Annotated in this window: 211 protein-coding genes and 1 tRNA gene (2 of these 212 only partly in view); 92 read left to right on the top strand and 120 right to left on the bottom strand. The window is 62.7% G+C overall.

What is annotated here, in order from left to right; genetic code table 11:
• The 3 genes from GTP45_RS24735 to GTP45_RS24725 all read left to right on the top strand — a co-directional run.
• Positions 1-589 carry the 3' portion of a M14 family metallopeptidase gene (locus GTP45_RS24735; RefSeq protein ID WP_161016519.1) on the top strand. Its footprint begins 542 nt before the window's first position, so the window shows 589 of its 1131 coding nt (coding positions 543-1131); its start codon lies off the left edge, out of view; the stop codon is at positions 587-589.
• Between the two features lie 132 nt (positions 590-721).
• The gene (locus GTP45_RS24730; RefSeq protein ID WP_161016518.1) at positions 722-1096 is read left to right on the top strand and encodes a hypothetical protein; all 375 of its coding nucleotides are present in this window, start codon (positions 722-724) and stop codon (positions 1094-1096) included.
• Positions 1097-1308: 212 nt separating this feature from the next.
• On the top strand, positions 1309-1749 hold the full coding sequence (locus GTP45_RS24725; protein WP_161016517.1) for a hypothetical protein: 441 nt from the start codon (positions 1309-1311) through the stop codon (positions 1747-1749).
• A 12-nt stretch (positions 1750-1761) separates the two neighbouring features.
• Here the strand turns inward: GTP45_RS24725 and pmbA are convergent, their stop codons facing one another.
• Positions 1762-3114: a metalloprotease PmbA gene (pmbA, locus tag GTP45_RS24720; RefSeq protein ID WP_161016516.1), complete on the bottom strand. Its 1353-nt coding sequence runs from the start codon at positions 3112-3114 to the stop codon at positions 1762-1764.
• A 94-nt stretch (positions 3115-3208) separates the two neighbouring features.
• Between pmbA and yjgA the strand changes: the two genes are divergently transcribed.
• The 3 genes from yjgA to GTP45_RS24705 are packed head-to-tail and all read left to right on the top strand — an operon-like array spanning position 3209 to position 5092.
• Positions 3209-3826, top strand: a complete 618-nt coding sequence (gene yjgA, locus GTP45_RS24715; RefSeq protein ID WP_161016515.1) for a ribosome biogenesis factor YjgA — start codon at positions 3209-3211, stop codon at positions 3824-3826.
• Positions 3816-4433, top strand: coding sequence for a molybdopterin adenylyltransferase (gene mog / locus GTP45_RS24710; RefSeq protein WP_161016514.1), 618 nt, complete (start codon positions 3816-3818; stop codon positions 4431-4433). The genes yjgA and mog overlap by 11 nt, the downstream gene beginning before the upstream one ends.
• Positions 4430-5092, top strand: a complete 663-nt coding sequence (locus tag GTP45_RS24705) for an alpha/beta hydrolase (RefSeq protein WP_161016513.1) — start codon at positions 4430-4432, stop codon at positions 5090-5092. The genes mog and GTP45_RS24705 overlap by 4 nt, the downstream gene beginning before the upstream one ends.
• Here GTP45_RS24705 and GTP45_RS24700 read toward each other — a convergent pair.
• Entirely contained in the window at positions 5089-5640 is a 552-nt protein-coding gene (locus GTP45_RS24700) for a carboxymuconolactone decarboxylase family protein (RefSeq protein ID WP_161016512.1), read from the bottom strand. The genes GTP45_RS24705 and GTP45_RS24700 overlap by 4 nt on opposite strands.
• 103 nt (positions 5641-5743) lie before the next feature.
• Here GTP45_RS24700 and GTP45_RS24695 point away from each other — a divergent pair, with 103 nt between their 5' ends.
• Positions 5744-7072, top strand: coding sequence for an aspartate aminotransferase family protein (locus GTP45_RS24695; protein WP_161016511.1), 1329 nt, complete (start codon positions 5744-5746; stop codon positions 7070-7072).
• Here GTP45_RS24695 and GTP45_RS24690 read toward each other — a convergent pair.
• The 4 genes from GTP45_RS24690 to GTP45_RS24675 are packed head-to-tail and all read right to left on the bottom strand — an operon-like array spanning position 7047 to position 11653.
• Positions 7047-7901, bottom strand: a complete 855-nt coding sequence (locus tag GTP45_RS24690; RefSeq protein ID WP_161016510.1) for a fumarylacetoacetate hydrolase family protein — start codon at positions 7899-7901, stop codon at positions 7047-7049. The genes GTP45_RS24695 and GTP45_RS24690 overlap by 26 nt on opposite strands.
• 31 nt (positions 7902-7932) lie before the next feature.
• The gene (locus tag GTP45_RS24685) at positions 7933-8832 is read right to left on the bottom strand and encodes a 2OG-Fe(II) oxygenase (protein ID WP_229258617.1); all 900 of its coding nucleotides are present in this window, start codon (positions 8830-8832) and stop codon (positions 7933-7935) included.
• Positions 8833-8839: 7 nt separating this feature from the next.
• Positions 8840-10222, bottom strand: a complete 1383-nt coding sequence (locus GTP45_RS24680; protein WP_161016509.1) for an MFS transporter — start codon at positions 10220-10222, stop codon at positions 8840-8842.
• A 9-nt stretch (positions 10223-10231) separates the two neighbouring features.
• Positions 10232-11653 carry a KamA family radical SAM protein gene (locus tag GTP45_RS24675; RefSeq protein ID WP_161016508.1) on the bottom strand — a complete coding sequence of 474 codons (1422 nt, stop codon included), beginning with the start codon at positions 11651-11653 and terminating at the stop codon, positions 10232-10234.
• 170 nt (positions 11654-11823) lie between these two features.
• Between GTP45_RS24675 and GTP45_RS24670 the strand changes: the two genes are divergently transcribed.
• Together GTP45_RS24670 and GTP45_RS24665 are read left to right on the top strand one after the other, a co-directional pair.
• Positions 11824-12270 carry a cache domain-containing protein gene (locus tag GTP45_RS24670; protein WP_161016507.1) on the top strand — a complete coding sequence of 149 codons (447 nt, stop codon included), beginning with the start codon at positions 11824-11826 and terminating at the stop codon, positions 12268-12270.
• A gap of 15 nt (positions 12271-12285) precedes the next feature.
• On the top strand, positions 12286-13929 hold the full coding sequence (locus tag GTP45_RS24665) for a methyl-accepting chemotaxis protein (RefSeq protein WP_161016506.1): 1644 nt from the start codon (positions 12286-12288) through the stop codon (positions 13927-13929).
• Here GTP45_RS24665 and GTP45_RS24660 read toward each other — a convergent pair.
• Positions 13831-14403 carry a DNA-3-methyladenine glycosylase gene (locus tag GTP45_RS24660; RefSeq protein ID WP_371874507.1) on the bottom strand — a complete coding sequence of 191 codons (573 nt, stop codon included), beginning with the start codon at positions 14401-14403 and terminating at the stop codon, positions 13831-13833. The genes GTP45_RS24665 and GTP45_RS24660 overlap by 99 nt on opposite strands.
• A gap of 168 nt (positions 14404-14571) precedes the next feature.
• Between GTP45_RS24660 and GTP45_RS24655 the strand changes: the two genes are divergently transcribed.
• The 4 genes from GTP45_RS24655 to GTP45_RS24640 all read left to right on the top strand — a co-directional run bounded on the left by GTP45_RS24655 (position 14572) and on the right by GTP45_RS24640 (position 20704).
• Entirely contained in the window at positions 14572-15438 is an 867-nt protein-coding gene (locus GTP45_RS24655) for an HDOD domain-containing protein (protein ID WP_161016504.1), read from the top strand.
• 5 nt (positions 15439-15443) lie between these two features.
• Positions 15444-16631 carry a DUF2863 family protein gene (locus GTP45_RS24650; protein WP_161016503.1) on the top strand — a complete coding sequence of 396 codons (1188 nt, stop codon included), beginning with the start codon at positions 15444-15446 and terminating at the stop codon, positions 16629-16631.
• 119 nt (positions 16632-16750) lie between these two features.
• The gene (locus GTP45_RS24645; RefSeq protein ID WP_229258616.1) at positions 16751-17953 is read left to right on the top strand and encodes a tetratricopeptide repeat protein; all 1203 of its coding nucleotides are present in this window, start codon (positions 16751-16753) and stop codon (positions 17951-17953) included.
• 114 nt (positions 17954-18067) lie between these two features.
• Positions 18068-20704: a BACON domain-containing protein gene (locus GTP45_RS24640; RefSeq protein WP_161016502.1), complete on the top strand. Its 2637-nt coding sequence runs from the start codon at positions 18068-18070 to the stop codon at positions 20702-20704.
• 4 nt (positions 20705-20708) lie between these two features.
• Here GTP45_RS24640 and GTP45_RS28790 read toward each other — a convergent pair whose 3' ends face one another.
• On the bottom strand, positions 20709-21086 hold the full coding sequence (locus tag GTP45_RS28790; RefSeq protein ID WP_161016501.1) for a Rossmann-fold NAD(P)-binding domain-containing protein: 378 nt from the start codon (positions 21084-21086) through the stop codon (positions 20709-20711).
• Between the two features lie 72 nt (positions 21087-21158).
• Between GTP45_RS28790 and GTP45_RS24630 the strand changes: the two genes are divergently transcribed.
• Positions 21159-21839, top strand: a complete 681-nt coding sequence (locus tag GTP45_RS24630; protein WP_161016500.1) for a GNAT family N-acetyltransferase — start codon at positions 21159-21161, stop codon at positions 21837-21839.
• Here GTP45_RS24630 and GTP45_RS24625 read toward each other — a convergent pair whose 3' ends face one another.
• Positions 21840-23555: a DUF4214 domain-containing protein gene (locus GTP45_RS24625; protein ID WP_161016499.1), complete on the bottom strand. Its 1716-nt coding sequence runs from the start codon at positions 23553-23555 to the stop codon at positions 21840-21842.
• Positions 23556-23589: 34 nt separating this feature from the next.
• Positions 23590-24087: a DNA-deoxyinosine glycosylase gene (locus GTP45_RS24620; protein WP_161016498.1), complete on the bottom strand. Its 498-nt coding sequence runs from the start codon at positions 24085-24087 to the stop codon at positions 23590-23592.
• Positions 24088-24162: 75 nt separating this feature from the next.
• Between GTP45_RS24620 and GTP45_RS24615 the strand changes: the two genes are divergently transcribed.
• Entirely contained in the window at positions 24163-24600 is a 438-nt protein-coding gene (locus GTP45_RS24615; protein ID WP_161016497.1) for an Mpo1 family 2-hydroxy fatty acid dioxygenase, read from the top strand.
• 1 nt (position 24601) lies between these two features.
• On the opposite strand, the gene GTP45_RS28085 is transcribed toward GTP45_RS24615, so the two are convergent.
• On the bottom strand, positions 24602-24739 hold the full coding sequence (locus tag GTP45_RS28085) for a hypothetical protein (protein WP_166454730.1): 138 nt from the start codon (positions 24737-24739) through the stop codon (positions 24602-24604).
• Positions 24740-24913: 174 nt separating this feature from the next.
• On the opposite strand from GTP45_RS28085, the gene GTP45_RS24610 reads away from it, so the two are divergent.
• Positions 24914-25831, top strand: coding sequence for a DMT family transporter (locus GTP45_RS24610; protein ID WP_161016496.1), 918 nt, complete (start codon positions 24914-24916; stop codon positions 25829-25831).
• A complete protein-coding gene (locus tag GTP45_RS24605) occupies positions 25831-26322 on the top strand; it encodes a GNAT family N-acetyltransferase (RefSeq protein ID WP_161016495.1) in 492 nt (163 codons plus the stop codon). The genes GTP45_RS24610 and GTP45_RS24605 overlap by 1 nt, the downstream gene beginning before the upstream one ends.
• Before the next feature lie 121 nt (positions 26323-26443).
• Here GTP45_RS24605 and GTP45_RS24600 read toward each other — a convergent pair whose 3' ends face one another.
• The 8 genes from GTP45_RS24600 to hutU form a co-directional block, all read right to left on the bottom strand.
• Positions 26444-27976: a glycine betaine ABC transporter substrate-binding protein gene (locus tag GTP45_RS24600; RefSeq protein ID WP_161016581.1), complete on the bottom strand. Its 1533-nt coding sequence runs from the start codon at positions 27974-27976 to the stop codon at positions 26444-26446.
• Between the two features lie 2 nt (positions 27977-27978).
• Positions 27979-30630: a zinc-dependent metalloprotease gene (locus tag GTP45_RS24595; RefSeq protein WP_161016494.1), complete on the bottom strand. Its 2652-nt coding sequence runs from the start codon at positions 30628-30630 to the stop codon at positions 27979-27981.
• Positions 30631-30697: 67 nt separating this feature from the next.
• Positions 30698-31906 carry an imidazolonepropionase gene (gene hutI, locus GTP45_RS24590; RefSeq protein ID WP_161016493.1) on the bottom strand — a complete coding sequence of 403 codons (1209 nt, stop codon included), beginning with the start codon at positions 31904-31906 and terminating at the stop codon, positions 30698-30700.
• Between the two features lie 13 nt (positions 31907-31919).
• Positions 31920-32495: a HutD/Ves family protein gene (locus GTP45_RS24585; protein WP_161016492.1), complete on the bottom strand. Its 576-nt coding sequence runs from the start codon at positions 32493-32495 to the stop codon at positions 31920-31922.
• Positions 32492-33853, bottom strand: coding sequence for a formimidoylglutamate deiminase (locus GTP45_RS24580; protein WP_161016491.1), 1362 nt, complete (start codon positions 33851-33853; stop codon positions 32492-32494). The genes GTP45_RS24585 and GTP45_RS24580 overlap by 4 nt, the downstream gene beginning before the upstream one ends.
• On the bottom strand, positions 33850-34635 hold the full coding sequence (gene hutG, locus GTP45_RS24575; protein WP_161016490.1) for an N-formylglutamate deformylase: 786 nt from the start codon (positions 34633-34635) through the stop codon (positions 33850-33852). The genes GTP45_RS24580 and hutG overlap by 4 nt, the downstream gene beginning before the upstream one ends.
• A gap of 11 nt (positions 34636-34646) precedes the next feature.
• Positions 34647-36185, bottom strand: a complete 1539-nt coding sequence (gene hutH / locus GTP45_RS24570) for a histidine ammonia-lyase (protein ID WP_229258615.1) — start codon at positions 36183-36185, stop codon at positions 34647-34649.
• Positions 36186-36193: 8 nt separating this feature from the next.
• On the bottom strand, positions 36194-37897 hold the full coding sequence (gene hutU / locus GTP45_RS24565; protein WP_161016488.1) for a urocanate hydratase: 1704 nt from the start codon (positions 37895-37897) through the stop codon (positions 36194-36196).
• A gap of 301 nt (positions 37898-38198) precedes the next feature.
• Between hutU and GTP45_RS24560 the strand changes: the two genes are divergently transcribed.
• A complete protein-coding gene (locus GTP45_RS24560; protein ID WP_161016487.1) occupies positions 38199-38726 on the top strand; it encodes an FxDxF family PEP-CTERM protein in 528 nt (175 codons plus the stop codon).
• Between the two features lie 56 nt (positions 38727-38782).
• On the opposite strand, the gene GTP45_RS24555 is transcribed toward GTP45_RS24560, so the two are convergent.
• Positions 38783-40435 carry an amidohydrolase gene (locus GTP45_RS24555; RefSeq protein ID WP_229258614.1) on the bottom strand — a complete coding sequence of 551 codons (1653 nt, stop codon included), beginning with the start codon at positions 40433-40435 and terminating at the stop codon, positions 38783-38785.
• Between the two features lie 139 nt (positions 40436-40574).
• Between GTP45_RS24555 and msbA the strand changes: the two genes are divergently transcribed.
• Positions 40575-42422, top strand: a complete 1848-nt coding sequence (gene msbA / locus GTP45_RS24550; RefSeq protein WP_161016485.1) for a lipid A export permease/ATP-binding protein MsbA — start codon at positions 40575-40577, stop codon at positions 42420-42422.
• 130 nt (positions 42423-42552) lie between these two features.
• Here the strand turns inward: msbA and GTP45_RS24545 are convergent, their stop codons facing one another.
• Both GTP45_RS24545 and ada read right to left on the bottom strand, forming a co-directional pair.
• Positions 42553-43320: a 2OG-Fe(II) oxygenase gene (locus tag GTP45_RS24545; RefSeq protein ID WP_161016580.1), complete on the bottom strand. Its 768-nt coding sequence runs from the start codon at positions 43318-43320 to the stop codon at positions 42553-42555.
• 67 nt (positions 43321-43387) lie between these two features.
• Positions 43388-44458 carry a bifunctional DNA-binding transcriptional regulator/O6-methylguanine-DNA methyltransferase Ada gene (gene ada, locus GTP45_RS24540; RefSeq protein ID WP_229258613.1) on the bottom strand — a complete coding sequence of 357 codons (1071 nt, stop codon included), beginning with the start codon at positions 44456-44458 and terminating at the stop codon, positions 43388-43390.
• 113 nt (positions 44459-44571) lie between these two features.
• On the opposite strand from ada, the gene hutC reads away from it, so the two are divergent.
• From hutC to GTP45_RS24500, 8 genes are all read left to right on the top strand, one after another.
• Positions 44572-45294, top strand: coding sequence for a histidine utilization transcriptional repressor HutC (gene hutC / locus GTP45_RS24535; protein ID WP_229258612.1), 723 nt, complete (start codon positions 44572-44574; stop codon positions 45292-45294).
• Positions 45295-45541: 247 nt separating this feature from the next.
• On the top strand, positions 45542-49807 hold the full coding sequence (locus GTP45_RS24530) for a PAS domain S-box protein (protein ID WP_229258611.1): 4266 nt from the start codon (positions 45542-45544) through the stop codon (positions 49805-49807).
• A 1-nt stretch (position 49808) separates the two neighbouring features.
• Positions 49809-50201 (top strand): response regulator, encoded by a 393-nt coding sequence (locus tag GTP45_RS24525; RefSeq protein WP_161016483.1) that lies wholly within the window; start codon positions 49809-49811, stop codon positions 50199-50201.
• 199 nt (positions 50202-50400) lie between these two features.
• A complete protein-coding gene (gene trxA, locus GTP45_RS24520) occupies positions 50401-50727 on the top strand; it encodes a thioredoxin TrxA (RefSeq protein WP_161016482.1) in 327 nt (108 codons plus the stop codon).
• Between the two features lie 120 nt (positions 50728-50847).
• Positions 50848-52110: a transcription termination factor Rho gene (gene rho, locus GTP45_RS24515; RefSeq protein WP_072786061.1), complete on the top strand. Its 1263-nt coding sequence runs from the start codon at positions 50848-50850 to the stop codon at positions 52108-52110.
• Positions 52111-52281: 171 nt separating this feature from the next.
• Positions 52282-52551 carry a type B 50S ribosomal protein L31 gene (locus tag GTP45_RS24510; RefSeq protein WP_161016481.1) on the top strand — a complete coding sequence of 90 codons (270 nt, stop codon included), beginning with the start codon at positions 52282-52284 and terminating at the stop codon, positions 52549-52551.
• Positions 52552-52651: 100 nt separating this feature from the next.
• Complete coding sequence (locus GTP45_RS24505; protein ID WP_161016480.1) at positions 52652-54376, top strand: ArnT family glycosyltransferase; 1725 nt, start codon at positions 52652-52654, stop codon at positions 54374-54376.
• Between the two features lie 56 nt (positions 54377-54432).
• Positions 54433-55161, top strand: a complete 729-nt coding sequence (locus GTP45_RS24500; RefSeq protein ID WP_161016479.1) for a substrate-binding periplasmic protein — start codon at positions 54433-54435, stop codon at positions 55159-55161.
• Positions 55162-55167: 6 nt separating this feature from the next.
• Here GTP45_RS24500 and GTP45_RS24495 read toward each other — a convergent pair whose 3' ends face one another.
• Complete coding sequence (locus GTP45_RS24495) at positions 55168-55578, bottom strand: gel scht (RefSeq protein WP_161016478.1); 411 nt, start codon at positions 55576-55578, stop codon at positions 55168-55170.
• 32 nt (positions 55579-55610) lie between these two features.
• On the bottom strand, positions 55611-56000 hold the full coding sequence (locus tag GTP45_RS24490) for a gel scht (protein WP_161016477.1): 390 nt from the start codon (positions 55998-56000) through the stop codon (positions 55611-55613).
• 390 nt (positions 56001-56390) lie between these two features.
• On the opposite strand from GTP45_RS24490, the gene GTP45_RS24485 reads away from it, so the two are divergent.
• Positions 56391-58361 (top strand): AAA family ATPase, encoded by a 1971-nt coding sequence (locus GTP45_RS24485; protein ID WP_161016476.1) that lies wholly within the window; start codon positions 56391-56393, stop codon positions 58359-58361.
• Here GTP45_RS24485 and GTP45_RS24480 read toward each other — a convergent pair.
• Positions 58267-60228 carry an APC family permease gene (locus tag GTP45_RS24480; RefSeq protein WP_161016475.1) on the bottom strand — a complete coding sequence of 654 codons (1962 nt, stop codon included), beginning with the start codon at positions 60226-60228 and terminating at the stop codon, positions 58267-58269. The genes GTP45_RS24485 and GTP45_RS24480 overlap by 95 nt on opposite strands.
• A gap of 156 nt (positions 60229-60384) precedes the next feature.
• Between GTP45_RS24480 and GTP45_RS24475 the strand changes: the two genes are divergently transcribed.
• Positions 60385-60469 (top strand) — tRNA-Leu (locus GTP45_RS24475).
• Positions 60470-60552: 83 nt separating this feature from the next.
• Here the strand turns inward: GTP45_RS24475 and GTP45_RS24470 are convergent.
• The 3 genes from GTP45_RS24470 to GTP45_RS24460 form a co-directional block, all read right to left on the bottom strand.
• The gene (locus tag GTP45_RS24470) at positions 60553-61152 is read right to left on the bottom strand and encodes a hypothetical protein (protein ID WP_161016474.1); all 600 of its coding nucleotides are present in this window, start codon (positions 61150-61152) and stop codon (positions 60553-60555) included.
• Positions 61153-61155: 3 nt separating this feature from the next.
• A complete protein-coding gene (locus GTP45_RS24465; RefSeq protein ID WP_161016473.1) occupies positions 61156-61734 on the bottom strand; it encodes a ComF family protein in 579 nt (192 codons plus the stop codon).
• Between the two features lie 152 nt (positions 61735-61886).
• Entirely contained in the window at positions 61887-62801 is a 915-nt protein-coding gene (locus GTP45_RS24460) for an alpha/beta fold hydrolase (protein ID WP_161016472.1), read from the bottom strand.
• Between the two features lie 155 nt (positions 62802-62956).
• Between GTP45_RS24460 and GTP45_RS29075 the strand changes: the two genes are divergently transcribed.
• Together GTP45_RS29075 and GTP45_RS29070 are read left to right on the top strand one after the other, a co-directional pair.
• Positions 62957-63088, top strand: a complete 132-nt coding sequence (locus GTP45_RS29075) for a hypothetical protein (protein ID WP_267876219.1) — start codon at positions 62957-62959, stop codon at positions 63086-63088.
• A gap of 99 nt (positions 63089-63187) precedes the next feature.
• A complete protein-coding gene (locus GTP45_RS29070; protein WP_161016471.1) occupies positions 63188-63667 on the top strand; it encodes a glycine zipper 2TM domain-containing protein in 480 nt (159 codons plus the stop codon).
• A gap of 33 nt (positions 63668-63700) precedes the next feature.
• On the opposite strand, the gene GTP45_RS24450 is transcribed toward GTP45_RS29070, so the two are convergent.
• Both GTP45_RS24450 and GTP45_RS24445 read right to left on the bottom strand, forming a co-directional pair.
• On the bottom strand, positions 63701-65233 hold the full coding sequence (locus tag GTP45_RS24450; RefSeq protein ID WP_161016470.1) for a S10 family peptidase: 1533 nt from the start codon (positions 65231-65233) through the stop codon (positions 63701-63703).
• A gap of 44 nt (positions 65234-65277) precedes the next feature.
• Positions 65278-66552 carry a BNR repeat-containing protein gene (locus tag GTP45_RS24445; protein ID WP_161016469.1) on the bottom strand — a complete coding sequence of 425 codons (1275 nt, stop codon included), beginning with the start codon at positions 66550-66552 and terminating at the stop codon, positions 65278-65280.
• Positions 66553-66664: 112 nt separating this feature from the next.
• Between GTP45_RS24445 and GTP45_RS24440 the strand changes: the two genes are divergently transcribed.
• Positions 66665-67126, top strand: a complete 462-nt coding sequence (locus GTP45_RS24440; RefSeq protein ID WP_161016468.1) for a hypothetical protein — start codon at positions 66665-66667, stop codon at positions 67124-67126.
• 1 nt (position 67127) lies between these two features.
• Here the strand turns inward: GTP45_RS24440 and GTP45_RS24435 are convergent, their stop codons facing one another.
• From GTP45_RS24435 to GTP45_RS24425, 3 genes are read right to left on the bottom strand one after another with little or no spacing between them, the layout of a single operon-like run.
• Positions 67128-68351 (bottom strand): ABC transporter permease, encoded by a 1224-nt coding sequence (locus tag GTP45_RS24435; RefSeq protein WP_229258610.1) that lies wholly within the window; start codon positions 68349-68351, stop codon positions 67128-67130.
• A 16-nt stretch (positions 68352-68367) separates the two neighbouring features.
• Entirely contained in the window at positions 68368-69093 is a 726-nt protein-coding gene (locus tag GTP45_RS24430; RefSeq protein WP_371874506.1) for an ABC transporter ATP-binding protein, read from the bottom strand.
• The gene (locus GTP45_RS24425) at positions 69090-70319 is read right to left on the bottom strand and encodes an efflux RND transporter periplasmic adaptor subunit (RefSeq protein WP_161016467.1); all 1230 of its coding nucleotides are present in this window, start codon (positions 70317-70319) and stop codon (positions 69090-69092) included. Before GTP45_RS24425 ends, GTP45_RS24430 begins: the two co-directional genes overlap by 4 nt.
• Positions 70320-70546: 227 nt before the next feature.
• Between GTP45_RS24425 and GTP45_RS24420 the strand changes: the two genes are divergently transcribed.
• From GTP45_RS24420 to GTP45_RS24405, 4 genes are all read left to right on the top strand, one after another.
• A complete protein-coding gene (locus tag GTP45_RS24420) occupies positions 70547-71245 on the top strand; it encodes a dienelactone hydrolase family protein (protein ID WP_161016466.1) in 699 nt (232 codons plus the stop codon).
• 15 nt (positions 71246-71260) lie between these two features.
• On the top strand, positions 71261-72220 hold the full coding sequence (locus GTP45_RS24415; protein WP_161016465.1) for an alpha/beta fold hydrolase: 960 nt from the start codon (positions 71261-71263) through the stop codon (positions 72218-72220).
• 62 nt (positions 72221-72282) lie between these two features.
• Positions 72283-75684 carry an MHYT domain-containing protein gene (locus tag GTP45_RS24410; RefSeq protein ID WP_161016464.1) on the top strand — a complete coding sequence of 1134 codons (3402 nt, stop codon included), beginning with the start codon at positions 72283-72285 and terminating at the stop codon, positions 75682-75684.
• Positions 75681-76679, top strand: coding sequence for a response regulator (locus GTP45_RS24405; RefSeq protein WP_161016463.1), 999 nt, complete (start codon positions 75681-75683; stop codon positions 76677-76679). Before GTP45_RS24410 ends, GTP45_RS24405 begins: the two co-directional genes overlap by 4 nt.
• Here GTP45_RS24405 and GTP45_RS24400 read toward each other — a convergent pair.
• From GTP45_RS24400 to GTP45_RS24365, 8 genes are all read right to left on the bottom strand, one after another.
• Entirely contained in the window at positions 76676-77893 is a 1218-nt protein-coding gene (locus tag GTP45_RS24400) for an aminotransferase class I/II-fold pyridoxal phosphate-dependent enzyme (protein WP_161016462.1), read from the bottom strand. The genes GTP45_RS24405 and GTP45_RS24400 overlap by 4 nt on opposite strands.
• Before the next feature lie 79 nt (positions 77894-77972).
• Positions 77973-79334: a HAMP domain-containing sensor histidine kinase gene (locus GTP45_RS24395; protein ID WP_161016461.1), complete on the bottom strand. Its 1362-nt coding sequence runs from the start codon at positions 79332-79334 to the stop codon at positions 77973-77975.
• Positions 79327-80034, bottom strand: coding sequence for a winged helix-turn-helix domain-containing protein (locus tag GTP45_RS24390; RefSeq protein ID WP_161016460.1), 708 nt, complete (start codon positions 80032-80034; stop codon positions 79327-79329). Before GTP45_RS24390 ends, GTP45_RS24395 begins: the two co-directional genes overlap by 8 nt.
• Positions 80035-80068: 34 nt before the next feature.
• The gene (locus GTP45_RS24385; RefSeq protein ID WP_161016459.1) at positions 80069-81184 is read right to left on the bottom strand and encodes a glycosyltransferase family 4 protein; all 1116 of its coding nucleotides are present in this window, start codon (positions 81182-81184) and stop codon (positions 80069-80071) included.
• A 5-nt stretch (positions 81185-81189) separates the two neighbouring features.
• Positions 81190-82356, bottom strand: coding sequence for a glycosyltransferase family 4 protein (locus GTP45_RS24380; RefSeq protein WP_371874505.1), 1167 nt, complete (start codon positions 82354-82356; stop codon positions 81190-81192).
• On the bottom strand, positions 82353-83258 hold the full coding sequence (locus GTP45_RS24375) for an NAD-dependent epimerase/dehydratase family protein (RefSeq protein ID WP_161016458.1): 906 nt from the start codon (positions 83256-83258) through the stop codon (positions 82353-82355). The genes GTP45_RS24380 and GTP45_RS24375 overlap by 4 nt, the downstream gene beginning before the upstream one ends.
• 14 nt (positions 83259-83272) lie before the next feature.
• A complete protein-coding gene (gene gmd, locus GTP45_RS24370) occupies positions 83273-84316 on the bottom strand; it encodes a GDP-mannose 4,6-dehydratase (RefSeq protein WP_161016457.1) in 1044 nt (347 codons plus the stop codon).
• A gap of 175 nt (positions 84317-84491) precedes the next feature.
• Positions 84492-86810, bottom strand: a complete 2319-nt coding sequence (locus GTP45_RS24365) for an NADP-dependent malic enzyme (RefSeq protein WP_161016456.1) — start codon at positions 86808-86810, stop codon at positions 84492-84494.
• 310 nt (positions 86811-87120) lie between these two features.
• Here GTP45_RS24365 and GTP45_RS24360 point away from each other — a divergent pair, with 310 nt between their 5' ends.
• On the top strand, positions 87121-87522 hold the full coding sequence (locus tag GTP45_RS24360; protein WP_161016455.1) for a hypothetical protein: 402 nt from the start codon (positions 87121-87123) through the stop codon (positions 87520-87522).
• 15 nt (positions 87523-87537) lie between these two features.
• Complete coding sequence (gene thiL / locus GTP45_RS24355) at positions 87538-88512, top strand: thiamine-phosphate kinase (protein WP_161016454.1); 975 nt, start codon at positions 87538-87540, stop codon at positions 88510-88512.
• On the opposite strand, the gene GTP45_RS24350 is transcribed toward thiL, so the two are convergent.
• Positions 88497-91112 carry an EAL domain-containing protein gene (locus tag GTP45_RS24350; RefSeq protein WP_161016453.1) on the bottom strand — a complete coding sequence of 872 codons (2616 nt, stop codon included), beginning with the start codon at positions 91110-91112 and terminating at the stop codon, positions 88497-88499. The genes thiL and GTP45_RS24350 overlap by 16 nt on opposite strands.
• Before the next feature lie 158 nt (positions 91113-91270).
• Between GTP45_RS24350 and GTP45_RS24345 the strand changes: the two genes are divergently transcribed.
• From GTP45_RS24345 to GTP45_RS24325, 5 genes are all read left to right on the top strand, one after another.
• Positions 91271-91759 (top strand): CinA family protein, encoded by a 489-nt coding sequence (locus tag GTP45_RS24345; RefSeq protein WP_161016452.1) that lies wholly within the window; start codon positions 91271-91273, stop codon positions 91757-91759.
• Positions 91760-91829: 70 nt separating this feature from the next.
• A complete protein-coding gene (locus GTP45_RS24340; RefSeq protein WP_161016451.1) occupies positions 91830-92570 on the top strand; it encodes a P-loop NTPase family protein in 741 nt (246 codons plus the stop codon).
• Between the two features lie 6 nt (positions 92571-92576).
• Complete coding sequence (locus tag GTP45_RS24335; RefSeq protein ID WP_161016450.1) at positions 92577-93068, top strand: hypothetical protein; 492 nt, start codon at positions 92577-92579, stop codon at positions 93066-93068.
• Positions 93069-93215: 147 nt separating this feature from the next.
• On the top strand, positions 93216-93542 hold the full coding sequence (locus tag GTP45_RS24330) for an ArsR/SmtB family transcription factor (protein ID WP_161016449.1): 327 nt from the start codon (positions 93216-93218) through the stop codon (positions 93540-93542).
• The gene (locus GTP45_RS24325) at positions 93539-94552 is read left to right on the top strand and encodes a cation diffusion facilitator family transporter (RefSeq protein WP_161016448.1); all 1014 of its coding nucleotides are present in this window, start codon (positions 93539-93541) and stop codon (positions 94550-94552) included. The genes GTP45_RS24330 and GTP45_RS24325 overlap by 4 nt, the downstream gene beginning before the upstream one ends.
• Here GTP45_RS24325 and cysK read toward each other — a convergent pair.
• From cysK to GTP45_RS24310, 3 genes are read right to left on the bottom strand one after another with little or no spacing between them, the layout of a single operon-like run.
• On the bottom strand, positions 94549-95481 hold the full coding sequence (cysK, locus tag GTP45_RS24320) for a cysteine synthase A (RefSeq protein WP_161016447.1): 933 nt from the start codon (positions 95479-95481) through the stop codon (positions 94549-94551). The genes GTP45_RS24325 and cysK overlap by 4 nt on opposite strands.
• A gap of 42 nt (positions 95482-95523) precedes the next feature.
• Positions 95524-96027, bottom strand: coding sequence for an FKBP-type peptidyl-prolyl cis-trans isomerase (locus GTP45_RS24315; RefSeq protein WP_161016446.1), 504 nt, complete (start codon positions 96025-96027; stop codon positions 95524-95526).
• 47 nt (positions 96028-96074) lie between these two features.
• Positions 96075-96914: a tRNA threonylcarbamoyladenosine dehydratase gene (locus GTP45_RS24310; RefSeq protein ID WP_161016445.1), complete on the bottom strand. Its 840-nt coding sequence runs from the start codon at positions 96912-96914 to the stop codon at positions 96075-96077.
• A 77-nt stretch (positions 96915-96991) separates the two neighbouring features.
• Between GTP45_RS24310 and GTP45_RS24305 the strand changes: the two genes are divergently transcribed.
• The 3 genes from GTP45_RS24305 to GTP45_RS24295 are packed head-to-tail and all read left to right on the top strand — an operon-like array spanning position 96992 to position 99593.
• The gene (locus GTP45_RS24305; RefSeq protein WP_161016444.1) at positions 96992-98110 is read left to right on the top strand and encodes a hypothetical protein; all 1119 of its coding nucleotides are present in this window, start codon (positions 96992-96994) and stop codon (positions 98108-98110) included.
• The gene (locus GTP45_RS24300; protein ID WP_161016443.1) at positions 98107-99096 is read left to right on the top strand and encodes a DUF4034 domain-containing protein; all 990 of its coding nucleotides are present in this window, start codon (positions 98107-98109) and stop codon (positions 99094-99096) included. The genes GTP45_RS24305 and GTP45_RS24300 overlap by 4 nt, the downstream gene beginning before the upstream one ends.
• Before the next feature lie 5 nt (positions 99097-99101).
• Positions 99102-99593 carry a hypothetical protein gene (locus GTP45_RS24295; RefSeq protein WP_161016442.1) on the top strand — a complete coding sequence of 164 codons (492 nt, stop codon included), beginning with the start codon at positions 99102-99104 and terminating at the stop codon, positions 99591-99593.
• 62 nt (positions 99594-99655) lie between these two features.
• Here GTP45_RS24295 and GTP45_RS24290 read toward each other — a convergent pair whose 3' ends face one another.
• Positions 99656-102634, bottom strand: coding sequence for a sensor histidine kinase (locus GTP45_RS24290; protein ID WP_161016441.1), 2979 nt, complete (start codon positions 102632-102634; stop codon positions 99656-99658).
• A gap of 151 nt (positions 102635-102785) precedes the next feature.
• Here GTP45_RS24290 and GTP45_RS24285 point away from each other — a divergent pair, with 151 nt between their 5' ends.
• Entirely contained in the window at positions 102786-103784 is a 999-nt protein-coding gene (locus GTP45_RS24285; protein ID WP_166454729.1) for a proline iminopeptidase-family hydrolase, read from the top strand.
• 7 nt (positions 103785-103791) lie between these two features.
• Here GTP45_RS24285 and GTP45_RS24280 read toward each other — a convergent pair whose 3' ends face one another.
• Positions 103792-104427 (bottom strand): response regulator, encoded by a 636-nt coding sequence (locus GTP45_RS24280; protein ID WP_161016440.1) that lies wholly within the window; start codon positions 104425-104427, stop codon positions 103792-103794.
• A 102-nt stretch (positions 104428-104529) separates the two neighbouring features.
• Here GTP45_RS24280 and pdxH point away from each other — a divergent pair, with 102 nt between their 5' ends.
• Positions 104530-105765, top strand: a complete 1236-nt coding sequence (gene pdxH / locus GTP45_RS24275; protein ID WP_161016439.1) for a pyridoxamine 5'-phosphate oxidase — start codon at positions 104530-104532, stop codon at positions 105763-105765.
• A gap of 31 nt (positions 105766-105796) precedes the next feature.
• The gene (locus tag GTP45_RS24270) at positions 105797-107008 is read left to right on the top strand and encodes a class I SAM-dependent methyltransferase (protein WP_161016438.1); all 1212 of its coding nucleotides are present in this window, start codon (positions 105797-105799) and stop codon (positions 107006-107008) included.
• Here the strand turns inward: GTP45_RS24270 and msrA are convergent.
• The gene (gene msrA / locus GTP45_RS24265) at positions 107001-107525 is read right to left on the bottom strand and encodes a peptide-methionine (S)-S-oxide reductase MsrA (RefSeq protein WP_161016437.1); all 525 of its coding nucleotides are present in this window, start codon (positions 107523-107525) and stop codon (positions 107001-107003) included. The two genes, GTP45_RS24270 and msrA, sit on opposite strands and share 8 nt — an antisense overlap.
• Before the next feature lie 98 nt (positions 107526-107623).
• Between msrA and GTP45_RS24260 the strand changes: the two genes are divergently transcribed.
• Together GTP45_RS24260 and GTP45_RS24255 are read left to right on the top strand one after the other, a co-directional pair.
• Positions 107624-108127, top strand: coding sequence for a flavin reductase family protein (locus GTP45_RS24260; protein WP_161016436.1), 504 nt, complete (start codon positions 107624-107626; stop codon positions 108125-108127).
• 92 nt (positions 108128-108219) lie between these two features.
• The gene (locus tag GTP45_RS24255; protein ID WP_161016435.1) at positions 108220-109404 is read left to right on the top strand and encodes an acyl-CoA dehydrogenase; all 1185 of its coding nucleotides are present in this window, start codon (positions 108220-108222) and stop codon (positions 109402-109404) included.
• 36 nt (positions 109405-109440) lie between these two features.
• Here GTP45_RS24255 and GTP45_RS24250 read toward each other — a convergent pair whose 3' ends face one another.
• The 12 genes from GTP45_RS24250 to GTP45_RS24195 form a co-directional block, all read right to left on the bottom strand.
• Positions 109441-110121 carry an OmpW/AlkL family protein gene (locus GTP45_RS24250; RefSeq protein ID WP_161016434.1) on the bottom strand — a complete coding sequence of 227 codons (681 nt, stop codon included), beginning with the start codon at positions 110119-110121 and terminating at the stop codon, positions 109441-109443.
• Positions 110122-110146: 25 nt separating this feature from the next.
• Positions 110147-111523 (bottom strand): SGNH/GDSL hydrolase family protein, encoded by a 1377-nt coding sequence (locus GTP45_RS24245; RefSeq protein WP_161016433.1) that lies wholly within the window; start codon positions 111521-111523, stop codon positions 110147-110149.
• Between the two features lie 174 nt (positions 111524-111697).
• Positions 111698-113236 carry an alpha/beta hydrolase family protein gene (locus tag GTP45_RS24240; RefSeq protein WP_166454728.1) on the bottom strand — a complete coding sequence of 513 codons (1539 nt, stop codon included), beginning with the start codon at positions 113234-113236 and terminating at the stop codon, positions 111698-111700.
• A gap of 105 nt (positions 113237-113341) precedes the next feature.
• Entirely contained in the window at positions 113342-114415 is a 1074-nt protein-coding gene (locus GTP45_RS24235; RefSeq protein WP_161016432.1) for an L-threonylcarbamoyladenylate synthase, read from the bottom strand.
• A complete protein-coding gene (locus tag GTP45_RS24230; protein ID WP_161016431.1) occupies positions 114412-115608 on the bottom strand; it encodes a 5-(carboxyamino)imidazole ribonucleotide synthase in 1197 nt (398 codons plus the stop codon). The genes GTP45_RS24235 and GTP45_RS24230 overlap by 4 nt, the downstream gene beginning before the upstream one ends.
• Before the next feature lies 1 nt (position 115609).
• On the bottom strand, positions 115610-116110 hold the full coding sequence (gene purE / locus GTP45_RS24225; RefSeq protein ID WP_161016430.1) for a 5-(carboxyamino)imidazole ribonucleotide mutase: 501 nt from the start codon (positions 116108-116110) through the stop codon (positions 115610-115612).
• 3 nt (positions 116111-116113) lie between these two features.
• Entirely contained in the window at positions 116114-117007 is an 894-nt protein-coding gene (locus tag GTP45_RS24220) for a phosphoribosylaminoimidazolesuccinocarboxamide synthase (protein WP_161016429.1), read from the bottom strand.
• A gap of 101 nt (positions 117008-117108) precedes the next feature.
• Entirely contained in the window at positions 117109-118173 is a 1065-nt protein-coding gene (fba, locus tag GTP45_RS24215; protein WP_161016428.1) for a class II fructose-bisphosphate aldolase, read from the bottom strand.
• Positions 118174-118294: 121 nt separating this feature from the next.
• Positions 118295-119743, bottom strand: a complete 1449-nt coding sequence (gene pyk / locus GTP45_RS24210; RefSeq protein ID WP_161016427.1) for a pyruvate kinase — start codon at positions 119741-119743, stop codon at positions 118295-118297.
• A gap of 183 nt (positions 119744-119926) precedes the next feature.
• On the bottom strand, positions 119927-121144 hold the full coding sequence (locus GTP45_RS24205; RefSeq protein WP_161016426.1) for a phosphoglycerate kinase: 1218 nt from the start codon (positions 121142-121144) through the stop codon (positions 119927-119929).
• A gap of 67 nt (positions 121145-121211) precedes the next feature.
• Positions 121212-121544, bottom strand: coding sequence for an AzlD domain-containing protein (locus tag GTP45_RS24200; RefSeq protein WP_161016425.1), 333 nt, complete (start codon positions 121542-121544; stop codon positions 121212-121214).
• Entirely contained in the window at positions 121537-122283 is a 747-nt protein-coding gene (locus GTP45_RS24195; RefSeq protein WP_161016424.1) for an AzlC family ABC transporter permease, read from the bottom strand. Before GTP45_RS24195 ends, GTP45_RS24200 begins: the two co-directional genes overlap by 8 nt.
• A gap of 135 nt (positions 122284-122418) precedes the next feature.
• Between GTP45_RS24195 and GTP45_RS24190 the strand changes: the two genes are divergently transcribed.
• The 4 genes from GTP45_RS24190 to GTP45_RS24175 are packed head-to-tail and all read left to right on the top strand — an operon-like array spanning position 122419 to position 124594.
• A complete protein-coding gene (locus tag GTP45_RS24190; RefSeq protein WP_161016423.1) occupies positions 122419-122613 on the top strand; it encodes a zinc-finger domain-containing protein in 195 nt (64 codons plus the stop codon).
• A 16-nt stretch (positions 122614-122629) separates the two neighbouring features.
• The gene (locus tag GTP45_RS24185; protein ID WP_161016422.1) at positions 122630-123052 is read left to right on the top strand and encodes a YybH family protein; all 423 of its coding nucleotides are present in this window, start codon (positions 122630-122632) and stop codon (positions 123050-123052) included.
• 8 nt (positions 123053-123060) lie between these two features.
• Complete coding sequence (locus GTP45_RS24180) at positions 123061-124011, top strand: YheT family hydrolase (protein ID WP_161016421.1); 951 nt, start codon at positions 123061-123063, stop codon at positions 124009-124011.
• Positions 124004-124594, top strand: a complete 591-nt coding sequence (locus GTP45_RS24175; protein WP_161016420.1) for a DUF2946 family protein — start codon at positions 124004-124006, stop codon at positions 124592-124594. Before GTP45_RS24180 ends, GTP45_RS24175 begins: the two co-directional genes overlap by 8 nt.
• Here the strand turns inward: GTP45_RS24175 and GTP45_RS24170 are convergent.
• Entirely contained in the window at positions 124552-126204 is a 1653-nt protein-coding gene (locus GTP45_RS24170; protein ID WP_371874511.1) for a M48 family metallopeptidase, read from the bottom strand. The genes GTP45_RS24175 and GTP45_RS24170 overlap by 43 nt on opposite strands.
• Positions 126205-126305: 101 nt before the next feature.
• On the opposite strand from GTP45_RS24170, the gene moaC reads away from it, so the two are divergent.
• Positions 126306-126791 (top strand): cyclic pyranopterin monophosphate synthase MoaC, encoded by a 486-nt coding sequence (gene moaC, locus GTP45_RS24165; RefSeq protein WP_161016419.1) that lies wholly within the window; start codon positions 126306-126308, stop codon positions 126789-126791.
• A gap of 131 nt (positions 126792-126922) precedes the next feature.
• Positions 126923-127636, top strand: coding sequence for a flagellar brake protein (locus GTP45_RS24160; RefSeq protein WP_161016418.1), 714 nt, complete (start codon positions 126923-126925; stop codon positions 127634-127636).
• 58 nt (positions 127637-127694) lie between these two features.
• Here the strand turns inward: GTP45_RS24160 and GTP45_RS24155 are convergent, their stop codons facing one another.
• The 7 genes from GTP45_RS24155 to recA all read right to left on the bottom strand — a co-directional run bounded on the left by GTP45_RS24155 (position 127695) and on the right by recA (position 134639).
• Positions 127695-128177 carry a pilin gene (locus GTP45_RS24155; RefSeq protein ID WP_161016417.1) on the bottom strand — a complete coding sequence of 161 codons (483 nt, stop codon included), beginning with the start codon at positions 128175-128177 and terminating at the stop codon, positions 127695-127697.
• Between the two features lie 172 nt (positions 128178-128349).
• A complete protein-coding gene (locus tag GTP45_RS24150; protein WP_161016416.1) occupies positions 128350-128928 on the bottom strand; it encodes an FHA domain-containing protein in 579 nt (192 codons plus the stop codon).
• Positions 128929-128990: 62 nt separating this feature from the next.
• On the bottom strand, positions 128991-129872 hold the full coding sequence (gene sucD / locus GTP45_RS24145; protein ID WP_092276443.1) for a succinate--CoA ligase subunit alpha: 882 nt from the start codon (positions 129870-129872) through the stop codon (positions 128991-128993).
• A gap of 13 nt (positions 129873-129885) precedes the next feature.
• A complete protein-coding gene (gene sucC, locus GTP45_RS24140; protein ID WP_161016415.1) occupies positions 129886-131052 on the bottom strand; it encodes an ADP-forming succinate--CoA ligase subunit beta in 1167 nt (388 codons plus the stop codon).
• 463 nt (positions 131053-131515) lie between these two features.
• The gene (locus GTP45_RS24135) at positions 131516-133102 is read right to left on the bottom strand and encodes a phosphoethanolamine transferase (RefSeq protein WP_161016414.1); all 1587 of its coding nucleotides are present in this window, start codon (positions 133100-133102) and stop codon (positions 131516-131518) included.
• A complete protein-coding gene (gene recX, locus GTP45_RS24130) occupies positions 133092-133544 on the bottom strand; it encodes a recombination regulator RecX (protein ID WP_161016413.1) in 453 nt (150 codons plus the stop codon). The genes GTP45_RS24135 and recX overlap by 11 nt, the downstream gene beginning before the upstream one ends.
• Before the next feature lie 6 nt (positions 133545-133550).
• Positions 133551-134639: a recombinase RecA gene (gene recA, locus GTP45_RS24125; RefSeq protein ID WP_161016412.1), complete on the bottom strand. Its 1089-nt coding sequence runs from the start codon at positions 134637-134639 to the stop codon at positions 133551-133553.
• Positions 134640-134782: 143 nt separating this feature from the next.
• Here recA and GTP45_RS24120 point away from each other — a divergent pair, with 143 nt between their 5' ends.
• The 10 genes from GTP45_RS24120 (at position 134783) to GTP45_RS24075 (ending at position 149086) form a co-directional block, all read left to right on the top strand.
• Positions 134783-135484: a response regulator gene (locus GTP45_RS24120; protein ID WP_161016411.1), complete on the top strand. Its 702-nt coding sequence runs from the start codon at positions 134783-134785 to the stop codon at positions 135482-135484.
• Entirely contained in the window at positions 135481-137001 is a 1521-nt protein-coding gene (locus GTP45_RS24115; protein WP_161016410.1) for a sensor histidine kinase, read from the top strand. The genes GTP45_RS24120 and GTP45_RS24115 overlap by 4 nt, the downstream gene beginning before the upstream one ends.
• 103 nt (positions 137002-137104) lie before the next feature.
• Positions 137105-137353 (top strand): DUF4212 domain-containing protein, encoded by a 249-nt coding sequence (locus GTP45_RS24110; RefSeq protein ID WP_371874509.1) that lies wholly within the window; start codon positions 137105-137107, stop codon positions 137351-137353.
• Positions 137350-139407: a sodium:solute symporter family protein gene (locus GTP45_RS24105; RefSeq protein WP_161016408.1), complete on the top strand. Its 2058-nt coding sequence runs from the start codon at positions 137350-137352 to the stop codon at positions 139405-139407. Before GTP45_RS24110 ends, GTP45_RS24105 begins: the two co-directional genes overlap by 4 nt.
• A 74-nt stretch (positions 139408-139481) precedes the next feature.
• Positions 139482-141494 (top strand): alpha/beta hydrolase family protein, encoded by a 2013-nt coding sequence (locus tag GTP45_RS24100; RefSeq protein WP_229258609.1) that lies wholly within the window; start codon positions 139482-139484, stop codon positions 141492-141494.
• Positions 141491-143473 (top strand): alpha/beta hydrolase family protein, encoded by a 1983-nt coding sequence (locus GTP45_RS24095; protein WP_229258608.1) that lies wholly within the window; start codon positions 141491-141493, stop codon positions 143471-143473. Before GTP45_RS24100 ends, GTP45_RS24095 begins: the two co-directional genes overlap by 4 nt.
• Positions 143470-145470: an alpha/beta hydrolase family protein gene (locus GTP45_RS24090; protein ID WP_161016406.1), complete on the top strand. Its 2001-nt coding sequence runs from the start codon at positions 143470-143472 to the stop codon at positions 145468-145470. The genes GTP45_RS24095 and GTP45_RS24090 overlap by 4 nt, the downstream gene beginning before the upstream one ends.
• Positions 145467-147458: a S9 family peptidase gene (locus GTP45_RS24085; protein WP_229258607.1), complete on the top strand. Its 1992-nt coding sequence runs from the start codon at positions 145467-145469 to the stop codon at positions 147456-147458. Before GTP45_RS24090 ends, GTP45_RS24085 begins: the two co-directional genes overlap by 4 nt.
• A 59-nt stretch (positions 147459-147517) precedes the next feature.
• The gene (locus GTP45_RS24080; protein WP_161016405.1) at positions 147518-148732 is read left to right on the top strand and encodes a 6-phosphofructokinase; all 1215 of its coding nucleotides are present in this window, start codon (positions 147518-147520) and stop codon (positions 148730-148732) included.
• Positions 148733-148813: 81 nt separating this feature from the next.
• Complete coding sequence (locus tag GTP45_RS24075; RefSeq protein WP_161016404.1) at positions 148814-149086, top strand: hypothetical protein; 273 nt, start codon at positions 148814-148816, stop codon at positions 149084-149086.
• Positions 149087-149142: 56 nt separating this feature from the next.
• Here the strand turns inward: GTP45_RS24075 and purM are convergent, their stop codons facing one another.
• The gene (purM, locus tag GTP45_RS24070; protein WP_161016403.1) at positions 149143-150186 is read right to left on the bottom strand and encodes a phosphoribosylformylglycinamidine cyclo-ligase; all 1044 of its coding nucleotides are present in this window, start codon (positions 150184-150186) and stop codon (positions 149143-149145) included.
• A gap of 151 nt (positions 150187-150337) precedes the next feature.
• Between purM and GTP45_RS24065 the strand changes: the two genes are divergently transcribed.
• From GTP45_RS24065 to panB, 6 genes are read left to right on the top strand one after another with little or no spacing between them, the layout of a single operon-like run.
• Positions 150338-151423 (top strand): AI-2E family transporter, encoded by a 1086-nt coding sequence (locus tag GTP45_RS24065; RefSeq protein ID WP_161016402.1) that lies wholly within the window; start codon positions 150338-150340, stop codon positions 151421-151423.
• Between the two features lie 45 nt (positions 151424-151468).
• Entirely contained in the window at positions 151469-152155 is a 687-nt protein-coding gene (gene hda / locus GTP45_RS24060; RefSeq protein ID WP_161016401.1) for a DnaA regulatory inactivator Hda, read from the top strand.
• 8 nt (positions 152156-152163) lie between these two features.
• Positions 152164-152835, top strand: coding sequence for a histidinol-phosphatase (locus tag GTP45_RS24055; protein WP_161016400.1), 672 nt, complete (start codon positions 152164-152166; stop codon positions 152833-152835).
• Positions 152828-154252: a polynucleotide adenylyltransferase PcnB gene (gene pcnB, locus GTP45_RS24050; RefSeq protein WP_161016399.1), complete on the top strand. Its 1425-nt coding sequence runs from the start codon at positions 152828-152830 to the stop codon at positions 154250-154252. Before GTP45_RS24055 ends, pcnB begins: the two co-directional genes overlap by 8 nt.
• A gap of 17 nt (positions 154253-154269) precedes the next feature.
• The gene (folK, locus tag GTP45_RS24045) at positions 154270-154809 is read left to right on the top strand and encodes a 2-amino-4-hydroxy-6-hydroxymethyldihydropteridine diphosphokinase (protein ID WP_161016398.1); all 540 of its coding nucleotides are present in this window, start codon (positions 154270-154272) and stop codon (positions 154807-154809) included.
• A 17-nt stretch (positions 154810-154826) separates the two neighbouring features.
• Positions 154827-155705: a 3-methyl-2-oxobutanoate hydroxymethyltransferase gene (gene panB, locus GTP45_RS24040; RefSeq protein ID WP_174821677.1), complete on the top strand. Its 879-nt coding sequence runs from the start codon at positions 154827-154829 to the stop codon at positions 155703-155705.
• Positions 155706-155878: 173 nt separating this feature from the next.
• On the opposite strand, the gene glnT is transcribed toward panB, so the two are convergent.
• The 5 genes from glnT to GTP45_RS24015 are packed head-to-tail and all read right to left on the bottom strand — an operon-like array spanning position 155879 to position 162202.
• A complete protein-coding gene (gene glnT, locus GTP45_RS24035; RefSeq protein ID WP_161016397.1) occupies positions 155879-157186 on the bottom strand; it encodes a type III glutamate--ammonia ligase in 1308 nt (435 codons plus the stop codon).
• On the bottom strand, positions 157168-158649 hold the full coding sequence (locus GTP45_RS24030; RefSeq protein ID WP_166454727.1) for an aldehyde dehydrogenase: 1482 nt from the start codon (positions 158647-158649) through the stop codon (positions 157168-157170). Before GTP45_RS24030 ends, glnT begins: the two co-directional genes overlap by 19 nt.
• Positions 158650-158660: 11 nt before the next feature.
• The gene (locus GTP45_RS24025; RefSeq protein ID WP_161016396.1) at positions 158661-160049 is read right to left on the bottom strand and encodes an aspartate aminotransferase family protein; all 1389 of its coding nucleotides are present in this window, start codon (positions 160047-160049) and stop codon (positions 158661-158663) included.
• Between the two features lie 11 nt (positions 160050-160060).
• Positions 160061-161431: a glutamine synthetase family protein gene (locus GTP45_RS24020; protein WP_161016395.1), complete on the bottom strand. Its 1371-nt coding sequence runs from the start codon at positions 161429-161431 to the stop codon at positions 160061-160063.
• Between the two features lie 18 nt (positions 161432-161449).
• Positions 161450-162202 carry a gamma-glutamyl-gamma-aminobutyrate hydrolase family protein gene (locus GTP45_RS24015; protein WP_161016394.1) on the bottom strand — a complete coding sequence of 251 codons (753 nt, stop codon included), beginning with the start codon at positions 162200-162202 and terminating at the stop codon, positions 161450-161452.
• 95 nt (positions 162203-162297) lie between these two features.
• Here GTP45_RS24015 and pdxR point away from each other — a divergent pair, with 95 nt between their 5' ends.
• Together pdxR and GTP45_RS24005 are read left to right on the top strand one after the other, a co-directional pair.
• Positions 162298-163785, top strand: coding sequence for a MocR-like pyridoxine biosynthesis transcription factor PdxR (gene pdxR, locus GTP45_RS24010; RefSeq protein WP_161016393.1), 1488 nt, complete (start codon positions 162298-162300; stop codon positions 163783-163785).
• Positions 163782-164912: an MFS transporter gene (locus GTP45_RS24005; RefSeq protein WP_161016392.1), complete on the top strand. Its 1131-nt coding sequence runs from the start codon at positions 163782-163784 to the stop codon at positions 164910-164912. Before pdxR ends, GTP45_RS24005 begins: the two co-directional genes overlap by 4 nt.
• 119 nt (positions 164913-165031) lie before the next feature.
• Here GTP45_RS24005 and GTP45_RS24000 read toward each other — a convergent pair whose 3' ends face one another.
• The 9 genes from GTP45_RS24000 to GTP45_RS23960 are packed head-to-tail and all read right to left on the bottom strand — an operon-like array spanning position 165032 to position 177536.
• On the bottom strand, positions 165032-165868 hold the full coding sequence (locus tag GTP45_RS24000) for an ABC transporter permease (RefSeq protein WP_161016391.1): 837 nt from the start codon (positions 165866-165868) through the stop codon (positions 165032-165034).
• Positions 165865-166770 carry an ABC transporter permease subunit gene (locus GTP45_RS23995; RefSeq protein WP_161016390.1) on the bottom strand — a complete coding sequence of 302 codons (906 nt, stop codon included), beginning with the start codon at positions 166768-166770 and terminating at the stop codon, positions 165865-165867. The genes GTP45_RS24000 and GTP45_RS23995 overlap by 4 nt, the downstream gene beginning before the upstream one ends.
• A gap of 12 nt (positions 166771-166782) precedes the next feature.
• Positions 166783-167910 carry an ABC transporter ATP-binding protein gene (locus GTP45_RS23990; protein ID WP_161016389.1) on the bottom strand — a complete coding sequence of 376 codons (1128 nt, stop codon included), beginning with the start codon at positions 167908-167910 and terminating at the stop codon, positions 166783-166785.
• 54 nt (positions 167911-167964) lie between these two features.
• Complete coding sequence (locus GTP45_RS23985; protein ID WP_161016388.1) at positions 167965-169335, bottom strand: glutamine synthetase family protein; 1371 nt, start codon at positions 169333-169335, stop codon at positions 167965-167967.
• Positions 169336-169389: 54 nt separating this feature from the next.
• Positions 169390-172116, bottom strand: a complete 2727-nt coding sequence (locus tag GTP45_RS23980) for a nitrate reductase (protein ID WP_161016387.1) — start codon at positions 172114-172116, stop codon at positions 169390-169392.
• Between the two features lie 9 nt (positions 172117-172125).
• Positions 172126-173340: an NAD(P)/FAD-dependent oxidoreductase gene (locus tag GTP45_RS23975; RefSeq protein ID WP_161016386.1), complete on the bottom strand. Its 1215-nt coding sequence runs from the start codon at positions 173338-173340 to the stop codon at positions 172126-172128.
• Positions 173337-173684 (bottom strand): nitrite reductase small subunit NirD, encoded by a 348-nt coding sequence (gene nirD / locus GTP45_RS23970; protein ID WP_161016385.1) that lies wholly within the window; start codon positions 173682-173684, stop codon positions 173337-173339. Before nirD ends, GTP45_RS23975 begins: the two co-directional genes overlap by 4 nt.
• 10 nt (positions 173685-173694) lie before the next feature.
• Positions 173695-176229 carry a nitrite reductase large subunit NirB gene (nirB, locus tag GTP45_RS23965; protein WP_161016384.1) on the bottom strand — a complete coding sequence of 845 codons (2535 nt, stop codon included), beginning with the start codon at positions 176227-176229 and terminating at the stop codon, positions 173695-173697.
• 11 nt (positions 176230-176240) lie between these two features.
• Positions 176241-177536 carry an MFS transporter gene (locus GTP45_RS23960; protein ID WP_161016383.1) on the bottom strand — a complete coding sequence of 432 codons (1296 nt, stop codon included), beginning with the start codon at positions 177534-177536 and terminating at the stop codon, positions 176241-176243.
• A gap of 295 nt (positions 177537-177831) precedes the next feature.
• Between GTP45_RS23960 and GTP45_RS23955 the strand changes: the two genes are divergently transcribed.
• Entirely contained in the window at positions 177832-178197 is a 366-nt protein-coding gene (locus GTP45_RS23955; RefSeq protein WP_161016382.1) for an iron chaperone, read from the top strand.
• Here GTP45_RS23955 and cobA read toward each other — a convergent pair.
• From cobA to GTP45_RS23865, 18 genes are all read right to left on the bottom strand, one after another.
• Positions 178156-178923: a uroporphyrinogen-III C-methyltransferase gene (gene cobA, locus GTP45_RS23950; protein ID WP_161016381.1), complete on the bottom strand. Its 768-nt coding sequence runs from the start codon at positions 178921-178923 to the stop codon at positions 178156-178158. The two genes, GTP45_RS23955 and cobA, sit on opposite strands and share 42 nt — an antisense overlap.
• A gap of 3 nt (positions 178924-178926) precedes the next feature.
• Positions 178927-179601: a methyl-accepting chemotaxis protein gene (locus GTP45_RS23945; protein WP_166454726.1), complete on the bottom strand. Its 675-nt coding sequence runs from the start codon at positions 179599-179601 to the stop codon at positions 178927-178929.
• A 17-nt stretch (positions 179602-179618) separates the two neighbouring features.
• Positions 179619-180422 (bottom strand): ABC transporter ATP-binding protein, encoded by an 804-nt coding sequence (locus GTP45_RS23940; protein ID WP_166454725.1) that lies wholly within the window; start codon positions 180420-180422, stop codon positions 179619-179621.
• Positions 180423-180434: 12 nt separating this feature from the next.
• Positions 180435-181376, bottom strand: a complete 942-nt coding sequence (gene ntrB / locus GTP45_RS23935) for a nitrate ABC transporter permease (RefSeq protein ID WP_161016379.1) — start codon at positions 181374-181376, stop codon at positions 180435-180437.
• Between the two features lie 15 nt (positions 181377-181391).
• The gene (locus GTP45_RS23930) at positions 181392-182564 is read right to left on the bottom strand and encodes a CmpA/NrtA family ABC transporter substrate-binding protein (protein ID WP_229258606.1); all 1173 of its coding nucleotides are present in this window, start codon (positions 182562-182564) and stop codon (positions 181392-181394) included.
• A gap of 351 nt (positions 182565-182915) precedes the next feature.
• Positions 182916-183533: an ANTAR domain-containing response regulator gene (locus tag GTP45_RS23925; protein ID WP_161016377.1), complete on the bottom strand. Its 618-nt coding sequence runs from the start codon at positions 183531-183533 to the stop codon at positions 182916-182918.
• A 128-nt stretch (positions 183534-183661) separates the two neighbouring features.
• Positions 183662-184534, bottom strand: a complete 873-nt coding sequence (locus tag GTP45_RS23920; protein ID WP_161016376.1) for an ABC transporter permease — start codon at positions 184532-184534, stop codon at positions 183662-183664.
• The gene (locus tag GTP45_RS23915) at positions 184531-185382 is read right to left on the bottom strand and encodes an ABC transporter ATP-binding protein (RefSeq protein ID WP_161016375.1); all 852 of its coding nucleotides are present in this window, start codon (positions 185380-185382) and stop codon (positions 184531-184533) included. Before GTP45_RS23915 ends, GTP45_RS23920 begins: the two co-directional genes overlap by 4 nt.
• Positions 185379-186374: an ABC transporter substrate-binding protein gene (locus GTP45_RS23910; RefSeq protein ID WP_161016374.1), complete on the bottom strand. Its 996-nt coding sequence runs from the start codon at positions 186372-186374 to the stop codon at positions 185379-185381. The genes GTP45_RS23915 and GTP45_RS23910 overlap by 4 nt, the downstream gene beginning before the upstream one ends.
• Before the next feature lie 19 nt (positions 186375-186393).
• A complete protein-coding gene (locus tag GTP45_RS23905) occupies positions 186394-187263 on the bottom strand; it encodes a TauD/TfdA dioxygenase family protein (protein WP_161016373.1) in 870 nt (289 codons plus the stop codon).
• A gap of 89 nt (positions 187264-187352) precedes the next feature.
• Positions 187353-188024: a carbonate dehydratase gene (gene can, locus GTP45_RS23900; RefSeq protein WP_161016372.1), complete on the bottom strand. Its 672-nt coding sequence runs from the start codon at positions 188022-188024 to the stop codon at positions 187353-187355.
• 88 nt (positions 188025-188112) lie between these two features.
• Positions 188113-189237, bottom strand: a complete 1125-nt coding sequence (gene dnaJ / locus GTP45_RS23895; protein WP_161016371.1) for a molecular chaperone DnaJ — start codon at positions 189235-189237, stop codon at positions 188113-188115.
• 116 nt (positions 189238-189353) lie between these two features.
• A complete protein-coding gene (dnaK, locus tag GTP45_RS23890; RefSeq protein ID WP_161016370.1) occupies positions 189354-191288 on the bottom strand; it encodes a molecular chaperone DnaK in 1935 nt (644 codons plus the stop codon).
• 75 nt (positions 191289-191363) lie between these two features.
• A complete protein-coding gene (gene grpE, locus GTP45_RS23885) occupies positions 191364-191915 on the bottom strand; it encodes a nucleotide exchange factor GrpE (RefSeq protein WP_161016369.1) in 552 nt (183 codons plus the stop codon).
• Between the two features lie 212 nt (positions 191916-192127).
• The gene (gene hemH / locus GTP45_RS23880) at positions 192128-193237 is read right to left on the bottom strand and encodes a ferrochelatase (protein WP_161016368.1); all 1110 of its coding nucleotides are present in this window, start codon (positions 193235-193237) and stop codon (positions 192128-192130) included.
• 3 nt (positions 193238-193240) lie between these two features.
• A complete protein-coding gene (gene recN / locus GTP45_RS23875; protein WP_161016367.1) occupies positions 193241-194893 on the bottom strand; it encodes a DNA repair protein RecN in 1653 nt (550 codons plus the stop codon).
• A gap of 18 nt (positions 194894-194911) precedes the next feature.
• A complete protein-coding gene (locus tag GTP45_RS23870) occupies positions 194912-195820 on the bottom strand; it encodes an NAD kinase (protein ID WP_161016366.1) in 909 nt (302 codons plus the stop codon).
• A 63-nt stretch (positions 195821-195883) separates the two neighbouring features.
• Positions 195884-196936 (bottom strand): DUF3667 domain-containing protein, encoded by a 1053-nt coding sequence (locus GTP45_RS23865; RefSeq protein ID WP_161016365.1) that lies wholly within the window; start codon positions 196934-196936, stop codon positions 195884-195886.
• Between the two features lie 133 nt (positions 196937-197069).
• On the opposite strand from GTP45_RS23865, the gene GTP45_RS23860 reads away from it, so the two are divergent.
• Genes GTP45_RS23860 through gloA form a run of 3 tightly spaced genes read left to right on the top strand, consistent with a single transcriptional unit; the run spans position 197070 to position 199097 of the window.
• Entirely contained in the window at positions 197070-197309 is a 240-nt protein-coding gene (locus tag GTP45_RS23860) for a hypothetical protein (RefSeq protein WP_161016364.1), read from the top strand.
• A gap of 14 nt (positions 197310-197323) precedes the next feature.
• Positions 197324-198649 carry a PQQ-dependent sugar dehydrogenase gene (locus GTP45_RS23855; protein WP_161016363.1) on the top strand — a complete coding sequence of 442 codons (1326 nt, stop codon included), beginning with the start codon at positions 197324-197326 and terminating at the stop codon, positions 198647-198649.
• A gap of 40 nt (positions 198650-198689) precedes the next feature.
• Positions 198690-199097, top strand: coding sequence for a lactoylglutathione lyase (gene gloA / locus GTP45_RS23850; RefSeq protein ID WP_161016362.1), 408 nt, complete (start codon positions 198690-198692; stop codon positions 199095-199097).
• A 4-nt stretch (positions 199098-199101) separates the two neighbouring features.
• Here the strand turns inward: gloA and GTP45_RS23845 are convergent, their stop codons facing one another.
• The 7 genes from GTP45_RS23845 to GTP45_RS23815 all read right to left on the bottom strand — a co-directional run bounded on the left by GTP45_RS23845 (position 199102) and on the right by GTP45_RS23815 (position 205140).
• Complete coding sequence (locus GTP45_RS23845) at positions 199102-200049, bottom strand: hypothetical protein (RefSeq protein WP_161016361.1); 948 nt, start codon at positions 200047-200049, stop codon at positions 199102-199104.
• A 51-nt stretch (positions 200050-200100) separates the two neighbouring features.
• Complete coding sequence (locus tag GTP45_RS23840) at positions 200101-201003, bottom strand: SDR family oxidoreductase (RefSeq protein ID WP_161016360.1); 903 nt, start codon at positions 201001-201003, stop codon at positions 200101-200103.
• Positions 201004-201015: 12 nt separating this feature from the next.
• Positions 201016-201750, bottom strand: coding sequence for an SDR family oxidoreductase (locus GTP45_RS23835; RefSeq protein WP_161016359.1), 735 nt, complete (start codon positions 201748-201750; stop codon positions 201016-201018).
• A 159-nt stretch (positions 201751-201909) separates the two neighbouring features.
• Positions 201910-203232, bottom strand: a complete 1323-nt coding sequence (locus GTP45_RS23830) for a TolC family outer membrane protein (RefSeq protein WP_161016358.1) — start codon at positions 203230-203232, stop codon at positions 201910-201912.
• A gap of 98 nt (positions 203233-203330) precedes the next feature.
• Entirely contained in the window at positions 203331-203654 is a 324-nt protein-coding gene (locus GTP45_RS23825; RefSeq protein WP_154379650.1) for a rhodanese-like domain-containing protein, read from the bottom strand.
• A gap of 17 nt (positions 203655-203671) precedes the next feature.
• The gene (locus GTP45_RS23820; protein ID WP_161016357.1) at positions 203672-204325 is read right to left on the bottom strand and encodes a protein-L-isoaspartate O-methyltransferase family protein; all 654 of its coding nucleotides are present in this window, start codon (positions 204323-204325) and stop codon (positions 203672-203674) included.
• Positions 204326-204495: 170 nt separating this feature from the next.
• Positions 204496-205140: a TetR/AcrR family transcriptional regulator gene (locus GTP45_RS23815; RefSeq protein WP_161016356.1), complete on the bottom strand. Its 645-nt coding sequence runs from the start codon at positions 205138-205140 to the stop codon at positions 204496-204498.
• 283 nt (positions 205141-205423) lie between these two features.
• Between GTP45_RS23815 and GTP45_RS23810 the strand changes: the two genes are divergently transcribed.
• On the top strand, positions 205424-205783 hold the full coding sequence (locus GTP45_RS23810) for a putative quinol monooxygenase (protein WP_217363386.1): 360 nt from the start codon (positions 205424-205426) through the stop codon (positions 205781-205783).
• A gap of 4 nt (positions 205784-205787) precedes the next feature.
• Here the strand turns inward: GTP45_RS23810 and GTP45_RS23805 are convergent, their stop codons facing one another.
• The 3 genes from GTP45_RS23805 to GTP45_RS23800 are packed head-to-tail and all read right to left on the bottom strand — an operon-like array spanning position 205788 to position 206776.
• Positions 205788-206282 (bottom strand): arsinothricin resistance N-acetyltransferase ArsN1 family B, encoded by a 495-nt coding sequence (locus tag GTP45_RS23805; RefSeq protein WP_161016354.1) that lies wholly within the window; start codon positions 206280-206282, stop codon positions 205788-205790.
• A gap of 60 nt (positions 206283-206342) precedes the next feature.
• A complete protein-coding gene (locus GTP45_RS29065) occupies positions 206343-206465 on the bottom strand; it encodes a hypothetical protein (RefSeq protein WP_267876218.1) in 123 nt (40 codons plus the stop codon).
• Positions 206466-206512: 47 nt separating this feature from the next.
• Positions 206513-206776: a hypothetical protein gene (locus GTP45_RS23800; protein WP_161016353.1), complete on the bottom strand. Its 264-nt coding sequence runs from the start codon at positions 206774-206776 to the stop codon at positions 206513-206515.
• Positions 206777-206924: 148 nt separating this feature from the next.
• Here GTP45_RS23800 and GTP45_RS23795 point away from each other — a divergent pair, with 148 nt between their 5' ends.
• Positions 206925-208922 carry a glycoside hydrolase family 97 protein gene (locus GTP45_RS23795; protein ID WP_166454724.1) on the top strand — a complete coding sequence of 666 codons (1998 nt, stop codon included), beginning with the start codon at positions 206925-206927 and terminating at the stop codon, positions 208920-208922.
• On the opposite strand, the gene GTP45_RS23790 is transcribed toward GTP45_RS23795, so the two are convergent.
• A complete protein-coding gene (locus tag GTP45_RS23790) occupies positions 208891-209325 on the bottom strand; it encodes an ester cyclase (protein ID WP_161016352.1) in 435 nt (144 codons plus the stop codon). The two genes, GTP45_RS23795 and GTP45_RS23790, sit on opposite strands and share 32 nt — an antisense overlap.
• A 95-nt stretch (positions 209326-209420) precedes the next feature.
• Between GTP45_RS23790 and GTP45_RS23785 the strand changes: the two genes are divergently transcribed.
• Complete coding sequence (locus GTP45_RS23785; protein ID WP_161016351.1) at positions 209421-210338, top strand: LysR family transcriptional regulator; 918 nt, start codon at positions 209421-209423, stop codon at positions 210336-210338.
• Positions 210339-210369: 31 nt separating this feature from the next.
• Here the strand turns inward: GTP45_RS23785 and GTP45_RS23780 are convergent, their stop codons facing one another.
• Both GTP45_RS23780 and GTP45_RS23775 read right to left on the bottom strand, forming a co-directional pair.
• Positions 210370-210807, bottom strand: coding sequence for an SRPBCC family protein (locus GTP45_RS23780; RefSeq protein WP_161016350.1), 438 nt, complete (start codon positions 210805-210807; stop codon positions 210370-210372).
• A gap of 4 nt (positions 210808-210811) precedes the next feature.
• Entirely contained in the window at positions 210812-211831 is a 1020-nt protein-coding gene (locus GTP45_RS23775; RefSeq protein WP_166454723.1) for an aldo/keto reductase, read from the bottom strand.
• A 108-nt stretch (positions 211832-211939) separates the two neighbouring features.
• Between GTP45_RS23775 and GTP45_RS23770 the strand changes: the two genes are divergently transcribed.
• The 4 genes from GTP45_RS23770 to GTP45_RS23755 are packed head-to-tail and all read left to right on the top strand — an operon-like array spanning position 211940 to position 214961.
• Positions 211940-212842, top strand: a complete 903-nt coding sequence (locus GTP45_RS23770; RefSeq protein ID WP_161016349.1) for a LysR substrate-binding domain-containing protein — start codon at positions 211940-211942, stop codon at positions 212840-212842.
• A 50-nt stretch (positions 212843-212892) separates the two neighbouring features.
• Positions 212893-213897 (top strand): M14 family zinc carboxypeptidase, encoded by a 1005-nt coding sequence (locus GTP45_RS23765; protein WP_161016348.1) that lies wholly within the window; start codon positions 212893-212895, stop codon positions 213895-213897.
• On the top strand, positions 213894-214658 hold the full coding sequence (locus GTP45_RS23760; protein WP_161016347.1) for an alpha/beta fold hydrolase: 765 nt from the start codon (positions 213894-213896) through the stop codon (positions 214656-214658). The genes GTP45_RS23765 and GTP45_RS23760 overlap by 4 nt, the downstream gene beginning before the upstream one ends.
• 12 nt (positions 214659-214670) lie before the next feature.
• On the top strand, positions 214671-214961 hold the full coding sequence (locus GTP45_RS23755; protein WP_161016346.1) for a YkgJ family cysteine cluster protein: 291 nt from the start codon (positions 214671-214673) through the stop codon (positions 214959-214961).
• Position 214962: 1 nt separating this feature from the next.
• Here the strand turns inward: GTP45_RS23755 and GTP45_RS29060 are convergent, their stop codons facing one another.
• Positions 214963-215085: a hypothetical protein gene (locus tag GTP45_RS29060; RefSeq protein WP_267876217.1), complete on the bottom strand. Its 123-nt coding sequence runs from the start codon at positions 215083-215085 to the stop codon at positions 214963-214965.
• Between the two features lie 123 nt (positions 215086-215208).
• Between GTP45_RS29060 and GTP45_RS23750 the strand changes: the two genes are divergently transcribed.
• Both GTP45_RS23750 and GTP45_RS23745 read left to right on the top strand, forming a co-directional pair.
• Complete coding sequence (locus tag GTP45_RS23750; protein WP_161016345.1) at positions 215209-216105, top strand: LysR substrate-binding domain-containing protein; 897 nt, start codon at positions 215209-215211, stop codon at positions 216103-216105.
• A 29-nt stretch (positions 216106-216134) separates the two neighbouring features.
• Complete coding sequence (locus GTP45_RS23745) at positions 216135-216818, top strand: substrate-binding periplasmic protein (RefSeq protein WP_161016344.1); 684 nt, start codon at positions 216135-216137, stop codon at positions 216816-216818.
• 2 nt (positions 216819-216820) lie between these two features.
• On the opposite strand, the gene GTP45_RS23740 is transcribed toward GTP45_RS23745, so the two are convergent.
• The 4 genes from GTP45_RS23740 to GTP45_RS23725 all read right to left on the bottom strand — a co-directional run bounded on the left by GTP45_RS23740 (position 216821) and on the right by GTP45_RS23725 (position 223847).
• Complete coding sequence (locus tag GTP45_RS23740) at positions 216821-219040, bottom strand: glycoside hydrolase family 3 N-terminal domain-containing protein (RefSeq protein WP_161016343.1); 2220 nt, start codon at positions 219038-219040, stop codon at positions 216821-216823.
• Complete coding sequence (locus GTP45_RS23735) at positions 219037-220941, bottom strand: glycoside hydrolase family 2 protein (protein WP_161016342.1); 1905 nt, start codon at positions 220939-220941, stop codon at positions 219037-219039. Before GTP45_RS23735 ends, GTP45_RS23740 begins: the two co-directional genes overlap by 4 nt.
• Positions 220942-220953: 12 nt before the next feature.
• Positions 220954-222786 (bottom strand): hypothetical protein, encoded by a 1833-nt coding sequence (locus GTP45_RS23730; RefSeq protein WP_161016341.1) that lies wholly within the window; start codon positions 222784-222786, stop codon positions 220954-220956.
• A 65-nt stretch (positions 222787-222851) separates the two neighbouring features.
• A complete protein-coding gene (locus GTP45_RS23725) occupies positions 222852-223847 on the bottom strand; it encodes a LacI family DNA-binding transcriptional regulator (RefSeq protein WP_161016340.1) in 996 nt (331 codons plus the stop codon).
• Between the two features lie 86 nt (positions 223848-223933).
• Between GTP45_RS23725 and GTP45_RS23720 the strand changes: the two genes are divergently transcribed.
• From GTP45_RS23720 to GTP45_RS23710, 3 genes are all read left to right on the top strand, one after another.
• Positions 223934-224746: an NAD-dependent epimerase/dehydratase family protein gene (locus tag GTP45_RS23720; protein WP_161016339.1), complete on the top strand. Its 813-nt coding sequence runs from the start codon at positions 223934-223936 to the stop codon at positions 224744-224746.
• A 65-nt stretch (positions 224747-224811) separates the two neighbouring features.
• Positions 224812-226956 carry a glycoside hydrolase family 88 protein gene (locus GTP45_RS23715; protein ID WP_161016338.1) on the top strand — a complete coding sequence of 715 codons (2145 nt, stop codon included), beginning with the start codon at positions 224812-224814 and terminating at the stop codon, positions 226954-226956.
• Positions 226957-227059: 103 nt separating this feature from the next.
• The gene (locus GTP45_RS23710) at positions 227060-229447 is read left to right on the top strand and encodes a TonB-dependent receptor (RefSeq protein WP_161016337.1); all 2388 of its coding nucleotides are present in this window, start codon (positions 227060-227062) and stop codon (positions 229445-229447) included.
• A gap of 280 nt (positions 229448-229727) precedes the next feature.
• Here GTP45_RS23710 and GTP45_RS23705 read toward each other — a convergent pair whose 3' ends face one another.
• Complete coding sequence (locus GTP45_RS23705; protein WP_161016336.1) at positions 229728-230210, bottom strand: hypothetical protein; 483 nt, start codon at positions 230208-230210, stop codon at positions 229728-229730.
• Between the two features lie 337 nt (positions 230211-230547).
• Here GTP45_RS23705 and GTP45_RS23700 point away from each other — a divergent pair, with 337 nt between their 5' ends.
• On the top strand, positions 230548-230686 hold the 5' end (the start) of the coding sequence (locus tag GTP45_RS23700; RefSeq protein ID WP_161016335.1) for an undecaprenyl-diphosphate phosphatase. The gene runs 701 nt beyond the window's last position; 139 of the gene's 840 nt are visible here — the first part of the coding sequence; its start codon is at positions 230548-230550; the stop codon falls past the right edge of the window.

Raw genomic sequence — 230686 nt, 5'->3', positions numbered from 1 at the left:
TGAAGCGCTGCTCGATCCGGCCAATCCGTTCGGCCGCCAGTGCCTGAAGGAAGCGGTGTTCTACGTGGTGCCGAATATGAACCCGGACGGCTCGGTGCGCGGCAATCTGCGTACCAACGCGGCCGGCGCCAACCTGAACCGCGAGTGGCTGAATCCAACCATGGAGCGCAGCCCGGAAGTGTTCCTGGTCAAGCAGAAGATGCACGAGATCGGCGTCGACCTGTGCCTGGACATCCACGGCGACGAAGGCTTGCCTTATGTATTCGTGGCCGGCAGCGAATCGTTGCCGACCTTCACGCCGGATCAGGCCGAAGCGCAGCAATACTTCATCGATAACTTCCTGATCGCCAGCCCGGACTTCCAGGACGAATTTGGCTACGGCGAAACACCGTACACGCCGGAAACGCTGACCATGGGTTCGCCGCACATCACCCACGCTTTCGGCTGCCTGTCGCTGACCCTGGAGATGCCGTTCAAGGACAACGCCAACGATCCCGATCCAGACACCGGCTGGAACGGCGCCCGCAGCGCCGAGCTGGGCAAGGCGATCTTGCAGCCGGTGCTGCAATCGCTGTTGGCGCAACAGTAAAACAGCAAGCCCTGCGGCGCCACAAGGCGGGCGCGGCGGGGATCTTTACACTGGACTCCGGGCGGCGCATTCGCGCGCCGCGTTCGGAGGTTCATCATGCCACGCAGCCTGCTCCGCTTCACACTCCCCTTGATGCTCCTGCTGCCAGCGTGCAGCACGCCGTATCACCCGCCTTTGTTGCCCGCTGCGCCACCCGCGCAATTTCCCGGCCTGATCGATCTGGCCGCGCAGTCCAACGGCCATGCCGCCGACGTGCTGCTGGTGCATGGCATCTGCACGCATGACGCCGGCTGGATCAACGAAGTCTTGATCTGGTCGCCACTGACCAGTAGCACGCATGCGCTACCTCGTGATGGCAGCCAATCAGATTCCCTTGCTATCGCTGGCCGACCAAACGCTGCCGGCCGCTGGCGCCATGCCCTCGCCACCGCCCGACAGCCTGCAACGCCTGCTGCGCAAGCGGCGCGCACCTGGATTACCTCGGCAATCCCGACATCGGCCGCCTGATCGCCTGCGGCCAACCCACAAGCAAACTCTGCAAGTGAGGATATACACACAGGGTTTAGTACCTAAACCTCTTGCCTGATTTTGTCTGAAATCGCCTGAAGAATGCCTGAGCGTTTAAGGCATTTTGCGGAACTTCCCTCTGAGGGGCGCTGTCTAACTGTTACAAAGGCAGGCATTTCACAGGCAGTTTCAGACAAAATCAGGCGACCATTATGAAACATACCCACCGTGTATATCTGGAACTAAATTACCAGATGCGCAAGCGCGAAGACCTGCGTTCAGAGGAGGAAATCACGCTCATCGCGCTACAAGAATGGATGGCCCGCAACTACGGGCAGCCGACCAGCCATGGCTACCAATGGAAAGACTTGTTCCTGCCCCACGGCACCAGCCTACGCATCTGCCATCGCGGCATGTGCTACTTTGCGGAAGTGGAAGGCGACCTGCTGATAGCCGACGGAAAAATCGTCACGCCCAACTCTTGGGCCGAGGAGGTATGCGGCAGCGTGCGCAATGCATGGCGCGACATCTACATCCGCCGCAACTACCGCGAAGGCTGGACGCACGCCAGCTCCTGGCGCGCCGCCGCCGGCGAGCGGCCCAAGCAGCCCGGCATCAACCGCCGCCGCCGCGCCCGCCGCATTACCGACTAAACACAGTCCGGCTTAAGCGCCGGCCACCACCATATTTTCGATCAGGATCGAACCGGTGGACTTGGTGCCGCGCACCAGCACATCGTTACCAACCGCAACGATCTGCGCCAGCATATCCTTCATATTGCCGGCGATGGTGATCTCCTCCACCGGATACTGGATCACGCCATTTTCCACCCAGTAACCGGCCGCGCCGCGCGAATAATCGCCGGTCACATAATTGGTGCCCTGCCCCATCAGCTCGGTGACCAGCAAGCCGGTGCCCATCTTGCGCAGCATGCCGGCGAAGTCATCGGCCGCCGTGGTCAGCGACGAAGTCAGCGACAAATTATGCGAACCGCCAGCATTGCCGGTCGTCTTCATGCCCAGCTTGCGCGCCGAATAGGTCGACAGGAAATAACCCTGCACCACGCCATTCTTGACCACATCGCGCTTCACCGTGCGCACGCCCTCTTCATCGAACGGCGCCGAACCGACGCCGCCGATCACATGCGGATCTTCATGAATCTGCACATGCTTGGGCAGCACCTGCTTGCCCAAGGAATCGAGCAGGAACGACGACTTGCGATACAGCGCGCCGCCCGACGTGGCCTGTACAAACGCGCCCAGCAAACCGGCCGCCAGCGGCGCCTCGAACAGCACCGGGCAAGTGCGCGTATCAATGCTGCGCGCATTCAAACGCGCCAGCGCGCGCTCCGCCGCATACCGGCCGATCGCTTCCGGCGACGACATCTTGGCCGCATCGCGCACCGACGAATACCAGTCGTCGCGCTGCATATGCTTGCCCTTGCCGGCAATCGGCGCCACCGACAAAGTGTGGCGCGAGTACGGATAGCCGCCGATAAAGCCGCGCGAATTGGCCGCCACAAAGTGCGATTGCTGCACGTGCACGCCCGCGCCTTCCGAGTTGGTCACGCGCGGATCGACCGCAAACGCGGCCGCCTCGGCGCGCTGCGCCAGCTTCACCGCCTCTTCAGTCGAAATCGGCCATGGATAGAACAATTCCAGGTCGCGTGGGTTCAATTCCAGCTGATCCTCATCGGCCAGACCGGCGCAATCGTCGTCGGCCGTGAAGCGCGCGATGTTGTAGGCCGCCTCCACCGTCGCCTTCAGGGCGGCCGGCGAAAAGTCCGAGGTCGAGGCGTTGCCGCGGCGCTGGCCGATGAACACCGTCACCCCCATGCCCTTGTCCTTGTTTTGCTCGATGGTCTCGATCTGGCTCTTGCGTACCGACACCGACAAGCCGCTGCCCTCGCTGATTTCAACGGCGCAATCGGTGCCGCCTTGGGCTTTGGCGTAGCCCAGCACGTCGCGTGCGAGCTGCTTTAACTGGTCTTGGGTGTGGGTAAAATGGGTATCGCTCATGGGCTGTTTTCTTCGGGTGGCCGCTAAAACAGTTATCATAGCAGTCGTTTACAGTTTAAGGGCGCAGCCTCGCGCCCGCAGGAAAGTTAATATTATGGTAAATCCTAATCGCAGCGGCGGCGGCGTCGGCTTCAGCTCGTCCGAATTCGAAGACGAATACGAGCGTCCGTCCAAGTCCGAAATGAAGCGTCAATCCGACGCGCTGCAGAAAATGGGCCAAGTGCTGGTCGAAGCGCCACGCGACCGCGTCAAGAAGGTGCCGATGCCGGAAGACGTGCTGGACGCCATCCTCGAATGCCAGGGCATCACCAACCACGAGGGCCGCCGCCGCCAGATGCAATTCATCGGCAAGAAAATGCGTACCCTCGATGCCGAAGAAGTGTCGGTCATCCAAAAAGCCATCGATAGCTGGAAAGGCGCCTCCAAGGCCGAAACCGCGGCCATGCACGCACTCGAGCGCCGCCGCGAGAAGCTGCTGAGCGACGACAACGCCCTGACCGCCCTGCTGAGCGAAGCGCCGCACCTGGACGTGCAGCACCTGCGCACCCTGATCCGCAACGCCCGCAAAGAGCAAGCAGAGAACAAGCCGCCAAAAGCCTACCGCGAAATCTTCCAGATCCTGAAACAGCTGGAAGCCGACAAGCGCAAGGCCGCCAAGGGCGATGATGGCGATGACGACGCAACCGACGACATCGACGCCGATGACGAGTAATACGGACGACACGCTGGTCATCGGCCTGGTCTCGGTCTCCGACCGCGCCAGTGGCGGCGTCTACGCCGACCAGGGCATCCCGGCGCTGCAAGACTGGCTGACGCGCGCGCTGACCACGCCATTCCGCGTCGAAACGCGCCTGATCGCCGACGAGCGCCCGCACATCGAAGCCACGCTCACCGAGCTGGCCGACACAGCCCGCTGCCACCTGATCCTGACCACCGGCGGCACCGGCCCGGCGCGGCGCGATGTTACGCCGGAAGCGACTTTATCCGTGGGCACCAGGGAAATGCCGGGCTTCGGCGAACAAATGCGCCAGATCAGCCTGCACTTCGTGCCGACCGCGATTTTGTCGCGCCAGACCGCCGTGATCCGCGAAAGCGCCGACCACGCGGCCCTGATCCTCAACCTGCCCGGCCAGCCGAAAGCCATCGCCGAAACGCTGGGCGGCCTGAAAGACGCCGACGGCAACACGCTGGTGGGCGGCATCTTTGCCGCCATCCCCTACTGCATCGACCTGATCGGCGGCCCCTACATGGAAACCGATCCGGCCGTGAGCAAAGCCTTCCGTCCCAAATCCGCTATTCGCCCGCAAGGAAAAGCATGACGCTGCTGCAAACCATCGAAAAAGAAACCGGCCCTAATCCAACCGTCGCCGTGATCTGGATGCACGGCCTCGGCGCCGACGCCAACGACTTCGTGCCGATGATCCCCGAGCTGGATCTGGCCGGCCTGCCGGCCATCCGCTTCATCTTCCCGAACGCCGAGACCATGCCGGTCACCATCAACGGCGGCTACGTGATGCGCGCATGGTACGACATCGTCGCCACCGACTTGGGTCGCCAGGAAGACGAAACCGGCCTGCGCGCCTCGCAACTCAAAGTCGAAGCGCTGATCGCCCGCGAAAACGCGCGCGGCATCCCGAACGAGCGCATCATCCTGGCCGGCTTCTCGCAAGGCTGCGCCATGACCCTGCAAACCGGCCTGCGTCAAACCAAGCCGCTGGCAGGCTTGATGTGCCTGTCCGGCTACGTGCCAATCGCCGACAAGTCGGCCACCGAGCACACGCCGGAAAGCAAGCAAACCCCAATCTTCCTCGTGCACGGCCGCATGGATCCGGTGATCCCGCTGGCCCGCGCCACCGCCTCGCGCGACCTGCTGCAACAGTGGGGCTACCAGGTCGAATGGCACGAGTACCACATGCCGCACTCGGTGTGCGCCGAAGAAGTAGGCCACATCAGCGCCTGGCTGAAAAAAGTCCTCTAAGGTAGCGGCGGCGCGGAGGTCGGCGGGGCCGGCGTCTGCGCCGCGTTCATCACCATCGCCAGAAAAGTGTAGTAGCCGTTGATGCCCATCAGGTCTACCACGCCTTGCTCGCCGAACGCCGCCAGCGCTGCTGCGTAGGTGGCGTCATCGACCCGCTGCTGCTGATGCAGCTGCACGCAAAACTCATACACCAGCGCCTCATCGGCCAATAATGCCGTCGGCCGCGCGCGCGCCGCGATGGCTGCAATCGCCTCCTCCGCAATCCCATACTCGCGCGCGATCGGCGCGTGGATCGCCCATTCCACTTGCTGGCTCCAATGGCGCGCCGTCACCAGAATCGCCAGCTCGGTCAAGCGGGTGCCGATGGCGCTGCGGTAGCGCAGATACTCGCCCATCTGCTGCGCGGCGCTCATCAGCTCCGGGCTGCGGATCAACGGCACGAACGGCCCATACAGCGCCCCGCGCGGGCCGTCGATCACCACCTGCGCCGCCACCTGCTGCGCCGCGCTCATCTCCGCAAACGGAATCGGCCCCAAACGATCTTCCATGCTGCCTCCTGAATTTATTCGGCCATGTTCCGGCATAAATCAAAAGCACGCAAGCCGATCGCGGCTATCGTGGACAGTCTGCCCTCCCACGAAAGGACGCGTCATGAGCCACATCATCCACCGCAACCTGCGCCGCGCGCCGCCCGTCGCCGTGCGCGCCGCCGGCATCACCGTCACCGACAGCGCCGGCCGCGCATACCTCGACGCCAGCGGCGGCGCCGCCGTTTCCTCGCTCGGCCACGCCCACCCGGAGGTGTTGGCCGCCATGCACGCCCAGATCGACCGCAATGTCTACGCCCACACCGCCTTCTTTACCTGCGAGGCGGCCGAGGAACTGGCGGCGCGGCTGGCCGCCGACGCGCCGGGCGACCTCGATCACGTCTACCTCGTCTCCGGCGGTTCGGAAGCGATGGAGACCGCGCTCAAGCTGGCGCGCCAGTACTGGCTGGAGGCCGGCCAGCCGCAGCGCAGCGTATTCATCGCGCGCCGCCAGAGCTACCATGGCAACACGCTGGGCGCGCTGGCGGTCGGCGGCAACGAGTGGCGGCGCGCGCCGTTCGCGCCCTTGCTGATCGATGTGCCGCGCGTCTCGCCCTGCTACGAGTACCGCGAACGCGCCGACGGCCAGACGACAGAAGACTACACCGCCGCGCTGCTGCGCGAACTGGAAGACGCCATCCTCGCCGCCGGCCCGGACAACGTGATCGGCTTCGTCGCCGAGACCGTGGTCGGCGCGACCGCCGGCGCAGTGCCGCCGACGCCCGGCTACTTCCGTGGCGTGCGCAAGCTGTGCGACCAATACGGCGTGTTGTTGATCCTCGATGAAGTCATGTGCGGCATGGGCCGCTGCGGCACCTTGTACGCGTTCGAGCAGGAAGGCGTGCTGCCCGACCTGGTGGTGCTGGGCAAAGGCCTGGGCGCGGGCTACCAGCCGATCGGCGCGGTGCTGGCGCGCACGCCCATCGTGCAGCGGCTGCGCGACGGCAGCGGCGCCTTCCAGCACGGGCACACCTACATGGGCCATCCGGTGGCGGCAGCGGCGGCGCTGGCGGTGCAAAAGGTCATCCAGCGCGACAACCTGCTGGGCGCCGTGACGGTACGCGGCGCGGCGCTCAGGCGCATGCTGCGCGAAGCGTTCGGCAACCATCCGCACGTGGGCGACATCCGTGGGCGCGGACTATTGACAGGAATGGAATTGGTGGCAGACCGCGACAGCAAAGCGCCGTTCGATCCGGCGCGGCGGCTGCACGCGGCCATCAAAGAAGAAGCGATGGCGCGCGGCCTGATGGTCTACCCGATGGGCGGCACCATCGACGGCCGGCGCGGCGACCACGTGCTGCTGGCGCCGCCGTTCATCGCCAGCGAGGCGGAGCTGGCGGAAATCACCAGCCGCCTCAAGGACACGCTTACTTCTGTGCTTTCCAAGCGATGACTTCCGCCTGCTGCTCGCCGAGGCCCGCAATCCCCAGGCGCAGCGTGTCGCCCTTCTTCAGGAAGCGCTGCGGCTTGCGGCCCATGCCCACACCCGGCGGCGTGCCGGTCGCAATCACGTCGCCCGGCTCCAGGGTCATGAACTTCGACAGATAGCTGACAATCTGCGCCACCGTGAAAATCATGGTCGAGGTATTCCCGGTCTGCATACGCTTGCCGTTCACTTCCAGGTACAGATCCAGATCCTGCACGTCATAGATATCCTCCGGCGTCACCAGCCACGGGCCGACCGGGCCGAAAGTATCGCAGCCCTTGCCCTTGTCCCACTGGCCGCCGCGCTCCAGCTGATACTCGCGCTCCGACACATCATTCACCACCGTGTAGCCGGCGATATACTTGTGCGCATCAGCCTCGCTCACATACTGCGCGCGGGTGCCGATCACAATCCCCAGCTCCACCTCCCAATCGGTCTTCTTCGAACCTTGCGGCAGCATGATCGGATCGTCCGGGCCATTCAGCGCGCTGATCGCCTTCATGAACACAATCGGCTCCTTCGGCGCCGGCAGGCCCGCTTCGGCCGCGTGATCAGCGTAATTCAAACCGATGCAAATGAACTTGCCCACCTTCGCCACCGGCACGCCGTAGCGCGGCGTGCCGCGTACCAGCGGCAGCGAGGCGTGCGCAATCTTCTCCAGCTTGCGCAACGATTTCGGCGCCAGCGCCGCCGAGTCGATATCATCGATCACGCCGGACAGGGATCGCAGCTTGCCCTCATCATCGATCAAACCTGGTTTTTCTTTGCCGGGACGGCCATAACGTACGAGTCGCATACTTCACCTCAATCTAAAAGTTGGCGACATTTTACCCGTAGCGCTCCTGCCGCAGCCATTTGTTGGCGATGATCTTGGTGCCGCTGACCACCGGCGCGCCGCCATGCAGCGTTTGCGGGTCGGGCTGATAGCGGCCGTCGGTGTTGAGGAACCACAGCGCGTTGCCCTTCTTCGGGAACACCTCCAGCCCAAGATGCGGGAACACCGTGCCGCCGCCCTGCGCCACGTCGCACAGGTACAGCACGAAAGTCGCCAGGCGCTGGCCGCCGCGCGCGAGATGGGCGCGATGGCCGGCGCTGTCGGGATCGAGCCAGTCGTAGTGCGGACGGTACTCTTGCGTCTTGCCGTATTTTTGCAGCTGGAACGGTTCGGTGCAGTCGGGCGACCAGTGCGCGAGCGCCGCCAGGCGCCGGTCGATGCGCTCGGCCACCTCGGCCTCGCCGCGCTGGATGAACGCCATCTCGCTGGTGCGGCCCTCGTGCACCACGCTGGCGCCGTCCGATTCCGCCGCCACCGTGGAGCGGGTGTAGCGCGCGCCGCAGTGGGCGATGATGGCGTCGCACTCCTCGCCGCTCAGCACATTGCCGAGCAAGATCACCTGCGGCTTTTTCAGCACGAACAGCAGTTCGACCTCGCGGTCGGGCAAGGCGATACGGTTGCTGCTGGTGTCGATGTAGGGCATGGCCGGCGTGGGAACTGCGTGCAGCGCGGCTGGTGCGCGCGGCGACTCGCTTGCATCCCGCTCGGTGGCGGCGCCGCGCAGGCGCACTGCTTGATCGATCGTGGCGCGCGCGGCGTCCATGCCGTATTGGCCGGTGCTCACCATCACATCGGCGACATCGCGCGGACGGCAGCCGCGCGCCAGGTTATCCATGATCCAGTCCTGCCAGATCTGCGGCAGGTCGGCGAAAGCAGGGTCGAATTGCGTCATCGCGTCTTCAAGGGCGGGTCGGATGGGAAACCCATTCTAACGGATTGCGCGCGCGGCGCCGCACAAACCACGCCAATCCGGGCAGCTGCAGCAACACCAGCGCCGCAAACGCTGTCTGGTAGGCGATGGCCGGGTAATGCCCGAACAAATCCGGCCGCCAGCAGCCGACCACCAGCCCGAAACCCGCCTGCACCGCGAACGCGCCGAGGAAGATCAGCAAATTGAGACAGGTGGCCGCCCGCCCCGTCAACGCGCCGGGCAGGCTTTGGGCGACGATGGTGTACTCGATGCCGGTCACCGTGCCGACCAGCGTGAACAGCACCGCCAGCAATTGATAGCTGGGCCGCCAATCAAACACAAAGCCCAGCTGCACGCAGATGAACAGCGCGACGCCGATGGCCGCCACGCGGATCGGCGCCACGCCGCGCCGGCCGGCCCACTCGGTCAGCATGCCGACCGCAATCGCGCCGAAAATCACCGCCGCCATGCCGAGGTACAGCAGGTAGCCGACCGCTTCCTCCGTGTAGCGCGCCACGTCGGTCAGCCAGCGCGAAATCCACAAGCCTTGTATGCCGAAGAACACCGTGTGCGGAATCAGCACCAGCGCCGCCGTCTCGCGGAAGGCAGGATGGCGGTACACCGCGCGCATCGCCTCCAGCAAGGCGGTCTTGCGGCCGCTGGCCGGCTGCGGCGGCGACAGCGCGCGGATCAGGATGCCGGTCAGCGCGGCCGCCAACGCCAGCCAGAGAAACAAGCCGCGCCAATCCATGTAATGCAGCGCCAGGCGCACCGGCAGCGTGGCCGATGCCGCGCCAAGGCCGCCGACCGCAATCAAATAGCCTTGCACCGACGGCAGCCGCGCCGGCGCGATCCACGTCGAGATGGCCTTTACCGCCGACATGAAGCAGCCGCCGAGACCAAGCCCGACCAGCGCGCGCGCCATCAGCAATTGCGCAAACGTCTGGCCGCCGGCAAACGCCAGCGCGCCGACGCCGGCCAGCATCAGCATCGGCAACTGCACCTTGGCCGGCCCCCAGCGATCGAGCGCGATCCCGACCGGCAGCTGCGCCAGCGCGAAGGCGAGGAAGAAAGCGCTGGTCAGCAAGCCAAGCTGGCCGGGCGTGAGCGCCAGCGCCGCCACTAGCTGCGGCGCCAGCGTCGCATTCACCGTCCGCATCAAGCTCGATAAAAAGTGCCCGAGCGCGAACGGCAAAAACACCAGCACAAACACCGCGCGGCCAGAGAGTGGCGCAGCTGCCGCCAGCGTCCCGCCGCCCGGTGCGCAATCGGCGAGCGATGCGGCGGCGGCACGCGCTGATGCGACGATCGGCGTCGGATCAGCGCCGCGCGGGGGCGCGGTGGGCGCGGTGGGCGCGGTTGGATCGCGCATGACGCCCACCTATGCTGCGCTGTGCGAGTCGCAGCCCGCGCTGGCCGGCGCCGCGCCGCCGCCCTCCTGCCGCGCCGAAAGCAGCGGAATCACTTTGCGCGCTCCCGGTGGCTCGGCGCCGAATTCGCTGCGCGCCCCGCCCTCCTCCTCGAAGAAAAACTTCTCCTTGCCAAACGCCGGTTTCAACTCATCCATCCACGTCGCATGCGGATCAAACTTCGCATAAAACGGCTTGCGCACCCAATCCGCATTGCGCGCCTGCAGGAACTGCAAGGCAAACACCTTCTCGCCGCCGACCTGCGCAATCCCATCGATCACCACCTTGCCGGGAAAAGCGCTCATCGACGGCCCGCGCACGGTGCGCGACAAGCCCGACACCATCTGGTACGCCGCCTGGAAAATCTCATGCGCCCGCGCCAGCGGCAACTGGAAATACTCGCGCGGCCCGGTATCGCGCTCGACGAACATGTAATACGGGATCGCCCCCAGCCGCACGCCGGTCTGCCACAACTCCGCCCACGACGCCGGGTCTTCATTGATATGCCGGATCAACGGCCCCTGCATGCGCAAAGTCGCGCCGGTGCCGACGATGCGCTTGACCGCCTGCTGCGCAATCGCCGGCCGCAGCTCCACCGCGTGGTTGTAATGGCCCATGATCGCCATATTCTTGCCGCTGGCGACCACGCGCTCGAATAGCCGCAGCAAATCATCGGCATCGCGATCCGTCACAAAGCGCTGCGGCCAATACGCCACCGACTTGGTGCCGATGCGGATGTTCTGGATATGCGCCAGGTCCGGCGCCAGCAGCGGCTCGATGTACGCCTCCAGCGAACGCGTATTCATAATCAAGGGATCGCCGCCGGTGATCAAGACATCGGTCACCTCCGGGTGCATGCGCAGATACGACGCCAGCTCGTGCGACTCCTTCGCATCAAACTTCATATCCTCCATGCCGACGAACTGCGGCCAGCGGAAGCAGAACGTGCAATACGCGTGGCAGGTCTGCCCGGAGCTGGGAAAGAACAACACCGTCTCCTTGTACTTATGCTGCAAGCCCTTCAAAGGCGCGTCATTCACGCGCGGCACATTGTGCGTCATCTGCCCCGCCGGATGAGGATTCATGCGCATGCGGATGCGCCGCACCAGTTCCACCAGCGCCGGCTGATCAGCCTTGCCCATCACCAGCTCCTTCAAGCGCGCATAGTCGTCCGGCGCCAGCATGTCCCGGTGCGGAAAGGTCAAACGGTAAATCGGATCATCGGGAATATTGTTCCAGTCGATCAGCTGATCAAGCACGTACTCATTGGTGCGAAACGGCAGCACGTGCGACACCACCTGCACCGCCTCCTGCAAATCAGGCGGTATCCACTCCCATTGGCGCGAGTGCGAAATAGTCTGTCGTATAAACGGTTTGAATTTGGGCGTATCCATCACGGGTTTCCTTCAGTGGGTCAGAAAACTCCATGCTAGGCCGCGCACCGGCGAGCAAATTGCCAATCGTCAACTGACTAACGGAAATATTGCAGGGCTTGCGCCAGCGCAATTCCCGAATTCCTGAGCCACGTACAGTTCATAGCGCCCACTCACTCAAGGAGCTGCTCATGAAAACCCTGATCGCCGCTGTACTGCTGGCCGCCGCCGTGCCGGCCTTTGCCAACGAGCCCACCGAGAAAGACGCCATCGCCATGGCCGAAAAAGGCGCGGCCTACATCAAGGCCAATAGCCTCGATGCCTTCATCAAAAAAATCGCCAACAAAGATCCCGAGTATTTGCAAGGCTCGCTGTATGTCGACATCCGCGACATCAAGACCGGCATCGTGCTGGCGCACCCGGTCAACCCGTCCATCGTCGGCAAGGACTTGACCGACATCCCCGACGCCAGCGGCAAAAAATACCGCCGCGAGATCATCGAACTGGCCGCGAAAAAAGGCCACGGCTGGGTCGACTACCAATACAAAAATCCCACCACCGGCAAGATCGAACCCAAGACCACCTACATCTTGCGCGTCGGCGATGTGGTGCTGGAAGCCGGCATTTACAAAAAATAAGCGAGGAGGCGCATCATGCTGAACCAACTGCGTATCGGCCCCAAGCTGCTGCTGGCGCCCATGCTGGTGCTGGTGTTGTTGATTGCCACCGCCGGCGCGGCCTATCTCGGCATGGTGCGCCAGAACGCCTCGCTCGAACACCTGGTGCAGGTGCGCGCGGCGCGCCTGAAAATCGCCGCCGACGTGAGCGGCGAAGCGCGCTACGCCCACGCCCACATCTACCAACTGCTGGCGTGGGTCAACGGCAGCTTCGCTCAAGCGCGGCTTGATGCGCTGTCGCGCGACATCAAGCAGCGCCACGCCGCCATCGACACCCAGCTGCGCGATCTTGACGCGCTGGCCGACGACAGCGAACGCAAGATCGTCGCCCTGTCGCTGCAAGCGCTAGCCGCCTACCGCAAGGCGGTGCTGCAAACCATGGACATGGCGCAGATGGATCAAAGCATCGCCACCAACTCCATGGCCATCGCCGAAAAACAATTCCTGCTGCTGAACGAGCAGCTGGCGCAATTGTCGGCACTGGAAAAACACCTGAGCGAACAAGCCCACGCGCTCGCCAAGGCCGACTTCCGCGCCCTCAACACCACCATGGCGGTGATGGTGCTGCTGTCGATTGCGCTGTCGCTGGGCGTGACCATGGCGGTGCGCGGCGCCATGCTGCGCGACATCCGCGCCATCGCCGACGTGGTGATCGCGCTGGCCGCAGGCCGCCTTGCCGCAGGCCGCAGCAATCATGGGCGCGATGAAATCGCCGACACCGCGCGCATGCTCGATCAGACCATGGCCAACCTCACGCACACGCTGACCACCATCCTCGGCGCGGTGCACTCGATTGATGTCGCCGCGCGCGAAATCGCCACCGGCAATCTCGATCTGTCGAACCGCACCGAGATCCAGGCCAGCTCGCTGGAACAAACCGCCAGCGCCATGAACTCGCTGACGCAAGCAGTGCAAGCCAACGCCGCCAACGCGCGCCAGGCTTGCCAGCTGGCGGCCGGCGCCAGCGATCTCGCACAGCACGGCGGCGCGGCGATGGAAGACGCGGTGCAAACCATGGCCTCGATCCGCGCCAGCTCGCGCCAGATCGTTGACATCATCGCCGTCATCGACGGTATCTCGTTCCAGACCAACATCCTCGCGCTCAACGCCGCCGTTGAAGCGGCGCGCGCTGGCGAACAGGGACGCGGCTTTGCGGTGGTGGCGTCGGAAGTGCGCACGCTGGCGCAGCGCTCGGCCGCCGCCGCCAAGGAAATCAAAGCCTTGATCGCCGCCTCGGTCGCCACCATCGATTGCGGCAGCGCCACTGTGCAGCAAGCGGGCGAGCGCATGGGCGGCATCGTCGCCGCCGTGCAGCAGGTGAACGACATCATCGCCCGCATCAGCGCCGCCAGCGCCGAACAGGCGCAAGGCATCGCCGAAGTCAATCAAGCGGTGGGTCAAATGGACGATGTGACGCAGCAGAATGCGGCGCTGGTCGAACAGGCCGCCGCCGCTGCGGCCAGTCTGCAAGAGCAAGCCGGCCAGCTGTCGCAGGCGGTGTCGGTATTCAAACTGGAATCCTCACCCGCGATGGGGCTTGCTCAAAAACCGCGAGCCGGCTTCCACGAAACGCCACGGCAGCTCCACCGCCTTCGAGATGCCGATGCGCATGCCGGCTAGCACCTCGACCTCGCGCCGGCGCGGCAGCAGCACCAACGGCGGCGCATCAAGCGGCAGATTGTTATGCGCGCGCGTCACACCCAGCGCCTGCGCCAGCCGTCCCGGCCCAGAGCACAGCAAGCGCACATCGTCCAAGCCGCGCCGTTCGCGCATCAGCGCCAGCCCCGCCGCATCGTCCAGCGGCTCCAGCGCCCGGATCAGCACACCGGCGCCATGATCCGGCTCGCGGCAGACAAAATTCAAGCACCAGTGCAGCCCGTGCGAGCGGTACACATAGCTGCGCCCCGGCTGCCCGAACATCGAGAAATTGCGCTCGGTCAGGCCGGCGTAGCAATGCGACGCCGGCTCGCTCGCGTCGTAGGCCTCCGTTTCGACGATGCGGCCGCCCACGCCATCGACCAGCAGCGTCACGCCGATTAGCCGGCGCGCCACCTCGGGCGAGGGCGCGCTAAAATCAATTCCTGCCAGATCCATAACCATGTCTCTCTTTTAACCGCCCAAATCGTAACAAATGAATATCGAATCCCGGCAATAACCGACAAAATATGGTGCGCTGCGCAGAAAATCGCCACAAATTCGCGCAATCACCTGCCGGAAGCGGCGATAATCGAGGGTACGATTGCCCTTGCCCACGAATTCATAATGACGACAGTAGCTGCCCCAGCCTTGCCAACCGAAAATGCGGTGGAAGACGCCTTGATGCGTTCCATCCGTATTCCGCCGCGGCCTAGCCTGCTCGTCGACTTGCAGCGCGAACTGGCCAAGGAAGATCCGTCGCCGCGCAATATCGCCCGCATCATCGGCAACGACGTCGGCATGTCCGGCGCCCTGCTCAAGCTGGCCAACTCGCCGTTCTTCGGCGCCGCGCGCAAGGCCAAGTCGGTCGAGCAGGCGATCAACTTCCTCGGCATCAACCAGTGCGCGGCGCTGCTGACCGGCCTGCTGGCGCGCCAGGCGATCGAAGGCAAGGAAACCGACCTTAACGCTTTCTGGGAAATCTCGGCGCGCCGCGCCCAGGCGCTGGTGTTCACCTCGCGCAAGCTGCGCATCGCCCCGCCCGACATTGCCCACACCTTCGGCCTGTTCTGCGACATCGGCGTACCGCTGCTGATGAACCGCTTTGCCGACTACGCCGACACCTACGACCTCGCCTGCAACGACGCCGACAACCTCTTCACCGCCATCGAAGACCAGCGCTACAGCACCAACCACGCCGCCATCGGCTGCCTGCTGGCGCGCAACTGGGGCTTGTCGCCGGACGTCTCGTGGGCCATCCTGCTGCACCACGACTACCGTGTGCTGGACGACCCGTCCACCGACGACGCCATCCGCTCGCTGGTAGCGCTATCGGTATTGGCCGAAAAAGGCATCCAGCGCCTGCAAGGCCGCAACACCTCCTACGAATGGGACAAGGGCGGCGACGCTGCCTGCCGCCATCTCGGCCTCACTGAAGACGAGACCGAAGACCTGCTCGAAGAACTCAACGAAACCTTCCACACCGAACGATAAGAAGCATGCCGAAAAATAAGCGCCCAGTCGCGCGCAAATCCGCCAACTCGCCCGAAGTCAAAGACGAACAAAACACCCAGGAGCTGTTCACGCTGGCGCTGGAACTGGCCGACGAATCGGCCGGCGCCGACATCGTTGCCGCCAGCACGCGCGAGGAACTGGCGCAAAAACACGTCGACTTCCAGCGCCTGCTGCGCCGCCTGCTGGCCCAAGGCAAGGATGAAGTGCTGTACGGCGCGGTCGAACTGGCGCGCGAAGAATCGCTCGACGGCTACCGCTACCTGCGCAGCGCCATCGAGGAAGGCGCGGCCAACCTGCTGCTGCGCCGTGTAGACGCGCCGGAAATGGAAATCGACGCGTTTGCGATTCCGGTATTCGTGCACAGCCAGGGCGGCCTCGATCCAGCGGCCGATTTCCAGGACGCCGAAGCCTACGAGGCCCTGCTGAACAGCTTCACCGATGCCGGCCTGGAAAGCGCCAAGGCCAAGGTGGTGCTGGTCAGCCACGCCTACGACGCCAGCGAAATTGAACGCATCAGCTACGGCCAGCTGCACGCCATGCTGCGCGAAGCGGCGCACTCGCTGACCGAGAAAAAAATCGCCGCCGCGCCAGCGCTGGAGCGCAGCATGAAACACGGCTGGTCGGCCACCGCCTTCGGCCCGGAAGACAGTGCGGTCGAACTGCGCTACCTGCTCGGCTTTGCCCTCAAGCGCGCCGACGACCCGTTCTACAAAGTGCCGGCCAGCGAAAAAGCGGCCGACGCCTACTTCGCCAAGCGCGCCGAGGCCTATCAAAAGTGGACGGAACAATACGCGCCGCTGGTAGCGCGCTGCCTCGGCCGCGCGCGCGGCGCCACGCCGGCACTGACCCTGAACTTCCTGTACCAGGACTTGTTCTTCGGCGCCCGCGCGCAGGCCCAGTCCGAGTACGACATGCTGCATCTGCTGTCCAAACTGAACCAGGCCCTGGAAGGCCACGACCCGGCCCAGCTGCAAGCGGTGATCGCGCCGTCCGAGGACGACGACGAGCCGGTGCTGCTGGTCGAACTGTCGCACGGCGGCGCGGTGATCGCCTCGGCCGCCAAGCCGCATGACCCGGCAGCCGACCTCGAGCTCGCATTGGAAGACCTGGCCGACGCCCTGGCCAGCCTCGGTGTGACCGATATTTCGGTCTCGGAAGACCCATTGGCCTGAAAGCGATTTCCTGTTTGACAGTCTCCCGCGAGCCGAGGATACTTTCCTGAACGCGGGACGCAGATCCCGCCGCCTGGTGCGGTGCAGGCCTTGTGCTCCGCAGCAAAGGGAGACACGTCATGACATCATGGGCCCGCATCATGTGCACGGTGCTAGGCGCTGCTGCATTCCTCGGCGGCTGCGCCAGCAAGCCGGTGGTAGTACAAGCCCCCCGGCTCCAGCTATTCCACGACCAGCTGTTCCAGCCGCCTGGCGCGCCGATCGACACCAGCCACGTGTTCGCCACCACGCCGGCCATGCGCGAGTACGTGCAGCACGAGCTTGGCACGCCCGGCCCCGGCAAGGACGTGCGCCGCATGCTGTTTGACGCGCTGTACCGGCGCGACAAGCTGCAACTCGAATACGATTCCGCCACCACCCGCAACGCCGCCCAGACCTTTGAGGCGCGCGCCGGCAACTGCCTGTCGCTGGCCATCATGACGGCCGCCCTCGCGCGCGAGCTCAGCTTGCCGGTGCAATTCCAGCAAATCGAGGTCGACGAGGTGTGGAGCCGCTCCGGCAACCTCTATTTCGCCAGCAACCACGTCAACCTGGCGCTGGGCCGGCCGCGCAGCGAGCGCAGCAATCCCTACATGACCTACGCCGCCGATACCGCCAACTCGCTGACGGTAGACTTCATCCCGGTGCCGCCCAAGGCCCGCGAAGCAGCGCGGCCGCTGTCCGAAACCACCATCATTGCCATGTTCCTCAACAACCGCGCGGCCGAGCTGCTGTCCACCGGCCACGTCGATGATGCCTACTGGGCCGCGCGCAAGGCCGCCGAGGTCGACCCGCTGTTCCTGAACGCCTACAACACCCTGGGCGTGATCTACCAGCACCACGGCAACCAGGACGCGGCCGAGCAGGCGCTGCGCTACGCCCACTCGCAAGCGCCCGACAACACCATCTTCCTGGCCAACCTGGCGCAAACGCTGGAAGCCGAGAACAAGCTGGACGAAGCGGCCGTGCTGCGCGCCCGGCTGGCCCAGCTGGAACCGTACCCGCCGTTCCACTTCTTCCACCAGGGCCAGGAAGCCATGAAGCTGGGCGACTATGCGCGTGCGCGCACGCTGTTTGAGCGCGAACTGGAGCGGGTGCCCGATTACCACGAATTCCACTTCTGGCTGGCAGTCGCCAACTATCAGTTGGGCAATCTGCGCGCGGCCGACAAGCACATGGCGCTGGCCGTCAACAACAGCACCACCCGCGGCGACCACGACCTGTATGCAGCCAAACTCGACCGTATCCGTGCATACGAGGCCCAGTCGCGCACAAAACAGTAACAATCCGGTGGTATGCTGAAACTGGCTTAAGCTTGACACCTAGTTGCGGACACGCAACAATTGCAAGTAAATTAAGCTGCACCTTCTGTAGCTGCATACCACAAGGATTCCGTCATGCTGAGACTCTGGCCCGCCCACGCCGCCGTCCCCTTATTCATTGCCGCATTGTTAGCCGGTTGCGGCGGCGGTGGTGGCGGTGGCGGCAGTGGCGGCGGCACCACCGCGCCGCCTGCCAGTCCCGCCCTCACCTTCAGCCCGGCTACCGTCACCGCCACCGCCAATGCCGGCACCTCGCTGACCATCAACGTGATGGCCGCCGTGGCCCGCCCAAGCGACTTCAGCGGTGCTACCGTGTTTGCCAGCGTGGCCGACACCAACGGCGTCATCCTCCCTGGCTCGAGCGTGGTGCGCGACAGCGACAGCCAGTACCACGCCGTCTTGCTGACTTCGCCAACCTTGGCCGCCAACAACTACAAGGGCAGCTTCAGCGTGCGCCTGTGCCGCGACAGCGCCTGCGCCAGCCAGTTCCCCGGCTCGCCGGTAGCCCTGCCGTACGACATTACCGTGGCGCCGGCCGGCGCCAATCCATTCACGGCGGTGCCAGCCATGCCGCTAACGGCCAGCGCCCAGGCGGGCGGCGCCGCACCGGCCGCCGTCACGGTGGCCATCGGCGCCACCGGCCGCAGTTGGACTGCCAGCAACGGCGGCGCGGCCTGGCTCAAGCTCAGCGCCACCAGCGGCACTGGCGACAGCAGCCTGTCGGTCAGCTACGACGCCACCGGCCTGGCGCAAGGACAGTACAGCACCAACCTGACCATCAGCTCCAACGACAACCAGGTCGTGACGCTGCCGGTGGCGCTGACGGTGCTGCCGCCCGGCCTGGTCTTGGGCAACAATAGCGTGACCTTCAACGCCATCAACGGCGCCGCTATTCCCACCCAGATCGTCAGCCTCGACACCGACAACAAGATCACGACCAACTGGACCGCCAGTAGCGACGCGCCATGGCTGGCCGTCTCGCCCCCCGCCGGCGCGACCCCGGCCACCACCGTGCTGACCGTCGACTCGACCATCGGCACGCTGGCCAGCGGCACCTACCGAGGCAATATCACCATCACGCCGCAAGGCCTGCCGGTGCGCAGCCTGCCGGTGACGCTCAACCTGAGCCCGGCCACCTTGTCCACCTCGCTGACCAGCGTCACGCTGGGCGGCACGCTGGGACGCTCCTTCAGCGCCGGACAGAATTTCACGCTGGGCTTGAACACCGGCACCATCAACTGGCCATGGCAACTCACTGGCGTGCCGGGCTGGGCCACCGTGACCGCCACCGCCGGCACCGTCAACGCAGCCGGCGCCACCGTCACCTTCAAGGCCAAGCCAGCCAATGCCTTGACCGGCATTACCCCGGCCCTCATCACGGCCACGGCCAAAGTCAACGGTGACGTCATCAGCAACGCCGTGCTGGTGTCGCTGAATAAAGACCAGCACAAGCTGATCCCAGCCGAAACCGCCGTCGCTTTCGTCAGCATGCCGGGCTGGAGCCGCCTGACCCGTACCATTACCGTCAGCGACAACTACGGGGCCAGCAGCTTCGGCGGCATGACAGCCAGCAGCGACCAGTCGTGGCTGGTGGTAGGCGTCAGCAACGACAAGCTGATCCTGACCGCCGACCCGAGCCAGCTGCTGAGCGACACCGTCAACACCGCCACCATCACCGTCAGCGCCTCCGACCCGGACGCCAGTGCGCCGGAAGTGATCCGCGTGGCGCTGTGGAAGGGCTCGGCCGCACCGTCGGCCCAGGTCAAGGCCAGCCTGCCATACACCAACGTGGCGGCCGACCCGGCCCGCCCGTATGCCTACCTGCACAACGGCGGCGCCGTGATCGACGTCTACAACGTCTTCACCGGCGCCAAGGAAGCCAGCATCACCGGCTTCTCGGCCCACCTCGGCGATATGGCGGTCACGCCGAACGGCGACACGCTGTACGTGGTCGATATCGATAACGCCCGCCTGACCGCAGTCAACCTCGCCACCCGCAGCATCAGCAAGCAGCTGATACTGGCGGCGCCCGGCACCCAGGCCACCCGCGTCAAGCTGATCCGCCCGAACGGCGTGGAAATGCTGCTGCTTAGCGATGGCCAGCTGTTCCTGACCTCGACCTTCCAGCGCATCGGCGTACTGCCACTGACCAGCGGCGGCGCACTGGCAGCCAGCAGCGATGGCAAGCGCGTGGTGCAGCAAGGCGAAGCCAGCGGCACCGTGCAGCACACCAGCGTCAGCGTCGATTACGCCGCCCTCAGCGGCGGCACCCTGTTTGCCGCCAAACAGACGCCGGCCAGCCATAACAGCCCCAGTACGCAAGGACAGGATCTGTGGGTAACCGGCACCAGCGAGCCTGATGATAATCTCAAAAACATGCGCGTCTACAGCGCAGCGGCAACACCGAAATCGTGCGTGGTGATGAATGCGACCGACCTCGGCATCCTTGGCTACCTGGCGATCGGCGACGCGGCGCCGAACAATATCAAGGTGGCGCAGGACGGCCGCATCTTCTGCGGCGGCGCGGCCAAGTCCACCAACAACGATATTTATATGTACGACAGCACCGGCGCCCGCGTCCTTCAGCAATACAAGCTGAGCACCACCGGCAAGCAATTGCTGCCGCGCCAGATGGTGCTGTCGGGCGAGGGCTGGATGATGACCGCCATCACCGACGATGGCGTGGTGACCTTCCTGCCGATCGGCCCTTGACGCTTCAATAGCCGGTGCTGCGCCCTGCAATCACCGGCAAATCATCATCGGAGGTAAGCGCCCAGATCAGGCGGGCAATGGTCTCGGACGCCACCACCGTGTGATGATTCCCCTGCGCCATCAGCTTCTCGCGGATTTCCCTGCGCACGGCGGCAATGCCGGTGAGGTCGAACAAGATATCGACGCCGTTGCCCAGCGCGATAATCTCATCCAGCGAAGTGATATTCAGGCCGGCGTCCAGCGCCTGCTGGCGGCCCGGCGTGTCGCCGGTTTCCGCCACGCCCACCAGCTCGACCCCGCGTCCGCGGCGCGCCAGCATATTGCGCAAGAAAGCCGAGCCGATACGTCCCAGTCCAACGATAGCGATTTTTTGAGTTTCCACTTGTCCCCCGTTTTTAGCTACACTGCGATCGAAAAGCAAGCATCCCACGAACGCTCCCACAAGGCAACAAGCATGGATCGCAATCCCCTGTTGGACAACATCTTCTGGCATTCCTTGAACGGCGCGCACCGCCACTGGTCGGACGGCACGGCGCAGGTGCGGCGCTACACGCAGGGCTTCTCGCCCATCATCGCGTTTGCCGATCCGGCGCAGCCGCACCTGGCCGCGCTAGCGCCATGGTGCGCCAGCGGCGAGCATTTTTACTGCGATGGCTGGAGCGGCGCAGCGCCGCCGGGCTGGCGCATCGAGGTCGAAAGCACCATGTTCCGCATGCTGTGGGATGGCCAACTGCCTGCTGCCGACCCGGCGCCGGACGCGCTGCCGCTGCGCGCCGGGCACGCGCCGCAAGCGCTGGAACTGGCGACGCTGTGCAAGCCGGGCCCGTTCGGCATCCGCACCATCGAGCTGGGCGACTACTTCGGCTACTTCGATGGCGAACGCTTGATGGCCATGGCCGGCGAGCGCCTGTGCGCGCCGGGGCTGCGCGAAATCAGCGGCGTTTGCACCCATCCCGACTATCAAGGACGCGGGCTGGCGCAACAACTGATCGCCAAACTGCTGCTGCGCCATGCCGCGCGCGGCGAGCAGTCCTTCCTGCACGTGATGCGCACCAACCCGGCGCACCAGCTTTACCTCGGCATGGGCTTCAAGGACTATCTGGAATCGACGGTGCGGGTGATCGTGGCCGCGTGATCAGCCGTAAGGCGTGTAGCTGACGCCGTTCTGCATCACGCCCACCAGCGCGGCGACATTTTCCGCACTCTGGGCGAAGTTGGCCAGCACCTCGGCAGCGCTGCTGCCCTTGTGGTCCATCAGGTCGGTCCAGTAATTAAAGCCTCCCTGGTCGGGTGCGCGGTGCAGCACGTTCTGATAGTAGCGCGTGACAATCTCGGCGTTGGTCGGCTGCGCGCCGTACAGCGCCTTGTACTCGTCCGAGGCGACGAAATTCCTGGCCACGTCCAGCAAGCTGGCGCCGTGGTCCATGCCATTGATCCAGAAGCCGAGGCCGCCCGCGTCGGGCGTGCGGTTAAAGGCGGCCTGGTAAATCCGGTACGCCTGCCCGGCGATCTCGTTGACGCCGGTGTCAAGCGCCACGGCGGCGTCGCTAAACTGCAAGCGTTCCACGCCGCTGAGGAAATCCGAACCGGTCGCGCCGGTCACGTTGTAGCTGCCGTCGCCCTGCCTGAGGATGATGTTGGCGGCGCGCGTCTCGCCCTGGTACTCCACCTTGTCCAGTCCCGCGCCGCCGCTCATGGCGGCGCCGCGCGGCCCTGCGGTGAACACATCATCGTGGCTGCCGCCCACCAGCTTGTTGAACTGGGCCGAACCATACAGGTGCAAGCCGGCGGCCGTGCTGCGGGTGACGCTCAGCGGCGCGCTGTCGATCACGTGGCTGCCGTCGCGCACCACCAGCGAACTGGCGTTCAGCGATGGATCGATGACGATATCGAGCGACCAGTTGCCATTGGCATCGGCCTTGCTCTGCGCCAGCAGCGTGTTGTGTTCAAGGATGCTGGTCGTGGAGCCGGCTTGCGCCGTGCCGCTCAGGTGCATGATGTTGCTGGTCATGGCCGTGGCGCTGGTGCCGGCCACGATCTGCGGCTTGATCAAGCCCTTGCCGGTCAAGCTGCCGTCCGATACCTGCAAGTTGTCGGGCATGGTGACGTTGTAGCCCAGTCCCTGCAGAATCAGCACATCGAGCTGGCTCATCTGATAGTGATGGCCGCCGTAGAAAAACAGGCCGTTCATCACATCGTCCAGATAGCCCTCGTTCAAATTGGAGGCGTCGCCGATGTGCGAATTATTCTGCGACACCGAAGTGCTGCTGACCTCGACCGGATCGATGCCGTGCGAAGCAAAGCCCGGCATATCGAGATACAGCTTGCCGTTGGACTCGGTCACGTACTTGTCCCAGATGGTGCGGGCGGTGCCGTGGTATTGCGAGGTGGCGGTATCGCGGTAGGAGGTGATGCCCATGCCGTGGATCAGCTCGTGCAGCACCACCGACAGCCCATCGGTCATATTGTTCGGCACCACGCGCGGGCTGTTGTACGCGCCGCCGTCGAAATACAGACCCTTGAAATAGTCGCTGGTGGGATCGACGAAAATCATCAAGTCGGCCTCATTGCCGTTGAGATTAGTCCCGGCCGCCAACTCCTTGGCCGCCTCCGCGCTCATGTAGGTGAGGCCATTGGCAACGTGATCGATGGTAATCGCGCCATTGCCGGCAAAGCGGCCGGTGGCGGTGGCACTGACCGACACCAGCACATTGAGCGTGGTGCTGCCGACGACAAATTCATTCAGATACGTCACCGCCGCATTAATCGCCGCATTAAACAGTGCCTTGTCGGCCATGAAGTTACTGGGATCATCATACGAAATCGCCACGTTCCACATCGCAAACCCCATTCATATCAAAAATGAAAATATTACCATAAGGAAATCACTGGCGGCGCAAGGCGATCCAGCTGGCCAGCTTGTCGGCGTAAGGCAACGTGTAGGCCGGGCTGCTCGAGGGAAGGTTGTGGATGCGGTAGCGGGCGGCTTGTTCGCCCAGCACTTTCAAGCCGAGCTTGGCGGCGGTGCCGCCGTTGAAGGCCAGCGTTGTGATGCCCGGATAGCGCGCCAGCAGGGCCGGCAAGTCGTTGTCGTCGCGGTTGCGGATGGCGCTGTCGAGGCTGCCGGGGCGGTGGGCTTCGGCCACCACGTCCCACAGGCCGACGCCATGCGCCAGCAAGGTCGCCAACCGCGCACCGTAGTCGAGTGCCACCAGCTCGGCGCCGATCACTTCCGACATCAGCAGCCAGAATTTGTTCTGCCGGTGGGCATAGTATTGCTGAACCGCCAGCGACTTCTCGCCGGGCAGGCTGCCTAGCACTAGCAACTCGGTGCGCTCATCAACGACGGGATCGAAGCAGCGCTTGCGCAAATCATTATCCATGCGCCATTGTAGGTGTAGAATTATTTCGCAGTCGATAACTCGCAGCAAATAACTATAAACTTGCAGGAGACAACCATGGCGGAAAACCGCACCATCGACACACTGCTGGCACAGTACAGCGAAAGCCATCTGAACCACACCAACGAGCTGATCCACTTCGTCTGCGTGCCAGTCATCATGTTCACCTTGCTGGGCCTGCTATGGTCGCTGCACCCGCTGGTGGCGCTGGCCTTTAGCGCGGCCGCCATGGTGTACTACTTCAAGCTGTCCAGGCCGTTCGCGCTGGGGATGCTGCTGATGGCCGCCGTCATGCTGTCGATCCTGGCCGCGCTGCCGCCAGCCACTGTGCTGCCGCTGTCGATGACGATTTTTGTGCTGGCGTGGATCGGCCAATTCATCGGCCACAAGATCGAAGGCAAGAAGCCGTCCTTCTTCGACGACCTGCGCTTCCTGTTGATTGGTCCGCTGTTCGTGCTGGGCTTCCTGTACCGCCGCCTGCACTGGGCTTACTAAATCAGCGGAACCACGCGTGGGCGAACAGCGCCTGCGCGGCGCCCTGCATCTCATCGTCGGCCAGCATCAGCACCAGCGCGGTGCTCAGGGCCACATAGCCCAACAGCGTGACGACCTTGATTTGCAGCGCGGTGCTCATGGCGCTCTCCCGGGGATGAGAATGAGAATAAAGACTTGTGATTTCACTATACTTGGTCTTCCGCCTCGCACCGCTGAATTTACATTTCCGTTACAACATAATCATCAATCTGTTGCGTCGCAACAAAAAGCTAACTGCTAGGCAAGAAGTGGGCTAGCCAGCTATACTGGTTTGATGTCTTCTCCATTGCTATTCACTATCGCCTGTTTGATCTGGGGCTCCACATTTTTCGCCATCACGCTGCAACTAGGTGAAGTTCCGCCTGCCGTTTCCGTGGTTTATCGCTTTGCGCTGGCCTCAGCCGTGCTGTTTGCATGGTGCGCCGCGCGCAGCCACAAACTGCTGCTGCCGTGGCGCGCCCAGCGCTGGATGATCCTGCAAGGCTGCGCGACTTTCGCCGTCAGCTACATCTGCACCTATACCTCGGAGCAATACCTGGTGTCCGGGCTGGTGGCGGTGCTGTTCGCGCTGATGGTGTTCTGGAATCCTATCCTCAACCACTTTGCTTTTGGCAGCGCACTCAGCATGCGCACCTGGGCGGCCGGCGGCGTCGCCATTGCCGGCATCACCCTGCTGTTCTACCACTCCATCTTTGGCGCGTGGAACGAGATTTTGAACGGCGGCAATGGGCCGAATCGTCATTTCCTGCTCGGCTTGGTGCTGGCGGTATGCGCTACCATCGCCAGCTCGGTCGGCAACGTGCTGGTGGTCAAAGTGCGCGAGCAATCCGACAACGTGCTGCTCACCATGGCGTGGTCTATGCTGTGGGGCAGCTTGCTGGTGGCGCTATGGGTGCTGGTCAGCGGCCAGTCGTTCGTCATGCCGAGCACCGCCAAATACTGGGGCGGCCTGCTCTACCTGTCGCTGCTGGGTTCGGTGATCGCGTTTGCCGCCTATTTCACCCTGATCCACCGCATCGGCTCCGACAAGGCCGTCTACATCGGCGTGGTGACGCCGGTGATCTCGGTGCTGCTGTCGATCCAGCTTGAGCACTACCGTCCCGGCGCCCTGGAATGGATCGGCATGGTGTTGTGCCTGTCCAGCGTGGCGTGGGCGTTGAAACCGACTTCTTCTACTACTGCAAAAACCTAATGAGTACTTCCGAATTGACCATCCGCCCGGCCACGCCGGCCGACATCCCCGCCATCTTCAGCATGATCTTCGAGCTGGCGGTGTTTGAAAAGCTGGAGCACATGGTGGTCGCCAACGAAGCCGCCCTGCACGACAGCCTGTTCTGCGACAAGCCGGTGTGCGAAGCGCTGGTCGGCGAAGCGGGCGGCGAGGTGGTCACCTTCGCGCTGTTCTTCCACAACTTCTCCACTTTCCTGTGCAAGAAAGGTCTGTATCTCGAAGACCTGTACGTGCAGCAAGCGCATCGCGGCAAAGGCTACGGCAAGCAAATGGTGGTGGCGCTGGCACAGCTGGCGGTGGAGCGCGATTGCGGCCGCTTCGAATGGTCGGTGCTGGATTGGAACGCGAACGCCATCAAATTCTACGAAGGCATGGGCGCGACGGTGATGCCGGACTGGCGCATCTGCCGCGTTACCGGCGACGCGCTGGCCCAGCTGTCGGCGCAGGCCTAAAAAAATCCCACCCAGCGGCCAGCGCTGGATGGGCAGAACCCGTTGTCAGTGGGAGGGAGATTGAATCAACGGGTTCACTATATCTATCTCTTCAATTGGACGCCGCACGCATTACAAATCATTACGGCGACTTTACAGAAACGTGATGCCTGTTAGTTACGGCGCGCTCGACCAGCTCGAACACGCCTTGTGTCAGCAATGCCAATATTGCTGCGGGGATAGCGCCGGCCAGCAGCATGTCGTTATCGTTGAGTGCCAGGCCGATGGTGATGCGTTCGCCGTAGCCGCCCGCGCCGATGAAGGCAGCGATGGTGGCGGTGCCCACGCTCAGCACGGCGGCGGTTTTTACGCCGGCGAGAATGACCGGCAGCGCCAGCGGCAGTTCGATGTGGATCAGCCGTTGCATCGGCCGCAGGCCAAGCGCCTTGGCTGCCAGCGTTAAGCCGGGCGGCACCTGCAGCAAGCCGGTGCAGGTATTGCGCACGATGGGCAGCAGCGCATACACCACCAGCGCTACCAAAGCGGGGGCGGTGCCGATGCTGCCTAGCAAAGGAATCAACAGCGCCAGCAAGGCCAGCGACGGCACGGTTTGCAGCACGCCGGTCAGGCCCAGCACCACTTGCCGCAAGCGCGGCATGAACGCGGCCAGCACGCCCAGCGGCACGCCGATCAAGCACGCCGCCGCAACCGCCAGCAGCACCAGCGTGAGATGCTGCTGCGTCAACCGCCAGAGATCATTCGCGAAGATTTTCGACAGCAGGCCATCGCGCGCGGCGGCAGCGGGCGCAGTCGCGGCGGCGCCTTGCAGCGGATGCGCGGCCAGCCAGTCGCTCGCCACACGCGTGAAGCTTTTCCCTTCGATTTCCGCCGCCGCATTCATGGCGATCATATCGGCCTCGCTGATGCGCCCTTCCAGCTTGACTATCGCCTGCCACGCCGCCGCAAACCGCTTGGCCGCATCGAGCCGGTACAGCAGCACCGCGTCGTAGCGAGGGAAGTAGCCGCGATCATCCTCCAGCACCCGCAAGCCATACTGCCCTATGCGCGCCTCGGTCGAATAGATGTCGATGACATCCACCTGCCTGCCCTTCAACGCCTCGTACGCCAGCCCGTGATCCAGCCCCTCCGGCCGCTGCGACAAACCATAACGCGCCGCCAATCCCTGCCAGCCATCCGCGCGTCCGATAAACTCGTGCGACAAACCAAACCGCAACTGCCCGCGCCCCGCCAGCTCGCTTAACTTGCGCGGCGCATCAGCCTCGCCGCGCATCGCCAGCGCATAGGTATTGTTAAAGCCCAGCGGCACCGCCACGCCAAGGCCCATGGCAGCAAGCTCCTTGCGCATCTGTTCCATCGTTGAAGGCTGCTTGTGCTTGAGGATCTCCAGATCGATCGTCCCCACGTACTCCGGGTAGACGTCAATCCGCCCCGCCTGCAACGCCGCCAGCACAATCGCCGTATTGCCCAGTCCCTGCAAATGCTCGACCTTCGCATGCGGCGCCGCCACCTGCGCCAGCATCTCGCCAAGAATGTAAGACTCCGGGAATCGCTTGGAGCCGATATGCAGCGTGTCATCCGCCGCTACCGCCGTACCGTGACCGGTTAGCAGCAACACGCAGGCGGCAGCGCTGCGTAGCCATCGTCGCACCGCCATCATCAAGCGCCCGCACGCAGCATGGATGCTTTCAGCGCTTGCCCCAGCGTCTCAGCGCTCTCCGACAAGTGCGCCTTGGCTTCGCGGCTAATCGGCCGCGCTATCGCGGTACGCAACTCACGCTGCAACTGCAAGGCATTCTCGCGCTGAAGACTGCGCACATCGGCCGGCGTTCCGGCCGACACGCGCAACAGGGCCGCCACCAAACGCTTCAAATGCTCGCGCTGCAAATTGCGCCGCATGCCGCTGACATCCTTGCCCGATTTAAGCTCGCTCCACACCGCGTTCTGCACGCTGCCGTACAGCTCCGCGAGGCTCAGCACCTGCTTGCGATCCTCCAGCTTCTCCTGCGAATCCAGCAAGCGGATCGCCACGCCGTCCGACATCAACTGATCCAGCGCCGCCGACTGCAAGGACAGCACGCGTCCGCCGACCGATACATCCGGCCGCCCGCGCACGCTGAAATGATCCGCCGCCAGACGGCTGATGGTCTCCGGCGAAAACTTGAAGCTATCCACCTTGAACAAGCTATCGGTCAGCATCTGCAACGCCGCGCGCTGGCGCGGCAACGGCACCGGCGTAAAGGTAGCGCGCCCCGTCCCCGCGTGATCGCGCAGATAGGTCACGCCGCCGACATACTTCACCACCACCGGCAAAGTACGTGCAAACTGCTGGAAGCCATAATCGAAACTGCGGCGCAGCACCTCGTAACTCTCGCCCGGCTTGAGCGTGCGCCGCTGAACGCGATCCCACAGCTCGCGCGAAATCGCCAGGCGGCGTTCGAAATACGCCAGCGGATCGCTGCCCAAGTCGTACAGATTCACATCCGGGTCGAGATTGAAACCGCTCGCATCCTGATCGGTGCCGAATGCCAGCTGCGGCTCGCTGGAGCGCGACGCAATCTTCGCCAGCTCTTCCTTCTCTTGCGCCGCTTCGATCGGCTTGTAGGCGTACTCGATGGCCCAGTAATCGTAAGGCCCGAGTGTAGATGCTACATACTCGCCCTGCTTCTCGCCCTTGAGCGACAGGTTGAACGGCGTGTAATCCATCACCGATCCCGTCATGCTGTTCTTCCTGGTGAACTCGGGATCCTGCAACTGCTTCAACGAATAGATGGTGGAAGCGCGGAAGTTATGCCGCAGTCCCAGCGTGTGCCCAACTTCGTGCATGATCACCGACTTCACATAAGCCTGCGCCATCGCATCCGCTTCCGGCCCGTTCATATCCTGCAGGCCGCGCGCTTCCAGCACATCCATCGCAAAGCCCATCTCCGTTGCAGATTCGTGCATGTAGTCACAGCGCGTCTCCGATGGCTGCGGCAACGAGAGATCAAAACTATCCTCGCCTATCACGCGCCGCGCACCGCGTGCAAATACATCGGACATGCCGATATCCGCATCCAGAATCTCGCCGCTGCGCGGATCGACCTGGCTAGGCCCGATGGCAAAGCCCACGTCCGCACCGACGAACCAGCGGATCGACGCGTGCCGCGCGTCCATGGTGTCGAATTTATCGGCGGCAGTCTGCTGCTTGACCACGATGGCGTCCTTGAAGCCGATGCGTTCAAACGCAGCGTTCCACGCCAGCACGCCCTGCCGCACCGACTCGCGGTACTTTTCCGGCACGTTGGCATCGATCCAATAAACGATAGGCTGCTTAGGCCCCGACAATTCCGCCTCCGGCTCCTGCTTCTCCAAACGCCAGCGCTCCACCAGGTGCACCGCCGTCGTCGGCGTCACGTCGTCCGAAAAATCCTGGCTGGTGCTGACGAAGTGGCCGATACGGTCATCCGCGCGGCGGCCATGCATGGCCTGCGCCGGCAGCGGCATAAAGCTGTAGTAATAACCGAGGAACATACTGCGCGGGTCGGGCAGCGTCGATGGCGGATGCGGCACGGCGGCCGGCACCGGCGGCATCACTGCGGGCGGCGCAGGAATGCGCGGCGTGAAGTAATGCGCGTTGACCTGGAATCCGGTCATGCCCTCTTCCGAGCGAATGGTGAGGAAGCTGCTGTTCCGCGCATCCATCACATAAGTCATGCGGAAGGCAGCCTCCAGCCGCGTCGTCATCGACGGAATATCGCCAAGCAGCAGCGCATTCGCCTCCACCAGTATCGACTTCGATTGCGGGTGCGGGCCGCTGACCACCGGCGCCACCGCCAGCAAACTATCGGAGAAAGCCTGCTGCACCGCCAGCGCTTGCGGCGTGCCACCCCTGGCGCCGAAGTCCGTATTCTTGGCGATCATCTGCACCAGGTTACCGACGCGGTGGAACACCACCACCTGGCTCAATCCCATCTGGCTGCCGTAGATACCGCGCTCGCCGATCCCGTTCGGCATATTCACCGACATGAACAGCGGCCGGTCAAACTGGTCGGGCCGCAGCTCGATCCACACTTTTTCTTCTTTTTGGAACAGGCTTAAAAAGCCCGGCAGGTGCGAAGCGCCGCGCACGATGTCGACGAAAGGACGCAGTGCGACAGCTGGTGCAGCGACCACCGGCGCCGGCGCGGCGGCTGCCGGCTGCGGCGCGGCGGCGGCGGCTGGCGCTTCCGGCGCATGCGGAACGGGTGGGGTCGGCGTAGGCTCTTGCGCCAGGGCGTGGGCGCTCAGCGCCGCCAGCACGGCGGCGCGTACGGAATTCAAGACAAACATGGATATCCTGCTTCGTTGTATGGCATTCGGATAATGTAACCGAAAGCACAATTTAACGAACGGATTTTTACATGGCCGGGGAGCGCAATTTGCCTGCGTTGACGACGCCACGGCACGGATTCAAACCGATAGCGTAAGACAGATCGGCCGGGCGCGCGATGCGCCACAGCGCGAAGTCGGCGCGCTTGCCTATTTCGAGGCTGCCGATGTCGTCCTGCATCCCCAGCGCCCGCGCTGCGTGCAGCGTGCAGCCGGCCAGCGCTTCCTGCGGCGTCAAGCGCCACAAAGTGCAGACCATATTCATCGCCAGCAGCAAAGAGGTCATCGGCGAGGTGCCGGGATTGCAGTCGGTCGCCACCGCCATCGGCACGCCGGCTGCGCGCAAGGCCGCTACCGGCGGCGGCGTGGTGTCGCGCAGGAAGTAGTAAGCGCCGGGCAGCAGCACCGCCACCGTGCCGGCAGCGGCCATCGCAGCGATGCCGTCGGCGCTCAAGTGCTCGAGGTGATCGGCCGACAAGCCCTTGTAGCGCGCCGTCAGTTCCGCGCCGCGCTGGTCGGACAGCTGCTCAGCATGCAGCTTGACCGGCAAGCCGTGCGCCTGCGCGACCTTGAATACGCGCTCCGTTTGTTCATGCGAAAAGCCGATCCGCTCGCAGAAGGCGTCAACCGCATCGACCAATCCTTCGGCGGCCAACGGCGCGATCATCTTGCAGACCTCATCGACATAATCGTCGGCGCAGCCGTTAAACTCCAGCGGCAGCGCGTGCGCACCGAGGAAGGTAGTGGCCACATTGACCGGCAACTCACGGCCGATGCGGCGCGCGGCGCGCAACATGGCGGCCTCCGATTCCAGTGTCAGGCCGTAGCCGGATTTGATTTCGATGGTGGTTACGCCTTCTGCCAAAAGGCTAAGCACGCGCGGCAAACTTTGGCGCAGCAGTTCTTCTTCCGATGCCGCGCGCGTGGCGCGCACGGTGGACATGATGCCGCCGCCGGCACGGGCGATGTCTTCATATGTGGCGCCGTTCAAGCGCGCCTCGAATTCATCGCTGCGATTGCCCGCGTGGACGATGTGGGTGTGGCAGTCGATCAAACCGGGCGTGAGCCAGCTGCCGCCGCCATCGTGCACCGTGACGGCCTGCATGGCCGGCATCTCCGCCTGTGGCCCCAGCCACGCAATGCGGCCGTCTTTTACTGCAATGGCGGCGTCGCGGATCTCGCCATAACCTTCCACCATGGTGGCCAAGTGCACATTGGTAAACAACACGTCCCACATACTTCGCTTTTCCTTAATTGCGGATGATATCGGCCACCAGCACCGTGGCCTGCTGCGCTTCCATAGTCCAGTCATCGTCGGCTTCGATCACCACCGTATCGTAACGCACCATGGCGATGCGTTCGCGCGCGCTGCTCAGGGTCAGGCTCTCGCCCTCGGCCAGGAACAGCAAGGTGGTGCCGGCGCGGCGCTTGAGCGCTTCCGTGCCGCGCACTACGCACACTTCCAGCCGGTGACGGCATAGGCCGCGCCGCGTCATGACATTGAAATCGGTGGTGTGCTGGCCGGTCACGGTGGCGTGCACCGCGTCTTCGCCGGCGAATTCGATCAGCGGCTCGGCGGGGCTGAGCACAAAACGCTCGTCGCCGAAATCGAGCAGCACGCCGTCGCCGTCCACCAGCGCCAGCGAGCGGTCGATACCGGGGAAAGAAGAAAACGGGCCGTCTTGCGCAATCGTCGCAAGGCTGACGCGCCACTCGAAATCATCGAGGTGCGCGCCAGCCGGCGAAATAGCGATTTCCGTCGTGCTGCCGCCGCCGTTTTTCCACGGCGCGGAGCGCAGGTTTGCATACTGGATTAGCTGGGTCATCGGAACTCCCTCAGTTCGGCCAAGGTCTGCTTGAAGCGCGCAGCGATCGCCTGCTGCGCCACGTGCTGCTGATTGCGCACTACCCACTGGCCGCCGACCATCACGTCTTTGACCAGATTGTCGTTGCCGCTGAAGACCAAGCTGCCGAGTACTTCGTCCAGCGCCAACCCAAACATATTCGGATGCGCGTCATCCAATACCACGATGTCCGCGCGCAGGCCCGGCGCCAACGCGCCTACCGGCCGTCCTGCTGCTTGCGCGCCGCCGCGCAGCGCGCCCTGCCACAGGAAATCACCAACATTGCGCTGCGCATCGGACACCGCGATATTGCGGCGCTGGTGCTGCAAGCGCTGTCCATATTCCAGCCAGCGCAGTTCTTCCACCGCGCTTTGCGACACATGGCTATCGCTGCCGATGCCAAACACGCCGTCCTGCGCCAGGAAGCTCTCCAGCGGGAACAGGCCGTCGCCGAGATTCGCTTCCGTAGTCGGGCACAGGCCCGCCACCGCACCGCTACGCGCGATGCCGCTGACTTCAGCGTCCGTCAAATGCGTAGCGTGAATCAGGCACCAGCGCTGGTCTACATTCAAATTCTCCAGCAACCACTGCACCGGACGGCGCCCGCTCCAGTCCAGCGATTGCTGTACTTCCGCCATCTGCTCGGCGATGTGGATGTGCACCGGACGCGCTTTTGGCAGCGTCGCCAGCACTTCCGTGATCTGCTCTACCGACGCCGCGCGCAGCGAATGCGGCGCCACGCCAACTTCGGTCTGCGCATCGCGCAGCGGCTCCAGCGCTTCCACGATGCGCAATACATCTTGCGCATCGGTGCGGAAACGCTGCTGCTCCGGTTTCAGCGGCATTTCGCCGAAGCCGGAATAACTATACAACACCGGCAGCATGGTCATGCCGATTCCGGTCAACCGTGCGGCGGCAATGACACGTTCCGCCGTTTCCGCCGGACGCGGATACATGGCGCCATCCGGCGCGCGCTGGACGTAATGAAATTCGCACAGCGAGGTATAGCCGTGGCGCAGACACTCGGAAAACAGCTGCGCGGCGATGGCTTCGATATGCTCCGGCGTGATGTTGCGCGCGAAGCGATACATCAGTTCGCGCCACGTCCAGAAACTGTCCTTGCTATCGCCGGCCTTCTCGGTACGGCCGCCCAGCGCGCGCTGGAAGCTGTGCGAGTGCAGATTGATCATGCCCGGCAGCGCGTACTCCACGCGCTCCACGCCCGCGTCGGGCGCCCCCGCCGTCACCGCGACGATGCTCCCTGCCGCGTCCCACGCAATCAGCACATCCTTTGCCCAGCCATCAGGCAGTAGCGCATGGCGCGCAAACAGCTTGCTCATGCGCGCACCCAGTCGGCAGCGGCCTGCATCATGGCGCGCAACGGCGGCTGCACCTGCTCCGCCAAATCAGGACGATAGCCATACGGTGCATCTTCATCCATATAAGTCGACTGGCACATCTCCAGCTGAATCGCATGGACGCCCTTTGCCGGCTCGCCGTAAAAGCGCGTGATATGCCCGCCCTTGAAGCGGCCATTGACGGCAACGGTGTAGCTGCCGCCCTGCGCCTTAGCCACAATCGCCTCGCTCAAACCAGCGTCGCAGCTCTTGCCATCCGCCGTGCCAAAATTCAGATCCGGCAGCTTGCCCTCAAAGAAGCGCGGCACATGCGACGCAATCGAATGCGCATCCCACAGCACCACGCGCCCATGCAGCGCCAGCAAGCGATCCAGCTCTGCGCGCAGCTGATCGTGATATGGCCTCCAATACGCCTGCAAGCGGCGCTGCACTTCTGCTTCATCCGGCGCGCGGCCGGGCAAGTACAGCGGCTCGCGATGGAATGTATCGACCGGGCACAAACCTGTCGTATCCTGCCCCGGATACAGATTGGTGTTCTCCGGCGGACGATTCAAATCAATCACATAGCGCGACCAGCGCGCCGACAGCACCGACGCGCCCATTTCGCTTAAAAACTCGTACAAACGAACCAGATGCCAGTCCGTGTCCTGCTTATCGACGGCGGCCGGCGTCATCGCCGCCAGCACGTCGTCGGGAATCTCGGTGCCCACGTGCGGCATGGACACCAGCAAGGGAATACTGCCTGCTTTGAACTGATAGTCCATGCCTGACTCCCTTATGGATGCAAAGAGGTGAACAGCTCTTTGCACGATGCGCTCAACTCACCGCGCATCACCATGCCCTTGGCTGCCTCGATATCCGGCGCAAAGAAGCGATCCTGATCGAAGAACGGCACCTTTTGGCGCAACTGCTCATGCACGTGCTCGAGGTGCGGCGACGTTTTCAGCGGACGGTGGAAGTCGATACCCTGCGCAGCGGCCAGCAACTCGATACCGATAATGACTGCCGTATTCTGCGCCATATCGTCCAGACGGCGCGCAGCGTAAGTCGCCATGCTGACGTGGTCTTCCTGATTCGCCGAAGTCGGAATCGTGTCGACGCTGCCCGGGTGCGCAATCGACTTGTTCTCCGACGCCAGCGCCGCAGCGGTAACGTGGGCAATCATGAAGCCAGAGTTCACGCCCGGATCGCGCACCAGGAACGGCGGCAGGCCGGACAAGGTCGCGTCGATCAGCAGCGAAATGCGGCGCTCCGAAATCGAACCGATTTCCGCAATCGCCAGCGCCAGCGTGTCGGCGGCAAAGGCCACCGGCTCGGCGTGGAAGTTACCGCCCGAAACCACCACCGACAGCTCGCCATCCTTGAACAGCAGCGGATTGTCGGTCACCGCATTCGCTTCAATCAGCAGCGTGCGCGCGGCGTTGTTGATGATGTCCCAGCAGGCGCCCATGACTTGCGGCTGGCAGCGCAGGCAGTAAGGATCCTGCACGCGCTCATCGCCCACCAGGTGCGAAGCGCGGATCGCGCTGTTCGACACCAACTGGCGGTAAATCGCAGCAGCAGCAATCTGGCCCGGCTGGCCGCGCACTTCGTGCACGCGCGCGTCGAACGGCGAATCCGAACCCTTGGCCGCATCCAGCGACAGCGCGCCGGACACCATGCCCGCTTCCAGCAAACGCTCGGCCATGAACAGGCCATGCAGCGCCAGCGCGGCCGACACCTGCGTGCCGTTGATCAGCGCCAGGCCTTCTTTCGCGGCCAGCACTACCGGCTCGATGCCTGCGGCTTTCAGCGCATCGGTCGCTTCCATCAGCTCACCGTTGACGCGCACTTGGCCCACGCCCATGATGGCCAGCGTCATGTGCGACAGCGGCGCCAAATCGCCCGACGCGCCGACCGAACCCTTGGCCGGAATCGCAGGCATGATGCCCGCGTTGTAGATTGCGATCAGCGTATCGATAATCAGCGGGCGCACGCCCGAGAAGCCGCGCGCCAGGCTGCCGATCTTCATCAGCAGAATCAAGCGGCACACCGCGTCCGATACCAGCTCACCGGTGCCCACCGAGTGCGACAGGATCAGGTTGCGTTGCAGTTGTTCCAGCTTGTCGTCCGGGATGCGGGTCTTGGCCAGCAAGCCGAAACCAGTGTTGATGCCATAGGCGGCATCGCCTTTGGCGACGATGGCCTGCACGGCGGCTGCCGATGCTTCAATCACGGGATAGGCTTCAGCGGCCAGCGCCAGCGGGCCTGCTGCGTTCCACACGGAGCGCAGTTCGGAGAGCGTCAATGCGCCCGGTTTCAAAGTCAAAGTCATAGTAAAGCTCATTTAATCATTGGAAGGTTGAGGCCATTGCGCTTGGCGCAGGCGATGGCGCTTTCATAGCCCGCATCGGCGTGACGCATCACGCCCGAGCCGCTGTCGTTCACCAGCACGCGCGCGAGGCGCTTGGCTGCGGCATCGGTGCCATCGGCCACGATCACCACGCCGGAATGCTGCGAGTATCCCATGCCCACGCCGCCGCCGTGGTGCAGCGACACCCAGGTCGCGCCGCCAGCGGTATTCAGCAGTGCATTCAGCAGCGGCCAGTCGGAGACGGCGTCGGTGCCGTCCTTCATTGCCTCGGTTTCGCGGTTAGGGCTGGCGACCGAGCCGGTATCCAGGTGATCACGGCCGATCACGATCGGCGCTTTCAGTTCGCCGTTGCGCACCATCTCATTGAAAGCCAGGCCGGCGATGTGGCGCTCGCCCAAGCCCAGCCAGCAGATACGCGCCGGCAGGCCTTGGAAAGCGATGCGCTCACGCGCCATATCCAGCCAGCGGTGCACGTTTGCGTGATGCGGGAACAGCTCCTTGATCTTGGCGTCGGTCTTGTAGATATCTTCCGGGTCGCCGGACAGCGCCACCCAGCGGAACGGGCCGCGGCCTTCGCAGAACTGCGGACGAATGTAAGCCGGTACAAAGCCCGGGAAATCAAACGCGTTCTTCACGCCATGGTCAAACGCCACCTGGCGGATGTTGTTGCCGTAATCGACCACCTTGGCGCCCAGCGCCTGGAAGTCCAGCATCGCCTGCACGTGCACGGCGCAACCGGCGGTGGCGGCAGCTTTCAATTCTGGATGGCGCGCTGCGTCCTGCTGCGCGGCCTTCCACTGCTCCACCGTCCAGCCCTGCGGCAGGTAGCCGTTGATCAGGTCATGCGCCGAAGTTTGGTCGGTGACCACATCCGGCACGATGCCGCCGGCTTTGGCGCGGCGCACCAGCTCCGGCAGCACGTCAGCCGCGTTGCCCAGCAAGCCGATGGAAATCGCGTCGCCATTCGCCTTGTGCAGCTTAATCATCTCCAGCGCTTCATCGATGGAAGCGGCTTGCTTGTCCAGATAGCGGGTACGCAGGCGGAAGTCGATGCTGCTCTGCTGGCACTCGATGGTCAGCGACACTGCGCCGGCCATGGTCGCGGCCAGCGGCTGCGCGCCGCCCATGCCGCCCAGGCCTGCGGTTAACACCCAGCGGCCTTTCAGGTCGCCGCCGAAATGCTGGCGGCCGGCTTCCGCAAAGGTCTCAAACGTGCCCTGCACGATGCCCTGCGTGCCGATGTAAATCCACGAACCGGCCGTCATCTGGCCGTACATGAACAGGCCCTTGCGATCCAATTCGTTGAAGTGCTCCCAGTTGGCCCACTTCGGCACCAGGTTCGAATTGGCGATCAGCACGCGCGGCGCATCTTCGTGGGTCTGGAACACGCCCACCGGCTTGCCCGACTGGATCAGCAAGGTTTGATTGTCTTCCAGCTCGCGCAGCGAGGCCAGGATCTGGTCGTAGCACTCCCAGTTGCGGGCCGCGCGGCCGATGCCGCCGTAGACCACCAGATGCTTGGGATTTTCCGCCACTTCCTTATCCAGATTGTTCTGGATCATGCGGTAAGCCGCCTCCGCGCCCCAGCTCTTGCAGGTGCGCTCAGGGCCGCGCGGCGCGCGGATCTCGCGGCTGGCGTCGTAACGTGGATCGCTGTCTAAATGGGTGGTCATGGGAGGCTCCTGCGGCGGTTTGAGGGAATATGCTCGCAGCATAAGTTGTATAGACAAGTAAGTCAATCGATTTTTAAATTACACTGCATTAACTTCGATTTGTGAATAAACAACACACTTGCAATACGAAATCATCCGAGCAAACAACAAATAAAATTTTTGCCCCTGCATTAGTTTTTGCTATTCACTCACTTACTTTCATATAGAAATCCTCAGTGACATCAAGATGCAAGCCTCCTATCTTCATTCTTGCTGTACACGTTTTATTTTGGGTTTCGTTCAATTCAAGTGGGGGTTAGAAATGAATAAAAACAAATTGCACCTGCAAACGTTGGCACTGGCCGTGATGCTCGCGGCCTCGTCCATGGCATCGGCCACTGCACCACAGGGACCGGGGGCGGTTACTCTGACCAATACGGCAGGTAACCTCTGGACTGCTTCGATCGGCAATACGCCGGTTCTGGGCATGTTCACCGACATCTTCACCTTTACCAATCCGGTCACGGCCGGTTCCACGGCCTACGGCACCTTGGTCAACACCAGCTTCTCCGGCTGGAGCAATGTGACCTTCCTCGCCGCCGACCTGAATGGTATTTCCCTGCTGACCGGCGCCATTCCCGCCGGCCCGATGACCTTCAACGTTGCGACGCTGCTGCCCTCCTCGGTAACCGGCCCGCTGACGCTGACGATTCATGGCACCAGCAACGGCGGTAGCTATGGCGGCGACATCAACGTCCTGATGGCGCCTATCCCAGAGCCTGAAACCTACGGCATGATGATCGCCGGCCTCGGCATCCTCGCCATGCTGGCCCGCCGCCGCAAACAATAAGCGCAACAGGCGATCGACGGCCAACAAAAAAGGGAATCCACTGGATTCCCTTTTTTTTATTTGCGGTTGTAGATGCGCCGCCCGCCCATCCACGTTTGCAGCACCTGGGTTTTGCCCAGCTGCTCGGGCGCGATCTTGAAGATGTCGCGGTCGATCAAGATAAAGTCGGCCCACTTGCCCGGCTCCAGCGAGCCAATCACGTTTTCCTGGTGCGCCGCGTAAGCCGCGTCCAGCGTGAAGCAGCGGAACGCTTCGGTCAGCGTCATCGCCTGGTTCTTGTACCAGCCGCCCAGCGGCACGCCGGCGTTGTTCTGGCGCGTGACGGCGGCGTGCAGGCCTTCAAACGGATTGGGCGACTCAATCGGGAAGTCCGAGCCGCAAGCGATCTTCGAACCTTGATCGAGGAAGCTGCGCCACGCATACGCGCCCTTGATGCGCTCATGGCCGACGCGCTGCTCGGCCATGTTCTGGTCCGAGGTAGCGTGGGTCGGCTGCATCGACGGGATGATGCCGAGCTGCTTGAAGCGCGGGATATCGTCCAGCGTCACCACCTGCGCGTGTTCGACGCGGTGGCGCAGGGCGACGTTGTTATATTGCGGGATCAGCTGCGCGTAGGCGTCGAGGATCTGGCGGTTGCCGGCGTCGCCAATCGCGTGGATGTTGACCTGGTAGCCGGCCTTCATCGCCTTGTTCATCTTGGCGCGCATCTCGGCGTCCGGGTAGAACAGCAAGCCCTTGGTCGACGGCATATCGGAGTAAGGCGCCAGCAGCGCCGCGCCACGGCTGCCCAGGGCGCCGTCCGAGTACAGCTTGACGGCGGCCAGCGCGTACACGTCGTTGGCGTAGGACTTCAGCGGGCCATCCTTGGACAGTTCATCGAAATCGGCGGCGGTGTCGCCGATCATCGCGTAGACGCGGGTAGTCAGCTTGCCGTGATCGGCGTAGTCGCGGTAGATATCGTCCTGCACCACCTTGATGCCGGCATCGTGCACGCTGGTCAGGCCGACCTTGGCCAGCGATTGCAGCGCCACGTCCAGCGTGGCGCGCGCTTCAACGGGCGTGGGCAGCGGCACCACGCGGTTGACCAGCTCCATGGCGGCGTCCACCAGCACTCCGGTCGGGCGGCCAGCGGCGTCGCGCTCGATCTTGCCGCCCGATGGGTCGGCCGTCTCCTTGCTGATACCGGCCATTTCCAGCGCCTTGGTGTTGACCCAGACCGCGTGGCCATCCACGCGATGCAGCAGCACCGGGCGGTCGCTGACCACCGCATCCAGCTCGGCGGCGGTTGGGAAGCGCCCCAGTTTCCAGATCTCCTGGTTCCAGCCGAAGCCGATAATCCAGGCCTTTTTCGGATGCGAGCGGGCGAAGTCTGCCACCGCTTTTACCGCCGCGTTGAGCGAAGTTGGGCTGTACAGCTCCACGCCGGAAGCAATCTCGCCCAGTTCAAATACGTGACCGTGGGCGTCGATCAGGCCCGGCAGCAGGGTCTTGCCCTGCGCGTCGATGTGCTCCGCTTTCGGCAGCGCGGCTGCGGTTTGCGCCTCGCTGCCCACCGCCACGATGCGGCCCAGGTCATCGAACGCCAGCGAGGAAAAGCGCTGTAGCTGGCCGGCCGCGTTCAGCGTGTAGCCATTGGCGCGGTCGATGATGGTGTCGGCGTGGGCTGGCAGGGCCGCCAGGACGGCGGCAAACAAAAGGGTGGTGCGCATCGGGTTCTCCATTCGGCTGCAAGATTCAGAGTGTAGCGAAGTTTGCGTTTTGGTCAACCAAACCGTGCACAACTGGGCGGGGCCAGTGGCAGGACGGGTACAATGCTGGCTTCCCGTATTTCTTTCGCGTGAATAGCCAGTGTCCAGCCGCCAACTCTACCTTCGCCTCATCAAGGAATTCCTGCCGTACGGCTGGATCATGCTCGTCACGCTGCTGGCGGTCGGCGTGGCCGCCGCCACCGACGTGCTGCTGCTGGGCCAGTTGCAAAACGTGGTCGATGCGCTGACGCCGGCCAATACGCTGGGCGTGATCAAGACCCCGTCCACCGGCATGATGGCGGCCATGAAGCAGGCGCTGGGCGACTTGCTGCCGCGCGATCCGTCCGCTGCCGCGCTGTGGACTATCCCGGCCGTGATCTTCGCGCTGGCCCTGCTGCGCATGGTGTCCAGCTTTGCCGGCGAATACGGCGCGGCCTGGCTCAACAGCCGGGTTCAGGCCAATCTGCGCGAAACCATGTTTGCCCGCATCATGCGGCTGCCGAATGGTTATTTCGACCAGTCGTCGACCGGCACCACGCTGTCGCGGGTGGCGTTCGACGCCGCCCAGGTGGCGCAGGCCGGCCTGACCGTGGTCAACGTGGCGGTGCGCGATTCGGTGGCCACCACCGGCTACCTGATCACGCTGTTCGTGGTGGACTGGCAACTGGCGCTGTTCTGCCTCGCCCTGCTGCCGCTGGTGGCCACGGTGGTGATCTTCGCCGGCCGCCGCATGCGCACGCTCAGCAACAGCGCCCAAACCGCCATGGGCGACCTGACCAATGTGCTCGACGAGAGCATCAGCGGCCAGCGCGTGGTGAAGATTTTCGGCGGCCAGCAGTATGAGCAGAAGCGCTTCGGCGAAGTGGTCAAGCTGAACCGCCAGCTGGCCGTCAAGCACGCCGCCACCTCGGCCTTCAACTCCGGCCTGATCATGCTGCTGATCGGGATCACGCTGTCGTCGGTGATTTATTTCGCGCTGATCCGCGCCCAGGCCGGCGCGCTGTCGGCCGGCGGCTTCGTCGCCTTCCTGACGGCGCTGATGGCGATGCAGTCGCCAATCAAGAACCTGACCAAGATTAATGAACCGATGCAGCGCGGCCTGGCGGCTGCAAGCTCGGTGTTTGGACTGATCGACCTGGAGTCGGAAGCGGATAAGGGCACCAAGACCATCGCGCGCGCCGAAGGCCGCTTGTCGGTGCAGGATGTGAGCTTCCACTATCGCGGCGCGGATGGCAAACCGCTGGATCCCGATGCGCGCCCGGCATTGGATCACGTGTCGCTTGATATCGCCGCCGGAGAGACGGTTGCGCTGGTGGGCAGTTCGGGCAGCGGCAAGACCACGCTGGCCGGTTTGCTGCCGCGCTTCTATGACGTGAGCGGCGGCAGCATCCAGCTGGACGGCGTCGATCTGCGCGACTACACCATGGCCTCGCTGCGCCAGCAGATTGCGCTGGTGTCGCAGGACGTGGTGCTGTTCAACGATACGCTGGCAGCCAACATCGCTTATGGCGATCCGGCGCCGTCGATGGAGCGCATTGAAGCTGCGGCGAAGGCAGCGCACGCGCATGAATTCATCGTGCGCCAGCCGGAAGGCTATCACTCGCCGGTCGGTGAAAATGGTTTGCGCCTGTCAGGCGGCCAGCGCCAGCGCCTGGCGATTGCGCGCGCGCTGTACAAGAACGCGCCGATCTTGATCCTCGACGAAGCCACCAGCGCGCTCGATACCGAATCGGAGCGCCTGGTGCAGCAGGCCCTGGAAGTGCTGATGAAAGGCCGCACCACGGTAGTCATCGCGCACCGCCTGTCGACCATTGAGAAGGCGGATCGCATCGTGGTGCTCGATCGCGGCCGCATTGCCGAATCGGGCCCGCACGAGGCGCTGCTGGCGCAGAACGGCATCTACGCCCGCTTGTATCAAACGCAGAAAAGCGTTGCGGTCGAGGGGTGATGGACGCGCAGCGGTTGACGTCTCATCTTCAGTCCTAAAAAGCACCCCTAACGAAAGGGTCTGACCCCGTACGGGGTCAGACCCTGGCCGCAGCGGTGTGCGGGTTGGGTTGGTGCCGCGCGCTTTTCACTCAAGTCGCGTCGTGGAAGATGATGCCCAGTGTATGGCGTGATCCCGACCGCAGCCGGCTCACGCCGTGCCGCAGGTTGACGCGGTAGATGCCACGCGTGCCCTGCACGGGACGGTGGTTGACGGCGAAGATTACCATGTCGCCGCGTTTCAGTGGCACCACTTCGACCCGCGACTGCATGCGCGGGCGCTGCTCGGTCAGCACAAACTCCCCTCCTTCGAAATCCTTGCCCGGCTGGTTCAGCAGCACCGCCGCTTGCAGGGGGAAAACATGCTCGCCGTACAGGTCTTGGTGCAGGCAGTTGTAGTCGCCGGCTTTGTATTCGAGCAGCAGCGGCGTCGGACGCTGCTGGCCGGCGGCGTGGCAACGGGCGAGGAAGTCGGCATGATCGACGGGGAAACGATCCGGCAACTCCATCAACTCGTGCCAGCGGTTGGCGATGACGGCCAGCGGGCCATACAGCGCCTGGCGCAAGGCCGACACCATCGACGGCAGCGGGTAGCGGAAGTATTGATACTCGCCGCTGCCGAAACCGTGCTGCGACATCACCACGCGGCTGCGGAACAGGTTGGCGTGGGCGTAGTGCGCGGCCATGTCCTGGCATTCGTCGGCGGTCAGCAGGCCGGGGATGATGGCGTAGCCGTGGGCGTTAAGCTGGTCGGCGATGCCCTGCCAGTCCAGCGCCGCCACATGCACCGCGATGCCGGCCGCCGCGCCGACCGCCCTGCGCGCGGCCGCAGCGTCTGCGGGCTTCGGCGCGGCAGCCATGGGCGGCACCACGCGCGGCTTGCGTTCGTCCTGCGGATCGCCGAAATCCAGTTCGCCATTTCCTGCACTACTCACTGACCGTCTCCCTGTTCAACAATTCCGCCTTGCGATCCACGCCCCAGCGATAGCCGGAGATCGATCCATCATTGCGCACCACGCGGTGACACGGTATCGCCACCGCAATCGCATTTGCCGCGCACGCCGACGCCACCGCGCGCGCGCCGCGCGGCACATTGGCCAATTCGGCCAGTTCCGCATACGTCACGCGCTTCCCGGCAGGTATCGCCCGCAGCACTTGCCACACGCGCTGCTGGAACGCCGTGCCGCGCACATCGAGCGGCAAGTCCAGGCCAACCGACGGCTGCTCGACCATGCCGATCACGCGCGAGACCACTTGCTCGTACGCCGGCTCCGCGCCGATCAACTCCGCCTTCGGAAAGCGATCCTGCAAATCCTTCACCAAAAAATCAGGATCGTCATCGATCAGGATCGCGCAAATGCCGCGCTCCGTGCTGGCCACCAGGATCGGCCCCAGCGAACACTCGGCAATTGCAAACTTGATCTGCTCGCCCTTGCCGCCGGAACGGAAGGCCGATGGCGTCATGCCCAGCACCGAGGACGACTGCGCATAAAAGCGCCCGCTCGAATTAAAGCCGGCCGCGTAAATCACATCCGTCACGTTGGGCTGCCCGGCCAACCCGGCCTGCACGCGCCGCGCCCGCGCCGCATTGGCGTAGGCCTTCGGCGTTATCCCCGTCACCGCCTTGAACATGCGATGAAAATAAAAACGGCTTACGCCCACCGCCTCCGCCAGGCTGTCCAAGTCCGGCGTCTCCTCCGCCTCATCGATCAGGCGGCAAGCTTGCGCCACAATCGCCGCCTGGCGCTCGGCCAGCGGCGGCTGATCCGGTTTGCAGCGCAGGCAAGGCCGGAAGCCCGCCGCCTCCGCCTCTGCGCGACTGTCATGAAACGCCACGTTCTTGCGCAAGGCCGGACGCGCACCGCACGACGGCCGGCAGTACACGCCGGTGCTGCGCACCGAGTACCAGAACACATCGTCGGCGCCGGCATCGCGCTGCTGCACGGCGGCCCAGCGCCCTTCTTCGTTACCGTAATTGCCCATTTCAGACTCCGTCATTGGTGGAATGCAGCCATCCTATCCAGTGCAAAAATACGCCGCACTCCGCCTCTTGCTTTTGAATTGTACAAGCATGCGATGCTAGAATGACTACTCTTACAGGAGACGGCGGTTTGGACGATCAAGTTACTCAGGACAGCACACCTATTTTCCAGCGCATCAAGGACTACCTGCTGGCGGAAATCGCCGCCGGCACGTGGAAGGAAGGCGACGTGATCCCGTCCGAGCAGGCGCTGGTCAAGCAATTCGGCGTCTCGCGCATGACCGTCAACCGCGCCGTGCGCGAACTCACCTCGGAACAGGTACTCACGCGCCGCCAAGGCTCGGGCACTTACGTGGCCCAGCAAAAGTACCAAGCCACCCTGCTGGAGATTAAGTCCATCGCCGACGAAGTGCGCGCGCGCGGCCACGCCCACCGCAGCAGCCTGCAGCAGCTGGAACGCGTCAAGGCCAGCGACTTGATGGCCAAGCAGTTCGACCTGCCGCCCGGCCACCCGCTGTTCCACTCGGTGATCGTCCATTTTGAAAACGGCGTGCCGATCCAGGTCGAAGACCGCTGGGTCAATCCGCAATGCGCGCCCGACTACATGGAGCAGGACTTCGCCCACATCACGCCCAACGAATATCTGGTGCAGGCCGCGCCGCTGCAAGACGCCACCTACAGCATCGAGGCGCTGGCCTCGCCGCGCGACATCGCCGACATGCTGGCGATCGACACCAAACAAGCCTGCCTCGTGCTCAAGCGCCAGACACGCTCCGGCGGCCTGATTGCCTCGCTGGTGACCATGTGGCATCCAGGCCACCGCTACCAGTTCGCCGGCAGTTTCAGCCAGTAAGGCCAGCAAACCCACTTGCTAGCACGGCGCAAGCAACTGCGCGCCGCGCCTCCCCGCCGCATTCTCACCGATTGTCACGAAAACAGGCCTGAATTGTTAAATTTGTGGTCGTTTTGCCCTCAATCCGTATGCAATCGTTTTCTTGCGAGGTCTGCGCCAACGGCCTCGGCTTCGATGCTATAGTTTTCCCGGATACAGCACGCTCAGACCACCGAAAGGGAAGCTCTTGTTTCACTGCCGTTCGCGCTTGCGCCCGACCCCTTGGCAACGCTTGTCGCACAAGCTGGCGGCGTGCGCTTGGGCGGCCTGCATGCTGGCGCTGGCGCCGGCCGGCGCGGCAGAGAAAGTCACCATCCAGCTCAAGTGGCTGCACCAATTCCAGTTCGCCGGCTACTACGCCGCGCAAGACCAAGGCTACTACCGCGAGGCCGGCCTCGATGTCACCCTGCTGGAGGCGCGTCCCGGCAACGATCCGCTGCAAACCGTGATGCAGGGGCAAGCCCAGTACGGCGTCGGCAACACCACCCTGCTCCTGGCGCGCAATATCGGCCAGCCGGTGGTGGTGCTGGCGTCGATCTTCCAGCACTCCGGCGCCACCCTGCTGCGCCGCCTCGACGCCAGCGGCCAGCCGCGTCCATGGCCCGGCAGCCGCTTGATGATCGCGCCGAACAACGAGGAACTGACGGTGTTCCTGAAGAAGACCGGCGTGCACATGGATAGCATCTACCAGATCCCGCACAGCTACAACTTCGACGATTTGGCCGAGGGCCGGATCGACGCCATGTCGGTCTACCTGACCGAGGCGCCGTACGTGCTGGATCGCCTCAATCTGCGCTACGAGCTGGTGTCGCCGCGTAGCCAGGGCCTGGATTTCTACGGCGACGTGCTGTACACCACCGAGAGCGAATTGCGCGAGCACCCGGCGCGCGCGCAGGCGCTGCGCGAAGCCACGCTGCGCGGCTGGGTCTACGCCATGCAGCATCCGGGTGAGATTGCCGACTTGATCCGCGCCCGCTACCCGGAACGCCACAGCCGCGAGCATCTGATGTTCGAAGCCCAGCGCATCGCGCCCTTGCTGGAGCAGCCGCTGATTGAACTCGGCTACAGCAATCCCGAACGCTGGCGCGCCATCGCCCAGGAGTACATTGCGCAGGGCATGCTGCCGGCCGGCTTCAATATCGACGGCTTCTTGTACCAGCCGCCGGACGGCAATCCGCTGCTGCGCTTCGGCGGCGCGCTGATCGCCGTGGCGCTGCTGCTGGTGACGCTGGCCGGCGCATGGCGCTTGCGCGTGCAAGGCCGCGCGCTGCGCGCCGCCCGCGCGGAACTGGGCAGCGCGGCGCGCCTGGCCAGCTTTGCGCTGGAAGGCTCGGGCGAAGGCAGCTGGGAATGGCGGCTCGATACCGGCAAGCTGACGCTGTCGCCGCGCTATTGCGAACTGCTCGGCTACAGTGCCGACGAGTTCCATCCCACGCTGGCCGAGTGGCTGGACTACGTGCACCCGGACGACCGCCCACGGCTGGAGCGCGAGATCCAGGAATACCTGTCCAGCACCAGCGACGCCACCGGCCAGATCCGCAGCGAGCACCGCATGCGCACCAAGGACGGCGACTGGCGCTGGGTGCTGGCGCGCGGCATGATCCTCGAACGCGATGAACTGGGCTTGCCGTTGTGCGCGGCCGGCACGCTGGCCGACATCGGCGAGCGTGCCGCCGCCGAAGAAGCCCGCATGTGGACACTGCTGAACGCCACACCCGGCGCAGTGCTGATCGCGGAAAAAAATGGGCGCGTGCGCCACGCCAATCCGGCTTGCGCGCGCAGCTTCGGCTACGACGGCAGCATGGCCGGGCGCTCGGTCGAGCAGCTGGCGCCGGAAGCCATGCGCAGCAACGGCCGCGTGCGCGAACTGTTCTCGCGCCCGAACCTGCCGGGCCGCGTGCTGTGCGCATTGCGTGCCGATGGCAGCAGCTTCCCGGCCATGGTGCATATGTCGCCGATGGAACTGGGCGGCCAGGAACTGGTGATCATGGCGCTGCGCGATATGACCCAGCGCCAGCGCGCCGAGGAAGCGCTGCACGCATCGTCGGAACGCTATCGCCAGATCGTGCAGACTGCGGCCGAAGGCATTTGGATGACCAACGCCGACGACCGCACCACCTTCGTCAATCCGACGCTGGCCCACATGCTGGACTACGACATCGAGTTGATGATGGGCCGCGCCATGACCGACTTCATGGACGATAACGGCCAGGCCCTGCTCAAGCAGCACTTGCAGCGCAGCCTGTCGGGCGGGGCGCGCCAGAGCGATGTCTGCTTCCTGCGCAGCGACGGCAGCACGGTCTGGTGCCTGCTCTCGACCACCGTGATGAACGCCGATTCCGGCCACTACGCCGGCATGCTGGCCATGCTGACCGATATCACCGCGCGCCGCCTGGCTGAAGGCGCGCTGCACGAATCCAGCCAGCGCCTGGCTTCCATCTTCAACGCCGTTACCAACGGGCTGGTGATGGTGGATGTGAATGGCCTGATCATCGAGCGCAATGCTGCCGCCGCGCGCATGCTGGCGCATACCGAGGAACTGAGCGTGGGCGGCCTGTGGGCCGGCGTGCGCGAGGATGGCACGCCCTACGACGCCGGCAACCACCCGGTGCAACTGGCGCTGGTCACCGGCATCCCGGTGCGCGACGTGGTGATGGGCTTGAACCAGCACGACGGCGCGCGCTGCTGGCTGTCGGTCAACGCCGAGCCTATCCCGGACGAGAACGGCGCGGTGCACCTGGTGGTGGTCAGCTTGACCGAAATCACCGACCGCAAACGCGGCGAGGATGCACTACGCGAGCTCAATGAACATCTGGAGGAGCGTGTGCAGATTCGCACCCGCGAACTCGATCAAGCGCGCATGGTGGCCGAGGAGGCCAGTCAAACCAAGGGCCAGTTCCTCGCCAATATGAGCCACGAAATCCGCACGCCGATGAATGGCGTGATCGGCATGGCCTACCTCGCGCTGAAGACAGAACTCGATCCGCGCCAGCGCGACTACCTCGAGAAGATCCGCTTCGCCGGCGAGCATCTGCTGGGCATCATCGACGATATCCTCGACATCTCGAAAATCGAGGCGGGCAAGCTGGAAATCGAACAAGTCGATTTTGCGCTCGACCACGTGATCCAGACCCTGAACACCGTGGTGGCGCCGAAGGCCGCCAGCCGCGAACTGGAACTGGTGTACGACCTCGATCCCACGCTGCCGAAAGTGCTGCGCGGCGACCCGCTGCGCCTCGGCCAAGTGCTGATCAACTACGCCAACAACGCCATCAAGTTCAGCGAAAAAGGCCGCATCGAAGTGCGCGTACGGCAGGTAGTCGGCGACGCCCACGGCTGCCTGCTACGCTTTGAAGTGAGCGATTGCGGCATCGGCCTGTCCGAAAGCGAGATCGAAAAACTGTTCCAGCAATTCCAGCAAGCCGACACCTCCACCACGCGCGAATACGGCGGCACCGGCCTTGGCCTCGCGATCTGCAAACAGCTGGCGCAGCTGATGGGCGGCGAGGTGGGCGTGCGCAGCCGGCCGGGCAAGGGCAGCACCTTCTGGTTCACCGCGCGCCTGGGCATCAGCAGCGCCACCGTGCCGGCCCTGATCGACCGCGTGAAAGACGCTGCCGCCGAGCTGCTGGCTTCATCGCGCAGCGCCGCCGTGATGTCGGCTTTGAAGAATGCCCGCATCCTGCTGGTGGAAGACAACACCTTCAACCAGCAGATCGCGCTGGAGATGCTGGAAGACGTGGGCTCCTCGGTATGCCTGGCCGCCAACGGCATGGAGGCACTGGAGCTGCTGCGCCAGACCGCCTTCGACTGCGTGCTGATGGACGTGCAGATGCCGCTGATGGACGGCCTGGAAGCGACGCGCCGCATCCGCGCCGATCCGCGCCTGGCCGACATGCGGGTGCTGGCCATGACCGCCACCGCCACCAGCGAAGACCGGGTGCGCTGCATCGAGGCCGGCATGGACGATTTCATCTCCAAGCCGATCCAGCCGGCGCTGATGTACCAGACCATCGCCAACTGGCTGCCGGAGCGCGATGCGCAGGATGTACGCGAAGCCTCGCCGTCCAAGCCGGCGCGCCCTGCCTTCAAGACCACGCTGGGCGGCGATCCGGCGGTGATCGATTTATCGATACTGGCCAAGCTGCTCGGCTATCATCCGCACAAGGTGCGCAAATTTGCCTTCAAGTTTTTGCAGAACACGCAAGATGGTTTAAATCTGATGGAAGCGGCGCTGCAGCGCGGCGACTTGGTGGCGCTGCGTGAACTCGGTCATCGCTTAAAATCACCAGCACGCACGGTCGGCGCGCTGGGCATGGGCGAGCTGCTGCTGGAACTGGAGCAGCTGCCCGTCACCGTCAGCGACGCCGACAACCAGCAGCACGCGCAAGCGCTGCTGCAAAAACTGTGGCCGCTGCTGGAACAGATCACCGAACAAATCATGACCAATACCACCTTCGCCGACGATAACTGAGATGCGGATACTGCTGCTGGATGACGATGCCTTCATGCTGGAACTCCTGGCCGATATGGTTGCCGCGCTGGGCGAGCATACGGTAGTCCGCGAAACCGATGGCCGCCGCGCCCTGATCGAATTGCGCCTGCGGCCGCCGCAGCTGGTGATCTGCGACTTGTCGATGCCGGTGATGGACGGCATCGACTTCCTGCGCCTTGCGGCGGCGCAGCAATATCGCGGCAGCGTGGTGCTGTTGTCCGGGGTCGACAACGCCGTGCTGAAGACCGCCGCCCGGCTGGCCGAGGCGCAGGGACTGGCGATTCTGGACGCCTGCGCCAAGCCGATGAGCATCGAGGCGCTGGAGGCTTTGCTGGCCCGCGCCGCAGCAGCAACCGGCAATCTTGGTAAATAGTTTAGAGGGTTGCGACAAACAACCGCACATTTCTAAAAAATGGGTTATTATTTACGCCATCCCTCGCCTGCCGACCTTGTTGCCATCCCCTCCGAGACATTGAAATCGTGCAATCGGCCACCATTTGCTGCTTCATGGCAGCGTTTGCGGCAACCGTCCCCAGGCGTTATTACTGACACTGACCTCGATTGAGGAAATTATGAGCGAAAATATCAAACACATTACCGACGCTTCTTTTGACGCTGACGTGCTGAAATCCGACCGTCCAGTACTGGTCGACTTCTGGGCCGAATGGTGCGGCCCTTGCAAGAGCATCGCCCCGATTCTGGAAGAAGTAGCAAAAGAATACGAAGGCAAGATCCAGATCGCCAAGCTGGACGTTGATTCGAACCAGGCCATCCCGGCCAAGTTCGGCATCCGCGGCATCCCGACCCTGATCTTGTTCAAGAACGGCGTAGCCGCCGCTCAAAAGGTTGGCGCAATGGCAAAAGGCCAGCTGACCTCCTTCATCGACAGCAATATCTAAGATAAGATATCGCCAGTTGTACCGGTGGCGCCGCGCCCGCGGCGCCACCGTATAAAATGAGACAACCCACGTAGTCCCCGCCCCTACCTTTACTTTCCCGTCACGGGATACTCAAACAATATGCATCTATCTGAACTAAAGGCCTTACACGTCTCGGCGTTGTTGGAAATGGCCATCGGACTGGATATCGACAATGCGGCGCGCCTGCGCAAGCAAGAGTTGATGTTCGCAATCCTGAAAAAACGCGCCAAATCGGGCGAGCAAATCTTCGGCGACGGCGCCCTGGAAGTGCTGCCGGACGGCTTCGGCTTCCTGCGCTCGCCGGACGCCAGCTACATGGCGTCCACCGACGATATCTACATTTCCCCTTCGCAGATCCGCCGCTTCAACCTGCACACCGGCGACTCGATCGAGGGCGAAGTGCGTACCCCGAAAGATGGCGAGCGCTATTTCGCGCTGGTCAAGGTCGACAAGGTCAACGGCGAATCGCCGGAAGCCTCGAAGCACCGCATTTTGTTTGAGAACTTGACGCCGCTGCACCCGAACGAGCCGCTGCGCCTGGAACGTGACATCAACGGCACGGAAAACATCACCGGCCGTATCATCGATTTGATTTCGCCGATCGGCAAAGGCCAGCGCGGCCTGCTGGTGGCGTCGCCGAAGTCCGGTAAATCGGTCATGCTGCAACACATCGCCCACGCGATCACCTCGAACCACCCGGACGTGACCCTGATCGTGCTGCTGATCGACGAACGTCCTGAAGAGGTTACCGAGATGCAGCGCTCGGTGCGCGGCGAAGTGGTTGCCTCGACCTTCGACGAACCGGCCACCCGCCACGTGCAAGTGGCCGAGATGGTGCTGGAAAAAGCCAAGCGTCTGGTCGAGATGAAAAAAGACGTGGTCATCCTGCTGGATTCGATCACCCGTCTGGCCCGTGCCTACAACACCGTGATCCCTGCCTCGGGCAAGGTGCTGACCGGTGGTGTGGACGCCAACGCGCTGCAGCGTCCGAAGCGCTTCTTCGGTGCTGCCCGTAACGTCGAAGAAGGCGGCTCGCTGACCATCGTCGCGACCGCGCTGATCGAAACCGGTTCGCGCATGGACGACGTGATCTACGAAGAATTCAAGGGTACCGGCAATATGGAGGTGCACCTGGAGCGCCGCCTGGCCGAGAAACGCGTCTACCCGGCAATCAACCTGAACAAATCGGGCACCCGCCGCGAGGAACTGCTGATCAAGCCAGACCAGCTGCAGAAGATCTGGATCCTGCGCAAGCTGCTGTACTCGATGGACGAGATCGAGGCGATGGAGTTCATCCTCGACAAGATGCGCGCGACGAAGAACAATACTGAGTTCTTTGATATGATGCGCAGAGGCGGCTAAGTTACAGCGCGCCTTAACAAACTGGCAACCATTGGTTGCCAGTTTGCGTTTACGCCGGTATAATCCTCGATCGCATTAATTTAAACACTGGCAAGTGAGCGGCAATCGGATCAGGATGTAGTACAGATCGACGAAGTGCTGTTTGGCTACCAAACTAACCGAGGCTACAAAATGAAACCAGAAGGTCACCCAGAATACCGCGAAGTTGTTTTCCACGACCTGTCGTGCGACTTCAAATTCATCACCCGTTCGACCATCGGCACCCGCGAAACCATCACCCACGAAGGTAAAGAATACCCACTGGTGAAGATCGAGGTTTCGGCTGAATCGCACCCGTTCTACACCGGCAAACACAAAATCGTCGACACCGCTGGCCGCGTTGAGAAATTCCGCCAGAAGTTCGGTTCGGTTGGTTCGAAAACCGCCGTCGCTGCAGGCTAATTTCAGCCGCTTCGATAAAAAAAGCAGCCTCTGGCTGCTTTTTTTGTTTGCCGTGCAGTTTTCCTGCATACTCCGGTTCTACTCATAACAACACACCACGATGAAGCCAGTCCGTCTTCCTGCCGCCGCCACCCTGGCCCTGCCGCGCTGGGCGCTGTTCGCCCTCGGCCTGCTGTACATCCTGCCCGGCCTGATCGGCCGCGATCCCTGGAAGAACGACGACGCCGCCAGCTTCGGCATCATGTGGACGATGGCGCACGGCAGCTGGCAAGACTGGCTGTGGCCGAATATTGCCGGCCTGTCGTGGCCCGACGAAGGCCCGCTGGCGTTCTGGCTCGGCGCGGCCGGCATCAAGCTGTTCGGCTGGCTGCTGGGCGATGTGCTGGCGGCGCGCGTCGGCACCGTGGTTGTGTTCCTGGCCGGCGTGCTGTCGCTGTGGTACGCCACCTACCAGCTGGGCCGCCGCCAGGATGCACAGCCGCTGCGCCTGGCCTTCGGCGGCCAGCCCGAGCCGGACGACTTCGGCCGCACGCTGGCCGACGCCGCCGTCCTGATCTACCTCGGCTGCCTCGGCCTGCTGCTGCACAGCCACGAGACCACGCCGGAAGCGATGCAGGTGTCAATGACCGCCTTCCTGCTGTACCGCACCGTGCGCTACGTGGAAAAGCCGTCGCTGCGCAACGCCGCCCTGAGCGGCCTGGCCATCGGCCTGCTGACCCTGACGCGCGGCTGGATCACGCCGGTGTGCCTGATGCTGGCCCTGTTTGCCTGCACCCGCTTCCTGGCCCAGCCGGCCATCCGCGCGGTGCGCGACCTCGGCGCCATGATTGCCGTCGGCGGCGCCATTACCGCCCTGTGGCTGATCCCGGCCCAGCTGCTGACGCCTTACCACCAGCAGCCGCTGAACGCGTGGCTGGGCTGGAACTGGCTGCAACTGGACGTGCCGAGCTGGCCGACCATCAAATTCTTCTTCCGCGTCGGCGTCTGGTTCTTCTGGCCGGCGTGGCCGTTCGCGGCGTGGGCCGTGTGGGCCTGGCGCCGCCAGCGCGGCGTGCTGCACATTGTGGTGCCGCTGTCCTTCGTGGCGATGGGCGTGCTGCTGACCCTGTGCCACCCGCAGCCGGAACAGGGCAACCTGCTGGTGCTGCTGCCGCCGCTGGCCGTCATGGCCGCGTTTGGCCTGCTGACCGTCAAGCGCGGCGCGATCAACGCCATCGACTGGTTCTCGGTGATGGCGCTGACCCTGTGCGCGGCCGTGATCTGGGTATTCTGGTTCGCCAAGCTGACCGGCTGGCCGGCGCAAGCGGCCAGGAACGCGCTCAAGCTGGTGCCAGGCTTCCACCCGGAACTGAGCTGGGTCGCCTTCTTCGTGGCGCTGGCCGCCACCCTGGGCTGGTTTGTGCTGGTGTACTGGCGCATCTCGCGCCAGCCGGCGGTGCTGTGGCGCGCCGTGGTGCTGTCCTCGGGCGGCCTGATCCTGATCTGGATCCTGCTGATGACCCTGTTCCTGCCGGACGTCAATTACAGCAAGAGCTACGCCAGCGTGGCGCGCCAGATCGCCGACAAGCTGCCGGCCAACGCCGGCTGCATCGAAACCAACGTCGGCCCCGCCCAGCGCGCCTCGTTTGCCTACTATGCCCAGCTGCCGTTTGCCGGCGTCGAGGGCGGCCGCTGCGACCTGCTGCTGTTGCAAGATAGCATCAAGCTGCGCGACGACCGCGAGATCGCGCCGCAGCACCGCGGCAAGCATTGGATCCTGCTGTGGGAAGGCCGCCGTCCGGCCGACCGCGAGGAACGTTTCCGCCTGTTCCGCCGCGCGGACTAAGTGTTGCCGCACGGCTGGCATTGCTGCTATGCTTTTCAGCAGAAAGCGGCCAGCCCATGCGACTTATCATCACGACATTATTCCTGCTGGCGACTTGCACGGATGCGGCCGTAGCCGCGTCCCTCAACATCACCACCGAGCACTCGCCGCCATCGAGCATGCGCGGCGCCGACGGCGTGATCACCGGCCGCGCCACCGATAAAATCCGCGAACTGATGAGCCGCACCGGCACCGATTACAAAATCGAGATGCTGCCGTGGAAGCGCGCCTTCATGATGGCGCAAACGCAGGGGCAGACCTGCGTGTATTCGACCTCGCGCACGCCGGAGCGCGAATCGCTGTTCAAATGGGTGGGGCCGACCGACGAGGCCGAGTGGCAGTTCTGGGGCCGCGCCGATCACGCCTTCCCGCTCAACAGCATCGACGATGCGCGCAAGCTGCGCATCGGCACCTACATCGGCGACGCCCGCGACGAGTACCTGCGCAGCCGCGGCTTCAATGTCGACGCCGTCAGCAACGACCTGGTCAATCCGCAAAAGCTACTGCTCAACCGCATCGACCTGTGGGCGGTGGCGATCCGCAACGGCGCCGCCGTACCCGGCCATCCCGACTGGTCGGACCAGGTGGTGCCGCTGCTGGTGTTCCATCGCGTGAAGGTCTACCTTGCCTGCAATCCCTCCGTCCCCGATGAGCTGATCGACAAGCTCAACGCCGCCCTGGCCGACATGCGGCGCGACGGCAGCTTCACCCGGCTCGAGCGCAAATACGATCAAGCCGGGAAGTGAGCGCGCTTAGCGCGTCGCCACCACCGTGGTGCCGGCCGGCAGTTGCGCGGCGCGCTGCGCCGACATCGGCAAACGCTCGTAGTTGTCGATGGTCAGCTCGAAGCCGGCATCGGCAAAGCTGATGCGGGTGCCGGCGTGGGTGACGAACTCGCCTGGTGCCACCGGGAAGATTTCCACTTTTTTCTGGCCGTCGAGCTGGGCGTAGTAGTGCGCCACTTTCTGCGTGAAGCGCAGGCGCTCGCCGTTGCTCAACTGGTAGGAATACAGGTAGTCCGAAAACTCTTGCGGCTTGAATTTGAAGTCGGTCGCGACCGGCGCGCTGATCTTCACGCTCTCGTTGTCCGGGCCGGCGGCATGGGCCAGCGTAGTGATCGACAATGCGGCGGCAACGGCCACGCTCAGCAGGGTGGTTTTCATGGTAACTCTCCTAGATGTAAAGGGCGCGTTGCTTAGCGGCGCGCGGTCATGGTGGTGTTGGCGGCCAACTGGCTGGCCGGCGACAATTTTTCAAAATTGGCGATGCCCACGGTTTCGCCTTGTTCGCGGAACTCGATGCGGGCACCGTTTTCGGTGACAAAAGCACGTGACGAGATCGGGTAGATCCGCACCCTGGCGCCATCAGCGAGCTGGGTGTAGAACATGCTCATGCGGGCGGTGAAGGCAATGCGCTGGCCGTTTTCCAGCAGGTAGACATTATTGAAATTGAAGAAATCCTGTTCGACCATGTGATAACGCTGCGGCGATTTGGATTTGATTTGCACGCTCATATCGTCAGCGTGGGCGATGGACAGCGAGGTCAGGGCGAGCGAGGCCGCGATGCCGGCAAGGATCGTTTTCATTGGTGTGCTCCATTAAGTTGTACGTTGATTTACTTCCGGGAGCCACCGCTGCAATCTGTAATTCAGCGGTAGACGTGAGCAGATTAACAAAGCCCTTGTCAAAGATCTGGCGGATGCGACGAGCGGTAAAAGCACGCGCACCAACTGCAAAAAAACCGGCATAGACGGTGGCGCAAGCGCAGGTGTTGCGCGTTGCGGCTTTTTGTGGGGGCCATCTGATACAAAACCCGTCAACGGGGCTATAGTTGCGCATTGAATGCATTGCCGTACGGCAGCATTCAACCCCTTCCGGCCGCGCCCCGCTCTGCGCAGCCGGTTACGGCGGCCCCGGCTGCTGCGCCCTATCCTCGCGCCCGGCCCCGGCAGCATGCCCATGCCTTGGATGGCAACATGTTTACCTTGCACAAACTTCAATCTGCCCTGCGTAACAACTACATCCGTGCCGCCCTGCTGGCGGTGACGGTCACACTGGTCATCGTGCTGGGCCTGCGCGCCGAAGTGCCGCAGGACGGCAGCCCGGTGCTGCACACGCAAGACATCGCCCAGATCACGGCGCTGCCGGCGCAACGTGCCCAGCTCGAATACCTGCTGGTGGCGGCGCCGCAATCGGACGCGCCGCGCTACATCATCAAGATGAAGAACGACGCCAAGCTGGTGGTGGTCAAAGTGCCGGGCACGACCCACCTGAGCCTGGAGCGCGAAGTCCTGCTGCGCAACAACATCCCTTACGCCATTGCGCGCGAAGATTACCTCGCTTCGCACAAGGCAGTGATGCGCGATGAAGATGACAGCAAGCTGGGGCGCGTGGGCGCTTTCCTTGGCCGTCACGTCGTGGATATTCTGTTGCTGGTAGTGGCGCTGTTCCTGCTGCGCCATGCCCTGCCCGGCATGGGCACGAACGCCAATGTCATGACGCCGGATCAGCTGGGCGGCAGCATGGACGATTTGATCGGCATGGAAGACATCAAGCAGGAAGTGCTGCACCTGGAAGACATGATCCGCAACCGCGCCCTGTATAAAGAGCACGATATCGACAAGCCGTTCAACGTCATGCTGACCGGGCCGGCGGGCACCGGCAAGACCAAGCTGGCCGGCTACCTGGCCAAGCGGCTGGATATTCCGTTGATTCAGGCGTCTGCTTCAGCGCTGGAATCGGGCTATGTCGGCGGCGGCTCGAAAGCGCTGCATGCGCTGCACCGCAAGGCCTGCGCGCGCGGCAAGTGCATCATCTTCCTCGACGAAGCGCAGGGCTTGTTCATGCCGCGCGGCCGCGGTGAAAAGAAATGGGAAGACGATACCGCGAATACGCTGCTGGGCTTGCTCGACGGCGTGCGCAGCGACAAGGCGGACGGCGTGATCTGGGTGGTGGCCTCCAACTTTGACGACGCCTCGTCGCGCATGGATGAAGCAATGCTGCGGCGCTTCTCGGTGAAGATCAACTTCCGCTTGCCGAACAAGGCCGAGCGGCGCGAGCTGCTGCACTCCTTCCTCGCGCGCAAGGCCGAGGGCTGTGTCGACTGGGAAGATTTGCAGCTGGATCATGTGGCCGAGATTACTGCCAACCTGAGTCCGGCGGTGCTGCAAACCGTGGTGGAACGGGCCAGCATGCTGTCGATCCAGGAGAACAAAATCATCAACACCGAACTGATGTTCCGTGCCTTTGAGCGCGCCACCATCGGCCTGACTGACCGCGCTACCACGGCCGAGAAAACGCGCCAGCGCGAGCGTGTCGCCTTGCACGAGCTGGGCCACTTCTTCATGCAAATCGATCCATGGCTGCGCGAAGGCCTGTCGCTGGCTGAAGTGAAAGAACGCTCGCCGCTGCTGAAGATTTCGACTGAATCGGTCTCCAAGCTGGGCGCCTTGGGCTATGTGCTGTCGGCCTCGGATGACGTGGCCCTGAAGACACTGGAAGAACTGGAGCGCGACGTGATCCAGCTGTACGGCGGCGTGGCGGCGGAAGAGTTGTTCTACGGCGCGCGCGGCATCTCGGTCGGCAGCCAGAACGACATCGAGAAAGCCACCTCGATGCTGGATCTGATGGTCAACAAACTGTCGATGTACTCGCGCTCGAAGATCGACCTCAGCCAATTCAAAAACAAAGAAGGCGGCCTCGACCAAGTTCAAGCCAAAGCCGACGAGCTCTACAGCTACACCCTGACCGCCATCGCCGACTACCGCGAACCGATGACCGAACTGAAGGACGTCCTCATGGAACAATATGTCCTCTCCAAGGACGCCATCTTCGCGCTGTTAGAAGACAAACTTACACTTTCATCGGCAGGATCACCATCTGCAAACCTTCCAAGTGCAGGCGGCGCTGCGCGGCTAGCGCCGCCTGATTGTGCAGCAGGCGCGTGAACCAGTTGTCGGAGGCGAAGATCAGCTTGCTCGTGAAGAAAATCGAATGCGGGAACTCGCGGTTGATTTCTTCACACAAGCGCGTCACCTCCTCCACCGCATCCGTGCCAAAGCCGAGATACGACGAAGCTGCCATGCCGTGGCTGTGACAGAAATCGACGAAAAACTCCAGCGTCTCCGCCGCCTCTTCACGCATCTGCTCCAGCGCGCCCTCGCCGCCGTAAGCGTGCGAGTCTACCGTGCGCGCATTCACGAACAGGAAATTCTTGAAGTGCCCGGGGAACATGCGCTGCACCCACAGCAGCGCATGCAAACCGCCGCCGCGCGAGGTGCCGACAATGAACACCGCCGTCTGGTCTTCCTGATGCGGCTCAATCGGCTCCGCGTTCGAGCCGAACGGCTGCGATGCAAACACCTCATCCACCGAATGAATCGCCTGCTTGGTCTCGCGGTAATGCTTGCGGATGTAGTAGCAAAACGCCGCCATCGCGGCAATGATGGCGGCGGTCGCCCAGCCGCCCTCGGCAAATTTCTCGATCAGCAGCACGATCAAAATACCTGCGCAAATCACAAAGCCCAGCGCCGACAGCAGCCAGCGCCGTTTCCACTGCGTCCCCTTCTTGCGATTGCGCGACCAGTACAACACCAGCCCGAACAAAGAAATCGCAAACGTCAGAAACACCGAAATCGAATACAGCACCACCAGCAAGGTCACGCTACCGCCCGTCCACCACAAGATCGCCAGCGCGGCGATGCCCATCACCAGGATACCGTTCTGCGTTACCAGCCGCGTCGACAGGTAGCGGAACTTGTGCGGCACCCACGAATCGCCGGCCATATTCGCCAGCACGGACGGGCCACCGAGGAAACCGGTATTCGCTGCCACAAACAGCAGGCCGGCCTCAAACGCCAGCACGATCACCAGCAGCACCTGGTTCACCACCTCGCCGCCAAGACCCATGCTGGCGATGATGGTTTTAAAGGTAGAAGCATTCAAGGTCTCGCCTGGCACCGGCTGCGCATCCCAGAGCAGGTACAGCAAGATGATGCCGCCGGCCGTGAACGCCAGCGACAAGGCCATGTACAGCATCGTCACCTTGCCGGTACGCACGCGTGGCTCGGCCAGCAGATTGACATTATTGGATACCGCCTCCAGGCCAGTGTAGGTGCCGCCGCCCTGCGAATAGGCCAGCAACAGCATGCCAGCCACGCCGGCCCAGCCGATATGGCTGGCAAGGTCCGTGGTCTCAGCCACAGTGCTCGGAATCAGCTCCGGCAAGTGCGAGGCGTGGGCGAAGATGCCGTACACAATCAGCACCAAGTGCGTGACCACGAAGCCGAGGAAAATCGGCAGCAGAATCTGAATCGCCTCTTTCAACCCGCGCAGATTCATCACAATCAGCAAGCCGATGAAAAACATCTCGGCCCATAGCTTGTAGGGCTGGAAGCCGAGCGGCAGGAACGACGCCAGGGCATCGACGCCGGAGGCGATGGAAATCGCAATCGTCAGCACGTAGTCGAGAATCAGCGCACAGCCCGAGATCAAGCCCATGTACGGCCCCACCAGCTTGCTCGCCACGCGGTAGCCGCCGCCACCGGTCGGGAACAGCTCGATCACCTGGTTGTAGGCCAGTGCGATGATGAACACCGTGACGGCGGTGGCAATCGCCATATACAAGCCGAGATGGGTGTGGCCACCGAGGGCGCGGAAGGTTTCTTCGGGGCCGTAGGCAGAGGAGGACAGGCCGTCGGCGCCTAGGCCGACCCATGCCAAAAAGGCCACCAGCGCCATCGAATGGCGCGTCTCGCTCTTCATCGGGTCGAGCGGTTTTCCAAGGATAATCTCGCGGATCTTATTATTTTTCATGCGTCTCAGGGCCGGCGGGAACCGGCAAAGTCTGGCGGTAAGCGTGATGATACCTGCTTCGGCGCGTCGGAAACCTTGTGAAATTGTAAAAATTGAACAGAGGGTTGCAGGCTATGGGCAAATCGGAGATAATGCGGGTCGCATTGCAATACACCTGCCTCGGTGGTGGAATTGGTAGACGCAGCGGACTCAAAATCCGCCGCCGCAAGGCGTGCCGGTTCGATTCCGGCCCGGGGCACCAACAGCTTGTATTCAATCGCATCAGCAACAGTCTAGAACCCGCCCATCAGCTATGACGGCGGGTTTTTTATTGCCTGCACTTTATCAGCAAGCGGGTGCTTCTTCTTGGGGCTGTGAGCTCGCGGCTAAGAGCATGGCCTGCGCCTCCCGCGAGCGGAGCGTATTCAGCTTCTCGGTCAGGCCAATCTTGCTGTCTGCCATCAATCGATCGGATGGGTTCATGCGCTCCAAAAGCAATTCCAATCCTTGTACATTTTTAACGGCTTGGAATTCCTTGTCCTGATTGACGAATACCCAAGCCGCCTTCTTGCGGCTAAGTAACTCTATAACGTTGCTGAGTGTGCCCGTACTTTTGGCGTCCCAGATCATGAGACCGGTATCGGCAGCTTCAGCCATGGCAATATCTTTGGCCGTAAAGTAGGCGCGGGAGCCGGGCTTGTGATAAGTCGTGACCGGATGTATGGCCCAGCCGCCGACGTTGTTGCGAGGCTTGTCGCCGGAGCAGAATACCGTGACCTGCTGGTACTGCTCATTCACCAAGAACCGCTGGATGGATGCATCAACGCCGTCAGCATCGCCAACGATTACATCAAAGCCTTGATGCAGGATGTTCATGATGCGTTCCTGCACCTTGAAATCCAGCTGTTTGATAGTGATAGAGCCAGCAATAAAAACCGTCGTCATTTGCTACCTCCACGTCAGCGTCGCCACAAATATTTCACCTATTTTCTCATAGGTTCGCAGTACATCAGCCGCAGCGTCTACCGAGGCGCCGCTCTGGAACAGGTCATCAATCAGCAGAGCATCCCATCGACCATCATTAGCAATGACAGGATTCAGAGTGATAGTCCCGGCTAGCACCCGCTCCTTCTCTTCCCGCGAGACCAGATCCTTTAATTTAGCGCCGCCAGGCCCCCTACTCAGCAACTCGAACACTGGTTTGTTGAGCATCGCGCCGAGCTCGTTCGCAACCAGCTTCACCGGCTGCGCCCAACGCATTTGGCTCGCAGCCATCGGCACGATCAAGCTGAAGTAAGGCAGTTGAGGCACGATGTTGTCAGCCACGGCTTGGGCCAGTGTCTTGGCCTGCGCTTGGTCGCCACGATACTTCAGCTGAAATAGCGCCTCCCCGACGTCAGTCCGTTTGGTGTCGAACTGCATGTGGCCCTGCTCGTTTGCTCCAATTGGAATACTTTGGAGGGTATGTTTGTCGAGCGCATAGCCGGTATGAAACCTGCCCAAAAGCTGACGTAGATGAACTTGCATGAGCACCCCCTCAAGATTGGAAATCCGGCCGCCGCAAATGGGCGATACCGGTCATTATTCAGAGGGCTACTTAGTAATCTTTGATCGTCAACAATGTAAGCAGAAAAGCCCGCGAAGCTACACATCTTCGCGGGCTTTTTGTCGCCTAGGGCTTACTTGATGAAGCCAATCAGCGCTGGGATGGTTTGTTGTGGCGCTTCTTCCATCAGCCAGTGGCCGGAACCTTGGACGACGTTGCTTTCCACATTGTCAGCCACCAGTTTGACTTGGTTGACCAGGAACTCGCCGCCCGATTTTTCACCGGCGATCACCAGTACCGGCATGGTCAGCTTGGTTTTGCCCAGTTCGGCAAAACGTTCTGCGTCACGCGGGAAGGCTTTGAAGTATTCGAAGCCGGAGTGGATCGCGCCCGGTTGGGCATAGGCTTTGGCGTACAGCTTGCGGTCTGCTTCCGGGATCGAGTGGTTGCGGTCGGCGGCAAAATCATTCCAGAAATGTTCGAAGTAGGTGCGCTCGCGGCCTTTCACCAATTGCTCCGGCGTTTCGCCGTAGAAGTGGAAGTGCCACAGGTCGCGCAGCAGGAACATATCTTTCCAGTTGCCGATGCCGGGCAGGAAGGCGTCCATCAGCGCCAGCTTTTGGGTGTCTTGCGGATATTGGGCGGCGTAGGCGTAAGCGACCATCATGCCGATGTCATGACCGACCACGGTGGCTGGTTCGGTGCTGACGGTTTTCACCAGTTCGTGGATGTCTTTGGCCATATCGGCTTTTTCGTAACCCTCTGGGGCTTTGGCCGAGGCGCCGGCGCCGCGCAGGTCAGGCACGATCACGGTGTGGGTCTTGGCCAGTTCCGCCATGATCGGAGTCCACATGTGGCCGGTTTGGGTGTAGCCGTGCAGCAGAACCACTGGCGTGCCTTTGCCGCCGACTTGGTAGTGGATCTGGGTGCCGTTCACCTGTGCGACTTTGTCGGTGTAGCCAGTAGGTGCAGCCGCCTGTGCCAACGATGCGCCAGCCAGCGTTGCAGCCAGTACCAATTGACGGAAACCTTTGATTGCCTTGTTCATTTTGTGCTCCTCAAGTAAGGGTTGATGAACGCAGTATGGCCTCCCGATTACATCTCCGCTAGCCAGCAATCATCGCCTACAGTTTCAACCATTAGTATCAGATAAGCCGAATAGAACTTTTTCCATCCCGCTAAGTCTTACTGCAAGGAGGGTGAATGGTGATTGACCAATTTGAAATGCGCATTGCGGCCGCAGTCGAAGACCTCACCACCGAGGTCAGGCGATGGATCATCGTCTTTGGAGTCGCCCAGGCCGCGTTACTGATTATGGGAATTGTGATTGCGTAACAATTGCTTACGCGGGATACACTTTTTGCGTCACCGGCTGTTCTCTCTGGCTCGTTGTATGAGCAAGCGCCGCTGATGGCGATATTCAGGAGAGAACAAATGGAACAGATCGCACGCACCCGCATTCATCCTATGATGGCTGTTGCCGCCGCTTCGGTGACTTTGGTGAGCCTCGTTGGCGCCGCCTCGATTGCCGGTCTGCTGCCGGACTCGAAGGCGACTACTGCACCTGCCACAGAACCTATGCCGGTGGTCTCCACTGCGGCTCCCGTTGCTGCGCCAGCGCCAGTGCCGACACCTGAACCGCGCCGCGTGGTTGAACACAAAACCGTGGTGCATCACGTGAATGCGCCACAGCCCCAGCCTCAAGTAGCGCAAGCGCAAGCGCCAGCGCCAGCCCCTGCACCGGCGCCACAAAACAGCGCGGTCGGCATCGGTATCGGCGCAGTGGTCGGTGGCTTGCTGGGGAATCAAGTGGGTAGCGGCAACGGCCGCAAGCTGGCGACCATTGCCGGTGCGGTCGGCGGCGGTTACGTCGGTAACGAGATCGCCAAGCGCAATCAGCAACCGCAGCAATAAAAAAAGCCCGGTGTAAAAACCGGGCTTAGCTCTTTAGTATTTCGCCGGCGCGTTAGGCGCTGGCGTTGCGGATTTGATGAAGTTGCGCAGGTCGTCGTTGGCCGTGGCCAGGTCTTCCGAACGCAGATACATCATGTGGCCGCTGCGGTAGCCTTCGAACGACAGGCGGTCTTTCATCTTGCCGCTTGGGTCCAGTTGCCACATGGTGTACTTGGCGTCGAAGTAGGTGCAGGCGCCGTCGTAGTAGCCGGACTGAATCAGCACTTTCAGATACGGATTGGCGGCCATCGCCAGGCGCAGGTTCTCACCGGTCTTCTCGTTCTTGAAGTCCCACGGATGCACGTCGCCGAACAGGTTGTACTTGATGTCGGTCTTGTAGCCGAGGTCATTGCGCAGGTACTGGTTGATGGCCGGCGTGAACGAGTGCAGCCACGAGGTCAGCTCGGCGTTGTAGTCCACCTTGTCGCCGGAATCAGTCTTGTCGATGCCCAGGTAGCGCGAGTCCAGGCGGCCCACGGTCTTGCCGCGCTTGCGCAACAGCTCTTTCCAGAACTGCTCCGGCTGCACCGCCAGATTATTCTGCACCACGTACTCTGCCGACAAGCCGGAATAGCGCGCCACCTTGGCTGCGATCTCCGCTCGCTTGGTCACGTCGAGGAAGCCGCCCTTGGCCAGCGCCGGCAGCAGTTCATCGGTGGTGAAGGCTTCCACTTCCGGCAGCACGTCTTTCAAGTCTTTCGCCTGCAGATCGGCTGGTAGCACTTTCTGATACCACGCGGTGGCCGCGTAGTACGGCAGCTTCAGCGCATCATCCACCACGCCGTCACGCTTCAGGCCCAGCTCCGTCGGCGACACCAGCACCACGCCGTTCAAATACATCCACTGCGCATTTTGCAATTCCAGCGCCAGGCCCGCCACGCGCGAGGTGCCGTAGCTTTCGCCGATCAGATACTTCGGCGAAGTCCAGCGGCCTTCGCGCGACACGAAGGTGCTCACCCACTCCGCCAGATACTGGATGTCCGCATTCACGCCGAAGAAGCGCGCGCGGTCAGCCTTCCCATCCAGCACGCGCGAGAAGCCGGTGTTGACCGGATCGATATAAATAATATCGGCCACGTCGAGGATGGAGTGCGGATTGTCCTTCACGCCGTAAGGCTGCACCGGATAACCTTCCGCATCCAGATTCAATACTTTAGGGCCGGTGTACGCAACGTGCATCCACACCGACGCCGAACCAGGGCCGCCGTTAAACGAAATCACCAGCGGACGCTTGCTCTTGTCGCTCACATCGCTGCGCTGGTAGTAGGTGTAGAACAGCGACGCCGACACCTTGCCATCCTTATCCCACACCGGCTGCGTGCCTGCGGTGACTTTGTACGGCACAACCTTGCCCTTGATGGTCACTTGCCCGGTCTTGCTCACCTGCGAATCTGCTTTCAGCAAACGCTCGCTGGCCTGCAGTTCTGCGGCGCGTTCTTTGCTGAGGGCTGGCGCCTTGTCGGCATCTTGTGCGAAGGCGACGCTGGTGGCGGCGGCCAACATCAATACGGCAAGCTTGGATTTCATGGCATCTCTCAAGGTTGAAAGGAAGCTATGTTAGTGAGGAAGTGCTATGGCGTCCAGTCCAGAACTGTAACGGCGGAAGGCGGCACAAAAGCATGTCCTTCACCATCAACTTGTTGAACATTTTGGACAAATAAACTCAGCGTGCCGCTGCGCCGCCACAACTCGGTATCGTAGCTAGGCTCCCACGCGCCGACCGATGATGTGGTCAAATCCTGCACCTTCCACGAGTCGCCATGCAGCATGGCCACCGAGACCTTGCTGCCGCGCTCCTCGTCGCGGAACACCAGCAGCGTACCGGCCTTGCCGACCATGATCTGCGGACGCGCAATCGGAATCCGCTTGGTGCCCTGCCCGCCCAGCGTGAATGGCGTCTTGCGAAAATCCAGCGCGCGCACCTGCCACGCCGATCCCGTGTGATACACCACGTGATACTGCGGCACCGAGGAGCCGGCATCGCGCCAATAGCTGGCGATGTAAGGACGGCCTTCACCATCGGCCGCCATCGAGGTCTGATTAATCAACTCGGAATTCTGCGGAATGCGCAGCGCATACTCGGCGCTGGCCGCGTTGATCGGCAGCGTGTACGGCGTGCCGTCCGACCGCTCCCACGTCACGCCGCCATCGCGCGAGCGCGCATATGCCATATCGTGATTACTCGCCACGTCCGGCGACTCGCGCCATACCCACGACACATGCAGCGTGCCCCGATGATCGAGGAAGGCCTGCCAATAAGCATTGCGTTTGCCTTCGCCGGAAATCAGATTGGTGTGCAGCCGCTTCCAGCTCTGCGTGCTCACGTCGTAGCGGTTGATGATCAGATCACCGCGCCCCGATCCGCCGAGCCGATAGAAAAACAGCAGGTTCCCATCCGGCAGCCGGTGAAATTCGGGATACGACACCTCGCCTTCATCGATGCCGGTCATGGCCTGCTTAGGCCCCAGCTCCAGCGATCCCGGCGCCGCACTGCGCGCGTAACGCAGCGGATTATTGTGATGATCCCACGACACGTGCAAGTAGCCCGCGCCATCGACCATGATGCTGATGGCGTTATGTGCATCGGCCGCATTGCCCTGCCACGCCGTGCGCCGCGTGATCCACCGCGTGCTGCCCAGCGCGCGCTTGCCCAGTACCAGGTAACGATCCGCGTCGTAGTAAGCCACGTACTGCGCATCGCCATGCGTGACCAGCGAATTTTTGCGGAACACCACCGCGTTGACCGAATTATTCGCCCAACCCTCGCCCACGACGGACAGCACTGGCACGGCCTCAGCATTCAGTGACGCGACCAGCAAGGCCGCCGAGATTAAACGTTTTATCATCCGGCCATGATAGAGCAAAAAATCTGGCATAGATCAAAGCCAACATAATTTCCCTGTGGAAAAATATGCGATAATCGCTGCCGCACTATCAGCGCCCTAAAACATTGTCGCTATGACCACCCAACACGACCACACCCGCTATCTCGACCAGCTGAACGACGATCCGCACACCTTCTGGGAGTCGCGCATCAAGGCCAGCCGCTGGATGATTACCAAGACCTTCGGTATCGGCCTGCTGGCGGGCGGACTCGGAGTGCTGGGACAGGGCTGGCTGGAACACGCCGCGCCGCTATTCCCCTTCATCAGCCAAAACTACGGCATCTGGCAAACCGTCTACCTGCTGGCGTTGATTTTGATCTTCCTGCTGTGGACGGCGGCGCTGCGCCAGAAATTCGGCCTGCTCCACAACAGCAAGCAAGGGCTGGCCATGCAGCACCGTATCGACGAGCAAAACGCCCGCCGCGAAGAGCGCGCGCAAGCCACCCGCGAACGCCGCGAGCAGCTGCGCCAGGAACGTGCCGAGCACACCATCTACCACAAGGCCGGCGGCCGCAGCACCAAGTTCGATTACTGATTCACTCGTAGCGCAGGCAATCCACCGGCAGCAGGCGCGATGCCCTGCGCGCCGGATAGAAGCCGAAGAACACGCCCACCAAGCTGGAAAAACCGCAAGCCACGATCACCGCGCGCAAGGTGATGATGACGTCGAACTTGCCGGTCGCCGTAATCCCCGCCGCCGCGCCGCTGGCGAGCAGGATGCCGAAAATCCCGCCAACTAAACAGATCACCACCGCCTCGGTCAAAAACTGCAGCAGCACGTCGCGCGGCTTGGCGCCGATCGCCATGCGGATGCCGATTTCGCGCGTGCGCTCCGTCACCGACACCAGCATGATGTTCATGATGCCGATGCCGCCCACCACCAGCGAGATCGCGCCGATCAAGCCAAGCAGCAGCGCAATGCCGGCGCTGATCTTCTGCGCCGTCTCCGCGAACGACGCCAGGTTATCGATGCGGAAGTCATCCGGCTGATCGATCTTGATGTGGTGGCGGTCGCGCAGCGTTTCGTTGATGTCCTGGATCGCGTCCTGCAAATTGCCGCCGGACTTACCTTGCGCCACCACGTAATGCACATTGCCGGGGAACTGCACCTTCACCAGGTTGGCCGATGCCGCCGTAATGGGCACGATCACGTACTCGCTCAAGTCGCCGCCGTCCACCTGCTTGCCCTCGCCGTACAACACGCCCACCACCTGGAATGACACGTTCTCGATGCGGATGTATTTGCCCAGCGGATCTTGCTTGTAGAAGAACTGGTCGGCGATCTTGCGGCCGATGACCACCATGCGCGCGGCCGAGCGCACGTCGGCGTCGCTGAAGGCGCTGCCCTTGTCGACCTTCCAGCCGCGTATCTTGAACATGGCCGGCGTCACGCCATGTATCGTCTTCACCGCGTTCTCGTTGCCGACGGCGAGATTGAAGCCGCCTTGCAGCACCGGCGCCGCGCCGGCCAGCGATGGCAGTTGATCCAGCGCCGCCGCATCGCGGATGGTCAACGCCGGCTGCGCGCCACTGCGCATGCGCTGCTGCTGCGCGCGATCGCCGCCCGGTGAAATGAACAGCATATTGGTGCCCAGCTGTTCCAGTTCCTTGGCGATAAAGCGCTTCATGCTGTCGCCCACCGCCAGCAGCAGCACCACCGACGTAATGCCGATGATGATGCCCAACATGGTCAACAGCGTGCGCAGGCGGTTCGCCATCATCGAGCGAAACGCCTCTACGACGATCTGTAAAAAGTTCATATGCGTTTAATCTTCGTTATACCGTTATGGCGTTCATTTGCTGCAAGCCCTCAGCGGAAGGGCCGTCGTACAGCACGCGGCCGTCCTTGAGGCGCACCAGGCGCTTGCTGTAAGCGGCGATATCCGGCTCGTGCGTCACCAGCAGAATGGTGATGCCGCGCTCCTCGTTCAACTGCTGGAACGAGCGCATGATCTCTTCGCTGGTTTGCGTATCGAGATTGCCGGTCGGTTCGTCGGCCAGGATCAGCGGCGGATCGCCGACCAGCGCGCGCGCAATCGCCACGCGCTGCTGCTGGCCGCCGGATAGCTGGTTCGGCGTGCGCTTGGCCATCTCCTTCAAGCCCACGCGCTCCAGTTCCAGCAAGGCCTTGGCGTGCGCCCTGGAGCGCGATACGCCGGCGTAGATCAGCGGCAGCGCCACGTTCTCCGCCACACTCATGCGCTTGATCAGGTTAAAGCTCTGGAACACGAAGCCGATGGTGCGGTTGCGGATGCTCGCCAGCTCGTTGCGCGACAGCGTCAGCGTGTCGACGCCGTTGAGGAAGTAGCTGCCGCCGGTCGCTTGATCGAGGCAGCCGAAGATATTCATCAGCGTCGATTTGCCCGAGCCGGATTGCCCCATCACCGCGAGGAAATCGCCGCGCGGCACGGCAAGGTCGACGCCAAACAGCACCTGCGTTTCCACGCTGCCCGAGAAGTAGCTCTTGGTAACTTGACGGATATCGATCAGCAGCTCGCTCACAGCCCGCCCTCTTTCTCATTGACGATGGCGCGCGTGATGACCTGATCGCCCTTCTTCAAATCGCCGCCGACGATTTCGGTGTAGCGGAAGTTGGACAGGCCAATCTTCACTTCCATCGGCTTGGGCTGATTGTGCGCGTCCAGCGTGTAGATGCGGAACAGGCGCGCCAGGTCGGACTTGCTGCGGAAGCCAGCATCGTCGTCCTGCGGCGCGGCGGCATTGGCAGTTGCGCTTGCGGACGCCGATGCGGAAGCGGAGGCCGACGCAGCAAGCTTCTTCTGCCTCTCAATCTCTTCATCGCTCAAGCGGAAGCGCAGCGCAGCGGTTGGGATGCGCAGCACCTGCTGGCGATTGCCGACCAGCAGACGCACCTGCGCCGTCATGCCGGGCTTGAGCAGCTCCTCCTGGTTATCCACGTCCAGCACCACGTTGTAGGTCACCACGTTCTGCACCACGTTGGCGGCGAGGCGGAACTGGCGCATGCGCGCGCTGAATTCCTTGTCCGGGTAGGCATCGACCACGAAGCGCGCTTCCTGCCCTTCCTTGAGCGAACCGACATCGGCCTCGGAGACGCTGGTGTCGATCTGCATCTTGGTCAGATCACGCGCGATCTGGAACAGCTGCGGCGTGGTGAACGACGCCGCCACCGTCTGCCCCAGATCCACGGTGCGCTTGATAATCACGCCATCAATCGGCGCGCGGATCACGGAGTTATTCAAGTCCGCCTGCGCCCGCGCCAGCTGCGCCTCGGCCAGCTGGATATTCGCCAGCGCCACGTCGACCTCGCGCTTGGACTGATCCAGCGCCAGCGGCGAGATAAAACTCTGCGTCACCAGCGTTTGATTGCGCGAGTGCGTGGCCTGCGCCAGCCGCAGCGACGCGCGCGCCGACGCCAGCTGCGCCTCGGCCTGGCGTATCTGCGCATTGAAGATGGTCGGGTCGAGTTTCAGCAGCACCTGTCCCTTGGTCACGTGGTCGTTGAAGTCCGCCTTCAATTCGCTCACCGTGCCGGAAACCTGCGAGCCGATATTGATCAGCGCCACCGGATTAATGGTGCCAGTCGCCGTCACCGACTGCGTGATATTGCCGGTATCAACCGGCGCAGTGCGGAAACGTGGCGCTTCCACCACAGGGGTCTTACTTTTGGAATAGAAGGCGGCCGCAGCGCCGCCGATCACGAGCAGGCCGATAGCCAGCCCCAACTTCTTTTTCGTAAGGAAAGCCATTGTTTTCAGTGTGTCCCGTTGTGAGACCCGGCGATATGCGGGTCAGCCCGGCCAGTATCAGATAGTTTTATTATTAAAGCAACATGGCCATTTTCCCTCCCATATGGCGTAGACCTGCATACCTGCGTTGTGGGATATGCAAATTTGCAAATCGGCTTTGCAGGAATGTCCGTTCTCAAGCGCGCCTTTCCTGCCTAAGATGGCCACTCCAATCAACGGAGGACACCATGTCAGAAACCCTCACCATCAAAGTCGCCGACGGCAGTTTCGCTGCCTACGTAGCGCGTCCGGCCAACGCCGCCAGCGCTCCGGTGATCGTTGTGCTGCAGGAGATCTTCGGCGTCAACGCCGGCATCCGCAGCATCGCCGACGATTACGCCGCCAAGGGCTACATCGCCGTCGCACCGGACTTGTTCTGGCGCGCCGATCCCGGCCTCGATATGTCGGAAGCCGAACCCGGTGACTGGGCGCGCGGCTTCGCGCTGTACAGCGCCTACGATTTCGACGGCGGCGTGGGCGACATCGCCGCCACCGTGGCCGCGGCGCGCACGCTGCAAGGCGCCTCCGGCAAAGTCGGCGTCACCGGCTACTGCCTGGGCGGCCTGATGACCTACCTGACCGCAGCGCGCGCCGATGCCGACGCCTTCGTGTCCTACTACGGCGGCGGCACCGAGAAGTACGCAGCCGAAGCGGGCAACGTCGCCAAGCCGCTGCTGTACCACTTGGCCGAAGAAGATGAATACATCGGCAAGGACGCGCAAGCCATCATCACCGCCGCGTTCAAGACCAATCCCAAAATTGAGCTGCACAGCTACCCCGGTTGCAACCACGCTTTTGCGCGGCCGGGCGGCAATCACTACGACACTGCTGCAGCCACGCTGGCCAACGCCCGCACCGACGCTTTCTTTAAACAACACCTGTCTTAAACCAAGGAGAAAATCATGACTGACCAAACCAACCAATCCCGCCGTAACGCCATGGTCGGCAGCGCCGTTGCCGTCGCCGCCACCGCGCTGAGCGCCGTCGCCACCGAAGCCGTTGCCGCACCAGCGGGCAAAGTGACCAAGACCGCCAGCGTCGTCACCACCCGCGACGGCGTTGAGATTTACTACAAAGACTGGGGCCCACGCACCGGCCAACCGGTAGTCCTGAGCCACGGCTGGCCGCTGAATGCAGACAGCTGGGAATCGGCAGCCTTCTTCCTGGCGAATAACGGCTTCCGCGTCATCACCCACGACCGCCGCGGCCATGGCCGTTCGAGCCAGCCTTGGGACGGCAACGACATGGATCACTACGCCGACGACCTGGCGCAAGTGATCGAAGCGCTGGATCTGAAGAACATCATCCTGGCCGGCTTCTCCACCGGCGGCGGCGAAGTAGCGCGCTATGTGGGCCGTCACGGCACCAAGCGCATCGCCAAACTGGGCCTGATCTCCGCAGTGCCGCCGCTGATGCTGAAGACCGACACCAACCCGGACGGCCTGCCGATCGAAGTATTCGATGGCATCCGCGCCGGCTCGATCAAGGATCGCGGCCAGCTGTATCTCGATATCGCATCGGGCCCGTTCTACAACTACAACCGTCCGGGCGCAAAGCCATCGCAAGGCATCATCCAGGCGTGGTACGCACAAGGCATGCAAGGTGGTTTCAAAAACACCTACGACTCGATCAAAGCCTTCTCGGAAACCGACTTCCGCGAAGACCTGAAAAAGTTCGACAAGCCGACCCTGATCATCCACGGTGAAGATGACCAAATCGTGCCGATCAAAGCCGCTGGCATCGCCTCGGCCAAAATCGTCAAAGGCGCCAAGCTGATTACTTATCCAGGCGCGCCGCACGGCTTGACCGACACCCACAAGGACAAGTTCAACGCCGACTTCCTGGCCTTCGCCAAGTCGTAAAAAGTCGTAAAAACAAATACCGCCTCCGGGCGGTATTTTTCTGTGATAAGGTTTCCCTCACTATGATGGAAATCTTTTCACCGCCTACCGATCCGTCCCTGCTCCACTACGGTAACTACTCGCCGTTGCTGGTGATTCTCTCGATCCTCGTTGCCATATTCTCATCATGGATGGGATTACAAGTCGCCGCGCAAGCGCGCCTGGGCGGCACGCGCGGCCTACGCGCCATGATGCTGGCTACCGGCAGCCTGGCGCTGGGCTGCGGCGTGTGGGCCATGCACTTCATCGGCATGCTGGCCTTCGACCTGTGCATCGCCGTCGATTACGATCATGGCCTGACGCTGATCTCCGTGCTGCCCAGCCTTGCCGCTTCCTACGTCGCCCTGACGCTGATTAGCCGCCGGCGCCTGACCAAGGTATCGCTGATCAGCGGCGGCGTGCTGGTAGGCGCGGGCATCGGCGCCATGCACTACACCGGCATGGCGGCGATGCAGATGGAACTGGCGCAGCACTACGATCCGTTTATGTTCGGCCTCTCCATCGTGGTGGCCGTGGTGCTGGCGACGCTGGCCTTGTGGATCCGCTTCGGCCTGCGCGGCCTGCGCCTGCCGCGCGCGGTGCTGGGCGGCGTCAGCGCCACCGTGATGGGCTGCGCCATCGCCGGCATGCACTATACCGGCATGGCCGCAGCGCGCTTCGTCGGCACGCTGCCAATCGACGCAGCACCGCAGCAGAACTCCACCTTCCTCGCGCTGGCGATCACGCTGATTACCGTGGCCTTTACCATCTTCGTGATGGCGGCCAACGGCTTGCTGCGCTACCGCGAAATGTATCGCCAGCAGGCCGAGAGCGAAGCGTGGATGCGCGCCCTGCTGACCACCACCGTCGACGGCGTGATTACCGTGGATCGCGCCGGCGTAATCCATGAGTTCAACGCCTCGGCCGAACGCATCTTCGGCTGGCAGCGCGATGAAATCGTCGGCCGCAATATCCGCGTGCTGATGGCCGATGAAGAACGTTCGGAACGCGACGGCCTGCTCAACTACCTGCGCACCGGCGACGCCAGCGTCACCAGCAGCGGCAGCGAAGTGGTCGCCCTGCGCAAGGACGGTAGCAGCGTGCCGATACGCCGCGCGCTGGGACACGCGCGCATGGCGGAGCGCGATCTGTTTGTGCTGTTCATTACCGACATCACCGAGCGCCGCGCCATCATGCAGGCGCTGCGCGACAGCGAGCAGCAATTCCGTTCGCTGATCGGGAATATTCCCGGCATCTCCTTCCGCAGCAGCATGGCCTTCGATGCGCCGCCGCTGTTCATCAGCGAGAACGTGTGGCGCCTGGCGGGCTACCCGGCCAGCGATTTCGTCGGCGCCAACCGCACCCGCACGCTGTCCTCCCTGATCTGCGAGGAAGACCGCGAGCGCGTCGCGGCCGAAATCTCGCGCAGCATCGAGAATCTCGAAACCTACCAGATTGAGTACTGCCTGCTTCATGCCGACGGCGGCAAGCGCTTTATGTGGGAGCACGGCGCGGTCACGCAGGATGAAACGCATCCAGAGATCCGCTGGATCGACGGCGTGATCCTCGACATCAGCGAACGGCGCGAGATGGAGCAGCAACTGCGCGCAGCAAAGGAGACGGCGGAGCAAGCGGCGGCGGCACGCGCCAGCTTCGTCGCCAATATGAGTCACGAAATCCGCACGCCGATGAACGCTATTCTCGGTTTCACCGACGTGCTGCTGGATACGGAGCTGAGCACCGAGCAGCGCCGCCACCTCGATACGGTACGCAAGGAAGGCCGTTCGCTGCTACGCCTGCTGAATGAAATTCTCGATACCGCCAAGCTGGATAAGGGCGCGGTGGAATTGGAGCTTGATGATTACAGCTTGCTTGGTTTGATCGACGAGCTGGCGTCCACCTTCGGCAGCAATGCGCGCAGCAAGGGGCTGGTCATCGATATCAATTACGACGCCGCGCTGCCGGCATGGCTGCATGGCGATGAACTGCGCATGCGCCAGATTCTCGGCAACCTGCTGGATAACGCCATCAAGTTCACCTCGGCCGGCACGGTCAGCCTGCGCGCGTGCGAGAAGCAGGGGCAGTTGCACATCGCGGTGCAGGATACCGGCATCGGCATTGCGCCGGAACGCATCAACGCCATCTTCGATCCGTTCACGCAGGCCGATGCTTCGATGACGCGCCGTTTCGGCGGCACCGGCTTGGGCACCACCATCAGCCGCCAGCTGGTGGGACTCATGGGCGGCAAGATCTGGGCGGAGAGCACGCCGGGCGTGGGCACCACCTTCCATGTGCTGCTGCCGCTGGAGCCGGCGCGCAATGGCCAGTCGCAGAGCAATGAGCGCAGCGACTATCCGCTACCGCCGCTGCACATACTGGCGGCGGACGACGTGCCGCAGAACCTGGAGTTGCTGTCGCTGCTGCTGGCCAAGCGCGGGCACACGCTGGACAAGGCGCAGGATGGCGCGCAAGCCCTGGAGATGACCGCCGCCAAGCGTTACGACGTGGTGTTGATGGATATGCAGATGCCGCACATGGACGGCTTGGCCGCCACGCGCGCGATCCGGCAGCGTGAGATCATGCAGCAAGCCGGCGTCGCCGGGACGCCTGCCTTGCCGATCGTGGCGATGACGGCCAGCGTGCTGGCGGCGCACCGCGAAGCCAGTGCGGCGGCCGGCATGGACGGTTTTGCGTCCAAGCCGGTGGATTGGCACGCGCTGTCGCACGAGATTGCGAAGGTGCTCAAGTTGCCGCCGCTGCCGTCTGCACCGCCGCCGGCGGAAGCGCCGCGCCATCGCGTGCTCAATCAGAAAGCGGGCTTGCAACGCTGGGCCGACAACGAAGCGGCCTATCATCAGGCGCTGCACCGCTTTGTGGCCGACTACAGCACGTCGGCGGCGACGCTGGCCAAGCTGCTGTCCAACACCAGCGAAGTGCGGCTGGCCGAAGCGCAGGCATGGTGCCACAAGGTGCGCGGCGTGGCCGCCAACATCGGGCTGGAACAACTGAACGCCACGCTGGCGCAGCTGGAAAAGCTGTGCGGCTCGCCGCAGCACGACGGTGGCGAGGCGGCCGGTATTCCGGTCTCGCTGCAAACGGAGTTGGCGCAGGCGCAGCGCACGCTGGCGGCGCAGCTGGATGCAGCACTGAGTGCTATCCACGCCCTCGCCCCGCCGCGCGGCTCGCGCCTGGAGCCGCCGCCGCCGGCAGCGGTGTTCGATCCGGCCATCGCGCGCCAGAAATCCACAGCTCTGCTACCATTCCTGCAACGCGGCGCGCTGAATGACGCCGCCCTGACCGCACTGACGGCCGCCCTCACCGGCGCTCCGGCCGCGCTGGCGCAGCAGCTGAGCGCCGTGCAAGACGCATTAAACGATTTCGACTTCCCGCAGGCGCAAGCCGCACTAGAAGCACTGCTGGCCAGCCTGACCACGGAGTACCCATGAGAACCACACATCAACCCAACCAGCCGCAAATCCTCGTCGTTGACGATGAAGCGAGCAACCTGCAACTGCTGCGCCACATCCTGCAAGACCAATACCGCCTGCTGTTTGCCAAGGATGGCCCGCGCGCGCTGGAACTGGCCCGCACCGAACAACCGCAATTGATCCTGCTGGACGTCATGATGCCGGGCATGACCGGCTACGAAACCTGCAAGCTGCTGAAAGCCGATCCTGCCACCGCTGCCATCCCGGTCATCTTCGTTACCGCGCTAAGCGACACCGACGATGAAGTCATCGGCTTCGACGCCGGTGCAGTCGATTACATCACCAAGCCGGTCAGCCCGCCCATCGTGCGCGCGCGCGTGCGCAACCACCTGTCGCTGGTCGGCGTGGATGAATTGAAGAAGACGCGGCTGGAAATCGTCCAGCGCCTCGGCCTCGCCGCCGAGTACAAGGACAACGAGACCGGCCTGCACGTGATCCGCATGAGCCACTACGCGCGCATCCTCGGCCTCGCGGTCGGCATGACGGAGGCGGAAGCGGAAGACCTGCTGCACGCAGCGCCAATGCACGATGTCGGCAAGATTGGTATCCCGGACAGCATCTTGCGTAAGCCCGCAGCGCTGGACCCAGATGAATGGAAGATCATGCAGTCGCACGCCACCATCGGCGGCGACATCATCGGCAAGCATCAACACGGCATGCTGGCGATGGCCTACGATGTCGCCGTTACCCACCACGAAAAGTGGGATGGCAGCGGCTACCCGAATGGTTTGACCGGCGAAGAAATCCCGCTGGTCGGCCGCATCGTCGCGATTGCCGACGTGTTTGACGCGCTGACTTCCGCGCGCCCTTACAAGGAGGCATGGCCGGTGGAGAAAGCCGTCGAGCACATGGAAGCACAGCGCGACAAGCATTTCGAAGGCCGGCTGGTAGACCTCTTCTTTAAACAGATGCCCGCGCTGCTTGAGATCAAGGAACGCTGGGCAGAGCATTAGTTCAGGCGTTCGCCGCGTCCCGCAAGGCGCGCCATCACGCTCACCGCGTGATCGATCTGCGCCTTGGTGTGGCCGGCGTTCATCATGAAGCGCAAGCGCGCCTGTCCTACCGGCGCCGCCGGGAACTGGATCGAGTCCACATGCACGCCCTCGGCGCGCAGCTCCACTGCGTAGCGCTGGCAGGTCTCGGCATCGCCAATCAGCACCGGCAGAATCGGCGTGGCGGTCGAAATAATCGTGTAGCCCAGCGGCTCCATGCGCTCGATGAAGTAGCGCTGGTTGTCCCATAGCCGCTGGCGGCGCTGCGGTTCCTCTTCCAGAATATCCAGTGCAGCCAGCAGCGCTGCCGCTTGGTCCGGCGGCGGCGGGCAGGTGAAACCGTAAGCGGAACTGGTCAGGCGGATCACGTCCCCTACTTCCTTCTCCACCGCGACAAAACCGCCGATGGAGCCGAGCGCCTTGCTCAATGTCCCCATCTGCATGATGTTAGAGCTATAGCAGTTGAAGTGCTCCGAGGTGCCGCCGCCATTAGCGCCGAGGATGCCGGTGGCGTGCGCGTCGTCGATGTACAGCAGCGCGCCGTAACGTTCGGCCAGCGCCACCAGCTGCGGCAGCGGCGCTATCGTACCCTCCATGCTGAACACACCATCGCTGACGATGATCGGCGTGGTGCCGTCGGCGGCGCCGGCTTGCAGCAGCGATTCGAGATGATTCATATCGCAATGGCGGTAGTTGTAGCGCAGTGCGCCCGACATCTGGATGCCTTCGCGGATCGAGATGTGGTTGTACTCGTCCGAGTAGTAAGCGTACTTGTGGCGCTTCTTCGGACGGAAGCCGTGCAGGCGCGCCAGCGTGGCCGCCTTCACGATCGACGACAGCACGCCGATGTTGGCCATATAGCCGGTCACGAACAGCACCGCATCGCTCTTGTGCTTCAAGGCGCCGAGGCGCCGTTCCAGCTCGCGGTAGACCTCCAGATCGCCGCCCAGCAAACGCGATTCGCAATTACCCACGCCGTAGCGCTCCAGTCCCTGCTTGGCTGCAGCCACCAGCCGCGGGTGATTCGCCAGCGCCAGGTAGTTATTGGTGCTGAACGAAACCACCGTCTCGCCCTCGGTAACGAAGGTTGGATCGGGCAGCGTGCTGTGCACCGACGAGTCGTGGTAGATGGGATGGTGCTGTAGCCAGCTGGCGATATCGCTTAAGTCGTGCATGATGTGGAGAGCCGAAGATAATCAGTCCATCATAGGACTGGGCGGCTTTCCACAAGCTTGCGGTCACATTACGAATTGGTTAGCCGGCCGGCGCCAGGGGCAGCACGATGCGCGCCACCAGTCCCGGTGCGCCGTCTTCCAATACCAGCTTGCCGCCGTGCGAGGTGGCGGTGGCGCTGACGATGGACAGGCCCAGGCCATTGCCTGGCATGTGGCGGCTTTTATCGAGACGATAGAAGCGCTGGGTGACTTTATCGCGCTCGCCTTCCGGGATGCCGGGGCCATTGTCGTGCACCGCGATCGACGCGTCGCCAAGATACAGGCCGGCGCGCACGTGGATGATGGCGCCGGGGCCGGCGTACTTGATGGCGTTGTCCAGCAAGCTGGCGACGGCGCTGGCCAGCAGATTGCGGTCGCCGTCCACGTACAGCGAATCCGGCGCATCGACAGTCAGCTTGATGTTGCTGTCTTCCGCAATGGCTTCGTACATCTCGCCGATGTCTGCCACCACGCGGCCCAGATCCAGGCGCTCGAACAAGCGGCCGCGCATGCCCGATTCGGCTTCGGCGATTTGCAGCAGGCGCTCAAATAAACGGATGAGATCATCGATATCGTCAATCGCGTCTTGCGATGCAGTGGACAACGCTGGCACTGTCATTTCATGACGCAGCGCGTCGTCCAGGCGGCCGCGGATACGGCCCAGCGGCGTGCGCAAGTCGTGGGCGATGGCATTGGAGACGTGGCGTATGCCTTCCATCAGCAACTCGATGCGATCGAGCATGCGGTTGATGTCGCGGTTAAGCAGCGCGAATTCGTCGTTGCCGGTGACGGGAATGCGCGGACTCAAATCGCCAGCCTCGATCTGCGCCGCCGTGCGGCGTATCTCTCCCAGCCGCGCTTCAATCGAGCGGCGGAACAGCAGCGCACCGGCGATAGTCAGCATCAGCGACACGCAGGCGCCGGCCGCCAGCGCGCGCCAAATCACCTCGCGCACCGCTTCTTCTTCGCTTAAATCACGGCCGACAATCAGCGTGCCGCCATCATCCAAAGGCCGTATGTACAGGCGCGCCGGCGAGCTGCGGCCGTTGCGCAGCACGGTGGTGGTGACGAAATCGTCGGCGTCTTCCACGCTGGGCCAGGAACCGAGATTGCCGCCGGCCGGCGTGCCATCGGCATTGAGGATCTGGAAAATTTCGCGGTCGCTATCGATGCCGTCGCCCAGTTGGCGGTGCACCTCGGCCAGCAAGGCGGCGCGGTGGCCGCCGCCGATATTCGCCAGCAGGCGCTCGGTTTGCGCCTCGATTTTGCCGTCGATGTTTTGATCGATCACGCCGATGGTGCCGCTGTAGAACACCAGCGACACCGCCACGATCGACGCAATGCCCAGCAGGCCGTAGCCTAGCACCAGCTTGGCGGCAATCGAGGTGCGGAGTTTAAACACCCGCCTGCTCCGCCTCGTCCGGCGGCGTCACGCCCATGCGGTAGCCGACGCCGCGCAGGGTGTGGATCAGCATTACCGGGAAGTCCTTGTCCACCTTGGCGCGCAGGCGCGATATCTGCACGTCGATCACATTGGTCTGCGGATCGAAGTGATAGTCCCACACCGATTCCAGCAGCATGGTGCGGGTCACCACCTGGTTCTCGTTGCGCATCAGGTATTCGAGCAGGCGGTACTCGCGCGGTTGCAGCGTGATCACCTTGTTACCACGCGTGACACGCAGCGTGCGCAGGTCGAGCCGCAGATCGGCCACTTGCAGCTGCGTGCTGTCGGCGCCGGGCGCGCTACGGCGCAGCAGCGCTTCCACGCGCGCCAGCAGTTCGGAGAAGGCAAATGGTTTCGATAGATAGTCGTCGGCGCCGCCGCGCAAGCCGGTCACGCGGGCGTCGATGGTGGTCATGGCGCTGACGATGATGACCGGGGTCTGCTTGCCCAGCGCGCGCAGCTTGTCGACAATGGACAGGCCGTCGATACGGCCCGGCAGCATGCGGTCAAGGATGATGATGTCCCAGTCCTCGCTGGTGGCGTAATCGAGTCCGTCCGGGCCGGTGGCGGCGGCGGTCACGATGTAGCCGGCCTCGCGCAAGCCCTTGCAGATGTAGTTGGAGGTTTCGGCTTCGTCTTCAATCACTAAGCAGCGCACGCGATTCTCCGGGATTCAGTGGTGAGACGGTATTTTACCTTGGCTTGGCGGCCAGCTCGCGGTACAGCGCATGGTAGTTCTGGGCCATGGTCTCGGCGGTGAACAGTTCCCAGTAACGCGCTTCGGCGCGGCGGCCCATTTCTGCCGCCAGTTCCGGGGTCTCCCACAGCTTGCGCATGGCCGCGCCCAGCGATGCAGGATCGTCGGGCGGCACTACCAGGCCGGTATCGTTGTCGATATTAATGTAGGTGGTGCCGGTGCCGATCTCGCTGGAGATCATCGGCTTGCCGTACATCGCGCCTTCCAGCAGCGAGATGCCGAAAGCTTCCGAGCGCAGATGCGATGGGAACACCATGGCGTAGCTCAGTTCCAGCAGCGCCGCCTTGTCTTCCTCTTCCACCGCGCCGATGAACTGCACGTGGGTCAGGCCGAGACGCTGCGCGTGTTCCTTCAGTTCCTGCTCGATCGGGCCGGCGCCGACGATCACCACCGGGTAATCGACATTGGCCATCGCATCCAGCAGGATGTGCAGCCCTTTGTAGTAGCGCAGCACGCCGACGAACAGGAAGAAGCGCTCGCCGACTTGCGCGCGCCACTTGGCTTTCAGTTGTTCCGACGCCACCGGATAGATCGACTTGTCCAAGCCGTAGGTGATGGTGCGGGTCTTGTGCGCAAAGCGCTTCAGCACCGGCGACGAAGCCAGGTAGTTGGGCGACGTCGCCACCACCGTGTCCACGCTGCGCAGGAAGCGGCGCTTGAGCGGGCTATACACGCGCAGCAGGTTTTTCTGGCGCACGATGTCCGAATGGTAGGTCACCACGCTAGGCTTGTTAATGCGCGCCATGAAGTGCGCCAGGTCCATGAACGGCCACGGGAAGTGGTAGTGGATCACATCCGCCTTGCGCGCCAGGCGCGCCAGCTTGCGGATCGCAGCAAACGAAAAACCGGTCGAAGCGACTTCAAAATCCAGCGGCACGCGGTGCACGATGTGGCCTTCGAATTCAATCTCGGATGGGCCGCTGCGGCTCAGCGTCAGCACTTCGTTGGTCACACCAAGGCGGCCCGTGCCCACGCACAGCTGGCGGATCACTTGTTCGATACCGCCCCACGTGTCGGGATAGTAGGTCTTGTAAAAATGGAGGACACGCATGATGCTTACTTTTTCAGTACTTCGTGATAAACGGCGACGGTGCGGCGTGCCGCTTCATCCCAGGTCAGTTCCAGCGCGCGGCGATGGCCGGCGGCGATGCAGCGTGCGCGGACAGCGTCGTCGCGCGCCAGCGTGGTCATGGCGGCGGTGATATCGCCGACCGACAGCGGATCGAATTCCACTGCCGCGCCATTCGCCACTTCCGGCAGCGAGGTGGTGTTGGAACAGGCCACCGGCACGCCGCTGGCAAAGGCTTCCACCAGCGGCAGGCCGAAGCCCTCGTGCAGCGATGGGAAGATGAACGCGCCGGCGCCGGCGTACAGGTGGCGCAGCTGGCGGTCGTCGGTCAGCTTGTCGAGCCAGATCACGTTCTCGCCGCGCTGCTGCGCATCCTTGATGCGCTTGACCAGCTCCTCGCTGCGCCAGCCGGCCTGGCCGACGATCACCAGTTGGCGCGCCGAACGCAGCACCGGCGGCAGCGCCAGATAGGCTTCCAGCAGGCGCTCAACGTTCTTGCGCGGCTGTAGCGTGCCGACGAACAGGAAGTAACCTTCGCGAAGGCCATGCAGGCCTAGCGTGATGTCGCGCTCTTCGGCCGACGGCTGATCGAACCAGTGCGCGGCCACGCCGTGATGCACCACGCTGATTTTTTTCTCGTCGACGCCGAAATACTCGACCAGTTCGCGGATCGAATAGTGCGACCCGGTGATCACATGCTGCGCCTTGCGCGCGGCCTTGGCCTGCAGCCAGTTCTTCAATTTGCGCATCTTCGGGCTGGCCCATTCGGGATGCGAAATCGGCAGCGCGTCGTGCAGCGTGGCGACCACCGGGCAGTCCATGCGCACGATGCGGTAATCGGTGGCGTGGAAAATATCGATCGGTGCAGCGCCTTTGCCCAGCGCCACGCGGGTGCTCAGGTGCACCGACGACGGCAGGATCAAATCGCCGAGCGTCGCCAGCGGAAAGGACAGCGGCAGCGCGCGGCCCAGTTGCAGCTTGCGCGCGTCGCCGTGCGGCGCGAACGACAGCGGCAGCACGTCCACGCCGGCATGCGGCAGATGTTCAAGCAGGGCACGGCTATACACGCCCAGGCCATCAAGGCGGCCGCCGGTCAGCAGCGGTTCGGCCGTCGTTACCGACAGGCCAACGCGCACGGTAGCCTGGGTGTTCACGCTGAATACATCCAGCGCAGGGTGTCGGCCAACGGCACCACCGACAGCGGGCCGGTCGCCGCCACCAGACGGCGGTTGCTGCCCACCAGGCGCACCACTTCATTGGCGCGCACGAAAGCAGGATTAACGTGGACGTTGATCTTGTAGCCGGCGATATCGGCCATCATGTCCAGCGCCTCGCCCAGCGAGTAGGCGTGGCCGGAGCAGATGTTGAAGGCGCCTCCAATGGCAGCAGGAGCGGCCAGCAGCTTGCGGTAGCTGGCTGCGACCATGCGCACGTCGGAAAAATCGCGCCACACATGCAGATTGCCGAGTTCAATATCGGCAGCCTTGCGGCGGAAATGCGAGACGATTTTCGGCAGCAGAAAATTCTCGTGCTGGCCGACGCCGGTGTAGTTGAAAGGACGGACGATAATCAGCGGCAGCTTGTCCTGCCACAGGCGCGCCATGTATTCCATGGACAGCTTGCTGACCGCGTAATCGTTGGCCGGTGCTGGCGGCACCTCTTCGCCGATCACGCCGGCGTCGCTGTTACCGTAGATATTGGCGCTGGAGGCCAACAGCACGGCCGACGGCTTCTTCGCCAGTGCGGCCAGCGCTTCCAGCAGATTGCGGGTGCCGACCACATTGACGCGATAGATTTGATCGACGTCGCCGTGCGCCACGAAGGCGATGGCCGCAAGGTGGGCCACCACGTCGGGCTGCACTTCCTGCACCACGGCGGCAAGGCCGGCGCGGTCATTCAGGTCAACTGCGTATTCGTTCGCGCCCGGCGCGTGGCCGGGCGTGATGGTGCCGAAGACCTCATAGCCTGCGTCGCGCAATTCCTGCGCGACGTAGTGGCCGGTGAAGCCGGACAAACCGGTAATCAGGGCGCGTTTGCCCGCACCTTCAGCAGCCATAAGGTCTCCTTGGATTAGAACGAGAAGCCGGCTTTATTGCGGCGCAGGTCAGCTTCCACCATCATCTGGCACAGTTGTTCCAGCGTGGTCGAAGGCTTCCAGCCCAATTCCTTGGTGGCCTTGGCCGGGTCGCCGATCAGCAGTTCCACTTCCGCAGGGCGGTAGAACTTCGGATTGACGCGCACCAGTACTTTACCGGTTTTCTTGCAGGTGCCGATTTCGTTGTCGGCCGAACCGCTCCACTCCAGCGAGACATCAACGGCCTTGAAGGCCATGCTGACGAAGTCGCGCACGGTTTCGGTACGGTTGGTGGCCAGCACGTAGGTGTCCGGCTGGTCGGCTTGCAGAATGCGCCACATGCCTTCCACGTATTCCTTGGCAAAGCCCCAGTCGCGCTTGGCGTCGAGGTTGCCGAGTTCCAGCACGTCCAGCTTGCCGAGGTGGATCTTGGCGACCGAGTCGGTGATCTTGCGGGTGACGAACTCGCGGCCGCGCAGTGGCGACTCGTGGTTGAACAGAATGCCGGACGAGCCGAAGATGCCGTAGGACTCGCGGTAGTTCACGGTCATCCAGTGGGCATACAGCTTGGCCACGCCGTACGGGCTGCGCGGGTAGAACGGCGTATCTTCTTTCTGCGGCACGGCTTGCACCTTGCCGAACATTTCCGAGGTCGACGCTTGGTAGAAGCGGATCTTCGGATTCACGATACGGATCGCTTCCAACAGGTTCACAGGGCCGACGCCGGTGATCTCCGCAGTGGTGACCGGCTGCTCGAACGACACGCCGACAAAGCTCTGCGCGGCCAGGTTGTACACCTCGTCCGGCTGCGCGGTCTGGATCAGTCGGATGCTGGAGCTGAGGTCGGTCAGGTCGTACTCGACCAGTTTCAGGTTCGGATGCGACTGGATGCCCAGTTCCTCGATGCGCCAGAAATTGACCGAGCTGGTACGGCGGTAGGTGCCGGTGACTTCATAGCCTTTTTCCAGCAGCAGTTCTGCCAGGTAGGCGCCGTCTTGGCCGGTAATGCCCGTAACCAGGGCTTTTTTTGTGTTCTGCATGGTGAATGACAAGTCCAAATCGTGGGTAATCTATACGTAGCCCGATATTGTAACAGAGCGCTACATGAGCATTTCTAACGAAAACCCTCGTTTTACATCACTTACATCTTGTTACAGGGGAAATAAAAAAGCCGGTTACCCACCGAAAGGCGGCAACCGGCCCTCTGAAACTAGCTTAAGCCTTGCGCTGGGCGACGGCGTCGACCACGCACAGCGCGGTCATGTTGACGATGCGGCGCACGGTGGCCGACGGCGTCAGGATGTGCACCGGCTTGGCGCAGCCGAGCAGGATCGGGCCGACCGCGATGCCGTTGCCGGCCGCCGTTTTCACCAGGTTGTAGGCGATGTTGGCCGATTCGATGTTCGGCATCACCAGCAGGTTGGCGTCGCCGGTCAGGGTCGAACCCGGCATGATCTGGTTGCGCAGTTTCGAGTCCAGCGCGGTGTCGCCGTGCATCTCGCCGTCCACTTCCAGCGACGGGTCGCGCTGCTTGACCAGTTCCAGCGCGGCGCGCATCTTCAGCGCCGAGGCGCTGTCCGACGAACCGAAGTTGGAGTGCGACAGCAGCGCGGCGCGCGGCGACAGGCCGAAGCGGCGCATTTCTTCCGCAGCCATGACAGTGATCGCGGCCAGTTCGTTGGCGTCCGGGTTTTCGTTGACGTGGGTGTCGACCATCACCAGCTGGCGCTGCGGCAGCACCAGCACGTTCATGGCGGCGTACACGCATGCGCCTTCGCGGCGGCCCAGCACCTGGTCGATGTAGTGCAGGTGCAGCTGGGTGGTGCCGAAGGTGCCGCAGATCATGCCGTCCGCATCGCCCTTCTTGATCATCATGGCGCCGATCAGGCTATGGCGGCGGCGCATTTCCAGCTTGGCGTACTCTTGCGTCACGCCCTTGCGCGCGGTCAGCTCGTAGTAGGCTTGCCAGTAGTCGCGATAGCGCTCGTCGTGGTCTGGATTGATGACGTCGAAGTCGACGCCCTGCTTCAGGCGCAGGCCAAATTTGGTGATGCGCGATTCCAGCACAGCCGGACGGCCGACCAGGATCGGGCGTGCCAGTTTTTCATCAACCACCACTTGCACCGCGCGCAGCACGCGTTCTTCTTCGCCCTCGGCGTAGACGATGCGCTTGTAGTCCAGCGGTGCTTTCTTGGCCACCGCGAACAGCGGCTTCATGAAGGTGCCCGAGCGGTAGACGAACTGTTGCAGGCTTTCTTCGTAGGCTTGCAGATCCTTGATCGGACGGGTCGCCACGCCGGAATCTTCGGCAGCCTTGGCCACGGCCGGCGCGATCTTGGTCAGCAGGCGAGGATCGAACGGCATCGGGATCAGGTAGTCCGGGCCGAACGACAGGTTGGTGAAGCCGTAGGTGGTGGCCACGATGTCCGACTGCTCGGCGTGCGCCAGCTCGGCAATCGCGTGCACCACGGCGATTTCCATCTCGCGGGTGATGGTGGTGGCGCCGCAATCGAGCGCACCGCGGAAGATGTACGGGAAGCACAGCACGTTGTTGACCTGGTTCGGGTAGTCCGAGCGGCCGGTGCACATGATGGCGTCGCCGCGCACGGCCTTGACCTCTTCCGGCAGGATTTCCGGGTTCGGATTGGCCAGCGCCAGGATGATCGGGTTAGGCGCCATGGCTTTCACCATGTCTTGCTTCAGCACGCCGCCGGCCGATACGCCGAGGAAGATGTCAGCGTCCGGGATCACCTCGGCCAGGGTGCGGGCGTCGGTTTCGCGGGCGAAGCGTTCCTTGTCCGGGTCCATCAGCTCGGTGCGGCCCTTGTAGACCACGCCGGCCAGGTCGGTTACGTAGATGTTTTCCAGCGGGAAGCCGAGGTCGACGATCAGATCCAGGCAGGCCAGCGCTGCCGCGCCGGCGCCGGAGACCACCAGCTTGCATTTCTTGATGTCTTTGCCGACCAGCGAGATGCCGTTCAGGATGGCCGCGCCCACGATGATCGCGGTGCCGTGCTGGTCGTCGTGGAAGACTGGAATCTTCATGCGCTCGCGCAGCTTGCGCTCGATGGTGAAGCATTCCGGCGCCTTGATGTCTTCCAGGTTGATGCCACCGAAGGTCGGTTCCAGCGCGGCGATCACTTCCACCAGCTTGTCTGGATCCTGCTCGTTGATTTCGATGTCGAACACATCGATGCCGGCGAATTTCTTGAACAGTACGCCCTTGCCTTCCATTACCGGCTTGGCCGCCAGCGGGCCGATATTGCCCAGACCCAGCACGGCGGTGCCGTTGGTGATCACCGCCACCAGGTTGCCGCGCGCCGTGTATTTATAGGCGTTGGCCGGGTCGATGACGATTTCTTCGCATGGCGCTGCCACGCCCGGGGAGTACGCCAGCGCCAGGTCGCGCTGGTTGGTCAGTTGCTTGGTCGGCGTAACGCTGATTTTGCCTGGTGTCGGAAACTCGTGGTATTCCAGCGCCGAAGCGCGTAATTGTTGACGAATTGCTTCTTTTTTCTCAGGTGACGAATCCATGCTTTACAGCCTTCCCATATTTTTGCGATCGAAGGCCTATGATTTTATCAGACCAGTTCTTGCCATTTAGTAGGTATTTTCACCAACGGCAAGCAGCGTTATCAGCATTTTTTATGAGCATCCCGGACGTTAGCCGAATTTTTGCGGCAATACCCCATGGATAGGCACAACATAATCAATTTTCCGATCTAATTGCGTTTTACTATCGATTGATGAAATTTGATTGAAATTACTGATTTTTCACCATGTGAACCGTAGCAGTCTGCAATTCGGCTAAGCTAAAAGAATCAGCCGTTCAAAGGAGAAGTCCATGTCCGCCCTGATTGTTTCCAAGCGATTGCCCGAACCGGCCGGCGCCTCGTCCCAGGGCGCGGCGTGGCAACAGCTGCTGCACTGGCAGGAAAACGGCCAGCAACTGGCGTTCGTCTACACCCGCTCGCTGGGCGGGCTGATTCATACTGGCCAAGGCAAGCTCGATCAACTGACCCTGGATGCCGCCACCATCGAGGCCGGCGCCAGCAAGCTCTACATCGTGCTGGCCGGCGCCACTTACGAGGCCGGGCCGCAGCTGTTCTTCACGCCGAACTTGCTGAGCCGCTTCCACGTCAATGGCGTGGCGGTGCGACTGGCCAATCACGACTGGCTATTCCTGTCCGACGAGTCACTGCCGGCGATCGGCATGGAAAACCTGCAAAAGCGGCTGGAGCCGTAGCGGTACAATACCGCCATGCTCTCCGAATTCGACCTCATCAAAGAATATTTCCAGCGTCCCCACCACGCCACGCGCGCTGCGCTCGGCATCGGGGACGATTGCGCCCTGATCGCGCCCACGCCCGGCATGCAGACCGCTATTTCCTCCGACATGCTGGTGGAAGGCCGCCACTTCTTCGCCGGGGAAGACCCGCTGCGGCTGGGCCACAAGGCGTTAGCCGTTAACTTGTCCGACCTTGCCGCCATGGGCGCGCGCCCGGTCGGCTTCACGCTGGCGCTGGCGCTGCCGGAAGCCAACCGCGCGTGGCTGCAAGGCTTTTCGCAAGGCCTGTTTGCGCTGGCCGACGCCTTCAACATCGAACTGATCGGCGGCGATACCACCAAGGGGCCGCTCAACATCTGCATCACCGTGTTTGGCGAACTGCGTCCGGGCCAGGCGCTGCGGCGCAGTGCCGCGCGAGCCGGCGATGACATCTGGATTTCCGGCACGCTAGGCGATGCGCGCCTGGCGTTGGCTGGTTATCGCCTGGAGCTGCCGCAGCCGCTGGAAGCGGCAGACCAGCGCGCCGCCGCCGTGCGCATGCACACGCCGACGCCACGCGTGGAATTGGGCGTGCTGCTGGCCGAGCAAGGCCTCGCCCACGCAGCCATCGATATCTCGGATGGCTTGATTGGCGACCTCGGCCACATTTTGAAATTATCCAAAGTCGGCGCCACGCTGAACGTGGATGCACTGCCGGCCGGCGACGTCCTCGCCACGCAAGGCATCGGCCTGCGCCGCGCCTACACGGCCGCCGGTGGCGATGATTACGAGTTGTGCTTTACCGCGCCGATTGCATCGCGCGAAGCGATCCTGGCAGTGGCAGACAGCGTGGGCACGCAGGTCACGCGCGTCGGCAGCATCACCGCGGAAAGCGGCTTACGCCTGATTGATGCCAACGGTGCTGCGCTCGATCTCAAGCTCTCCAGCTTCGATCACTTCACATCCTGAAGCGCCGGCAGCGCGGTGACGTCCTCGCCCGGCTCGCCGGCCAGCTTGCCGCTGCCGTGCATCAGCCAGTAATGGTGGAAGGCCAGGCGGATGTTGTCGCGCAGCTGGGTGTCGTCCCACGGCTTGGTGTAGAAGCGGTAGATCGCGCCGCGGTTGATCGAGTCCAGCACCGCTTCCAGCCCGGTGTAGCCGGACAGGATGATGCGGATGGTCTGCGGGTACATCTCCTTGACCTTGCTGAGAAACTCGGTGCCGCTCATCACCGGCATGCGCTGGTCGCACACCACCACTTGCACTTCGTGCAGCGCCAGCAGCTCGAAAGCTTCGACCGGCGTGGCGGCGGTCAGGATCTGGTAGCCGTCGCGCCGGAACAACCGGTGCAGCGAGGCCAGCACATTCACGTCGTCATCGACGATCAGCAAGGTCTGCGCAGGATGGCTGGCCGTGCCCGGCGCCGGCGGCAGGCTGCGGGCCGATTGCACCAGTTGGCCCAGTTCGTCCGGCGGCAATGGCCGGCTGAAGAAATAGCCTTGAATTTCATCGCAGCGGCTGCGGCGTAAATACTCGAGTTGCGCGCGCGTTTCCACGCCTTCCGCGATCACCTGCAACTTGAGGCTGTGCGCCATGCTGATGATGGCCATCGCAATTGCCGCGTCGTTGGGATTGGTGGTGATCTCGCGCACGAAAGCGATGTCGATTTTCAGCTTGTCGATCGGGAAGCGCTGCAAGTAGGCCAGCGAGGAATAGCCGGTGCCGAAATCGTCAATCGCCACCTTGATGCCGAGTGCTTTCAAATTCTTCAGCACGGTAATGGTGCGGTCGGCGTTGGACATCAGCGCGGTTTCCGTGAGTTCCAGCTCCAGCAATTCTGGCGGCACCTTGTGGTTCGACAGCGCCTCGCGCACCACTTGCTCTAGGTCGCCTTCGACGAATTGGCGGCTGGCGACGTTGACCGCCACCCGCACCGGCCCCACGCCCTGTTGCAGCCAGGCGGCGATCTGGCGGCAGGCGGCGTCAATGATCCAGTTACCGACGCGCACCACCAGTCCGGTGTCTTCCAGCACCGGCACAAACTCGGCCGGATACACCAGGCCGAAGCCCGGCCGCTGCCAGCGCAGCAGCGACTCCACGCCGGCAATCGCGCCGGTATGCAGGTTGACCTTGGGCTGGTAGTGCAGGCGCAATTCCTGGTTGTCGAACGCGCGGCGCAGCGCCAGTTCCATGTCGAGGCGCGCCAGCACTTGCACATTCATGCCGGCGGTGAAGAAACGGTAGCCGTCGCGCCCGGCCTGCTTGGCGCGCGACATCGCGGTGTCGGCATACTTGACCAGCGTTTCGGGATCAGTGGCGTCGTCCGGGTACATGGCGATGCCGATGCTGGCGCTGAGCACGGCCAACTGGCCATCCAGCTCAAACGGCTGGCGCAGCGCGTCGCGCACCTCGTTGGCGGCGTTGACGGCGTCTTGCTGGTCGCGGTTCATGGTCATGATCAGCGCGAACTCGTCGCCGCCGAGCCGGCCGGCGGTGTCGCGGATGCGCACGCACTGCACCAGCCGGTTACTGAACTGGCGCAGCAAGTCGTCGCCGCGCGCGGTGCCGAGCGAATCGTTGATGGCCTTGAAGCGATCGAGCCCGATGAACAGCACGGCGATGCGCCACGCCTTGTCCTGCGCCAGCGCGATGGAATCGGCCAGCGTCTTGAAAAACAGCGTGCGGTTGGGCAGGCCGGTCAGGCTGTCGTAATGGGCCATGCGCTGCAACAGCTCTTCCGACTGGCGGCGCTCGCTGATGTCGCGCGCCACGCCCAGCAGCACCGAGGGCTGGCCGGGGCGTTGCAGCAACTGCCAGTACAGCTCGACCGGCACCGCGATCAGGTCGCTGCGCATCAACTCCAGCTCGGCCAGTTCCGGCGAGCGCGCCTGCCCGAGCGCCACCGCGTACGCGGCTAGCCGCTCGGCCTGCTTGCGCAGCGAGTCCGGCGTGCCGAGGCCGATGCGGCTGGCGCTCTGGCCCAGCATCTCGCCACGCGGATAGGCCAGCATGCGGCAGGCACCGTCGTTGATGTCGACCAGCTCGGCGCTGTCGGGATCGAGCAGGAAAATCGCGTCGGCGGTGGCGTCCATGGCGGAGCGGAAGCGCTGCAATTCGGCGGTTCGCTCGCGCACGGTTTGTTCGAGGCGGGCGTTGTAGCTGCGCTCGCGCTTGTGCAGCAAGCGCATCTCCAGCATGTTGCGGATGCGCGTCAACGTCTCTATCGGATCGAAAGGCTTGCTGATGAAATCGCGCGCGCCGGACTCGAAAGCGCGCAGTTTGTGGTCGGGCTGGGCGGTGACTACCAGCACCGGCAGCCAGCCGTCCGGCTCCAGCGGCTGGAGCGCGTCCATCACGTCGAAGCCGCTCATGCCGGGCATTTGCAGGTCGAGGATGATCAGGTCGAAGGCTTGCTCGGCGTGGCGGCTGGCGACCACGCGCGGGTCAGTCGTCGAGCTGACGGCCTTGTAGCCGGTGGAAGTGAGCAGGTATTCCAGCAATTCCACGTTGACCGGCTGGTCGTCAACGATCAAGATGCGGGCGTGATAGATGTCGGTCGGACTGATCATTGCGCCTCCGGGAGAAACGAACTCATCAGTTACTGTAGCAGCCTGTACCAAGAGTGGCGCACGGTTGCCACTATAACAAATTTCCGTGCACCACTGGCATCGATTACGGCGTGCATGGTACAGTGATAGCCAGCCCCACGACCAGAGAAGGAGTAGCCATGAGCAACAGCGACACCATCCTCGATCTCGCCGCGCAAGTCGGCAAAGCGTTACAAGACAAGGGCTTGATACTGGCCACGGCCGAGTCCTGCACGGGCGGCGGCGTGGCGCAGGCCATCACGGAAATCGCCGGCTCGACCGGCTGGTTCGACTGCGGCTTCGTCACCTACTCGAATGCCTCCAAGACCGAAATGCTGGAGGTGTCCCCCTCGCTGATCGCGCAGATGGGCAGCGTGTCGGAAGAAGTAGCGGCGGCCATGGCTTCTGGCGCGCTCGGTTCCAGCAATGCGCACATCGCGGTATCCACCACCGGCATCGCCGGCCCGACCGGGGCGGTGCCGGGCAAGCCGGTGGGCACCGTCTGCTTCGGCTGGGCCAATGCCGATACCGTCCACACCGAGCGCCTGGTGTTTTCCGGCGACCGCCGCGCGGTGCGCGAGCAAACCGTGATCCACGCGCTGCAAGGGCTGCTGCGCTTCATAAATTAAGCCAGCCGGTTGCCTTCGCGCGGCAAAACAATTACTCTCGACGCATTCAAATGCGTTTCGGGAGTAGTTGATGCAAAACACGGTACATTTTATTCTCCAGGGTAAAGGCGGCATCGGCAAGACGCTGGTCTCGACCATTCTTGCGCAATGGATCGCCAGCAAGGATGTGGCTGAGGGACAGCAACCGCTGCGCTGCTACGACACCGACCAGGAGAATGCGACCTTCTCGCGCTACAAGGCGATGAACGTCAAGCACGTACCGGTGATGACCGACAGCCGCACCATCGACAACAAGCGCTTCGACGCGCTGATGATCGACCTGCTGGAAGAAGAAGGCAACTGCGTGATCGACAACGGCGCCAACACCTTCTCGCCGCTGATGGGCTACCTGATCGAGAACGACTGCTTTGCCTTGTTGCAGGAATCGGGCCGCAAAGTCTACATCCACACCATTGTGGGCGGCGGCGACACGCTGCACGATACCGCCATGGGCTTTGTCTCAACCGCCAAGGCCACCTCGGTGCCGCTGGTGCTGTGGGAGAACGAACACTTCGGCCTGCTGCAATCGGCGGCCGGCAAGCAATTCATCGAGTCGCAGACCTATGCCGACAATTCGTCGCGCGTGGTGGGCCGGGTGGTGCTGTCGGCGCGCAATGCCGACACCTTTGGCGCCGACATCAAGAAAATGAACACGGCGCGCCTGACGGCGGCCGAGGTGAAAGAGAGCGACAAGTTCAACGTGATGGAAAAGCAGCGCATCAAGGTCGTGTTCCGCGACCTGTTCGAGCAACTCGACAAAGTACAGTGGTAAGCGGCCATGGATCAGCAAAAGCTGCGCGCGCTGGTATTTGAAAAAACCGGCGTCAAGATCGACGTTGACGACCCCGTGTTCGCGCTGGTGGCGCTGAACGAGGCGGTGCTGGAAGAAGCGGTGGAGCGCCACATCGCCCGCATCGACGCCGCCTCGCAAACGCTGGTGGAGCACGCCGTCCATGCGGGTCCGTCGCACCATCACGGCCACGAATCGCACCCGCCGGGCTACGTGCCGACGCCGTCGGCGGGCGTGGTGCGGCCGATCGCCACGCAAACCTCGCCGATCACGCCGCGCGAACTGCGGCTGCTCGGTGCGGCGGCAGGCATTGCCCTTGCCAGCGCGCTGATCGTGCTGGGCGGCCAAGCCGCCTTCCACAAATCCGGCCTCACGCCCGAACAAGCGCAAGCGCTGCAAAAAGCCGAAAAGCTGGAGCAAGCGCTGCAAAAACTCGACCCCAAACTCCGCGCCCAACTCCCCGCCGAACTGCAAAAATAATCCGGGGTCAGGTCCTCCATTTCTACACGAGCTCCGCCGTAGCGCCTGCTACGGCAGAGCTCGTGTAGAAATGGAGGACCTGACCCCGGAGTTTGTGACCCCGGAGTTTGTGCTAACATATGAACACCTATTCATTTGTTAGTGATAATGAGCTGCCAACACGATTATTCCAATTGCGATCCGCAGATCGCTCAATTGGCTGACCTGTTTCATTTGCTGGGCGATCCTACCCGCTTGCGGATTGTGCTCGCCTGTATGCCGGCGCCGATTGCCGTTAGCGAGATCGCCGCTACACTGGAATTGAGCGGCTCGCTGGTCAGCCACCACCTGCGCCTGCTGCGCGCCGCCCGCATCGTCAAGTCCGAGCGCCAAGGCAAGCAGGTTTTCTACTCCGCCGCCGATGCCCATATCAGCGGCGTTCTTAACGATATGCTCGAACATATCGCCGAACCTTCCACCGGAACCGAAGCATGAGCAAGCACCACGATCATCACCACCATGACCACGATCACGGGCACGATCATGGCCACAGCCATGCCCACGGACACCATCACCACCACGGCGATCCCAACACCATGGGCCGCGCTTTCGCCATCGCCATCGTGCTCAACACGGCATTTGTGGCGATCGAGTTTTTCTACGGCTTCCTCGCCAACTCCACCGCGCTGATGGCCGATGCCGGCCACAATCTGTCCGACGTGCTGGGCCTGATGCTGGCCTGGGGCGCCGCCATTCTCGCCAAGCGCGCGCCGAACAATCAATACACCTACGGCTTGCGCAGCACCTCGATGCTGGCCGCGCTGTTCAACGCCATGCTGCTGATGGCTGCTTGCGGCGGCATCGCTTTTGAAGCCGTGCAGCAGTTGCTGCACCCGGATCCGGTGGCCGGCTTGACGGTGTCCGTGGTGGCCGGCGTCGGCATCCTGATTAACGGTTTCTCGGCGTGGCTGTTTATGTCGGGCAGCAAGGACGATATCAATATCCGCGGCGCCTACCTGCACATGGCGGCCGACGCCGCGATCTCGCTGGGCGTGCTGGTGGCCGGCGTGATCGTGCGCTACACCGCGTGGAATTGGCTGGATCCACTGGTCAGCATGATTATCGTGGCCTTTATCGTGGCCAGCACGTGGTCGCTGCTCAAGCAGTCGCTGCGCATGATGCTGGCCGCCGTGCCGGACAACGTCGACCGCGCCGGGATCGAACAGTTCCTGAGCAAACAGCCAGGCGTGAGCAAGGTCTGCGATCTGCACATCTGGGCCATGAGCACCACCGAGAACGCGCTGACGGCGCAGCTGGTCACGCCGTCCGGCTATCCGGGCGATGAGGTGATCGACGCCATCAGCAAGGAGCTGCGCGAGGGGTTCTCGATCCAGCACAGCACCTTGCAAATCCGCCTCGGCGCCAGCGCGCAAGAGTGCTGTTTAAAAGCGCCAGCCGATGATCATGGCCACGATCATGATCACGGCCACGCCCACGCGCACTAATCCGCCAGGTTGGCATACAGGGCGGTACTCAGATACCGCTCGCCAAACGACGGGATCACCGTCACGATGATTTTGTTGGCATTCTCCGGCCGCAGCGCCACTTGCAGCGCCGCCCACAGCGCGGCGCCGGACGATATCCCCACCAGCAGCCCTTCCTCGCGCGCCGCCCGGCGTGCCGTCTCAAACGCATCGTCGTTCGACACGCACACGATCTCGTCATAGATTTTGGTATTCAGCACGCCCGGCACGAAGCCCGCGCCTATGCCCTGGATCGGGTGCGGCCCCTTGGTGCCTTTCGATAAAATCGGCGACGCTTCCGGCTCTACCGCCACGCAGCGGAATTCCGGCTTGCGCGACTTGATCACTTCGCCCACGCCGGTAATGGTGCCGCCGGTGCCAATGCCGGCCACCAGGATATCGACGCGGCCATCGGTGTCGTTCCAGATTTCTTCCGCCGTGGTGCGCCGGTGCACGTCCGGGTTGGCGGGGTTGTTGAATTGCTGCGGCATCAGGTAGCGCGAGTCGGACGCGGCCAGTTCGTCGGCGCGGCGGATCGCGCCCATCATGCCTTCGCTGCCCGGCGTCAGCACCAGCTCGGCGCCATAGGCGCGCAGCAACATGCGCCGCTCGCGGCTCATGGTGTCCGGCATGACCAAGGTGCAGCGGTAGCCGCGCGCCGCGCACACCATCGCCAGCGCGATGCCGGTATTGCCGCTGGTCGGTTCGAGGATGATGGTGTCGGGACGGATCTGCCCGGCCGCTTCGGCCGCTTCGATCATGGACAGGCCGATGCGGTCTTTCACGCTATGGGCTGGATTGCAGTATTCGAGCTTGGCGAGGATTTGGGCCGTGCTGCCCTGGTTCAAGCGATTCAGCCGCACCAGGGGCGTGCGGCCGATCAGCGCGGTAACGTCGTTGGCAATCTTCATGGAGAACCTCCGAGTTCGGGACGGAGGTTCCAGTCTACGCCTTTATTTGACGTCCACCAGTTCTACGTCGAAGATCAGGGCCGAATTTGGCGGGATGTTGCCGCCCGGTGTGGGGCGCGAGCCATACGCGAGGTCGGCCGGGATAATCAGGGTGCGCTTGCCGCCCACTTTCATGCCCTTGATGCCCTGATCCCAGCCCTTGATCACGCGGCCGGCGCCCAGCACGAAGTCGAGCGGCTCGCCGCGCGCGATCGAGGTGTCGAACATTTTGCCGTGCATGTGCTTGGCCAGCGGACGGTACAGCCAGCCCGTGTAGTGCATGTAGACGGTGGCGCCGACGGTGGCTTCCTTGCCGGTGCCGACCACGGTGTCGGTGACGATCAGTTGCTCAGCCGCCGGGCCCGGCGTAGCCGAACCAACGACAACGGGCGCAGCCGCAGGAGCAGCGGCAGGCGCAGCTTCGGCTGGCGCTTGCGGCGCCGCAGTCTGGGCTTGCGCAACGGCGGCAGCCAACAACATTGCAACGAAAACGGAACTACGCTTCATGTGGTTTCTCTCGATCGGTTCTGTAGACAGCTCGGAATGATAGCAAACTAGGCGGCGTCCGGGGCCGCTGTCGGCAGTGCATCGTCGGCCAGACGGCGCAGCGCGTGGCCGGCCGCCACCATGCCGAAGGTGGCGGTGACCACCATGGCCGAGCCGAAACCGGCGCAATTGAGGCCGGTCACGCCGCCGCTGCGGTCGTCGCCGTCGACCGTGCAGACCTCGCCAGTTTCCGGGAATTTCAGCGGCTCCATCGAGAACACGGCGTCGATGTGAAACTTGGTTTTCTCGCCGCGCGGGAATCCGTACTGGGCGCGCATGATTTTGCGCACCTTCTTCAGCAGCGGCTCCTGCTCGGTCTTGGCCAGGTCGCGCACCGAGATTTGCGCGGCGTCGGTCTTGCCGCCGGCGCTGCCGATGGTGATCACCGGCATGTCGTGGCGGCGCGCCCAGGCCAGCATGGCGGCCTTGGCTTTCACGGAATCGGTGGCGTCGATCAGGTAGTCGTAGTTGCCGGCGCCCAGCATCTGCTCGAGGTTGTCCGGCTCGACAAATTCTTCGACCTGGTTGACCTTGCAGAATGGGTTGATCTGGGCAATGCGCTCGGCCAGCGCGGCAATCTTGGCCATGCCGACGGTGCTGCTCAGGGCCTGGATCTGGCGGTTGATGTTGGACTCGGCCACGTTGTCGAGGTCGATCAAGGTGAGCTGGCCGATGGCGCTGCGGGCCAGCGCCTCGACGATCCACGAGCCGACGCCGCCCACGCCCACCACGCACACGTGCGCCGTGCGGAAGCGCGCCAGCGCGTGCGCGCCGTACAGGCGCGCGATGCCGCCGAAGCGTCGTTCAAAGTCGACATCGTCGAATTCTGGGGTAGAGATACTGTTCATCCCGTCATTTTAACGGACGGCGGCAAAAACAATGTTAATATCAAATTTGATAACATTCCTAACAAGAAAGGTTCGCCATGCGCTGGTGCTTGCCGCTTCTGTTCTGTTGTGCCTCGGCCGTCGCGGCCGCGCCGGATAAGCAAGACCAGGACGCGCTGCAAAACCTGCGCAACCACCTGGCCCGCTCGTTCGAGCTGGCGCCGGAGCTGCCGCTGGACGACGACCTGCGCGCCCGCGCCGGCCAGCTCAGCGCCGCCCATCTGGAACGCATCAACGCCCTGCTGCCATTGTGGATGGAGGAGGAACGCACGCTGCAAAGCACAGGGGGCAAGCAGGCCGAGCGATGGTCGGTGTTCTTCGCGCTATGGGCACGGCTGCTGAACGAGTTGGCCTTGTGGCAGCTGGAGCCGGGCGACGCCGCCTACGAGCAAGCCACGCTAGCCGCGCTTAAAGGCTCGCCGCTGCAATGCAAGCTGCACGGCGACAGCCACTTTACCGACTATGCCGCCCGCATTGCCCGCATCCAGCAATTGCCGGCGGCGCAGCGCCCCGCCATGCTGGCCACCGAGCGCGAACTGCTGGCGCACTGGGGCCAGCCGCGCCCCGCCCCGGCCGCGTGGCCCGAGCCGCTGCCGCAGGAGGCGGCGCTCGCCTTGCTCTCGTCCAGGCAGCAAGACCGGCCGCCCTTGCCGCCCACACTCGCGGTTCAACTGCTGAGCGAGGGGAAAGACTACGCCGCCATGGCGCGCGAAGATCAATGCCTGCTGCACCTGTGGTGGTTCAAGCGCAATCTGCAACAGGGCGTGGCGCCCGCCGTCGCGCTGAGCGCGTTCCGCTACGGCACCATGATTAGCGCCGAGATGCGCTTCGCCGGCATGTTCGAATCCGGCACCACCAACGGCAAGCCGGCTCCCGCCCCGGCCGATGGCAAGCTTCCCTATCCGCCGATCGCCAGCCGCTTCCACGCCGTCGGCGCCACCGTCGTGCAGCTCAAGCTGAATGCGAATGGCAAGCCGCAGCAAGCCAGCGTGGTCGGCCGCACCGTGACCGTGCCCGGCATTCGCGGCGCACGGCCGGTGGCCTTTGAAACGCTGTTCGATGCGGCCACACTGAAGTACGCCATGGACGGCAGGCTGCCCACCGATCCAACGTTCAAGGTTCAACTGGTCTGGAAACTGGAGGACACGCAGCCATGAAATTCCGCCACCTGTTGCCGGCACTGCTCCTGTGCGCGACCGGCGCGGCGGGCGCCGCCGACGAATCGCCGATCAGCAAGCAAGCGACGCAAGCGTTTTGGTGGGGCGACTTTGCCGCGCTGGAACAGCAGAACGCCACGCTGCGCCAGCCCGGCCACGTCGGCAGCGACGGCGTGCCGGAGATCGACTGGTTCCGCACCGGCCTGACCGAGGTCATCAACGAGGAAGCCGTCAACCAGGAGGCCTACCTGCAAGAGCTTGAGAAGCTGACACTGCAATGGGCCAGGGACTATCCCAAATCGGCGCTGGCCCACGTGCTGTATGCACGGGTGCTGGTGGCGCACGCGTGGGCCTACCGTGGCGGCGGCTTTGCCAAGGACGTGCCGCCGGAAGCATGGAAGGATTTTCAAACCTATCTACAGCGCGCCACCCAGTACTTGCTCGATCATGCCGAGGTAGCGTTAAGCGACAGCTATGGCCACTACACCTTGCTGGTGATCGCCAAGGCGACCGACTGGGACGACAAGCAGCTGTGGGACATCGTCAACGACGGCTTGCAGCGCAACCCGGACGATGCCAGCCTGTACTTCACCGCGCTCACCGCCATCCTGCCCAAGTGGGGCGGCGACGTGAAGCGCCTGGACAAGTTCATCCGCAAGGCCACCGAGCAAACCAGGGCGCAATTCGGCAGCGGCATGTATGCCCGCTTGTACTCGGCCGCTGCCGAGGAAGAATTCGGCCACGCGCTGTTCCAGAACAGCCACGCCGACTGGCCGACCTTGAAGCAAGGCTACGAGGATATGCTGGCGCGCTACCCCAGCGACGGCCGCCGCAACCGCTACGCCTACATGGCCTGCCTGGCCAAGGACAAGCCGACCTTGCTGGCCCAGCTCGATCTGCTCGGCGACAAGGTCGCACCCGCCTCGTGGGGCCCGAACCCGCAGCGCAGCCTCGAAGGCTGCCAGCGCTGGGCTAAGCAGGGTTAAGCTGCATGCGCGGTCTCAGCCTCCTCATACTGCTGGCCCTCAGCGCTTGCGCAGCCCCTCCTGTCGCCAAGCTGAGCGCCAGCTCCAGCGAGCAATTCAACACCAGCAGCGACTCATCCAAGCTGAACATCGAAAGCAAGGCGATCAGCATCTACCTCGCGCCGTGTGCAAGCGATGTATGCGGCACCGTGGTCATCGCGCCAGGCGCCAGCTTCCGCTTCGTACATCCGATGGTGTCAGTGACCGATCTCCAGCACAAGCCGCGAACCAGCCTGATGGTGGATGCTTCAGATTCCGAGATCGACCTCTCCAGCGACGGCAATAGCCAATCCAGCGGCTGGTCACTGCAAGCCAAAACCCCGCGTCCCGGCAAGCGCCAGAACTTTATCGTCCACCTTGCAGGGGCGACAGCTGGCGGCCTGGTGCTGCAACTGCCAGATGTGGAACTCAATGGCAAGCAAGCCCGGCTTCCAGCCGTGACGCTGACGTCACATTGAGCAATGCGCGTGGTATGAGTCATCACCGGTCAGCATACGATACAAGCGCCGGGACTTGAGCACTACGCGTAAGCGAGGTGCTTCCTGATGCGCAGCGAGATGCTGGTGCCGCGTCCCGCTTCACTGGTGACTTGCAGGTCCGCGCCGATCAGCTTGGCGCGTTCGAGGATGCCTTTCAGCCCCCAGTGCCCAGCCGCGTCATCCGGCACCGCCTCGCCGCCGATCAGGCCGCGGCCGTTGTCGCGGATGGTGAGATTGAAGTCCTTGCGGCCGTATTCAACCGACAGCGAGATCATATCCGCCTGCGCATAGCGCACCGCGTTGAACAGCGACTCGCGGCCTATCGCGTAGGCCTCGTCATAGACGCCTTCGCGCAGCGGCCGCGCGGTGCCGGCCAAGCGGGCTTCGAACTTGTGCGTGCCCATCGCCGTCAGCGTGTGGCCGAATTCCGACAGCACATCGAACAGCGCGCTGCTGCTGGCCGGCGAACGCAGATCCATGATTTCGTTGCGTCCTTCCACCAGCAACTGCTCGGCCATTTTCAGCGTGTGGTTGAGGCGCTCGCGGCCCTTGGCATCCTTGGGCAGCAGCTCGAAGTGGGCGCGGAACGACAGGATCAGGCCCTGTACGCTTTGCAGCAGCGTGTCGTGCAAGGTGCGGGCGATGCGCGTGCGCTCGGCCAGCCGCTCCTGCATGCGCTGCGTGAGTACGCGGATGCGCAGCACGTGGCCGGCGTACAGCAGCGCCAGCGCGGCCGCTGCCAGCAAGATCTTGAACCAGATGGACTGCACAAAGGTCGGCGGCAACTCCACCGCCACCGAGACCACGCTGGGCTGCCACACGCCGTCCTCATTGGCGGCGCTGACGTCGAAACGATAGCTGCCCGGCTGCAGATTGGTGTAGAACGCTTCGCGCCGCTCGGTCGGCCCCTGCCAGTTGGCATCCACGCCCGCCAGCCGGTAGCGGAAGCGGATGCGCTCGGGCATGCGCATTGCCAGCGCGGTAAATTCGATGTGCAAGTCATCGGCGCCCTTGGGCAAGCTGACCTGGCCGCGCTCGGAAACCGGCAGCTTGTTGCCGTTGCTGGAGACGCTGCGCACCAGCACCGGCGGCGCCATGCGGCTGCGCGGAATGCGTGCCGGATCCAGCACAAACACCGCGCTGCTGGTGGTGAACCACAAGCGGCCGTCATCGGCACGCAGCAGGGAAGGAATCGGCCGCAGCTGCATGGCGTGGCCGGCCAGGCCGTCGTGCGCATCGAAACGTTCAAACGCCGGCGTGTGCGCAGGATGTGCCAGCCACTCGGCAATCTGCTCCGATGCAATATGGTAGACGCCGTCCGCGCCATGCATCCACAAGTCGCCGCCGGAAGTTCTCACCAGGCCGGAGACGCCCTTGAACAATTCCCCGCCCTGGCCTTGCAGCGGCCACAAGCGCCCATCGCGGTAAAGCATCACGCCGCGCTCGCCGCCCAGCCACATGCGCTCGTGATCCGGCGTTAATTGCAGCACGGCCCCCATGTCCAAGCCGTTCGATGCGTTCAGCTGGCGTGCCGGTTTGCCCGCGTCGTCCGTGATGGTGACCGTGTTGTTGGCATGCGCCAGCCAGATCGCGCCGGTGTCGTCACTGGCCATGGCCAGCGTCAATGCGCTGGTGTAGCGGGCCACGTCGTCAGCGCGGCTCCACTGCTTGCCGACCAGGCGGAACAGGGGGCCGCTGGAAAACGACACCCACAGCACGCCGCGCCGGTCACGCAGCATCGCTTGCGGATAAAAGCTGTGCACCTCGGCCGGCGCGGGCGTGGTCAGCAACCTGCCATCCGGCTTGAGTTCATAGACCGCGCTATCGGTGCCGAAATACAGCGTGTCCTCGGCGCTGCGATAGCTGGCCGTGATCGCGCCTTTCACACCCAAGCGGCTGATGCCCTGCTCGGCATAGCGAAAGATCTGCTCATTGGCGCGGTCGCCGACCAGCATGGAGGCGTTTGGCGCCAGTGCGATGCCCGGCGCTTCCAGCGGCTTGTCCAGCACCAGCGGACGCAAGCGGTTGCTGCGGATGCGGTCGATGCCCAGCGCGGTGCCGATCCAGATATCGCCCTCGCGGTCTTCAAAGAAGCACTGCGCCTGCGGGCCGCTCATGCCGAGGTTTTGCGTCAGCCGCTGATTCGGGTAGCCGACGCCGTTGTTGCCGAAGCGGCGCTCGACGCCGTCAGGGTGCAGCACCCACATGGTGTGGTCGCTGCCGAAGCGCATGCCCATGCCCGGAAAATCGGGCTTGACCGGCTGGCCGTCCGGCGGCGCGCTGGTGCGCACCCGCAGGTACTGGTACTGCTTGTCCCGCGCCCAGATGGTGCCGTCCGGCGCCTCGGCCACGGCCAGCAAGGTCACGCGCGGCCATGCCTGCGTGAAGCGCTGCTGTCCCGGCTTGCGGAAGAACAGCCCTTGCAGCGAGGCGACCCACTGCGTGCCGTCGCGCGCCAGCAGGATTTGGTAGACAAACTTTTCCGGCAAGCCGACTTCGTTGCCCAGCACCTTGAAACGCTTGGCGCCCGGCGCCAGCCAGGCGACGCCGTCGCGCGTGCCGACCCACACCTCGCCCTCGCTGGCCGCCTCGATGTGAATCACGCCGCCGGTAGGCAAGCCCTCCGCCTCGCCGAAGGAACGGCTGCCGCCGGGACGAAACAAGGTCACGCCGCCCAGCCGATAGCCGACCCATAGCCCCTGCTTGCTGTCCGCCGTCAGGCCGATGACGTTGCTGGAATCGAGCCGCTGGCCGTACACGCTGTCGACTTTTTCAAAGTGCACGCCGTCAAAGCGATACAGCCCGGTGGCCGTGGCCACCCACAGCCAGCCATCGGTGGTCTGGGTAATTTTCAGCACATCGACCGGCGCATCCTGCAGGCGGTTCCAGGCGGTGTGCGTGAAGTCGGACAGCAAGGGCGCAGGCGTGGCAGCCCGGCTGTCCACGGGGGACAGCAGCAACAGGCCAAGGGCCAGGGCGCGGAGGATAGAACGGCAATTGCTCACGGTAAGCGGCGGCAAGGGAAACTCCCGCATTTTATCGAACAACTATACCGTAGCTCGGGCACAGCCTGGCGAAAGTGGCGCTCGCCTACCTACAACTAGGGATGCCAAAGCGGTACAGTGGCCCGAGAATGGCGCCCGCCTCAACTTACAGAAAATTTATCCCGACATGATTAACCGCCGCGCATTTTTGGCCAGCACTGCTGTTGCCACCCTGTCTACTTCCGCTCTCGCCGCCACCGTATCGGAGGCCACCATCACCAAGCCCGACGGCATCAATCCTCCGGGCGTGCGCACCGGCGGCGTGCGCATGGTGCCGGTGGTCGGCGGCAAATACAAAGTCTGGACCAAGAAAGTGGGCCATGGCCCAATCAAGGTGTTGCTGCTGCACGGCGGCCCCGGCTTCACGCACGAATACCTGGAGGCGATGGAGTCCTTCCTGCCGCAGGCCGGGATTGAGATGTACTACTACGACCAGCTGGGCTGCGGCAATTCGGATCAGCCCGACGATCCGAGCCTGTGGACGCTGCCGCGCTACGTGGAGGAAGTGGAAGAAGTGCGCAAGGGACTGGGCCTCGACAAGTTCGTCCTGTACGGCCACTCGTGGGGCGGTTTGCTGGGCATCGAGTATTCGCTGAAGTATCAGCAGCACCTGAGCGGGCTGGTGATCTCGAACATGACGGCCGGCATTGAATCGCTGCTGCGCCACCTCGAGGTGATCAAGAACACGCTGCCGCCAAAAACGCTGGCCACGCTCAAGGAAATCGAGGCGAAGGGAGACTACGACTCGCCGGAATACGAGCGCATCATGATGGAAGAACTGTATCCGGTGATGCTGTGCCGCCTGCAACCGTGGCCGGACGCGGTGGGCCGCGCGATCCGCCACGCCAACCTGAAAATCTACAACCAGATGCAGGGCAAGAGCGAGTTCATGGTCACCGGTAATTTGAAAGACTGGGAACGCTGGGATCAGCTCAAAAATATCAAGGTGCGCACCCTGACCATGGGCGCCAAATACGACGAGATGGATCCAGAAGACATCAAGCGCATGGCCACCATGATGCCGAATGCCCGCTCGGTGATTTTCGAGAACGGCAGCCACCTGGCGATGTGGGATGCGCAGGCCGAGTACTTCAGCGCGCTCATCAAGTTCCTCAAGCAGCGCTAGGCGCAGTTCAGGGGAGATCGGAAAGATCGAGGTAGCCACGGCGCATGCAGATGGCTACCGCGTGCGCGCGGTCGTTGGCGCCCAGCTTGGGCAAGATCGAGCGCATATAGGTCTTGACGGTTTCCTCGCCGATGCCCAGGTCAACGGCGATTTCGCGGTTGGAGCCGCCGCGCGCCACCAGATGCATGATGTCGCGCTCGCGCGGGGTGAGGTCATCTTTCACACAGGTGGCGTGGGCTTCCAGCTCGGCCGGCCAGTATTGCTGGCCGGCGTGGACAGTGCGGATCACCTCCAGCATGTTTTCCGACAGCATGCTTTTCAGCAAGTAGGCCGAGGCGCCCATTTTGCGCGCTTGCTTGATCAGGGCGTCGCCGCTGTAGGTGCTCAGGGCAATCACCTTGGCGCACGGCGCATAGGCGCGGATGGCGGCAATCGCCGACAAGCCGTCGCCGCCGGGCATGCGCAAATCCATCAGCGTGACGTCGGGAATCATCTGCTTGAAGGTTTCGACCGCCGCAATGCCGTCGTTGACGCTGGCAACCAGCTGCATGTCCGGGCTGGTCTCCAGCATAAACCGCACGCCTTCCCGCATCAGATGATGATCATCTGCCAACAGGATGCGGATGGGACGGGAACAGGTCATGACGGGATTTACTTCCAAAAAGAACGCCTCCTGTCATTCTACTAGACGAATTCGGCTGCCGATATCCTAGAATACGGTTGTTACCAGCCAGAGTCCCACGCCATGAGCACTACTTTGTTCGACACCGCCCCTGATTTCAACCAGCCGATCGCTGTGCTGAAGCATTGCCACGACCGTATCCGCAAGCAGCTGGCCACGATGGAAAAGCTGCTGGCCCACTTGCCCAAGCATGGCGCCGATGCCGATGCGCAGAAGGCGGCACAGGCGGTGCTCAAGTATTTCAACAACGCAGCTCACCTCCACCATCTGGATGAGGAAAACAACCTGATCCCGATGCTGCAAGCAACCGCGCGCGACGCCGATGCAGTTCTTTTGGCAGAGCTGGTGCCCGGCATTTTGGCAGGTCACGAGCAGATGGATAGAGACTGGTCTATAATCAAATCGCAACTTGAGCAGATTGCCAACGGTGCAAGTTCTTCCCTCTCGGCCGGCGACGTGGCGCGCTTTTGCGACGCCTACGCGGCCCACATGGTGGTGGAGGAAACCCATATCGCACCGATGGCCAAGCGCCTGTTCAGCGCCGAGCAAATGGCGCAACTGGGCAGCGCGATGCAGGTGCGGCGCGGGATTACCCCCGACCTGCCATCGAGCCAAGTGCCCGAACAACAAGCGGCCCCGGTCAACAACACGGTGGCCGACGGCGTGGTACTGGCGGATCTGCGCCTCGATTACGGCCGCGCCAGCCTGACGGAACACGACGTGCTGGACGATCCTATCGCCCAGTTCGGCAAGTGGTTTGAAGAAGCCCTGCATGCCAAGGTCAATGAACCGAACGCGATGAGCGTGGCCACGGTGGACGCCGACGGCAAGCCCAGTTCGCGGATTGTCCTGATCAAGCAATACGACTCGCGCGGCTTCACTTGGTACACCAATTACGAGAGCCAGAAAGGCCAGCAATTGCGCGCCAACCCGCACGCCGCGTTGCTATTCTTTTGGAGTGAACTGGAACGCCAGGTACGGATCGAAGGCAAGGTGGTGCAGACCGCCGCCGAGGAAAGCGACAAGTATTTTTACAGCCGCCCGGTGAAGAGCCAGATCGCTGCGATCGCTTCGCAGCAGAGCGCGCCCATCGCCAGCCGCGAGCTGATGGAAACCAATTACGATGCCGCCGCTGCCGCCAGCGGCGATCATCCGGTAAGGCCGGCGCACTGGGGCGGTTACCGCCTCGACCCGGAGCGTATTGAGTTCTGGCAGGGACGCCGCTCGCGGTTCCATGACCGGATTGTGTATGTCAAGCAAGCAGATGGCAGCTGGATCAAGGAGCGTTTGCAGCCTTAAGCAAGACGCCTCCTTTCCCGAGGAGGATATCTTGTTCTTACAGAATCAACTCAGCAACTGGATCGACGGCATGCGTGCGCAGCTCACGCTGCCACTACGCATCGAATTGTGGAACGGCCAGCAGGTCGATCTGTCGAGCGAGGCGCCGCGCGTGACCATCAAGCTGCCGAATGTGGCGGCGGCGCGCTATCTGCTCACGCCGTCGCTGTCCAATCTCGGCGCCGCCTACGTGGAGGGCGCAATCGAGGTCAAGGGCAAGGCCAAGGATATGATTGCCGTGGTCAATGCGCTGGCGCGCACCTCGCTCAAGGCCGAGGGCAAGTTCTCGCGGCTGGTGCGCAGCATCAGCCACAGCAAGCAGAAAGACGCGGAAGCGATCCGCTATCACTACGACGTTTCCAACGATTTCTACCAGCAGTTTCTCGATCCGCGCATGGTCTATTCCTGCGCCTACTTCGAGGACGGCGACGAGGATCTGGCCGAGGCGCAGCTCAAGAAGATCGACCACATCCTGCGCAAGATCGAGCTGCAGCCAAATCAAACCCTGCTCGACATCGGCTGCGGCTGGGGCGCGCTGGTGATCCGCGCGGCCCAGCAGTACAAGGCGCGCTGCGTCGGCGTCACGCTGTCGGAGAATCAGTGTGCGCTGGCCAAACAGCGCGTGCGCGAGGCCGGGCTCGAGCATTTGATTGAAATCCGCCTGCAAGATTACCGCGACGTGCGCGGCCAGTTCGACCGCATCACCAGCGTCGGCATGTTCGAGCATGTGGGCCTGCGCCACTTGCCCGAGTATTTCGGCGCCATCAACCAGTTGCTGGCGCCCGATGGCGTGGTGATGAATCACGGCATCACCACCACCGATACCGACAACGGCGAAACGCCGTACGGCGGCGGCGAGTTCATCGAGAAATACGTGTTTCCGCACGGCGAGCTGGCGCACATCGGCAATGTGCTGAAGGCCATGCAGCAAGGCGCGCTGGAAGTGAGCGACGTGGAAAACCTGCGCCGCCACTACGCCCGTACCTGCGCCATCTGGACGGATAATTTCGAGGCGCACGGCGACAAGGTGCGCGAACTGGCCGGCGACAAGCGCTACCGCATCTGGCATGTGTACCTGGCCGGCTGCGCCTACGCGTTCGAGCAGGATTGGATCAGCCTGTACCAGATCGTCGGCCGCAAGGCGGGCCAGCGCTCGGCGGCGCTGCCGTGGTCGCGCAAGCACATGTATCCCGCCGCTACTTGAGGCGGCTGGCGTAGGTCTTCCTGAACTTGTCCAGCTTGGGCGCCACCACGAAGGCGCAGTAGCCCTGCATGGGATGCTGGCGGAAGTAGTCCTGGTGGTAGTCCTCGGCCTTGTAGAACGGCTGGGCCGGGGCCAGTTCGGTAACGATGGGCGCGTCCCACACGTGCGCCATCTCGCTGATGACCTGGCGCGCCATGGCCTCTTGCTGCGGCGACTGGTAGTAGATGACCGAGCGGTACTGGGTGCCGATGTCGTTGCCCTGCCGGTTGAGGGTGGTCGGGTCGTGGATGGTGAAGAAAATTTCCAGCAAGTCGCGGTAGCTGATGACCGATGGATCAAACTCCAGCTTGACCACTTCCGCGTGGCCGGTATCGCCGGCGCACACTTGCTCATAGGTCGGATGCTCGCTCTGGCCTCCGGTGTAGCCGGATTCGACCGACGTAACGCCTTTCACCTCCATGTACACCGCCTCGGTGCACCAGAAGCAGCCGCCGCCCAGTATCGCCGTTTCCGTCATGACTCCCCCTTTGGTAAGAAGACTCACCCATGGCCTCACTGTAACGCAAACGTGGGCAATTCGCTATGGCGGCACAAACTTTGGCATAATGACAGACCATGAACATCACTTCCCCACGCGCCGAAGAGCGCAGCTTCGACACCGCCCATTTCCGCCAGGCGCTGGGCCAGTTCGCCACGGGCGTGACCATTATCACCACCCGCCTTGCAGATGGGACGTTTCGCGGCCTGACGGCCAGCTCGTTCAACTCGGTGTCGCTGGAGCCGCCGCTGGTGCTGTGGAGCCTGTCCAACGGCGCCAACAGCATGCCTATCTTCACCGGCAACTCGCACTACGTGATCAATGTGCTCAACGCCGAGCAGGCCCATTTGGCCAAGCGCTTTGCCACCCGTGGCATCGACCCGTGGGAAGGACTGGAATACGAGCTATCGCGCACCGGCCAGCCGATTATCAAGGGCGTGTCGGCGTGGTTTGAATGCCATAACCGCAGCCGCTACCCCGAGGGCGACCACGTGATTTTCGTCGGCGAAGTGGAATTCTGCGAGTTTTCGCCCTGCCCCCCCCTGATTTTCCACAGCGGCCAGTTCGCCGGCCTGGGCTAAAAACACAAATTGGTGTCGCTCTTTGAAAAGCCGGCACCGGGGCGGCGGCATAGAATGCTGGCAGCATTCATCATCATAATGAGAGACTATCTATGAGCCAAGCCCGCGCCCAATTCCACTGGGATGACCCTCTGCTGCTAGACCAGCAACTGACCGACGATGAGCGCATGGTGCGCGACGCCGCAGCCGCCTACTGCCAGGACAAGCTGCAACCGCGCATTCTTGAAGCCTTCCGCCACGAGCAGATGGACACTTCCATCTTCCGCGAGATGGGCGAACTGGGCCTGCTGGGCCCGACCATTCCTGAACAATACGGCGGCCCCGGCCTCAATTACGTGGCCTACGGCCTGATCGCGCGCGAAGTCGAGCGCGTCGACTCCGGCTACCGCTCGATGATGAGCGTGCAGTCGTCGCTGGTGATGGTACCGATTTATGAATTCGGCACCGAGGCGCAAAAACAGAAATACCTGCCGAAACTGGCCACCGGCGAGTGGATCGGCTGCTTCGGCCTGACCGAGCCTAACCACGGCTCCGATCCGGGCTCGATGATTACCCGCGCCAAGAAAGTGGCGGGCGGCTACGCGCTGAGCGGCGCCAAGATGTGGATCACCAATTCGCCGGTGGCGGATGTGTTCGTGGTGTGGGCCAAGGATGATGAAGGCGCGATTCGCGGCTTCGTGCTGGAAAAAGGCATGGCCGGCTTGAGCGCGCCTGCGATTCACGGCAAGTTCGGCCTGCGTGCCTCGATCACCGGCGAAATCGTCATGGATAACGTGTTTGTGCCGGAAGAGAATGCCTTCCCGGACGTGCGCGGCTTGAAAGGCCCGTTCACTTGCCTGAACTCGGCGCGCTACGGCATCGCCTGGGGCGCGCTGGGCGCGGCCGAATCGTGCTGGCACACGGCGCGCCAGTATGTGATGGATCGCGAGCAGTTCGGCCGTCCGCTGGCTGCGAATCAGCTGATCCAGAAGAAGCTGGCGGATATGCAGACCGAGATCACCATGGGCTTGCAGGGCTGCCTGCGCCTGGGCCGCATGAAGGATGAAGGCACGGCTGCGGTGGAAATTACCTCGATGATGAAGCGTAACTCGTGCGGCAAGTCGCTGGACGTGGCGCGCATGGCGCGTGACATGCTGGGCGGGAACGGTATTTCGGATGAGTTTGGCATCATCCGTCACATGGTAAACCTGGAAGTCGTGAATACCTATGAAGGCACCCACGATATCCATGCGCTGATCCTCGGCCGGGCACAGACCGGGATTCAAGCGTTTCAGTGATAAAAAAAACCGCTGCCGAGGCAGCGGTTTTTACTTTTACCAGCCCTTGAAGGCGTAGCCGACGCTGACGTTGACTGCCAGCGGGTCCAGCCTCACATCCTGCGTCTGACCGGTCGAGTAATGCGCCTTGGTCTTCAGCTTGGTCTTGATGACCGAGGCGTCCAGGAACCATTTCTCGTTGATCTTCACCGTGCCGCCGATCTGAACGCTGCCGGTGAGCTTGTCGTCGAGCTTGAAGGTGGCCGGCTGGCCGCCGGTGTTCAGCACCGCGGTCAGCTGGGCCGAGCCACGTTCTTTCTGGAACATGGCGTAGGTCAGACCCAGGCCAACATACGGACGCACCATCGCGTCCGGCTTCAGGAAGCGGTACTGGATAAAAGCGGTCGGCGGCAGCACTTCCGAGGTCGCCAGCTTGCCGGTGCCGTTGATCGAGCCGGCGCCGTACAGATCGTGCTTGTATGGCAGGCCCAGATCCAGCTCAGCCGACACGTTATCGGTCAGCATGTAGCCGATGGTGAAGCGTGGCTTGGTGTCGGTGCCCACGTCGGTCTTGGTGTTCGGCAGCGCAGGCGCCGACACGTTGCCCGAGTCCACTTTCGGGGTGATCTTGTTGGCGCCCAGGGTGCCCAGCCAGGTGCCTTTTTCCTGTTGTGCCGAAGCAGCCGAAGCTACCGTCATTGCGGCGGCCAGCGCCAGCAGTTTTACCGTGTTCTTCATAGTGTCTCCGAATGTTGATGTGTGATTACAGCCAGCCCTTGGTCACCAGCGCCATGGACACGTAACGTGCCAGCAGCAGGTTGTTGTATGGGGTTGGGTGCACATCGTCCGCGAACGACCAGTGGCTGACATCGCCCGATTTCAGGTTGCTGCCGTTGCAGCCCAGCGAGCTAGTCAGCGGATTCTTGGCAACGCTCAGGTCGCAAGCGGTATCGGTGACGTTGGTCAGGCCGTACGGGCCCGGATTGGTCGCCTGGTCGTGGCTGACGGCAAACACGTCGACCAGCACCACTTTCGATTCACCAGCCAGGCCATTGGTCAGCACGGTGTTGAAGGCGGTAACGGCAGCGTTGATCAGCGCCTGGGTCGAAGCGGCCTGGCTGCGGCCGGATGGCGTGGTGGCAACGTCAGGCAGATTGTTCACCACTACGTAGTTGGCGCCGTTGGCGAGGATCTGGGTTTTCACCAGCGCTACCAGTTCGGTTGCAGCTTGACCCATCGAGGTCACCAGTGCCGGGCCGTTGGCGGCAGCATAGTCAGCGCCAGCTTTGGCGCCGGCAGCGGTGGCGTCGGCAGTAGCCTTGGTCACCATCGGGCCATACACGGCCGGCGAAGCCACGGCCGAGTTACCTGGCTGCACGGCAGCAGCGCCGATTGCCGCCTGGGTGATGGTGGTTTGGGTCGCGCCGGTCTGAGCGGCAGCGGTTTGCGCAGCTGCGCCGATGGCTTGCGCCGCAGTCAGCGGGTTGGTCGCGCCTGCAGCCAGCTGGCCGACCAGGCTGGTGACGTAAGCGGTGTTGCCGGCAGCAGTACCGGCTGCGGTGGCAGCCGCATTCAGCGCGCCCAGCTGGGCCAGGATCTCGCCGCCGCCGCCCATCACCAGCACCAGCTCATCGCCCTTGAATTTGCCGCCGACGGCTTTCAAGTGGTTGGCAACTTGCGTGACTAGCGGATAGGTCAGCGCGCCGACCGGGCTGCCGGTCAGCTTGTGGCCGGAGCCGACCGGGTTGGTGATGCGCGAACCGCCCATGGCGTAGCCGTAGCAGCCGGTGTTGGCCTTGGCCGGTACCGAAAAACCTTTGGACGCGTCGCCATCGAGGCCGGTAACGGCGGCGCAAGGTGCGGCCACGCCGATCTGGGCGGCCAGCAGCTCAGTCCAGTTTTTACCGGTGAACGTCGGGTTGATGGCGGTGTTGTCGCCGTTGATGGTGAACTTGCCGCCCTTCAGTGCGGCAACGGTTCCGACGGCATACGAGCCGACGTCGGACAGGCTATCGCCAAACGATACCTGTGCGCTGTATTTGACTTTGACGGTTTGGGCGCCGGGTGCTGGATCGGTGCCGCCGCAACCCGCAAGGACGGCCAAGGCCATTGCAGCAAGTGCAAATTTGGTGTGACGCATTTTGTCTCCTCATGATATTTTTTTGGCTTGAGTTGCGAACGGCCGTGCTATTCGCAACCCAACTAATATGCCAGCGTTGACAACGCTTGTATAGAGGAGATTCCCTAAAAACAGGGGTTTGTGAGCAAAAAAGAACGCTTGCTCGGTGAGAGTTAAGCCAGATCAAATCCCCTCTCACCGCGATGGTGCAGAATCGAGGAAGGCACGTGCTTCTCGCAGGCAAAATGGCGCGACCAGGCCGGCGTGATACGCATCTTTGACGGCCTGGTCGGCAGCAGCCGCGCTGCCGGTTTGATCCAGCGCCGCGCGCCGCACCAGCGCCTTGGCGGCGGCAAATTCCGCCCGCGTGGCCAGCGACGGCCCGGTCAGCGCGGTGTCGTCCACGTTGAGCACCGTCAGCTTCAGGCTGGCGCTGTTTTGCGCGCGGAAATAGGCTGAGGTGTAGATGGTATTGCTGTACGGAACCAGCGGATCGGCATCGCCGCCGCACAGGAACAGCGGCACCGCCGGCGTGTAAGTGCGCAAATCATTCTTCAGCAGCCACTTGCGCAGCGATTGCGCCGGCGTGCAAGCCAGCGGCGAGGCGCTACTGGCGTTGCACGGGTTGGCCTTGAGATCGGCCAGGTAGCTGTCGCGGTAGCTGGTCTTGATCAAGTGGTCGGCGCCGAAGAAGCTGCCGTAGCCCGAAGTCTGCGGCAGCGAATCGGCGGCAAACAGCACGTCGTTTGGCAGCTTGCCGGCCGCCACCAGGTCGCCGAGACTTTGCGTGCCCGGCAGCAGGTTCTCGATGCCGCTAGCGTACTTGGGTTCGTAGATATCGGCGGTGCTGCTGTACAGCGCCGCGCCGGCGCGCTGGCCGGCATTGATCAGCATGGGAATGAAACCGGCCGAGCCGGTAGTCGGCGCGCCGTTGAAAATGCCGTCGCCAAACAAGGTCAGCGCGTACGGGCCGGACAGCGGCGCCGCGGCCGTCACCGAGAATTCGCTGGCGTGCTTGGTCTGCATCGCACGCTGCGTCGCCAGCGCCACGAAGCCGCCTTGCGAGTAGCCGGAAATCATCAGGCGCGATGAAGCGCTGGCGTTGATGCTGCTGAACACGCTGCGGGCGGCGCGCAAGGCGTCGATCATATCGGCCGACTGCTGCTCGGCGTCCAGGTAGGGGTGATAGCCAACGGTGGAACCGGCATAGCCGACGTAATTCGGCGCGACCACGATGTAGCCCTGCGCCGCGAACATGGCCGCGATCAGGCGCGGCTCGTTCGATCCGAGGTTGGCCATATCGGTGCTTTTTTGTACCGAGGTGCCGTGCGCGTACAGCAGCACCGGGCGGCCGCCCTGGCAGACGGCATTGCTGCCGGACGGCACGTAGATGGCGGCGCCCGCCGGGGTATCGGCGGTGCTGGAATCGATGGTGTGGTATTTGATCGAGTAGACGGTAATCGCGCAGGTCGGGTTGCCGGTGACGGCGCTGCCGAAGTCGGTTCCCGCATCGACCAGCGTCTTGAGCACGGCCGGCTCTACCGTGTTGACGGTAACGCCGGCGCTTACTGTGACCGGGGCCACGGTGGCGCTGCCGATCATTTGCCCGCGTAGCGATACCGGCGGCGGTGGCGGGACGAAGACCTCGCCACCGGTGCCGGAGCTGCCGCCTCCGCCGCCACAGGAAGCCAACAGCACCGCCAAAGAAATCACAGCCAAACGAGCGTTACGCATAATCCATCCTTGCAAGATGGCCGGGCGAGATTTTCGGCCGGCAACCAGTTCATCTTAGCAGGAAAGCAATGCGCGAACGACAGCTCGCACTGCAACAATCAACGCCTATTTTTGCAGCAAGGTATCGATGATGCCGGCCGAGCCGAACACGGAACGGCGCAGGCGGTCGTTGACGCCCAGCCAGTCGTTGTCTTGCGGCGGCGTTTCGACCAGGATCAGGTCGCAGCCGGTTTGATCCATGTCGCGCAGCGCCGCGTACAGGCCGTAGGCGTAGCCAGCCGGATCGGCCGGCAGCTGGCGGTGGGCGGCGGCCGGCGTGTTCAGCGCGTGGCTGATCAGCGCAACCTTGACGCCCTTGGCTTGCAGCTTGGCCAGCGCATCCGTCAACGCATCGGCCGCCAGCATGGTGACCGGTGTGCGCGGCGCGTAGTGCGATTCCAGTGTGCCCGAAGCGCGCGGTGCGGCTTGATCCGGTGCAGCCGGCAGCATGCCAATCACGTCGGCAATCTGTTGTGCGCTGATGTGGCCGGGACGCAGCAGCACCGGGCCGTGCGTCGCCAGGCGCGACATATCGACGATGGTGGACTCGATGCCCACTTCGCTCGAGCCGCCTTCCAGCACCACGCCCAGCGCGGAGGCCGAACAGGCGGCGTCGCCGTTGAGGGCGCCGTCGTCGTGCTCGTCCATGCCGAATTCGTCACGCACGTGCTGTGCGGAGGTCGGGCTGACGTTGCCAAACTTGTTGGCCGACGGTGCGGCCACGCCGCCCTTGCCGCCCTTGAAGGCGCTCAGCAAGGCGATCGCCACCGGGTGCGACGGGCAGCGGATGCCGACCGAGTCCTGCCCTGCCGAAACGGCGTCAGAAATTTGCGGATGGCGTTTCAGGATCAAGGTCAGCGGGCCGGGCCAGAAGGCTTGCACCAGCTTGCGTGCTTCTTCCGGCACCTCGGTGACCCAGTAATCGAGGTCGGCGCCGGGCGCGAGGTGGACGATCACCGGGTGGTCGTGCGGACGGCCCTTGGCTTCGTAGATGCGCGCGACGGCAGCCGGGTTTTCCGCATCCGCGCCAAGGCCGTAGACGGTCTCGGTCGGGAAAGCGACCAGGCCGCCCTCTTCCAGCACGGCAGCAGCTTCGGCGATCGCAGCTTGATCGGCTACGGTTGCGGGTGCTTGCTTCACGGTTCGATTCCCAGAATCACGCAGGCGGCGTTGAGCTGCTGCTGCGCTTGTTCCAAGGTTGGCGCGATCAGGGTCAGGTGGCCCATCTTGCGGGCGCGGCGTGGATCGTCCTTGCCGTACAGGTGCAGATTCGCGCCTGGCAGCGCCAGCACTTGATCCCATGCCGGTTCACGCGGAGTTTCGCTATCGCCTTCAAACCAGACGTCACCCAGAATGTTGAGCATGACGGCCGGCGAATGCTGGCGCACATCGCCCAGCGGCAGGCGCGCCATGGCACGCACTTGCTGCGCGAACTGACTGGTGACGCAAGCGTCCATGGTGTAGTGACCGCTGTTGTGCGGGCGCGGCGCCATTTCGTTGACCACCAGCGAACCGTCGGTCAGCACGAAGAATTCGATGCACAGCACGCCGACGTAGCCGAGTTCGGCCACGATGGCTTGCGCCGCCTTTTGCGCTTTCAGGGCGCTCTCGTCCGACACGTTCGGGCCCGGCACGGTGGTAGTGAACAGGATGCCGTCGCGGTGGACGTTTTCAGCGATCGGGTAGACCACCGATTCGCCGTCGTGGCCGCGCGCGGTCAGGACGGACACCTCGTAGGCCAGCGGCAGCATTTTCTCCAGCAGGCAGGTGACCTTGCCCATGGATTCAAATGCGGCTTGCACGTCGGCACGCGATTTCACGCGCACCTGTCCCTTGCCGTCGTAGCCCATGCGCACGGTTTTCAGGATGCCCGGCAGCAGATGGTCATCGATAGCGTCGATGTCTTCCTGCGAGGCGATCACCTTGTGCGGCGCCGGCAGCACGCCGGATTTTTCCGCGCAGCCGACGAAGAAACGCTTCTCGGCAATGCGATCCTGCGCGACGGAAACGCCATGCGCATTCGGCGCCACGAACACCGACTGGGCCAGACGCGACAAGCTGTCGGCCGGGACGTTTTCAAACTCGGTGGTGACGGCGGCGCATTGCGCGGCCAGTGCGTCGAGGCCGGCGGCATCGCTGTAGCCGGCGTTGATCAGGCGTTGCGCGACTTGCCCGGCGGGGCAAGCATCAGCTGGCTCCAGCACGGCAACTTGGTAGCCCATGGCTTGTGCGGCTTGGGCAAACATGCGGCCCAGCTGGCCGCCGCCCATCACGCCCAGCCAGGCTGGTGGATTGGCTTGTGGCAGGATGGGCGTGTACTTCGGATCGGTCATCTTATTCCAGCGGCAGTTTCATGGCCTTGGCGGCCTCGGTTTGCGATACGCGGAAGGCTTCCAGCTTGTCGGCCAGTGCGTCGTCGGTGGAGGCGATCATGGCCACGGCGGTCAGCGCTGCATTGGCCGCGCCCGCTTCGCCGATGGCGAAGGTCGAGACCGGCACGCCTTTCGGCATTTGCAGGATGGACAGCATCGAGTCTTCGCCGCGCAGGTACTTGGACGGCACCGGCACGCCCAGCACCGGCACGATGGTCATGGCAGCCACCATGCCCGGCAAGTGCGCCGCACCGCCGGCGCCGGCGATGATGGCGCGCAGGCCGCGCGCGCGGGCGCTCTTGGCGTAGGCGTACATTTCGTCCGGCATGCGGTGGGCCGAGATCACTTGCGCTTCAAACGGCACGCCGAATTGTTTGAGAATGTTGACCGCGTTCTGCATCACGTCCCAGTCCGAGGACGAGCCCATGATGACGCCGACCAATGGCTTGTTCTGATCGCTCATCGCTTAAACCTTCAGCTTTTCGCCGGTCAGGCGTTCGATGGCTTCGAAGTACTTGGCCTGGGTTTTTTCGATGACTTCGGCTGGCAGCGCAGGCGCCGGTGCAGTCTTGCCCCAGTCCAGGGTTTCCAGGTAGTCGCGCACGAATTGCTTGTCGAACGATGGCGGCGAGATGCCGGTAGCGTACGAGTCAGCCGGCCAGAAGCGCGACGAGTCGGCGGTCAGCACTTCGTCCATCAGGTGCATGACGCCGTTTTCGTCCAGGCCGAATTCGAACTTGGTGTCGGCGATGATGATGCCCTTGGTGGCAGCGAATTCCGAGGCTTCGGTGTACAGCTTGATGGCAACGTCGCGCATCTTGGCGGCCAGCTCGGCGCCGATGCGGCTTTCCATTTCAGCGAAGCTGATGTTTTCGTCGTGTTCGCCCAGGTCGGCCTTGGCAGCCGGGGTGAAGATCGGCTGCGGCAGCTTTTCAGCTTGCTTCAGGCCTTCCGGCAGCTTGATGCCGCAGATCGAGCCGGTGTCCTGGTAGTCTTTCCAGCCCGAGCCGATGATGTAGCCACGTACCACGGCTTCCACCATGATCGGCTTCAGGCGCTTGGCCACCACGGCGCGGCCTTTGACTTGCTCCACTTCGTCGGCTGCGACCACGGACTCTGGCGCAACGCCGGTCAGGTGGTTAGGGACGATGTGGCCCAGCTTCGAGAACCAGAAATCGGTCATCTGGTTCAGTACCTTGCCCTTGCCGGGAATCGGTTCATTCATGACAACATCAAAAGCCGACAGGCGGTCGGAGGTAACGATGAGGATTTTGTCATCGCCAACAGCGTAGTTGTCGCGGACTTTGCCGTGGCCGAGGAGTGGCAGGGACTTGATGGAAGACTGGTAGAGGCTGTTCATAGCAAGGAATGTAATGAAAAAGCAAAAAACCGGCGGTGAGGTCAATCCCTCGTTCGCCGGTTGAAGAGTCGAGGTTAATCCGAAGGGACTAACCCGTTATTTTACTTCACAATCTGGGCCAACTCGCCGGCCTTGTAGCGCTCGGCCATTTTTTCCAGTGGAATGACCTTGATTTTCGACGCCTGGCCTTCGCAGCCGAACGCCTGGAAGCGGGCGCGCACGATTTGCTCGGCAGCAGCGCGCGCTGGCTTCAGGAAGTCGCGCGGGTCGAACTTCGATGGGTTTTCGAACAGGAATTTACGGGTGGCCGCGGTCATCGCCAGGCGGATGTCGGTGTCGATGTTGATCTTGCGCACGCCGTGACGGATGCCTTCCTGGATTTCTTCGACTGGCACGCCGTAGGTTTCCTTCATGTCGCCGCCGAATTCGCGGATGATGGCCAGCAGTTCTTGCGGCACCGACGACGAACCGTGCATCACCAGGTGGGTGTTCGGGATGCGGGCGTGGATTTCCTTGATGCGGTCGATGGCCAGGATGTCGCCGGTTGGCTTGCGGGTGAACTTGTAAGCGCCGTGCGAGGTGCCGATGGCGATGGCCAGCGCGTCGCACTGGGTGCGCTGCACGAAGTCGGCCGCTTGCGCGACATCGGTCAGCAGTTGTTCGCGGGTCATGGTGCCGTCGGCGCCGTGGCCGTCTTCCTTGTCGCCCTTCATGGTTTCCAGCGAACCGAGCACGCCCAGTTCGGCTTCCACCGTCACGCCGATGGCGTGCGAGAACTTGACCACTTCTTTCGATACTTCAACGTTGTACTCGTAGGAAGCCACCGATTTGCCGTCGGCTTCCAGCGAGCCGTCCATCATCACCGAGGTGAAGCCCGAGCGGATCGCCGCCTGGCAGACGGCCGGCGACTGGCCGTGATCCTGGTGCATCACGACCGGGATGTGCGGGTAGGCTTCGACGGCGGCGTCGATCAGGTGGCGCAGGAAGGCTTCGCCGGCATACTTGCGGGCGCCGGCCGAAGCTTGCATGATCACCGGCGCGTTGAGCGCGTCGGCGGCAGCCATGATGGCCTGCACTTGTTCCAGGTTGTTGACGTTGAACGCAGGGATGCCATAGCCGTTTTCAGCAGCATGGTCCAGCAGTTGGCGCATGGATACGAGGGACATGGTAATACTCCAAACAATAAAAAAACCTGTCACGCCGTCGCCCCGGCGCACGCCGGGGCCCATACTTCAGCTGCCGTTCAGGCGCAGCATGGATTCCGGCTTCCGCCGGAACGACGACGACTTAACTAAATTCGCCGACCTTGACGATACGCAGCGCGTTGGTGCCGCCCACCTGGCCCATCGGCGAGCCCCAGGTCACCACAATGGTATCGCCCTTCTTGACGATGCCATGGGCTTCCAGCAATTGCTCGGCCTTCTTCAGCACAGCGGTACTGCCGCCTTCCTGCGCCAGATTGTAGCCCTTGACGTTGCGGTACAGCGCGACCTTGCGCAGGGTCGTGGTCGACGGCGTCAGCGCGTAAATCGGCGTATCGATGTTGTGGCGGCTCATCCAGAGTGCGGTCGAGCCGGACTCGGTCAACGCCACGATCGCCTTCACGTCCAGGTGGTGCGCGGTGAACAGCGCAGCGTAGGCGATCGACTGGTCGATACGGGTGAAGGTCGCATTCACGAAGTCGGCGTCGAGCTTGTTGTACTCGGACTGCTCGGCTTCCACGCAAATGGCGGCCATCATTTCTACAGTTTCAATCGGGTAGCGGCCCGATGCCGTTTCGGCCGACGTCATCACGGCGTCGGTGCCGTCCAGCACGGCGTTGGCCACGTCCGATACCTCGGCGCGGGTCGGCACGGCGTTGAAGATCATCGACTCCATCATCTGGGTCGCGGTGATCGCCAGCTTGTTCGACTCGCGCGCCATGCGGATCATGCGCTTCTGCAGCGCCGGCACGGCGGCGTTACCGACTTCCACTGCCAGGTCGCCACGGGCTACCATGATGCCGTCGGACGCGTCGAGGATCTCCTGCAGCAGCGGGATCGCTTCGGCACGCTCGATCTTGGCGATCATCAGCGGCTTGTGGCCGAACGGCTCGCCGGCGATGTTGGCCAGCTGGCGCGCCATTTCCATATCGGTTGCGCTTTTCGGGAACGAGATTGCCAGGTAATCGCACTGGAAACTCATTGCCGTCTTGATGTCTTCCATGTCCTTGGCGGTCAGCGCCGGCGCGGTCAGGCCGCCACCGAGGCGATTGATGCCCTTGTTGTTGGACAGTTCGCCGCCGATTTTCACGACGGTGTAAATCTCGTGGCCGACTACTTTTTCCACCACCAGCACGATCAGGCCGTCGTTCAGCAGCAGCTGGTCGTCCGGGCGCACGTCTTGCGGCAGTGCCTTGTAGTCGAGGCCGACGCGTTCCTGGTTGCCCAGTTCGCCGTTCTCGCCCCACTTGGCGTCCAGGATGAACTTGTCGCCCTTGGTCAGCTCGATCTTACCATTCTCGAATTTGCCGACGCGGATTTTCGGGCCCTGCATGTCCGCCATGATCGCCACTTCGCGGCCGCATTCGGCAGCGGCGTCGCGCACCAGCTTGGCGCGGTCGATGTGATCCTGCGCCTTGCCATGCGAGAAGTTCAGGCGCACAACATCGACACCGGCACGGATCATTTTGACCAGTACGTTGAAGTCGGTGGAGGCTGGGCCGATCGTGGCGACAATTTTGGTGCTACGAGACATAGTATTCCTTAGCGGTAGGTCATGCGAACAGTTTCCGCGCGGCGCGAAAACCAGATAGCTGCACTTTGTTGTGATCGGAGCATCAAAACTGTAGCTTTGCTACACTTTTGACGCCCTTCTCAGGCATTACCCGGATTCTACTGTTAATTTGCTACAAAGCACGACCGTGCTATTTACTGGCCTTTACTTTGCTGCAGCGCGCTGGGTCAGGATCTCCACTGCCGGCAGGATTTTGCCTTCCAGGAATTCCAGGAAAGCGCCGCCGCCGGTGGAGATGTAGCCGACCTGCTCGCTGATGTTGTACTTGGCGATGGCGGCCAGCGTGTCGCCGCCGCCGGCGATCGAGAACGCCTTCGATTCAGCGATGGCCAGCGCCAGCGCCTTGGTGCCTTCGCCGAACTGGTCGAACTCGAACACGCCGACCGGGCCGTTCCACACCACGGTGCCTGCGGCGGCGATTTGCGCAGCCAGCAGAGCGGCGGTTTTAGGGCCGATATCGAGGATCATGTCGTCATCTGCGACATCTTTGACGTCTTTTACAGTCGCAGCAGCGGTCGGCGAGAATTCTTTTGCGCACACCACGTCGACTGGAATAGGCACTTGTGCGCCGCGCTTGGCCATGATGTCGATGATGGCCTTGGCTTCATCGACCAGGTCGTTTTCCACCAGCGACTTGCCGATGTTCAGGCCGACGGCCTTCATGAAGGTGTTGGCAATGCCGCCGCCGACGATCAGGTTGTCCACCTTGTCAGCCAGTGCTTTCAGGATCGACAGCTTCGAGGAAACTTTCGAGCCGGCCACGATAGCCAGCAGCGGACGGGCTGGCGCGCCCAGCGCTTTGCCCAGTGCGTCCAGTTCGGCAGCCAGCAGCGGGCCGGCAGCGGCGACCGGCGCGAACTTGGCGATGCCGTGGGTCGAAGCTTCTGCGCGGTGCGCGGTGCCGAAGGCGTCATTGACGTAGATGTCGCACAAAGCGGCCATTTTCTGCGCCAGTTCGTCGCTGTTTTTCTTCTCGCCCTTGTTCACGCGGACGTTTTCCAGCAGTACCACCTGACCGGTTTGCAGGCCTTCGAGGCCAGCGCCGTCTACCCAGTTCTGCTTCAGTTCAACCGGCTGGCCCAGCAGCTCGGACAGGCGCTTGGCGACCGGCGCCAGGCTGTCTTCCGGCTTGAACTCGCCCTCGGTCGGACGGCCCAGGTGGGACGTGACCATGACCTTGGCGCCAGCAGCAACTGCTGCCTTAATAGCTGGAACGGAAGCGCGAATGCGCGTATCTTCGGTGATATTGCCATCATCATCCTGCGGCACGTTCAGGTCGGCGCGGATGAAAACGCGTTTGCCTTGCAGTGCGTTTTGATCGATGAGGTCTTGCAGACGGATGAAGTTCAGAACAGCGGACATGGCTACCCAAGGTCGAGTTGTAGGAAGAGCGCTATTTTACCGCAAGCCCGCTGTGATTTTTCTGTTATTAAGTTACATGTGCCAAGCGCAGAAGCGTAAAGAACACCATGCCAAACACAATGGTTTCCAACATATTGCGACGCAGCAAATAATAGATCGTGGCGACAATGCCGGACACCAGTTTCAAGTTGCTGGCATCCAACACCGGCTGGCCGTCTGCGGCCAAAATCAGGTCTGGCGCAACAATGGCGGCCAGTGCGCAGGCCGGCGCGTAGCGCAGCATTTCCTGCACCCGTTTTGGAATGGTGATGTGCTGGCCGACCAGCCAGAACGAGCTGCGGGTGCAGGCGGTTGCCAGCGCCAGCACGAAGATTACCAACCAGATTTCCCAATCAGCCACGCTTGCTTCTCCATTTTTCCGCGGTTTCCTCGATCAGCATGGCGGTGAGCATGCCGACCAGCACTGCCAGCAGCAGGCCCAGCTTGTACGGCAAGCCGGCCGCCAGCACCGAGATGGCGCCCGCCACCAGCACGCCGCACAGGGCCGGACGGCCGATCATCAGCGGGATCATCACGCAAATAATCGCTAACGTGCCGGCAAAACTTAGTCCCCACTCCGGCGGCACGGTGCTGCCAAGGAAGATGCCGGCGATCGAGCCGATCTGCCACGAGGCCCAGTTCGGGTACAGCAAGCCCTTCAGGTACGACAGTTTGCCGACTTGCGGCGCCTCGGACGGGTATTTTTGCAGGAATAAGGCCACCGTCATGTCGCCGGCCACGTAACCCAGCATCAAGCGCTGGCGCCATGGCAGATGGGAAAAGTGCGGCGCCAACAAGGCGGAAAAGATCACGAAACGCAGGTTCACCACCAAGGCGGTAGCGAAAATCACCCAAATCGGCGCATCGGCGGCGATCAGCGGCAAGGCGGCCAGCTGGGCGGAGCCGGCAAACACCACCAAGGTCATGCCCAGCGCCTGCGGGATGGTCAGGCCGGATTTGATCATGGCGATGCCAACCACCAAGCCCCACGCGCCAATGCCAAACAGCGACGGCATGCCAGTTTTCAGGCCTTCGCGCCAGGAGGGTTCGTGGTGTGCCGCGACGCAGGGCACGCTGGCTGTGCTGCTCGATTCAGTCATGAGATGGTTGTGGCTTTCCTGCCACAGGACGGGCGTTGCCGGGGTTGTAGAGGCGCTATTTTACCGACGATTTTTGCTCTATGCGCGAATCCGTTAAAATCGTGCTTTTCTCTTAGCCATTCGGAGCCACCAGAAATGACCACCCCTAACACCGCCGCCGCTGTAGAACTCGATGGCAAAGACCTGCCGGCTCACTGCCCTAACCCAGCCATGCCACTGTGGTCGTCGCATCCGCGCGTGTTCCTCGAATTCATTCACGGCGAAGCCAAGTGCCCATACTGCGGCACCGCCTACCGCCTGAAGCCAGGCACGGTCGTCGGCCACCACTAAGCAGTTCGCGCCCACCATGTCAGCCAAGAAAGCGCACAACGGCAGCGCCGCCGAAACCGAGGCGGCTTTCTACGATGCACTTAACCGCGCTGACCTGGAGGCGCTGATGGCCCTGTGGGCCGAAGACGACGAGATCGTCTGCGTGCATCCGGGCGGCCCGCGCCTGATCGGCCACGCGGCGATCCGCGCCTCGTGGGCCGCCATCCTTGAGCACGGCGGCCTGCACATCATGCCGTCGCAGCTGCACGAAACCCATACCTTGATGAGTTCGGTTCACACGGTGATCGAAGGCGGCACCGCTGCGACCGGCGAGCCTGCGCATCTCGTAGCCACCAATGTCTACGCCAAGACGCCGCGCGGCTGGCGCATCGTGCTGCACCACGTGTCGATTGCTCCCGGCCCGGCCCCGGTCGATACCAACGCCCAGATCCTGCACTGATTGCTGCCGTGAAGTACAAAGCACCGTTCTGGCTGCCTAGCGGCCATTTGCAAACCATTTATCCGGCGATTGCCATCAGCAAGCCTGCGGTGCATTTCCGCCGCGAGCGCTGGGATACGCCCGATGGCGATTTCATCGATGTTGATTTTGTCGACGGCCAGCCGGGCAAGCCCTTCGTGGTGCTGTTCCATGGATTGGAAGGCTCCTCCGATAGCCACTACGCGCGCGCTTTGATGGCCGATGTGCAGGCGCGCGGCTGGTCAGGCGCGGTGCCGCACTTCCGTGGCTGCTCGGGCGAGGCGAATCGCGCGCCGCGTTTCTATCACTCCGGTGATGCGGCCGAGATCGACTGGATCATCCGCCGCCTGCATGCCAAGCGTACGGGCGGCGGCGGCAAGTTCTACGCCACCGGCGTCTCGCTCGGCGGCAACGCCCTGCTGCGCTGGCTCGGCGAATCGCAGCACCGCGCCGACTTCGTGAATGCGGCCTGTGCCGTGTCCGCGCCACTCGATCTGGCGCAAGGCGGCGTGTCGCTGTCGAGCGGCTTCAACATGCTCTACACACGCATGTTCCTGCAAACGCTGAAACCGAAGTGCGTAGCCAAACTACAGCAATTCCCCGGCCTGTTCGATCTGGACGCCCTGCATGCGGCACGCGACCTGTATGCCTTCGACAACGTGGTCACGGCACCGCTGCACGGCTACCGCGACACCGACGACTACTGGCACCGCGCCAGCGCCAAGCACGTGCTGACCGACATTACCGTGCCCACTTTAGTGCTGAACGCCAGGAACGATCCCTTCCTGCCGGGCCGCCACCTGCCGCAACGTGCGTCGTCGCGCGTGGTGTTGGATTATCCTGAACATGGCGGCCACGTGGGCTTTGCCGTGGGTGGGCCGCCGGGCCGCATCAACTGGCTGCCCAAGAAGCTGATCACCTTCCTCGAACAACATGGATGACATCGTCAAACAAGCGCTGGCCAAGTGGCCTAACGTGCCGCACTGCTACGGCTGGCTGGCGCTCGACGCGCGCGGCAACTGGCGCATGCGCGACGAGCGCGCCCAGCACTTCAACCTGCCCGGCGACAAGCTGACCAACGCGGCGCTGGTCGGCTTCATCACGCGCAATTACGCGGTGGATGAGCGCGGCTGCTGGTATTTTCAAAATGGCCCGCAGCGCGTGTATGTGCAGCTGGAAGCCACGCCCTACATCGTGCGCACCGATCCGTCGGCCGGCTGGCTGCTGCACACCGGTGCGCCGCTGGGCCCGCCCGAAGCGGCGGCGCTGACCGATGCCGGCGCGCTGATCCTGCAACGCGGCGAGGTGGTTGCGCAACTCGACGACCGGGATTTCGCCCATGTGCTGCCGCGCCTGCTGATGGACGGCGCACCGGTGGCCGATGAAGTCCTGCTGGAATGGATGGAAGGCCGCAGCGGCGGCGCGCTGACGCTGGACGGCGTGGCCGTCGAGCGCATCGGCGCCGACCAGCTGGCGGCGCGTTACGGCTTCGTCAGCATGCCGTCGGCGCCAACGCCGCCTTGACGGTAACGGTCTAGCGGGCTGGCGAACGGATTGTTGAGGTTGTTGTTCTTGTTCTCGCTGCCGGACTTCAGCTCGGCCTTGAAGGCTGGGCGTGATTCGGCCATGTCCTTCTTGCCCTTGTCACCCATCTCTTCGCGGCGGCGCGCTTGCCACTCGCGCTCGCGTGCATCGATCAGCGATTGGTCGTAGAACGAGGCATCGGGCGCCTTGCGCGCGTAATTCAACTGATCCAGCGCCGACAAGGTGCCGCCCTGCAAGGCATACGATTCCGCCAGCGCGATGTGCTGCAAGGCCAGCTTGCCCTGCTTGGAATACACGCGCGCCAGGATGTCAAAGATCTCGATATCGCTGCGATACAGCTGCGCTTGGTCGCGCAGGTAGACGGCGGCCTCTTCCAGCTGGCCGGCCGCCAGCATGGCTTCGCCGTACTGATGGGCAATGCCGCGCGACAGCGGGAACTTCAGGTGCGCCGCTTCCGCCTCCTTCACCGCCTTGGCCAGCACCGCCTGGTTATCCGGCTGCGCCAGCTTGATCTCGATCGAGGTCGCGGCAAAAATCGTTTCCGCCTTGCTGCGCGGCGCCACCGCCAGCACGCCCGGCGGCGGCGGACGGTTGACCGTGTCGTAGGCCTTGTCCAGCCAGGTTTGCGCGGCGGCGGTGTCGCCCTGCTTCATGGTCAGGAAGGCCATGCCGTATTGGCCGGCGGCGCGCTGCTGCCAGCTTTCCTGCTGAATCTGCGCCTGGAAGAACTGCTTGGCTTCGTTGTAGCCATTAGTACTCTGGTCTTGCAACACGCGGGCGCGCGAGCGCACCAGGTAAAAGTCGAGGCTATCGGCGCGCTGCTTGTACGGCTGTTCGCGGATGCGGGCCTGGATGTCGGCGATGCGCTCCGTGGTCAGCGGGTGGGTCAGCAGCCAGGCGGGCACGAGGTCGCTGTAGTTGCGCGTCGAATTCTGCATTTGCTGGAAGAAGGCCACCATGCCCGAGGTGTCGAAACCGGCCTCGCCCATGATCTGAAAGCCGATGCGGTCAGCTTCGCGTTCGGCGTCGCGGCCGAAGTTGAGTTGACGCTGGATGGCGAGCCCTTGGCCGCCGAGGAACACGCCCATGGCCGCATCGCCGCCTTGGCGCGAAGCCAGCGCGGCCAGAATCATGGCGGCCAACGGGATCAAGGCGTCCTGCTTCTGCTGACCGATCGAGCGGGCAATGTGCCGCTGCACCACGTGGCCGATCTCGTGGCCCAGCACCGAGGCCAGTTCGGATTCAGTCTGCGCCTGCAACAGCAGCGCCGAGTGCACAGCGATGAAACCGCCCGGCAACGCGAACGCATTCAGTTGCGGATCGCGCACTACGAAGAAGAAATAATCGTAATTGGCTTCGCCGCGCGCGCCGGGACGGGCTTCGACCAGCGCGTTGCCGAAGGTATTCATGTACTCGAGGATGGGGCCATCGTCGAGATAGTCGCGGTCGCGGCGGATATCGCGCATGATCTCCTCGCCGAGCTTGCGTTCCATCAGCGGCGAGAGGTCTTGGTTCTCGGTGCCGCCAAGCGCGGGCAGGTTGGGGATCTTGGCAGGCGCGAGCACGCTCTGCGCCATTGCCATCGGCATGGCGACCAGCAGGGCGGCGGCGACCGCGCGCAGGCGGAATGGGTAAGAAGATTTTGCTTTCACGGTGATATGATACCCGCAAAATCACTACCGTATCCGCCATGACTACCGAACACCTGACCCACTTTGACGCCACCGGCCAAGCCCACATGGTGGACGTCGGCGCCAAGGCGGAGACCCACCGCATTGCCGTTGCGACCGGCTCAATCCGCATGAAACCGGAGATCCTGGCCCTGATCCTGAGCGGCACCGCCAAAAAAGGCGACGTGCTGGGCATCGCCCGCATCGCCGCCATCATGGCCTCCAAGCGCACCAGCGACCTGATTCCCCTGTGCCATCCGCTGGCCCTGACCCGCGTGACGGTGGATTTCGAAACCGATGTCGAGAATTCCAGCGTCCACTGCAAGGCCCAAGTCGAAACCTACGGCAAAACCGGCGTCGAAATGGAAGCCCTGACCGCCGTCCAAGTCGGCCTGCTGACGATTTACGACATGGTGAAAGCAGTCGACCGCGGCATGGTGATGTCCAACATCCGCGTGATGGAAAAACACGGCGGCAAATCTGGCGACTGGAGCGCTACCAGCTAAGCTAGCCAAAACTCATTCAACAGTTTCTGATAATGACCAATTGGCAATGTGTTGTATTGTCTGATTGTTACCCAAACTTGGCGGGTATATAATTAATGTCGCAGGGACAATTTTTCACGAGAAAGAGCTGAATGAGTAGCAACCCTCCGCCAAGCGAAGCCAAGACTCAGGAGTACGAGTTCGAGCAAATGAACCTGCAAGTAGGCGGCAGGATCCAGTTCATCACCCATCGCACCATCAAGCCCATCCAACACTTCTCGACCCTGATCGGCTGGGTCAAGGATGAGTACATGATCGTCAAGGTGCCGTTTGAGAACGGCGCGCCGATCTCGCTTAACGATGGCGACAAGCTGACTATCCGCGTGTTCTCCGGCGTGAACGTTTGCTCGTTCTCTTGCGTGGTGCAACGCGTGTTCCCACGGCCGCTGTTTTACGTCCACCTGAGCTTTCCGGTGTCGATCCAGGGCACCAGCCTGCGCGCGGCGATGCGGGTCAAGGTCGATATCCCGGCACAAGTGACCACGCCGTCCGGCGCCAGCACTTCGGTGTTCCTGGTCAACCTCAGCGTCTCGGGCGCCCTGATTGAGTCGCCCAAGCAGCTGTCGGAAAGCGAGGCGCAGGTGGCGCTGTCGTTCTACCTGATTGCCCAGCCCGGCAACCGGCAGGTGCGCATCAATCCCAACGCCACCATCCGCAATATCAATGTGGTCAAGCCGGCCGCCGGCGACAAGCCGGAGGTGTTCACCTACGGCGTGCAGTTCATTGACCTCGACCCGGTGCACTACACCATGCTGCAAAATCTGACCTACGAGGCGCTGATCGCCGATCGCCAGAAAATCGTCTGATCCAATGAAAAAAACCCGGCAGTTGCCGGGTTTTTGCTACGCTGACTGCGCGCTATCGTTAAGGGGTCACACTGTTCTTGGTGATGGCGGCAGCAGCAGCAGTATTGGTGACCGTGGTATCGATCTTCCAGGTAATCGCCGATGCACCAGGCGCAACCGCTGGAGTGAAGGTGATGGTCTTGCCGTCCACGCCCGAGCCCACGCCGGAGGCTGCGAAGGTCAGGGTGATGATGCCGCCAGCCACAGTTTTCGCCGAGGCCACTTCCTTGGTCGCGGTAAAGGCGTTGTCAGCCGGGATGCCACCGGCGCCGCCTGCGCAAGCGCTGGCGTCGCCGCCGGCTTCCTGTGCGCACAGGGCGACGGCGGTTTTCAGCGAGTCAACCGCCGACATCGCGTTAGCCACTTTGGCTTTAGCGGTGTAGTCGCTATATGCAGGGATTGCGACGGCAGCCAGAATGCCGATAATCGCCACAACGATCATCAGTTCGATCAGGGTAAAGCCGGACTGTGCCTGCTTCTTCATCATTTGCATGGATTTCATTTTGCGACTCCTTCGGGGTTAAACACGTTGTTGGGTGGTACACCTTCTCTAGTGCAATTGGTGTGCCAGCCGCTTTTTGCCCAAAATTTCAGCAAAACGTGTCCAAAAGTGCCGTTTTTTGTCAGTCCCGACCGCCACAATTTGTCACGCCGGCCGCGACTGACAATTATTGTCAGGCGATGCGGAAGGCCATCTGCGTGCCGCCGAGGTCAATCACGTCACCGTGGCTCAGCCGTTCGGCCCGCTGCGGATCGAGCGCGACGCCGTTTAGCAGCGGCGCCAGGTCGCCCTCGGTGTGGGTGATGGTATAAAAGTCCGGCTGGCGGTGGATCACCACCACCTGCACGCCGGCCCGCCCCAGCGTGGTCTGCGGCTTGGTCAGCGCCACGTGCTTGCCGGCGTTGTTGCCATTCAGGATAGAAATCTCGGCCAGCACCGGCTGCGCCGCCGCCAGCGGGCGGATGCCGTCGGCCACAAAGGCCAGCTCGAACTTGGCCATCTTGATCACATCCTGATGCTGCAAGAAGTGCTTGCCGATGCGGTGGCCGTTCACGAAGGTGCCATTGGTGCTGTGCAGGTCTTCCAGGAAGGAATCGTCAAGGATGGTGACGATCACGCCATGCTCGCCGCTCACGGCCGGATGCGGCAGCACGATGTCGTTGCGCGGGTGACGGCCCAGCGTCATGCGCTCTTTGCTCAGTTGAATTTGCTGTTCTACTTGTCCGTTGCGCGAGATGATGAGCTTGGCCAAACCGCAATCTCCAAAAAATAAAGGGGAGCACGAGGCTCCCCTTTATTATTCCACAACCGAAATTACAGCATTGCTTTCAGCAGGCGTGCCATTTCCGATGGATTCTTGGTGGCTTTGATGCCGCACTCTTCCATGATGTCCAGCTTGGCTTGCGCGGTGTCAGCGCCGCCCGAGATCAGCGCGCCGGCGTGGCCCATGCGCTTGCCTGGAGGAGCGGTAACGCCGGCGATGAAGCCAACGACCGGTTTCTTCATGTTGTCTTTGACCCAACGCGCCGCATTGGCTTCATCCGGGCCGCCGATTTCGCCGATCATGATGACCGCGTCGGTATCAGGATCTTCGTTGAACATGCGCATTACGTCGATGTGCTTCAGACCGTTGATTGGGTCGCCGCCGATACCAACTGCCGACGATTGGCCCAGGCCCAGTGCGGTCAGCTGACCCACTGCTTCATAGGTCAGGGTACCCGAACGCGACACCACGCCGATACGGCCTTTCTTGTGGATGTGGCCTGGCATGATGCCGATCTTGATTTCGTCTGGGGTGATCAGGCCTGGGCAGTTAGGGCCCAGCAGCAGGGTTTTCGAACCGGCTTTGGCCATGCGATCTTTCAGGGCCATCATGTCACGGACAGGAATGCCTTCGGTGATGCAAATTGCCAGTTCCAGTTCAGCTTCAACAGCTTCCCAGATGGCGGCAGCGGCGCCTGCTGGCGGCACGTAGATCACCGACACGGTGGCGCCGGTGTTCGATGCGGCTTCTTTCACCGAACCGAAAATTGGAATGCCTTCGAAGTCTTCGCCGGCTTTCTTCGGGTTCACGCCTGCTACGAAGGCGTTTTTGCCGTTCGCGTATTCGCGGCACATGCGGGTATGGAACTGGCCGGTTTTACCGGTGATACCCTGGGTGATGACTTTGGTGTCTTTGTTGATCAGAATAGACATATCGGTTCCTTAATTATTTACCAGCAGCGGCTGCAACAACGCTCTTCGCTGCGTCTTCCATGGTGTCAGCCGAGATGATCGGCAGGCCGGAGTCAGCCAGCATCTTCTTGCCCAGGTCTTCGTTGGTGCCCTTCATGCGGACCACCAGCGGTACTTGCAGGGAAACGGCTTTCGATGCGGTGATCACGCCTTCGGCGATCACGTCGCAACGCATGATGCCGCCGAAGATGTTGACCAGGATGGCTTTCAGGCCTGGGTTCTTCAGCATGATCTTGAAGGCTTCGGTTACTTTCTCAGCCGTAGCGCCACCGCCTACGTCCAGGAAGTTGGCTGGCTCGCCGCCGAACAGCTTGATGGTGTCCATGGTTGCCATGGCCAGGCCGGCGCCGTTCACCAGGCAGCCGATGTTGCCGTCCAGCGAGATGTAGGCCAGGTCGAATTTCGATGCTTCAACTTCGGCTGGATCTTCTTCGTCCAGATCGCGGTAAGCGACGATTTCTGGTTGACGGAACAGTGCGTTGGCGTCGAAGTTGAACTTGGCGTCCAGAGCGATGACTTTGCCCGAACCGGTCAGGATCAGTGGGTTGATTTCGGCCAGCGAGGCGTCGGTTTCCCAGTAGGCTTTGTACAGGCCTTGCAGGTTGGCGACGGCGTCAGCGATCGAACCTTCCGGTACGCCGATTTTCGCGGCGATGCCAGCGGCTTCAGCGTCGGTCAGGCCCACGGCTGGATCGATAGCGATCGAGTGGATTTTTTCTGGGTGGGACTCAGCAACTTCTTCGATGTCCATGCCGCCTTCCGACGAGGCCATCAGCACAACGCGCTGGGTCACGCGGTCGGTCACCAGCGATACGTACAGTTCTTTCTTGATGTCCGCGCCTTCTTCGATCAGCAGGCGGCGTACTTTTTGACCTTCTGGGCCGGTCTGGTGGGTAACCAGCTGCATGCCCATGATTTGGTCAGCGTATTCTTTGACTTGTTCCAGCGATTTGGCAACTTTCACGCCGCCGCCTTTACCACGGCCACCGGCGTGGATCTGTGCTTTCACAACCCAGACTGGGCCGCCCAAGGTTTCAGCAGCTTTCACTGCCTCTTCTACGGTCATGCACGGAATGCCGCGCGGTACCGTCACTCCGAATTTTCGGAGGATTTCTTTGCCTTGATACTCATGGATTTTCATGCTGGCTTCCCTTCTGATGCTGATGTGTATAAATCGGTTGAATGATTAAGCAGATAAGTTTGAGCTACGCGCTACCCGGTGCTGCTTTGTCCACCCAGCGCGGGTACAACTGGGCCGCTGCGCCACGATTCGGGCTCAGGGCTGGAAATTTGGGGTGCTTGATGCAGAGAGGGCCGCCAATATCCCGCGCGCCATCCTTGCTATGGATAGCACTTGCGCGCGTGAGCCGCAGCGCACGTCGGATAACTGGAGTTAGCAGGGACATAAGATCGATACCGTTCTCACGGCATTTCTATTAGTTAGCAGCCTGGCGCATTTCTCTTATTAAAAACGCACGTTGCCGCAGCTTCTACGGACAACCACCGCACCCGCGGTGCTGCAAAAACCCATAAAGTGTAGCACACCCCGGCACGAGTTGGCATGTGCCCTGTGTCAACTCGGCATAAGCATATGCATCAGATGGCTATCGCAAGCTATCGTACGGCGCGCTGTGGCGCAGGTCGACCATCACCGCGCGCGGCTGTTCTTCATAGGAGGATGAGGCAAAACTGCGGCGCGCATCGCGGCCGCTCCACTGCACGCCGCCGGCTTCCAGCAGTGACGGGAAGATATTCACGTGGCTGATTTTTTTCAGGTGGTTGGCGCGCAACGCCTGCGCCACGGCGGGGTAGGCGGCGCGGTAAGGCGTGTTCATCCACACCAGCAGCGGCACCTGGATATCGTGCCGCGTGGGGCCGGCTTGGGCGTGCATAAATAAGCGGCGCTCGTCGTCGAACAGATTTTCGCCGTGGTCTGAAGTGAACAGCACGATGGCCGGGCGCTGCTCGGCGCGCAGCACCGCGATCACGCGGGCGAGGAACTGATCAGTCTCGATCACCGTGTTGTCGTAGGAATTGATGGCGGCCTGCTTGTGCTGCGGCAGCGGCTGCTCAACGCCGAGGTCGCGCAAGGTCGGCGTGTAGGTACGCGAGGCAGCGGTATAGCGTTCCTCGTATGGAATGTGGCTGCCGATCATGTGCAGCACTACGAATTGACGCGGGCCGGCCTGCCGTACGAAGGAGGTGAATAGCGGCAGCAGATTGACATCGGTGCGCAGGTGCGTGTCCTGCGAGCTGGTCGCGTGCTCAACCACATCCAGCCTGCGGCTGTACGGCAGCGGTTCCTGGTTGGACAGCCATGCGGTGCGGAAGCCGGCTTCGGCAAAAGTGTGCGGCAAGCTGGCGCCGCGCGCACCAACGATGCCAGGCACGGCTTGATGCGTCCAGTTGGCGGTGGACGCGACGTCCGGGAACGACAGTACTTCATCGCCCAGCGCGGCAAGGCGCGACGTGGTGTTGCGCGCGTAGCCGTTGAGGCCGAGATGGTCGCTGCGCAGGCTCTCGCCGATCACCAGCACCACGAGCAAAGGTTCTGCCGTGGCGGCGTGGCCATGCACACTGGTGAATTGATCCGCGCCCTGCTCGTGGTGCGCCAACCGCAGCAGCGACATCGCCAATCCGCTCGGGAAGGCCAGGTTCACAGTCGATTGTTCCAGCAGCGGCGGCAAGCGCAGCCGCTGAGCCAGCGTTTGCCGGCCGACCAGCGCCAGCATCACCAGCATCAGCACAGCGGCCAGCAGGCGCTTGCGTGCCGCAGCAGTGAGCGACCAGTCGAGCGGCAGGCTGCGCGCCAGCAGCACATATATAAGCAAGCTCAGCGGAACCAGCGCCACGCGCCAGCCGAACGCGGCTAGCACTTGCCAGCTGAGAGCGGCATCGGTGTGCAGCGCGGAGACCAGCAAGGCGTCGCCCGGCACGCTGCCGTAGAGCAGCGTCAGATAGACGTACGGCAGGACTAGCAGCGCCAGCGGCGAACCGCACAGGAAGTAAATGCGCAAGCGCGGCACGATGACCAGGGGCGCGGCCAGCAAGGCCAAAGAAAACAGCAGCAGCGCGCATACTTCGCTGCCGTTGTGCAGGTGATCGGTATTGAGAACGGCCAGCGTGGGCAGCCACAGCCACGCTGCCAATGCCAGCGTTATGAATAAATCGCGCTGGCGACTAGTCGTCAAAGTCGACGCCCTTGAGCGCCTTGATGACGGCGCGCTGGGAGAAGCCGCGTTGCAGCAGGAAGCGCATTTGTTTGTTGCGTTCTTGCGGGTCGGTGGCGACGGTGCCGAATTTGCGCTGCCACACTTCGCTGGCGCGTTCGATTTCGGTGTCCGCCAGATTGGATTTGAGTTCTTGCAGCGCCTCGCCGTTGACGCCGTGGCTTTGCAGCTCAGCCACGATGCGGCTGTTGCCATAGCGCGCGGCGCGGCGGTGGATCAGCGATTCGGAAAAGCGTTCCTGCGACAGCCAGTTGTTCTTTTCCAGCAGGTCGAGCAGGGCTTCGACATCGTCGCCCTCCTCGGCATACTTGGACAGCTTGCGGCCCAGCTCCAGACGGCTGTGCTCACGCAGCGAGAGAAAGCGCAGCGCCCGCGCTTTCAAACTCAGTTGTGGCGCAGCCATGATGGGTTACGCTGCGTCGGCTTCAGGCTTGGCCGGCTTCAGCTTGACCACGGTGTTGTCGGTCGACAGTGGCGGCAGTGCGCGCACGCCCAGCGATTCACGCACCTTGTTTTCGATTTCCCATGCCAGCTCCGGACGCTCTTGCAGGAACAGGCGTGCATTGTCCTTGCCTTGGCCGACGCGCTCGCCGTTGTAGCTGTACCACGAGCCCGACTTCTCGACGATCTTGGCTTCCACGCCCAGATCCAGGATCTCGCCTTCGCGCGAGGTGCCTGCGCCGTACAGGATGTCGAAGTGCGCTTCCTTGAACGGTGGCGCAATCTTGTTCTTCACGACTTTAACTTTGGTTTCGTTACCGATCACCTCGTCGCCCGATTTGATCGAGCCGGTACGGCGGATGTCCAGGCGCACCGAGGCGTAGAACTTCAGCGCGTTACCGCCGGTGGTGGTCTCTGGCGAACCAAACATCACGCCGATCTTCATACGGATCTGGTTAATGAAGATCACCAGGGTATTGGTGCGGTTGATCGAACCGGTCAGCTTGCGCAGCGCTTGCGACATCAGGCGTGCTTGCAGGCCGGGCAGCGAATCGCCCATATCGCCTTCAATCTCGGCGCGCGGGGTCAGGGCGGCGACCGAGTCGACCACCACCAGGTCCACCGAACCGGAGCGCACCAGCGCATCGCAGATTTCCAGCGCTTGCTCGCCGGTGTCCGGCTGCGAGATCAGCAGCTCGTGCAGGTTGACGCCCAGTTTTTGCGCATAGCCCACGTCCAGCGCGTGTTCGGCGTCGATAAAGGCGCAGGTGCCGCCCAGTTTTTGCATTTCCGCGATGGTTTGCAGGGTCAGCGTGGTTTTACCCGACGATTCCGGGCCGTAGATTTCCACCACGCGGCCGCGCGGCAGGCCGCCGACGCCCAGCGCCACGTCCAGGCCCAGCGAGCCGGTCGACACGACCTGGACTTCCTCGATCGGGGCACTGGCGTCCATGCGCATGACGGAGCCTTTACCGAATTGCTTCTCGATCTGGGCCAGCGCCGCTGCCAGCGCCTTGGCTTTTTCAGATGCAGGTACTACGCCTTTTTTATCGTCCATGATGTGCTTTCCGCCAGTGGGGTTGTTCAATTCAGGTAGCACTGTATAAAAAAACAGTGCTTAATGCAAGCGCGATTTTGTATTTCTTTGCGAAAGCACAAAAAGTCGCCAAAATAGGGGCTTGTGCAGCCGGAGTGTTTTACATGCGTATTTTACTTGCCGAGGACGATAGCGTACTGGCCGACGGTCTGACCCGCTCGCTGCGCCAGTCGGGCTATGCCATCGATTGCGTAAGAAATGGGCAGGAGGCCGATACCGCCCTGTCCACCCAGGAGTTCGACCTGCTGATCCTGGACCTGGGCCTGCCCAAGCTGTCCGGGCTGGAAGTGCTGCGCCGCCTGCGTTCGCGCGGCTCGCTGCTGCCGGTGCTGATCCTCACCGCCGCCGATTCGATCGAGCAGCGCGTCAACGGCCTCGACCTCGGCGCCGACGACTACATGGCCAAGCCGTTCGCCCTGTCCGAGCTGGAAGCGCGGGTGCGCGCCCTGACCCGGCGCGGCGCCGGCGGCGGCGCCACCGTCATCAAGCACGGCCCGCTCAGCTACGACCAGGTCGGCCGCAGCGCCTACATCAACGAGCAGATGCTGGACTTGTCGGCGCGCGAGCTGGGCTTGCTGGAAATCCTGCTGGCCCGCACCGGCCGCCTGGTCTCGAAAGAGCAACTGGTCGACCACCTGTGCGAATGGGGCGAGGAAGTGAGCAACAACGCCATCGAAGTCTATGTGCACCGCCTGCGCAAGAAGATCGAGCTCGGCGGCGTGCGCATCGCCACCGTGCGCGGCCTCGGCTACTGCCTCGAGAAATTCAACCCCGCCAACGCGGAAGCCGGGGACGGCCACAAGTGAACCAGTCGCCGGAAGCCGCCGAACTGGAGTACCAACCGCCGCCACCCGAGGCGGACGAAGACATACAACACTCCCTGTTCGGCGAAATCCTCGACTGGATGCTGGCCCCGCTGCTGCTGCTGTGGCCGATGAGCATTGCCATCACCTACCTGGTTGCCAAGTCGATTGCCAACCAGCCCTTCGACCACGCGCTGGAAGACAGCGTCACCGTGCTGGCGCAGCAAGTGCGCTCGGTGGACGGCAAGGTCATCAAGAGCCTGTCCGGCTCGGCGCGCGATATCCTGCGGGCCGACGATATCGACAACGTCTACTTCCAGATCCAGGGCCCGCGCGGCGAGCACATCGACGGCGACCGCGACATGCCGCAGCCGGTGCTCGATGATGAAGACAAGACCAGCTCCGGCGGCGTGCGTTTCCGCAACGACAATATGCACGGCACGCCGGTGCGTATCGCTTTCGCCTACGTGCAGCTCGAGCGCAGCGACGGCAGCACGCCGCAGCTGGCGCTGGTGCAGGTGGCGGAAACGCTGGAAAAGCGCGCCCAGCTCGCCAACGCCATCATCAAGGGCGTGATCCTGCCGCAGTTCATCGTGCTGCCGATTGTGCTGGCTTTAGTTTGGTTTGCCCTGGCGCGCGGCCTGTCGCCGCTGGCGCAATTGCAGGAACGCATACGCGCGCGCAGTTCGGAAGACTTGAGTCCGATCGCCTCCAACCAGGTGCCGGAGGAAATCTCGCCGCTGGTGCGGTCGCTCAACGAGATGCTGGCGCGGTTGTCGCTGAATATCGACATGCAAAAGCGCTTCATTGCCGACGCCGCGCACCAGATGCGCACGCCGCTGGCCGGCATGCGCATGCAGTCCGAGCTGGCCCTGCGCCAAACCGACAAGGGCGAAATCCACCGCTCGCTGGAGCAGCTGGCCAAGAGTTCGGAGGCGGCCACGCGCCTGGTCAATCAATTGCTGGCACTGGCCCGCGCCGAGAATCAGCCGCAAAGCGGCAGCGCCATGCAGCCGCTCGACCTCGGTGACCTGGCGCGTACCGTGGTGCAGGACTGGGTACAAGCCTCGTTTGCGCATCGCATCGACCTCGGCTTTGAAGCGCCGCCGGCGCCGCTGTCCATCACCGGTAATCCGACCATGCTGCGCGAGCTGCTGTCCAACCTGATCGACAACGCCATGCGCTACACGCCGGCCGGCGGCAGCGTCACCGTGCGCGTGCGCAGCGATGAACTGGAACACGCTTATTTGGAAGTCGAAGACACCGGCCCCGGCATCGCGACGGCCGAGCGCGAGCGCGTATTCGAGCGCTTCTACCGCATCCTCGGCAATACCGCCGAGGGCAGCGGCCTCGGCCTCGCCATCGTGCGCGAAATCGCGCAGCAGCACGGCGCCGAGGTCGACATCTTCAACAACCCGCGCGCCACCCAGCCCAAACTGCCGGGCGCGCTGTTCCGCCTGACCTTCCCGCTGCCGCCCGCACCGCCGGAAGAAAACGAAGAACCACCGCACTATGGATAAGCCCACTCCGCCCACTAGCGCCGGTGTCACGCCGCACGGCCCGGGCGCCGCCGCCACGCCCCCCATTGCCGGGCCCGCGACGGCCAGCAACCAGGCCAGCGCCGTGCCCTCGCAGCGCCTGTCACGCACCGCGCACTGGCAACGCGCACGCCGCCTGACCGCGCTGCTGCTGACGCTGTGGCTGCTCACCGGCTTCTGCGCCGCCTTCTTCGCGCGCGAGCTGGCCGGCCTCAGCGTATTCGGCTGGCCGCTGTCCTTCTACCTGGCGGCGCAGGGCGCATCGCTGGTCTACCTCGCCATCCTGGCCTTCTACGCGTGGCGCATGCGCAAGCTCGACAAGGAATCCGCTTGAAGCCCGCCCGCACCTTCTTCCAGCGCCTGCGCTATTACTACAGCCTGTTCGCCGCCGGCTTCGCCTGTTTCCTGATCGCGCTGGCCGCGCTGGAGCAGGAAGGCATGCCGCGCGTATGGATCGGCTACCTGTTCATGTTTGCCACCATCGTGCTGTACGCGCTGATCGGCGTCATCAGCCGTACTTCCAACGTGCTGGAATACTATGTGGCCGGGCGGCGCGTGCCGGCCATGTTCAATGGCATGGCCACGGCGGCCGACTGGATCTCGGCCGCCAGCTTCATCAGCCTGGCGGGCGGGCTGTACCTGCACGGCTTTGATGGCCTCGCCTACATCATGGGCTGGACCGGCGGCTACTGCCTGGTCGCGCTGCTGATCGCGCCCTACTTGCGCAAGTTCGCCCAGTACACCATCCCCGACTTCCTGGCCGAGCGCTACGGCGGCGCCGAGCAGGCCGACCACGGCGGCGGCCGCGCCGTGCGCATCCTCGCGGTGGCGGCCACCATCACCGTCTCCTTCATCTACGTGGTGGCGCAGATTTACGCCGTGGGCCTGATCGCCTCGCGCTTTACCGGCGTAGATTTCTCGGTCGGCATCTTCCTCGGCCTGGCCAGTATCCTGGTGTGCTCCTTCCTCGGCGGCATGCGCGCCATTACCTGGACGCAGGTGGCGCAGTACATCATCATCCTGGTGGCGTTCCTGATTCCAGCCATGTGGCTGTCGGCCAAGCACTCGGACAACCCGATTCCGCAAGTTGCCTACGGCAAGCTGCTGCCCAAACTGAGCGCGCGCGAACACGTGCTGCAAGAAGATCCTAAAGAAGCCGAGGTACGCGCCATCTACCGCCAGCGCGCCGCCGATTACGAAGCGCGCCTCAAGACCCTGCCGGCCTCGTGGGAAGCCGGCCGCACCGACGCCCAGCGCAAGCTGGACAGCGTCAAGGCCCGCAACGCCTCGCTGCTGGAAATCCGCAGCGCCGAGCGCGAGCTGGTGGCCTATCCCAAAAACGCCGATGAGGCCGAGCGCATGTGGACCGAGGCGCGCGAGCAAAACCTGCTGCACGCCGAACCGATCACGCCGCACGCCACGCCCTACCCCGGCGACAAGGCAACCTCGGACACCAAGCGCAACAACTTCCTGGCGCTGGTGTTTTGCCTGATGCTGGGCACAGCCGCGCTGCCGCACATCCTGATGCGCTCCTATACCACACCGTCCGTGCATGAGACGCGGGTGTCGGTGTTCTGGACGCTGTTCTTCATCCTGCTGATCTACCTGACCATCCCGGCGCTGGCGGTGCTGGTCAAGTACGACATCTACAACTCGCTGGTCGGCCTCGACTACACTCACTTACCGAACTGGGTCTCGTACTGGGCCAATGTCGACAAGCTCAACCCGCTGTTCAGCATCAGCGACATCAACCGCGACGGCGTGGTGCAGCTGGCCGAAATCACCATCGACGCCGACGTGCTGGTGCTGGCCACGCCGGAAATTGCCGGCCTGCCTTACGTGATCTCCGGGCTGGTGGCGGCCGGCGGCCTGGCTGCGGCGCTGTCGACGGCGGACGGCCTGCTGCTGGCTATCTCCAACGCGCTGTCGCACGACGTCTACTACAAGCTGGTCGACCGCAGCGCTTCCACGCAAAAGCGCGTGACCATTTCCAAGCTGCTGTTGCTGGCGGTGGCCTTCATTGCCGCCTACGCAGCCTCCACCAAGCCGGGCGACATCCTGTCGCTGGTCGGTGCGGCCTTCTCGCTGGCCGGCTCGACGCTGTTCCCGGCGCTGGTGCTGGGCGTTTTCTGGAAGCGCGCCAACCACCAGGGTGCGATTGCCGGCATGACGGTTGGCTTCCTGGTTTGCCTGTACTACATGCTGCACACCAATCCCATCCTGGGCGGCAGCGCGGCCAACCAGTGGTTCCACATCGCGCCGATTTCGGCCGGCATCTTCGGCGTGCCGGCCGGCCTGCTGACCATCATCGCCGTCAGCCTGCTGACGCCGCCCCCCGGCCGGCAGACTGTGGCTCTGGTCGATTACATCCGCGCACCAGAACGATAAAATACACTTTGCTTGTGGCGGATTTGATAACTTGATGCTATTGTGCATTGGTTACCGATTTCGCAACCATGCATATGCGCTTCACTCCTTTCCTGCGCGCCGCGGCATTGGCCGGCGCCTTCCTTGGCGGCCACGCATTGGCCGCCGAGCCCGCACCGCCCCGGCCGACCATTGCCGACTTCTTCAACAACCCGGAATTCAGCGACGCCTTGCTCTCGCCCAGCGGCAAGTACCTGGCCGTGCGGCTGGGCCGCAAGGACAAGCGCGACATGCTGGGCGTGGTTGAGCTGGACACCAACGCGGTCAAGGTGGTCGGCAATTTCTCCGACGCCGACATAGGCAAATACGCCTGGGTCAACGATAACCGCCTGGTGTTCACCGCCACCGACAAGGACTTGGCGCAGGGCGACATGCGCTATGCGCCCGGCCTGTACGCGATCAACCGCGACGGCACCGGCTTCCGCCAGCTGGCCATGCGCAACGGCAAGCCCTTCATCACCAGCGGCAGCACCCTCGGCGTGCGCGAACTGCTGCCGTGGCACACCTACCTGATGGACGAGGAAGGCGCGCAGGATTCCGATTACATCTACGTGCAAGACCGCGACCTCAGCGGCCCGGGCCAACTGAACCACATCAACCTGGTGCGCCTGAATACCGTCACTGGCCGCACCGCCGGCGTCATCGACCGTCCCGGCGACAGCACCTTCTGGATGCTGGACTTCAAGGGCGAGCCGCGCCTCACCATCGTCAGGGACAAGGGCACCAGCAGCATGTACTACCGCGACCCGGCCAGCAAGGAATGGCGCAAGCTGGGCGACTTCGACAGCTATACCGGCAAGGGCGCCAGCTTCCGCCCGCTGGCCTTCGGCCCGGACGGCACGCTGTACGTGGTGTCCTGGCATCACAGCGACGTGTCGGCGGTCTACACCTACGATATCAACAGCGGCAAGCTGTCCGACAAGCCGCTGGTCAAGCTGGACGGCTTTGACTTCAGCGGCCAGCTGATCATGGATCAGCACAAGCTGATCGGCATACGCCACCTGACCGATGCACTGTCCACCACCTGGCTTGATCCGGCCATGCAAGCCATGCAGAACGAGATCGACAAGATGCTGCCCAATACGGTCAACTTGCTAACCTTGCCGAAGCGGCGCGAGTCGCCGTGGGTGCTGGTGACGGCCTACGCCGACATCTGGCCCAAGCGCATCATGCTGTACAACAGCGAGACCAGGAAGCTGACCGTGGTTGGCGAATCGCATCCGGCCATCTCGCCCAACGCCATGGCGCAAACCAATATGGTGCGCTACAAGGCGCGCGACGGCCTCAGCATTCCAGCATGGCTGACCCTGCCGCGCAACGGCAGCAAGAACTTGCCGATGGTGGTGCTGGTGCATGGCGGCCCGTACCTGCGCGGCAGCAGCTGGGGCTGGGATGCGCAGGCACAGTTCCTCGCCTCGCGCGGCTACGCGGTGCTGGAACCGGAATTCCGCGGCAGCACCGGCTTCGGCGCCAGGCATTTCGTCGCCGGCTGGAAGCAATGGGGCTTGAAGATGCAGGACGATATTGCCGACGGCACGCGCTGGGCCATCGCCCAGGGCTATGCCGACGCCAAGCGCATCTGCATTGCCGGCGCCAGCTACGGCGGCTACGCCACGCTGATGGGCCTGATCAACGATCCCGATCTGTACAAATGCGGCATCGAGTGGGCCGGCGTCACCGACATCAACCTGATGTACGACGGCAGCTGGAACTTCCTGTCCGACATGCCGGACGGCTACAAGCAATTCGGCATGCCGCAGCTGGTGGGCGACCAGGTCAAGGACGCGGCGCAATTGAAAGCCACCTCGCCGCTGGAACAAGCAGCCCGCATCAGGCAGCCGCTGCTGATGGCCTACGGCACCGCCGACATGCGCGTGCCGCTGCCGCACGGCACCAAGTTCTACAAGGCCGTCAAGCAAACCAACCCGAACGTCGAGTGGGTGGAGTACGAGGAAGAAGGCCACGGCTGGAAACTGCCGAAAAACCGCATCGACTGGTGGGGCCGGGTTGAAAAATTCCTGGATAAAAATATCGGAGCAACACATTGAGTTTTAGCCGTACGCTGCTGGCAGCCCTGCTGCTGGCGGCGGCCGCTGCGCCAGTCCATGCCGCAGCGCCGCCGATTTCCGCCTTCTTTGATAACTCCCCGTTTAACGGCGCCATGCTGTCGCCGGATGGCCGCTACCTGGCCGCCTTCATCGGCGCCAACGACAAGCGCGACGGCCTCGCCGTGGTCGAGCTGGACACCCTGAAAGCCACCATGGTGGCGCAGTTTTCCGATACCGACATCGGCCGCGCGCAGTGGGTCAACAACGAGCGCCTGATGTTCAGCACCACCGACAAGACGCGCGGCCAGCGCGACCTGCGCTACGCACCCGGCCTGTACGTGGTCGACCGCGACGGCAAGCACTACCGTCAACTGGCGCTGCGCCGCAACGAATTCCTGCGCTCCAGCGACGACAACCGCGACCTGCTGCCGTGGCACACCTTCATGCTGGATCAAGCCGGCGCCCAGGACAGCGACTACGTCTACGTGGCCGATGCCGGCTACAGCAAGGAGTCCGGCAACAGCGAAGACCTGCTGCGCCTGAACACCCGCAACGGCAAGGCGGTGCCGGTGGACCATCCCGGCACGGCGCGCTCGTGGCTGCTCGATCAAAACGGCGAGCCGCGCCTGATCACGACACTGGACAAGAATATCGAGAGCCTGCTCTACCTCGATCCCGCCACCCAGCAATGGCGCACGCTGATCAGCTTTGACGCCTACAAAGGCAGCGCCAACAGTTTCTCGCCGCTGGCGTTTGGCCCGGACGGCGCGCTGTACGTGATCAGCAACGCCGGCCGCGACCAGAGCGCGCTGTACCGCTACGACTTGAAAAACAACCAGCTGCCCAAGCAGCACATGGTGGAGCTGGACGGCTTCGACTTCCGGGGCAAGCTGATCATCAGCAAGCAGCGCCTGCTGGGCGTGCGCATCCATAGCGACGCCGAGGGCACGGTCTGGTTCGATCCGGCCATGCAAGCACTGCAAAAGCTGATCGATGGCCGCCTGCCGGGCACGGCCAACCTGATCACCCCGCCCACCCGACCGGAAAGCGCGTGGGTGCTGGTGGAATCGTATTCCGACAAACAGCCGCGCCGCTACCTGGTCTACAACACCGAAACCAAGCGCCTGAGCGAGGTGGGCCGGGTTGCCGCGCAAATCAAGGCGGCCGACATGGGCCCGTGCGAGCTGTACTACTACAAGGCGCGCGACGGCTTGCAAATTCCTGCCTGGCTGACCTTGCCGCCAGACGGCGCACAGAAAAACCTGCCGCTGGTGGTACTGGTGCACGGCGGCCCGTGGGTGCGCGGCGGCAGCTGGGACTGGCGCCCCGACGCCGAGTTCCTTGCCTCGCGCGGCTACGCCGTGCTGGAGCCGGAATTCCGCGGCAGCACCGGCTACGGCTGGCAGCTGTTCCGCGCCGGCTGGAAGCAATGGGGCTTGAAAATGCAGGACGACATCGCCGACGGCGCGCGCTGGGCCATCGCCCAGGGCTACGCCGACAGCCAGCGCATCTGCATTGCCGGCGCCAGCTACGGCGGCTATGCCACGCTGATGGGCTTGATCAAAGACCCGGACTTGTACAAATGCGGCATCAACTGGGTCGGCGTCAGCGACATCAACCTGATGTACGACGGTGGCTGGTTCTACAGCTCGGATTTGTCGAGCGACTGGAAACAGTACGGCATGCCGGTGCTGATCGGCGACCAGGTCAAGGACGCCGAGCAATTGAAAGCCACCTCGCCGCTGCTGCAGGCCAACCGCATCACGCAGCCGCTGCTGCTGGCCTACGGCGGCGCCGACATGCGGGTGCCGATCAACCACGGCCTCAAGCTGTATGACGCCGTCAAAACCAGCAATCCCAAAGTCGAGTGGATCGAGTACAGCGAGGAAGGCCACGGCTGGGCCTTGCCGAAAAATCGCATCGACTTCTGGGGCCGCGTTGAAAAATTCCTGGATAAAAACATAGGATCTCCAAAATGAAACTGAGCATTACCATTGCCGTACTGGGCGCGCTGGCAGCATTGCCGGCCGCCGCACAAACTGCCGTGACCGCGCCCGGCGCCATTCCGGTGGCCGCATTTTTTGAGAACGCCAGCTTCAGCACCCCGCGTCTGTCCCCGGACGCCAGGCAGATCGCCATCAAAGTAGCCGGCAAGACCGGGCGCGTGCGGCTGGCCGTGACCGATGCGGCCAGCCGCAAGACCAAGGTGGTGGCCGCGTTCGACGACGCCGACATCAGCAGCTATCACTGGGTCAACGACCATCGCCTGGTGTTCGACGTGGCCGACCTTGGCACGCCGCAAGGCGACACCCGCTGGGGCGGCGGCCTGTGGGCGGTCAACAGCGACGGCAGCGGCCTGCGCCAGCTGGTGCGGCGCGACAGCAACTACAATGACGGCATCACCAAATTCAACGACAAGCTGCTGCCGTGGAATACCTTCATCCATGAGGGCATCGGCAACCTCGACAGCGACGACGTCCTGGTCACGCAATACGAGTACGGCGGCACCGGCTGGATGAACCAGATCGCCCTGCTGCGCCTGAACACGGTCACCGGCAAGTACAAGACCTATGGCCATCCGGCCGATACTTTCGACTGGGTGGTGGACCGCCAGGGCACGCCGCGCATCACGGTGGCGTACCGCGATAACCAGCAAGTCATTTTCCACCGCCAGCAGGAAGACCAGCCCTGGACCCAGCTGGCCAGCTTTGCCTTGTATCCCAGCACCAAGGAAGCATTTGATCCGGTGACCTTCAGCCCGGATGGCACGCTGTATGTGCGCGCCAACCTGCAAGGCGCCGATGCGCTGTACACCTACGACATCGCCAACCGCAAGCTCAGCGAGAAGCCGGCCATCAGCCTGCCAGGCTATGACTTCCGTGGCAGCATAGAGTACGACCAGAACAAGGTACAGGGCTATCACTACGAGGTCGACGCCAAAGGCAGCTGGTGGGTGGACGCCAAAATGAAGGAAGTGCAGCAGGCGGTCGATGCGCTGCTGCCGGCCACCAACAATATCATCAGCACCGCGCTGCGGCCGACCGCGCCCTATGTGCTGGTGACCTCCAGCTCGGATGTGCAGCCGGCCATCTACCGCATCTACAACACCGAAACGCGCAGCCTGAGCATGCTGGGCGCCTCGCACCCGGCAATTGCGCCGGAGAGCATGTCGTCGACCACCATGGTGCGCTACAAGGCGCGCGACGGCATGGAGATCCCGGCCTACCTGACCACGCCCAAAGCCGGCAACGGCAAGAAGCTGCCGATGGTGGTGCTGGTCCACGGCGGCCCGTGGGTGCGCGGGGTGGGCTGGGACTGGGAAGCGCAGCGCCAGTTCCTGGCCTCGCGCGGCTATGCCGTGCTGCAGCCGGAATTCCGCGGCAGCACCGGCTATGGCAGCCAGCTGTTCCGCGCCGGCTGGAAGCAATGGGGCTTGAAGATGCAGGACGATGTCGCCGACGGCACGCGCTGGGCCATCGGCCAGGGCATTGCAGACAGCAAGCGCATCTGCATCGCCGGCGCCAGCTACGGCGGCTATGCCACGCTGATGGGCCTGGTGAACGATCCCGACCTGTACAAATGCGGCGTGGCCTGGGCCGGCGTGACCGACCTGAATATCCTGAAGAACGGCCATTGGAGCGCGGAGTCGACCTGGTCGAGCGGCGGCACCTACCAGCGCTACGGCTTCCCGGTGCTGATCGGCGGCGACGCAGCGCAGCTGGCAGCCACCTCGCCGCTGCAGCAGGCCGCCCGCATCAAGCAGCCGCTGCTGCTGGCGCACGGCGGCGCCGACCAGACCGTGCCCATCATCCACGGCACGGCCTTCAAAGATGCGGTCAGCAAAAATAATGCGGCGGTGGAATGGATCTTCTATGCCGACGAAGGCCACGGCTGGTACTTGCCGCAAAACCGCATCGACTTCTGGGGCAAGGTGGAAAAATTCCTCGATAAAAATATCGGAGCGTCCGCGCCATGATGCCTTCCCGCCTGCTGCGCACCGGCGCGCTATTACTGGCTTGCGCATGGCCGCTGGCGGCCGTGCGGGCGGCCGCCCTGCCGCCGGCCAGCGCCTTCTTTGAAAACAGCAGCTTCAGCACGCCCAAGCTGTCGCCGAGCGGCCGCTACCTCGCCACCCTGGTGTCCCAGCCGGGCCAGCGCTACCGGCTGTCCGTGGTCAACCTTGAGGACATGAGCGTGAAGGTGGTGGCCATGTTCGAAGATGCCGACGTCGGCTACTTCGACTGGGTCAACGACCAGCGGCTGGTGTTCAATACCACTGACAGCAAGGTGAGCTTCAGCGACGAGCGCCTGGCGCCGGGCCTGTACGCCGTCAACCGCGACGGCACCGGCTACCGCCAACTCACCAATGTCGGCTTCTACCATAATGACCGCGTGCTGGACTGGAACCACTTCCTGCTCGGCCAGCCGGGCAAGCAGGATAGCGACGAGGTCTACGTGGTCAAGACCATGTACAACGCCGCCTACACGGAAGTCACCAACCACGTGCTGCTGCGCCTGAACACCGTGACCGGCCGCGCCGTCACCGCCAGCAGTCCCGGCCAAGCCAGCGGCTTCCTGCTGGATCAGGAGGGCGAGCCGCGCCTGGCCTACAACGATATCGGCAACCGCCACGTGGTCTACCTGCGCGAGGGCGAGAGCTGGAACAAGCTGCTCGAAAGCGAACTCTACGGCACCACCACCTTTAATCCGGTCGGCTTCGGCCCGGATGGCACGCTATACGTGTCGGCACGCCGTCACAGCGACAAGACCGCGCTGTACCGCTATGACACGGCCAAGCAGCAGACCGCCGCCGAGCCGCTGGTCGGCATGGATGACTACGATTTCCTGCCGGACTTCGGCGGCGGCGACGACGACAGCCTGATCGTGCGCGACAACAAGCTGGTGGGCGTGCGCTATAGCGCCGATGTACATGGCGTGGCCTGGCTGGACGCCAAGAGCAAGGCGCTGCAAGACAAGGTCGACCAGCTGCTGCCGGGGCTGGTCAACGTGATCACCCTGCCGCGCCGGCCGGCAGTGCCGTGGGTGCTGGTCAGCAGCTACTCCGACGTGCAGCCGCTGGTGCACCTGTTGTACAACACCGAGAACGGCAAGCTGACCAAAGTCAGCGCGAGCCGCAACGCCATCCAGTCCGCGCAAATGGGCCGGCAGGAACTGGTGCGGTACAAGGCGCGCGACGGTTTAAGCATCCCGGCTGTGATCACCTACCCGCGCGGTGCGCCGAGGAAAAACCTGCCGTTGGTGGTGCTGGTGCACGGCGGCCCCTACGTCCACGGCACTGACTGGGGCTGGAACGCCGACGCCCAATTCCTCGCCTCGCGCGGCTACATGGTGCTGGAACCGGCTTATCGCGGCAGCACCGGCTATGGCTGGAAGCACTTCCGCGCCGGCTGGAAGCAGTGGGGCCTGAAGATGCAGGACGATATTGCCGACGGCGCCCGCTGGGCCATCGCGCAGGGCTATGCCGACAGCAAGCGCATCTGCATTGCCGGCGCCAGCTACGGCGGCTATGCCACCTTGATGGGCCTGGTGAACGATCCCGACCTGTACAAGTGCGGCATCAACTGGGTCGGTGTCACCGACATCAACCTGATGTACACCGGCGCGTGGAGCGCCAAATCCGACCTCAGCGACCGCTGGAAAGCCATGGGCATGCCGGTGATGATCGGCGACCCGGTGAAGGATGCGGCACAGTTGAAGGCCACCTCGCCGCTGGAACAGGCGGCCCGCATAAAGCAGCCGCTGCTGATGGCCTACGGCGGCGACGACCAGCGGGTGCCGATCTATCACGGCGAAAAATTCCTCAGCGCGGTCAAGGCCGTCAACCCGAACGTCGAGTGGATCGTCTACGAGAAAGAAGGCCACGGCTGGCGCCTGCCGGAAAACCGCATCGACTTCTGGGGCCGGGTCGAGCGCTTCCTGCAGAAGAATATCGGCACGCCCTGAAGTTCGCGCTATAGTCTCGGTGCAGCAAGCCTTTCTAAAAACTACACGGAGGAGCGAGCATGTCGTCGGGAAAAATTCTGGTCGCACAGGGAGGCGGGCCGACCGCCGTCATCAACCAGTCGCTGGCGGGCGTGGTGCTGGAGGCGCGCCGCTTCCGCGAGGTGACGCGGGTGTACGGCGCGCTGCACGGCGTGCGCGGCATCGTCAACGAAGACTTGGTCGACCTCACGCGCGAGACCAGCCACAACCTCGAACTGGTGGCGGCCACGCCCTCCTCGGCGCTCGGTTCGACCCGCGACAAGCCCGACGAAGCCTACTGCAAGGAAATCTTCAAAGTGCTGCAAGCGCACCAGATCGAGCAGTTCTACTACATCGGCGGCAACGACTCCTCGGACACCGTGCGCATCGTCAGCGAGCAGGCGCAGGCGGCCAGCTACGCGCTGCGCTGCATGCACATTCCCAAGACCATCGATAACGACCTGGTCGGCAACGACCACACGCCGGGCTTCCCCTCGGCCGCGCGTTTCGTGGCGCAAGCGTTTGCCGGCGCCAACCTCGACAACGCCTCGCTGCCGGGCGTGTACGTGGGCGTGGTGATGGGCCGGCACGCCGGCTTCCTGACGGCCGCCGCCGCGCTGGGCAAGAAATTCCCGGACGACGGCCCGCACCTGATCTATCTGCCCGAGCGCGTGTTCTCGCTTGAACAATTCCTGGCCGACGTCAAGGCCACGTACGAGCGCTACGGCCGCTGCGTGATTGCCGTCTCGGAAGGCATCCACGATGCGAACGGCGCAGCGATTGCCTCGCTGCTGGCGAAAGAAGTTGAGCGCGACGCCCACGGCAACGTGCAACTGTCGGGCACCGGCGCGCTGGCTGATTTGCTGTGCGATGAAATCAAGGCCAAGCTTGGCATCAAGCGCGTGCGCGGCGATACCTTTGGCTATTTGCAGCGCTCCTTCATCGGCTGCGTGTCGGACGTCGACCAGCGTGAGGCGCGCGAGGTTGGCGAGAAGGCGGTGCAGTTCGCCATGTGGGGAGGCAAAGACGGCTCGGTCGCCATCAAGCGCACCGGCTTCTACTCGGTTGATTACGAGCTACTGCCCTTGAGCGCCGTGGCCGGCAAAACCCGCGTCATGGAAGACGAGTTCATCAGCGCCAACGGCACCGACGTCACCGACGCCTTCCGCATGTACCTACGGCCCCTGCTCGGCTCCGGCCTCCCCGACGCCTTCCGCCTGCGCCCGGCCCCAGTCGAAAAAATCCTCAAGCGCTAATTTACCGGCCTTTACAGCGCCTTGACCGTAGCTAACAGACTCCCGCATGATAATGACAGCTCATTGTGATCGGGAGTTTTCATGAAGGTATTCAAGCATTGGATGGTGGGTGCGGCGCTGGCTGGCTGCACCTTGAGCGCCTCGGCGCAAAATGGTTCGCGTCCTGACGGCCCGCCGCCGGGCCCACCACCGGAAGCCGTCGCCGCCTGCAAAGGCAAAGCCGAAGGCGCCAAAGTCGAATTCAAAGGCCGCCGCGACGAAACCGTCAAAGGCACCTGCAAGAAAATGGGCGACGTGCTGGCGGCATGGCCGGAAGGCGGCCCACCACCACCTCCTCCTGCTGATCGCAAATAAAAAAAGCGGACTATCTAGTCCGCTTTTCTTTTACGCCGCGCTAAGTTACAAGACGGTTACACGACGATGGTCTGGTGCTCGTCACCCACGCGGGCGCGGATTTTGCCGATGGTGTAGACGGTTTCGCCGGCCGCTTCCAGCTGGGCCTTGGCGGCGGCAGCGTTTTCCGCCGACACGATCACGGTCATGCCGATGCCGCAGTTGAACACGCGGTGCATTTCAGCGTCGGCCACGCCGCCGTGCTGTTGCAGCCACTGGAACAGCGGTGGCAGCGTCCACGACTTCGAGTCCAGCTCGGCCACCAGGCCAGGCTGCAATACGCGCGGGATGTTTTCCACCAGGCCGCCGCCGGTGATGTGCACCATGCCTTTGACTTCGATCGCTTCCATCAGCGCCAGCAGCGGCTTGACGTAGATGCGGGTTGGCGCCATCAGCACGTCCGACAGCTTGCGGCCGTGGAAGTCGCCTTCCAGATCCGGCTTCGACACTTCAATGATCTTGCGCACCAGCGAGTAGCCGTTCGAGTGCACGCCCGACGAGGCCAGGCCCAGGATCACGTCGCCCGGCGCAATCTTGGTGCCGTCGATGATTTTCGATTTTTCCACCGCGCCCACCGCGAAACCGGCCAGGTCGTACTCGCCGTCCGGGTACATCGATGGCATTTCAGCGGTTTCGCCGCCGATCAGCGCGCAGCCGGCTTGCTCGCAGCCCTGGGCGATGCCCTTGATCACGTTCGAGGCGGTCGCCACGTCCAGCTTGCCGCAAGCGAAGTAGTCGAGGAAGAACAGCGGCTCGGCGCCCTGCACCAGGATGTCGTTCACGCTCATCGCCACCAGGTCGATACCGACGGTGTCGTGGCGGTTCAGCTCAAACGCCAGCTTCAGCTTGGTACCCACGCCGTCGGTGCCGGACACCAGTACCGGCTCCTTGTACTTTTTGCTGATCTCGAACATCGCACCGAAACCGCCCAAGCCAGCCAGCACGCCTTCGCGCATGGTGCGCTTGGCGTACGGCTTGATTGCTTCGACTAAAGCATCACCTGCGTCGATATCGACGCCGGCGTCACGGTAGGACAGGGAAACATTAGTAGTTTGGCTCATGGTGTATTTCGCAGCGGAGGCGGTAAAATAGAAGGCGGAGACCGATTTCGTGACAAAATCGCACGAAAATATGCAATAAAACCCGGTCAATCCGCTATTTTATCAAAATTGCCCCGTCCAACCGCCTTTTTAACCATCAAATACATCCTCCATGCCATTTCCCCTCACGGTAGAGCAAAAGCAAACGGCATTCTGGTTGGCGGTGTGGGCGGCATTCTTCTTCCTGCTGGTGACGCTGGGCCCGGTGCTGACGCCGTTCCTGGCCGCCGCCATCTTCGCCTACGCGCTCAATCCCGGCGTTGACCGGCTCGACCGCATCCGCTTCGGCCGCCGCTTCGGCATGCCGCGCGCGCTGTCGGTGCTGATCGTGGTGACGCTGTTCTTCAGCGCGATTACCGCGCTGGTGCTGATCGTGGTGCCGGTGCTGCAAAAGGAAATCCCGCTGCTGCAAGCGCAAATCCCGGCCTTCCTGGCCAAGGCCAACGACCTGCTCGGCCCCAAGCTGCAAGAGCTGGGCGTCAAAGTGCGCATCGACAGCGCCGGCATCAAGCAGTTGGCCTCGGAACAGATGGCCGCTTCCGGCGACGCCATCTGGTCGGCCGTGCTCAATTCCGCCCGTATCGGCGGCACCGCGGTGCTGGGCTGGCTGGCCACCGTGGTACTGATCCCGGTGGTGCTGTTCTATCTGCTGCTGGACTGGCACGCCATGCTGGCCCGCATCGCCGGCGCCATCCCGCGCCGCTACATCGAAGCGACGATGGGCATGGCCAACGAGGTCGACACCCTGCTGGCCCAGTACCTGCGCGGCCAGCTGCTGGTGATGCTGGTGCTGGCGATCTACTACTCGGCGGCGCTGGCGATTGCCGGTTTCGACGTGGCGCTGCCGGTCGGGATCATCACCGGCCTGCTGGTGTTCATTCCCTACCTGGGCTTCGGCCTGGGGCTGGTGCTGGCGCTGATTTCGGCGGTGCTGCAATTTACCGACTTTAGCGGCTTGATCGCGGTAGCCGTGATCTACGGTTTCGGCCAGGTGCTGGAAGGCTTCTTCCTGACGCCGCGCCTCGTTGGCGAGCGCATCGGCCTCAATCCGCTGGCCGTGATCTTCGCCTTATTGGCCTTCGGCCAGCTGTTCGGCTTTGTCGGCGTGCTGCTGGCATTGCCCGCGTCGGCGGTGCTGATGGTGGCCTTTAAACACCTGCGCCGCCACTATCTAAGCAGCAGCTTTTATAATGCATGATGTGAAACACAAAAACGTTATGCAAAAGACTACAGGACGAACGCCATGAAGCAGCTGGTGCTCGATTTAGGCGCGGAACCCACGCACAGCCTCGCATCCTTCGAGGTAGGCCAGAATGCCGAAGCGGCAGCGCTGATGAAGCAATTCGCCAGCCGCACGTCGCGCGAACATTTCGCCTACCTGTGGGGCGCGGTCGGCGTCGGCAAATCGCACTTGCTCAAGGCGCTGGCCAGCGCCGGCAGCGAGGAAGAGCAGCTGCGCGCGCGCTATATCTCGCCGTTCTCGATCGAATCCGAGTTCGTGTATTCGCCGGAGGTGGACCTGTACCTGCTGGACGACTGCGAGAAGCTGTCGCCGCTGGCGCAGATCGACGCCTTCGCCCTGTTTAACGAAATCCGCGCCAACAATGCCTTCATGGTTTGCAGCGGCAACGTGGCGCCGGCCGTGCTGCCAGTGCGCGAAGACCTGCGCACGCGCATGGGCTGGGGCTTGATCTACCAGATCCACGGCCTGACCGACGACGAAAAGAGCGCCGCCCTGGCCGCCGCCGCAGCGGCACGCGGTTTGACGCTGTCGGCAGGCGTGATACCCTACCTGCTGTCCCACTTCCAGCGCGACATGCGGTCGCTATCGACCATCCTCGATTCGCTGGACCAGTATTCCCTTGAAACCCAACGCCCTATCACTCTGCCGCTGCTGCGCGAGTGGCTGCAGGCGGAAGCGAAAGAATGATGAATCGAATGAACCTGGCGCTTTTTGACCTTGACCACACCCTGCTGCCGATCGACTCCGACTTCGAATGGGGCCAGTTCCTGGTACGTATCGGCGCCGTCGACGCCGTCGAATACGACCGCCGCAACCGCGAATTCTTCGCCCAATACCAGGCCGGCACGCTCGATCCGGTAGAATACCTCGAGTTCACGCTGGGTACCTTGGCCGCTTTCCCGCGCGCCAAGCTGGATGAAATGCACGCGCAGTACATGGCCGAAGTGGTGGTTCCGGCGCTGCGCCCATCGGCGCGCGCCCTGCTGCAAAAGCACTTTGACGCCGGCGACCTGGTTGCCATCGTCACCGCCACCAACCACTTCGTGACCGCGCCGATTGCCAAAGCGCTGGGCGTGGAGCACCTGATCGCGGCGATGCCGGAAGTCGACGCCGAGGGCAACCTGACCGGCAAGCTGCTAGGCACGCCGACCCAGGGCCCGGGTAAAATCGTCCACACCAAGGCGTGGCTGGAAAAAATGGGGAAAACGCTGGAAGACTTTGGCACCGTCCACTTCTACAGCGACTCGCACAACGACCTGCCGCTGATGTCCATCGTCAGCCATCCGGTGGCGACCAACCCCAATGAGAAACTGAAAACGCACGCCGCCGCACATGGCTGGCCTTTGATTGACCTATTCAATGATTAAGAAACTGATCCGCAAAATCCTCGGCACCAAGAGTAAAGCGGCCCGCGACGCGAACACGCCGGTGGTGCTGGGCCCTGAAGCCCACGGCATCGATCCGCGCCTGCTGTCGAATAACGCCGTCCGCGTCACCAGCACCTTGCAGGAAGCCGGCTACGAAGCCTTCGTGGTCGGCGGCGCCGTGCGCGACCTGCTGCTGGGCGTGAAGCCGAAAGACTTCGACATCGCCACCAACGCCACGCCGGAACAAGTGAAGCGCCTGTTCCGCCGCGCCTTCATCATCGGCAAGCGCTTCCAGATCGTGCACGTCATGTTCGGCAACGACCTGCTGGAAGTGACCACCTTCCGCGGCACCACCTCGGCCAACGCGCCGAAAGATGAACATGGCCGCGTCCTGCGCGACAACACCTTCGGTTCGCAGGCGGAAGACGCGGAGCGCCGCGACTTCACCATCAACGCCATGTACTACAACCCTGCCAACCAGCAGGTGCTGGACTACCACGGCGGTATTGAAGACATCCGCGCCAAGACGCTGCGCATCATCGGCGTGCCGGAAGCACGCTACCGCGAAGACCCGGTGCGCATGCTGCGCGTGGTGCGCTTTGCCGCCAAGCTGAAATTCTCGATCGAGCCGGAAACCGGCGCGCCGATCAAGGTGATGGCGCCGCTGATCAACAACGTACCGGCCGCGCGCGTGTTCGACGAAATGCTCAAGCTCCTGATGAGCGGCCACGCGCTGGCCTGCTTGCAGCAACTGCGCAAGGAAGGCCTGCATCACGGCCTGCTGCCGCTGCTGGACGTGGTGCTGGAACAGCCGCTGGGCTTCAAGTTCGTGACGCTGGCGCTGGAATCGACCGATGCCCGCATCCATGCTGGCAAGACCGTCTCGCCTGGCTTCCTGTTTGCGTCGCTGCTGTGGCATCAAGTGCTGGAGAAGTGGGAAGCCTACCGCGCTGCGGGCGAGCAAACCATCCCGGCGCTGCACCTGGCCGCCGACGACGTACTCGACTCGCAGACCGAGAAGCTGGCCTTGCAGCGCAAGATCGGCTCCGACATGCGCGACATCTGGGCCATGCAGCCGCGCTTCGAGCGCCGCACCGGCAAGGCGCCGCACAAGCTGCTGGAACACCAGCGCTTCCGCGCCGGCTACGACTTCCTGCTGCTGCGCTGCGCCTCGGGCGAGATTGACGCCGAAATCGGCGAATGGTGGACCGCCTTCTACGAGAGTGACGAAGCCTCGCGCGAAGATCTGATTTCCTCGGCCAGCCAGCCATCGGGCGGCGGCAATGGCGGCGGTACGAAACGCAAGCGCGGCCCGCGTCGCGGCGGCCGTAATCGCAGCGGCGGTGGCCGTGGCGGTGAAGGCGGCGGCTCCGATGCCGGCGGCTCCGCGCCATCGCACGACGGCGGCGGCGACTAAGCACGCCTGATCGCATCATGAACACCGCAATAACAGCGGGCCTCGCGCCCGCAACGCCGCAGGATGAGCGGGCGCCATTTGCCTTCACCATCGCCTACATCGGCATCGGCGCCAACTTGGGCGACGCGCGCGCCAATGTGCTGGACGCACTGGAACGCCTGCAGCGCCAGCCCGCCTGCACTCTGATGGCCGCATCAAGCCTGTACCGCACCGCGCCGATCGACTCCAGCGGCGACGACTACATCAACGCCGTCGCCCGCATCGCCACCACCCTGGATGCGGAAGCGCTGCTGCAAGCGCTGCAAGCGATCGAGCAGGCGCATGGTCGCGAACGGCCGTATCGCAACGCCCCGCGCACGCTCGATCTCGATCTGCTACTGTATGGCGACGCCACCATCAACAGCCCCACGCTGAGCGTGCCGCACCCGCGCATGACCGAACGCGCGTTCGTGCTGGTGCCGCTGCTGGAACTGGCGCCATCGATTCATATCCCCGGCCACGGAGCGGCGGCGCAATATGCCGCCGGAGTGGCCGACCAGGGCATCAGCCCGATTTAATAAGCAAAGGATTTACCATGTCTGGATACCTGCAAGGCAACGAACTGGCCGCGGGCCAAAAGCCCGCCGACGCCAACGCACCTGCACCGGCCAAAGCGGTCGTATCGAAAGCCGTCACCGTCAACACCCTGGCGACGCTGCGCAACGCCGGCGAAAAAATCACCATGCTGACCTGCTACGACGCCAGCTTCGCCTCGCTGATGGATCGCTGCGGCGTTGAGATCCTGCTGATCGGCGATTCGCTGGGCATGGTATGCGCCGGCCATCAATCGACGCTGCCGGTCACCGTCAACGACATCGTCTACCACACCGCCTCCGTGGCGCGTGGAACGAAGAACGCGATGATCGTAGCCGACCTGCCGTTCGGCGCCTACGGCACGCCGGAAACCGCCTATGCCAACGCCGTGCTGGCGATGCAAGCGGGCGCGCACATGGTCAAGATCGAGGGCGGAGCATGGCTGGCCGACACCATCAAATTCCTGACCGAGCGCGGCGTGCCAGTGTGCGCGCACTTGGGCCTGACGCCGCAATCGGTGCACCAGCTGGGCGGCTACAAGGTGCAGGGCAAAACCACCGAAAGCGCCGACCTGCTGAAAGCAGACGCACTGAAAGTCCAAGCCGCCGGCGCCTCGCTGGTGGTGCTGGAGGCGATTCCTTCGGCCTTGGGTAAAGAAGTGACCGACATGCTGTCGATACCGACGATTGGCATCGGCGCAGGCCCGGACTGCTCCGGCCAGGTGCTGGTGATGCACGACCTGCTGGGCGTCTTCCCGGGCCGCAAAGCGCGCTTCGTGAAAAACTTCATGGAAGGCCAAACCAGCATCGACGCCGCCATCACCGCCTACGTCACTGCAGTCAAGAATGGCAGCTTCCCGGCGCTGGAGCACTGCTTCTAAGGGGTGGCGTATCCCAGCCACCAGCGTTCCACAACGTACCTTTAAAAGCACCCCGAACGAAAGGGTCTGACCCCGTACGGGGTCAGACCCTGGCCGCAGCGGTGTGCGGGTTGGGGTAGTGCCGCATGCTTTCAAATCCAGGCAACGTCAACTCCACGAAGCGGCCATCGCAATCAGAAACGCTGCAGATAGCGCGTGGTTTCCCATGCGCTGACGTGCTGGCTGTATTCGATCCATTCGGCGCTTTTTAGTGCGACGAATTCTTCGACGATGGCGCTGCCTAGTGCTTCGGCCAGCACGGTGTCTTCCCTTAGTGCCTCTGCCGCTGCGCCTAGATTTTGCGGCAGCAGCTTCAGTCCTAGCGCCGCGCGTTCTGCGGCGCTCATTTCGTAGACATCTTGATTCACCGGCTTGCCGGGATCGAGCTGACGATCAACACCATCCAAGCCCGCTGCAATCACGCCTGCCAGCGCCAGGTAGGGATTAGCCGAACTATCCGGCAAGCGCCACTCAACCCGCTGGTGCACGGTACGCGCGACCACGGTGCGATTGTTATCGCCATGACCGATAAACGCCGGCGCCCAGCTAGTGCCAGACAACGCCTCGCCGCACATCAAGCGCTTGTACGAATTGACGGTCGGCGCGCACAGCGCCGTCAGCGCAGGCGCATGGTGCAGCAAGCCGCCGAGGAAATGCTCACCAATCGCCGCCACCGCATTGCCATTCGAATCCGACAGCGACAAATGAAAATGCAAGCCGCTGCCCGGCCGCTCCGCGAACGGCTTCGGCATCATCGAGAACAGCATGCCCTCCTCTTCCGCAATGTGATGCGCTGCCATCTTGAACAGCATGAAGTTATCCGCCGCGCGCAAGGCATCGGCGTAGTGGTAGTTCACTTCAAACTGGCCGGTCGCATCTTCGTGGTCGATTTGGTAGACGCCAAGGCCGCACTCGTTGAGCGAGGTAGTCAGCTTGTCGAGGAAGGAACGGCGGCGCAGCAGGCTTCTTGTATCGTAGGACGGCTTCTCCAGCGTATCAGCCGCTTCTGCATCGTAGCCATTAACGCCTTTTTGCAGCAAAAAGAATTCGGGCTCAAGGCCGGCATGCAAAGTCCAGCCGCGTGCAGCGAGGCGAGCGACCTGCGTGCGCAGCACCTGGCGTGGGCAAGCCTCGAACGGCACACCGGCCACATGGCCATCCAGCACCACGCGCGCATAGCCAGGCAGCCAAGGCATCGGCTGCAAGGTCGTCAAATCGGCACGGCCGTAGTACTCCGAGCGCGGGCCATTGCGCGGCAGGCCCGTGCCCCAAATCGACGGCCCGGAAAATCCCGCACCCGGCGCCACGATGTCGCCGAGATGCGCCAGCGGTACCAGCTTGCCCTTGGCCGCGCCATGGATGTCGGTGAACTGCGCAAACACGTAACGCACGCCTTGTGCCGCCAGCTCGCCCTGTAACTCTTCTAACCTACCTGTATCCATGTGGTTTTCAATTCCGTGTATTTGTCGAATGCGTGCAGCGACTTGTCGCGGCCATTGCCGGACTGCTTGTAGCCGCCAAACGGCACCGTGATGTCGTCGCCATCGTACTGGTTCACATGCACAGTCCCAGCGCGCAAAGCACGCGAGGTCTGAATCGCTTTGCTCAAATCCGCCGTCCACACGGCGGCATGCAGGCCATAAGGCGTATCGTTCGCTTGCCGCACCGCGTCCTGCACATCGGTGAAACTCAACACCGACAGCACCGGCCCGAAGATCTCTTCGCGCGCAATCGTCATGCTGCTGTTGACCTGATCGAACACGGTCGGCTCAACGTAGTAGCCGCCGGTTTCAGTACGCACCTGCTTACCGCCCGCCAGCAAGCGCGCGCCGTCTACATGGCCGGATTCGATGTAGCCCATCACCGTCTTCAACTGCGTGGCATCGACAATCGCGCCCATCACCGTATTGCTATCCAGCGGATCGCCGGGAGCGTAGTCCGGCACCTTGGCTAGCGCCTTCTCGATAAAGCGATCCTTGATCGACGCTTCCACGAACAAGCGCGAAGGCGCATTGCAGCTCTCGCCCTGATTGAAAAAGATGGAGCCTATCGCCGCCTCCACCGCCGCATCCAAGTCCGGGCAATCCGCGCACACGATGTTGGCCGACTTGCCGCCCAACTCCGTCCACGCGCGCTTGAGATTGGACTGCCCCGCCATCTGCATGATCTGCTTGCCGACGCGCGTGGAGCCGGTAAAGCCAATGCAATCGACGTCCATGTGCAGCGCCAGCGCGGCGCCAGCCTCCGCGCCGTAACCTGGCAACACATTGAACACGCCCGGCGGCACGCCTGCTTCCAGCGCGATCTCCGCCAGCCGCAGCGCCGTCAGCGGCGATTTCTCGGATGGTTTGAGCACCACGCTATTCCCCGCCGCCAGCGCCGGCGCGATCTTCCAGGACGCCATCAGCATCGGATAATTCCACGGCACGATGGCCGCCACCACGCCCACCGGTTCGCGCGTAATCAGTGCAAGGCTGTTGGCTGGCGTCGGCGCGATTTCATCGTAAATCTTGTCGATAGCCTCGCCGTACCAGCGGATGCAGTTGGCCGCGCCGCCAACATCCACCGCCTGACTGTATTTGATCGGCTTACCCATATCCAGCGTTTCCAGCAGCGCCAGTTCCTGCCCGTAATTCTGCATCAAGTCCGCGAACTTGATCAGCACGCGCTTGCGCTGCGCCGGCGACTTTCCCGACCAGCGGCCATCTTCAAACGCCGCGCGCGCCGCAGCTACCGCGATGTCCACGTCCACGCTATCGCAGCGCGCCACCATGCCAAGCTTGCGCCCATCGATGGGCGAAAGATTCTCAAACTGCTGCTCCGACTTCGCCCACACCCGCTCACCGCCGATGAAGGCGCGGCCGTCCGGTTTGAGCGCGGCCGCTTTCTCATGCCATGTCGCCATTTGGATTCTCCTTACACCCAGCCGCGTTCTTTTACATCGGCGTACGTCAGATCAAGGCAGTGACGGATCAGCGCCAGCATCTCGTCAATCTGCGCCGTGGTCAGCACCAGCGGCGGCGCGATAATCATGCGGTCGCCAACGGCGCGCATAATCATCCCGTTGTTGAACATATAGCCGCGGCAGACCATGCCAACCGCCAGCGATTCATCAAAGGCCACGTTATCGTGCACCGTCGCGCCCTTGCTGCGCACCAGATTGAGGCCGGCCACAAAGCCGCAGCTATTGGCGTAGCCAACCAGCGGATGATCCGCCAGTTCGGCAAAGCGCTTTTTCAGATAAGGCCCGGTTTCCTCGGCCACGCGCTGGATCAGTTTTTCATCTTCGATGATGCGGATATTTTCCAGCGCCGCCGCACACGCCACCGGATGGCCGGAATACGTGAAGCCGTGATTGAATTCGCCACCCTGCTCGATCAGCACCTTGGCCACGCGGTCGCCAACCAGCACGCCGCCCAGCGGTACATAGCCCGAAGTCACGCCCTTGGCGAACGTAATCAAATCCGGCTTGATGCCAAACAGTTCGGACGCAAACCAGCGGCCCACGCGGCCAAAGCCGCAGATCACTTCATCCGCAATCAGCAGGATGCCGTACTTGTCGCAAATGCGCTGGATCTCCGGCCAGTAAGTGGAAGGCGGAATAATCACGCCGCCCGCGCCTTGAATCGGCTCGCCGATAAACGCCGCCACCTTCTCCGCGCCGACTTCCAGAATCTTCTTCTCCAGCCAAGACGCAGCCTCGATGCCGAATTCCTCTTCCGTCATGCCCTTGCCGGATTCCAGATAATTCGGCTGGCCGATATGCACAATGCCCGGAATCGGCAAGCCGCCTTGCTCGTGCATGCCCGACATACCGCCCAGCGACGCGCCGGCCATGGTGCTGCCGTGGTAAGCGTTGTGACGGCTGATGATAGTATGCCTATCCTTGTAGCCCAACACGTCCCAATAACGGCGCACCATGCGCACATTGGTGTCGTTGCCTTCTGAGCCGGAGCCTGTGAAGTACACGTGCTTGAACTGCGGCGGCGAAATCTGCGCCAGCTTGGTGGCCAACTGCACCGCCGGTACATTGGTGGTGTTGAAGAAGCTGTTATAAAACGGCAGCGTCTCCATCTGCTGGTACACCGCCTCCGAAATGCTGGTGCGGCCATAGCCCACGTTCACGCACCACAAGCCGGACATGCCGTCGATGATCTTCTTGCCTTCCGAATCCCACAGATAGATGCCCTCGCCGCGCACCATCACGCGCACGCCCTTTTCACCAAGCGCCTTGTGGTCGGTGAACGGGTGCATGTAGTGCGCGGTATCGAGCTTCTGAATTTCGTTGGTATCGTAGTTGCTCATGGTGCGGCTCCTTAAACGTGCAGCAGCAGGTGCTCGCGCTCCCACGGGCTGATAACGGTCATGAATTCCTGGTGCTCCAAGTCCTTGATCGCCGCGTAGACGTCGATGAAGCGATCGCCAAGCACCGTGCGCAGCTTGTCCTCTGCGCGCAGCAATTGCAGCGCTTCCGGCAAGCCTTGCGGCAGCTCGACTTTCAAATCGTAGGCGCTATCCACCGTCATCGGCGTCGGCTCCAGTTGATCGATCATGCCGAGATAGCCGCAAGCCAGCGTCACCGCCAAGGCAAGGTACGGATTGGCGTCCGCGCCAATGATGCGGTTCTCCACGCGTCTATCCTGCACGCCCGATTCCGGCACGCGGAAGCCCACGGTGCGGTTGTCCATGCCCCACTGGATATTGATCGGCGCCGCCGTGTGGCGCACGATGCGGCGATATGAATTCACATACGGCGCCACAATCGCCATCGCCGACGGCATATAGCGCTGCAAGCCGCCGATGTAGTGCTTGAACAGCGGCGAGGCCGAGCCATCCTCGGAGCTGAAGATGTTCTTGCCAGTCTTGATATCGACCACGCTCTGGTGCACATGCATCGCCGATCCCGGCTCGCCGGCCATTGGCTTGGCCATGAAGGTCGCATACATATCGTGCTTGAGCGCCGCTTCGCGCAAGGTGCGCTTAAAGAAGAACACTTTATCGGCAAGGCCCAGCGGCTCGCCATGCAGGAAGTTAATCTCCATCTGGCCCGCGCCGATTTCGTGAATCAGCGTGTCGACGTCCAATCCCATCAAGTCGCAGTAATCGTAGATGTCTTCAAACAGCGGATCGAATTCATTCACCGCGTCGATGCTATAGACCTGGCGGCTGGTTTCAGCGCGGCCGCTGCGGCCAATCGGCGGTTTCAAAGGCAGATCGGGATCGCTGTTTTTTGCCGTGAGGTAGAACTCCAGTTCCGGCGCCACCACTGGCTTCCAGCCTTTATCCGCATAAAGTTTGAGCACGCGGCGCAGCACCGAGCGCGGCGCGAAATCGACCAGGCGGCCATCGGCGAAGTAGCAGTCGTGGATCACTTGCGCGGTCGGATCGGTGGCCCACGGCACCATGGTGATGGTGGTGGGGTCAGCCTTCAAAATCATATCGCGGTCGGTGGTGGAGATGGCGCGGTCGTAGCCCGCGTCCTCGGTTGGATAGTTGCCGGTCACGGTCATGCCCAGCACCGCTTCCGGGATGCGCATGCCACGCTCCTGCGTGAATTTGCCGCGAGGGAGAATCTTCCCGCGTGCCACGCCGGTCAAGTCGGGCACCAGGCATTCAATCTCTGTGACGCGCTTCTCGTTGAGCCACAGATCCATATCGGTGTAGGTAAAGTTTTCGCGAATTGCCATTTGCTTCTCTCGTTGTTGTTATCGGGTGGCCTTGTAGGCGCGGCAGGCGTCGCCAAAGGCTCTGAATAATTTGACGGAGTCCGGGTTCTCGGAAAAGCGCCACTCAGGGTGCCACTGTACCGCCAGCGTGAATCCCTTGGCGTCCGCTACGCGGTAGGCTTCGACCAGTCCATCGTCGGCACGCGCTTCTGCGGTGAGGCCGGGCGCCAGCTGGTTGATGCCTTGTCCGTGCAGCGAGTTGACTTTGATCTCGGCGGCTCCATCCAGTATCTGCGCCATGCGCCCTCCGGGATCCAGCAGCACGCGGTGCGACGGCGCGTATTGCTGGTCTAGCGTGTGTTCCTTGTTCTCGCGATGATCGGCCATGCCGGGCACCACATGCACCGCTTGATGCAGCGTGCCGCCCAGCGCCACATTCACTTCCTGGAAGCCGCGGCAGATCGCCAGCAGCGGGATGCCGCGCTTGATGGCGGCGCGGATCAGCGGCAGCGTGGTGGCGTCGCGCGCTGCGTCCTGCGGCAGCGATGGATCGAGCACTTCTTCGCCATACAAACTGGCGTGGACATTAGATGGTGAGCCGGTCAGCATCACACCGTCGGCCAATGCCAGCAGCGCTTCAAAGTCGGTAGCTGCACCGAGCGCCGGCACGATCAGCGGCGTGCAGTGCGCGCCGTCGGCCACGGCGGCCACGTACTTAAGCTGCGCGGTGTGATACGGATGTGCGCCTATCTGGTTGACGCACGCAGGAACCAAGACGACGGGGCTGAGCATAGAAGCTTTCATCTATTTGATTTGACTAAATGATATGCCTATTTTGGTATTATGTTGAGTGCCACTTTTTGATATTTGATAGAACCACTTCGTAGATGTCCCCGACTTCCGACCTGCTGGCCACCGCGCTGGCGCACACCGGCTTCCATCCGCGCCTCTCCCAGCAACGCCGGCTTTACGAAGCCGCCAAGGCCGCGATCCACCAGCAGCGGCTTGGCGCGGGCAGCAAACTGCCGTCCAGCCGTGATTTGGCGCGGGACTTGGGCATTGCGCGCAATACGGTAATCGCGGCGTTTGAGCAATTGGCGGCCGAGGGTTATGTCATTAGCGCCAAGGGCAGCGGCACTTACGTGGCCGACCTACAAGCGCATAGCGCGTCGATGCGCGGTGTTGGCGCCGCGCCACAGACGCAGGTCACGCCACGCTCCGCAAAGCTGTCGCGGCGCGGGCAGGAGCTGACCAGCTACGCGGCCGGGCCGCAATTCGAGATACAGCCTTTTGCGCCGGGCGATCCTGATTTCTCGTCTTTCCCATTCAAGCTGTGGCAACGGCTGCAAAACCGCGTGTGGCGCGAGGCGCGTAATGATTTACTCGACTATGGCCAGTCCGGCGGCCACCTGCCGCTGCGCCAGGCCATCACCGAATACCTGCGGATTTCGCGCTCCGTCAAGGTGGACGTTGAACAGGTAATGATCACGGCGGGCACGCAGCAATCGCTAGACCTGTGCGCCCAACTGCTGGCCGATGCCGGCGACACCGCATGGGTGGAAGATCCATGCTACTGGGGCGCGCGCCGCGTGTTCCAGGCGCGCGAATTGAAACTGCGCCCCATCACCGTCGATAGCGACGGCATGGCGCTCGATGAATCCGACCTCGCCACCAAGCCGCGCCTGATCTACGTGACGCCATCGCACCAATATCCAACCGGCGCGGTGATGAGCCTCGCGCGCCGCCGCGAATTGCTGGACGTCGCCGTGCGCAAGGAAGCGTGGATACTGGAAGACGACTACGACTCCGAATTCCGCTACACCGGCCGCCCGCTGGCCGCGCTGCAAGGCCTCGATAACGACGACCGCGTGCTGTACATGGGCACCTTCTCCAAGGTACTCTACCCCGGCATCAAAGTCGGCTACCTGGTGGTGCCGCCAGCGCTGATTCCGGCCTTCCGCAGCGCGCTATATGACTTGCAGCGCCCCGGCCAATTGACGGTGCAAGCGACACTCACCGATTTCATCACGCTCGGCCACTTCACCACCCACGTGCGCAAGATACGCCAGACCTACGGCGCACGGCGCGAACTACTGCGCCGCATGCTGACGCAGGCCCTGCCTTCAAACGTGAGCATCTCCAAAGAGGAATCCGGCCTGCACCTGGTAGTCGAACTGCCGGACAGCGTAGACGACGTGGCGTTAGCGCAGCGTGCAGCGGCGCTGGACATCTCGGTGAAGGCGCTATCCACTTACTACCTCAAGCCGCAAGTGCGGCGTGGCCTGCTGGTTGGCTATGCTTACTGCACGCCCGAGCAGATTACCGACTACGGACTTCAGCTGGGCGCCCTCATCGCGGCGGAGGTGCAAGCTTGAAGAACATGCCTTGGCGCGATTTCACCGCGCTCGTCGCCAGTATCGGCGTGGTCGGCCTCGGGCTGGGCGCGACGATTCCTTTAACCGCGCTGACGCTGGATCAGCGCGGCATCGGCTCCGGCATCATTGGCATCATTACTGCCATCAGCGCGTTCGGCATCCTGGCTGCTGCGCCTTTCGTCTCGCGCTGGGTGGCTGGCCATGGGCCGCGCGGCTGCATGATCGGCGCGATTCTCGCGGCGGCACTGTCCACAGCGCTGATGGAAACCACGGATAGCCTGCTTGCATGGGGCTTGCTGCGTTTTGCGTTTGGCGCGTCGATGGGCGTCTTGTTCACCATTGGAGAGGCATGGGTCAACAAGCTCGCGCCGGAGAATTCTCGCGGGCGCGTGGTAGCGATTTACACCACTGCGTTCACGCTATTCCAGCTAATCGGCCCTGCGCTGGTGGCGGCGTTCTCAGGCAAGGTCGCACTGCCCTTCGCTTCCTGCGGCGCGCTGTTCCTGCTTGCGTTGCCCGGCATGCTGCTGATTGGCGGCGGCGCACATGGACACGAAGACGAACCATCGGTCGCATGGCAACGCATCCTGCCGCGCATGTGGATGATCGCCATCGGCGCGGCCTTCTTTGCGATGTTTGATACCGTGGCATTGAGCCTGCTGCCGCTGTACGCCATGCGTCATGGCATAGCGACCGAGCTGGCGGTGCTGTCGGCCACCGTGGTGCTGGTCGGCGACACTGCGCTGCAATTCGCCTTCGGCTGGCTGGCCGATCACGTGGGGCGGCGCAAAGTGCACATTGGCTGCGGCGTGGCGGTGTGCGTGCTGATGCCCATGCTGCCTTTCGCGGCGGGCACGCCGTGGCTGTGGTGGACGCTGCTGCTGGTGCTGGGCGCGGTGGCCGGCGCAATCTACATGTTGTCCTTGGTAGCGTGCGGCGAGCGCTTCCAAGGCCAGTCGCTGGTCGCGGCCAGCGCAGTGGTCAACGCCAGCTGGGGTATTACCAGCGCAAGCGGGCCGTTGGTGACGGGGGTTCTCATGCAAACGGCCGGCGTGAATGCACTGCCGGCCGTTCTGTGGGTCGGCGCGGCGATCTTCATCGCCAGCGCCGCTTGGGATAGAAATTGAAGGGGTTGACGTAAAATATGCGGCACTAACCCAACCCGCACACCACTGCGGCCAGGGTCTGACCCCGTACGGGGTCAGACCCTTTCGTTAGGGGTACTAACAGCAGCACCCCTGTTTATTTACCCCTTTGCCGCTGCGGCCAGCTGCTTGGAACGCAGCCGCTCGGCGCGGGCGATATACAAACTCGATGCGATCACGCCAATCGACACCACCAGAATGGTCAGCGCCGCCACCGCATTCACACGCGGATCAAGACCCAGGCGCGCGCGCGAGAAGATCACAATCGGCATGGTCGACGAGCCAGGGCCCGACAGGAAGGCAGACAGCACCACATCATCCAGCGACAGCGTAAAGGTCAACAACCACGCCGAACCCAATGCCTGCTTGATGTTCGGCAGCGTCACCAGGAAGAACACCTGAAACGGACGGCAGCCCAAATCCATCGCTGCTTCTTCCAGCGACTTGTTCATCTCCTGCAAGCGCGATTGCACCACCACCGTCGCATAGGCCATGCCCAGCAAGGTGTGGCCGAGCCAGATGGTCACGAGGCCGCGCTCCGGGAAACCGAACATCTTCTGCACCGACACCAGCATCAGCAGCAGCGACAAGCCGATAATCACCTCCGGCATCACCAGCGGCGCGCTCACCATGCCGGTGAACAGCGTGCGGCCGGTGAAGCGCTGGTAGCGATCCAGCACAAACGCCGCAAACGTACCGAGGATCACCGAACCGCAAGCCGTCAGCAGCGCAATGCGCAGCGACAGCCCGAAGCCGCTGATGATCTCTTGGTCGTTCAGCAGCGCTGCATACCATTGCAGCGAGAAGCCGCTCCACACCATGTCCTGGCGCGAGCTATTAAACGAGAACACCACCAATACCACGATCGGGATGTACAGGAACAGGTAGCCGAGCGACAGCCAGCCGCGCCCGAACCAGCGATGCAGGAACTGGGTCATTTACGGCCTCCCTGTTCCGCCTGATATTTATTGAAGATCGCCATCGGCACAAGAATCAGCAGGATCACCACTACCGTCACCGAAGACGCCAGCGGCCAATCGTTATTGGTAAAGAATTCGTCCCACAGCTGGCGGCCGATCATCAGCGTTTCCGGGCCGCCCAGCAGCTCAGGAATCACGTACTCGCCCACCGCCGGGATAAACACCAGCATGGTGCCGGCGATGATGCCGGACTTCGACAGCGGCACGGTCACGCGCCAGAAAGTCTGCCACGGCGTGGCGCCCAAGTCGGCGGCAGCTTCGATGAAGCGCACGTCCATCTTCACCAGGTTCGCGTACAGCGGCAGGATCATGAACGGCAAATAGGCATACACCATGCCGATGATCAGCGAGAACTGCGTGTTCATCAAGTGCAGCGGCTCGGAGATCACGCCCAGATTGAGCAGGAAGCTATTCAGGATACCGTTGTTGGCGAGGATGCCCTTCCATGCGTAGATACGCAGCAGGAAGGAAGTCCAGAACGGCATCATCACCAGCATCAGCAGCACCGGGCGGATGGCCGGCTTGGCGCGCGCCATGAAGTAGGCGAACGGATAGCCGATGGCCAGGCACAGCGCCGCCGTAATCGCCGCGAACTTGATCGAGTTAAGATAAGTCAGCGCATACAGTTCATCTTCCGCGATGAACAGGTAGTTGGCGATTTTGACCTTCAGCGTAATCACGCCGTCGACCATCGTCATCAAGGTGCCGAACGGGCTGCCGTCGCCGGAATCCAGATCGGTAAAGCTGATGCGCAAAACAATCAGGAACGGAATCAGGAAAGCAAACGTCAGCCAAAGGAACGGCACGGCGATGACCGTGCTGCGTCCCGGATGCTTGAACAGGTTCTTGAGGAAGTTCATATCCGTCCTGCCTTAGCTGGTCAGCACGACGACGTCGGCGCCGTCCCACCAAGCGTACACGCGCTGATCGCGCTTGAGCGCCGATTCATCGTGACGCGCTACGTTGGTGCGCGAGACTTTCAGCACCATGCCGCTATCGAGCGTGACGTGGTAGCTGGTCTCGTTGCCGAAGTAGGAGATGCCGGTGATCGTACCCTGCACGCAGTTGTAGCCATGCTCCTCGGCCTTGGCGCGCTGCTCCTGCGCCGGTTCATCCGCTTGCAGCGCGATCTTCTCAGGACGCACCGCCACCGACACCGGCATGCCCATGGTGCCGGTAATGCCGTGCGTGACGTAATGCTTGCCTTCCGGCGTTTCGATGATGACGTGGTCTGGTTCGTCCACGGCCACGCTGCCGTTGAACAGGTTCACGCTGCCGATAAAGTCGGCGACGAAGCGGCAGTTCGGGGTCTCGTAAATTTCATCCGGCGCGCCCACTTGCAGGATGCGGCCGGCGCTCATGACGGCGATGCGGGTGGCCATGCTCATGGCTTCATCCTGGTCGTGGGTGACCATCACGCAGGTCACGCCCACTTCTTCGATAATGCTGACCAGTTCCATCTGGGTGCGCTCGCGCAGCTTCTTATCCAGCGCGCCGAGCGGCTCGTCCAGCAGCAGCAACTGCGGACGCTTGGCCAGCGAACGCGCCAGCGCCACGCGCTGCTGCTGGCCGCCGGACAGTTGGTGCGGTTTGCGTTTGGCGTAATCGGTCAACTGCACCAGCGACAGCATCTTTTCCACGCGCGATGCGATTTCGTCTTTCGGCAGGCCGTCGCGGCGCAGGCCGAAGGCGATATTGTCCCAGACCGACAGGTGCGGGAACAGCGCGTACGACTGGAACATCATGTTGATCGGGCGCTGGTAAGGCGGCACGCTGACGATGTCTTTTCCGGCCAGCGTGATGGTGCCGGAGGTCGGCGTTTCAAAGCCGGCCAGCATGCGCAACAGGGTCGACTTGCCGCAGCCCGAGCTGCCCAGCAGTGCGAAGATTTCGCCCTTGTTGATCGTCACCGATACGTCATTGACGGCACGGACGCCATCGAATTCCTTCACCAGCTTATTGATCAGGAGGAAAGGTTCAGCAGCTCGCTCTATGGTCATGTTGTTAGAAAAGTAAAAGAATATTAGCCAAACCTGTGATTATAAAGGCAGTGCTCAAACATGGAGCAATAAGTGTTCCCTCTCCCATGGGCTGATGACGGTCATGAATTCCTGGTGCTCCAGCTCTTTGATAGCGGTGTAGACGTCGATGAAGCGCTCGCCCAGCACTTCGCGCAGGCGGTCTTCCTGCCGCAGCAGGGTTAAGGCCTGCGGCAGGCCTTGCGGCAGCTCGTAAGTGTGGTCGTAGGCGCTGCCGGTGTACATGGGCGTTGGCTCCAGCTGGTCGATCAAGCCCAGGTAGCCGCAGGCCAGCGTCACCGCCATCGCCAGATATGGATTGGCGTCCGCGCCGATGATGCGGTTCTCCACGCGCCGCTGCTCCACGCCGGAGATGGGAATGCGGAAGCCCACGGTACGGTTGTCCATGCCCCACTGAATGTTGATCGGCGCCGCCGTGTGGCGCACGATGCGCCGATACGAGTTCACATACGGCGCAAGAATCGCCATCGCCGCCGGCGTGTAGCGCTGCAAGCCGCCGATGTAGTGGCGGAAGTGCGGCGACGGCGAGCCGTCAGGTAAATTAAAGATGTTACGGCCAGTGGCGGCATCGCTCACGCTTTGATGCACATGCATCGCCGATCCCGGCTCGCCCGCCATCGGCTTGGCCATGAAGGTGGCGTACATCGAGTGCTTGAGCGCAGCCTCGCGCAAGGTGCGCTTGAAGTAGAACACGTTGTCGGCCAGCGCCATCGCATCGCCATGCTGGAAGTTGAGGCCCATTTGGCCGGCGCCGGTTTCGTGAATCAGCGTATCCACGTCGAGATTCATCAGCGCGCAGTAATCGTAGATATCTTCAAACAGCGGATCGAATTCGTTGACGGCGTCGATGCTGTAGACCTGCCGCGTGGTCTCGGAACGGCCGCTGCGGCCTACCGGCGCTTTCAAGGGCAGGTCTGGATCGATATTTTTTTCGGTGAGGTAGAACTCCAGCTCCGGGCCCACCACCGGCTTCCAGCCCTTGTCCGCATACAGTTTAAGCACGCGGCGCAGCACCGTGCGCGGCGCGAAATCGACCAGCGTGCCGTCGGCAAAATAGCAATCGTGGATCACCTGCGCGGTCGGGTCGATGGCCCAGGGGACGGTGGTAATACTGCCGGGATCCGCGCGCAGAATCATGTCGCGGTCAGTGTTGGAGATGGCGCGGTCGTAAGCCACGTCCTCGGTAGGGTAGTTGCCGGTGACGGTCATGCCCAGCACCGCTTCCGGGATGCGCATGCCGCGTTCCTGCGTGAACTTGGCGCGCGGCAGAATCTTCCCGCGCGCCACGCCGGTCAGGTCGGGCACCAGGCATTCAATTTCAGTGACTCGATTTTCATTGAGCCACAGATCCATATCAGCATCGGAGAAGTTTTCACGGATAGACATGACGCGCTCTTTGTTGCGATCGACAAGTCTAGCTTACCATAATCACAACCTTGTTTACTGGGCCTCAGCTGCTTCCACGCGTGTTTGCACAAGGATCTTCTTGATCTCCGGGACGCAGGAGCCGCAGTTGCCGCCCGCTTTCAGGCAGGCTGTCACTTCCGGCACCGTCTTCAAATCCTTTTCGATGATGGCGTTGCAGATGGTGTTGCGGCCGACGCCAAAGCACGAGCACACGGTAGGCCCGGTGTCTGCGCCCTTCTCCACCGGCATGCCGACCAGCAGGCCGACGCGGTCGATTTCACTGAGCTGCTCCTTGACGAACAGGCTGGCCAGCCAGGCGCGCGACGGCATGTCCTGGCGCGGCGAGACGAAGATGCATTGGTCGATGCGGTCGTCCACTACATGCACGGCGCGGTACACGCCGGCGGTACGGTCTTCGTATTCGAGCCAGTCGGCATCGAGATCGGTCACGCCGAGCAGCGCGCGCGCCCATGCCGGGTAGTCCGTGATGGTGTTGCGGCCGGCCAGTTCATAGCGCGCGAATTCGCGGCCCTGGATGCGAGTCCAATGCGCCACGCTGTCCAGATTCACTTCTGCGCGGCTCAGGATAAAGCCATGCCAATTGACGCGGAATTGTTCGATGCGCACCGGCGTGTGCTTGAACTCTGGTTCGCCGGAGACTGGATCCACCACTGGATTCACCACCGCGCCCACGCGTGCATCGGATGCGGTCTGGCCGTTCCAGTGGATCGGCACGAATACAGCGCCGCGCGGAATGCCGCCGCCATGCTGTACGCGCGCCACCATCGCGCCCCACTCGGAAGTAATGCGCGCCAACTCGCCTTCCTTCACGCCGCAGAGCAGCGCGTCCTGCGGGTGCATATCGACAAACGATTCGGCAATGTGGTCGGCCAGCGTGGCCGACTTGCCGGTGCGGGTCATGGTATGCCATTGATCGCGCACGCGGCCGGTGTTCAGCGACAGTGGATAATCTTCGCTGACGGCGTGCAGCGGTGCACGCGGCGCGGTGGCGATAAAGCGCGCCTTGCCATCGGCGTGGGCGTACACGTTGTCCTTGAACAGGCGCATCTCCACCTGCAGCTCGCCGGATGCGGTGCGGCGCACTGGCCACTGGGTCGGTTCAAGCTCGTCGTACTCGCGCTGCCTGAGGCCTGCAAGGCCGGACATATCGAAGGCGCGCGGCACATCGCCGATGGCGTTGCGGAAGCCGCTCAAGCGCGCGTGTTCATCGAACACCTTGTGCACGCCGCCGAAATCGAAACCGCTGTAGCCCATGCGCTGCCCAAACAGCGACAGGATTTTCCAATCCGGCAGCGCTTCGCCCGGAGCAGGCAGGAAGGCGCGCTGGCGCGAGATGCGGCGCTCGGAGTTGGTGACCGTGCCATCCTTCTCGCCCCAGCCGAGCGCCGGCAGCAGCACGTCGGCGTAGGCGGTGGTGTCGGTGTTTTGCATGATGTCGGAGGAGATCACCAGCTCGCACTTGTCCAGAGCGCGACGCACTTGATCGGCATCCGGCAAGCTGACGACTGGATTAGTGGCGATCACCCATACCGATTTCACCTTGCCTTCTTCGATGGCTTTGAACAGATCCACCGCTTTCAGGCCGCCTTTGTCGGCCATGGCCGGCGATTCCCAGAAGGTCTGCACCACATCGCGATGCTCGGCGCGTTCCAAGTCCATGTGCGCGGCCAGCATGTTGGCAAGGCCGCCCACTTCACGTCCGCCCATCGCATTCGGCTGGCCGGTGATCGAGAACGGGCCCATGCCCGGCTTGCCGATACGGCCGCCGATCAAGTGGCAGTTGATGATGGCGTTGGCCTTGTCAGTACCCGCCGACGACTGGTTCACGCCCATCGAATAAGCGGTGATGGTCTTGCGGGTGGCGGCAAACAGTTCGTAGAACTCCATCAATACCGGCAGTTCGATACGGCAGATTTTAGCGACGACGGCTGGATCGGCGCAATCGGCATGCGCCACACCCAGCGCGGTTTCAAAGCCGTTGGTGTGGTTCTCGATGAAGCGCGGATCGACTGCGCCGATGCGCGACAGATAGCTCAGCAAACCATTGAACAGCCAAACGTCGGTGCCGGCTTTGACCGGCAGGTGCAGGTCGGCCAGTTCGCAGGTAGCGGTGCGGCGTGGATCGATGACCACCAGCTTCATTTCAGGCCGCGCTTCCTTGGCTTTCAGAATGCGCTGGAACAGGATCGGGTGGCACCACGCGGTGTTGGAGCCGACCAGCACAATCATATCGGCCAGTTCGAGATCGTCGTAGCAGACCGGCACCAGGTCCTCGCCAAAGGCGCGCTTGTAGCCCGCCACGGCGGACGACATGCACAGGCGCGAGTTGGTGTCGATGTTGGCGCTGCCGACGTAGCCTTTCATCAGCTTATTGGCGACGTAGTAGTCCTCGGTCAGCAATTGGCCGGAGACGTACAGCGCCACTGCATCCGGGCCGTGTTCGGCGATGATGTTCTTCCAGGCGCCGGCTACTTTGTCCAGCGCTTCATCCCACGAAGCACGGCGCAGGCCACCACCGTCGGCTTCGCGGATTTGCGGATACAGCAAGCGGCCCTCCAGCCCCACGGTTTCGCCCAGTGCAGAACCTTTCACGCACAAGCGGCCCTTGTTGGCCGGGTGCTGTTTGTCGCCGGCGATGGCAATCGTGCCGTCGGCCAGCGGCGTGGCCTGCACGCCGCAGCCCACGCCGCAGTAAGCACAAGTGGTACGAACAGCCAGATGGTCGGTGGACAGGTTCAAGATATTCCTTCAGGCGGCCCGGTTGGACAGGGCTTCGCCAAATAACAGGGTTTGCCGGATTGGCGTGATGTCGGCGCGGTTCTGGATCAAGCCGAAGTACCACGGACCGTCTTTCACGTCGCCATACAGCACGGCGCCGGTGACGCGGTTGTCTTTCAATACGAGGCGCTTGTAGACGCCGCGGCGCGCATCGCGCAGCACCAGGTCTTCGCTGCCCTCGCCGCCGATGAAATCACCGACCGAGTACAGATCAACGCCCGTCACCTTCAGGCGCGTTGGCGAAGTCGATTGCACATAACGGCGCACGCCAGCGCCGGCCAAGTGCGCGCCGCACACGCGGGCTTGATCCCAGATCGGCGCTACGAGGCCGAAGGTGGCGCTGCGGTGCTGCACGCATTCGCCAACCGCGTAGACGCGCGGATCGTAAGTTTGCAAAGTATCGTCAACCACAATCGCGCGCTCGCAATGCAGGCCCGCCGATTTGGCCAGCTCGATATTCGGACGCACGCCGGCGGTCATCACCACCAAGTCGGCTGGAATCACGGTGCCGTCCTTGAAGCGCACGCCGGTCACGCGCTCAGGGCCGAGGATTTCTTCGGTCTGCGCGCCCATCATGAATTTGAGGCCTTTCGCTTCCAGCGCTTTTTGCAGCAGCAGCGCGGCTGGTTTGTCGAGCTGCTGGTTCATCAGCGCGTCGGTCACGTGCACCACGGTCACAGACATGCCTTGGCGCTGCAGGCCGTTAGCCGCCTCCAGACCCAGCAAACCGCCGCCGATCACCACTGCGTGACGGTGATTGCGCGCCATGGCCAGCATGGTTTCCACGTCTTGAATATCGCGGAAGGCCAGCACTCCACTCAACTGGTGGCCCGGCACGGGGATGATGAAAGGCTTGGAGCCGGTCGCAATCAGCAGACGGTCGTAGCGCACCTCGAGGCCAGACTTGGCGCGCACGATGCGCTTGCGGCGGTCAATGTGCACCACCGGGTCGCCCGCGTGCAGCGTGATGTTGTGCTGGACGTACCACTCGCGCGTGTTGAGCATGATGTCGTCTATGCTCTTCTCGCCCGCCAGCACCGGCGACAGCAAGATGCGGTTGTAGTTACCGTGCGGCTCGGCGCCGAACACGGTAATGTCGTACATGTCCGGCGCCAGCTTGTACAGTTCTTCCACCGTACGCATGCCGGCCATGCCGTTACCAATGACGACCAGCGCCGGTTTCATAAACCTACCCAGACCTTTCCGCCATCGATGCGGGTTGGGTAGGTGCCGACCGAGTTCTCAGGCGCTTCGAGGCATTCGCCGGTTTGCAGGTCGAAGTGCTGCTTGTAGATCGGCGAGGCGACCACGATGCGCTCACCGAGCGAACCAACCAAGCCGCGCGACAGCACGGAGGCTTCCGAATTCGGGTCGTAGTTATCGATGGCGAACACGCGCGGGCTGCCGTCATCAACGTGGAACACGGCCACCTGTTCGTTGTTCAGCAGCGCACACACGCCGGTGTTAGGCACGATGTCGTCCAGATTGCAGACGGCGATCCAGTTATCGGTTTGGATATCACGGTGCATATCAATCTCCTTAAGCTGCCTTGACTGCGATAGGGATAACGCGCTTGCGTTCTTCAATGGTGGCCGGACGAATCTGGCCGCGTTCTTCCATGAACAGCACGTTCTGATCAGCTTTGTCGCTGTTGACGAAGTGGCGGAAGCGCTTGCGGGTCTCTGGATTCTCGACCGCTTCTTTCCACTCGCAGGCGTAGGTGTCGACCACGTGCTGCATATCGGCTTCCAGCTCGGCGCCGATGCCCAGCTTGTCCTTGACGATGACGTCCTTCAGGTAATCAAGACCGCCTTCCAGGTTTTCGCGCCAGGTGCTGGTGCGTTGCAGACGGTCGCCGGTGCGGCTGTAGAACATCAGGAAGCGGTCGATGTACTTGATCAGCGTTGCTTTATCGAGTTCAGTCGCCAGCAGTTCGGCGTGGCGCGGCTTCATGCCGCCGTTACCGGCCACGTACAGATTCCAGCCTTTTTCGGTAGCGATCACGCCGACGTCCTTGCCCTGTGCTTCCGCGCACTCTCGGGTGCAGCCGGACACGCCGAACTTGATCTTGTGCGGCGTGCGCAGACCTTTGTAGCGGTTCTCCAGTTCCACTGCGAGGCCGATGGAGTCATCCACGCCGTAGCGGCACCAGGTCGAACCGACGCAGGACTTCACGGTGCGCAGCGACTTGCCGTAAGCGTGGCCAGATTCAAAACCGGCTGCGATCAGTTCCTCCCAGATCAACGGCAGCTGTTCAACGCGGGCGCCGAACATATCGACACGCGCACCACCGGTGATCTTGGTGTACAAGCCATACTTCTTGGCGACCATGCCGACTGCGATCAGGCCATCTGCCGTCACTTCGCCGCCCGGCATGCGCGGCACCACCGAATAGGTGCCGTCCTTCTGGATGTTACCGAGGAAGTAGTCATTGGTGTCTTGCAGGCTGGCGTGCTCTTTCTTCAGCACGAAGTCGTTGTAGACGGTGGCGAGAATGCTGGCGGCCAGCGGTTTGCAGACGTCGCAGCCCAAGCCCTTGCCATGCTTGTGCAGCAGGTCGTTGAAGGTCTTGATCTGGCCGACTTTAATCAGGTGGAACAACTCCTGGCGCGAGTAGGCGAAGTGTTCGCATACATGGTTGTTCACCTCCATGCCCTGCTTCTTCATCTCGGCCTTCATCACTTGCGTGACCAGCGGAACGCAGCCGCCGCATGCAGTGCCGGCGCCGGTGCAGCTTTTTAGCTCACCGATGGTGCACGCGCCGTTGGCGACGGCTGCGCACAGCGTGCCTTTCGAGACGTCGTTGCAGGAGCAGATTTGCGCGCTATCCGGCAGCGCATCCACGCCCAACGCGGGCTTGGCTGCGCCATCCGATTGCGGCAGGATCAGGAACTCCGGCGATTCCGGCAGTTCGATTTTGTTCAGCATCATTTGCAGCAGCGTGCCGTACTCGCTGGCGTCGCCCACCATCACGCCGCCCAGCAGGTACTTGCCGCAGCTGGATACCACGATTTTTTTGTAGATCTGCTTGCGCTCATCGATGAACTGGTAGGAGTGGCTGCCTTCTTCCTTGCCGTGCGGGTCGCCGATCGAGGCCACGTCCACGCCCATCAGTTTCAGCTTGGTGCTCATATCGGCGCCAGCGAATTCCGCCGCTTCGCCCAGCATGTGCTTGACGGCGACGCGCGCCATTTCGTAGCCCGGTGCGACCAGGCCGAAGATCATGCCGCCCCACAGCGCGCATTCGCCAATCGCGTACACGTGCGGGTCGGAGGTGACGCAGTTGTTGTTGATTTCAATGCCACCGCGTGGGCCAATAGTCAGGCCGGCTTCTTTCGCCAGCATGTCGCGTGGACGGATACCGGCCGAGAACACGATCATGTCGGCATCCAGATGGCCGCCGTCGGCGAACTCCATGCGATGAGTGCCATCTACGCCGTCAACAATCGCGGTGGTGTTTTTGCCGGTGTGGACGGTCACGCCCAGTTCTTCGATTTTACGGCGCAGCACACGGCCGCCGCCATCATCCACCTGCACCGCCATCAGGCGCGGCGAGAATTCGACCACGTGGGTTTCGAGATTCATATCGCGCAGCGCCTTGGCGCATTCGAGGCCCAGCAGGCCGCCGCCGATCACCACGCCGGTCTTGGAGCGCTTGCCGCATTCCAGCATCGCTTCCAAATCTTCGATGGTGCGGTAAACGAAGCAGTCCTTGCGCTCCTTGCCCGGCAGTGGCGGCACGAATGGGAAGGAGCCGGTGGCGATTACCAGCTTGTCGTAGGCCAGCACATTGCCATCGGCGATGGTGACGGTTTTCGCCTTGGTGTCGATGGCGGTGGCGCGGGTGTTCAGGCGCAGCACCATATCGCTATTCTGTTCAAAGAAGCCTGGCTTCACCAGCGACAGGTCTTCGGCCGATTTACCGGAGAAGAATTCGGACAGGTGCACGCGGTCGTAAGCAGGACGCGGCTCTTCGCACAGCACCGTCACTTGCAAGTCAGGCGTGCCACTGTTGGCCAGGCTTTCGAGGAATTTGTGGCCTACCATGCCGTGGCCGATGACGATAATTTTCATAGTTCTATTCCTTAAGCGGTAGCGATTGCGGTTTCTTCGACGGCGGCGCTGCTGAAGCGCGCGGCCAGTGCGCACAAGGCGGAGATGGCGACCAGCACGCCGAGGATGCTGAGCGTCTGCTGCACGTCGCCGGTGCCTTTCATCAGGAAGCCTGCGGCGACAGCGCCTACATTGCCGCCTGCGCCGATGATGCCGGCCACGCCGCCGAGGGCGCGCTTGTCAACGAAAGGCACCACGGCGTAGGTCGCGCCGCAAGCCATGTGGGTGAACAGGCCGAAGAACAGCATGGCGGCGATGGCCAGTGCGGCGTTGCCTGCGTGAGCGAACATCAGCAAGCCAGCGCCTTCGCCCAGCATCAGTACGAACAGCAGGGTGACGCGGTTATTCAGGTTGCCGTTGGCGGCGAATTTGTCCGATACCCAGCCACCCAGTGCGCGGGCGAACAGCGCCAGCAAGCCAAAGCTGCCCGCAGCCATGCCGGCTTGCGCCAGCGTCAGTTTGAAGTGGTCAACGTAGTAGGTGGCGGCGATGTTGTGAATGAAGATCTCGATACCGAAGCAGGCACCGTAGGTGATGAACAGTAGCCACACGCGGTAGTTAGATGCGGCCAGCTTGAACGAATCCCAGCCGCCTTTCTTGCCACCTTCAATCGCAATGCCTGCCGCGCGCAGGTCGCTGAAATTCCCTTGCGGGCAGTCTTGCGTGTAACGGTAGTAGACACCGGCCATGATAATCATCAGGACGCCCGGCACGATCAGCGCGGCGCGCCAGCCGAAGCCCTCGCCTACGCCCAGCATCACCATGGCGGCCATCAGCAGCGGCATGGCCGCTTGTGCTGCGCCGCCGCCGGCGTTGCCCCAGCCTGCGGCGGCCGCGTTGGCGGTGCCCACCACTTTCGGCGCGAACATCACCGAGGTGTGGTACTGCGTGATGACGAAGCTTGCGCCGGCCGCGCCGATGGCGAGGCGGAAGAACAGGAAGCTCTCGTAACTCTGCGCGAAAGCCACGCCGATCACCGGGATGGAACCGAGTAGCAGCAAGCCGGTATAGGCCTTGCGCGGGCCGAAGTGATCGCACAGCGGGCCGATAATCAGTCGCACTACGATGGTGACGGCAACGGCGGCAATATTGATATTGGCGATCTGCGCGACGGTCAAACCGAATTCGCCTTTAATCACCGGCATCAGCGGCGCGCAGGCGAACCACGCGAAGAAGCAGACGAAGAATGCCATCCAGGTCAAGTGGAACGCCCGCATCTGAGGCGTTGAAATCGAGAAGAGCTTGATGCTGGTAGCTTTGCTGGCCATTGTTTATCCCGTTCAGAAAACAAAAAGGCGTCCGCACAACCGCAGTCGCAAAGACCGGGTTGGGCGGACGCCGTTGTCCTGCCAGTCCGTCCTTGGACCAGCTATGAATTCGTGTACTGCGGGGAGATCGCCGTTGATCCCTTGCCCTATGCATTGCAAGAGCTGTGCCAGCGGCTGAAATGCAGCGCTACAGAGGGAAAGCGCGCTTGAGAGGCGGCGCAGGCCGCGCCGCCATGCGATGTTGCGGTGCACAGCGCACGCTATCGGTGCAACAAGATGGTGCTATTCTCAAGGAATGAGTGCTACTAAATTTGAGACGGTGGACGCCTATCTCGCGTCTGTGGATGAGACCAAGGCCGGGACGCTGCGGTCGATTATTGATTTCGTCATTGCCGAGTTTCCGGCGCTGAGCGTCAAGATGGCCTGGAACGTTCCACATATTCATCTCGATGGCAAATACGTAGTGGGGCTGGCCGCCTATAAGAAGCATCTGACGTTTGCGCCATGGAGCGTGTTTGTCATGGAGGACTTCAAGGATCGACTTGCGCCGCTGGTCGTGTTTAAGAACTGCTTCCAGATCCCGGTCGATTGGGAGATCGATAAGGATCTGGTGCGAGACCTAGTAAGCGCCAGATTGGCGGAGCTGAATCGGGGCGGCTAGCTCTTGCCATGCATCGGCGCAGCGGACTACGTCGCCGACGATGATGATGCTTGGGCTACCCAGGCCGCTGTCGCGCAGGGCTTGCGGCAGTTGGCCCAGTGTGGTGATCAGCTGCTGCTGGTTGTCACGCGTTGCTGATTGGACGACGGCGACTGGCGTGCCTGCGGCAGCACCGCCTTCCAGCAGGCCGGCCTGGATGGTGTCCACGCGGGCTACGCCCATGTAGATCACCAGTGTCAGCTTGCTTTGCGCAAGGGCGCGCCAGTTGGGCTCCGAGGCCTCGTCTTTGCCGTGGCCCGTAACGAAGGTCGCCCCCTGGCTCCACGCGCGGTGCGTGACCGGGATGCCGATGCTGGTTGGCGCGGCGAGGCCGCTGCTGATGCCGGGCACCACGTCTACCTCGATACCATGCGCGCGCAAGGAAGTGCGCTCCTCGCCGCCACGGCCAAACATATAAGGATCGCCGCCTTTCAGGCGCACCACGCGGTGGCCGGCTTTCGCTTCGGCGATCATCAAGCGCTCGATGAATTCCTGCGGCGTGGAAGCGCAGCCGCCACGCTTGCCGACGTGGACCACGCGCGCCGAAGCCGGTGCGTACTCCAGCACCGCCGGATTCACCAAGTCATCGATCAGCACCACGTCCGCGCGCTCGATGGCGCGCACGGCTTTCAACGTCAGGAGTTCTGGATCGCCGGGACCGGCGCCGACCAAGGTTACGCTGCCCATGATTTACCCCGCTGCGGCCAGTGCCGCCGCCACCATTTCATCAATCTCGCCGCTGATGTTGGACAGTACGCCCGCCACCACCGAGAACTCTTTGCCCGCCTGCCCTGCCCGCGCCGCGACAATGCGCGCGTTGAACGCCACCATGCGCGCTTGGCGGTTGATGGTTTCGATATCCGTGATTACGCCGCGCAGCTGCTTCTTCACCAGGCGTGCGTTCGACTTGGCCTGCTCCTCGTAGATGGTGGTGATTTGATTCAGAATCGCCAGCGTCGGCGTGGTGATGCGCACCAGTTCCGCCAGCAGCTCGGCGCTGTCGCTGGCATTATGCGCAATTGCTTTCAGCGTGCGCTCGGCAAGATCGCCAAAAGCCGTGATCTCGCGATCGCCTTGCAGCTTGCCAAAGTAAGCCTGCTCCAGCTCCGGGCAGAACACGCCCGGCAAACCATCGCCATCGGTCAGCAGCGACTTGTGCGCGCTGCGGAACAGCGCCAGTGCTTCCGCAGCGATAGTCGCCGCACCGTCCTGCTGCTGCGATGCCAGCACGGCGTATAACACCAGCCGCTGCGAGGTAAAGCGGCGACGCCCAGACAAATTAATCAGGGCGCCGAAGACTTCTCCCGGCAGAGGCTTGCCGCCGCGCGAACCGGAGGCGGGTGGTATAGGCGCGTGCATGTGCATCGTTTAATCTCCTTGAGTTAAGCAGCTTCCTTGGCGGGGTGCGCCTGCTTCCGGTACAGGAACTCCAGCACCGCCGTACGGTATTCCATGTACTTCGCATCCGACGCCAGCACCACGCGGTCGCGCGGACGCTCCAGCTGTACATCGACGATTTCGCCGATGGTGGCTGCCGGGCCATTGGTCATCATGACGATGCGGTCGGACAGCAGCACCGCTTCGTCGACATCGTGCGTCACCATCACCACCGTGGACTTGGTGGCGGCGACGATCTTCAGCAATTCATCCTGCAAGTGAGCGCGGGTCAGTGCATCCAGTGCGCCGAACGGTTCATCCATCAGCAGCACTTTCGGCTCCATCGCCAGCGCGCGGGCGATACCGACGCGCTGCTTCATGCCGCCCGATATTTCATGCGGGCGCTTGGTTTCTGCATGCGTCAGGCCAACCAGCGCCAGCGCCGCCAAGGTGCGCTCACGCAGCTGCGCCTTGGTTTCCGTCGCGCTGAACACGCGCTCCACGCCGAGGTAGATATTTTCGTAGCAGGTCAACCAAGGCAGCAGCGAGTGGTTCTGGAACACCACCGAACGCTCCGGCGATGGGCCGGCGATCTCACGGTTAGCACACAGCAGCACGCCGTCGCTAGGCTTCAGCAGGCCGGCGATCAGATTGAGCAAGGTGGACTTGCCGCAGCCCGAATGGCCAATTAGCGTAATGAACTCGCCCTTGGCGACTTTCAGGTCTATCTCACGCAGCGCGTGGAATACACCCTTCTTAGTGTGGAACACCATCTCCACGCCTTCGATATCGATGAATTTATCTTCCATGATCGCCGCTCCTTAGTTGGATACTTGTTCGTAGGTGAAGGCACGGGCCAGCGCCATCAGCGCCTGCTCCAGCAGCAGGCCAACCAAACCAATCGCGCCGATGGCGATGATAATGTGCGGGACGTTCAGGTTATTCCATTCATCCCAGACCCAGAAGCCGATGCCCACGCCGCCGGTCAGCATCTCGGCCGCGACGATCACCAGCCACGCGGTGCCGATCGACAGGCGCACGCCGGTCAGCACGAACGGCAGCGCCGATGGCAGCAGGATCTTGGTCAGGATCTTCCATTCGGAGAGATTCAAAACGCGCGCCACGTTCATGTAATCCTGCGGCACGCGCTGCACGCCGATGGCGGTATTGATGATCATCGGCCAGATCGAGCAGATAAAGATCGACCAGATTGCAGCAGGGTTGGCCGATTTGAACACCAGCAGGCCAATCGGCAACCACGCTAGCGGCGACACCGGTTTCAGCAAGCTGATAATGGGACTGAACATGGCGCTGACAAACTGCACGCGGCCGATCAGGAAGCCGAGCGGAATGCCGACCAGCGCGGCCAGGCCAAAGCCCACGCCCACACGCTGCAAGGACGCCAGCAGGTTCCAGCCGATGCCTTGATCGTTAGGGCTGTTGCGGTAGAACGGATCGGAGAACAGCTTGATCGCCTCTTCCAGCGTGGCGGCCGGCGTTGGGAAGGCAGTGTTCTTCACGGTGATGATCTGCCAGACCAGCACCAGCAAGGCAGCGCCTATCAGCGGCGCGATGATTTTCAGCGCGGTGGCCGAGACCTGCTGGCGTGCACGCGCCGTCGAATTGGCGGCCAGCGGGCGGCGTGGGCGGCGCGCCGGTGCAGCGGGCGTGGACGATGCGGCCGGCGCCGCGGCCTCGGTGCCGGCGGCGGCGACTGCACCGGCAACCGGTTCAGCGCTATCGGGTTGTAGCATGGCGTTCATGGCGTACTCCTGTCATCAGGCTTTGATCTTGAACGAGGCGGCGAACGCTTTCGGGTTCTTGCCGTCCCACACGGAACCATCCATCAGTTTCGACGTACGCAGAGGGCTCTTAGGTAAAGGCGTTTTGGTCATGGTGGCAGCATCCTTGTACAAGTCGATCTGGTTGACCGCAGTGGCCACGGCCAGATAATCAGGATCATCTTTCAGCAAACCCCAGCGGCGGTGCTGGGTCATGAACCACATGCCGTCCGACAGATACGGGAAGTTGACCGCGCCTTCGTTGTAGAACTTCATGTGATTCGGGTCGTCCCACGTTTTACCGAGGCCATTCTGGTAGCGGCCCATGATGCGCTGGTCGATCGCATCTTTGCTGGTGTTGACGTAGGACTTATCGGCGATGATCTCGGCCATCTTGTTCTTGTTGGCCAGAGAAGAGTCGATCCACTTGCCGGCTTCGAGAATCGCCGCCATCATGGCGCGGCAGGTGTTTGGATACTTCTTGGCGAATTCCAGCGTGCAGCCCAGCACCTTCTCCGGGTGATCCTTCCAGATATCCTGCGTGGTGGTGGCGGTGATGCCCACGCCGTCCATGATGGCGCGGTGGCCCCACGGTTCGCCCACGCAGAAGCCGTCCATATTCCCGACCCGCATATTGGCCACCATCTGAGGCGGCGGCACGGTGATGACCTTCGCATCCTTCATTGGATTGATGCCGTTGGCCGCCAGCCAATAGTACAGCCACATGGCGTGGGTACCGGTCGGGAAGGTTTGCGCGAAGGTGTATTCGCGCTTATCGGTGTTCATCAGCTTGGCCAGCGAGGCGCCATCGACGCCACCCTTGTCGGCGACTTTCTTCGACAGCGTGATCGCCTGGCCGTTGTTATTGAGGCTCATCAGCACGGCCATGTCTTTCTTCTGGCCGCCGATGCCCATCTGTACGCCGTAAAGCAAGCCATACAGCACATGGGCTGCATCGAGATCGCCGTTGGACAGTTTGTCGCGCACGCCGGCCCACGAGGCTTCTTTACTCAGTACGAATTTGACGCCGTATTTTTTATCGAAGCCCAGCACCGAGGCCATGACCACGGAGGCGCAGTCGGTCAGCGGGATGAAGCCGATCTTGATTTCTTCTTTTTCCGGCTTATCCGAACCTGCTGCCCATACGCCACCCGTCGACAAACCCAACATACTTCCTCCCGCTACCAGACCTGCACCATGAATGATTTTTCTGCGTGTTGCGTTGACTGCATCCGTCTTCGGTGGCGTACCTAGCTTCTTATAGTTCATGGTGATTCCCTTTTTGTAGTCGTCGATAACTATGAGCCAAAAAAAACGCCTACCCTCACGAAACGAATTCATGATTGGTAGACGTCATTGTCTGGTGGGCCCCACCGCCGTTGGCGGGACGCAGCCGCGCAGCATTGCGCTTGCCGTTAGCTATGCAATGTCCGTGCCAGCGGGTTTACAGAGGGAAAGGGAGTTTTCAGGCGAAAAAAAATGCACCGCTTTTGCGCGGTGCATCATTTTGGGTGGGCGTTTTTAGCCCAGCAGGTCTTCCACGTCCAAAATGCGCTGGGCCACCTCGGACAGTTTGAGGTTCTTGCTCATGGCCATGGAACGCAGCTTTTGGTAGGCCTGTTCCTCGGTGAAGCGCTGGCGCTCCATCAGTAAGCCCTTGGCGCGCTCGATCACCTTGCGCTCGGCCAGCTTGCTCTTGGTGTCGCTGAGCTCGTCCAGCAGCTTTTGCTCGCGTTTAAACTGGGCCAGGGCCACTTGCAGCACCGGCTTGATGCGCTCGCTCTGCAAACCGGCCACGATGTAGGCCGAGACGCCCGCCTCCACCGCCGCTTCCATGCTTTCGGGATCCTGGTCTTCGGTGAACATGACGATGGGGCGGCGTTCGTCGCGGGTGGCGATGACCACGTGCTCCAGCACGTCGCGCGCGTCCGATTCGGCGTCGACGATGATCATGTCGGGCTGCAGCTGGGCGATGCGCTCGGGCAGGTACATATCCGGCGGCAGCGAGGCGATGATGTCGTAGCCCGCTTCCAGCAGGCCGATGCGCAGCACCCGCGCGCGTTCGGCCTGCGCATGCAGCGACTCGTCACCCTCGTCATGGATGACGGTGTTGACGACGACAATACGCAAATTGGGCATGGCCGGCTTACGCATGGGAGTGGGTAATGACCCTGCGGCAAGCAAGAATCAAACCAGTAATTTTGATGTGCATTTGCAGATTCTACGGCACAACGCACAAATTCTGCCAGCACTCGCCCTGCGCGAACCTACCTTTGCATGCCCCAGCGGCGGATGGTTAAGGTTTCCAGTGGACGGAAAACCACGTTATCGACGAGCAGTCCGATCAGGATGACGGCAGCCAACCCGGCGAACACTTTGTCGGTGTAGAGCTCGTTACGGTTTTGGAAGATGTACCAGCCCAGGCCGCCTTGTCCGGCGGTGGTGCCGAATACCAGCTCGGCGGCGATCAGGGTGCGCCAGGCGAAGGCCCAGCCGATTTTCAGGCCGGAGACGATGGACGGCAGCGCGGCCGGCACCAGGATGTGCAGCACGAAGCGCAGGCCGCTGAGGCCGTAGTTGCGGCCGGCCATGCGCAGGGTCTCGGGCACGGACTGGAAGCCGGCGTAGGCACCCAGCGCCAGCGGCCACAGCACGGCGTGTACGATCACGAACAGCAGGCTGGCTTTGCCCAGGCCGAACCACAGCAATGCCAACGGCAGCAGCGCGATGGCGGGCAGCGGGTTGAACATGGCGGTCAGGGTTTCCAGCAGGTCGCGGCCGATGCGCGTTGACGCGGCCAGCGCGGTCAGGGCGAAGGCGGCGAGGATGCCGATCACATAGCCTTGCAGCAGGACGCTGAGCGAGACGCGCACGCGGTCGAGCAGCTCACCACTGGCGATGCCTTCAGCGAAGGCTTGCGCGGTTTGCAGGAAGGTCGGCAGCAGCAGGTCGTTGTTTTGCCAGCGCGCGATGGTTTCCCACAAGGCGGCCAGCAGCACCAGGATAACGGATTTGCGCAGCCAGCCTCGCTGCCACAAGCTGCGCGCAAGAGGCAGCGCCGGAGCGGCAGGCCGCAACGCCGGCGGTGTGACGCTGTATTCGCGCTCTTGGCGGATCGGCGGATCGAGGACGAGGCTCATGGCGCAGTCCCTCGCCCGCCCGCATGCTCAGCATGGGCACCGGCGTGCGCCGGTGCGACGGTGGCCGTGTCGTCCACGCCAAACAGCAATCCATGAATGCGCTGAGACGCCGCTTGAAACTCCGCACTGCCCGCGCTCACCAAATCAAACTGATGGCTATTCAACTCCGCCCTTACCTGCCCCGGATGCGGCGACAGCAGCAAGATCCGATTCCCCACCACCAGCGCCTCCTCAATCGAATGCGTGACAAACAGCAGCGTAAAGCGCAGCTCTTCCCACAAGCGGCCAAGTTCCTCCTGCATCTTGCGCCGCGTGAGCGCATCGAGCGCGGCGAACGGTTCGTCCATCAGCAGCACCTCCGGCTGCATCGCCAGCGCGCGCGCAATCGCCACGCGCTGCTTCATGCCGCCGGACAGCGTGTGCGGATGCGCATGCTCAAATCCACTCAAGCCCACCTTGGCTATCCAGTGCATGGCCCGCTCGGCCGCTTCATGGCGGCTCACGCGCTTGGTCATCAGCAGCGGGAACATCACGTTCTCCTTCACCGTCTTCCAGGGCGGCAGCTGGTCGAACTCCTGGAACACCACGATGCGATCCGGCCCCGGCCCGCTGACCTCCGCACCGTTAATCGTGATGCTGCCCGCCGCCGGCTTGATGAAGCCCGCCGCCGCCTTCAACAGCGACGACTTGCCGCAACCCGAAGGCCCAAGCAGCACAAAGCGATCGCCGCGATACACATCGAAGCTGACGTCGTGCGTGGCGCGCGTGCCGCCGTATTCAAGGCTCACGCCATCGGCACGCAGCAGCGGCGCGATGCCGCCGGTTGGGCTGACGATTTGCAGACTCATGACCCGGCCGCAATCACAGGATCTTCAAAGAAGTAATCGCGCCAGCTAGCCGGCTGCTTCTTGATCGCGCCGACGCGGTACAGGAACTGCGCCAGGCCGTAAGTATTCTGCGGCGCGACGCTGAAGTTCACTTGCGGGTTCTTGATGATCTTCAGCAGCAGATCACGATCCACCTTGGCTTTGCTGACGCGCAGATAAGTATCGGCCGCGCCTTCAGGATTCTTGGTGATGTACTGCGCCGCTTCCGCCAGTGCAGCGGTGAAGGCGCGATAGGTTTTCGGATTCTCGTTGCGGAATTTCTCGGTTGCGTACAGCACCGTGGCGGAGCTGGGGCCGCCCAGCACATCGTAGGAATTCAGAATGATGCGCGCATTCGGATTGGCGGCCAGTTCCTGCTCCTGGAATGGCGGATTGCCAAAGTGGCCGTTGATCTCCGTGCCGCCCGCAATCACGGCTGCTGCTGCATCAGGATGCGGGAGCGTCTGCGTGAATTTATCGAGACGCGCAAACTCCTTGTCGCCCCACTGCTTGGCCGCCGCGTATTGCAAGATGCGCGACTGCACCGACACCGTCACCGCAGGCAGCGCGATGCGATCTTTCTCGCTCAAGTCCGCGATAGTCTTCACCTTGGGATTGGTGCTCACGAGGTAGTAAGGGAAACTGCCCAGCGAGGCCACACCTTTCACATTCTGCTTGCCGTTGGTGCGATCCCAAATCGTCAGTAGCGGGCCAACGCCGGCGCCGGCGATATCGATAGCGCCCGACAGCAGGGCATCATTCACCGCCGAACCGCCCGACAACTGCAGGCGCTCCACCGTGATATCGACGCCGAGCTTCTTGCCCTGCTTCTCAATCAGCTGCTGATCCTGCGCCACGTTCAGCAGCAGGTACACCACGCCGAACTGCTCGGCGATACGAATGCGTCCTTCTGCCTGCGCCGGTGCGGCGGCAGCGAGCGACAAGGCGAGAACGGCGGCGGTCAATCTCAACATGGTGATCCTCTTCGAAGAATTAGAAAGGCACGTCGCCTTCAATGGTGGTGCGATACAGCTTGCGGCGCAGATGGTCGGGCGTGCCGCCGGCAAGGTGCATCAGCGAACGGTTATCCCAGAACACCAGGTCATGCGGCGCCCAGCGATGGCGGTACACATGCTCCGGCTTCACGCTGTGCGCGAACAACTCGGCCAGCAGCGCGCGGCTCTCGTCTTCGGGAATGCCGACGATGCGGGTGGTGAAATGCTCGCTGACGAACAGCGCCTTGCGGCCCGTCTCCGGGTGCGTGCGCACCACCGGATGTTCGACCGGCTTAACCTCATCGATCTGCGCCTGCGTCAGCGCCGGGCGGAATGGGCTGCGGCGGCGCAGCTCTTCATACTGCGCGAGATAGCTATGCTCAGCGCGCGCGCCTTGCACCGCGTGGCGCAGCGCGGCCGGCAGCGTGTCGTAGGCAAGATGCATATTGGCGAACAGCGTATCGCCGCCTTCGAGCGGCAGTTCCTGCGCATGCAGCATCGAGCCGAGACTCGGCGTCTCCTTGTACGACAGATCCGAATGCCAAAAATGGCCGGCGTCGCCAAGGCCGAGCGGCTTGCCGTTCTCGATGATGTTGGAAATGATCAGCACCTCGGGATGCGAGGGCAGCTGGAAATTGCGCAGCACATGGATTTGCAGCGGGCCGAACCGGCGGCTGAAATCAACTTGCTGCTGCGGCGTGATGCGCTGGTCGCGGAACACCAGCAAGTGGTGATCCAGGTGCGCTTTATGAATGCGTTGAAAATCCCGCTGCGGCAGCGGGCGATTCAGGTCAAGCCCGATAACCTCCGCGCCCAGCGGCGCGTCGAACAACTCAACCTGGAAAGAATCCTGAAGAACGGCAGCCATGGCACCCACCTCGTGAAAGTAGTGCCATACAGTCTATGCCGCCGTCCTTATTTAGAAAACGAAGCTTATCTGATATCGTTATGCGGATTTTAAGCGGCTTCGTACTTCGCCAAACGCTGCTGCACTGCTGGGGCCAGCTGATCCAGCGCGCTGACGGCGATGCCCATGTCTTGCAGCTTGCCGTCGTTGATGCCGTAGACCCAGCCGTGCACGGTCAGTTCCTGGCCGCGGTCCCAGGCGTCGCGCACGATGGTGGTTTGCACCACGTTGTTGACTTGCTCCACCACGTTCAGTTCCACCAGGCGCTCCGAGCGCTTTTGCTCGTTGACCACGGCGCCGAGGTAGCGCTCGTGCTTCTGGGTGACGTCGTAGACGTGGCGCAGCCAGTTGTCGACCAGGCCGACGCGGGTGCCGGTCATGGCGGCGTGCACGCCTTTGCAGCCGTAGTGGCCGACCACGATCACGTGCTTGACCTTCAGCACTTCCACCGCGAACTGCAGCACCGACAGGCAGTTCAGGTCCGAATGCACCACCACGTTGGCGATGTTACGGTGCACGAACACGTCGCCCGGGGCCAGGCCCAGCAGCTCATTTGCCGGCACGCGGCTGTCGGAGCAACCGATCCACAGGTATTCCGGCGCGGCTTGCGTGGCCAGGCGGTTGAAGAAGTCCGGGTCGCGCTCAACTTCCGATGCGGCCCATTTGCGGTTGTTCTCCAGCAGGTGACGCAGGGGGGATGTGCTGTTTTTCAGGGTTTCCATGATGCTCCTCTCGTACATAAGAAGACCGCCGGTCTGCAAAATCAGCAGCGCGGCGGTCTGGATATTACCGATTTAACGCGACAAAGAATTACTCAAAAAAGTCTTTTACCTTGTCACGCCAGGTCTTCGTCTGCGGGCTGTGCTTGGCGCCGCCCTCAGTGGTGGATTTTTCAAACTCGCGCAGCAGTTCCTTCTGCTTGTCGGTCAGCTTGACCGGCGTCTCAACTGCCACGTGGCAGAACAGGTCGCCCGCGAAGCCGGAACGCACGCCCTTGATGCCCTTGCCTTTGAGGCGGAAGGTCTTGCCCGACTGGGTGCCTTCAGGGATCGTAAACGATACTTTACCAGACAACGTCGGCACCTCGATTTCGCCGCCCAGCGCCGCCTTGGCGAAGGAGATCGGCATTTCGCAGTGCAGGTCGTCGCCCTCGCGCTGGAACACGCTGTGCGGCTTGATGTGGATTTCCACGTACAAGTCGCCCGACGGCCCGCCGTTGGTGCCCGGTTCGCCGTTGCCCGACGAGCGGATGCGCATGCCGTTGTCGATACCGACCGGGATTTTCACTTCCAGCGTTTTGTTGCGCTTGATGCGGCCCTGGCCCGAGCATGCGGCGCATGGCTCTGGAATGATCTTGCCGGTGCCGTGGCATTTCGGGCAGGTCTGCTGGATGCTGAAGAAGCCCTGCTGCATGCGCACCTGACCGTGGCCGGCGCAGGTCGAGCAAGTCACCGGCGAAGTGCCCGGCTTGGCGCCGGAGCCGTGGCAGGTGTCGCACTTGTCCCACGACGGCACGCGGATGGTGGTGTCGAAGCCGTGCGCTGCTTGTTCCAGCGTGATCTCGAGGTTGTAGCGCAGGTCGGCGCCGCGGTACACCTGCGGGCCTTGGCTGCGGCCGCGGCCGCCGCCGAAGATATCGCCGAAGATGTCGCCAAACGCATCGCCGAAACCGCCGGCGCCGCCGCCGAAACCGCCGCCGCCCATGTTCGGGTCAACGCCGGCGTGACCGTAGCGGTCATACGCCTCGCGCTTCTCCGGGTTGGTCAGCATTTCGTAGGCTTCTTTGACTTCCTTGAACTTCTCTTCCGCGTCCTTGCTGTCCGGGTTGCGATCCGGGTGGTACTTCATAGCCAGTTTGCGATAGGCCTTCTTGATCTCGTCTTCGGTTGCGCTCTTTGCGACACCGAGTACCTCGTAGAAATCACGCTTTGCCATATTGTCGTAACCTTGCTTATATTCTGTGCTGATTTATGCGAAAAAGCCGAGCCGGCGGCACTGCCACGCGACTCGGCTTGTCATTCCCGCCGCAGCGGGAATGACGGGAGTGACGATTACTTGCTGTCTTTAACTTCTTTGAAGTCAGCGTCAACCACGTCGTCTTGTGGCTTGGCTTGCTCGGCGCCAGGCGCTGCGCCTTCAGCACCGCCGGCAGCTTGCTGCGCTTGCATGTCGGCGTACATCTTCTCGCCCAGCTTCTGCGAAGCGGTCGACAGGGCAGCTACCTTGGCGTCGATCTCGGCCTTGTCGCCCGATTTGATCGAGGCTTCCAGATCGCCGATCGCAGCTTCGATCTTCTCTTTCTCACCGGCTTCCAGCTTGTCGCCGTATTCGGTCAGCGATTTGCGGGTCGAGTGCACCAGTGCGTCGGCTTGGTTGCGCGACTCAGCCAGTTCTTTCACTTTCTTGTCTTCTTCAGCGTTGACTTCAGCGTCTTTCACCATTTTCTGGATTTCAGCTTCGGTCAGGCCGGAGTTAGCCTTGATCGTGATCTTGTTCTCTTTGCCGGTGGCCTTGTCTTTGGCGCCGACGTGCAGGATGCCGTTGGCGTCGATGTCGAAGGTCACTTCGATCTGTGGCGTGCCGCGTGCTGCTGGCGGGATGCCTTCCAGGTTGAATTCGCCCAGGCCTTTGTTACCGGCTGCGATTTCGCGCTCGCCTTGGTAGACCTTGATGGTCACGGCTGGCTGGTTGTCGTCAGCGGTCGAGAACACTTGCGAGAACTTGGTCGGAATCGTGGTGTTCTTGTGAATCATCTTGGTCATCACGCCGCCCAGGGTTTCGATACCCAGCGACAGCGGGGTCACGTCCAGCAGCAGCAAGTCTTTGCGCTCGCCCGACAGCACCGAACCTTGGATCGCAGCACCGACGGCCACGGCTTCGTCTGGATTCACGTCCTTGCGTGGATCTTTGCCGAAGAACTCTTTGACCTTTTCCTGTACCTTCGGCATACGGGTCATACCGCCGACCAGGATGATGTCGTCGATGTCCGACACTTTAACGCCCGCGTCCTTGATCGCGGTTTTGCATGGCTCGATGGTGGCGTTGATCAGCTCTTCCACCAGCGACTCCAGCTTGGCGCGGGTCATCTTCAGGGTCAAGTGCACCGGCGCGCCGTTCGCCATGGCGATGTACGGCTCGTTGATCTCGGTTTGCTGCGACGACGACAGTTCGATCTTCGCGCGCTCGGCCGAAGCCTTGATACGCTGCAGAGCGATCGGATCTTTTTTCAGATCCAGGCCGTTGATCTTCTTGAACTCTTCGATGATGTAGTCGATCACGCGCTGGTCGAAGTCTTCGCCGCCCAGGAAGGTGTCGCCGTTGGTCGACAGCACTTCGAACTGCTTCTCGCCGTCCACGTCCGCGATTTCAATGATCGATACGTCGAAGGTACCGCCGCCCAAGTCGTACACGGCGATTTTACGGTCGCCTTTTTCGGTCTTGTCCAGGCCGAATGCCAGTGCCGCTGCGGTTGGTTCGTTGATGATGCGCTTGACGTCCAGGCCTGCGATACGGCCGGCGTCTTTGGTTGCCTGGCGCTGCGAGTCGTTAAAGTACGCAGGTACGGTGATGACGGCCTCGGTGACTTCTTCACCCAGGTAGTCTTCCGCGGTTTTCTTCATCTTGCGCAGCACTTCCGCCGAGATTTGTGGCGGGGCCAGTTTCTTGTCGCGTACGCCGATCCATGCATCGCCGTTGTCGGCTTTGGTGATCGAGTAAGGCATCAGGCCGATGTCCTTCTGCACTTCCTTCTCGTCGAATTTACGACCGATCAGGCGTTTGACCGCGAACAGGGTGTTCTTTGGATTGGTAACGGCCTGGCGTTTTGCCGGCGCGCCGACCAGAATTTCACCATCTTCTTGATAAGCAATGATAGATGGCGTCGTACGTGCGCCTTCAGCGTTCTCGATTACCTTAGGCTGACCGTTTTCCATGACGGAAACGCACGAGTTGGTGGTTCCCAAATCGATACCGATAATACGACCCATGATTTTTCTTCCTTATTTGCTAAAGTTCAGATGGTACTAATATGTGGAAAAACTCTATCGTTTCAAGAGCTTTAGTTACTTTGGTTGCGCTGCGGTGACGATGGCCGGACGCAGCAGGCGGTCGGCGATCATATAACCTTTTTGCAGCACAGCAACAACGGTATTGGCTTCCTGGTCGGCAGGCACCACGGCAACGGCCTGGTGCTTGTTTGGGTCCAGTTTCTCGCCTTGCGCCGGTTCGATGGCGATCAGGCGGTTGCGCTCGAAGGCCGAGGACAGCTGTTTCAGCGTCATTTCCACGCCTTCTTTCAGCGATTCGACGGTAGGCGCTTCCACTTTCAAGGCCATTTCCAGGCTGTCCTTGACCGGCACCATGGCTTCGGCAAAGCTTTCAACAGCAAATTTGTGTGCCTTGGCCACGTCTTCCTGGGCGCGGCGGCGGATGTTCTCACCGTCGGCTTTGGCGCGCATGAAGGCGTCGTGCATTTCAGCCAGCTTGGCTTCGGTTGCGGCCAGCTGTTCTTCCAGCGATGGCAGGCCAGCTTCCGGGGTCGATGGTGGGGCCGACGCAGCGGCTTCGGCCGCCTCTGGATTAGGTGGTACGGCTTGGTTTTCCTGATCTTGCATCTAAAGACTCCTACAATCGTATTTGTTTGACATTACTTTTGTTACCGCTGTGGCAGCAAATGGGGCAATAACCTACGATTTCAAGGGTTTATTTTGCCTGCCATTTCGACAACACGAGCTTGTATCAGGCGGCTATTTTAACAGGCTGGCACTCGTCACCCGCAAGTGCTGATTATCGGGTGACGGTGTGATTGTGGCGGGAATGTTGCTTTTCAGTCGGCTGCGCCGCGTTGCAGGGCGGCGGCGCGACCGGCTTCTGCCTCTTTTTTCAGCGCCTCGCGCTGGGATGGGGCCAGCTGGGTCGGCCAGCCGATGATGTGCTGCTCGGCGATCTCGGCCAGCGCGGCGATCCACGCCGGGGATTCGTTCAGGCACGGGATGTAGTGGAATTCACGGCCGCCGTTGGCTTCGAAGTCGTGGCGTACTTCCATGGCGATTTCTTCCAGCGTTTCCAGGCAGTCGCTGATGAAGCCGGGGCAGATCACGTCCACGCGCTTGACGCCGTCGCGTGCTAATTGGGCAACGGTGGGCGCGGTGTACGGCTGCAGCCACTCGGCCTTGCCGAAGCGCGACTGGAAGGTGACCACGTACTGGTCAGGCGTCAGCTTGAGGGCGGCGGCCAGCAGGCGCGCGGTTTTCAGGCATTCGCAGTGGTAGGGGTCGCCCAGCATCAGGGTGCGTTTGGGCACGCCGTGGAAGCTCATCACCAGCTGTTCCGGCTTGCCGTGCTGCTCCCAGTGGCTGAGCACGGACTGCTGGAGGGCGCGGATGTAGCCGTCATGGTCGTGATAGTTGCGCACGAAACGCAATTCCGGGATGTTGCGCACGCTGCCGTAGTGCTGGAACACGGCGTCGTAGATGGAGCCGGTGGTGGTGCCCGAGTATTGCGGGTAGGCCGGCAGCAGCAGGATGCGGTCAGCGCCGTCTTGTTTCAGCTTGGTCAGCACTTCCGGCAGCGAGGGCGAGCCGTAGCGCATGGCCATGGCGACGGTGAGGTCTTGGTGACCGCGTTCGCCAAGCGCGCCGCGCAGGTACTGCGCTTGCGCGGCCGTGTGCGTGCGCAGCGGCGAGCCTTCGCGCGTCCAGATCGATTCATACTTCTTGGCCGACTGGCCGGAGCGGAACGGCAGGATGATCAGGTTGAGGATGAACCACCACACCGCCTTCGGGATCTCGACCACGCGCGGATCGGACAGGAACTGCTTGAGGTAGCGGCGCACCGCAGAGCGGGTCGGCGCATCCGGCGTACCGAGATTCACCAGGACGATGGCGCTACGGCCAACAGTGCCGTGCTTGTGAGGAGGTTCTTTTTGGAAGGTCATAAGTCAGGATGCCAATAGTTCGCGGGCGTGTTTGCGGGTGGTGGCGGTGATTTCCAGGCCGCCCAGCATGCGGGCGATTTCTTCCACGCGCGACTTGGAATCCAGCACGTCGATGCGCGAGGCGGTCTTGCCGTTGTCCAGCGTGCCCTTGGCCACCTGGAAGTGCTGGCCGGCCTGGCTCGCCACTTGCGGCAAGTGCGTCACGCACAGCACTTGGCGTTCCTGCCCCAAGCGGCGCAGCAAGCGCCCCACCACTTCCGCCACGCCGCCGCCGATGCCGCTATCCACTTCATCGAAGATCAAGGTCGGCACCGTGGTGGCGTTGGAGGTGATCACGGAAATCGCCAGCGAGATACGCGCCAGCTCACCGCCCGACGCCACTTTCGCCAGCGGCCGCGCCGCCACGCCGGCGTGACCGGCCACCAGGAATTCCACCTGCTCCAAGCCATACGCCGCCGGCTCGCACGCATTCAGCGCGACTTCGAAACGGCCGCCGGTCATGTTCAATTCCTGCATGGCCTTGGTGACGGCTTCGCCCAGCTTCTGCCCGGCGCGCAGGCGCGTGGCCGACAGCTTTTGCGCCTCCGCCATGTACGCGGCCTTGAGCTTTTCTTCCTGCTTGCGCAAGCCATCCAGGTCGGTGGCGTCGGCCAGTTGCGACAGGCGCGTGGCCAGCTTGGTGTGCTCTTCCGGCAGCTCGTCTTCCAATACGCGGAACTTGCGCGCGGCCGAATGAATCGCATCCATGCGCGCTTCCACCGTGCGCAAACGCGCTGGATCCAGATCCACGCGGTCCAGATAATCGTTCAGCGCATACACGGCTTCCTGCAATTGAATGCGCGCCGGCTCGATCAAGTCCACGATAGGCTGCAAGCCGCTGTCGATGCCGGCCAGCTTGCCCAGCTTCTGGTGCAGCGACGACAGCTGCGACAGGATGGGATGATCCTCGGCCTCGGAGATCGCGGCCAGCGCTTCCTGCGCGCCTTCCATCAAGCTGGCCGCGTGCGACAGGCGGCTTTGCTCATTGCTGACCTCCGTCCATTCGCCCGGCTTGACCGCCAGCTTTTCCAATTCATTGACCTGCCATTCCAGCCGCTCGCGCTCATACAGCACGTTGGCGGCATTGGTTTCAAATTCTTCCAGTTGGCGCGACAAGGCACGCCAGGCTTTATACGCAGCGGCCACCGAACGCGCCTCGCCGCCGGCGCCGGCTTGACCGTCGAGCAGATCGCGCTGCGCCTCGGTCTTCATCAGCGACTGGTGCGCGTGCTGGCCGTGAATGTCCACCAGCAGATCGCCCAACTCGCGCAACTGCGCCGCCGTTGCCGCCACGCCGTTGATATAAGCCTTGCTGCGGCCGGCGTTATCGATCACGCGGCGCAGCAGCGCGCCGCCCTCTTCCACCGCGAACTCGTTCGCCACCAGCCACGCGCGCGCCTGCTCGCTGACCGCGAAATCGGCGGTGATATCAGCCTTGGCCGCGCCCTCGCGCACCACGCTGGCGTCGCCGCGCCCGCCCAGCGCCAGGGTCAGCGCATCGATCAAGATCGATTTGCCAGCCCCGGTCTCGCCGGTGAACACCGTAAAGCCGGCGGAGAATTCCAGTTCTATCGTATCGACGATAACGAAATCACGGATGGACAGGGTACGCAGCATGGAGAACTGTAAGTGGAGTTAAGCGAGTTTGCCTTCACCGGACGGATACTCGTTCCAGTGCAGCTTCTCGCGCAGGGTGTTGTAGTAGCTCCAGCCGTCCGGGTGCAGGAAGGTGATCGCGTGCGGCGAACGCTGGATCACAATCCGATCCTGCGATTGCAGGCTGGCGAAGGTTTGCATGTCGAAGTTGACGCTGATGTCGCGCCCGCGCACGATTTCGACCACGATCTCGCTCGATTCCGGCAGCACGATGGGACGGTTCGACAGCGCATGCGGCGCAATCGGCACCAGCACGATGCCGCCCAGCGCAGGATGCAGCAGCGGGCCGCCGGCCGACAGCGCGTAGGCGGTGGAGCCGGTCGGCGTCGAGATAATCAGGCCGTCGGAACGCTGGTTGTACATGAACTGCCCATCCACGTCCACCCGCAGCTCGGCCATGCCGGCGCCGGTGCCGCGCGAGACCACCACGTCGTTGACCGCCATGCCAACGTGGATCACGTCGCCGCCGCGCGTGACGCGGCCTTCCAGCAAGGTGCGGCGCTCGGCCTTGTAGCTGCCGCTGAGGATCCGCGCCAGCGCATCGTGCATGCCTTCCAGCGGAATGTCGGTCATGAAGCCCAGGCGGCCCTGGTTGATGCCGATCAGCGGCACGTTGAACGGCGCCAGCTGGCGCGCGATGCCCAGCATGGTACCGTCGCCGCCCATCACGATGGCGGCGTCGCAATCGGCGCCGATGCCGGCCGCGTTCATCACGCGGCGGTCGTCCAGTTGCAGGCCAAGGTGGGAAGCGGTGTGTTCTTCGAACACCACCTCGTAGCCGCCCTGCTCCAGGAACTCGACCACGCTGCCCACCGACTCGGCAATGCCATCGGTATTCGGGCGCACGACCAGTGCGATAGTTTTAAAATCAGTGGACGTGGTGGTCATAAAAAATCTCGGCTTTGGGCTATAGCGTCGTCACTGTACATTTAAACAGTGCCATGTGCAAGTTTAATGGCCGACCGACAGGATGCCCATGCCGCCCGAGATCAGCACCGCGAACAGCAGCCCGATCATGTAGAACAGCATCAGCACCGACCAGCGCACGAAGGTGCCAAGGCGGCTGCTGTGATACACGCGCCGCATGGCCCACGGCAGGTAGGCGATCAGCCAGCACCACAGCGCAAACTGCGCCAGCCCGAAATGCGCCAGCAGGATGACGCTAAACATCAGGAAGGCAAAGGCGTTGGTGTGCAGCGCAAACAGCATATGCTCGCCGAAGCGGCGGCCGGAGCCGAGGTACAGCACCTTCAGCAGCAGCGCGAACACCGGCATCATGCAGAAGATCGCGTACGGCGCGTAGTGGCTCATGCCGTTCTTGAAGACTTTGGCCTGCTCGTCCGGCGGCAGCTGGTTCAACGCGTGCCACTGGCGGCGCAGCAGCGGCCAGTCGGCCAGCTTGCCGTCGATGTATTGCTCGTTGATGTTTTGATCGACGCCGTCTTCCTTGGCGCTGTCGTGCTCCATGGCCTTGGCGGCGCGGATCTCGGACTTGGCGTCCTCGGCCGCCATCTCGCTCATCATGTCGCCCACCGCTTCGCGCGCGGCCGACCTGCTTTGCTCGGCCTCCGGGCCGGCTGCCTTATCGATCTTGGTCTGGCCCTTGGCCACCGTGTCGGCCAGCACGCGCGCCGGCGCCACCACCTTGGCGGCGGTGGTATGGCCGTCCACCTTGGCCTCAACGTCGCCGCTGGCGCCGCCGGTCAGCTTCAGCAGCGCGAAGAACAGCACGCTGAAAGTCAGGTACATGCGCAGCGGCTGCACGTAGCGCACGCGGCGGCCGCGGATGTATTCATTGGTCAGTTCGCCCGGCTGGAAAATCAAACGCTTGAGCGAGCCCCACAGCTTGCCCTCCAGCGCCACGTAGTGGCCGACGAACTCATGCAGGAACTCGCGCGTGCTGGCGGCATGCAGCACCGCCTCCTGTCCGCAGTTGGAGCAGAAGTGGCCGCTCAGCGGCGTTTCGCAGTTGGCGCAGTTGTCCGGCGTTGCAGCGTTGCTCATGCAAAAAGTCCCGAGGAAGCAAGTGTGGTCTAAATGATAAACGACTTTCCCGGTAGTTGTCAGAATTCAATCTAGCGCCTGACACAAAACCAACTGGCTAAGATGGCCTCAACCAATGAGGACGGAGGCCGCCATGAAAGACCAGCATATCAACACCGATGCCAAGGTGCGCAACGACGGCGTCAAGCGCATGCCGCACGAACGCGACGAATCGCCCGACGGCAACGGCGCCAAGCCGCGCAGCATCATCCGCCAGGCCGCCGCCGACGTCGACAGCGGCATGGTCGATACCGACCTGCACAACCAGCGCGGCGTGGAAAAACCGCGCAGCGATGCCAAGGCACAGCCGCAACCGCACACCAAGCGCGATTAACAACGGAGACCACCATGCGCCACACGCCCGTCCTGCTACTCCTCGCCGCCGCGTCGCCATGGGCGGCGGCGCAGAGCTACGCGCCCGGTTACGGCCCCAACCCGCAATTGCCCGAGCCGCAGCGCAAGCTGATCCCGACGCTCAACGTGGCGCCCACCGCGCCATTTACAGAACAGCAGCGGCCGGTCGCAGCAGCGGGCTTCACCGTCACGGCCTATGCGCGCGGCCTCGATCATCCGCGCTGGCTGTACACGCTGCCCAATGGCGACGTGCTGGTGGCCGAAACCAACGCCCCGCCCAAGCCGGACGATGGCAAGGGCATCAAGGGCATGGTGATGAAGCAGCAAATGAAGAAGGCCGGCTCGGCGGGCGAATCGGCCAACCGCATCACGCTGCTGCGCGGGCTCGATAGCAAGGGCGAGGCGCAGAAACGCAGCGTTTATATCAAGGGCCTGAACTCGCCGTTCGGCATGGCCTTGGTTGGCAAGGACTTGTACGTGGCCGATACCGACGCCGTGCTGCGCTTCCCGTACCAGGAAGGCGCGGCCAGCATCGATACGCCGGGCGTCAAGGTGATGGATCTGCCGGCCGGCACGCTCAACCATCACTGGACTAAGAACATCATCGCCAGCCCGGATGGCAAGTTCCTGTATGTGACGGTGGGCTCGAATAGCAATGTCGGCGAAAACGGCATCGAGGCGGAAACCGGCCGCGCCGCCATCTGGCAGCTGGATCTGGCCACCAACAAGTCGCGCCTGTTCGCCACCGGCCTGCGCAATGCCAACGGCATGGGCTGGGAGCCGCAGACCAAGGCCCTGTGGACGACCGTCAACGAACGCGATGAACTGGGCAACGACCTGGTGCCGGACTACATGACTTCGGTGAAGGAAGGCGGCTTCTATGGCTGGCCTTACAGTTACTACGGCCAGCATGTGGACACGCGGGTGTCGCCGCAAAAACCGGAACTGGTGGCCAAGGCGATTCCGCCCGATTACGCGCTGGGCGGGCATACTGCCTCGCTGGGCTTGACGTTCTACGAGGCCAAGCTGTTCCCGGCGCAGTACCAGGGCGGCGTCTTCATCGGCCAGCATGGCTCCTGGAACCGCAAGCCGCACAGCGGCTACAAGGTGGTGTTCATCCCGTTCAGCGGCGGCAAGCCGTCCGGGCCGCCGCAGGATTTCCTGTCCGGCTTCCTCAATAGCGAGGGCAAGGCGCAGGGCCGGCCGGTGGGCGTGGCGGTCGACCGCCAGGGCGCGCTGCTGGTAGCGGACGATGTGGGGAACGCCGTGTGGCGCGTGACGCCAAGCATGCCAGCGTCGGCGCAATCGGCCAGCCGCTGATAAAATCCTTGTTTCGCTTCATTACCAACAAGGATTTACCATGCGCATTCTGCACACCATGCTGCGAGTCGGCGACCTGCAACGTTCTATCGATTTCTACACCAAGGTGCTGGGCATGAAACTGCTGCGCACCAGCGACAACCCGGAGTACCAGTACACGCTGGCCTTCCTCGGCTACGGCTCCAACCCGGACCACGCTGAACTGGAGCTGACCTACAACTACGGCACCACCAGCTACGATATGGGCACGGCCTACGGCCACATCGCCATTTCGGCGGAAGACATCTACAGCACCGCCGCCGCGGTGAAAGCCAACGGCGGCAACGTCACGCGCGAACCGGGCCCGGTCAAGGGCGGCAGCACCGTGATCGCTTTCGTGACCGACCCGGACGGCTACAAGATCGAATTGATCGAACGTAGCTTCGACGGCCAAGGCGCCGGCCTGTAAGCACCTAGGCGCGGCGCTCCCAGCGCGCCGCGCAGTACAGCGCCGCAAACGGCACCAGCATCGGGTACAAGCCCCAGATCGCGCGGCCGTCAATACGCACGCACAGCGCTGCGTACAGCGGCGGCAACATCATCAATACCAGCAGTGATTTCAATGGACGCAGGGCCGCCAAGGCCGGCGCAGATGCCGACGCGCGCATGCGCATGCCCAGCAGCGCCAGCGGCAGCACCACGCCGATGGCCGTCACCAGCGAGGCCAGCGAACGCACGTCTTGCAGCGCGGTGAGCACGGTGTGGATGCTTGGCGCCCACACATAGCTCGGCAAGCCGGGAATCAGCCACCAGCGCACCGCCACCATCCATGCACCGGCCGCCGCCAGCGCGACTAGTCCCGGCACGATAGCGATGCGGCGCATGGCCAGCAGCCACACCAGCAGCAGGATATTTTCTTCGCGCACGGCGGAACCAAGCACGCCGGCCAGCGCGGCCAGCCAAGGCTGGCCGCTCAAGACCGCCAGCACGAAGGCAGTGCGGGCGCAGATCGAGCCGGGATCGGTCAGCAGGTAAGGCGCGTACCAGAAGGTGGGCACCGACAAGATCATCATCAGGCCGGCAATCACGGCGGCCTTGCGGCCCGCGCCTATGCGCAGCAAGGCCAGCACCATCATCACAGCAGTGGCGCTGGTGCACAGCCAATTCAGCAGGGCGAAGCTTTGGCGGGTGTCGCCGGGAATGGCGGCGGCCAGCGCCGGGGCCAGCAGGCGATACGGGAACGGCGCGCGCAACTCAGTGGCGGGAATTTCACCGCGCAGGTAGCGCGCGGTGTTGAAGTAGGCCAGCGAATCTTCCACCGTGCCGCCCCAGCGCCACATCATCACCAGCAGCGCCAGCGCAGCGAAGCTGGCGATCAGTACGAGGAGTTGCTTGTTGCTCAGGCGGTCGGAGGTAGTCATGCGGCTTTAGTGATTTGATAACAGGGCCGGATACTACCTCCTCCGCGCAATTTAGTCCACGCGCGCGCCGGACGGACGCAGCAGGTCAGCGATGCCGATGCGCTCGGCAAACTCCACGCGCACCCGCTCGGCCACTTCGGTCACCGCCGTGACGCCGTCGTCGACGAAGTCGGTGATCGAACGGAACGGCCGCGTGCCGTGCGGCAGGCCGACGATGCGGGCGATGTCGGCCGCCACCGCTGCCGGATCGGCTTCGGGCGGCATCAGCTCAGTCAGGCGCGCACCGACTTGATCCATTAAGCCGTCGTAGGCGGCGTAGGCAGCGCTGGTGGCTGCGTCGGCCGGCTTGCCGGCGTTGGCAAAGTGGTCGGTGCCCGCCGTGAACGCGCCAGGCACCACAATCGAAGTCTCGATGTTGAAGCGCGCCAGTTCGTAAGCCATGGTCACGGCGATCGAATCCATCGCCGCCTTGGCCGCCGCGTACGGGCCGAGGAAAGGAGGGAAGCCGCCGCGCGTGGTCGAACTGCTGACCCACAGCACCAGCCCCTGCCGCTGCCCGCGCATCACCGGCAGCACCGCCTTGTTGACGCGCTGGGTGCCAAGGAAGTTGGTGTCGAACACCTTGCTGATTTCTTCCGGCGTGTAGGCCTCGGTTGGGCCGATCACGAGGTGGCCGGCGTTGTGCACCACCACGTCCAGCCGGCCGCGCTCGGCCACGATGGTGGCGACCGCCGCGTCAGCCGAGGCCTGCGACAGCACATCCAATTCCACTGCACGCACATCGGCGCCGTTGGCGAAAGCCCAGTCGCGCAGTTCGCGTACTTTGGCGGCGTTGCGGCCGTCGATGTCGCGCATCGAGGCGTACACGGTGTGGCCAGCCAGCGCCAGCGCTTTGACCGACAGGTGGCCGATACCGGTGCCGGCGCCGGTCACCAAAACGATAGATTTGCTCATGATGGGTTCTCCTTAAACCATGCCGCCGTTGGCGCGCAGCGTTTGACCGTTGATCCAGCTACCGTCCGGGCCAGCGAGGAAGGACACGGCGCTGGCGATATCGTCCGGCTGGCCGAGGCGTTCCAGCGGCGTCATTTTGGCGAGGCGCTCGATCAGCTCCGGCGTTTTCCCGTCGAGGAACAAGGCGGTGGCGGTCGGGCCCGGTGCAACGGCGTTGACGGTGATGTTTTTGCCGCGCAGTTCCTTGGCGAGGATCGAAGTCATGGCTTCCACGCCGGCTTTGGTGGCCACGTAGGCCGAGTAGCCCGGCAACAGCGTACCTACCAGGCTGGACGAGAAGTTGATGATGCGGCCGCCCTGCTCCAGCTTGGCCGCAGCCTCGCGCATGGTGTTGAAGCTGCCCTTGAGGTTGACGGCCACCAGACGGTCAAAGATATCGTCATCGGTAGCGGCCAGTTGCGGCAGGTTGGGCGGCATGATGCCGGCGTTGTTGACCAGCACGTCCACCCGGCCCAGCTCGGCGATGGTGCGCTCGAACAGCGCGCGCACGTCGGCCGCGCTGGCGACATCGGCTTGCACGGCGATGGCGGTGCCGCCATCCGCGCGGACGGCGCCAACCACTTTATCGGCCTCGGCAACGTTGCCGGCGTAATTGACCACCACGGCAAAGCCGTCCTTGGCCAGGCGTTGGGCGATGGCGGCGCCGATGCCGCGCGATGCGCCGGTGATGATGGCTACTTGTTTCATGGTCTTGCTCCTTCGATGTTGGGTTGCGATGAATGTAGTATCCGCCTGCGCATCGATGGAATAAAGCCATTAAATTTGCTATGACTATGCAGTTTTAACTAATAATCAGGAAAAAAAAATGCCGGCGCAAGGCCGGCATCTGGGAGAACTGGGGTTAGCTTAGTGGGCCAGCAGCGCGTTGATCGGCGCCAGATCCTCTTCCTTGAGCGAGCCAGCCGCCGATTTCAGGCGCAGGCCGTTCATGATGGTGTCGTAGCGCGCTTTCGACAAATCCTTCTGGGTCGAGTACAGCAGCTTTTGCGCATTCAGCACGTCGATGTTGATGCGCACGCCGACCTGGTAGCCCAGCTTGTTCGAATCGAGCGAGGACTTGCTCGACACTTCGGCCGCTTCCAGCGCCTTCACTTGCGCCAGGCCGCTGGTCATGCCGAGGTAGGCTTGGCGCGCGGTCTGCGAGGCGGCGCGCTTGGTCGCTTCCAGATCGTTGCGGGCCTTGTCTTCCAGGGCGATGGTCTCGCGCACCTTGCTGGTCACGGCAAAGCCGTTGAAGATCGGGATGTTCCAGCTGACGCCGATGGCGTTGTTGTTGACGGTGCTGCCGCCGCCGGTCTGGCGCTGATGCGAGGTGCTGGCGATCAGGTTGGCGGTCGGCAGGTGGTTGGCGCGGTTGCGCGAGATCTCGCGCTTGGCGATTTCCACGTTCAGGCCGGCAGCCACCACCGAGTAGTTCTGGCTCTCGGCCGAGCTGACCCACGGTTCCACCGCGGCCGGCGACGGCGGCGCAATGGTCACGCCGGTGCGCAGCGGCGCCAGGCCGCCCGGCACCTGGCCGATGATCACTTGCAACGCGGTGCGCTTGTTGTCCAGGTCGTTGATGGCGGCAAATTCCTGCGCCACCACCAGGTCGTAGGCCGCTTGCGCCTCGTGGGTATCGGTGATGGTCTGGGTGCCGACCTCGAAGTTGCGCTTGGCCGAGGCCAGCTGTTCGGTGGTGGCCACTTTCTGCGCCTGCGTCGAGGTCAGGTTGTCTTGCGCGGTCAGCACGTCAAAGTAAGCCTGCGCCACGCGCACGATCAGATCTTGCTTGGCCTGCGAGAAAGTGGCTTCGGCCGTGGCTTGCGCCAGCTTGCTTTGCTGATAGGTTTCCCACGCGCCCCAGTTGAACAGCGGCTGCGACAGCGTCACGTTGTAGGTGTTGGTGTGGTACTCGGTATCGTTCTTGATCATATTACCGGTCAAGAATTCGGCCGAGGTGGCGTCGCCGGTGTTGCGGGTATTGCTGCCGCTGGCCGCCACCGTCGGCAGCAGGCCCGAGCGCCCCTGGGTGATGCGTTCCTGGCCGGCCGCAAGCGAAGAGCGGGCGCTGGCGTAGGTCGCATCGTTGGCCAGTGCTTGCTGGTACACCTGGAGCAGGTCGGCCGCCTGTGCGTTGAGCGTCAAGAAGGCGCTGGTGATCAGCACGGCGATAAGGGGTCTCTGCATTGCAATCTCCGTTGGAGTCATCAAAAAAGTTGAACAAATCAAAAACACTGCTAGCTGCACCGCACCTGCCCACCGCGCCGACCGACGGCGCGGGCCGGTTAATACTTGGCCATCGTGCTATCGACTTGCAGCGCCCAGGCGTGGATGCCGCCGGTCAGGTTGATCATCTTGCCGAAGCCGTTACGCTCCAGGAAGGCGGCCACCTGCATACTGCGCGCACCGTGATGGCAGATGCAGACAATTGCTGCATCCTCATCGAGATCGTCGATGCGCGCCGGGATGGTATTCATCGGGATCTGCACCGAGCCGTCGATGCGGCAGGTTTCAAATTCCCAGTTTTCACGCACGTCCAACAACATCGGGCTTGGGCGTGCGTCGTCTGCCAGCCAGTCGGCCAGCTCCAGCGCAGTAATCTGCTGCATGGTGTGCTCCGTCTGACTTAAAACTTGAACTGCGACGGCGCGACTGCCGACGCCAGCGCTTTCACGTTGGTTTCGAACAGGGTGCGGGTGTCGTAGCCGGCTTCGCCGGTGCGGGTGATCAGCTGTGCCTTCATCGCCGGCGCGTTGCCGATGATGACCGCCAGGCGGCCGCCCACTTTCAGTTGCTGCAACAGCGCTTCCGGCAGCACCGGCAGCGAACCCGATACCACGATCACATCAAACGGCGCGCCGCTGGTCCAGCCTTGCGCGCCATTGCCCAGTTCAACGGTCACATTGGTGACGCCGTTGTCGGCCAGGTTCTTCTCGGCCAGCGCCTTCAGTTCCGGCGATACTTCCACCGCCGTCACCTGGCGGCCCTTGTGCGCCAGCAGCGCGGCCAGGTAGCCGGAACCGGCGCCGATTTGCAGCACGGTCTCGTGCTTTTTCAGCTGCAGGTCTTGCAGCAGGCGCGCTTCGATCTTCGGCGCCAGCATGCTTTCGCCGCCTGGCAGCGGAATTTCGATGTCGGCAAAGGCCAGGGCCTTGTGCGCGGCCGGCACGAAGTTTTCACGTTTGACCACGTGCAGCAGCTCCAGAACCTCGGCGTCGAGGACGTCCCAAGGACGGATTTGCTGTTCGATCATGTTGAAGCGGGCTTGTTCGATATTCATCTTATGACTCGGGTCGGGATTAAATAATCCGTCATTTTATCGTTGAACTGGCATCGAGGCACATATTAACGATTCGACGGCGTCATCGCGGGAAATTGCGACAGGTTGCAGTTTAAGGGGGGTGAACCTACCAAAATGGCAAGCTGGACGGAAAAATAGGGCGGCCTGCATCACGCTGGATCGGCCTGCAAGCCGCGCAAGGTGGTGCTGATAAAGGTCTCCATGAACGCTTGCGGGGCAATCGGCGGCATGTCGCAGGTGGGCATAAAAGAGTGCGTCCACATCATCAGCATGATCACAGGAGCAATCAGCACCTGCGTCATCACCACTGGGTCGACCGGACGGAATTCGCCGCGCGCGATGCCGCGCTCGAGCACCTTGGTGAACAGGTTGCTGCCGCGCGCCACCACTTCTTCATTGTAAAACTGCGCCAGCTCGGGGAAATTGTTGCCTTCCGCCAACATCAGCTTGGTGATGCCGCCCAGCTTGGTGGCGCAGATCTCGGCCCACCATTTCATCAGCAGGGTGCCCAGCAGCTCGCCGCTGGGGCCGGCAAAGGCGTCGGCGTCCTGTTCGGCCTCGCCGATGGTGGCGACGATATTGGCGCGCACCACGGCCTTGAACAGCTCTTCTTTGTTATCGAAGTATAAATACAGCGTGCCCTTGGAGACGCCGGCGTGCTTGGCGACATCTTCCAGCCGGGTGGCGGCGTAACCGCGCTCGACGAACTGATCCAGCGCCGCCGCCAGCAATTCCTGCGGCCGCGCATCCTTGCGCCGTTCCCAGCGTGGCTTCGTCTCTTGAGGGGCTTGCATGGGTGTAGGTGAAAGTAACTTACTTGTGAGTCATTAATATAAACGCAAGGGCGGGAGGCGTCAAGCGAGCTGGTGCGATCGGCGCAGCGGCTCCCGCCCCAGGGGATTTACGACACTTAACTACTCTTAACCATCAGCGCGGCAGCCTGTGCACTATATTTTCGGCCGGGCATAAGCTCCAAGCAACTGGATAACGAAAGTACCATCAATGAATCGCTACACACTCAAACATACGATCAAGTCTCTATTCCTGGGAACAATTTTAAGCAGCGCGCTATTGAACATGGCGGCGATTTCTCCGGCCGCAGCACAAACCCATGAAGGCATACGTTATGCCGATATCGCACCGGGCGCATACTCGATCGTAGCGGAAGTGCGCGCCAAGCCGGGGCAGGAAGCGGCGCTGCGCAAAATTACTTTGCCGCTGATCGCGCACGTGCGCAGCGATCCCAAGAATCTGGTCTATTTTTTGCAGGAAGACCGCGAAGCGCCTGGGCATTTTATTTTCTACGAGATTTTTGCATCGCGCGAAGACTTTGAGGCGCACAACGCCCAGCCCTATGTCAAGGAATGGTTCGCCAAGCTGCCTGAACTTGCCACCGGCGGCGTGCAAGTCATGCGCATGGAAACGCTGGCGCCGTGAAGACTCACGCCGGCAGCTTGACCTGCCAGTAGCCGACATCGAGCCAGCGGCCGAATTTGAAGCCGACTTCGCGGAAATGGGCGACTTTTTCGTAGCCCATTTTCTCGTGCAGGGCGATGCTGGCGTCGTTCGGCAGTGCGATGCCGCCGATGACCAGGTGGCAGCCGCACGCCCTCAACCGTTCCAGCAAGGCCGTGTACAACGCGGTGCCGCCGCCCTGCCCCGCGCATTCGGGCGCGAGGTAGACCGAGCTTTCCACTGAATAACGATAGGCATGGCGCACGCGCCACTTGGTGGCATAGGCATAGCCGACCACCTTGCCGTCCACTTCCAATACTAGCCACGGCAAGCCGGCCGCTTGCACATCGGCGATACGCTGCGCCATGGCGGCGTTCGTGACCGGCTCTTCTTCAAAGCTGATGGTGGTGTTGGCGATAAACGGGTTGTAGATGGCGGCAATGGCCTTGGCGTCGTCGGCAACGGCGTCGCGAATTTGCATGGTTTCTCCAAAAAAATGGCCCACCGGTTCACGGCGGGCCATTTCGTCAATCAACGGCGATTAGCAGCACAGCAGCATCTTGATGCAGCAAATCGCGTTGCCGCAGCAGCCGCTGTTAGCGGCCAATGCGGCGGCAGAACTGAGCAGCAGGCCAACGGCCACTGCGTATTTGGTGATCTTCATAATGATTCCTTATTGAGTGAATGGGATAGTCTGGTACCTGAAGCGCTTCAATCAGGCGGCGTCCACACTTCCTCATAGGGATCGGATTCGCGCGTGGTGACGTAGACGGCGTACACCGGCGCCACGGCAACCGGCTGCGCGGCCGCCGGGCGGTTGAAAGCCACGGCGGGCACGCTTGGCGCGCAGCCCATGTCGAGACATTGGACGATACCGCAGTCCGCCGCCGGGCAGCACTGATGCACCGAGGCCATCGCTTGCGCGGAGGAGCTCAGGATAAACAGTGCCAGCAGCAGGAATCGGACAATGCGCATCCGTCCATTCTACGCCAGCCGCGTTGCGCGCGCTCGACTAAACACGGCCGCAAACGCAAACTCTGGTTGAAAGATTAACGTGCGCACTGTACATTTTTCCAGCCCAAGGCCAAGACCTGGCCCATGCAAATAAAGGAGACGTCACCCCATGGTAGATCCCATCCGCGCTGCAAGCTTGCTGGTTTTTTCCGCCGTGGCCGCATCGGCCGGTGCGGCCACGGTGACGGTCAAGTCGCCCGATGGCCGCAACCTCGTCACCATCGATAGCGACAAGCTGACCTACGCCGTCAGCCGCGACGGCAAGCCGGTCATCGGCGCCTCGCCGTTGGGCCTCAACCTCGACATCGGCTCCCTCGGCGCCGGCGCCAAGTTGAGCGGGCACACCGGGCGCTCGGTGAAGGACACCTACGACATCGTGGCCGGCAAGGCGCGCAGCGCGCCGGATCATTTCAACGAATCGACGCTGGCGTTTGCCGCCAACGGCAAGGCGCCGCAATTCGAGCTGCTGGTGCGCGCCTACGACAACGGCGTGGCCCTGCGCTACGCGGTGCCGGAGCAGGCCGGCCTGTCGTCCTTCAAAGTGATGAACGAGGCCACCCAGTTCAACTTCGCCAGGGATTACGACTGCTGGGGCGCCAATATGGGCCGCTTCGACACCAGCTTCGAGGCCGAATACGATAAGACCAAGGCCTCGGCCATCCGCAACTTCCACAACTTCATCGCGCCGCTGGTGTGCAAGACCGGCAGCACCACCTTCGCCATCGCCGAATCGGATGTGAAGAACTATCCCGGCTTCTACCTCTCCGGCCGCGGTGACGCGGGCCTGGGCGTGATGGTCACGCTGCCGCCGCGCTTCGACAACAACCGTGATTACCGCTTCCGCAAATCCGTCTCCGCCAACGTGCAATTGAAGGGGCAAGGCTTCCAGACGCCGTGGCGGGTGGTGATGCTGGGTGACGCGCCGGGCGACCTCGCCGCGTCGTCGCTGATTCCAACGCTGGCCGCGCCGTCGCAAATCAAGGACACCAGCTGGATCAAGCCTTCCAAGACCTCGTGGGACTGGTGGAACGACTGGGCGATCAACGTGCCGAATGCAGGTGTGAACACCGCCACCTACAAGGCCTTCGTCGATTTTTCAAAAGAGATGAAGCTGGACGATATCCTGATCGATGAAGGCTGGTCGGTCGGCAGCGACGTCGAACCCAATCCGCAAGCCGACGTCACCCGCGCCAAGCCGCAGCTGGACATGCCGGCCCTGCTCCAATACGCCAGGTCGCAAGGCGTGGGCGTGTGGCTGTGGGTGCAGTGGCAGCAGCTGGACAACCAGATGGACGCCGCCTTCCGGCAATACGCCGCATGGGGCGTCAAGGGCATCAAGGTGGACTTCATGAACCGCAACGACCAGGAGATGGTCGATTGGTATCACAAGGTGCTGAGCAAGGCCGCCGAACATCAGCTGATGGTGGATCTGCACGGCGCCTATCCGCCCAATGGTTTGAACCGCACCTGGCCCAACTACATCACGCAGGAAGGCGTACTCGGAGCGGAGAACAATAAGTGGAGCGCGCGTATCACGGCAACGCACAATGTCACGCTGCCGTTCACGCGCATGATCCTCGGCCCGATGGATTACACGCCGGGCGGCTTCCGCAACGCCACGCCGTCCTCCTTCGCTCACCGCAATCACGAACCGCAGGTGATGACCACGCGCGGCCAGGCGATTGCCATGTACGTGGTGTACGACAGCCCGTTCCAGATGGTGTCCGACAGCCCGGCCGCCTACAAGAATGCCGACGGCTCATGGGCAGACGGCGCGGAGTTCATCCAAACCGTGCCGACGTCCTGGGACGAAACGCGCATCCTGGCCGGCGACATTGGCCAGTACATCGTCTCCGCGCGCCGCAAGGGCGACACCTGGTACATCGGCGCGATGACCAATGAGGCCGGACGCACGCTGAAGGTGCCGCTGTCCTTCCTCGGCAAGGGCACGTTCAATGCGCAGCTGCTGCAAGATGGCGCCGATGCCAATCACTTGAAGGCCAGCGCCAGCAAGGTCAGCGCCGCCCAAAGCATCACGCTGAAGCTGGCGCCGTCCGGCGGCGCGGTGGCGGTGATCAGCGCGCAGGCCATGCGCCCACCTGGTTGAGCATCGCAAACCAATCCTCCAGGTGCCAGGTGTGGGTGATGCGATCCGCCGTCAAATGGTGGAATTCGTGGATGGCGATCGCAATCGGCTTGCCGGTGGCGGGAATGCCAAAGAACTCGCCACGATGGGTGCCGGTGATCTCCGCCCGCACCGCGGCGCGGCCATCGCGGCCAAAGATGTCGTGGATCGTAATCTTCACATCCGGGAAGGCGGCGGTGAACATGGCGACAATCGGCCGCATGCCTTGCCGGCCTGGCTGCTGGCCGGGGCCGAGCGGAATGTCATGCCAGCCCGGCGTCAGCGCCAGATCGAGCAAGGCGGGATTCTGCTCGTTGAAGGCGCGGTAAAGGTTTTCAATCGCTTGCTGCTGGGCCGTGGTCAGGCCATTTTCCTGCATAGTCATGCTGCGGTTCCCAAGTGAGTTGTTGACCCGCTCACTGTAGCGCCGCCGCCGCACACAAGTCCAATCGATAATGGATATGCAGTATCATCCATTTCATGGATCTTCATGGAATCGACCTTAACCTGCTGGTGGCCTTCGATGCGCTCATGTGCGAGCGTAACGTCACGCGCGCGGGCGTGCGCATCGGCCGCACCCAGCCCGCCATGAGCGCCGCGCTATCGCGACTGCGCCTGCTGCTGAAGGACGAGCTGTTCGTGCGCAGCGCCAGCGGCCTGCAGCCGACGCCGCGCGCGCTGGAACTGGCCGCGCCGCTGGCCGAAGCCCTGGCCAGCATTCAGCGCACGCTGGAATTTACGCAGGACTTCGACCCGCGCCGCTCCACCATCCGCTTCACTATCGGCCTGTCGGATCATCCGGCGTTCACGGTGCTGCCCGCGTTGCAGAAACGGCTGTCGCAACTGGCGCCAAATGTTGCGCTGCGCGTGCGCTCGTTCACCGCGCGCGACGACGCCCTGGCGCTGCTGGACGCGGGGGCAGCCGATGCTGCCATCGGCGTACAGGGTGGTAGTACGCCACGCATTCCCACCATGCCGCTGTTTGAAGAACGCTTTGTGTGCGTGGCGCGCAAGAAGCATCCGCTCACCAAGAAGAAGATGTCGCTGGACGCCTTCCTCGCCTGCCAGCACCTGCTGGTATCGCCGGAGGGCGATGGCGTCGGCCATGTCGACACCGTACTGGCGCAACTGGAGCGCAAGCGCGATATCGCCATCACGCTGCCGCAGATGTACGCGGCGCCGGCCATCATCGCCAACAGCGATTTGCTGGCAACAATGATGGAAGGCGCGGTGCATGGAAGTGGATTGCGCGACCAGCTTGCGCTGCTGTCGCTGCCGAAGGAGATCGCGCTGGCGCCAGTGCCCTTCGTGCTGCACTGGCATCGCCGCAATGAGGCTCACCCGGCCCAGCGCTGGCTGCGTGAGCAGATCGCGCTGGTGTGCCGCCGTAAAGCTTAGCCCCATTCCGGCGCCAGGCCGTCAGGGCTGGTCAAGCGGTGGTTGCGCCGGGCGGCGTGCGCAGGATGTTTTCCTTCAAGGCCTGCAAGCCGTCGGTGTAAATGCCGTTGAACAGCTGCACCGCTTCCTGTTCACTGACGCCCACCGGCGTAAAACTGCCCGACCACTCGACCACGGAGGCCGACTCGCCATCCGGCTTCACGCGCAGCGTCGCGTAATAGTCCTTCGACGGGAACGGCGCCTTCAGGATCGAGTAGCTGTAGTAGCGCTCCTTGTCGTTGTAGGCTTCCAGCCGTTCGACGATGGCGTCGCCGTCCGGGTTGGCGAGCGTGCGTACGCGGCCGCCTTCGCTCAATTCACTGTGCGGAATGTAGGGCAGCCAATCGGGCAGCGCATTGAAGCCGCCGATCAGTTGCCACACACGGCCCGCACTCACGGGAAGCTGGATGCTTGCGATAGTGCTGGCCATGTTCTTACTCCTTCGCGTCGCCAGGCAGCGGCGCAGCGGCCGACACCAGTTTTTGTTCACGCATCTCCTGCCAGAAGGCAGCCGATGGCTTTTCATTCAGCGCGGCGTGATCTTCCTCGATGCGCTCCGGGCGGCTGGCGCCTGGGATGACCGCTGCCACGGCCGGATTGGCCAGCGCGAACTGCAAAGCCGCTGCTTTCACGCTGACGTTGTGGCGCTGGGCGATGGCCTTGATGCGCTCCACCTTGGCGATGATTTCCGGCGACGCCTGCTGGTACTCGAAGTGCGCGCCGCCGGCCAGGATGCCCGAGCTGTAAGGGCCGCCGACCACGATGTCCATGCCTTGCTGGAGCGCGGCAGGCATCAGGCGCTGCAAGGCGCGTTCGTGGTCGAGCAGCGTGTAGCGGCCGGCCAGCAGGGTCACGTCCGGTTTCGGCTCGTTCAAGTCGAGCAGCAGTTCCACCGCTTCGACGCGATTCACGCCCAGGCCCCAGCCCTTGATCACGCCTTCATCGCGCAGGCGATCCAGCGCGCGGAAGGCGCCGGTGCGGGCGGCTTCGAACTGGATCAGCCATTCATCGCCGTAGAAGTCCTGCGCCACGTCGTGCACGAACACGATGTCCAGGTGGTCGGTCTTCAGGCGTTTCAGGCTGTCCTCGATCGAGCGCAGGGTAGCATCGGCACTGTAGTCATTAACAATCTTGTTAGGACGGCCAAACTGGAACACGCCGCCCTTCTCGCCCAGCTGGCGGGCGGCCGGATCTTCCACTTCATCGAGGATCACGCGGCCAACCTTGCTGCTCAAGATGTACTCGTCGCGCTTGTGACCGGCCAGCGCCTCGCCGAGGCGGATTTCCGACAGGCCGGCGCCGTACAGCGGTGCGGTGTCGAAGTAGCGCACACCCTTGTCCCAGGCCGCTTGCACGGTAGCCAGCGCCTCGGCGTCAGGGATGTTGCGGAACATATTGCCCAGGGGAGCGGTGCCGAAGCCCAGCTTGCTTTTCAGTTTGTTACGGATGCTCATTTCGATTCCTTTCAAAGGGTAAATGAAGAACTTGGATCGAAGTTTAGATTGACGAGATAAGACTGTCCAAGACATAATTTGCACAACTTAAGACACGAAAGGTCTAACATGTTAGACATCCGCCAACTTCAATACTTCGTCACCGTGGCCGAAGAGGAGCACGTGGGGCGCGCCGCCGAGAAGCTGCACATCTCACAATCGCCGTTGAGCCGGCAGATCGCCCAGCTGGAGGAAAAGCTGGGATTGACGCTGTTTGAACGCAGCCAGCAGCGCATCCGCCTGACCCGCGACGGCCGCACCTTCCTCGCCGAGACGCAGGCCTTCCTGACCCATGCCAAGCGGCTGGAAGCGCTGGCCAAGCGCCTGGGGCGCGGCGACGAGGGTGGCCTGTGCATCGGCTACGTGGAAAACGCCATGCACGCGGGCGTGCTGCCGGCCGGCCTGCGCGCGCTGCGCGCCGAGCGGCCGAATGTGCACGTCGCCTTGCATAGCCTGTACTCGTCCGAGCAGCTGGAAGGCCTGCGCCAGCGCAGCCTCGATATCGCGCTGGTGTGCGATCCGCCGGCCGAAGATGATCCCGACCTTGAACGCGTGCGCGTGCTGAGCGACCCGATGATGCTGGCCCTGCCCGAAGATCATCCGCTGTGCGCGCACGAGAATTTGCAGCCGACCGACCTCGCCACGCAGGAATGGATCGCCGTGCGCCATTACGAAACGGGCGAGCATCACCACAACTTCGTCTCGGCCTGCGTGCGCTCCGGCTTCACGCCGCTGATCAAGATGGAAGCCAGCGAGCCTGTCACCGCTCTCAGTCTGGTGGCGGCGGGATTGGGCATCGCGATGGTGCAGCAAGGCCTGCGCCATCAAGTGCCGCCGGGCGTGGTGCTGCGCGAGCTGCCGTGGTTTAGCTACCGCGCGCCGCTGTGGGCGGCGTGGCACCGCATCAACCTGCGGCCGCTGGTCGGCACCTTCCGCGAAACACTGCTCGAATTGGCGGCGACGGCGGACTAGCGGCGCACAATAGGCTACACTGTGCGTCACATCTTTTTGCGTTGCCCGCCATGCCCGAGAAGAATCTGCCCGAACTCATTACCCTGAAACGCCTGATCGACGAAGGCGGACGGCATCTCGAAGTTGGCACTTCCTGCACGGTGGCCATGGACGGCCGCCAGTTCCCGGTCTACACCATCGCGCTGGGCAATCCGAGCCCGGACGTGCCGGCGCTGGGCTTCTTCGGCGGCATTCACGGCTTGGAGCGCATCGGCACGCAGGTGGTGCTGTCGTTCATGGAAAGCCTGCTGGCGCGGCTGCGCTGGGACGCCACCTTGCACCAGCAACTGGAGTCGATGCGGCTGGTATTCATGCCGCTGGTGAACCCGGGCGGCATGTGGCAGGCGACGCGCTGCAATCCGCAAGGCGTGGACTTGATGCGCAATGCGCCGCTCAGCGCCGTCGAGCGCGTGCCGTTCATGCTGGGCGGGCAGCGCTACAGCCATCACCTGCCGTGGTATCGCGGCGCCGAGGGCGCGCCGATGGAGCCGGAAAGCCAGGCCGTGTGCGACGTGGTGCAGCGCGAACTGGTGTCGCGCCGATTCAGCATGGCGCTCGACTGCCACTCCGGCTTCGGCCTGCGCGACCGCATCTGGTTCCCGCATGCGCACACCGCCACGCCGATTGCGCACCTGGCCGACATCGGCGCGCTGGAAGAATTATTCAGCACCGCCTACCCGAACCACAACTACGTGTTCGAGCCGCAGAGCCGCCAGTACCGCACCCACGGCGACCTGTGGGACTACCTGTACCTGAACAGCAACCACGTGTTCCTGCCACTGACCTTGGAGATGGGCTCGTGGCTGTGGGTGAAGAAAAATCCGCGCCAGATTTTTGACCGCATCGCCATCTTCAACCCCACCGCGCGCCATCGCTTGCAGCGCGTGCTGCGGCGCCACCTGATCCTGTTCGATTTCCTGATGCGCGCCGCCAGCAGCCACGGACGCTGGACGCCGGAAGGCATGGCGCGCAAGGTACAGCACCGCCGCGCGCTGGCGCAGTGGTATCACTCATGAGTAGTTGGATCCTGCTGCGCGGCTTGATGCGCGAGCAGCGCCACTGGGGTGGCTTTCCGTCCGAACTGGCGCGCGTGCTGCCGGATGCCGGCATCATCACGCCCGACCTGCCGGGCAACGGCCAGCGCCACGCCATGCGCAGCGCGACCACAGTGGCGCAGATGGTGGAGTTCTGCCGGCTAGACTTGCGCGCGCGCGGCATGCCGGCACCCTACTCGCTGCTGGCGTTGTCGCTGGGCGGCATGGTGGCGGTGGAATGGGCCAGCCGCTATCCACAGGAGATTGCGCGCTGCGTGTTAATCAACACCAGCATGCGGCCGTATAGCCGCTTTCACCAAAGGCTGCGCTGGCAGAACTACCCGGCTATCTTGAAGCTGATGGTACGAGGCGGCATAGAAAACCAGGAGCGCCTGATCTTGCGCCTGACCAGCCGCAGCGCCGACGCTGCGCAGCGCGCGCAACTGCTGGCGCAGTGGCTGGACTACCAGCGCGAATTCCCCGTCACGCGCACCAACGCGCTGCGCCAACTGTGGTCTGCCGCCCGCTTCCGCGCGCCATCCGCGCGGCCGGCCATGCCGGTACTGATCCTGAGCAGCGAAGGCGATCAGCTAGTCGATCCGCGCTGCTCGTCCAAGCTCGCGCGTGCGTGGCAAGCGCCGCATCAAGTGCATCCGAACGCAGGTCACGACCTGCCGCTGGACGACGGCCCTTGGGTGGCGGCGCAAGTAGCAAAATGGCTGGCGGATGTAGAAGCGCGGTAAAATATCGCCCCTATGAATTCGAACGCCGCCACGCTGGAGTGCCGGCCAAGCTGCGGCGCCTGCTGCACGGCCCCCTCCATCACCAGCCCCATCCCCGGTATGCCGCACGGTAAACCGGCGGGCGTGCGCTGCGTGCAATTGGACGACGACAACCGCTGCCTGATCTTCGGCCGCGCCGAACGCCCCGCCGTCTGCGCCGGCCTGCAACCGGCCGCCGATATGTGCGGCGACACCCGCAGCCACGCCATCCAATGGTTGGCCAACCTCGAACGGCTGACCAGCCCGGAATTATCGCCGCACTAACTCAGCGCAGCATCACCAGTTGCGACAGCAGTTTCATTAGCTCTGCCGAAAATTTGGGCGCGAATGGCTCGGCGGGCGGCTGGACGCAGGCGGGCTTGCAGGCGGGAGCGGCGGTCTGGTACATGGCAATCTCCTTCAAAAAAACTTGTTCATTGGAGTTTTGGCGGCTTATGGGTTATATTTTCTGCCAGTCTCGAGGTGTTATCAAACGAGTTATTTTCGCTATTTGAATAAGAAAAACTTGCCCATGGCAAAACCGCTGCGTTCCTTGTCCGGCCTGCTCGATTTCGATTGCGCGGCGCGCTGGGGGAGTTTTAAGTTGGCCGCGCAGGAGTTGCACAAGACCCCGGCCGCCATCAGCTTGCAGGTGAAACAGCTGGAAGAGGCGCTTGGCTTCGAGCTTTTCGTGCGCCACCCGCGCCATATCGCGCTGACCGAAAAAGGCCAGGAACTGGCCGCCACCGTGCGCCGCACGCTGGCCGAATTGAATACCAAGGTCGCCGCCCTGCAAACCGGCGACGAAGAAAAAATCTTGCGCATCTCGACCACGCACTCGCTGGCGATCAAGTGGCTGGTGCCGCGGATTGCCCGCTTCACCCAGCAGTACCCGGACCTGGATATCCGCATCGACTCCAGCGATCAACTGGTCAACATGGACGACGGCAGCACCGACATCGCGCTGCGCACCTACGACGTGGTGCCCGGCGATCCGGGCCTGCTGTTCCACGACCGGCTGGTGGCGGTCTACAGCCCGTCGCTGCTGCCGCCCGGCGCCACCGAGATCACGCTGGCCGACCTGCACCACTACCCGCTGCTGCACGAATTCACCACCGACACCTGGATCGCGCTGCTACGCCAGAACAATGCACTCAAGGGCAAGTACAACTTCTCGCGCGCGTTCACCAACTTCGCGGTGATGGTGCAGTCGGCGGTGGCGGGACAGGGCATTGCGCTGGTCTCGCACGCCATCGCCAGCGAAGACCTGCGCAGCGGCGCGCTGAAAATGGTGAAGTGCGAGAGTGCCCCGTATCGCCGTGGCTACCGCATTATCATCAGCCGCAGCAAGCAAGGCATGAGCAAGATCACGCACTTTTGCGACTGGCTGAACGAGGAAGTAGCCGATATGCAGAAAGGCTTGCTGTGAGATTTACTGTTTGTACGACCGCCCTGCTGATGACCGCTCTGGCCACCCTGACCACCCAAGCCGCCGATAAACCGCCGCTGCGCTACGTCGAAAAAGTCGACAACCTGCTGACCGCCGCGCCGCAGCCGCCGACCACGTTTCAAGATACGCTAGGGGCGGCGCTGGCGCGCCAGCTAGGCCGTCCGGTGCAGTACGTGCGCCTGCCGCGCAACCGCATCATGGGCGCTTTGGAAAATGGCGATGGCGATATCCTGTGCAGCTACCTGCCCGAGTGGCTGCCGGGCGATGTCGAGTGGACTCGCGCCTTCATTCCGATCAGCGAAGTGGTGGTCACGTCGCCGCGCGTACCGGCGCCGGCCACGGTGGCCGACCTGCGCGGCAAGCGCCTCGGCACAGTGCTCGGCTTCCACTACCCGGAACTGGAAAAGATACTGGGGCAAGACTACATCCGCGACGATGCGCCATCGAGCAACCTCTCGATGCGCAAGTGGCTGGCCGGACGCTTCGACTATCTGGTGCTGCCGCGCAACCTCATCGACAAGCAGATCGCAAACGGCAAAGTCCCGCCGGGCTATCACATCTTGACGGTGTATGAAGTGAAGACTAAATGCGCCGTCTCGCGCACCAGCGACATCGGCGTCGCCACTTTCAACAGCGCTATTGAGGCGCTGGAGAAAAGCGGCGAGCTGCCGAAGATGCTGAAACTGCGCTGACCTTACTGCGTCAGCCGCAGCGTGCCTTCAAGACGAAGATCGTCCGACGCGCTGCCGACCATCAGCTTGAACTCGCCCGCTTCCGCGCTCCACTTCAACTGGCTGTTGAAGAAGGACAGCGTATCGCGGTCGATGGTAAAGCTGACCCGCCGCGTTTCGCCCGGCTTCAGGTGAACTTTCTGGAAGCCCTTCAATTCCTTCAGCGGCCGCACCACCGACGACACCATATCGCGCAAGTACATCTGCACGATCTCCGTGCCCTCCACCTTGCCGCTGTTGGTCAGATCGAACGACAGCGTCGCCTTCTGCGCGCCCGCCAGCGTAGCGCTGCTCAAGGCCAGGCCGCTGTATTTGAAGTCGGTGTAGCTGAGACCATGGCCGAAGGCGTAGCGCGGCGTGTTCACGGAATCGATGTAGGCCGAGCGATAAACGATGTTCTTCTCATCGACCACCGGGCGGCCGGTGTTGTACTGCGCGTATGACAGCGGAATCTGCCCCACGCTGCGCGGGAAGGTGATCGGCAGCTTGCCGGACGGGTTGTAATCGCCGAACAGCACATTGGCCACCGCGTTGCCGCCCTCGGTGCCGGGGAACCAAGCGTAGACGATGGCGTCGGCCTTGTCGGCGATGGTGTTGAACACCAGCGGACGGCCCGACAGCATCACCACCACGATCGGCTTGCCGGTGGCTTTCAGCGCGTTGAACAGCGCTTCCTGCTGGCCCGGCAGCGTGATATCGGTGCGCGACTTGGCTTCGCCGCTCATGTCCCACGTTTCGCCCACGGCCAGCACGATCACGTCCGAACGCGAAGCGGTGGCGACAGCGTCGGCAAAGCCTTCGCTGCTGGCGCAGCCCGGCGCGCAAGCCTGCGCGTAGCTGATCTCCGCCTTGCCGGCGTGGTTGCGGATGCCTTCGACGATGCTGACCACCTTGGCGCGCTCGCCCTGCACCACCCAGCCGCCTTCCAGGTCGCGCTGCGAGTCGGCCAGCGGGCCGATGACCGCGATGCGCTTGGCCTCGCGCGACAGCGGCAGCAGCTTGCCCTCATTCTTCAGCAGCACCATCGACTTCTGCGCCACATCCAGCGCAGCGGCGCGATGCGATGCGTCACCCAGCACAGCCTTTTCGCGCGCGGCGTCGGAGTAGCGGTACGGATCGTCGAACAAGCCCAGTTCAAACTTCTTGGTCAGCACGCGGCGCACTGCGTCATCCAGCACCGACATCTTCACCTTGCCCGCCTTGACGGCAGCTTCCAGATGCTGGCTGTAGGCATAGCCCTCCATGTCCATATCGCTGCCTGCATTGATCGCTTTGACGGCAGCGTCGGACAAATCAGCCGCGTAACCATGCGGCACCATCTCGCGCACCGAGCCCCAGTCGCTGACCACGAAACCCTTGTACTTCCAGGCGCCCTTCAAGATATCGCGTTGCAGGAACGCGCTGCCGGTGGCCGGCACGCCGTTCAGCGTATTGAAAGAGTTCATGAAGGTAGCGGCGCCTGCATCGGCAGCGGCCTTGAACGGCGGCAGATACACCTCGTACAACTGCTGCTCGCTCATATCGACTGCGTTGTAGTCGCGGCCCGCAATCGCCGCGCCGTAGGCGGCAAAGTGCTTGGCAGTCGCCATCACGGAATCGGTGGCGCCCAGCTTCTTGCCCTGGAAGCCGTGCACGCGCGCGGCGGCGATTTTCGAGCCAAGATACGTATCCTCGCCGGCGCCTTCCATCACGCGGCCCCAGCGCGGATCGCGCGCCACGTCTACCATCGGTGCAAAAGTCCAGTGGATGCCGGCGGCAGCGGCTTCTTTCGCCGCGATGCGCGCCGACAGCTCAATCGCATCCATATCCCACGACGCAGCTTCGCCCAGCGGCACCGGGAACACGGTCTTGTAGCCGTGGATCACGTCAAGACTGAACAGCAGCGGAATCTTCAAGCGCGATTGCAGCGCCAGCGCCTGGATCTCGCGCGTGTCGGCCACGCCGATTACATTCAGCATCGAACCGACCTTGCCGGCGCGGATGTCGGCCAGCTTGTCAGCATAGGCGCTGCTGGTTGGGCCGGTGAACTGGCGGCCGGACAGCTGGTGCAGTTGGCCGACCTTCTCGGCCACCGTCATCTGCTTCATCAAGTCCGTGACCTTGCGGTCGATTTGTGTGTCCTGCGCTTGCGCGCACAGGGCGAAGGCCGCACCGATGGCGGCAGCGATGTATTTAGTCTTCATTTATATTGCTGCTGTTTTTGTTCGTAGTAGGACTTCAGCGTGTAGAAGGCTAGCTTCTTCTTGCCGGTCTCCGAGATCAAGCCCTTGCGGTTCCAGTAGTCCTGGAAATAAGGGTTCGGACGGCGCGGCGAACGGAAGTCCGTCAGAATCCACGGCGTTATACCGCGCAGGCCAGGAATCGCATCCAGCAGTTTGAAGGTGTTCTTGTACAGCTGGTCCTGATACTCCTCGCTCCACTTGGTGTCGGTGTCAGCGTGGTAACCACCCAGCGCATCAGCGCCAAACTCGGTCACCAGCACCGGCTTGTTGTAATTGACCTTGAAGGAGAACTTCATCATCTCCTTATTGTTGGACCAGTACCAGCCCGCGTATTGATTGAAACTGGCCAGGTCGAGCTTCTCGGCCAACGGGTCTTCCACCGTCACCGCGTCGCCGGTGCGATGCACTTCCAGCGCCGCGCCGACAAGGCGGGTGCGGTCCAGCGAACGCACGGTATCGGCCAGCTTGCCCATGAACTCCGTGCGCACCGGGCTTACCGGGGTCTCGTTACCGATCGACCAGATCACAACGCTGGCGCGGTTCTTATCGCGCACTACGAGGTCGGTCAGCTGCTTCGCCGCGTTGGCGTAGACTTCCGGCTTCTCCCACGAGATGGTCCAGTACACCGGCACCTCGGCCCATACCAGCAGGCCCATTTCGTCGGCCAGCTTGACCATCTCTTCGCTGTGCGGATAGTGCGCGAGGCGGACGTAGTTGCAGTTCATGTCCTTGGCCCATTGCAGCATCATGCGCATATCGCCCTCGCCGCGCAGGCGGCCGGGGATCAGCGGATTCTCATCGTGTATTGAGATCCCGCGCATGAAGATGGATTTGCCGTTCAGCAGAATATCGTGGCCGCGCGTTTCGATGGTACGCAGGCCGATGCGGTCATTCAGCGTGTCGGTCGCGCCGGCAATGGTCACGTTGTACAGCTTGGGATCTTCCGGCGACCAGTAGCGCACCTTATTCTTCGGCAGCGCGATGCTGACGGCGGCGCGGCCATTGGCGTCGGTACGCACCACGGTCTTCACGCCCAGTTCCGCGATGGAGATGGTGACTTCCTGCGCGCCGCCTTTACCCTTGGAGCCAGCCAATTGAACGTGACCTTCAATGCGGCCCATATCGCCCTTGGCCAGCTGGATTTGATAGTCCTCGATGTAGGTGTCCGGCGTTTCAGCCAGCAGCACGTCGCGCGTGATGCCGCCGTAATTCCACCAGTCGGTATTCACGGTCGGGATATCGTCTTGATGGCGCGTGTTGTCGGCCTTGACCACGACCGTGTTCTGGCCTTGCAGCAGGCGGCCCGTCACCTCGAACTGGAACGGCGTGAAGCCGCCCTTGTGGCTACCGAGCTTCTTGCCGTTCAAGTAGACGTGCGACTCGTAATTGACCGCGCCGAAGTAGAGGAAGTAGCGCTTGCCGTCCTTGGGCGCAGCGTTGAACTTCTGGCGCATCCACACCGTGCCTTCGTAGAATTCCAGCTTCGCGCCCTGCGAGTTCCAGTCGCCGGGAATCGCCATGGTCGGCGAGGTGTCGAAGTTGTATTCGACCGCGTCATCTTTATCTTTGGGCTGGCGGTCATCGTAGTAGCCGCCCGCGCCGGTCGGCGATTGATCGAACGGCTGGCGGCGATAGTTGTAGAAGCCCGTCTCGTAAGGATCGATGATGTAGTGCCAGCGGCCGTTCAGCGACAAGTGCTGGCGGCCATAGATGTTTTGCAGCGTGGGCGGCTGCTTGGCTAGTTCGGCACGCGGGCTGGTGCCCTTGTTGGCTTGCGCCTGTCCCGGTGCATCATCTTGCGCTGTCGCCGCGAAGCTCGCGGCCAGGCAGCTTGCTAATAGCAGCTTCCACACTTGTCGCATCCATGTCTCCTTTTATTGATATTTAATAGTCCACTTGATCGTCAACGGTTCCTTCATGGTCAGCTTGCCGATGCTGCAGGTGACCAGTGTTTTCATCGGGCCGTAGGGCGCCATGAATTCCTTGTCACCGCTGGTCGGCGCCGCGGCGCACTGCTGCAAGCCGCTGACACTGTACTCCTTCACCGCGCCATGCGCGAAGCTGACAGTATTGCCCTTGATAGTAGCCTGATCCGAGAACGAGGCAAATTCCAGCGTCACCTTCTCCACCTCTTGCGCGCCAACCGGCGTGTAGACATCGGTGCGGGTCATCACGCCGTGCTCCAGCGTGTAGGTGGTGCGCAGCTTTATGCGCGCGTCCTTCTGCGGGCCTTTCTTGCCCAGGCGATCCAGCTCGTCCTGACGGTATGACACGGTATAGCGCTTGCCATCCTTACCGGTCTGGATGTCCTTGATCCACGCCGCGCCGATCAGCTGCGCGCCGTCGGCCATGGTGAACTTCGGCAGCAGCTGCGGATGCGCGCCGCCGCTATCGGCCACACCGGAAATCAGATTCGGCGCAAACGGCAGCGGGTAGTAAGGACTGTTGTCATGCTGGCTGCCGCCGCCGTTAATCATATTCAGGCTCACCACGTGCGGGCCGTCGCGGAAGATAGCCAGCGCGCGGTCGTATTCGCCCTTGGCGAAGGTGGTGGTGCTGAACTGCGGGCGGTTCTTGTCCAGCCACGCTTGCAGATCGGTCTTCGGCTGTACGTCCTTGAAACCGGCCTTGTTCCACGTCTCGTTGGTATAGATCAGCTGGTGCAGCAACGAGAAATTCTCGCCGAGGATACGGTGCTTGCCGCGATAAGTATCGGTGCGGCGGCCCTTGCCCCACATATCAAGCGAGTGCATGGCCGGGTCGTACCAGAAGTTCATATAGCGCTCCGCGATGCGCGAGGAGAAGGCATAGGCATACTGCTTCTCTTCCGTAGTCAGTACGTCAAGGTAGGCCGACACCGACAGGATTTCGATCAGCGCCGTTTCGCCGTACGGCCCGAGGCTGCGGCCGAAACTAAAGCCCTGTCCCTCGGTGTTGGCGACATTGAGCGCGATGTCGGCGGCCTTGCGCAGCAAGCCTTTCAATTCCTCGGTCGGCTGCAAGCCGGTTTCGAGGAAGCGTTCGCAGATCTCCGCGATCAGCAGAATGCTGTAACGGTCGAAGCGTCCCTCGCCGTCGGTCTCGTCGGAGAAGCCGTAAGCACCGGAATATTTTTTGTAATGGGTCAGCATCTTGTCGAGCAGGACTTTACCTGCGCTGTCGTCTTCCCAACCCATCATCATACGCAAGCGCGCGATGCTGAACGCCACGCCGTAGTAATTAGTCGGCAAGTTGATCAGATCCCACTGCGGCGTGACGAAGGTGCGCCAGTCCAGTTGCTTGCGCAGCTTCTCCAGCGTGGCCGGGCTGACGGCGCGCTCCAGCAAGCCCGCCTCCTTCAGCTTCACCAGTGTGCCGATGTAGTAGTAGATGCCCCAGGTGTGGTTATCCATGCCGACCGTCATATCGGCGATGTCGCGGTAGTCCTTGAGCTTCTGCTCCAGCGATGGATCGTCCTTGGCGGTGTTGAGCAGCACGTGGCCCAGGCCCGCCGCCACTTTCCCCGGCAAGAACTTGTCGCCGCTCTTGAACGGCGAGGCGCCGTCGAGCAGCATGCCTTCCCGTTCCGCCACCAGCTTCTTGAAGAAGAAGTCCAGCTGTTGATAGGCGTTGTCTTGCACGATGCGGTTCATCGGAGCGGCGGCGAATGATGGCGCGCAGGCCATCATCACCACCAGTGCGGCGGAAGTCTGGGGAAGGAATTTCATGGTGTCTCGATTATTATGGAAAACGTTTTACAAATAGTAGGCGATTTTGCCGATAAGGTAAACACTTACACGTTGCGGTTGGCGGTCGAATGGCGCAGCACCAGCTGCGGCTCGATGATGGTGGAGTGCGTGGCCGGCTTGACGTCTATCTGCGCCAGCAACTGCTCCATGGCCGCCGCGCCCATGCGCTCACTTTGCAGATCGACCGTGGTTAAAGGCGGCGAGGTGTAGTTGGCGAAGTCGATGTTATCGAAGCCCGCCACCGAGATTTCTTCCGGCACGCGGAAGCCCAGCGTCTGCGCTGCTTTCATGAAGCCCATCGCCATCAAGTCGTTGTAGCAGATCAGCGCATCGGGATGGGTGGCGCCCAGCAGGATGGAAGAACTCATGCGCTCCCCTTCCTGCGCCGACGGCGCACTGCCGTCGAACACCGTCAGCTCCAGTCCCATGGCCGACATGCAGTCGCGGATGCCGGCCAGGCGCTCCTCGTCGCGGCGCGACTTGGAGAAACCCAGATAGGCAATGTGCTTGTGGCCCAGCGTGACCAGATGCCGCGTCAGCATGGCCGCGCCGCGACGATCGTCGCCGGCCACCCACGGAATCTCGTGCTGCGCCAGGCAGCCGAGGAACACCAGCGGCTTGCCCAGATCCAGCATCCAGCCCATCTCCGATTCCGCGATGCGCGAGGTGACGATCATGCCGTCCACACGGCGGCTCAGTGCCTCCAGCAGCGGGCGTTCGCGATCCGGGTTTTCCTCGGTATCGACCAGCAGCAGGTTGTAGCCGTGCGCCTGCGCCACGCGGTTGGCGCCCTTTACCACGCTGCTGAAGTGCGGATTTGCCACATCCAGCACCGACAGCCCGATGCTCTGCGTGCGGCCGCTGATCATCGAGCGCGCCAGCGGGTTGGAACGGTAGCCCAGCTGCGCGATCACCCGCGTTACCGCCTCTTCCACCGCCGGCGAAAAGCGCTGCGTGCCGTTGACGAACTTGGACACGGTGGCGGTGGACACGCCGGCGCCGGCGGCCACGTCGCGGATGGTGGGTACGGGCTTTTTCATGAATCGATTGACCTCGGGAAGAATTTGGATATACTGGCGATTAAACGTTTAACTACAATACCTTCACCATCCCATAAAAGCAACCCATGAGCACTACTAAACCATTCAAACGCATCCTCTTGACCGGCGCCGGCGGCGGCCTCGGTACTGTCCTGCGCGAGCGCGCCAAGGCATGGGCGGATGTCGTCCGCCTGAATGACGTCAAGGATCTCGGCCCCGCCGGCGAGGGCGAGGAAATCGTTATCGGCGATTTGGGCGACCGCGACAAGGTCATGCAGATGATGGAAGGCGTGGACGCCGTGCTGCACTTCGGCGGCATCTCGGTGGAAGATCAATTCGAGCCGATCATGAACGCCAACATCCTCGGCGTGCATCACCTGTATGAAGCGATCCACAAGTGCGGCGTGAAGCGCGTGATCTACGCCAGCTCCAGCCACGTGGTCGGCTACTACAAGACCACCGAACTGGTGGACGCCAACATGCCGCTGCGTCCCGATGGTTTCTACGGCGTGTCGAAAGCCTTCGGCGAGGCGCTGTCGCGCTACTACTACGACCGCTTCGGCACCGAGACCGTGTGCCTGCGCATCGGCTCCTCCTTCCCGGAGCCGAAGAACCCGCGCATGATGGTCACCTACCTCGCCTACGACGACCTGGTGGAACTGATCCGCTGCTCGCTGTTCACGCCGCGCGTGGGCCACACCATCACCTTCGGCACCTCGGACAACGCCACCAAGTGGTGGGACAACAAGCACGCTTCGCACCTGGGCTATGTGCCCAAGCATAGCTCCGCAGAATTCGCCGGCAATTTCCCAGATAGCGCAGACTATCCAGCGGCCGGCGATGCTCCAACCATCTATCAGGGCGGACCGTTCGTCACGGCAGGCCCCATGTACAAATAAACCTGAGACAAAACCACATGACATCATCGCATTTACGCATTGCTGTTTTGGCTGCCGTGGCAGCCATGTTCCAAGCCGTTCCCGCCGTTGCAGCCGAAGCGCCAAACGCACAAGCGGCGGCGCCGTCGGCCGCCATCAATCCCAAGGCCGTGCTGTCCACCATGGAGCGCGTGGCAGACTGGCAGCTGGCCAATCCGAGCAAGCACCGCCCGGACGACTGGACGCAAGCGGTTGGCTACAACGGCATCATGGCGCTGGCGAATATCTCCGGCAGCAGCAAATACCGCGATGCGATGATCGCCATGGGCGAGAAAAACAACTGGAACCTCGGCCCCAATCACTACCACGCGGACGATCACATCGTCGGCCAAACCTACGCCGAACTGTATCTGCAAACGCGCGATCCGAAAATGATCGCACCGCTGCGCGCCAGCTTTGACGATATCCTCGCCAACCGCCGTACCGGCTCGCTGGAATTCACTGTCAAGGGCAACCAAGACCGCTGGTCGTGGTGCGACGCGCTGTACATGGCGCCGCCGGCGTGGCTGCGCCTGTGGGCCATCACCGGCGACCAGCGCTATCTCGATTTCGCCATCAGCGAGTGGTGGGTGACGTCGGACTACCTGTACGACAAGGAAGAACACCTGTACTTCCGCGACTCCAACTACTTCGACAAGCGCGAAGCCAATGGCAAGAAGGTCTACTGGAGCCGTGGTAACGGCTGGGTGATGGGCGGCTTGGTGCGCGTGCTGCAATACCTGCCGGAGAATCATCCTGAGCGCCCGCGCTTCGTCCAGCAGTACAAGGACATGGCGGCCAAGCTGCTCACACTTCAACAGCCTGATGGTTTGTGGCGCGCCAGCTTGCTCGATCCTGCCACCTATCCGATGAAGGAATCGAGCGGCTCGGCGCTGTACACCTACGCCTTCGCATGGGGCGTGAACCAAGGCCTGCTCGACGCCAATGCCTTCAAGCCCGCCGTGCAGAAAGCATGGACTGCGCTGGTGGCCAACGTACAGGCCGACGGCAAACTGACCCACGTGCAGCCTATCGGCCTCGCACCGAAAGTCTTCGATGACAATCTGACCGAGGTGTATGGCGTGGGCGGCTTCCTGCTGGCCGGCAGCGAGGTCTATCGCATGGCGGTGCTGGAGAAAGCCAAACCGCAAACGGTGAGCGTGACCAATCCAACCACCGGCGTGCGCGGCGACGAACTGGCGGAAGCGCCACTGGCAGCAGGCCTGCGCAAGCCGGTGGTAATGGATGCCGCTACCTCGGCCATCGTCAACTCACAGGTGATCGGTAAACAAATCCTGTTTCCGGTAAACCTGGCCGCGGGCGAAACGCGCCGCTACCTGGTACTGCCGGCCGAGCGCCTGGCCGCCGTGCCGCCGGCAGACGTTAAGACCCACGCGCGCTTCGTGCCCGAACGCCTCGACGATTTCGCATGGGAGAGCGACCGCACCGCGCACCGCGTGTACGGCCCGGCCATCATCAAGGATCCGAAAGAGCATTTAATCAGCAGCGGCGTGGACGTGTGGGTGAAGAAGGTACGCACACCGGTCATCGATAAATGGTACAAGCGCGGCGAGTACCACCACGACCAAGGCGAAGGCCTCGACTACTACAGCGTGGGCCAGAGCCGCGGCTGCGGCGGCACCACCATCGTCGCCAACGGCAAGCTGCATAGCTCGTCCAACTTCACCAGGTACAAGGTGCTGGCCGACGGCCCGCTGCGCTCCGTGTTCGAGCTGACCTACGCCAATTGGGACGCGGGCAGCGGCCGCACCGTCTCCGAAGTGAAACGCTTCTCGATTGACGCCGGCTCCAACATGACCCGCGTTGAAACCAGGTTCGCCAGCAACCGCAAGGAGCCGTTGACGGTCGGTGTCGGCATCGTCCAGCGCGACGGCGAAGGCCACTACACCGCCGACGGCCCGCACAACTTCACCAGTTACTGGGAGCCGGCGCACGGCGACGACGGCAGCACCGGCTGCGGCGTGATTCTTCCAGCCGGCACCAAGGCGTTCGACGTGATCGACAAGCAGCAGCTCACGCTGGGCACCGTGCAACCGGGCCAGCCTTTCGTCTACTACTTCGGCGCGGGCTGGAGCAAGAGCGGCGACTTTGCCGACGCCGCCGCATGGGACGCCTACGTGCGCGGCTATGCGCAAAGGCTGAAGGCGCCGCTCAAAGTCAGCAGCCAATAAGCACCGTGCCGCCGTTAGCTACGGCGGCTTTTTTCAACCTCGAAATGGAAGCGCTACCACAATCTAGTTGAAGCACCAAAACCAATAAAACAGGAGACACCACATGCAACCGAAACAACCTCAACTGCGGCTCATCACAGCTGCGGTCGCCCTCGCCTTACTCAGCGGCGCTGCCGCCGCCCAGGATGCCGACAACGGCCGACTGGAATCCGTCATCGTCACCGCCAACAAGCGCGCACAGAACCTGCAAGACGTGCCGGCCTCGATCACCGTGCTGAACGACGCCGTCCTGCAACGCGCCAACGTGCGCGACCTCGAAGACGTGCCGGCCCTGTCGCCGGCGCTGACCCTGTCCTACGGCACCCAGCCGGGCAACTTCAGCATCAATATGCGCGGCATCGGCACCTTCTCGCTCGGCATCGGCGTGGAGGCCGACGTGGCCGTGATCGTTGACGACGTGCCGCTCGGCATGCAGGCCGGCGCGTTCAAGGACTTGGCCGACGTCGGCCGCATCGAGGTGCTGAAAGGCCCGCAAAGCACGCTGTTCGGCAAGAGCTCGATCGCGGGCGCGATCAACATCACCACCAAGCCGATCGGCGGCCCGTGGAAAACCAACGCCACCAGCTACGTCACCAACGACGACGAGTGGCGCGTCGGCATCAGCACCGGCGGCTCGGTCTCGGACACCCTGCGCCTGCGCATCGCCGCCAGCAAGACCAACTTCGACGGCACGCTCAACAACCTCACCACCGGCAAGAAACTCAATGGCAGCAAGGGCGACAACATCAGCGGCAAGCTCGAATGGCAACCGCTGGAACAGCTGACCCTGACGCTGACGCCGCACTACAACCGCACCGAAAAATTCTGCTGCTCCACCGCCTTCACCTCGATGTCTCCGGGCGCGCTGTACCGCAATGCGCCGCAGCTGCCGCCGTCGGTGGTACTGGCCGGCATCCACATCAGCCCGGACAACCGCGACGTGCGCAACGACTACCCAACCGGCGGCAAGTTCCACGATGCCGGCACCGGCGTCAAGCTGGACTGGGCGTTTGACGAGGACAGCGCGCTCAAAGGCCACACCCTGAGCTCGATCTCGTCCTACAGCAAGTACCACATGGACGACTACCAGGACAACGACAACACCGACGTCGACATCCTGCCCTTCCTGCTGCTGCCCAACGGCCAGCCGACCGGCATGCATGGCGGCCTGTACCAGTACGGCTACTTCGACGTCAAATCGACCACGCAGGAACTGCGCCTGACCTCGCCGGACAAAGGCGCGCTGCGCTACGTGGCCGGGCTGTGGTACGGCAAGAATGCGCTGACGCGCGAGCTGACCAAGGCGCCGCTGATCCAGGCCTACGGCACCGCCTACGGCGCCGACGCATGGAACATCAGCAAAGCCATCTACGGCCAAGGCTCGTGGGACTTCCGTCCCAACACCAGCCTGATCCTCGGCGCCCGCTACAACGACGAAGACACCGGCTACAACTTCCGCCGCTACACCGTGCCGCCGCAAGTCAAGGCCTTGACCGAGTTCTACACCAAGTCCGACAACGACAAGAGCAGCACCTACAAGCTGGGCCTGGAACACCGCCTGAACAAGGACGCGATGTTCTACGCCATGGCCTCCACCGGCCACAAGGGCAAGGCCTATGACCTGACCTCGGGCTTCACGGCGGCGACCGCCAAGCTGCCTGCGGTGGCGCCGGAAACCGCGCGCAGCTACGAGCTGGGCTGGAAGCAAAGCCTGTGGGACAACCGCGCCATGTTCAGCGTGGCCCTGTTCCGCACCAACTTCCGCCACTTCCAGCAATCGTCCAGCTTCTTCGACGACGACGGCACCTTCCGCACCGGCCTGAACAGCATCGGCGGCCTGCGCACGCAGGGCCTGGAAGTGGAAGGCAATGTGCGGGTGACGCGCGAGCTGCAACTGAACGGCAGCTTCGCCTACACCGAGGCCACCATTCAAGAGTTTGAAAACGGCCCGTGCTACAACGTCATCAACGCGGCGGGCACGGCCGGCACGCCGGGGCCGGGCTGCGCGCAGAATCCCAAGTACAACAACACCTTCGTGCAAAACTTGGCCGGCAAGACCCTGCCGAATGCGCCCAAGGTCAAAGTCAACTTGGGCGGCCAATATGACCTGATGTTGCCATCGTACGGCTTCAACGGCTTCATCGCCGGCTCCACGCGCTACCAGAGCCGCACCCAGTTCTCGCTGAACCAAGACCCGAACACCATCCAGGGTGCGTACGCCATCACCAACGTCAGCTTCGGCGTCAAAGACAAGCAAGACCGCTACAAAGTGACCTTCCTCGTCAACAACCTGTTCGACAAGCGCTACGCGACCGGCTTGAACAACGCCATCGCCAACGGCACCTGGAGCCCGAAAGCGCCGAACACGCCGATCGCGGTCAACACTACCGAGTGGATGCCGCCGCGCGACTTCCAGCGCTACTTCGGCGCCCGCCTCGACGTCACGTTCTAAAGAGCATCTCCCTCGCGACGCCACACCAAAGTCGCACTTTGCGCCCCCGCAGCCCGCTGCGGGGGCTTTTTTATGGGCCACCGCTATGGGGGCGTTGGGTATTCCAAAACCCAACTTAGTCTAAACAGGTCTAAACCGCGCGACCTAACACTAAACCAGTCTAAAACCCACGAGACCGCGTCGAAAACAGTCTAAAAAATTGGCACCAAGGTCTAAAACGGTCGCTTTTTTCAACTCGAAAGTCTAAAACGATCCATATATCTGTTCTCAGCTAAAACTTTTAGACTGCTTCAGCATCGAATTGCAGTATGCGCCCAGTGCGTCGTTGCAGTAGTTGGTCCGAATTTGCCCTGCAATCCAAAGCGTGCACCCAGTACTCTTCGCCGGGGAACCGTAGCCAGATAAACCGCCATGCGTTGCGGCCCTTGGTGTGGCGATTGGCGAATAGCGATGGGGTCAAGCTCGCGCCGTCATCGGACAAGATGCGGTCGCCTGTCACCTTGGCGAATTCCGTGGTGCGGTGATAGCTGGTTCTTAGGTTGGTGCCTTCGGGGAGGAACACATTCTTCCACTGATAACCGCGCAGTGCCGGGCCGTTTCTGAGCAGGGCCAGTCGCTCTTTCTCGACGGCCAACCAGCGCTTGAGCAGGTCGTTGATGAAGGCATCGAGTTTGACGCCGGGCCGGGTTTCAAACAGGTGAAATTCCAGATCCATTAAGTCGCTAATGGGCAGGTTGATGGAGCGTTTCGCGACGAATTCCATGATGTTCTCCTCCAAGCAGGTCTAAAAGTTAGGCAGCGGATCGGAAATTTGGTTCGTTTTAGACTTTCGCTTGAAAAAATGAGACCGGTTTAGACTTCGGTGCCGAATTTCGGGACCGTTTTAGACTTGCCCTTAGCTTTTTTAGACTTGAATAGTCCGGTTTTGCTCGATTTAGACCGATTTAGCCTTTTTCGCGATTTTGAATACCCCATCCCCCATACCCCATTACGGTTGAGTGAGATTCATAAAAGATTAACTTTGCCGTGGTAAGCTTCGACCCCGGTGCCCTCCTCACCGCTGCTTTTTTCTCCAACTTCCACGTGTAACCACTTAATTCATGGATATTGTTCTCGCGCTGAAGGCCCTGATCATGGGCTTGGTCGAAGGTTTAACGGAATTCTTGCCTATCTCTTCCACCGGCCACCTGATCCTCACCGAGCATCTGCTGGGCTTCCAGGGCATGGAGGAAAAAATCA

The organism is Duganella rivi (assembly GCF_009857435.1).
Lineage (GTDB): Bacteria > Pseudomonadota > Gammaproteobacteria > Burkholderiales > Burkholderiaceae_D > Rugamonas > Rugamonas rivi.
The sequence above is the reverse complement of the archived record's forward strand: the minus strand, read 5'-3'. Positions and strand labels throughout refer to the sequence as shown.

Excerpts from the sequence above, each read along its gene's own strand:
- GTP45_RS24100 (WP_229258609.1), top strand. The coding sequence starts at position 139,482 with ATGCGCTTCACTCCTTTCCTGCGCGCCGCGGCATTGGCCGGCGCCTTC.
- GTP45_RS24255 (WP_161016435.1), top strand. The coding sequence starts at position 108,220 with ATGAGCCAAGCCCGCGCCCAATTCCACTGGGATGACCCTCTGCTGCTA.
- GTP45_RS24630 (WP_161016500.1), top strand. The coding sequence starts at position 21,159 with ATGGATCGCAATCCCCTGTTGGACAACATCTTCTGGCATTCCTTGAAC.
- hutU (WP_161016488.1), bottom strand. The coding sequence starts at position 37,897 with ATGACCACCCATTTAGACAGCGATCCACGTTACGACGCCAGCCGCGAG.
- GTP45_RS24510 (WP_161016481.1), top strand. The coding sequence starts at position 52,282 with ATGAAACCAGAAGGTCACCCAGAATACCGCGAAGTTGTTTTCCACGAC.
- GTP45_RS24230 (WP_161016431.1), bottom strand. The coding sequence starts at position 115,608 with ATGACCGATCCGAAGTACACGCCCATCCTGCCACAAGCCAATCCACCA.
- GTP45_RS24500 (WP_161016479.1), top strand. The coding sequence starts at position 54,433 with ATGCGACTTATCATCACGACATTATTCCTGCTGGCGACTTGCACGGAT.
- GTP45_RS23915 (WP_161016375.1), bottom strand. The coding sequence starts at position 185,382 with ATGAGTCTGCAAATCGTCAGCCCAACCGGCGGCATCGCGCCGCTGCTG.
- ada (WP_229258613.1), bottom strand. The coding sequence starts at position 44,458 with ATGACGGAGTCTGAAATGGGCAATTACGGTAACGAAGAAGGGCGCTGG.
- GTP45_RS24245 (WP_161016433.1), bottom strand. The coding sequence starts at position 111,523 with ATGCGTCACACCAAATTTGCACTTGCTGCAATGGCCTTGGCCGTCCTT.
- GTP45_RS24015 (WP_161016394.1), bottom strand. The coding sequence starts at position 162,202 with ATGCTCAGCCCCGTCGTCTTGGTTCCTGCGTGCGTCAACCAGATAGGC.
- GTP45_RS24440 (WP_161016468.1), top strand. The coding sequence starts at position 66,665 with ATGACCACCCAACACGACCACACCCGCTATCTCGACCAGCTGAACGAC.
- GTP45_RS23815 (WP_161016356.1), bottom strand. The coding sequence starts at position 205,140 with ATGCAAGCCCCTCAAGAGACGAAGCCACGCTGGGAACGGCGCAAGGAT.
- GTP45_RS23750 (WP_161016345.1), top strand. The coding sequence starts at position 215,209 with ATGGCAAAACCGCTGCGTTCCTTGTCCGGCCTGCTCGATTTCGATTGC.
- GTP45_RS23990 (WP_161016389.1), bottom strand. The coding sequence starts at position 167,910 with ATGACCATAGAGCGAGCTGCTGAACCTTTCCTCCTGATCAATAAGCTG.
- thiL (WP_161016454.1), top strand. The coding sequence starts at position 87,538 with ATGCTCTCCGAATTCGACCTCATCAAAGAATATTTCCAGCGTCCCCAC.
- pdxR (WP_161016393.1), top strand. The coding sequence starts at position 162,298 with ATGTCCCCGACTTCCGACCTGCTGGCCACCGCGCTGGCGCACACCGGC.
- GTP45_RS24655 (WP_161016504.1), top strand. The coding sequence starts at position 14,572 with ATGACGACAGTAGCTGCCCCAGCCTTGCCAACCGAAAATGCGGTGGAA.
- can (WP_161016372.1), bottom strand. The coding sequence starts at position 188,024 with ATGGAAACCCTGAAAAACAGCACATCCCCCCTGCGTCACCTGCTGGAG.
- GTP45_RS24485 (WP_161016476.1), top strand. The coding sequence starts at position 56,391 with ATGTTTACCTTGCACAAACTTCAATCTGCCCTGCGTAACAACTACATC.
- GTP45_RS23770 (WP_161016349.1), top strand. The coding sequence starts at position 211,940 with ATGTTAGACATCCGCCAACTTCAATACTTCGTCACCGTGGCCGAAGAG.
- GTP45_RS23855 (WP_161016363.1), top strand. The coding sequence starts at position 197,324 with ATGCGCCACACGCCCGTCCTGCTACTCCTCGCCGCCGCGTCGCCATGG.
- GTP45_RS23820 (WP_161016357.1), bottom strand. The coding sequence starts at position 204,325 with ATGAATATCGAACAAGCCCGCTTCAACATGATCGAACAGCAAATCCGT.
- GTP45_RS23945 (WP_166454726.1), bottom strand. The coding sequence starts at position 179,601 with ATGCACATGCACGCGCCTATACCACCCGCCTCCGGTTCGCGCGGCGGC.
- GTP45_RS24085 (WP_229258607.1), top strand. The coding sequence starts at position 145,467 with ATGATGCCTTCCCGCCTGCTGCGCACCGGCGCGCTATTACTGGCTTGC.
- GTP45_RS23920 (WP_161016376.1), bottom strand. The coding sequence starts at position 184,534 with ATGAGCCTCGTCCTCGATCCGCCGATCCGCCAAGAGCGCGAATACAGC.
- GTP45_RS23925 (WP_161016377.1), bottom strand. The coding sequence starts at position 183,533 with ATGCCCAATTTGCGTATTGTCGTCGTCAACACCGTCATCCATGACGAG.
- GTP45_RS23910 (WP_161016374.1), bottom strand. The coding sequence starts at position 186,374 with ATGTTGAGATTGACCGCCGCCGTTCTCGCCTTGTCGCTCGCTGCCGCC.
- GTP45_RS24640 (WP_161016502.1), top strand. The coding sequence starts at position 18,068 with ATGCTGAGACTCTGGCCCGCCCACGCCGCCGTCCCCTTATTCATTGCC.
- GTP45_RS24155 (WP_161016417.1), bottom strand. The coding sequence starts at position 128,177 with ATGAAATCCATGCAAATGATGAAGAAGCAGGCACAGTCCGGCTTTACC.
- GTP45_RS24000 (WP_161016391.1), bottom strand. The coding sequence starts at position 165,868 with ATGACCCAGTTCCTGCATCGCTGGTTCGGGCGCGGCTGGCTGTCGCTC.
- GTP45_RS24670 (WP_161016507.1), top strand. The coding sequence starts at position 11,824 with ATGAAAACCCTGATCGCCGCTGTACTGCTGGCCGCCGCCGTGCCGGCC.
- GTP45_RS24405 (WP_161016463.1), top strand. The coding sequence starts at position 75,681 with ATGAGAACCACACATCAACCCAACCAGCCGCAAATCCTCGTCGTTGAC.
- GTP45_RS29065 (WP_267876218.1), bottom strand. The coding sequence starts at position 206,465 with ATGAAGATCACCAAATACGCAGTGGCCGTTGGCCTGCTGCTCAGTTCT.
- panB (WP_174821677.1), top strand. The coding sequence starts at position 154,827 with ATGTCTGGATACCTGCAAGGCAACGAACTGGCCGCGGGCCAAAAGCCC.
- GTP45_RS23760 (WP_161016347.1), top strand. The coding sequence starts at position 213,894 with ATGAGTAGTTGGATCCTGCTGCGCGGCTTGATGCGCGAGCAGCGCCAC.
- GTP45_RS28085 (WP_166454730.1), bottom strand. The coding sequence starts at position 24,739 with ATGAGCACCGCGCTGCAAATCAAGGTCGTCACGCTGTTGGGCTATGTG.
- GTP45_RS24680 (WP_161016509.1), bottom strand. The coding sequence starts at position 10,222 with ATGCGCGATCCAACCGCGCCCACCGCGCCCACCGCGCCCCCGCGCGGC.
- GTP45_RS24725 (WP_161016517.1), top strand. The coding sequence starts at position 1,309 with ATGAAACATACCCACCGTGTATATCTGGAACTAAATTACCAGATGCGC.
- GTP45_RS23960 (WP_161016383.1), bottom strand. The coding sequence starts at position 177,536 with ATGGCCAGCAAAGCTACCAGCATCAAGCTCTTCTCGATTTCAACGCCT.
- GTP45_RS24660 (WP_371874507.1), bottom strand. The coding sequence starts at position 14,403 with ATGGATCTGGCAGGAATTGATTTTAGCGCGCCCTCGCCCGAGGTGGCG.
- GTP45_RS24195 (WP_161016424.1), bottom strand. The coding sequence starts at position 122,283 with ATGACTGAATCGAGCAGCACAGCCAGCGTGCCCTGCGTCGCGGCACAC.
- GTP45_RS23810 (WP_217363386.1), top strand. The coding sequence starts at position 205,424 with ATGGCGGCGATTTCTCCGGCCGCAGCACAAACCCATGAAGGCATACGT.
- glnT (WP_161016397.1), bottom strand. The coding sequence starts at position 157,186 with ATGGATACAGGTAGGTTAGAAGAGTTACAGGGCGAGCTGGCGGCACAA.
- GTP45_RS23775 (WP_166454723.1), bottom strand. The coding sequence starts at position 211,831 with ATGAGCATCCGTAACAAACTGAAAAGCAAGCTGGGCTTCGGCACCGCT.
- GTP45_RS24350 (WP_161016453.1), bottom strand. The coding sequence starts at position 91,112 with ATGATCAGTCCGACCGACATCTATCACGCCCGCATCTTGATCGTTGAC.
- GTP45_RS24620 (WP_161016498.1), bottom strand. The coding sequence starts at position 24,087 with ATGGATAATGATTTGCGCAAGCGCTGCTTCGATCCCGTCGTTGATGAG.
- GTP45_RS24160 (WP_161016418.1), top strand. The coding sequence starts at position 126,923 with ATGAGTAGCAACCCTCCGCCAAGCGAAGCCAAGACTCAGGAGTACGAG.
- GTP45_RS24310 (WP_161016445.1), bottom strand. The coding sequence starts at position 96,914 with ATGAACAGTATCTCTACCCCAGAATTCGACGATGTCGACTTTGAACGA.
- GTP45_RS23795 (WP_166454724.1), top strand. The coding sequence starts at position 206,925 with ATGGTAGATCCCATCCGCGCTGCAAGCTTGCTGGTTTTTTCCGCCGTG.
- GTP45_RS24445 (WP_161016469.1), bottom strand. The coding sequence starts at position 66,552 with ATGATAAAACGTTTAATCTCGGCGGCCTTGCTGGTCGCGTCACTGAAT.
- GTP45_RS24425 (WP_161016467.1), bottom strand. The coding sequence starts at position 70,319 with ATGGCTTTCCTTACGAAAAAGAAGTTGGGGCTGGCTATCGGCCTGCTC.
- GTP45_RS23715 (WP_161016338.1), top strand. The coding sequence starts at position 224,812 with ATGTTCCAAGCCGTTCCCGCCGTTGCAGCCGAAGCGCCAAACGCACAA.
- GTP45_RS23755 (WP_161016346.1), top strand. The coding sequence starts at position 214,671 with ATGAATTCGAACGCCGCCACGCTGGAGTGCCGGCCAAGCTGCGGCGCC.
- trxA (WP_161016482.1), top strand. The coding sequence starts at position 50,401 with ATGAGCGAAAATATCAAACACATTACCGACGCTTCTTTTGACGCTGAC.
- GTP45_RS24610 (WP_161016496.1), top strand. The coding sequence starts at position 24,914 with ATGTCTTCTCCATTGCTATTCACTATCGCCTGTTTGATCTGGGGCTCC.
- GTP45_RS24330 (WP_161016449.1), top strand. The coding sequence starts at position 93,216 with ATGAGCTGCCAACACGATTATTCCAATTGCGATCCGCAGATCGCTCAA.
- GTP45_RS24460 (WP_161016472.1), bottom strand. The coding sequence starts at position 62,801 with ATGAACAAGGCAATCAAAGGTTTCCGTCAATTGGTACTGGCTGCAACG.
- GTP45_RS24365 (WP_161016456.1), bottom strand. The coding sequence starts at position 86,810 with ATGGATTCGTCACCTGAGAAAAAAGAAGCAATTCGTCAACAATTACGC.
- GTP45_RS24700 (WP_161016512.1), bottom strand. The coding sequence starts at position 5,640 with ATGGAAGATCGTTTGGGGCCGATTCCGTTTGCGGAGATGAGCGCGGCG.
- GTP45_RS24120 (WP_161016411.1), top strand. The coding sequence starts at position 134,783 with ATGCGTATTTTACTTGCCGAGGACGATAGCGTACTGGCCGACGGTCTG.
- GTP45_RS24305 (WP_161016444.1), top strand. The coding sequence starts at position 96,992 with ATGCGCTGGTGCTTGCCGCTTCTGTTCTGTTGTGCCTCGGCCGTCGCG.
- nirB (WP_161016384.1), bottom strand. The coding sequence starts at position 176,229 with ATGAAAATTATCGTCATCGGCCACGGCATGGTAGGCCACAAATTCCTC.
- GTP45_RS24625 (WP_161016499.1), bottom strand. The coding sequence starts at position 23,555 with ATGGGGTTTGCGATGTGGAACGTGGCGATTTCGTATGATGATCCCAGT.
- GTP45_RS24420 (WP_161016466.1), top strand. The coding sequence starts at position 70,547 with ATGTCAGAAACCCTCACCATCAAAGTCGCCGACGGCAGTTTCGCTGCC.
- GTP45_RS23725 (WP_161016340.1), bottom strand. The coding sequence starts at position 223,847 with ATGAAAAAGCCCGTACCCACCATCCGCGACGTGGCCGCCGGCGCCGGC.
- GTP45_RS24730 (WP_161016518.1), top strand. The coding sequence starts at position 722 with ATGCTCCTGCTGCCAGCGTGCAGCACGCCGTATCACCCGCCTTTGTTG.
- purE (WP_161016430.1), bottom strand. The coding sequence starts at position 116,110 with ATGAGCGATCAGAACAAGCCATTGGTCGGCGTCATCATGGGCTCGTCC.
- hda (WP_161016401.1), top strand. The coding sequence starts at position 151,469 with ATGAAGCAGCTGGTGCTCGATTTAGGCGCGGAACCCACGCACAGCCTC.
- GTP45_RS24470 (WP_161016474.1), bottom strand. The coding sequence starts at position 61,152 with ATGACGACGGTTTTTATTGCTGGCTCTATCACTATCAAACAGCTGGAT.
- GTP45_RS24400 (WP_161016462.1), bottom strand. The coding sequence starts at position 77,893 with ATGCACGACTTAAGCGATATCGCCAGCTGGCTACAGCACCATCCCATC.
- GTP45_RS24030 (WP_166454727.1), bottom strand. The coding sequence starts at position 158,649 with ATGGCGACATGGCATGAGAAAGCGGCCGCGCTCAAACCGGACGGCCGC.
- GTP45_RS24335 (WP_161016450.1), top strand. The coding sequence starts at position 92,577 with ATGGATCAGCAAAAGCTGCGCGCGCTGGTATTTGAAAAAACCGGCGTC.
- GTP45_RS24695 (WP_161016511.1), top strand. The coding sequence starts at position 5,744 with ATGAGCCACATCATCCACCGCAACCTGCGCCGCGCGCCGCCCGTCGCC.
- GTP45_RS24190 (WP_161016423.1), top strand. The coding sequence starts at position 122,419 with ATGACCACCCCTAACACCGCCGCCGCTGTAGAACTCGATGGCAAAGAC.
- GTP45_RS24185 (WP_161016422.1), top strand. The coding sequence starts at position 122,630 with ATGTCAGCCAAGAAAGCGCACAACGGCAGCGCCGCCGAAACCGAGGCG.
- GTP45_RS23995 (WP_161016390.1), bottom strand. The coding sequence starts at position 166,770 with ATGAACTTCCTCAAGAACCTGTTCAAGCATCCGGGACGCAGCACGGTC.
- dnaK (WP_161016370.1), bottom strand. The coding sequence starts at position 191,288 with ATGGGTCGTATTATCGGTATCGATTTGGGAACCACCAACTCGTGCGTT.
- GTP45_RS24525 (WP_161016483.1), top strand. The coding sequence starts at position 49,809 with ATGCGGATACTGCTGCTGGATGACGATGCCTTCATGCTGGAACTCCTG.
- cysK (WP_161016447.1), bottom strand. The coding sequence starts at position 95,481 with ATGAAGATTGCCAACGACGTTACCGCGCTGATCGGCCGCACGCCCCTG.
- GTP45_RS24065 (WP_161016402.1), top strand. The coding sequence starts at position 150,338 with ATGCCATTTCCCCTCACGGTAGAGCAAAAGCAAACGGCATTCTGGTTG.
- pyk (WP_161016427.1), bottom strand. The coding sequence starts at position 119,743 with ATGTCTCGTAGCACCAAAATTGTCGCCACGATCGGCCCAGCCTCCACC.
- GTP45_RS23710 (WP_161016337.1), top strand. The coding sequence starts at position 227,060 with ATGCAACCGAAACAACCTCAACTGCGGCTCATCACAGCTGCGGTCGCC.
- dnaJ (WP_161016371.1), bottom strand. The coding sequence starts at position 189,237 with ATGGCAAAGCGTGATTTCTACGAGGTACTCGGTGTCGCAAAGAGCGCA.
- GTP45_RS23825 (WP_154379650.1), bottom strand. The coding sequence starts at position 203,654 with ATGCAGCAGATTACTGCGCTGGAGCTGGCCGACTGGCTGGCAGACGAC.
- GTP45_RS24020 (WP_161016395.1), bottom strand. The coding sequence starts at position 161,431 with ATGGCAATTCGCGAAAACTTTACCTACACCGATATGGATCTGTGGCTC.
- GTP45_RS24315 (WP_161016446.1), bottom strand. The coding sequence starts at position 96,027 with ATGAAGCGTAGTTCCGTTTTCGTTGCAATGTTGTTGGCTGCCGCCGTT.
- GTP45_RS24585 (WP_161016492.1), bottom strand. The coding sequence starts at position 32,495 with ATGACCCAGCTAATCCAGTATGCAAACCTGCGCTCCGCGCCGTGGAAA.
- GTP45_RS23955 (WP_161016382.1), top strand. The coding sequence starts at position 177,832 with ATGAGTGCTACTAAATTTGAGACGGTGGACGCCTATCTCGCGTCTGTG.
- GTP45_RS29075 (WP_267876219.1), top strand. The coding sequence starts at position 62,957 with ATGGTGATTGACCAATTTGAAATGCGCATTGCGGCCGCAGTCGAAGAC.
- pmbA (WP_161016516.1), bottom strand. The coding sequence starts at position 3,114 with ATGAGCGATACCCATTTTACCCACACCCAAGACCAGTTAAAGCAGCTC.
- GTP45_RS23705 (WP_161016336.1), bottom strand. The coding sequence starts at position 230,210 with ATGGAATTCGTCGCGAAACGCTCCATCAACCTGCCCATTAGCGACTTA.
- GTP45_RS24300 (WP_161016443.1), top strand. The coding sequence starts at position 98,107 with ATGAAATTCCGCCACCTGTTGCCGGCACTGCTCCTGTGCGCGACCGGC.
- GTP45_RS24465 (WP_161016473.1), bottom strand. The coding sequence starts at position 61,734 with ATGCAAGTTCATCTACGTCAGCTTTTGGGCAGGTTTCATACCGGCTAT.
- GTP45_RS24580 (WP_161016491.1), bottom strand. The coding sequence starts at position 33,853 with ATGAGCAAGCTGTTTGCGCGCCATGCGCTACTGCCTGATGGCTGGGCA.
- GTP45_RS24605 (WP_161016495.1), top strand. The coding sequence starts at position 25,831 with ATGAGTACTTCCGAATTGACCATCCGCCCGGCCACGCCGGCCGACATC.
- GTP45_RS23735 (WP_161016342.1), bottom strand. The coding sequence starts at position 220,941 with ATGCGACAAGTGTGGAAGCTGCTATTAGCAAGCTGCCTGGCCGCGAGC.
- recX (WP_161016413.1), bottom strand. The coding sequence starts at position 133,544 with ATGGCTGCGCCACAACTGAGTTTGAAAGCGCGGGCGCTGCGCTTTCTC.
- mog (WP_161016514.1), top strand. The coding sequence starts at position 3,816 with ATGACGAGTAATACGGACGACACGCTGGTCATCGGCCTGGTCTCGGTC.
- sucD (WP_092276443.1), bottom strand. The coding sequence starts at position 129,872 with ATGTCTATTCTGATCAACAAAGACACCAAAGTCATCACCCAGGGTATC.
- GTP45_RS23905 (WP_161016373.1), bottom strand. The coding sequence starts at position 187,263 with ATGGCTGCCGTTCTTCAGGATTCTTTCCAGGTTGAGTTGTTCGACGCG.
- GTP45_RS23865 (WP_161016365.1), bottom strand. The coding sequence starts at position 196,936 with ATGAGCAACGCTGCAACGCCGGACAACTGCGCCAACTGCGAAACGCCG.
- GTP45_RS23730 (WP_161016341.1), bottom strand. The coding sequence starts at position 222,786 with ATGAAATTCCTTCCCCAGACTTCCGCCGCACTGGTGGTGATGATGGCC.
- cobA (WP_161016381.1), bottom strand. The coding sequence starts at position 178,923 with ATGGGCAGCGTAACCTTGGTCGGCGCCGGTCCCGGCGATCCAGAACTC.
- GTP45_RS24495 (WP_161016478.1), bottom strand. The coding sequence starts at position 55,578 with ATGAAAACCACCCTGCTGAGCGTGGCCGTTGCCGCCGCATTGTCGATC.
- GTP45_RS24205 (WP_161016426.1), bottom strand. The coding sequence starts at position 121,144 with ATGTCCGCTGTTCTGAACTTCATCCGTCTGCAAGACCTCATCGATCAA.
- GTP45_RS24650 (WP_161016503.1), top strand. The coding sequence starts at position 15,444 with ATGCCGAAAAATAAGCGCCCAGTCGCGCGCAAATCCGCCAACTCGCCC.
- GTP45_RS24560 (WP_161016487.1), top strand. The coding sequence starts at position 38,199 with ATGAATAAAAACAAATTGCACCTGCAAACGTTGGCACTGGCCGTGATG.
- recN (WP_161016367.1), bottom strand. The coding sequence starts at position 194,893 with ATGCTGCGTACCCTGTCCATCCGTGATTTCGTTATCGTCGATACGATA.
- GTP45_RS24325 (WP_161016448.1), top strand. The coding sequence starts at position 93,539 with ATGAGCAAGCACCACGATCATCACCACCATGACCACGATCACGGGCAC.
- GTP45_RS24090 (WP_161016406.1), top strand. The coding sequence starts at position 143,470 with ATGAAACTGAGCATTACCATTGCCGTACTGGGCGCGCTGGCAGCATTG.
- GTP45_RS24360 (WP_161016455.1), top strand. The coding sequence starts at position 87,121 with ATGTCCGCCCTGATTGTTTCCAAGCGATTGCCCGAACCGGCCGGCGCC.
- GTP45_RS23790 (WP_161016352.1), bottom strand. The coding sequence starts at position 209,325 with ATGACTATGCAGGAAAATGGCCTGACCACGGCCCAGCAGCAAGCGATT.
- GTP45_RS24375 (WP_161016458.1), bottom strand. The coding sequence starts at position 83,258 with ATGGCTGCTGAAGGTGCGGGCAAACGCGCCCTGATTACCGGTTTGTCC.
- GTP45_RS23780 (WP_161016350.1), bottom strand. The coding sequence starts at position 210,807 with ATGGCCAGCACTATCGCAAGCATCCAGCTTCCCGTGAGTGCGGGCCGT.
- GTP45_RS24170 (WP_371874511.1), bottom strand. The coding sequence starts at position 126,204 with ATGCCGATGGCAATGGCGCAGAGCGTGCTCGCGCCTGCCAAGATCCCC.
- GTP45_RS24435 (WP_229258610.1), bottom strand. The coding sequence starts at position 68,351 with ATGAACTTTTTACAGATCGTCGTAGAGGCGTTTCGCTCGATGATGGCG.
- recA (WP_161016412.1), bottom strand. The coding sequence starts at position 134,639 with ATGGACGATAAAAAAGGCGTAGTACCTGCATCTGAAAAAGCCAAGGCG.
- GTP45_RS23940 (WP_166454725.1), bottom strand. The coding sequence starts at position 180,422 with ATGGAAGATAAATTCATCGATATCGAAGGCGTGGAGATGGTGTTCCAC.
- pcnB (WP_161016399.1), top strand. The coding sequence starts at position 152,828 with ATGATTAAGAAACTGATCCGCAAAATCCTCGGCACCAAGAGTAAAGCG.
- moaC (WP_161016419.1), top strand. The coding sequence starts at position 126,306 with ATGACTACCGAACACCTGACCCACTTTGACGCCACCGGCCAAGCCCAC.
- GTP45_RS24075 (WP_161016404.1), top strand. The coding sequence starts at position 148,814 with ATGAAGGTATTCAAGCATTGGATGGTGGGTGCGGCGCTGGCTGGCTGC.
- folK (WP_161016398.1), top strand. The coding sequence starts at position 154,270 with ATGAACACCGCAATAACAGCGGGCCTCGCGCCCGCAACGCCGCAGGAT.
- GTP45_RS23805 (WP_161016354.1), bottom strand. The coding sequence starts at position 206,282 with ATGCAAATTCGCGACGCCGTTGCCGACGACGCCAAGGCCATTGCCGCC.
- GTP45_RS29070 (WP_161016471.1), top strand. The coding sequence starts at position 63,188 with ATGGAACAGATCGCACGCACCCGCATTCATCCTATGATGGCTGTTGCC.
- gmd (WP_161016457.1), bottom strand. The coding sequence starts at position 84,316 with ATGCAGAACACAAAAAAAGCCCTGGTTACGGGCATTACCGGCCAAGAC.
- GTP45_RS24340 (WP_161016451.1), top strand. The coding sequence starts at position 91,830 with ATGCAAAACACGGTACATTTTATTCTCCAGGGTAAAGGCGGCATCGGC.
- yjgA (WP_161016515.1), top strand. The coding sequence starts at position 3,209 with ATGGTAAATCCTAATCGCAGCGGCGGCGGCGTCGGCTTCAGCTCGTCC.
- hemH (WP_161016368.1), bottom strand. The coding sequence starts at position 193,237 with ATGACCTTCCAAAAAGAACCTCCTCACAAGCACGGCACTGTTGGCCGT.
- ntrB (WP_161016379.1), bottom strand. The coding sequence starts at position 181,376 with ATGAACGCCATGCTACAACCCGATAGCGCTGAACCGGTTGCCGGTGCA.
- GTP45_RS29060 (WP_267876217.1), bottom strand. The coding sequence starts at position 215,085 with ATGTACCAGACCGCCGCTCCCGCCTGCAAGCCCGCCTGCGTCCAGCCG.
- GTP45_RS24645 (WP_229258616.1), top strand. The coding sequence starts at position 16,751 with ATGACATCATGGGCCCGCATCATGTGCACGGTGCTAGGCGCTGCTGCA.
- msrA (WP_161016437.1), bottom strand. The coding sequence starts at position 107,525 with ATGACGGAAACGGCGATACTGGGCGGCGGCTGCTTCTGGTGCACCGAG.
- GTP45_RS24615 (WP_161016497.1), top strand. The coding sequence starts at position 24,163 with ATGGCGGAAAACCGCACCATCGACACACTGCTGGCACAGTACAGCGAA.
- grpE (WP_161016369.1), bottom strand. The coding sequence starts at position 191,915 with ATGCAAGATCAGGAAAACCAAGCCGTACCACCTAATCCAGAGGCGGCC.
- GTP45_RS24595 (WP_161016494.1), bottom strand. The coding sequence starts at position 30,630 with ATGTTTGTCTTGAATTCCGTACGCGCCGCCGTGCTGGCGGCGCTGAGC.
- GTP45_RS23870 (WP_161016366.1), bottom strand. The coding sequence starts at position 195,820 with ATGACCACCACGTCCACTGATTTTAAAACTATCGCACTGGTCGTGCGC.
- GTP45_RS24055 (WP_161016400.1), top strand. The coding sequence starts at position 152,164 with ATGAACCTGGCGCTTTTTGACCTTGACCACACCCTGCTGCCGATCGAC.
- GTP45_RS23975 (WP_161016386.1), bottom strand. The coding sequence starts at position 173,340 with ATGAAACCGGCGCTGGTCGTCATTGGTAACGGCATGGCCGGCATGCGT.
- GTP45_RS24285 (WP_166454729.1), top strand. The coding sequence starts at position 102,786 with ATGATTAACCGCCGCGCATTTTTGGCCAGCACTGCTGTTGCCACCCTG.
- fba (WP_161016428.1), bottom strand. The coding sequence starts at position 118,173 with ATGTCCCTCGTATCCATGCGCCAACTGCTGGACCATGCTGCTGAAAAC.
- GTP45_RS24555 (WP_229258614.1), bottom strand. The coding sequence starts at position 40,435 with ATGCGCACCACCCTTTTGTTTGCCGCCGTCCTGGCGGCCCTGCCAGCC.
- GTP45_RS24705 (WP_161016513.1), top strand. The coding sequence starts at position 4,430 with ATGACGCTGCTGCAAACCATCGAAAAAGAAACCGGCCCTAATCCAACC.
- GTP45_RS24545 (WP_161016580.1), bottom strand. The coding sequence starts at position 43,320 with ATGGCTGCCGCGCCGAAGCCCGCAGACGCTGCGGCCGCGCGCAGGGCG.
- GTP45_RS24665 (WP_161016506.1), top strand. The coding sequence starts at position 12,286 with ATGCTGAACCAACTGCGTATCGGCCCCAAGCTGCTGCTGGCGCCCATG.
- GTP45_RS24600 (WP_161016581.1), bottom strand. The coding sequence starts at position 27,976 with ATGGCGGTGCGACGATGGCTACGCAGCGCTGCCGCCTGCGTGTTGCTG.
- GTP45_RS24410 (WP_161016464.1), top strand. The coding sequence starts at position 72,283 with ATGATGGAAATCTTTTCACCGCCTACCGATCCGTCCCTGCTCCACTAC.
- GTP45_RS23745 (WP_161016344.1), top strand. The coding sequence starts at position 216,135 with ATGACCGCTCTGGCCACCCTGACCACCCAAGCCGCCGATAAACCGCCG.
- GTP45_RS24690 (WP_161016510.1), bottom strand. The coding sequence starts at position 7,901 with ATGCGACTCGTACGTTATGGCCGTCCCGGCAAAGAAAAACCAGGTTTG.
- GTP45_RS24450 (WP_161016470.1), bottom strand. The coding sequence starts at position 65,233 with ATGAAATCCAAGCTTGCCGTATTGATGTTGGCCGCCGCCACCAGCGTC.
- pdxH (WP_161016439.1), top strand. The coding sequence starts at position 104,530 with ATGAGCACTACTTTGTTCGACACCGCCCCTGATTTCAACCAGCCGATC.
- GTP45_RS24250 (WP_161016434.1), bottom strand. The coding sequence starts at position 110,121 with ATGAAGAACACGGTAAAACTGCTGGCGCTGGCCGCCGCAATGACGGTA.
- GTP45_RS24025 (WP_161016396.1), bottom strand. The coding sequence starts at position 160,049 with ATGAGCAACTACGATACCAACGAAATTCAGAAGCTCGATACCGCGCAC.
- GTP45_RS24080 (WP_161016405.1), top strand. The coding sequence starts at position 147,518 with ATGTCGTCGGGAAAAATTCTGGTCGCACAGGGAGGCGGGCCGACCGCC.
- GTP45_RS24505 (WP_161016480.1), top strand. The coding sequence starts at position 52,652 with ATGAAGCCAGTCCGTCTTCCTGCCGCCGCCACCCTGGCCCTGCCGCGC.
- GTP45_RS23845 (WP_161016361.1), bottom strand. The coding sequence starts at position 200,049 with ATGACTACCTCCGACCGCCTGAGCAACAAGCAACTCCTCGTACTGATC.
- sucC (WP_161016415.1), bottom strand. The coding sequence starts at position 131,052 with ATGAAAATCCATGAGTATCAAGGCAAAGAAATCCTCCGAAAATTCGGA.
- GTP45_RS24240 (WP_166454728.1), bottom strand. The coding sequence starts at position 113,236 with ATGCGTAACGCTCGTTTGGCTGTGATTTCTTTGGCGGTGCTGTTGGCT.
- GTP45_RS24220 (WP_161016429.1), bottom strand. The coding sequence starts at position 117,007 with ATGAACAGCCTCTACCAGTCTTCCATCAAGTCCCTGCCACTCCTCGGC.
- hutI (WP_161016493.1), bottom strand. The coding sequence starts at position 31,906 with ATGTGGGACGTGTTGTTTACCAATGTGCACTTGGCCACCATGGTGGAA.
- GTP45_RS24685 (WP_229258617.1), bottom strand. The coding sequence starts at position 8,832 with ATGACGCAATTCGACCCTGCTTTCGCCGACCTGCCGCAGATCTGGCAG.
- hutG (WP_161016490.1), bottom strand. The coding sequence starts at position 34,635 with ATGGACTATCAGTTCAAAGCAGGCAGTATTCCCTTGCTGGTGTCCATG.
- GTP45_RS24260 (WP_161016436.1), top strand. The coding sequence starts at position 107,624 with ATGAACATCACTTCCCCACGCGCCGAAGAGCGCAGCTTCGACACCGCC.
- GTP45_RS24280 (WP_161016440.1), bottom strand. The coding sequence starts at position 104,427 with ATGACCTGTTCCCGTCCCATCCGCATCCTGTTGGCAGATGATCATCAT.
- GTP45_RS24480 (WP_161016475.1), bottom strand. The coding sequence starts at position 60,228 with ATGAAAAATAATAAGATCCGCGAGATTATCCTTGGAAAACCGCTCGAC.
- GTP45_RS24490 (WP_161016477.1), bottom strand. The coding sequence starts at position 56,000 with ATGAAAACGATCCTTGCCGGCATCGCGGCCTCGCTCGCCCTGACCTCG.
- GTP45_RS23830 (WP_161016358.1), bottom strand. The coding sequence starts at position 203,232 with ATGCAGAGACCCCTTATCGCCGTGCTGATCACCAGCGCCTTCTTGACG.
- GTP45_RS23740 (WP_161016343.1), bottom strand. The coding sequence starts at position 219,040 with ATGAAGACTAAATACATCGCTGCCGCCATCGGTGCGGCCTTCGCCCTG.
- purM (WP_161016403.1), bottom strand. The coding sequence starts at position 150,186 with ATGAGCCAAACTACTAATGTTTCCCTGTCCTACCGTGACGCCGGCGTC.
- GTP45_RS23785 (WP_161016351.1), top strand. The coding sequence starts at position 209,421 with ATGGATCTTCATGGAATCGACCTTAACCTGCTGGTGGCCTTCGATGCG.
- GTP45_RS24675 (WP_161016508.1), bottom strand. The coding sequence starts at position 11,653 with ATGGATACGCCCAAATTCAAACCGTTTATACGACAGACTATTTCGCAC.
- rho (WP_072786061.1), top strand. The coding sequence starts at position 50,848 with ATGCATCTATCTGAACTAAAGGCCTTACACGTCTCGGCGTTGTTGGAA.
- GTP45_RS24345 (WP_161016452.1), top strand. The coding sequence starts at position 91,271 with ATGAGCAACAGCGACACCATCCTCGATCTCGCCGCGCAAGTCGGCAAA.
- GTP45_RS23985 (WP_161016388.1), bottom strand. The coding sequence starts at position 169,335 with ATGTCTATCCGTGAAAACTTCTCCGATGCTGATATGGATCTGTGGCTC.
- GTP45_RS23800 (WP_161016353.1), bottom strand. The coding sequence starts at position 206,776 with ATGCGCATTGTCCGATTCCTGCTGCTGGCACTGTTTATCCTGAGCTCC.
- GTP45_RS23860 (WP_161016364.1), top strand. The coding sequence starts at position 197,070 with ATGAAAGACCAGCATATCAACACCGATGCCAAGGTGCGCAACGACGGC.
- gloA (WP_161016362.1), top strand. The coding sequence starts at position 198,690 with ATGCGCATTCTGCACACCATGCTGCGAGTCGGCGACCTGCAACGTTCT.
- hutH (WP_229258615.1), bottom strand. The coding sequence starts at position 36,185 with ATGACTTTGACTTTGAAACCGGGCGCATTGACGCTCTCCGAACTGCGC.
- GTP45_RS23720 (WP_161016339.1), top strand. The coding sequence starts at position 223,934 with ATGAGCACTACTAAACCATTCAAACGCATCCTCTTGACCGGCGCCGGC.
- GTP45_RS24385 (WP_161016459.1), bottom strand. The coding sequence starts at position 81,184 with ATGCGTGTCCTCCATTTTTACAAGACCTACTATCCCGACACGTGGGGC.
- GTP45_RS24415 (WP_161016465.1), top strand. The coding sequence starts at position 71,261 with ATGACTGACCAAACCAACCAATCCCGCCGTAACGCCATGGTCGGCAGC.
- GTP45_RS24295 (WP_161016442.1), top strand. The coding sequence starts at position 99,102 with ATGCGCGGTCTCAGCCTCCTCATACTGCTGGCCCTCAGCGCTTGCGCA.
- GTP45_RS23930 (WP_229258606.1), bottom strand. The coding sequence starts at position 182,564 with ATGTTGGGTTTGTCGACGGGTGGCGTATGGGCAGCAGGTTCGGATAAG.
- GTP45_RS23840 (WP_161016360.1), bottom strand. The coding sequence starts at position 201,003 with ATGAGCAAATCTATCGTTTTGGTGACCGGCGCCGGCACCGGTATCGGC.
- nirD (WP_161016385.1), bottom strand. The coding sequence starts at position 173,684 with ATGCACCGTGATATCCAAACCGATAACTGGATCGCCGTCTGCAATCTG.
- GTP45_RS23835 (WP_161016359.1), bottom strand. The coding sequence starts at position 201,750 with ATGAAACAAGTAGCCATCATCACCGGCGCATCGCGCGGCATCGGCGCC.
- GTP45_RS23765 (WP_161016348.1), top strand. The coding sequence starts at position 212,893 with ATGCCCGAGAAGAATCTGCCCGAACTCATTACCCTGAAACGCCTGATC.
- GTP45_RS24175 (WP_161016420.1), top strand. The coding sequence starts at position 124,004 with ATGGATGACATCGTCAAACAAGCGCTGGCCAAGTGGCCTAACGTGCCG.